Annotated in this window: 228 protein-coding genes and 1 tRNA gene (2 of these 229 cut by a window edge); 138 read left to right on the top strand and 91 right to left on the bottom strand. The window is 27.8% G+C overall.

Translation table 11 applies throughout. From position 1 onward, the window contains the following. Window positions 1–339: the end of an ABC transporter permease gene (locus tag AC2TY9_RS15130; RefSeq protein ID WP_489778385.1), read on the top strand. 2139 nt of this gene lie to the left of the window's left edge; the window shows 339 of its 2478 coding nt (coding positions 2140–2478); its start codon lies beyond the left edge, outside the window; its stop codon occupies window positions 337–339. Between the two features lie 26 nt (window positions 340–365). Here the strand turns inward: AC2TY9_RS15130 and AC2TY9_RS15125 are convergent, their stop codons facing one another. The 4 genes from AC2TY9_RS15125 to AC2TY9_RS15110 are packed head-to-tail and all read right to left on the bottom strand — an operon-like array spanning window position 366 to window position 6078. Further along, on the bottom strand, window positions 366–2417 hold the full coding sequence (locus AC2TY9_RS15125; protein ID WP_489778383.1) for a cytochrome c peroxidase: 2052 nt from the start codon (window positions 2415–2417) through the stop codon (window positions 366–368). A gap of 23 nt (window positions 2418–2440) precedes the next feature. Beyond that, the gene (locus AC2TY9_RS15120; protein WP_489778382.1) at window positions 2441–3427 is read right to left on the bottom strand and encodes an imelysin family protein; all 987 of its coding nucleotides are present in this window, start codon (window positions 3425–3427) and stop codon (window positions 2441–2443) included. A gap of 1 nt (window position 3428) precedes the next feature. Continuing rightward, complete coding sequence (locus AC2TY9_RS15115; RefSeq protein WP_489778380.1) at window positions 3429–4766, bottom strand: di-heme oxidoredictase family protein; 1338 nt, start codon at window positions 4764–4766, stop codon at window positions 3429–3431. Continuing rightward, window positions 4735–6078 (bottom strand): imelysin family protein, encoded by a 1344-nt coding sequence (locus tag AC2TY9_RS15110; protein ID WP_489778378.1) that lies wholly within the window; start codon window positions 6076–6078, stop codon window positions 4735–4737. Before AC2TY9_RS15110 ends, AC2TY9_RS15115 begins: the two co-directional genes overlap by 32 nt. Window positions 6079–6357: 279 nt before the next feature. On the opposite strand from AC2TY9_RS15110, the gene AC2TY9_RS15105 reads away from it, so the two are divergent. Continuing rightward, window positions 6358–6489: a hypothetical protein gene (locus AC2TY9_RS15105; protein WP_489778377.1), complete on the top strand. Its 132-nt coding sequence runs from the start codon at window positions 6358–6360 to the stop codon at window positions 6487–6489. Between the two features lie 4 nt (window positions 6490–6493). Here AC2TY9_RS15105 and AC2TY9_RS15100 read toward each other — a convergent pair whose 3' ends face one another. Together AC2TY9_RS15100 and AC2TY9_RS15095 are read right to left on the bottom strand one after the other, a co-directional pair. Beyond that, a complete protein-coding gene (locus AC2TY9_RS15100) occupies window positions 6494–7465 on the bottom strand; it encodes a DUF3137 domain-containing protein (protein WP_489778376.1) in 972 nt (323 codons plus the stop codon). A gap of 17 nt (window positions 7466–7482) precedes the next feature. After that, window positions 7483–8043: a LemA family protein gene (locus AC2TY9_RS15095; protein WP_489778375.1), complete on the bottom strand. Its 561-nt coding sequence runs from the start codon at window positions 8041–8043 to the stop codon at window positions 7483–7485. A gap of 100 nt (window positions 8044–8143) precedes the next feature. Here AC2TY9_RS15095 and AC2TY9_RS15090 point away from each other — a divergent pair, with 100 nt between their 5' ends. The 11 genes from AC2TY9_RS15090 (at window position 8144) to AC2TY9_RS15040 (ending at window position 23125) form a co-directional block, all read left to right on the top strand. Then, window positions 8144–10381 (top strand): cache domain-containing protein, encoded by a 2238-nt coding sequence (locus tag AC2TY9_RS15090; RefSeq protein WP_489778373.1) that lies wholly within the window; start codon window positions 8144–8146, stop codon window positions 10379–10381. Between the two features lie 59 nt (window positions 10382–10440). Next, window positions 10441–12528 carry an ATP-binding protein gene (locus AC2TY9_RS15085; protein WP_489778372.1) on the top strand — a complete coding sequence of 696 codons (2088 nt, stop codon included), beginning with the start codon at window positions 10441–10443 and terminating at the stop codon, window positions 12526–12528. Window positions 12529–12606: 78 nt separating this feature from the next. Next, entirely contained in the window at window positions 12607–13005 is a 399-nt protein-coding gene (locus AC2TY9_RS15080) for a rhodanese-like domain-containing protein (protein WP_489778371.1), read from the top strand. 46 nt (window positions 13006–13051) lie between these two features. Then, window positions 13052–13912: a DMT family transporter gene (locus tag AC2TY9_RS15075; protein WP_489778370.1), complete on the top strand. Its 861-nt coding sequence runs from the start codon at window positions 13052–13054 to the stop codon at window positions 13910–13912. Between the two features lie 138 nt (window positions 13913–14050). Further along, window positions 14051–15427, top strand: coding sequence for an allophanate hydrolase (gene atzF, locus AC2TY9_RS15070; protein WP_489778368.1), 1377 nt, complete (start codon window positions 14051–14053; stop codon window positions 15425–15427). A gap of 56 nt (window positions 15428–15483) precedes the next feature. Then, on the top strand, window positions 15484–17097 hold the full coding sequence (locus AC2TY9_RS15065) for an ABC transporter substrate-binding protein (protein WP_489778366.1): 1614 nt from the start codon (window positions 15484–15486) through the stop codon (window positions 17095–17097). Between the two features lie 4 nt (window positions 17098–17101). Beyond that, window positions 17102–18124: an ABC transporter permease gene (locus AC2TY9_RS15060; protein WP_489778365.1), complete on the top strand. Its 1023-nt coding sequence runs from the start codon at window positions 17102–17104 to the stop codon at window positions 18122–18124. A 9-nt stretch (window positions 18125–18133) separates the two neighbouring features. Beyond that, window positions 18134–18979, top strand: a complete 846-nt coding sequence (locus AC2TY9_RS15055) for an ABC transporter permease (RefSeq protein WP_489778364.1) — start codon at window positions 18134–18136, stop codon at window positions 18977–18979. 26 nt (window positions 18980–19005) lie between these two features. Further along, window positions 19006–20718 (top strand): dipeptide ABC transporter ATP-binding protein, encoded by a 1713-nt coding sequence (locus tag AC2TY9_RS15050; protein ID WP_489778363.1) that lies wholly within the window; start codon window positions 19006–19008, stop codon window positions 20716–20718. A gap of 29 nt (window positions 20719–20747) precedes the next feature. Beyond that, a complete protein-coding gene (locus AC2TY9_RS15045; RefSeq protein ID WP_489778362.1) occupies window positions 20748–21428 on the top strand; it encodes a response regulator transcription factor in 681 nt (226 codons plus the stop codon). Continuing rightward, a complete protein-coding gene (locus tag AC2TY9_RS15040; RefSeq protein ID WP_489778361.1) occupies window positions 21425–23125 on the top strand; it encodes a CHASE domain-containing protein in 1701 nt (566 codons plus the stop codon). Before AC2TY9_RS15045 ends, AC2TY9_RS15040 begins: the two co-directional genes overlap by 4 nt. A 31-nt stretch (window positions 23126–23156) precedes the next feature. On the opposite strand, the gene dauA is transcribed toward AC2TY9_RS15040, so the two are convergent. Beyond that, window positions 23157–24794 (bottom strand): C4-dicarboxylic acid transporter DauA, encoded by a 1638-nt coding sequence (gene dauA / locus AC2TY9_RS15035; RefSeq protein ID WP_489778360.1) that lies wholly within the window; start codon window positions 24792–24794, stop codon window positions 23157–23159. Between the two features lie 340 nt (window positions 24795–25134). On the opposite strand from dauA, the gene AC2TY9_RS15030 reads away from it, so the two are divergent. Beyond that, window positions 25135–25713 carry a TetR/AcrR family transcriptional regulator gene (locus tag AC2TY9_RS15030; protein WP_489778359.1) on the top strand — a complete coding sequence of 193 codons (579 nt, stop codon included), beginning with the start codon at window positions 25135–25137 and terminating at the stop codon, window positions 25711–25713. A gap of 50 nt (window positions 25714–25763) precedes the next feature. On the opposite strand, the gene AC2TY9_RS15025 is transcribed toward AC2TY9_RS15030, so the two are convergent. The 3 genes from AC2TY9_RS15025 to AC2TY9_RS15015 form a co-directional block, all read right to left on the bottom strand. Further along, window positions 25764–25849, bottom strand: a tRNA-Leu gene (locus AC2TY9_RS15025). Between the two features lie 137 nt (window positions 25850–25986). Then, window positions 25987–26538: a manganese efflux pump MntP gene (locus AC2TY9_RS15020; protein WP_489778358.1), complete on the bottom strand. Its 552-nt coding sequence runs from the start codon at window positions 26536–26538 to the stop codon at window positions 25987–25989. Between the two features lie 9 nt (window positions 26539–26547). Further along, window positions 26548–26820 carry a metal/formaldehyde-sensitive transcriptional repressor gene (locus AC2TY9_RS15015; protein WP_489778357.1) on the bottom strand — a complete coding sequence of 91 codons (273 nt, stop codon included), beginning with the start codon at window positions 26818–26820 and terminating at the stop codon, window positions 26548–26550. A 69-nt stretch (window positions 26821–26889) separates the two neighbouring features. Here AC2TY9_RS15015 and dmeF point away from each other — a divergent pair, with 69 nt between their 5' ends. The 3 genes from dmeF to AC2TY9_RS15000 all read left to right on the top strand — a co-directional run bounded on the left by dmeF (window position 26890) and on the right by AC2TY9_RS15000 (window position 31335). Then, window positions 26890–27843, top strand: coding sequence for a CDF family Co(II)/Ni(II) efflux transporter DmeF (dmeF, locus tag AC2TY9_RS15010; RefSeq protein ID WP_489778355.1), 954 nt, complete (start codon window positions 26890–26892; stop codon window positions 27841–27843). Between the two features lie 106 nt (window positions 27844–27949). Continuing rightward, entirely contained in the window at window positions 27950–30070 is a 2121-nt protein-coding gene (locus AC2TY9_RS15005; RefSeq protein WP_489778353.1) for a methyl-accepting chemotaxis protein, read from the top strand. A 140-nt stretch (window positions 30071–30210) separates the two neighbouring features. Then, on the top strand, window positions 30211–31335 hold the full coding sequence (locus AC2TY9_RS15000; RefSeq protein ID WP_489778352.1) for a PAS domain-containing sensor histidine kinase: 1125 nt from the start codon (window positions 30211–30213) through the stop codon (window positions 31333–31335). An 87-nt stretch (window positions 31336–31422) separates the two neighbouring features. On the opposite strand, the gene AC2TY9_RS14995 is transcribed toward AC2TY9_RS15000, so the two are convergent. Next, window positions 31423–31731 carry a F0F1 ATP synthase subunit C gene (locus tag AC2TY9_RS14995; RefSeq protein ID WP_138151211.1) on the bottom strand — a complete coding sequence of 103 codons (309 nt, stop codon included), beginning with the start codon at window positions 31729–31731 and terminating at the stop codon, window positions 31423–31425. Between the two features lie 266 nt (window positions 31732–31997). Here AC2TY9_RS14995 and AC2TY9_RS14990 point away from each other — a divergent pair, with 266 nt between their 5' ends. Further along, window positions 31998–34130 carry a hypothetical protein gene (locus tag AC2TY9_RS14990; RefSeq protein ID WP_489778351.1) on the top strand — a complete coding sequence of 711 codons (2133 nt, stop codon included), beginning with the start codon at window positions 31998–32000 and terminating at the stop codon, window positions 34128–34130. 8 nt (window positions 34131–34138) lie between these two features. Here the strand turns inward: AC2TY9_RS14990 and AC2TY9_RS14985 are convergent, their stop codons facing one another. Continuing rightward, complete coding sequence (locus AC2TY9_RS14985; protein ID WP_489778350.1) at window positions 34139–34840, bottom strand: rhodanese-like domain-containing protein; 702 nt, start codon at window positions 34838–34840, stop codon at window positions 34139–34141. 121 nt (window positions 34841–34961) lie between these two features. Here AC2TY9_RS14985 and AC2TY9_RS14980 point away from each other — a divergent pair, with 121 nt between their 5' ends. The 6 genes from AC2TY9_RS14980 (at window position 34962) to AC2TY9_RS14955 (ending at window position 41387) form a co-directional block, all read left to right on the top strand. Beyond that, window positions 34962–35672, top strand: coding sequence for an SDR family NAD(P)-dependent oxidoreductase (locus AC2TY9_RS14980; RefSeq protein ID WP_489778348.1), 711 nt, complete (start codon window positions 34962–34964; stop codon window positions 35670–35672). A 169-nt stretch (window positions 35673–35841) separates the two neighbouring features. Then, window positions 35842–37344: an ABC transporter substrate-binding protein gene (locus AC2TY9_RS14975; RefSeq protein WP_489778347.1), complete on the top strand. Its 1503-nt coding sequence runs from the start codon at window positions 35842–35844 to the stop codon at window positions 37342–37344. A 79-nt stretch (window positions 37345–37423) separates the two neighbouring features. After that, window positions 37424–38290, top strand: a complete 867-nt coding sequence (locus AC2TY9_RS14970) for an ABC transporter permease (protein ID WP_489778345.1) — start codon at window positions 37424–37426, stop codon at window positions 38288–38290. Continuing rightward, window positions 38283–39068 carry an ABC transporter permease gene (locus tag AC2TY9_RS14965; RefSeq protein ID WP_489778342.1) on the top strand — a complete coding sequence of 262 codons (786 nt, stop codon included), beginning with the start codon at window positions 38283–38285 and terminating at the stop codon, window positions 39066–39068. Before AC2TY9_RS14970 ends, AC2TY9_RS14965 begins: the two co-directional genes overlap by 8 nt. Then, complete coding sequence (locus AC2TY9_RS14960; protein ID WP_489778341.1) at window positions 39068–40456, top strand: ABC transporter ATP-binding protein; 1389 nt, start codon at window positions 39068–39070, stop codon at window positions 40454–40456. Before AC2TY9_RS14965 ends, AC2TY9_RS14960 begins: the two co-directional genes overlap by 1 nt. Window positions 40457–40517: 61 nt before the next feature. After that, window positions 40518–41387, top strand: coding sequence for a patatin-like phospholipase family protein (locus AC2TY9_RS14955; RefSeq protein ID WP_489778339.1), 870 nt, complete (start codon window positions 40518–40520; stop codon window positions 41385–41387). Here AC2TY9_RS14955 and AC2TY9_RS14950 read toward each other — a convergent pair. From AC2TY9_RS14950 to AC2TY9_RS14930, 5 genes are all read right to left on the bottom strand, one after another. Further along, entirely contained in the window at window positions 41384–42580 is a 1197-nt protein-coding gene (locus tag AC2TY9_RS14950) for an APC family permease (RefSeq protein ID WP_489778338.1), read from the bottom strand. The two genes, AC2TY9_RS14955 and AC2TY9_RS14950, sit on opposite strands and share 4 nt — an antisense overlap. Further along, the gene (locus tag AC2TY9_RS14945) at window positions 42567–43472 is read right to left on the bottom strand and encodes a DMT family transporter (protein WP_489778336.1); all 906 of its coding nucleotides are present in this window, start codon (window positions 43470–43472) and stop codon (window positions 42567–42569) included. The genes AC2TY9_RS14950 and AC2TY9_RS14945 overlap by 14 nt, the downstream gene beginning before the upstream one ends. A gap of 59 nt (window positions 43473–43531) precedes the next feature. Next, window positions 43532–44296, bottom strand: a complete 765-nt coding sequence (locus tag AC2TY9_RS14940) for a helix-turn-helix transcriptional regulator (protein WP_489778334.1) — start codon at window positions 44294–44296, stop codon at window positions 43532–43534. Between the two features lie 91 nt (window positions 44297–44387). Then, on the bottom strand, window positions 44388–45677 hold the full coding sequence (gene nhaA, locus AC2TY9_RS14935) for a Na+/H+ antiporter NhaA (protein WP_489778333.1): 1290 nt from the start codon (window positions 45675–45677) through the stop codon (window positions 44388–44390). Next, on the bottom strand, window positions 45677–46045 hold the full coding sequence (locus AC2TY9_RS14930) for a Fur family transcriptional regulator (RefSeq protein WP_489778332.1): 369 nt from the start codon (window positions 46043–46045) through the stop codon (window positions 45677–45679). The genes nhaA (AC2TY9_RS14935) and AC2TY9_RS14930 overlap by 1 nt, the downstream gene beginning before the upstream one ends. Window positions 46046–46185: 140 nt before the next feature. On the opposite strand from AC2TY9_RS14930, the gene AC2TY9_RS14925 reads away from it, so the two are divergent. Further along, window positions 46186–47112, top strand: a complete 927-nt coding sequence (locus tag AC2TY9_RS14925) for a metal ABC transporter solute-binding protein, Zn/Mn family (protein WP_489778330.1) — start codon at window positions 46186–46188, stop codon at window positions 47110–47112. Continuing rightward, window positions 47093–48553: a nickel/cobalt transporter gene (locus AC2TY9_RS14920; protein WP_489778329.1), complete on the top strand. Its 1461-nt coding sequence runs from the start codon at window positions 47093–47095 to the stop codon at window positions 48551–48553. Before AC2TY9_RS14925 ends, AC2TY9_RS14920 begins: the two co-directional genes overlap by 20 nt. A 13-nt stretch (window positions 48554–48566) precedes the next feature. On the opposite strand, the gene AC2TY9_RS14915 is transcribed toward AC2TY9_RS14920, so the two are convergent. The 3 genes from AC2TY9_RS14915 to AC2TY9_RS14905 all read right to left on the bottom strand — a co-directional run bounded on the left by AC2TY9_RS14915 (window position 48567) and on the right by AC2TY9_RS14905 (window position 53333). Then, on the bottom strand, window positions 48567–50600 hold the full coding sequence (locus AC2TY9_RS14915; RefSeq protein WP_489778328.1) for a HAMP domain-containing methyl-accepting chemotaxis protein: 2034 nt from the start codon (window positions 50598–50600) through the stop codon (window positions 48567–48569). A 72-nt stretch (window positions 50601–50672) separates the two neighbouring features. After that, window positions 50673–52172 carry a PLP-dependent transferase gene (locus AC2TY9_RS14910; RefSeq protein WP_489778327.1) on the bottom strand — a complete coding sequence of 500 codons (1500 nt, stop codon included), beginning with the start codon at window positions 52170–52172 and terminating at the stop codon, window positions 50673–50675. After that, on the bottom strand, window positions 52173–53333 hold the full coding sequence (locus AC2TY9_RS14905; protein WP_489778325.1) for a trans-sulfuration enzyme family protein: 1161 nt from the start codon (window positions 53331–53333) through the stop codon (window positions 52173–52175). 185 nt (window positions 53334–53518) lie between these two features. Here AC2TY9_RS14905 and AC2TY9_RS14900 point away from each other — a divergent pair, with 185 nt between their 5' ends. Further along, entirely contained in the window at window positions 53519–55801 is a 2283-nt protein-coding gene (locus AC2TY9_RS14900; RefSeq protein ID WP_489778323.1) for a PAS domain-containing protein, read from the top strand. Window positions 55802–55819: 18 nt separating this feature from the next. Beyond that, window positions 55820–58606 (top strand): PAS domain S-box protein, encoded by a 2787-nt coding sequence (locus AC2TY9_RS14895; protein ID WP_489778321.1) that lies wholly within the window; start codon window positions 55820–55822, stop codon window positions 58604–58606. 20 nt (window positions 58607–58626) lie between these two features. Here the strand turns inward: AC2TY9_RS14895 and mnmL are convergent, their stop codons facing one another. Then, window positions 58627–60282, bottom strand: coding sequence for a tRNA modification radical SAM protein MnmL/YtqA (gene mnmL, locus AC2TY9_RS14890; RefSeq protein ID WP_489778319.1), 1656 nt, complete (start codon window positions 60280–60282; stop codon window positions 58627–58629). 113 nt (window positions 60283–60395) lie between these two features. On the opposite strand from mnmL, the gene AC2TY9_RS14885 reads away from it, so the two are divergent. The 6 genes from AC2TY9_RS14885 to AC2TY9_RS14860 all read left to right on the top strand — a co-directional run bounded on the left by AC2TY9_RS14885 (window position 60396) and on the right by AC2TY9_RS14860 (window position 68334). Beyond that, complete coding sequence (locus AC2TY9_RS14885) at window positions 60396–61853, top strand: protein adenylyltransferase SelO (RefSeq protein WP_489778317.1); 1458 nt, start codon at window positions 60396–60398, stop codon at window positions 61851–61853. A gap of 152 nt (window positions 61854–62005) precedes the next feature. Further along, the gene (locus AC2TY9_RS14880) at window positions 62006–62608 is read left to right on the top strand and encodes a TetR/AcrR family transcriptional regulator (protein WP_489778315.1); all 603 of its coding nucleotides are present in this window, start codon (window positions 62006–62008) and stop codon (window positions 62606–62608) included. After that, window positions 62608–62835 carry a DUF2798 domain-containing protein gene (locus AC2TY9_RS14875; protein WP_489778314.1) on the top strand — a complete coding sequence of 76 codons (228 nt, stop codon included), beginning with the start codon at window positions 62608–62610 and terminating at the stop codon, window positions 62833–62835. Before AC2TY9_RS14880 ends, AC2TY9_RS14875 begins: the two co-directional genes overlap by 1 nt. A 14-nt stretch (window positions 62836–62849) precedes the next feature. Continuing rightward, on the top strand, window positions 62850–64076 hold the full coding sequence (locus AC2TY9_RS14870) for a TolC family protein (RefSeq protein WP_489778312.1): 1227 nt from the start codon (window positions 62850–62852) through the stop codon (window positions 64074–64076). Next, window positions 64073–65209: an efflux RND transporter periplasmic adaptor subunit gene (locus AC2TY9_RS14865; protein WP_489778310.1), complete on the top strand. Its 1137-nt coding sequence runs from the start codon at window positions 64073–64075 to the stop codon at window positions 65207–65209. Before AC2TY9_RS14870 ends, AC2TY9_RS14865 begins: the two co-directional genes overlap by 4 nt. Window positions 65210–65211: 2 nt before the next feature. After that, window positions 65212–68334, top strand: coding sequence for an efflux RND transporter permease subunit (locus tag AC2TY9_RS14860; RefSeq protein ID WP_489778309.1), 3123 nt, complete (start codon window positions 65212–65214; stop codon window positions 68332–68334). A gap of 17 nt (window positions 68335–68351) precedes the next feature. Here the strand turns inward: AC2TY9_RS14860 and AC2TY9_RS14855 are convergent, their stop codons facing one another. Further along, window positions 68352–68660: a hypothetical protein gene (locus AC2TY9_RS14855; protein ID WP_489778307.1), complete on the bottom strand. Its 309-nt coding sequence runs from the start codon at window positions 68658–68660 to the stop codon at window positions 68352–68354. Window positions 68661–68703: 43 nt separating this feature from the next. Between AC2TY9_RS14855 and AC2TY9_RS14850 the strand changes: the two genes are divergently transcribed. From AC2TY9_RS14850 to AC2TY9_RS14840, 3 genes are all read left to right on the top strand, one after another. Continuing rightward, the gene (locus tag AC2TY9_RS14850) at window positions 68704–69126 is read left to right on the top strand and encodes a secondary thiamine-phosphate synthase enzyme YjbQ (RefSeq protein WP_489778305.1); all 423 of its coding nucleotides are present in this window, start codon (window positions 68704–68706) and stop codon (window positions 69124–69126) included. A 127-nt stretch (window positions 69127–69253) separates the two neighbouring features. After that, on the top strand, window positions 69254–69844 hold the full coding sequence (locus AC2TY9_RS14845; RefSeq protein ID WP_489778303.1) for a TetR/AcrR family transcriptional regulator: 591 nt from the start codon (window positions 69254–69256) through the stop codon (window positions 69842–69844). Between the two features lie 47 nt (window positions 69845–69891). Further along, on the top strand, window positions 69892–70452 hold the full coding sequence (locus AC2TY9_RS14840) for an NAD(P)H-dependent oxidoreductase (protein ID WP_489778302.1): 561 nt from the start codon (window positions 69892–69894) through the stop codon (window positions 70450–70452). An 8-nt stretch (window positions 70453–70460) separates the two neighbouring features. Here AC2TY9_RS14840 and AC2TY9_RS14835 read toward each other — a convergent pair whose 3' ends face one another. Then, window positions 70461–72449: a hypothetical protein gene (locus AC2TY9_RS14835; protein WP_489778300.1), complete on the bottom strand. Its 1989-nt coding sequence runs from the start codon at window positions 72447–72449 to the stop codon at window positions 70461–70463. Continuing rightward, entirely contained in the window at window positions 72442–73344 is a 903-nt protein-coding gene (locus AC2TY9_RS14830) for a DMT family transporter (RefSeq protein ID WP_489778299.1), read from the bottom strand. Before AC2TY9_RS14830 ends, AC2TY9_RS14835 begins: the two co-directional genes overlap by 8 nt. A gap of 167 nt (window positions 73345–73511) precedes the next feature. Here AC2TY9_RS14830 and AC2TY9_RS14825 point away from each other — a divergent pair, with 167 nt between their 5' ends. From AC2TY9_RS14825 to AC2TY9_RS14805, 5 genes are all read left to right on the top strand, one after another. After that, the gene (locus AC2TY9_RS14825) at window positions 73512–74006 is read left to right on the top strand and encodes a hypothetical protein (protein ID WP_489778298.1); all 495 of its coding nucleotides are present in this window, start codon (window positions 73512–73514) and stop codon (window positions 74004–74006) included. A gap of 69 nt (window positions 74007–74075) precedes the next feature. Next, window positions 74076–74678 (top strand): RraA family protein, encoded by a 603-nt coding sequence (locus AC2TY9_RS14820; RefSeq protein ID WP_489778297.1) that lies wholly within the window; start codon window positions 74076–74078, stop codon window positions 74676–74678. 103 nt (window positions 74679–74781) lie between these two features. Next, the gene (gene nhaA / locus AC2TY9_RS14815; RefSeq protein ID WP_489778296.1) at window positions 74782–76128 is read left to right on the top strand and encodes a Na+/H+ antiporter NhaA; all 1347 of its coding nucleotides are present in this window, start codon (window positions 74782–74784) and stop codon (window positions 76126–76128) included. After that, the gene (locus AC2TY9_RS14810) at window positions 76118–76798 is read left to right on the top strand and encodes a response regulator transcription factor (protein ID WP_489778295.1); all 681 of its coding nucleotides are present in this window, start codon (window positions 76118–76120) and stop codon (window positions 76796–76798) included. Before nhaA (AC2TY9_RS14815) ends, AC2TY9_RS14810 begins: the two co-directional genes overlap by 11 nt. After that, a complete protein-coding gene (locus AC2TY9_RS14805) occupies window positions 76788–78170 on the top strand; it encodes an ATP-binding protein (RefSeq protein ID WP_489778293.1) in 1383 nt (460 codons plus the stop codon). Before AC2TY9_RS14810 ends, AC2TY9_RS14805 begins: the two co-directional genes overlap by 11 nt. Window positions 78171–78361: 191 nt before the next feature. Here the strand turns inward: AC2TY9_RS14805 and malQ are convergent, their stop codons facing one another. The 17 genes from malQ to AC2TY9_RS14720 form a co-directional block, all read right to left on the bottom strand. Continuing rightward, window positions 78362–79831, bottom strand: coding sequence for a 4-alpha-glucanotransferase (gene malQ / locus AC2TY9_RS14800; protein ID WP_489778292.1), 1470 nt, complete (start codon window positions 79829–79831; stop codon window positions 78362–78364). A 35-nt stretch (window positions 79832–79866) separates the two neighbouring features. Beyond that, a complete protein-coding gene (locus AC2TY9_RS14795) occupies window positions 79867–80508 on the bottom strand; it encodes a DsbA family protein (protein WP_489778291.1) in 642 nt (213 codons plus the stop codon). 12 nt (window positions 80509–80520) lie between these two features. Then, window positions 80521–80937, bottom strand: a complete 417-nt coding sequence (locus AC2TY9_RS14790) for a disulfide oxidoreductase (RefSeq protein ID WP_489778290.1) — start codon at window positions 80935–80937, stop codon at window positions 80521–80523. Between the two features lie 328 nt (window positions 80938–81265). Further along, on the bottom strand, window positions 81266–82411 hold the full coding sequence (locus AC2TY9_RS14785; RefSeq protein ID WP_489778289.1) for an MFS transporter: 1146 nt from the start codon (window positions 82409–82411) through the stop codon (window positions 81266–81268). Window positions 82412–82468: 57 nt separating this feature from the next. Beyond that, window positions 82469–82816 (bottom strand): metal-sulfur cluster assembly factor, encoded by a 348-nt coding sequence (locus AC2TY9_RS14780; protein ID WP_489778288.1) that lies wholly within the window; start codon window positions 82814–82816, stop codon window positions 82469–82471. A 17-nt stretch (window positions 82817–82833) separates the two neighbouring features. Continuing rightward, window positions 82834–83238, bottom strand: coding sequence for a SufE family protein (locus AC2TY9_RS14775; RefSeq protein WP_489778286.1), 405 nt, complete (start codon window positions 83236–83238; stop codon window positions 82834–82836). 12 nt (window positions 83239–83250) lie between these two features. Continuing rightward, window positions 83251–84432 (bottom strand): aminotransferase class V-fold PLP-dependent enzyme, encoded by a 1182-nt coding sequence (locus AC2TY9_RS14770; RefSeq protein WP_489778285.1) that lies wholly within the window; start codon window positions 84430–84432, stop codon window positions 83251–83253. Window positions 84433–84434: 2 nt separating this feature from the next. Beyond that, the gene (locus AC2TY9_RS14765; RefSeq protein ID WP_489778284.1) at window positions 84435–85262 is read right to left on the bottom strand and encodes a SufB/SufD family protein; all 828 of its coding nucleotides are present in this window, start codon (window positions 85260–85262) and stop codon (window positions 84435–84437) included. Continuing rightward, a complete protein-coding gene (sufC, locus tag AC2TY9_RS14760; protein ID WP_489778283.1) occupies window positions 85249–86076 on the bottom strand; it encodes a Fe-S cluster assembly ATPase SufC in 828 nt (275 codons plus the stop codon). The genes AC2TY9_RS14765 and sufC overlap by 14 nt, the downstream gene beginning before the upstream one ends. Before the next feature lie 51 nt (window positions 86077–86127). Then, complete coding sequence (sufB, locus tag AC2TY9_RS14755; RefSeq protein ID WP_489778282.1) at window positions 86128–87564, bottom strand: Fe-S cluster assembly protein SufB; 1437 nt, start codon at window positions 87562–87564, stop codon at window positions 86128–86130. Window positions 87565–87764: 200 nt separating this feature from the next. Next, window positions 87765–88691: a c-type cytochrome gene (locus tag AC2TY9_RS14750; RefSeq protein WP_489778281.1), complete on the bottom strand. Its 927-nt coding sequence runs from the start codon at window positions 88689–88691 to the stop codon at window positions 87765–87767. A gap of 84 nt (window positions 88692–88775) precedes the next feature. After that, complete coding sequence (locus AC2TY9_RS14745; protein WP_489778280.1) at window positions 88776–89909, bottom strand: sensor histidine kinase; 1134 nt, start codon at window positions 89907–89909, stop codon at window positions 88776–88778. Continuing rightward, window positions 89890–90558, bottom strand: a complete 669-nt coding sequence (locus AC2TY9_RS14740) for a response regulator transcription factor (protein WP_489778279.1) — start codon at window positions 90556–90558, stop codon at window positions 89890–89892. Before AC2TY9_RS14740 ends, AC2TY9_RS14745 begins: the two co-directional genes overlap by 20 nt. Then, window positions 90555–91439, bottom strand: coding sequence for a cache domain-containing protein (locus AC2TY9_RS14735; protein ID WP_489778278.1), 885 nt, complete (start codon window positions 91437–91439; stop codon window positions 90555–90557). Before AC2TY9_RS14735 ends, AC2TY9_RS14740 begins: the two co-directional genes overlap by 4 nt. 71 nt (window positions 91440–91510) lie before the next feature. Next, a complete protein-coding gene (locus AC2TY9_RS14730) occupies window positions 91511–92209 on the bottom strand; it encodes a class I SAM-dependent methyltransferase (protein ID WP_489778277.1) in 699 nt (232 codons plus the stop codon). Further along, the gene (locus AC2TY9_RS14725; protein WP_489778276.1) at window positions 92206–92874 is read right to left on the bottom strand and encodes an amino acid ABC transporter permease; all 669 of its coding nucleotides are present in this window, start codon (window positions 92872–92874) and stop codon (window positions 92206–92208) included. The genes AC2TY9_RS14730 and AC2TY9_RS14725 overlap by 4 nt, the downstream gene beginning before the upstream one ends. Before the next feature lie 132 nt (window positions 92875–93006). Further along, on the bottom strand, window positions 93007–93825 hold the full coding sequence (locus AC2TY9_RS14720; RefSeq protein ID WP_489778275.1) for a transporter substrate-binding domain-containing protein: 819 nt from the start codon (window positions 93823–93825) through the stop codon (window positions 93007–93009). A 157-nt stretch (window positions 93826–93982) separates the two neighbouring features. Here AC2TY9_RS14720 and AC2TY9_RS14715 point away from each other — a divergent pair, with 157 nt between their 5' ends. From AC2TY9_RS14715 to argH, 7 genes are all read left to right on the top strand, one after another. Further along, window positions 93983–94744 carry an ABC transporter permease gene (locus tag AC2TY9_RS14715; protein ID WP_489778274.1) on the top strand — a complete coding sequence of 254 codons (762 nt, stop codon included), beginning with the start codon at window positions 93983–93985 and terminating at the stop codon, window positions 94742–94744. 11 nt (window positions 94745–94755) lie between these two features. Continuing rightward, the gene (locus AC2TY9_RS14710; RefSeq protein WP_489778273.1) at window positions 94756–95670 is read left to right on the top strand and encodes an MlaD family protein; all 915 of its coding nucleotides are present in this window, start codon (window positions 94756–94758) and stop codon (window positions 95668–95670) included. After that, window positions 95670–96320 carry a hypothetical protein gene (locus AC2TY9_RS14705; RefSeq protein WP_489778272.1) on the top strand — a complete coding sequence of 217 codons (651 nt, stop codon included), beginning with the start codon at window positions 95670–95672 and terminating at the stop codon, window positions 96318–96320. Before AC2TY9_RS14710 ends, AC2TY9_RS14705 begins: the two co-directional genes overlap by 1 nt. A gap of 133 nt (window positions 96321–96453) precedes the next feature. Beyond that, the gene (locus tag AC2TY9_RS14700; RefSeq protein WP_489778271.1) at window positions 96454–97650 is read left to right on the top strand and encodes a NifS family cysteine desulfurase; all 1197 of its coding nucleotides are present in this window, start codon (window positions 96454–96456) and stop codon (window positions 97648–97650) included. A gap of 23 nt (window positions 97651–97673) precedes the next feature. Next, window positions 97674–98654 carry an iron-sulfur cluster assembly scaffold protein gene (locus AC2TY9_RS14695; protein WP_489778270.1) on the top strand — a complete coding sequence of 327 codons (981 nt, stop codon included), beginning with the start codon at window positions 97674–97676 and terminating at the stop codon, window positions 98652–98654. A 156-nt stretch (window positions 98655–98810) separates the two neighbouring features. Beyond that, entirely contained in the window at window positions 98811–100391 is a 1581-nt protein-coding gene (locus AC2TY9_RS14690) for a methyl-accepting chemotaxis protein (RefSeq protein WP_489778269.1), read from the top strand. Window positions 100392–100494: 103 nt separating this feature from the next. Continuing rightward, window positions 100495–101877: an argininosuccinate lyase gene (argH, locus tag AC2TY9_RS14685; protein WP_489778268.1), complete on the top strand. Its 1383-nt coding sequence runs from the start codon at window positions 100495–100497 to the stop codon at window positions 101875–101877. Between the two features lie 57 nt (window positions 101878–101934). Here the strand turns inward: argH and AC2TY9_RS14680 are convergent, their stop codons facing one another. Both AC2TY9_RS14680 and AC2TY9_RS14675 read right to left on the bottom strand, forming a co-directional pair. Beyond that, on the bottom strand, window positions 101935–102834 hold the full coding sequence (locus tag AC2TY9_RS14680; RefSeq protein WP_489778267.1) for a chemotaxis protein CheV: 900 nt from the start codon (window positions 102832–102834) through the stop codon (window positions 101935–101937). A gap of 70 nt (window positions 102835–102904) precedes the next feature. Next, a complete protein-coding gene (locus AC2TY9_RS14675) occupies window positions 102905–103555 on the bottom strand; it encodes a tRNA threonylcarbamoyladenosine dehydratase (RefSeq protein ID WP_489778266.1) in 651 nt (216 codons plus the stop codon). An 84-nt stretch (window positions 103556–103639) separates the two neighbouring features. Here AC2TY9_RS14675 and greA point away from each other — a divergent pair, with 84 nt between their 5' ends. The 8 genes from greA (at window position 103640) to AC2TY9_RS14635 (ending at window position 113329) form a co-directional block, all read left to right on the top strand. Continuing rightward, a complete protein-coding gene (greA, locus tag AC2TY9_RS14670; protein ID WP_489778265.1) occupies window positions 103640–104125 on the top strand; it encodes a transcription elongation factor GreA in 486 nt (161 codons plus the stop codon). Next, window positions 104125–105129, top strand: coding sequence for an N-acetyl-gamma-glutamyl-phosphate reductase (gene argC, locus AC2TY9_RS14665; protein ID WP_489778264.1), 1005 nt, complete (start codon window positions 104125–104127; stop codon window positions 105127–105129). Before greA ends, argC begins: the two co-directional genes overlap by 1 nt. A gap of 70 nt (window positions 105130–105199) precedes the next feature. Continuing rightward, window positions 105200–105814 carry a UDP-2,3-diacylglucosamine diphosphatase gene (locus AC2TY9_RS14660; protein ID WP_489778263.1) on the top strand — a complete coding sequence of 205 codons (615 nt, stop codon included), beginning with the start codon at window positions 105200–105202 and terminating at the stop codon, window positions 105812–105814. A gap of 55 nt (window positions 105815–105869) precedes the next feature. Continuing rightward, window positions 105870–106760, top strand: a complete 891-nt coding sequence (gene ppk2, locus AC2TY9_RS14655; RefSeq protein WP_489780438.1) for a polyphosphate kinase 2 — start codon at window positions 105870–105872, stop codon at window positions 106758–106760. A gap of 107 nt (window positions 106761–106867) precedes the next feature. Further along, entirely contained in the window at window positions 106868–110266 is a 3399-nt protein-coding gene (locus AC2TY9_RS14650) for a transporter substrate-binding domain-containing protein (protein WP_489778262.1), read from the top strand. 69 nt (window positions 110267–110335) lie between these two features. Continuing rightward, a complete protein-coding gene (gene uvrB, locus AC2TY9_RS14645) occupies window positions 110336–112309 on the top strand; it encodes an excinuclease ABC subunit UvrB (RefSeq protein ID WP_489778261.1) in 1974 nt (657 codons plus the stop codon). A 9-nt stretch (window positions 112310–112318) separates the two neighbouring features. After that, complete coding sequence (gene nth / locus AC2TY9_RS14640) at window positions 112319–112972, top strand: endonuclease III (protein WP_489778260.1); 654 nt, start codon at window positions 112319–112321, stop codon at window positions 112970–112972. Window positions 112973–113044: 72 nt separating this feature from the next. After that, window positions 113045–113329, top strand: a complete 285-nt coding sequence (locus tag AC2TY9_RS14635) for a hypothetical protein (RefSeq protein WP_489778259.1) — start codon at window positions 113045–113047, stop codon at window positions 113327–113329. Window positions 113330–113359: 30 nt separating this feature from the next. On the opposite strand, the gene AC2TY9_RS14630 is transcribed toward AC2TY9_RS14635, so the two are convergent. Genes AC2TY9_RS14630 through AC2TY9_RS14620 form a run of 3 tightly spaced genes read right to left on the bottom strand, consistent with a single transcriptional unit; the run spans window position 113360 to window position 115032 of the window. Beyond that, window positions 113360–114337, bottom strand: coding sequence for a hypothetical protein (locus AC2TY9_RS14630; RefSeq protein WP_489778258.1), 978 nt, complete (start codon window positions 114335–114337; stop codon window positions 113360–113362). After that, window positions 114327–114737 (bottom strand): hypothetical protein, encoded by a 411-nt coding sequence (locus tag AC2TY9_RS14625; protein WP_489778257.1) that lies wholly within the window; start codon window positions 114735–114737, stop codon window positions 114327–114329. The genes AC2TY9_RS14630 and AC2TY9_RS14625 overlap by 11 nt, the downstream gene beginning before the upstream one ends. Before the next feature lies 1 nt (window position 114738). Continuing rightward, window positions 114739–115032 carry a hypothetical protein gene (locus AC2TY9_RS14620; protein ID WP_489778256.1) on the bottom strand — a complete coding sequence of 98 codons (294 nt, stop codon included), beginning with the start codon at window positions 115030–115032 and terminating at the stop codon, window positions 114739–114741. A gap of 226 nt (window positions 115033–115258) precedes the next feature. Here AC2TY9_RS14620 and AC2TY9_RS14615 point away from each other — a divergent pair, with 226 nt between their 5' ends. Then, window positions 115259–117229 carry a TonB-dependent receptor gene (locus AC2TY9_RS14615; protein WP_489778255.1) on the top strand — a complete coding sequence of 657 codons (1971 nt, stop codon included), beginning with the start codon at window positions 115259–115261 and terminating at the stop codon, window positions 117227–117229. Window positions 117230–117255: 26 nt separating this feature from the next. On the opposite strand, the gene AC2TY9_RS14610 is transcribed toward AC2TY9_RS14615, so the two are convergent. After that, window positions 117256–118485: an HD domain-containing protein gene (locus tag AC2TY9_RS14610; RefSeq protein ID WP_489778254.1), complete on the bottom strand. Its 1230-nt coding sequence runs from the start codon at window positions 118483–118485 to the stop codon at window positions 117256–117258. A 237-nt stretch (window positions 118486–118722) separates the two neighbouring features. On the opposite strand from AC2TY9_RS14610, the gene AC2TY9_RS14605 reads away from it, so the two are divergent. Together AC2TY9_RS14605 and AC2TY9_RS14600 are read left to right on the top strand one after the other, a co-directional pair. Continuing rightward, on the top strand, window positions 118723–119703 hold the full coding sequence (locus AC2TY9_RS14605; protein ID WP_489778253.1) for a DUF2156 domain-containing protein: 981 nt from the start codon (window positions 118723–118725) through the stop codon (window positions 119701–119703). Beyond that, a complete protein-coding gene (locus AC2TY9_RS14600; protein WP_489778252.1) occupies window positions 119700–120122 on the top strand; it encodes a GNAT family N-acetyltransferase in 423 nt (140 codons plus the stop codon). Before AC2TY9_RS14605 ends, AC2TY9_RS14600 begins: the two co-directional genes overlap by 4 nt. Before the next feature lie 12 nt (window positions 120123–120134). On the opposite strand, the gene rpiB is transcribed toward AC2TY9_RS14600, so the two are convergent. Genes rpiB through folD form a run of 3 tightly spaced genes read right to left on the bottom strand, consistent with a single transcriptional unit; the run spans window position 120135 to window position 122230 of the window. Continuing rightward, window positions 120135–120584, bottom strand: coding sequence for a ribose 5-phosphate isomerase B (rpiB, locus tag AC2TY9_RS14595; protein WP_489778251.1), 450 nt, complete (start codon window positions 120582–120584; stop codon window positions 120135–120137). Continuing rightward, on the bottom strand, window positions 120584–121369 hold the full coding sequence (gene lepB / locus AC2TY9_RS14590) for a signal peptidase I (protein ID WP_489778250.1): 786 nt from the start codon (window positions 121367–121369) through the stop codon (window positions 120584–120586). Before lepB ends, rpiB begins: the two co-directional genes overlap by 1 nt. Further along, complete coding sequence (gene folD, locus AC2TY9_RS14585; RefSeq protein WP_489778249.1) at window positions 121370–122230, bottom strand: bifunctional methylenetetrahydrofolate dehydrogenase/methenyltetrahydrofolate cyclohydrolase FolD; 861 nt, start codon at window positions 122228–122230, stop codon at window positions 121370–121372. A gap of 87 nt (window positions 122231–122317) precedes the next feature. Between folD and AC2TY9_RS14580 the strand changes: the two genes are divergently transcribed. The 5 genes from AC2TY9_RS14580 (at window position 122318) to AC2TY9_RS14560 (ending at window position 125388) form a co-directional block, all read left to right on the top strand. Beyond that, on the top strand, window positions 122318–122698 hold the full coding sequence (locus tag AC2TY9_RS14580) for a c-type cytochrome (protein WP_489778248.1): 381 nt from the start codon (window positions 122318–122320) through the stop codon (window positions 122696–122698). Window positions 122699–122776: 78 nt separating this feature from the next. Beyond that, a complete protein-coding gene (locus AC2TY9_RS14575; RefSeq protein WP_489778247.1) occupies window positions 122777–123313 on the top strand; it encodes a 50S ribosomal protein L25/general stress protein Ctc in 537 nt (178 codons plus the stop codon). 12 nt (window positions 123314–123325) lie between these two features. After that, window positions 123326–123877 carry an aminoacyl-tRNA hydrolase gene (pth, locus tag AC2TY9_RS14570; RefSeq protein ID WP_489778246.1) on the top strand — a complete coding sequence of 184 codons (552 nt, stop codon included), beginning with the start codon at window positions 123326–123328 and terminating at the stop codon, window positions 123875–123877. Between the two features lies 1 nt (window position 123878). Further along, a complete protein-coding gene (locus tag AC2TY9_RS14565) occupies window positions 123879–124952 on the top strand; it encodes an LptF/LptG family permease (RefSeq protein ID WP_489778245.1) in 1074 nt (357 codons plus the stop codon). After that, window positions 124945–125388 (top strand): NUDIX domain-containing protein, encoded by a 444-nt coding sequence (locus AC2TY9_RS14560; protein ID WP_489778244.1) that lies wholly within the window; start codon window positions 124945–124947, stop codon window positions 125386–125388. Before AC2TY9_RS14565 ends, AC2TY9_RS14560 begins: the two co-directional genes overlap by 8 nt. Here the strand turns inward: AC2TY9_RS14560 and AC2TY9_RS14555 are convergent. From AC2TY9_RS14555 to AC2TY9_RS14485, 15 genes are all read right to left on the bottom strand, one after another. Further along, window positions 125351–126328 carry an N-acetylmuramoyl-L-alanine amidase family protein gene (locus tag AC2TY9_RS14555; RefSeq protein WP_489778243.1) on the bottom strand — a complete coding sequence of 326 codons (978 nt, stop codon included), beginning with the start codon at window positions 126326–126328 and terminating at the stop codon, window positions 125351–125353. The genes AC2TY9_RS14560 and AC2TY9_RS14555 overlap by 38 nt on opposite strands. A 427-nt stretch (window positions 126329–126755) precedes the next feature. Then, window positions 126756–127787, bottom strand: a complete 1032-nt coding sequence (locus AC2TY9_RS14550; RefSeq protein ID WP_489780437.1) for a nitronate monooxygenase — start codon at window positions 127785–127787, stop codon at window positions 126756–126758. 64 nt (window positions 127788–127851) lie between these two features. Then, on the bottom strand, window positions 127852–129060 hold the full coding sequence (gene tyrS, locus AC2TY9_RS14545) for a tyrosine--tRNA ligase (RefSeq protein WP_489778242.1): 1209 nt from the start codon (window positions 129058–129060) through the stop codon (window positions 127852–127854). Between the two features lie 11 nt (window positions 129061–129071). Continuing rightward, the gene (locus AC2TY9_RS14540; RefSeq protein WP_489778241.1) at window positions 129072–131210 is read right to left on the bottom strand and encodes a RelA/SpoT family protein; all 2139 of its coding nucleotides are present in this window, start codon (window positions 131208–131210) and stop codon (window positions 129072–129074) included. A 45-nt stretch (window positions 131211–131255) separates the two neighbouring features. Continuing rightward, window positions 131256–131471: a DNA-directed RNA polymerase subunit omega gene (locus tag AC2TY9_RS14535; protein ID WP_489778240.1), complete on the bottom strand. Its 216-nt coding sequence runs from the start codon at window positions 131469–131471 to the stop codon at window positions 131256–131258. Between the two features lie 48 nt (window positions 131472–131519). Continuing rightward, window positions 131520–132227: a UMP kinase gene (pyrH, locus tag AC2TY9_RS14530; RefSeq protein WP_489778239.1), complete on the bottom strand. Its 708-nt coding sequence runs from the start codon at window positions 132225–132227 to the stop codon at window positions 131520–131522. A gap of 105 nt (window positions 132228–132332) precedes the next feature. Beyond that, a complete protein-coding gene (locus tag AC2TY9_RS14525; RefSeq protein WP_489778238.1) occupies window positions 132333–133400 on the bottom strand; it encodes an ATP-binding protein in 1068 nt (355 codons plus the stop codon). After that, complete coding sequence (pdxA, locus tag AC2TY9_RS14520; protein ID WP_489778237.1) at window positions 133397–134347, bottom strand: 4-hydroxythreonine-4-phosphate dehydrogenase; 951 nt, start codon at window positions 134345–134347, stop codon at window positions 133397–133399. Before pdxA ends, AC2TY9_RS14525 begins: the two co-directional genes overlap by 4 nt. Next, a complete protein-coding gene (locus AC2TY9_RS14515) occupies window positions 134344–135120 on the bottom strand; it encodes a pyridoxine 5'-phosphate synthase (protein ID WP_489778236.1) in 777 nt (258 codons plus the stop codon). Before AC2TY9_RS14515 ends, pdxA begins: the two co-directional genes overlap by 4 nt. Window positions 135121–135129: 9 nt before the next feature. Beyond that, window positions 135130–136539 carry an anthranilate synthase component I family protein gene (locus AC2TY9_RS14510; protein WP_489778235.1) on the bottom strand — a complete coding sequence of 470 codons (1410 nt, stop codon included), beginning with the start codon at window positions 136537–136539 and terminating at the stop codon, window positions 135130–135132. 16 nt (window positions 136540–136555) lie between these two features. Next, window positions 136556–137503: an SPOR domain-containing protein gene (locus AC2TY9_RS14505; RefSeq protein ID WP_489778234.1), complete on the bottom strand. Its 948-nt coding sequence runs from the start codon at window positions 137501–137503 to the stop codon at window positions 136556–136558. 114 nt (window positions 137504–137617) lie between these two features. Next, window positions 137618–138880 carry a serine hydroxymethyltransferase gene (locus AC2TY9_RS14500; protein WP_489778233.1) on the bottom strand — a complete coding sequence of 421 codons (1263 nt, stop codon included), beginning with the start codon at window positions 138878–138880 and terminating at the stop codon, window positions 137618–137620. A 58-nt stretch (window positions 138881–138938) separates the two neighbouring features. Next, complete coding sequence (gene lysS / locus AC2TY9_RS14495; RefSeq protein ID WP_489778232.1) at window positions 138939–140462, bottom strand: lysine--tRNA ligase; 1524 nt, start codon at window positions 140460–140462, stop codon at window positions 138939–138941. 21 nt (window positions 140463–140483) lie between these two features. Then, the gene (locus tag AC2TY9_RS14490; protein ID WP_489778231.1) at window positions 140484–141245 is read right to left on the bottom strand and encodes a CvpA family protein; all 762 of its coding nucleotides are present in this window, start codon (window positions 141243–141245) and stop codon (window positions 140484–140486) included. 67 nt (window positions 141246–141312) lie between these two features. Then, window positions 141313–143403 (bottom strand): ATP-binding protein, encoded by a 2091-nt coding sequence (locus AC2TY9_RS14485; RefSeq protein WP_489778230.1) that lies wholly within the window; start codon window positions 143401–143403, stop codon window positions 141313–141315. 156 nt (window positions 143404–143559) lie between these two features. Between AC2TY9_RS14485 and ispG the strand changes: the two genes are divergently transcribed. Beyond that, window positions 143560–144627 carry a flavodoxin-dependent (E)-4-hydroxy-3-methylbut-2-enyl-diphosphate synthase gene (ispG, locus tag AC2TY9_RS14480; RefSeq protein ID WP_489778229.1) on the top strand — a complete coding sequence of 356 codons (1068 nt, stop codon included), beginning with the start codon at window positions 143560–143562 and terminating at the stop codon, window positions 144625–144627. Here ispG and AC2TY9_RS14475 read toward each other — a convergent pair. Next, on the bottom strand, window positions 144624–145733 hold the full coding sequence (locus tag AC2TY9_RS14475) for a geranylgeranyl reductase family protein (RefSeq protein ID WP_489778228.1): 1110 nt from the start codon (window positions 145731–145733) through the stop codon (window positions 144624–144626). The genes ispG and AC2TY9_RS14475 overlap by 4 nt on opposite strands. A gap of 108 nt (window positions 145734–145841) precedes the next feature. On the opposite strand from AC2TY9_RS14475, the gene AC2TY9_RS14470 reads away from it, so the two are divergent. From AC2TY9_RS14470 to AC2TY9_RS14420, 11 genes are all read left to right on the top strand, one after another. Further along, complete coding sequence (locus tag AC2TY9_RS14470) at window positions 145842–147281, top strand: replicative DNA helicase (protein ID WP_489778227.1); 1440 nt, start codon at window positions 145842–145844, stop codon at window positions 147279–147281. Between the two features lie 82 nt (window positions 147282–147363). Beyond that, window positions 147364–147756: a type II secretion system protein gene (locus AC2TY9_RS14465; RefSeq protein ID WP_489778226.1), complete on the top strand. Its 393-nt coding sequence runs from the start codon at window positions 147364–147366 to the stop codon at window positions 147754–147756. Window positions 147757–147887: 131 nt separating this feature from the next. Then, on the top strand, window positions 147888–148430 hold the full coding sequence (locus tag AC2TY9_RS14460; RefSeq protein ID WP_489778225.1) for an adenine phosphoribosyltransferase: 543 nt from the start codon (window positions 147888–147890) through the stop codon (window positions 148428–148430). Window positions 148431–148443: 13 nt separating this feature from the next. After that, window positions 148444–149658, top strand: a complete 1215-nt coding sequence (gene trpB / locus AC2TY9_RS14455; RefSeq protein ID WP_489778224.1) for a tryptophan synthase subunit beta — start codon at window positions 148444–148446, stop codon at window positions 149656–149658. Between the two features lie 8 nt (window positions 149659–149666). Then, complete coding sequence (locus tag AC2TY9_RS14450) at window positions 149667–150353, top strand: DedA family protein (protein WP_489778223.1); 687 nt, start codon at window positions 149667–149669, stop codon at window positions 150351–150353. Continuing rightward, complete coding sequence (locus tag AC2TY9_RS14445; RefSeq protein WP_489778222.1) at window positions 150343–151749, top strand: leucyl aminopeptidase; 1407 nt, start codon at window positions 150343–150345, stop codon at window positions 151747–151749. The genes AC2TY9_RS14450 and AC2TY9_RS14445 overlap by 11 nt, the downstream gene beginning before the upstream one ends. A 22-nt stretch (window positions 151750–151771) precedes the next feature. After that, on the top strand, window positions 151772–152767 hold the full coding sequence (locus tag AC2TY9_RS14440; protein ID WP_489778221.1) for a bifunctional heptose 7-phosphate kinase/heptose 1-phosphate adenyltransferase: 996 nt from the start codon (window positions 151772–151774) through the stop codon (window positions 152765–152767). Between the two features lie 81 nt (window positions 152768–152848). Beyond that, window positions 152849–155365, top strand: coding sequence for an ABC transporter substrate-binding protein (locus AC2TY9_RS14435; protein ID WP_489778220.1), 2517 nt, complete (start codon window positions 152849–152851; stop codon window positions 155363–155365). A gap of 11 nt (window positions 155366–155376) precedes the next feature. After that, window positions 155377–156054 carry a response regulator transcription factor gene (locus tag AC2TY9_RS14430; RefSeq protein ID WP_489778219.1) on the top strand — a complete coding sequence of 226 codons (678 nt, stop codon included), beginning with the start codon at window positions 155377–155379 and terminating at the stop codon, window positions 156052–156054. 58 nt (window positions 156055–156112) lie between these two features. After that, window positions 156113–157216 carry a redox-regulated ATPase YchF gene (ychF, locus tag AC2TY9_RS14425; protein ID WP_489778218.1) on the top strand — a complete coding sequence of 368 codons (1104 nt, stop codon included), beginning with the start codon at window positions 156113–156115 and terminating at the stop codon, window positions 157214–157216. Window positions 157217–157260: 44 nt separating this feature from the next. Then, the gene (locus AC2TY9_RS14420) at window positions 157261–158079 is read left to right on the top strand and encodes an HDOD domain-containing protein (RefSeq protein WP_489778217.1); all 819 of its coding nucleotides are present in this window, start codon (window positions 157261–157263) and stop codon (window positions 158077–158079) included. 20 nt (window positions 158080–158099) lie between these two features. Here the strand turns inward: AC2TY9_RS14420 and AC2TY9_RS14415 are convergent, their stop codons facing one another. Further along, entirely contained in the window at window positions 158100–160505 is a 2406-nt protein-coding gene (locus tag AC2TY9_RS14415) for a hypothetical protein (RefSeq protein ID WP_489778216.1), read from the bottom strand. Between the two features lie 44 nt (window positions 160506–160549). After that, entirely contained in the window at window positions 160550–161167 is a 618-nt protein-coding gene (gene recO / locus AC2TY9_RS14410; protein WP_489778215.1) for a recombination protein RecO, read from the bottom strand. A gap of 108 nt (window positions 161168–161275) precedes the next feature. Between recO and ppnP the strand changes: the two genes are divergently transcribed. Then, a complete protein-coding gene (gene ppnP, locus AC2TY9_RS14405) occupies window positions 161276–161599 on the top strand; it encodes a pyrimidine/purine nucleoside phosphorylase (RefSeq protein WP_489778214.1) in 324 nt (107 codons plus the stop codon). A 348-nt stretch (window positions 161600–161947) separates the two neighbouring features. Here the strand turns inward: ppnP and AC2TY9_RS14400 are convergent, their stop codons facing one another. Further along, a complete protein-coding gene (locus AC2TY9_RS14400; protein ID WP_489778213.1) occupies window positions 161948–162334 on the bottom strand; it encodes a class II SORL domain-containing protein in 387 nt (128 codons plus the stop codon). 130 nt (window positions 162335–162464) lie between these two features. On the opposite strand from AC2TY9_RS14400, the gene AC2TY9_RS14395 reads away from it, so the two are divergent. The 3 genes from AC2TY9_RS14395 to AC2TY9_RS14385 all read left to right on the top strand — a co-directional run bounded on the left by AC2TY9_RS14395 (window position 162465) and on the right by AC2TY9_RS14385 (window position 164819). After that, window positions 162465–163289, top strand: a complete 825-nt coding sequence (locus AC2TY9_RS14395) for a thiamine-phosphate kinase (RefSeq protein WP_489778212.1) — start codon at window positions 162465–162467, stop codon at window positions 163287–163289. A gap of 16 nt (window positions 163290–163305) precedes the next feature. Beyond that, entirely contained in the window at window positions 163306–164370 is a 1065-nt protein-coding gene (gene truD / locus AC2TY9_RS14390) for a tRNA pseudouridine(13) synthase TruD (RefSeq protein ID WP_489778211.1), read from the top strand. 89 nt (window positions 164371–164459) lie between these two features. After that, a complete protein-coding gene (locus AC2TY9_RS14385; protein WP_489778210.1) occupies window positions 164460–164819 on the top strand; it encodes a hypothetical protein in 360 nt (119 codons plus the stop codon). Window positions 164820–164840: 21 nt separating this feature from the next. Here AC2TY9_RS14385 and AC2TY9_RS14380 read toward each other — a convergent pair whose 3' ends face one another. Next, complete coding sequence (locus AC2TY9_RS14380; protein WP_489778209.1) at window positions 164841–167027, bottom strand: methyl-accepting chemotaxis protein; 2187 nt, start codon at window positions 167025–167027, stop codon at window positions 164841–164843. Between the two features lie 97 nt (window positions 167028–167124). Between AC2TY9_RS14380 and ruvA the strand changes: the two genes are divergently transcribed. From ruvA to AC2TY9_RS14355, 5 genes are read left to right on the top strand one after another with little or no spacing between them, the layout of a single operon-like run. Continuing rightward, window positions 167125–167685: a Holliday junction branch migration protein RuvA gene (ruvA, locus tag AC2TY9_RS14375; protein WP_489778208.1), complete on the top strand. Its 561-nt coding sequence runs from the start codon at window positions 167125–167127 to the stop codon at window positions 167683–167685. A gap of 21 nt (window positions 167686–167706) precedes the next feature. Beyond that, window positions 167707–168741, top strand: coding sequence for a D-alanine--D-alanine ligase (locus AC2TY9_RS14370; RefSeq protein WP_489778207.1), 1035 nt, complete (start codon window positions 167707–167709; stop codon window positions 168739–168741). After that, window positions 168742–169461: an EstV family lipase gene (gene estV / locus AC2TY9_RS14365; RefSeq protein WP_489778206.1), complete on the top strand. Its 720-nt coding sequence runs from the start codon at window positions 168742–168744 to the stop codon at window positions 169459–169461. Further along, window positions 169461–170897, top strand: a complete 1437-nt coding sequence (locus AC2TY9_RS14360) for a Mur ligase family protein (protein WP_489778205.1) — start codon at window positions 169461–169463, stop codon at window positions 170895–170897. The genes estV and AC2TY9_RS14360 overlap by 1 nt, the downstream gene beginning before the upstream one ends. Window positions 170898–170908: 11 nt before the next feature. Next, window positions 170909–171400 (top strand): HIT family protein, encoded by a 492-nt coding sequence (locus AC2TY9_RS14355; protein WP_489778204.1) that lies wholly within the window; start codon window positions 170909–170911, stop codon window positions 171398–171400. A gap of 32 nt (window positions 171401–171432) precedes the next feature. On the opposite strand, the gene AC2TY9_RS14350 is transcribed toward AC2TY9_RS14355, so the two are convergent. Continuing rightward, window positions 171433–171702 (bottom strand): hypothetical protein, encoded by a 270-nt coding sequence (locus tag AC2TY9_RS14350; RefSeq protein ID WP_489778203.1) that lies wholly within the window; start codon window positions 171700–171702, stop codon window positions 171433–171435. 241 nt (window positions 171703–171943) lie between these two features. Between AC2TY9_RS14350 and AC2TY9_RS14345 the strand changes: the two genes are divergently transcribed. After that, window positions 171944–173188 carry an NAD(P)/FAD-dependent oxidoreductase gene (locus AC2TY9_RS14345; protein ID WP_489778202.1) on the top strand — a complete coding sequence of 415 codons (1245 nt, stop codon included), beginning with the start codon at window positions 171944–171946 and terminating at the stop codon, window positions 173186–173188. 10 nt (window positions 173189–173198) lie between these two features. On the opposite strand, the gene AC2TY9_RS14340 is transcribed toward AC2TY9_RS14345, so the two are convergent. Both AC2TY9_RS14340 and AC2TY9_RS14335 read right to left on the bottom strand, forming a co-directional pair. After that, window positions 173199–173705, bottom strand: coding sequence for a hypothetical protein (locus AC2TY9_RS14340; protein ID WP_489778201.1), 507 nt, complete (start codon window positions 173703–173705; stop codon window positions 173199–173201). Between the two features lie 65 nt (window positions 173706–173770). Beyond that, window positions 173771–174400: a TetR/AcrR family transcriptional regulator gene (locus AC2TY9_RS14335; protein ID WP_489778200.1), complete on the bottom strand. Its 630-nt coding sequence runs from the start codon at window positions 174398–174400 to the stop codon at window positions 173771–173773. 131 nt (window positions 174401–174531) lie between these two features. Between AC2TY9_RS14335 and AC2TY9_RS14330 the strand changes: the two genes are divergently transcribed. Together AC2TY9_RS14330 and AC2TY9_RS14325 are read left to right on the top strand one after the other, a co-directional pair. After that, window positions 174532–175098 carry a hypothetical protein gene (locus AC2TY9_RS14330; protein WP_489778199.1) on the top strand — a complete coding sequence of 189 codons (567 nt, stop codon included), beginning with the start codon at window positions 174532–174534 and terminating at the stop codon, window positions 175096–175098. 66 nt (window positions 175099–175164) lie between these two features. Then, the gene (locus AC2TY9_RS14325) at window positions 175165–175515 is read left to right on the top strand and encodes a RidA family protein (protein WP_489778198.1); all 351 of its coding nucleotides are present in this window, start codon (window positions 175165–175167) and stop codon (window positions 175513–175515) included. A gap of 20 nt (window positions 175516–175535) precedes the next feature. Here the strand turns inward: AC2TY9_RS14325 and AC2TY9_RS14320 are convergent, their stop codons facing one another. Continuing rightward, complete coding sequence (locus AC2TY9_RS14320) at window positions 175536–176807, bottom strand: NAD(P)/FAD-dependent oxidoreductase (protein WP_489778197.1); 1272 nt, start codon at window positions 176805–176807, stop codon at window positions 175536–175538. Between the two features lie 61 nt (window positions 176808–176868). Continuing rightward, the gene (locus AC2TY9_RS14315; protein ID WP_489778196.1) at window positions 176869–177285 is read right to left on the bottom strand and encodes a hypothetical protein; all 417 of its coding nucleotides are present in this window, start codon (window positions 177283–177285) and stop codon (window positions 176869–176871) included. 246 nt (window positions 177286–177531) lie between these two features. Here AC2TY9_RS14315 and rpsJ point away from each other — a divergent pair, with 246 nt between their 5' ends. The 24 genes from rpsJ to AC2TY9_RS14195 all read left to right on the top strand — a co-directional run bounded on the left by rpsJ (window position 177532) and on the right by AC2TY9_RS14195 (window position 189467). Next, entirely contained in the window at window positions 177532–177846 is a 315-nt protein-coding gene (gene rpsJ / locus AC2TY9_RS14310) for a 30S ribosomal protein S10 (protein WP_044415638.1), read from the top strand. A gap of 16 nt (window positions 177847–177862) precedes the next feature. After that, window positions 177863–178438: a 50S ribosomal protein L3 gene (rplC, locus tag AC2TY9_RS14305; protein ID WP_489778195.1), complete on the top strand. Its 576-nt coding sequence runs from the start codon at window positions 177863–177865 to the stop codon at window positions 178436–178438. Then, the gene (rplD, locus tag AC2TY9_RS14300; protein ID WP_489778194.1) at window positions 178435–179025 is read left to right on the top strand and encodes a 50S ribosomal protein L4; all 591 of its coding nucleotides are present in this window, start codon (window positions 178435–178437) and stop codon (window positions 179023–179025) included. The genes rplC and rplD overlap by 4 nt, the downstream gene beginning before the upstream one ends. A 1-nt stretch (window position 179026) precedes the next feature. Next, entirely contained in the window at window positions 179027–179308 is a 282-nt protein-coding gene (locus tag AC2TY9_RS14295; RefSeq protein ID WP_138150949.1) for a 50S ribosomal protein L23, read from the top strand. Window positions 179309–179319: 11 nt separating this feature from the next. Next, window positions 179320–180147, top strand: coding sequence for a 50S ribosomal protein L2 (gene rplB, locus AC2TY9_RS14290; RefSeq protein ID WP_489778193.1), 828 nt, complete (start codon window positions 179320–179322; stop codon window positions 180145–180147). Window positions 180148–180156: 9 nt separating this feature from the next. Beyond that, window positions 180157–180432, top strand: coding sequence for a 30S ribosomal protein S19 (gene rpsS / locus AC2TY9_RS14285; protein WP_489778192.1), 276 nt, complete (start codon window positions 180157–180159; stop codon window positions 180430–180432). A gap of 2 nt (window positions 180433–180434) precedes the next feature. Continuing rightward, window positions 180435–180767 carry a 50S ribosomal protein L22 gene (gene rplV, locus AC2TY9_RS14280; protein ID WP_138150946.1) on the top strand — a complete coding sequence of 111 codons (333 nt, stop codon included), beginning with the start codon at window positions 180435–180437 and terminating at the stop codon, window positions 180765–180767. Further along, the gene (gene rpsC, locus AC2TY9_RS14275) at window positions 180767–181468 is read left to right on the top strand and encodes a 30S ribosomal protein S3 (protein ID WP_489778191.1); all 702 of its coding nucleotides are present in this window, start codon (window positions 180767–180769) and stop codon (window positions 181466–181468) included. Before rplV ends, rpsC begins: the two co-directional genes overlap by 1 nt. Before the next feature lie 2 nt (window positions 181469–181470). Next, on the top strand, window positions 181471–181896 hold the full coding sequence (gene rplP / locus AC2TY9_RS14270; protein ID WP_489778190.1) for a 50S ribosomal protein L16: 426 nt from the start codon (window positions 181471–181473) through the stop codon (window positions 181894–181896). Continuing rightward, window positions 181883–182074, top strand: a complete 192-nt coding sequence (rpmC, locus tag AC2TY9_RS14265; RefSeq protein ID WP_489780436.1) for a 50S ribosomal protein L29 — start codon at window positions 181883–181885, stop codon at window positions 182072–182074. Before rplP ends, rpmC begins: the two co-directional genes overlap by 14 nt. A 10-nt stretch (window positions 182075–182084) precedes the next feature. Next, window positions 182085–182336: a 30S ribosomal protein S17 gene (gene rpsQ, locus AC2TY9_RS14260; protein ID WP_489778189.1), complete on the top strand. Its 252-nt coding sequence runs from the start codon at window positions 182085–182087 to the stop codon at window positions 182334–182336. Next, the gene (gene rplN, locus AC2TY9_RS14255; RefSeq protein WP_489778188.1) at window positions 182336–182704 is read left to right on the top strand and encodes a 50S ribosomal protein L14; all 369 of its coding nucleotides are present in this window, start codon (window positions 182336–182338) and stop codon (window positions 182702–182704) included. Before rpsQ ends, rplN begins: the two co-directional genes overlap by 1 nt. Beyond that, the gene (rplX, locus tag AC2TY9_RS14250; RefSeq protein ID WP_489778187.1) at window positions 182704–182934 is read left to right on the top strand and encodes a 50S ribosomal protein L24; all 231 of its coding nucleotides are present in this window, start codon (window positions 182704–182706) and stop codon (window positions 182932–182934) included. Before rplN ends, rplX begins: the two co-directional genes overlap by 1 nt. Before the next feature lies 1 nt (window position 182935). Further along, on the top strand, window positions 182936–183484 hold the full coding sequence (gene rplE / locus AC2TY9_RS14245; RefSeq protein WP_489778186.1) for a 50S ribosomal protein L5: 549 nt from the start codon (window positions 182936–182938) through the stop codon (window positions 183482–183484). Beyond that, complete coding sequence (locus AC2TY9_RS14240) at window positions 183484–183669, top strand: type Z 30S ribosomal protein S14 (protein WP_489778185.1); 186 nt, start codon at window positions 183484–183486, stop codon at window positions 183667–183669. Before rplE ends, AC2TY9_RS14240 begins: the two co-directional genes overlap by 1 nt. A gap of 13 nt (window positions 183670–183682) precedes the next feature. After that, window positions 183683–184081 (top strand): 30S ribosomal protein S8, encoded by a 399-nt coding sequence (gene rpsH, locus AC2TY9_RS14235; RefSeq protein ID WP_489778184.1) that lies wholly within the window; start codon window positions 183683–183685, stop codon window positions 184079–184081. Between the two features lie 9 nt (window positions 184082–184090). Continuing rightward, on the top strand, window positions 184091–184624 hold the full coding sequence (gene rplF / locus AC2TY9_RS14230) for a 50S ribosomal protein L6 (RefSeq protein WP_489778183.1): 534 nt from the start codon (window positions 184091–184093) through the stop codon (window positions 184622–184624). Between the two features lie 10 nt (window positions 184625–184634). Further along, on the top strand, window positions 184635–184997 hold the full coding sequence (gene rplR, locus AC2TY9_RS14225) for a 50S ribosomal protein L18 (RefSeq protein ID WP_489778182.1): 363 nt from the start codon (window positions 184635–184637) through the stop codon (window positions 184995–184997). A gap of 9 nt (window positions 184998–185006) precedes the next feature. Further along, window positions 185007–185450, top strand: a complete 444-nt coding sequence (gene rpsE, locus AC2TY9_RS14220; protein ID WP_489778181.1) for a 30S ribosomal protein S5 — start codon at window positions 185007–185009, stop codon at window positions 185448–185450. Window positions 185451–185455: 5 nt separating this feature from the next. Then, window positions 185456–185854 (top strand): 50S ribosomal protein L15, encoded by a 399-nt coding sequence (gene rplO / locus AC2TY9_RS14215; protein WP_489778180.1) that lies wholly within the window; start codon window positions 185456–185458, stop codon window positions 185852–185854. A 2-nt stretch (window positions 185855–185856) separates the two neighbouring features. Further along, window positions 185857–187119, top strand: a complete 1263-nt coding sequence (secY, locus tag AC2TY9_RS14210) for a preprotein translocase subunit SecY (protein ID WP_489778179.1) — start codon at window positions 185857–185859, stop codon at window positions 187117–187119. A 6-nt stretch (window positions 187120–187125) separates the two neighbouring features. Continuing rightward, window positions 187126–187890 (top strand): type I methionyl aminopeptidase, encoded by a 765-nt coding sequence (gene map, locus AC2TY9_RS14205; RefSeq protein ID WP_489778178.1) that lies wholly within the window; start codon window positions 187126–187128, stop codon window positions 187888–187890. A gap of 14 nt (window positions 187891–187904) precedes the next feature. Then, on the top strand, window positions 187905–188123 hold the full coding sequence (infA, locus tag AC2TY9_RS14200; RefSeq protein ID WP_072682044.1) for a translation initiation factor IF-1: 219 nt from the start codon (window positions 187905–187907) through the stop codon (window positions 188121–188123). A gap of 93 nt (window positions 188124–188216) precedes the next feature. Then, the gene (locus AC2TY9_RS14195) at window positions 188217–189467 is read left to right on the top strand and encodes a GGDEF domain-containing protein (protein WP_489778177.1); all 1251 of its coding nucleotides are present in this window, start codon (window positions 188217–188219) and stop codon (window positions 189465–189467) included. A gap of 70 nt (window positions 189468–189537) precedes the next feature. Here the strand turns inward: AC2TY9_RS14195 and AC2TY9_RS14190 are convergent, their stop codons facing one another. Then, window positions 189538–189750, bottom strand: a complete 213-nt coding sequence (locus AC2TY9_RS14190; protein WP_489778176.1) for a hypothetical protein — start codon at window positions 189748–189750, stop codon at window positions 189538–189540. 87 nt (window positions 189751–189837) lie between these two features. On the opposite strand from AC2TY9_RS14190, the gene AC2TY9_RS14185 reads away from it, so the two are divergent. The 8 genes from AC2TY9_RS14185 to AC2TY9_RS14150 all read left to right on the top strand — a co-directional run bounded on the left by AC2TY9_RS14185 (window position 189838) and on the right by AC2TY9_RS14150 (window position 199739). Further along, on the top strand, window positions 189838–190539 hold the full coding sequence (locus tag AC2TY9_RS14185; protein WP_489778175.1) for a uracil-DNA glycosylase: 702 nt from the start codon (window positions 189838–189840) through the stop codon (window positions 190537–190539). After that, entirely contained in the window at window positions 190536–191723 is a 1188-nt protein-coding gene (locus AC2TY9_RS14180; RefSeq protein WP_489778174.1) for a hypothetical protein, read from the top strand. The genes AC2TY9_RS14185 and AC2TY9_RS14180 overlap by 4 nt, the downstream gene beginning before the upstream one ends. Before the next feature lie 57 nt (window positions 191724–191780). Beyond that, window positions 191781–193544, top strand: coding sequence for an aspartate--tRNA ligase (aspS, locus tag AC2TY9_RS14175; protein ID WP_489778173.1), 1764 nt, complete (start codon window positions 191781–191783; stop codon window positions 193542–193544). A gap of 17 nt (window positions 193545–193561) precedes the next feature. Continuing rightward, window positions 193562–194359, top strand: a complete 798-nt coding sequence (locus AC2TY9_RS14170) for a metal ABC transporter solute-binding protein, Zn/Mn family (protein WP_489778172.1) — start codon at window positions 193562–193564, stop codon at window positions 194357–194359. A gap of 121 nt (window positions 194360–194480) precedes the next feature. Then, window positions 194481–197057 carry a chemotaxis protein CheW gene (locus AC2TY9_RS14165; RefSeq protein WP_489778171.1) on the top strand — a complete coding sequence of 859 codons (2577 nt, stop codon included), beginning with the start codon at window positions 194481–194483 and terminating at the stop codon, window positions 197055–197057. 82 nt (window positions 197058–197139) lie between these two features. Next, window positions 197140–198888, top strand: a complete 1749-nt coding sequence (locus AC2TY9_RS14160; protein ID WP_489778170.1) for a YgiQ family radical SAM protein — start codon at window positions 197140–197142, stop codon at window positions 198886–198888. Between the two features lie 9 nt (window positions 198889–198897). After that, window positions 198898–199305, top strand: a complete 408-nt coding sequence (locus AC2TY9_RS14155; RefSeq protein WP_489778169.1) for a thioredoxin family protein — start codon at window positions 198898–198900, stop codon at window positions 199303–199305. Then, window positions 199302–199739 (top strand): hypothetical protein, encoded by a 438-nt coding sequence (locus AC2TY9_RS14150; RefSeq protein ID WP_489778168.1) that lies wholly within the window; start codon window positions 199302–199304, stop codon window positions 199737–199739. Before AC2TY9_RS14155 ends, AC2TY9_RS14150 begins: the two co-directional genes overlap by 4 nt. Before the next feature lie 59 nt (window positions 199740–199798). Here the strand turns inward: AC2TY9_RS14150 and AC2TY9_RS14145 are convergent, their stop codons facing one another. Then, window positions 199799–200425: an adenylate kinase gene (locus AC2TY9_RS14145; protein ID WP_489778167.1), complete on the bottom strand. Its 627-nt coding sequence runs from the start codon at window positions 200423–200425 to the stop codon at window positions 199799–199801. Window positions 200426–200546: 121 nt separating this feature from the next. Here AC2TY9_RS14145 and AC2TY9_RS14140 point away from each other — a divergent pair, with 121 nt between their 5' ends. The 3 genes from AC2TY9_RS14140 to AC2TY9_RS14130 all read left to right on the top strand — a co-directional run bounded on the left by AC2TY9_RS14140 (window position 200547) and on the right by AC2TY9_RS14130 (window position 202721). Next, complete coding sequence (locus tag AC2TY9_RS14140) at window positions 200547–201116, top strand: adenylate kinase (RefSeq protein WP_489778166.1); 570 nt, start codon at window positions 200547–200549, stop codon at window positions 201114–201116. Beyond that, window positions 201116–201880 (top strand): competence/damage-inducible protein A, encoded by a 765-nt coding sequence (locus tag AC2TY9_RS14135; RefSeq protein WP_489778165.1) that lies wholly within the window; start codon window positions 201116–201118, stop codon window positions 201878–201880. Before AC2TY9_RS14140 ends, AC2TY9_RS14135 begins: the two co-directional genes overlap by 1 nt. Window positions 201881–202010: 130 nt before the next feature. After that, window positions 202011–202721, top strand: coding sequence for a 2OG-Fe(II) oxygenase (locus tag AC2TY9_RS14130; protein ID WP_489778164.1), 711 nt, complete (start codon window positions 202011–202013; stop codon window positions 202719–202721). On the opposite strand, the gene AC2TY9_RS14125 is transcribed toward AC2TY9_RS14130, so the two are convergent. The 7 genes from AC2TY9_RS14125 to AC2TY9_RS14095 all read right to left on the bottom strand — a co-directional run bounded on the left by AC2TY9_RS14125 (window position 202718) and on the right by AC2TY9_RS14095 (window position 209751). Then, complete coding sequence (locus AC2TY9_RS14125) at window positions 202718–203380, bottom strand: tetratricopeptide repeat protein (protein WP_489778163.1); 663 nt, start codon at window positions 203378–203380, stop codon at window positions 202718–202720. The two genes, AC2TY9_RS14130 and AC2TY9_RS14125, sit on opposite strands and share 4 nt — an antisense overlap. Beyond that, on the bottom strand, window positions 203377–204399 hold the full coding sequence (locus tag AC2TY9_RS14120; protein ID WP_489778162.1) for an alanine racemase: 1023 nt from the start codon (window positions 204397–204399) through the stop codon (window positions 203377–203379). The genes AC2TY9_RS14125 and AC2TY9_RS14120 overlap by 4 nt, the downstream gene beginning before the upstream one ends. A gap of 6 nt (window positions 204400–204405) precedes the next feature. Then, on the bottom strand, window positions 204406–206235 hold the full coding sequence (gene uvrC, locus AC2TY9_RS14115; protein ID WP_489778161.1) for an excinuclease ABC subunit UvrC: 1830 nt from the start codon (window positions 206233–206235) through the stop codon (window positions 204406–204408). 62 nt (window positions 206236–206297) lie between these two features. After that, entirely contained in the window at window positions 206298–206540 is a 243-nt protein-coding gene (locus AC2TY9_RS14110) for a CcdB family protein (RefSeq protein WP_489778160.1), read from the bottom strand. 47 nt (window positions 206541–206587) lie between these two features. Beyond that, a complete protein-coding gene (locus AC2TY9_RS14105; protein ID WP_489778159.1) occupies window positions 206588–208075 on the bottom strand; it encodes an ankyrin repeat domain-containing protein in 1488 nt (495 codons plus the stop codon). Between the two features lie 304 nt (window positions 208076–208379). After that, a complete protein-coding gene (locus AC2TY9_RS14100) occupies window positions 208380–208640 on the bottom strand; it encodes a transposase (protein ID WP_489778158.1) in 261 nt (86 codons plus the stop codon). A 223-nt stretch (window positions 208641–208863) separates the two neighbouring features. After that, window positions 208864–209751, bottom strand: coding sequence for a hypothetical protein (locus AC2TY9_RS14095; RefSeq protein WP_489778157.1), 888 nt, complete (start codon window positions 209749–209751; stop codon window positions 208864–208866). A 192-nt stretch (window positions 209752–209943) separates the two neighbouring features. Between AC2TY9_RS14095 and AC2TY9_RS14090 the strand changes: the two genes are divergently transcribed. The 3 genes from AC2TY9_RS14090 (at window position 209944) to AC2TY9_RS14080 (ending at window position 212590) form a co-directional block, all read left to right on the top strand. Then, window positions 209944–210627, top strand: a complete 684-nt coding sequence (locus AC2TY9_RS14090) for a lysophospholipid acyltransferase family protein (protein ID WP_489778156.1) — start codon at window positions 209944–209946, stop codon at window positions 210625–210627. Between the two features lie 97 nt (window positions 210628–210724). Further along, the gene (gene msrA / locus AC2TY9_RS14085) at window positions 210725–211903 is read left to right on the top strand and encodes a peptide-methionine (S)-S-oxide reductase MsrA (RefSeq protein ID WP_489778155.1); all 1179 of its coding nucleotides are present in this window, start codon (window positions 210725–210727) and stop codon (window positions 211901–211903) included. Further along, window positions 211904–212590, top strand: a complete 687-nt coding sequence (locus AC2TY9_RS14080; protein ID WP_489778154.1) for an SOS response-associated peptidase — start codon at window positions 211904–211906, stop codon at window positions 212588–212590. On the opposite strand, the gene AC2TY9_RS14075 is transcribed toward AC2TY9_RS14080, so the two are convergent. The 3 genes from AC2TY9_RS14075 to AC2TY9_RS14065 form a co-directional block, all read right to left on the bottom strand. After that, a complete protein-coding gene (locus AC2TY9_RS14075; protein WP_489780435.1) occupies window positions 212582–213061 on the bottom strand; it encodes a glutathione peroxidase in 480 nt (159 codons plus the stop codon). The genes AC2TY9_RS14080 and AC2TY9_RS14075 overlap by 9 nt on opposite strands. Before the next feature lie 134 nt (window positions 213062–213195). Then, window positions 213196–213693, bottom strand: coding sequence for a SprT-like domain-containing protein (locus AC2TY9_RS14070; protein WP_489778153.1), 498 nt, complete (start codon window positions 213691–213693; stop codon window positions 213196–213198). A gap of 9 nt (window positions 213694–213702) precedes the next feature. Further along, window positions 213703–214212, bottom strand: coding sequence for a J domain-containing protein (locus AC2TY9_RS14065; RefSeq protein ID WP_489778152.1), 510 nt, complete (start codon window positions 214210–214212; stop codon window positions 213703–213705). Window positions 214213–214428: 216 nt separating this feature from the next. Between AC2TY9_RS14065 and AC2TY9_RS14060 the strand changes: the two genes are divergently transcribed. Together AC2TY9_RS14060 and bioA are read left to right on the top strand one after the other, a co-directional pair. Further along, the gene (locus tag AC2TY9_RS14060; RefSeq protein WP_489778151.1) at window positions 214429–216120 is read left to right on the top strand and encodes an L-lactate permease; all 1692 of its coding nucleotides are present in this window, start codon (window positions 214429–214431) and stop codon (window positions 216118–216120) included. A gap of 76 nt (window positions 216121–216196) precedes the next feature. Continuing rightward, window positions 216197–217465, top strand: a complete 1269-nt coding sequence (gene bioA / locus AC2TY9_RS14055) for an adenosylmethionine--8-amino-7-oxononanoate transaminase (RefSeq protein WP_489778150.1) — start codon at window positions 216197–216199, stop codon at window positions 217463–217465. 12 nt (window positions 217466–217477) lie between these two features. On the opposite strand, the gene AC2TY9_RS14050 is transcribed toward bioA, so the two are convergent. Next, a complete protein-coding gene (locus tag AC2TY9_RS14050) occupies window positions 217478–219694 on the bottom strand; it encodes a methyl-accepting chemotaxis protein (RefSeq protein WP_489778149.1) in 2217 nt (738 codons plus the stop codon). Window positions 219695–219696: 2 nt separating this feature from the next. Further along, window positions 219697–220098: a PAS domain-containing protein gene (locus AC2TY9_RS14045; protein WP_489778148.1), complete on the bottom strand. Its 402-nt coding sequence runs from the start codon at window positions 220096–220098 to the stop codon at window positions 219697–219699. A gap of 276 nt (window positions 220099–220374) precedes the next feature. Here AC2TY9_RS14045 and AC2TY9_RS14040 point away from each other — a divergent pair, with 276 nt between their 5' ends. Genes AC2TY9_RS14040 through AC2TY9_RS14025 form a run of 4 tightly spaced genes read left to right on the top strand, consistent with a single transcriptional unit; the run spans window position 220375 to window position 223392 of the window. After that, window positions 220375–220638: a DnaJ domain-containing protein gene (locus AC2TY9_RS14040; RefSeq protein ID WP_489778147.1), complete on the top strand. Its 264-nt coding sequence runs from the start codon at window positions 220375–220377 to the stop codon at window positions 220636–220638. 1 nt (window position 220639) lies between these two features. After that, window positions 220640–222070, top strand: coding sequence for a DUF4139 domain-containing protein (locus AC2TY9_RS14035; RefSeq protein ID WP_489778146.1), 1431 nt, complete (start codon window positions 220640–220642; stop codon window positions 222068–222070). A 9-nt stretch (window positions 222071–222079) separates the two neighbouring features. Beyond that, window positions 222080–222946: an ADP-ribosylglycohydrolase family protein gene (locus AC2TY9_RS14030; RefSeq protein WP_489778145.1), complete on the top strand. Its 867-nt coding sequence runs from the start codon at window positions 222080–222082 to the stop codon at window positions 222944–222946. An 11-nt stretch (window positions 222947–222957) separates the two neighbouring features. Next, window positions 222958–223392 carry a hypothetical protein gene (locus AC2TY9_RS14025; RefSeq protein ID WP_489778144.1) on the top strand — a complete coding sequence of 145 codons (435 nt, stop codon included), beginning with the start codon at window positions 222958–222960 and terminating at the stop codon, window positions 223390–223392. A 30-nt stretch (window positions 223393–223422) separates the two neighbouring features. On the opposite strand, the gene xth is transcribed toward AC2TY9_RS14025, so the two are convergent. Both xth and AC2TY9_RS14015 read right to left on the bottom strand, forming a co-directional pair. Further along, window positions 223423–224208 (bottom strand): exodeoxyribonuclease III, encoded by a 786-nt coding sequence (gene xth / locus AC2TY9_RS14020; protein WP_489778143.1) that lies wholly within the window; start codon window positions 224206–224208, stop codon window positions 223423–223425. Beyond that, window positions 224201–224446 (bottom strand): hypothetical protein, encoded by a 246-nt coding sequence (locus AC2TY9_RS14015; RefSeq protein ID WP_489778142.1) that lies wholly within the window; start codon window positions 224444–224446, stop codon window positions 224201–224203. The genes xth and AC2TY9_RS14015 overlap by 8 nt, the downstream gene beginning before the upstream one ends. 96 nt (window positions 224447–224542) lie before the next feature. Between AC2TY9_RS14015 and AC2TY9_RS14010 the strand changes: the two genes are divergently transcribed. The 5 genes from AC2TY9_RS14010 to AC2TY9_RS13990 all read left to right on the top strand — a co-directional run. Beyond that, window positions 224543–225259 carry a sulfite exporter TauE/SafE family protein gene (locus AC2TY9_RS14010; RefSeq protein ID WP_489778141.1) on the top strand — a complete coding sequence of 239 codons (717 nt, stop codon included), beginning with the start codon at window positions 224543–224545 and terminating at the stop codon, window positions 225257–225259. A 13-nt stretch (window positions 225260–225272) separates the two neighbouring features. Further along, window positions 225273–226439 carry an MFS transporter gene (locus AC2TY9_RS14005; RefSeq protein ID WP_489778140.1) on the top strand — a complete coding sequence of 389 codons (1167 nt, stop codon included), beginning with the start codon at window positions 225273–225275 and terminating at the stop codon, window positions 226437–226439. A gap of 46 nt (window positions 226440–226485) precedes the next feature. After that, window positions 226486–229113 carry a PAS domain-containing sensor histidine kinase gene (locus AC2TY9_RS14000; RefSeq protein WP_489778139.1) on the top strand — a complete coding sequence of 876 codons (2628 nt, stop codon included), beginning with the start codon at window positions 226486–226488 and terminating at the stop codon, window positions 229111–229113. Further along, a complete protein-coding gene (locus AC2TY9_RS13995; protein ID WP_489778138.1) occupies window positions 229106–229813 on the top strand; it encodes a response regulator transcription factor in 708 nt (235 codons plus the stop codon). The genes AC2TY9_RS14000 and AC2TY9_RS13995 overlap by 8 nt, the downstream gene beginning before the upstream one ends. 114 nt (window positions 229814–229927) lie before the next feature. Further along, window positions 229928–230686, top strand: the 5' portion of a protein-coding gene (locus AC2TY9_RS13990; protein ID WP_489778137.1) for a TAXI family TRAP transporter solute-binding subunit. The gene runs 255 nt beyond the window's last position; 759 of the gene's 1014 nt are visible here — the first part of the coding sequence; its start codon is at window positions 229928–229930; its stop codon lies off the right edge, out of view.

Genomic DNA, 230686 nt, shown 5'->3' with positions numbered 1-230686 from the left:
GGACTTCTTATGAGTTTTATTATTATTCAGTATCAAATGAATCTACAAAAAAATAATATCTTAAGACTTAAGATGATTGGGGTTAAAAATAAAGTTATAAGAAATTCCTTTTTGATTGAATATGGACTCATCTCTTTTTCTGCAAGTTCTTTAGGAATCATCTTAGGAAGTATCGCTTCATATTTTATAAGTGATATTTTATTTGAATCTTATTGGGACTTTAGAGCTGATGTTTTAATTTTATATTTTCTTTTAATACCGATTCTAACTATAGTAATTGTTGGATTATTTACTTCAAAAATAATAAATCAAAAGGAAAATGTTTTATTTGGGGAATAACTAGATAAATAAAAGGAAAAATCCTTTTATTTATTCTCTTCTAAAAGATGTTCGTATCTTTTATCTGTTAGTAATTTCATAAAGGCAACTAAAGCATCTATTTTTCTATCATTTTGTTTCTTTGCTTTTAGTTCATCTAATGAAATAGTTTCTTTTACTTCTGGCTCACCCCAAGGTTTTGATGTTTCAGGATTGATAGTTCTATCAGAGTTATTATATTTATCATAAAACTCAACTACAGTTTTTAAATCTTTGAAAACACCATTGTGCATATAAGGAGCTGTAACAGCAACATTTCTAAGACTTGGAACTTTGTGTTTACCTTTATGTATCTCATCACTTACTTTTGGATTTGCCAATAAGCCTTTATCAATATCTTTTACACCATTTTTTGATCTTAACTTATAATTTATTGGTGTTCCAATATTATGAAATTCATAGTTTGTAAATGTCTCATCTCTTGAATCCTCTTTTTTTGATAAGTGGCAAGTTGCACAAGAGTTATTTGCTTGGGAGAAGAATAAAGATCTTCCTAAATCCTCTAAAGGAGTTAAATCGTATTCCCCTTTTAAATATCTATCATATTTAGAATCAAAGGGTGCAAATTGTTCAGTCATTTCAAATTTTTCAATTGAGTCAGTCATCGCAAAATATGTTTTATCAATATTATTAAAAATGTCTTCACCATAAATATCTTTAAATGTTTGAATATAATAAGGGTTTTCTTTTAGTCTTTGAACAAGCTCTTTTTTTGAACTCATTCCCATCTCAATTGGGTTTAGTGGTGGACCACCAGCTTGTCCTGCTAAGCTTGCTTCTCTTCCATCCCAAAACTGACCACCAATATATTTTTTCTTCTCTTTATCATAATGAAACTCAGGACTAAACATAGCATACATAGCACTTGGAGCTTGTCTATCTCCTAATGATTTTCCATCATCACCTAATGATGCCATTTTTGAGATACCATTATCTCTATTATCTGTAAAAGCAGTTTCAGGGTTATGACATGTTGAACAACTTTGTGTTCTATTTTTAGATAAGTTTTTATCGAAAAATAAAACTTGTCCTAAAGCCTCTTTTTGTTTAGTTTGTTTTAGCAAATCTTCTTTAGATAATTCTTGATTTGAACATCCTGCAAATAAAATTAATACTGTTGCTATAGTTGTAGCTGTTTTTAAATATTTCAAAATAAATTTCTCCTTCTTTAAAATATTTGAAAATGGAGTGATTATTAACTTAGTTAGAGTGTTATAATCTTCCATTTGTTCTTTTCTAAGACCAAACTTTAAAACTTTTACATTTTTAGAAAGTTCTAAAGTTCCAAAAATATTATCCCAAAGAGCCAAATATCCACCAAAGTTTTTATTAAAATGTTTCTTACTATGGTGTATTTGATGCTGTTTTGGAGATATAAATATTTTTTCTAAAAAACTAAAGTATGCTAGTGGAATATGAGAATGTCTTAAATTAGATCCAATAATTGAAAAAGTAAAAATAAAGGCATTTGCTCCTAAAATCTCAACTAGTCCAATTTTTGAACCAAAAAAGTATATAAATATTCCAGTTACAAAACCAATGGCAAAAGAGTATCTTAATCCAAAAAGAATATTTTCAATTGGATGAACCCTATAAAATGTTAATGGGTTTAAAACTTTTGCACTATGATGTACCTTATGAAACTCCCAAAGAATTGGGATTGTATGTAGAAATCTATGTAACCAATATCGTGTAAAATCACTTACAATAAATAAAGATATAGTATATAAAATCAATATATTCTCATATGAAATTGTTTGAATTTGATTAAAACCAAATTGGTAATAGATATTTTTACTAACAAAATATGCAATTGTTTTTGCACTAATTATAATTGGAATAATCATAACTGTTTTTATAAAATATGAAAGGATAAAGTAGTAATAGTCTAACTTGGCACTTTCATGAAGCCAAAGTTTTGAACTAAAATTTACCCTTGAGATTTTTTTATTAAAATAAATATATATAAAAGCTATAAATATTGAAGATAAAATATAAACCCAATATGTTCTTTTTGATGGGTTAATTATATATTCCAAAAACAGTAGATCTTCCAATTTATTTAGTCTCCATCAGCATCTAAAATTTTTGCATTAATTGAAAGCTCTTCAATCATCTCAACAAATAAGATTACATGTATATTTGTTACTTCTTCATATAGAGTATTTGCATTAGAAAAATCATCATTTTTGATTTTTTTTACTTCATTAATAGAATTGTTTATTGATTCTTTTAAGGCATTTAAAATCTCACCATCAGTAATTGTTAATAAATAGTCACCATAATCATAGATTTCATCATTATCAAAAATCTCTTTGTATGTTTGTAAAATAGATAATATTGCCCTTGCAGAATTTTTACTTGTAAAATATTCTGCTCTACTATTATCTGGTTTATCTTTATATTTTTTTGTTTTACCTATAACATCACCAACTCTCCACTCTTTTAGTTTATAAGAGTTAGATACAACTCTATTGATAATAATAGAATTTGCTTTTTCTATTTGTTCAAAAAGTTTTTCTTTATTCTCTTTATAGCTCTTTTGTACATCACTTAGATGCATTATGATTCTGTTAATTATTGCAATTGAGATTTCATTTACTCTTTTTTCTGAAATATCTTTTTTGTAAATGATATATTCAAGTGCATTTATAGATTTTTGTGAGTTTTTAAATAAAGCAATTCTAAGTTCATCACTACTTTTTATTGCACGGTCTAATTGTTTAGTTATATCTTCATTTCCATTATGAAAAATATCGATGTATCTTGGAGTATCAATATAATCTTCATCCAAATCACCTAAAATATAAAAACTTTCAACACTTTTCCATGAACTAATAAGTTTAGAAAACTCCTCTTTTATTTTTTGAGTATTTTTATTTTCTAGTTGTTTTTTTAGATTTATTGCATCATTTACAGCTATTTCAATATCTTTTAAAATAACTTTTTCATATAAAGTCTCAATAACTTCAATGTTTTTTTTATCTGTATTAGCAACTAAACTAATTGTAAAAACAGTAAGTAAAACAATACTTTTTAATAATTTCATTTTATACCTCTTTTAAGAATTCTAATAATTTTCTTCTATCTTCTTTTTTTAAATTCATATATGTTTCTTTGACCTTTTTAGCTTCACCACCATGCCATAAAATAGCTTCTTGAAAAGTTCTAGCTCTACCATCGTGAAGAAGTCTTGGTTTTTTATTATTTATCTTTTCATGAAGTGATAAGCCCCATAAAGGTGCAGTTCTCCACTCTTTACCATTAGCTTTGCCTTCTGTTTTTCCATCAGCTAAACCCTCTCCCATATCGTGTAATAAGATATCCGTAAAAGGTGCAAACTTTATTCCGTTTTTTGTTTCAAAACTATCTATATGACAATTTACACATCCGATTTTTTTGAAGATTTCGTAACCTTTATTACTCTTATTTAGTTTTTGGCTGTATGTTTTTCTTTTTTCCAAATAAAATGTAATTGATTCAAGCCTTTGATTAGTTAAATCAATTGCATCTCTAGCTTTAGGTGCTTTGTTACACTCTTCTTGAAACTTTGTACAGGTTTCATCTTGATAATAGCTTGTTGTTAAACCCATATCATTATTAGCTGCATCCGCTGTTTGATGTTTCAAGGTTGAAATATTAGCTTTCCAAGAAAATCTTCCAAGTTCTTGTTTTTTTGTAATTGGTGAGTAAACAAAATTTGCACGACCTGAAATTCCATCACCATCTTTATCATTTGGGTCTTCATTTTTTAATATATCTTCATCACTAATTTGAGATATTAATCCAATACCATTTAAACTTGGAGCTAATCTAAAGCTTAAAACTGTTTTTTTATCTAAAGGACCATATTGTAAATTTTTTAAAGCATAAATTGGTTTTAAAAGTGTATCAATTTCTCCATCTGGAAACATAACTTTAATCTTTTCAAATTTTATATCAGTTTTCGCTTCATACTTTACACCATGGATTCCGTTTATAGCTATTTGTGAACCATAAATAGGATCATATGAAGGTTTTGGAATTAAACTTCTAGCAAAACTTCCATTTTTATTATAAAGTGTACCTCTACCATTGCTTGGGTGACAAGAAGCACAGGTATTTGCATTATAAAGTGGTCCTAAACCATCTCTTGCTGTTGTGGCACTTGGAGCTTCAACCCACGGGATTCTAAAAAAACTTTTACCTAAGATAAATTTATCATATTGCTCATCATTTAATCCATCAATTGGTTTTAAAAGTATAGATTTACTTTTAGTTGATGTTATATCATTTGCACTACAATTAACCGAAAAAAGCCCTATAGCAAAAATTGCTACAAGGGCTTTTATCAAAGTAATTTTAAAACAGAAGATATTATAGTTTAGTTTCTTCTGGATCTGTAACATCATCTTCACTTAAAGAAATTCCATTAGCAAGTGCTACTGTAACCATTTCATCACCAAGTTTTCTCATCTCATTTTTCATTTTAACAATCACTTTTGCTTGTGGATTATCTGGTTGAATTTGATAATCAAAGTGTGCAGTTGTATTTGCAGTTTTATTTACACTTGCAATTTTTTTCTCAATAGACTTCATAAGTGTGATAATTCTATCTCTATCTTCACTAGATAGGGCATCTAATAAAGAAGGTCCAAATGATTTACCCATATATGTTCCAGTTAATACATTTCTAAATCCAAGATAGTTTGCTGTTATATCTCTATGTGTATTATCAGAAAAACAAGAGTGCTCATCTTCTTCTGATGGAGTTAAAACTGCAACTGCAATTCTTTCATTTGCTAGTTCAGATTTAATAAATACACCCATTCCAGCAATAATTTGTTTTAAGGCATCTTGTGTTGGTATATTTTTTGATTTATTTTCACCAGTTAATTTTCCTAAAAATGCGTTTTTATATAAACCATCATTTGCCCAAGCTTTATTGATAACTTCTAAATCAGCAACAATTTTACTTGCAGCGGCTTTTAGATAAGCTAATCTTCTTGGTGCATTTGAATCACTTGTAAAATCACTTAGTGGTCTTTGTCCAGCTGTTAAAGGCCCATTTGTAATACCATCTTTAACAAAATTAGAATAATCTTGATCTTGTCCCCATAAAATAAACTCAATTGCATGGTATCCTGTTGCAACATTTGCATCTCCACCATTTTCATTTAAAGCTGTGATTGCATTTACAGTGATATTTGAAACATCAACTGCACTTGCTTCTTCTCCACCTGGGTTAAAAGAACCAACTGTATCAATAATATTTCCTGATGTTTTCTTCCCATCTGCATCAATGGTATAATCAATCATGTTTTCATCAAGTGGCCAAGCATTTAATTGTCCTTCTAAAGAACCATAATTATCTGCTACCCATCCTTCTTCAGCATCAATTGGACCGTTTGAAAGTCTAAAGATCTCAGTTTGCCCATATGATTCCCTTGAGACTAACCATGCATTTTTTGCAGTTGCTAAAGTGCTATTTGTTGGATTAGCTATAAATTTAGCAATTGCAAGTTCTAAACTCTTTGCATCATTTAAAGCATCTGAGTAATTAGCTTGTGCAATTTTTGCGTAAGTAACTAATTCAGAGTTTTCTTTTTTGATTTCTGTTTTATTTGAAGCTTGTATCTCTTGGTTTGATGTAGTACAACCTACAAATACTAAAGCTGCAGCTAAACTTAAACTTGAAGCGATTAATTTCGTTTTAGACATATTTTTCCTTTTAATATTAAAATGATACTTATTATCAATTGAATTTTGAAATTGTAAGAGAAAAATCCTTAATTAATACTTAATATTAATAATGGTTATCATTAAAATTTCTTTTGAAATTGATTTTCATTTTCTAAAACTAAGGAATGCAATTTGCATTCCTTAAAAATAGTTTCTGAAAGAGATGTTATTATTAAAACAATAATTGTTATCATTAATAATTAATTAAGCTATAGGTAAGTAATATACCGATATTCATTATCAAAATAAGGATAAAACGTGAAAAATGTAAATACAATAGAAAATTCAGTTTTTTATAAAACTAATTTAAAAATTCAAAATAATTTATGGAAAGCATATACTATAACTCTAGCAGTAAGTTTTATGATAGTTGGAATCAAAGGTTTTTAATAGTTTAATCTTTACTCCAGATTCTTCTATTTAATTTTAGTTCCTCAACGCATCCTATTACAAGGCTTAATATCTCTATATATTCGAAGATAAGTGTCTCATCTAATAAAGATGTAAAAACTGTAGGTTCAAATAGATCTTTTTTATAATCAATTGCAATATGTAACTTATTTTTTGTAAATGATATATAAATATCATTTTTAGACTTTTTCTTGAAATTTAAAATCAACTCCATAAGGTTTTGAGTTAAAATATATCTTGCTTCAATTTGGTCATCGGAATAAACAACAAACTCTTTTTCAAACTCAACACTATCCATTTTTACAAGTTCGCCCCTTGAAGTATTTTTTGATTGAAACCAAGAGCCAAGTAAATCACCAAAACTATTTTGAGCAAAATCTGGAAGAACAATTGTAGTGCCATAAAAGTTTTTATTAAAATCAGCAGCTATAAAAAGTCCTTGAAATATAGTAGAGTATTTAGTTCTTCCCTTTGAGTCTTTATATTTTTTTTTGGCATGTATATCTGAAAATTGAATTTGAGTTTTATCAATTGTTCCAATTGTAAAATCATTTCCTGTAAACTTGTCAGGGTAAGAAAAAAGTTTTGAATCAGCAAAAATAGTCTTAGAAATATGAAGGTTTGAAGAATAATTTAAATTTGAATCAATCTGTTTTATTAAAGGCTTTATTATATATTCTTTAAATTCACTTCTGTAGTCTTTTTTCATATATTTATATAAAAAAATTCCAAGTGAAACTAAAACAGCTATTGTAATAAAAATCCCATCTACACTATTTTGGCTATTGTAAAAAAAGATAAAGTAGATAGAGATTGCATTCCAAAACATTATAAAGTAGATAAAAAGAAGTTTGTTTTTTAATTTTTTTCTTTTCTCTTCAAGTTTATTTACATCTTTTACTAAAGTACTTTTATAAAACTCTTTTAGCTCATCAACACTTTTATTTTTTTGCAAGATTTTACTTTTTTAAATCATTTATTACTAAAAAGTTCTTTAACTAGAATATTATCTTTTTGTGTATCTTCTATTTCAAACAGTTCTTTTTCTTTATAGTTCATGATTTTAGCCATAAAATTTGTTGGTATCATTTCAATTGCATTATTATAATCTGTAACAGCTTGATTGTATGCTCTTCTTGATGCTGAGATTTGTTCTTCTATCTCATTTAATGATTTTTGTAATTCAATTACATTTTGATTGGCTTTTAATTCTGGATATTCCTCAACTGTAACCATAAGTCCTGCTAAAGCTTTTGAAAACTTTTTATCAATACTCATTTTTTGTGAATTGTTAATATCGTTTTTCATACCTTGTGTTCTTAAAAAGGTCACTTCTTCAAGCAGTGATTTTTCATGATCCATATATCTTTTAACACTTGCTACAATGTTAGGAACTAAGTCATATCTTTTTTTTAATTGCACATCAACTGAGGCAAAGAGGTTTTCCACTTGGTTCTTCTTAGCAATAAGTGAGTTATACATTAAAATAAGTATAATTGTCAAAATAATTAATATAATAATTGTTGTGTTCATTCTACTCCTTTTCTAGGCTGTTAGTTTAACTAAAAATATAAAAAATTGAAATAAAAACTAAAAAAAGATAGAATGAAAATAATATTATTTTGGATGTGTTATGAAAGAAAGAACTCTAGTAAATGTTATAAAATACTCTCCTTCTATTTTTATACTCCTTTTAACAATTGTCATCTCAATTTTAGTTTATAAAGAACACAAATCAAATATAGAAGCTGAAAAAAACCTCATAATGACAACTCAAATAGAAGATGAAAAAAGTGATATTCAATTTTGGATAGATTCAATTACCCAATCTATGATTATGATAAAAAAGAATACTGAAAACGATTTAAAAAATAACTTGAGAAATCAAGTTCATAATGCATATGAAATTGCTTATAGAATATTTAATAAATACAAAAATGAAAAAACAAAAGAGGAGATTACTGATATTATAAAGACATCCCTTCGTTCAATTAGAAACAATGAGGGAAGGGGTTACTTTTTTATTTATGAAATGGATGGTACAAATATCTTAAATAGTGATTTCCCAGAGATTGAAGGAACTTCTTTATGGAACTATAAAGACTTAAAAGGAGTTTTTCTACTTCAAGAGATGAATAAAATCTTAAGTCAAAAAAGTGAAACCTTTTATGATTGGTATTGGCATAAATCAACTGATAAGAAAAAAGAATATAAAAAAGTTGGCTTATTTAAAAAATTTGAACCCTATAATTGGTTTATCGGAACAGGTGAATATGTTGATGATTTTGAAGAGAGTTTAAAAAAGAAAATTTTAAATTATATAAGTAAAATAAGATATAAAGATGATAGGTATATATTTATAACAGATGAGAATGCGAAAGTTTTATCCCATAAATATACTAATTTGATTGGTTTAGATATCACTAAATCTATAAAAGATTTCAAACAATATTACGAAAATAAAGAGATGTTTTCAAATGGAAAGTTTATTGAATATCCCTTTAAAGAAGATAATATAAACAAAAAAATCAGTTATGCAAGATGGATTAAAGAATGGAATTGGGTTATAGGAACAGGTTTTAACTTTGATAAAATTAATGACAAAATTATACAAAGACAAAATCACCTAGAAACTAAATATAATGAATATCTAAAAGAGACTATATTTTTAAGTTCAATCTTGATTTTTATTTTATTAGTTATTTCACATATTATTTCAAGATATGTAGAAAAAAGCTTTTATAAATATAAATCAAGTTTAGAAGAGAAACATAAAACTTTAATTAAAGCTCAAAAAACTGCAAGTATTGGGGACTGGAAATTTGATATTAAAACTCAAGAAGCATATTGGTCTGATGAAATTTTAAATATTTTAGGAATTGAAAAACTAAAAGAGAAAGCTGGGCCTACTTTTCTAAAGAAAATCATGCATCCTGATGATTGGAAAGGATTTGAATCTTCGCTAAAAAATACTATGAATAAAAAAACTGACCATGCTTGTATTTATAGAATAATTAGGCCTAAAGATAAGAATATTATTTGGATTGATTGTAGAGGACAATTAAGTGAAGATAATCAAAAAATTTATGGAACAATACAAGATATAACAAAAAGAAGACTACTTGAAGATGAAAAAGATCAAAAAGAGGCACTTCTTTTTCAACAAAGTAAATTAGCTTCAATGGGAGAGATGTTAGGAAATATTGCCCACCAATGGAGACAACCTTTATCTTTAATAACTACTACTGCAACTGGAGCACAAGTACAAAATAAATTAGGAATTTTAGACAGTAAAACAATTGATAAAAACTTACAAAATATCACTGAAACAGCTAAACATTTATCCCAAACAATTGAAGATTTTAGAACTTTTTTTAAGCCTAAAGATGATGAGTTCAATGAATTTAGTATAAAAGATATTATCTTTAGAACATTAAATTTAATCAATGTGCAATTCAAATCAAAAAATATTATAATCATTGAAGATATAGAAGATTTAAAGATTGTTTCTTTAGAAAATGAATTAGTGCAAGCTTTAATTAATATATTAAATAATGCTAGAGATGCATTAATTGATATAGACAATATTGATCAAAAACTTATTTTAATAAAAACATATGTAAAAAATGAAAAGTTAACAATAGAGATTCAAGACAATGCAGGAGGAATACCAAAAAACATATTAAATAGAGTATTTGAACCATATTTTACAACTAAACATCAAACCAATGGTACTGGTATTGGACTTTATATGACTCAACAGATTGTAGAAAAACTATTAAATGGTTCTATAAAAGTTAAAAATAAAGATTTTAACTTTAAAACTAAAAGTTATCATGGAGCAAATTTTAAAATCATTCTCCCCTTTTAAATAAATAATTTAATTTTATTATAATCTTATTACAATAGCATTATTATTAAAGGATTAAAATGATAAATGACAATTCTAAAATTAGATATTTTGTAAAATCATTACTCATTATTTCATTCATAAATATAATCATCACAGGCTTACTGTATCTATTTTTGGTAAATAAAGCTAAAGATGATATCTATAATGAATTTAATACAATTGCTAATTATGATTTTACACAAACTAAAAAATTTATAAATGATAAATTTACATACTACAAAAATATTTTAGATTCCTTGGAAAACTCACAAGCTTTTTCAAACTATCTTAATACAAATGATTCAAACAATTTAAAAGAGATTATGTATACAATCACAAAAGCTAGTTTACCTATTTTTCAATTAAGATTTTTAGATAAAAATGGAATGGAAAAAATTAGAATTGATAAAGATAAAAACAATAAGGTTTTTGAACAAAAGAATCTACAAGATAAAAGTGAAAGATACTATTTCAAAAAAACTATTTCACTAAAAGATGGGGAATACTATATATCAAATTTAGATTTAAATGTTGAACAAAAGAAAATCCAACACCCTTATAACCCAACTATTAGAATATCGAAAGCGATATATAAAAATAATCAACTTCACGGAATACTAATAATTAATTATAATGCATCAGAGATTATAAACACTCTTGTAGAAAATAAATTTTTTGATGTTTATTATATGGATAAAAATGGCAATTTCTTTTTGCATCCTAATAAGTCAAAAAATTATTCATCTCAACTAAACACAAAATATAAAGTGATAGATGAAATCCCTAATATCAATGAGTTAATAAAGAATAATCATGTTGACAAAAATAAAAGATATTATCTAAGTAAACTTGTTTTGACTGACGATGATTTTTATGTAATCTATTTTTTAAAAAACTCTATTTTTGAAGAAAAACTTGCTTTAGTAAAGCATGATACATTTTTAATTTTCTTTACTGTATTTATTATTACAATTCCAGTGATTCTTATTGGAATTTATGTTCAATCAATGAATGCAAGAATATTAGATACGATTATTGATAACACCCCTTATCCTGTATTTCTTGAAAATGACTCAGGAAAATTTGTAGTAGTTAATAATTCAATGGTGAAAATTCTTGGTGCAAAAAGTAAAAAAGAGATTGTTGGTAAGAGGATAGAAGATTTACTTGATAGCAAATATGCAAATACTTTTAGAAAAAATATTGATAAAGCCCTTGACATTGGAAGAAGTGAAGAGGAGATAGAATTTACTGATTCGAATTCAAAAAGATATTTTTTTGATACAAAGTTGATCAAAATATCACTATTGGGGAAATTGAATAAGGTTTATGTTCTTGGAATTGCTATTGACGTAACACAACTAAAATCTTTAAATCAACAATTAGAAAATTTAGTTGATATTGAAATCAAAAAAAGAATCTCTTTAGAAAAAGATTTAATACAAAAAGCAAAAATGGCAGAGATTGGAAATCTTTTAGCAAATTTAATTGATCAGTGGAAAAATCCTTTAAATATTATAAAAGTAATATCAAGTGGAGCAAGATTAAATATAGAAGCAAATAATATAAATATTGAAGAGATAGATAATCATTTTGAGCAGATTGATACTCAAGTAGAAATCATGGTACAAATCTCAAATGAATTTAAAAACTTTTTTAATCCAAATGAAAAAGCAAGTAAGTTTATCATTAAAAAAGTATTTGAAAGTGTTAGAAATATTTTATCAACAAGATTAAAACATAATGAAATTGAAATTATTTATGATATGGATGAAACCCTTTCTATTGAAGGTTATACAAATGACTTTGCCCAAGTTATATTATCTATATTAAATAACGCAATTGATGAATTTGAAAGGAATAAAGTAAATGATAAAAAAATATTTATAAATGCCTTTTTAAATGATTCTATTATAATTGAGATTATTGATAATGCAGGGAAAATAGATGAATCTTTATTGCCAAATAAACTTTTCGAAGAATATGAAACAACTAAAAAAGAAAAGAATTTAGGTCAAGGTTTACTTATATGTAGAAAAATTATTGAAGAAAGTTTTTCAGGAAAAATAACTGCATATAATATTAATAATAATGCTGTATTTAAAATAGAGCTACCTTTAGTTTAGAATTTAATCTTGAGCAAGTTAGTATTTTTTAATTAATTTAAGTTAATATATTAGATATATTATATTTAGGAATTTTAAATGAAAATAGTATTCTCTTTGCTTTTTTTATCAGTATTTAGTTTTGCACAGTTTATTGGGATAGATCCAACTGTACTACAAAAAAAAATCGATGAAAATGTAGTTGTTATTGATATAAGAACTCCACCTGAATGGGTACAAACAGGTGTTGTTCCTACAAGTAAAACTTTAATGTTCTTTGATCAAAATGGTAATTATGATGTTGAAAAATGGCTTCAAGAATTTACTTCACATGTAAAAAATAAAGACCAAGCCTTTGTATTAGTTTGTAGATCTGGTAACAGAACAGGCATGCTTGGAAACTTCTTAGCTAAAAAGTTAGGATATAAAAATGTATTTCATCTGCAAAATGGTATAAAATCATGGATAAAAGAAGAAAAACCAACTATTAAAAACTAATTATAAAACTACAAATTTTATTAAAATCATTAAGTTAGGAGAAGTATTGTTAAAAGACACAAGAATACAAGGTATGATAATAGCTACCTTAGGTGTTTTTATAATTAGTTTTGATGCATTGATAATCAGATTAGCAAACACAGATGCCAGTGTTGTAACCTTTTATAGAGGCTTATTTATGGGTATTAGTATGCTTCTTTTATGGCTTGTAAATAATAGAGGTAAAATAACATTTAAAATAAAAGTAAAAGAGTTTTTAACTTTTAGTCTTGTAACAATTCTTTCTAGTGCAGGGACTTGTTTATTTGTTTTTTCCATAAAGTATACAATTGCTGCAAATACAGTTGTACTTCTTGCTACAGCAGCATTTTTTGCTGCGATATTTAGTTACATATTTTTAAAAGAAAAAATTAAAAAAAATACTTTGATTGCGATAATAATATCATTTTTAGGAATAGCAATTATTTTTGGAAGTAGTTCCTCTTTTGGTTCATTAGGGGATTTATTAGGGGTTCTTTTAGCAATTGCAATTGGACTTGAATTAACATTATTAAGAAAATATCAACATTTTTCAAAGGTTTTGATCATCTCATTAAGTGGTTTTCTAATTGCAATAATAATGTATTTTTCAAATGACAATATTTTTGATGTAACATCAGAAAATCTTCAATGGTTATTTTTAATGGGCTTTATACAAATTCCATTGGCAATGTATTTGATTTTTTTAGCTACTAAATATATCACTTCAGCAGAGGTTAGTTTATTCTCTATTATTGAGACAGTTTTAGCTCCTGTATGGCTATGGCTTGTTTTGGGTGAGTTAGTACCTAAAATGACTATTATTGGAGGAGTATTAGTTGTAATTGCAATATTTATTAATGCTATACCAAATAAAAAGTATAATTAAAAATTTTATTAGAAGATGCTATTTTAGGCTAGTCTTATAATAAAGATAACTCTTTTTAATATTTAAACTCTTTAATAATTAACTTTTAATTTACCACTGTCTTTTACAATTTCATTATCAAATTTGAAAAGGTTGATAATGTTAGAAGAACAACTATTTGATATTGAAAGTATCCATTCCTCTTATAAAAATGGTACAAAAATTGAAGATATCGTAAAAGAAGTTTATAGAAGAATTGAAAAAGTTGATGATGAAGGAATCTTTATTTATCTTCAATCTTTAGAAGAGATTTTAGAAGAAGTATCATCTTTTGATAAAATGGATTTAAAGAAAAAACCACTTTGGGGAATTCCTTTTACAGTTAAAGATAATATTGATGTAAAAAATATCCCTACAACTGCTGCTTGTAAAGCTTATGAATATATTCCAAAAGAAGATGCCTTTGTTGTAAAACTTTTGAAAGAAGCTGGTGCAATTTGTATAGGTAAAACAAATCTAGACCAATTTGCTTCAGGATTAGTAGGTATTAGAACCCCATTTATTCCTCCTAAGAATGCTATTGACCCAAAAATTGTTCCTGGTGGTTCAAGTTGTGGTTCAGCTGTTGCAGTATCTCATCAAATAGTAAGTTTCTCTTTAGGAACTGATACAGCTGGTTCAGGAAGAGTGCCCGCAGCTTTAAACAATATTGTAGGATTTAAACCAACTTTAGGAACCTTATCTAAGCAAGGAGTTGTTCCAGCTTGTTTAACTCTTGATACCATTTCAATATTCGCATTAACACTTGATGATGCTAAAAAAATCTATGATATTAGTGCTATTTATAATGAAAATGATCCTTTTTCAGTAAGAAGAGAAAATGAAGTACTTAAAGATACAAAAGAATTTGTAGTTGGTATACCAGATAAGTTTTCAAAAATATTTTATGGAGATTCAATTGAAAAGGAATCTTATGAAAAGACTTTAAAAACTATACAAGATAAAGGTTTCAAAATCAAAGAAATTGATTTAGAAGCCTTTTTTATAGTTGGAGAGTTATTGTATGAAGGTTCATGGATAGCTGAAAGATATACAGTTGTAGGTGATATTATTGAAAAAAATCCCGAAGATATGCTAGAAATTATTAGAATGATAATTTCAAAAGCTAAAAAGTTTTCATCAAGCGATGTATACAAAGATATATATAAACTAAAAATATTAGAAAGAGAAATAGAAATTCTTATGGAAGAAATAGATTTACTGCTTCTTCCAACTCTACCAAAACCATATAGTTTAAAAGATTTAGAAAAAGAGCCTTTAGAAGCAAATTCAAAACTTGGATTATATACAAAGTTCGTAAATTTACTTAATTTTAGTGCCATAGCAATACCTGTCGAAAAAAGAACTGATGGATTTGCAAGTGGAGTTACAGCAATGTCAATTGCCCAAAAAGAAGAGACTTTAACATCTTTTTGTAAATATTTACAAGAGGGGATGGAGTTGTATTATGGAAATTCAACAGTAGTTCAAAAATAGTTATATTTGCTTGCAAATACCCAATAAAAAAATAAATTTTATATAAAGGAAAGAAAATGCAAAGAAGAGATTTTATGAGAGTTGCAGCAGCAGCGTCAGTTTTACCATTTTTAAGATATTTACCAGTTGAGGCAAATGCTGCTTCTAGAGATGGAATTTTAGTTGTAATCTCAGGTCATACAATTAATAGTTTAGACTTACATAGAAAAGGAACAAATAGACCAAGTTATGAAGTAACAGTTAATATCTATGATAGACTTGTAACGTTTGGAACAAAAACTTTAGCTGATGGAACAATTGCTTACGATTCTACAAAAATTGAACCACAAATTGCAAAATCATGGGAATTTTCAGAAGATAGAAAATCTATTACATTTAAAATTGACGAAAGAGCAAAATTCTGGGATGGTACACAAGTTACTGCACACGACGTAAAATGGTCTTTTGATAGAGCAGTAAGTCTTGGTGGTTTCCCAACTGTTCAAATGAAAGCTGGATCGATGACTGACCCAAAACAATTTATTGTTGTGGATGATATGACTTTTAAAATTGAAACACCTGTAGCTTCTAAATTAACACTTCCAGATTTAGCTGTACCAATTCCTTTTATTATAAATTCAAAAGTTGCTAAAAAACATGCAACTGCAAAAGATCCTTGGGCAACTGAATATCTACATAAAACGCCAGCAGGTTCTGGACCATATAAAATCGCTAGATGGGATGCAGGTCAACAATATGTTTACCAAAGAAATGAGGATTATGCTGTTGGAGCAAAACCAGCAATTCAAAGAGTTATTGTAAGAGAAGTTCCTTCAGCTTCAACAAGAAGAGCATTACTTGAAAGAAAAGATGCTGATCTTTATACTGATATTCCACCAAAAGATGTGAAAGAGTTCAAAGCTGAAGGGAAAATCAAAGTTCAAGGTGCGCCAGTTGATAACTGCTTGCATGTGTTAGGTTTAAATGTAAATTTCAAGCCATTTGATAATAAAAAAGTAAGACAAGCTATTGCATATGCAGTTCCATACGAACAAATTATTAAAGCAGCTGCATATGATAGAGCTGTTCCAATGTTTGGTGCAAAAAGTGCTAAACCATCTGATATCTCTTGGCCTCAAGCTTTCCCATATGATACAAATATCCAAAAAGCTAAAAAACTTATGGAAGAAGCAGGTTTCAAAGATGGTTTTGAAACAACTTTATCATATAACTTAGGTATGGCAGATTGGCAAGAACCAACTGCGCTACTTATTCAAGAAGCCTTAAAAAAGATTGGAATTACTGTTAAACTAGACAAAATTCCAGGTGCAAACTGGAGAACAGCAGCACTTGTTGAAAAAAGACTTCCAATGCACTTAGATAATTTTGGTGGGTGGTTAAATTATCCAGATTACTATTTCTTCTGGGCATATCAATATGGGCACTTATTTAATGGGTCTAACTACAAAAATGAAAAAGTTGAAGAATTAACAAATAAAACACTTCACATGGAAGTTACTGACCCTGATTATGAGCCAATGATTAAGCAAATGATTGAAATTGCATTTGAAGATGTTCCTAGAATTCCACTATATCAACCATATTTAGATGCAGCAATGCAAAAAAATGTTGATGGATATTCTTCATGGTTCCACAGACAACTTGATTGTAGCACAATAACAAAATCATAATATTATGAAAAATCGTTTCGCTCAAATAATAAACAGACTATTTCAGTCAATACCTTCAATAATAGGTATCATAATAATTTCATTTTTATTAACAAGAGCCTTGCCAGGTGACCCAGCAGTTTATTTTGCTGGGGCTATGGCGGATGAAGAATCAATTCAACAAACAAGAATAGCCCTTGGATTAGATAAAGGAATTATTGAACAGTTTTTTATCTATGTACAAAACCTATTTCAAGGTAATTTAGGGATGTCATTAAACACAGGACTTCCTGTTTTAGAAGAATTAAGTACAAGATTACCTGCATCTTTGGAGTTAACATTTATTGGTTTAACTTTTGCCGTATTTGTTGCTATTCCATTAGGGATTTTATCTGCAACAAAACCAGGTAGTTTAGTAGATCATTTAACAAGAGTATTAGTAACAATGGGAGTTTCACTTCCAACATTTTTTACAGGATTATTTTTAATTTATATATTTTATTTTATTTTAGGAATTGCCCCTTCACCTATTGGAAGGCTTGATATTTTATATTTATCACCTCCACATGTGACAGGATTTTATACGATAGATTCACTTCTTGCCAATGATATGGAAACATTTTGGGCAAGTGTTAGACAACTTATATTGCCATCTTTAACATTAGGTATATTTGCTCTTGCTCCAATAGCTAGAATGACAAGAGCTTCTATGCTAAATGCTTTGTCAAGTGATTATGTAAGAACTGCAAAAGCAAATGGTTTACCCCAAGGAAAAGTTTTAATAACTTATGCCTTAAGAAACTCTTTTCTTTCAATTCTTACAACACTTGGTATGGTCTTTTCATTTTTACTTGGTGCAAATGTATTAGTTGAGAAAGTCTTCTCATGGCCTGGAATTGGTTCTTTTGCCATTGAAGCTTTAGTTGCTTCTGATTATGCAGCTGTACAAGGATTTGTTTTAACTATGGCCTTACTATTTGTATTAGTGAATTTATTTATAGATATTGTATTAACTTTAATCGATCCTAGAGTTTCAATAGATAATTAAGGAAAAAAGATGAATCAGTTTTATAAACATTTTATTTATGTATTAAAAGAAAATCCAGTAACTGCACTATCTTTTTTTATGTTTTTTACACTTATATTTTTATCAATATTTGGTTCAGCTATTGCTCCATATGACCCTCTTTTAACAGATGCAAAAGCGATATTACAACCACCCTCATGGGCGCACCCATTTGGAACTGATAATTTAGGTCGTGATATTTTAAGCAGAGTAATCGTTGCTACAAAACTTGATTTATTTATTGCATTTTCTGCAGTATTTTTATCATTTTTTATTGGAAGTGCTTTAGGTGCAATCTCTGGATATTATGGCGGATGGCTAGATAAAATTATAGGAAGAGTATGTGATTCAATTATGGCTTTTCCTCTTTTTGTTTTAGCTATGGGTATTGTTGCAACTATGGGTAACTCAGTTGAAAATATTATATATGCAACAGCAATAATTAATCTTCCATTTTATGCAAGGGTAACTAGAGCAGAAGTCCTAATTAGAAGAGATGCTGGTTATGTATTAGCTGCAAAGTTAAATGGAAATTCAAATATGAGAATTTTATCATTACAAATATTTCCAAATTGTTTACCACCTATGATGATTCAAGTATCATTAAATATGGGATGGGCAATTTTAAATGCAGCAGGTTTATCATTTATAGGATTAGGAGTTAGACCTCCTGATGCAGAATGGGGAATTATGGTTGCTGAAGGTGCAACATATATTGTTTCAGGAGAATGGTGGCTTGCACTTTTCCCTGGATTAGCTTTAATGTTAGCAGTATTTTGTTTTAATCTTCTTGGTGATGGTTTAAGAGATTTGGTTGACCCCAAAAAGAGAACATAAAATTTAAAGAACATAAAGGATAACAGATGTATTCATTTTTAAATATTGATAATTTAAGTGTCGATTTTAAAACAAGAAATGGAATTGTCCATGGGGTAAAAAATGTCTCAATGGATATAAAAAAAGGTCAAATCCTTGGTGTGATTGGTGAAAGTGGTTCTGGTAAATCTGTTACTGCTTTTACAGTGTTAGGGCTTTTAGATTCTGCTGGGTTTGTTGCAAATGGAGATATTTCCTATGAAAATTTCTCTCTTACAAAAGCAAAAGAGAGTGAATTAAGGCTTTACAGAGGAAGAGAAATCTCAATGATTTTTCAAAACCCAAGAGCTGCACTAAATCCAATCAGATGTGTGGGAAAACAAATAGAAGATGTTTTGATTTGTCATAAGCAAGCATCACCTCAAGATGCAAAAGAAAAAGCAATAAAAATGCTTGAAAAGGTAAAAATAGTAAATCCTGAACAAAGGTATTATTCTTATCCTTTTGAGCTTTCAGGAGGTATGTGCCAAAGGGTTATGATTGCAATTGCAATTGCTTGTAATCCAAGACTTTTAATTGCCGATGAACCAACAACTGGACTTGATGTAACTACTCAAAAAGTTATTATGGATTTAATAAAAGAATTAGCTCTAAATGAAGATATGTCAGTAATGTTAATCACCCATGATTTAGGTATGGCAGCATTATATTGTGATAATATTTGTGTTATGCAAAAAGGTGAAATAGTTGAAAAAAATAGTGTTTATAATCTATTTCAAAATCCAAAACATCCATATACTAAAAAATTAATAGCAGCATCACCTGGACCTAAGTCAAAATTAGAAGATTTGACAGCAGTTCCTGATGAAATGGAAGGTTCAGATTTAGAAGCTGTAAATTTATCAGCTAAAAAAGAAGAAAAAAGCGATGAGGTGATTTTAGAAGTTGTTGATTTAGTTAAAAAGTTTTCAATTGGGAAAAAGTCATTTTTTAATTTTAAAAGAGAAAAGGAAGAGATGTTTACAGCTGTAAATGGAATATCTTTTAAACTAAAAAAAGGTGAAAGTTTAGGTTTGGTTGGAGAGTCTGGTTGTGGAAAATCTACAACATCAAGTATGATTACAAAACTACTTGAACCAACTTCTGGTGATATTATTTTAGAAAAAGAAAACATAACTTTGTATACAAGTACTCAATTTGCATCAATGAAACAAAGAAATAAAATACAAATGGTTTTTCAAGACCCAACAGAAAGTTTAAATCCAAGATTTACAGCTTTTGATTCTATTTGCGAGCCATTAAAAAGACTGTTAAATATGAAAAATAAAGAGAAAATCAAAAAAAGAGTTGAAGAGTTAAGCTTAATGGTAGGACTTCCTATCAATCTTTTGTCTAGATTTCCTCACCAATTATCAGGTGGTCAAAAAGCAAGAGTTGGAATTGCTAGAGCTATTTCTACAAATCCAAAGGTTTTGATTTTAGATGAACCAACATCTGCACTTGATGTATCTGTTCAAGCAGTTGTTTTACAACTTTTAGAAAAATTAAAAATAGAACTTCAAATGAGTTATATTTTTGTATCTCATGATTTAAACGTAGTTAAACTACTTTGTGAAAGAGTTATAGTTATGAACAGAGGTGAGATAGTTGAACAAGGTGATGTTTATGATATCTTAGAAAATCCAAAAGAGGAATATACAAAAAAACTAATCGAATCAATCCCTCATTTTGAGCCAGAAAAACTAAAAAATGTTGTTTAGTGATAAGTTAATTAGATATAATTTGCCCCATGAAAAATATTTTAAAATATCTTACTGTTTTATATGTTGAAGATGATGATGAAATTAGAGAAAATATTACAAGTTCAATCTCAAATATAGTTAAAAAAGTTTATTCTAGTTCTAATGCTAAAGATGCATTAGAACTTTATGATGAAATTAAACCTGATATTATTTTTACTGATATTGATATGCCTGGAATAAATGGCTTGGAGTTTGTAAAAGAGATTAGAGAAGAAGATAGTTCTACTCCTATTGTTGTTTTAACTGCCTTTAAAACAGAAAAATTTTTAATGGAAGCTGTTTCTTTACATCTTGAATCTTATATTATAAAACCAATTTCTTATCAAAATTTAAAAGAAGCATTACATAACTGCTCTCAAAAATTACTTGAACGTAATAGATTTGAAATAGTTTTTCCAAATGCTTCGAAATACAATCTTCATACAAATATTTTTACAAATGAAAATCATGAAATTGAAAAACTTCAAAACAAAGAAAGACTTCTTTTAGAAACACTTATTGAGTTTAAAAATGAATTGGTTTTTTATGATAGTATAGAAGAAAATGTTTGGGAAGGGGACAGTTTAAACAAAGGGACACTCAAAGTTCTAATTGGAAAACTTCGTCAAAAGATTGGTAAAAACTCAATAATAAATGAAAATGAACAAGGCTATAGGCTTCTACTTTGATAAGGAATAAATATAAACTCCATGTGTCTTCTATAATTATTATAGGTTTTTTACTCTCTTTAACTATTAGTTATTTTATAAATAATATTGAAGAAAAAGCTATAAAAAACAGATTTGAAAATGTTGTTGATAATAAGATGAAATCCTTTTATAGGGGGATTCTAGTAAACCTTGAGACTTTATATACTTTATCTGTTTTATTCAATGAAAATAGAATCCCTTCAAGAGAACTATTTGATAAAGAAGCTAAAAAGATAATCAAAAGACACAATGCCCTTCAAGCTTTAGAGTGGATTCCAAAAGTTAAAGATGAAGATAGAAAAGAGTTTGAAAAAGATTTCTTTTTTACAAAACAAAACTTAGATAAACAGATGGTAAAAATAGAATCAAAAAATGAATATTTTCCAGTTTTCTATGTAACTCCTTTAAAAAATAATGAAGCAGCTCTTGGATTTGATCTTTCAAGTAATCCAAGTAGAAATTTAACTATTCAAAAATCTCTTTCAAGTAAAGATCCTCAAATTACAAAAGCAATTGAATTAGTACAAAACAAAAATAAAAAGGGTTTTTTAGCCTTTTTACCAATATTTGAAGAAAACAGTGAAAATATAAAAGGGTTTGTTTTAGGTGTTTTTGTTATTGAAGATATTTTTATAAAAACGATTTTAGATGATAGTGTTTCTAAACAAATTACCTTTAATATTTTTGATACAGATAACAATGAAGTGATTTTTAGTCATAAAGCAGTAGATAAATTATATGTTCATTTAAATTATAGAATAAAATTTCCTAGTATTTGGGGAAGAGAATGGGAAGTTGAAGCAATACCAAATATTCAATATATAAATGAAAGAAAAAGTTTAGCCTTTGAATTAAGTTTAATAATTGGGATTTTGTTAACAATAATTGTTTCATATAAAATTAACAAATTTCAAAATCAAAAGTTTGAGTCTCAACAGCAACTAAAAAATAAAGATGATATTTTATATATACAATCAAGATATGCGACAATAGGTGAAACCTTGTCCAATATTGAACATCAATGGAGAACTCCACTTTCAAAATTATCTTCAAATATTATTTCTATACAAAGTGAAATTGAGTTTAAAGGAATGCCAAAAAAAGAATATCTATTTGTAAAACTTGAAAACATGCAAAAAACATTGGACTATATGAGTAATATTGTTGATGAGTTTAAAAATTTTCATATTCAAGATAAACACAAAACTTACTTTGCATTTGATGATACATTAAATGTCGCCTTAAAACTTTTAGAACATGACTTTATGAAATTAAATATCAAAGTTGTAAAACAAAAGCAGATAAATCAAACTATTTATGGATATCAAAATGAGTTTTCTCAGGTATTAGTTAATATTCTTTCAAACTCAAAAGATGCTTTTATTGAAAGAAAAATTCATAATCCACTTATTCAAATACAAGCATATGAAAAAGATGCTAAGGTAATTATTCGTTTTAGGGATAATGCTGGTGGTATTGAAGAAAAACATATAAAAAATATATTTGAACAATTTTATAGTACAAAAGAAAGTTCAGGAATAGGGTTACATTTGAGTAAAATGATTGTTACAAAACATATGGATGGAAAAATTGAAGTTAAAAACTCTAATTTTAGTGTTCATTCTGTAAACTATTATGGTGCAACTTTTATTATCGAACTTCCAAAAAAAGTTTAATAGTGTGAAGAAAGGGATTTAAACCCTCACACTAGTACTGGCATTTATCAAGATTTTTTAAGATATTTTCTAACTTGTCTTTTTTTATTAAAGAGTTTTCATCAAATTTTATATTCATTCTTTTAAACTTTTTAGAGATTCTTTCACTTACCCCAACAATAATTAACTTTTTATTATTCTGCTTGAAATTATCTATTATGGATTTAAATGCTACTAAGGCTGTCATATCCATTATTGAAACATTTTCTAAATTTATAATAACAGTTTCTATATCTTTTTTTGTATCTAGTAAAGTTTTTAAAGCTCTTTGTGCTGCACCAAAGAACATAGGACCATTTATATCGTAAATTGCTACATTATCTGGAATTTCAAAATGAGCTAATGAGTGTTTATTATTAATCAATTTTATTGAATATAAATCTATTGTTCTTTTTATAAATAAAATAGATGCTAATCCCATCCCTACACCAACTGCAATTTGCATATCAAGTAAAACTGTTAAAATAAAACAAGTTAATAGTACATATATATCATGTTTTGGAGCAACTTTTATGATATTTATAAAATGTTTAATCTCTGACATATTATAAGCAACTATAAGTAATAAAGCTGATAATGAAGCCATAGGTAAATATGATAAATATGGAGCCAAAATAATGATACACAAAAATATAAATATCGCATGTATAATTGAAGAGAGTTTAGAATTTGCTCCTGCTTTTACATTAGCAGCACTTCTTGCAATTGCTGCTGTTGCTGGTATCCCTCCAAAAAAAGGCACTAAAATATTTGCTAATCCTTGACCTATTAACTCTTTATTTGGGTCAGTTCTATATCCAGTCATACCATCAGTTATTACTGCACAAAGTAAAGATTCTAATCCCCCTAATATTGCAATAGCAACTGCATGGGGTAAAATCTTATAAAACATGGCCAATGATAAATCATCGACAGTATAAGCACTCCAAGGAGCTGAAAATTGCAGAGGGATAGAAGGAATACCATTACCAACTATTCCGTTTATGTCATATTGAAAAGTTGAATAAATAGTTGAAATCTGATTTTGAGGAAATGTTAAATTATATAATACAACACTAATAGTTACTATTGATAAAGCAATTAATGCAGCAGGAATTTTACTTTTTGTTTTACTCCATAAAATTAATATTCCTAAAGTTGATATACCTACAATTAGTTCTTGAATTTTAAATGTTGGCAAACTCGTTAACAATAGATATACTTTTTGATGAAAATGTCCAGAAAAGTTTTCAATAGTAAGCCCAAAAAAATCTTTAACTTGAAATGTTGCAATTACCACTGCAATTCCTGTTGTAAATCCTACTGTTACTGGATAAGGAATAAGTTCAATTAAAGTTCCTAGTTTAAAAAGACCCATTAATAAAAGAAAAAATCCAGACATCAATCCACAAATTAATAATCCTTTTAATCCAAAATCTTGAACAATTGGTATTAATATTACTACAAAAGCAGCAGTTGGTCCTGATATGCTAAATTTACTACTTCCAAATATTGCTGCTACAATTCCAGCAACAATTGCAGTATATAAACCGTTTTGAGGAGGAACCCCAATGGCTATTGCTAATGCCATTGACAAAGGTAATGCAATTATTCCAACTGTAAGGCCTGAAAAAATATTATTTTTAATCATTTACTTTTTCCCCTAATTTTAGATTTTTATGTATAAAATTAACTGTTCGGGTATCTATATATCTTAGTCTTTAATATTAGCTTCCACTTCAAGAACTATGCTGTTGTAATATTGAATTAGTTCATCAAGACAATAGGAATATGTAGTAGGTTCTTTTTCAAAGAATTTTGCTAAAAGTTCTCGCATTTCTAATTTTATATTTTGATAAACAATCTATGCATTTATTTTATAAGATTGAATTAAGTTCATTTTATAAAATTTAATATAAAAAAATGATTAATTCGTATTTATTTAATATTTTAAATATTTTTAAAATACAATATAATTACAAAGGAAGTTAATGAACAATAGTATTAATAAAGAAATCAATAAAATAAAAAAAGAACTTTATTTGAAAGAGTCAATAAAATATTTTGATGAAAAAGGTTTTAAAAATTCAAAGGTTTCTGAACTTGCAAAACTTTTAGAGATTTCAATTGGTACTATTTATAATATATTTAATTCAAAAGAAGAATTGTATTTAGAATATTTAATTTTTAAATTGAAAGTATTTATTGAGAATCTTAAACGTGCAGAAACAAATAAGCCATTAGAAAATCTAGAAATATATTTAAAGTATAAGTATGAAATATTTATTCAAATTGACAAGAACAATGAAAAAACATTAATAAATGATCCTTATTTTTTTCATAAATTGGATATTGTAAATCATCCAATTGTAAATGAAATATATAAGTTCTTAAGTAAACAATTTAAGTTAATATTACCAGAGTCAAAATATTCTCATAATCAAATTGCTATTTTATTTAAAAAATTCTCTGATGGTTTTATTGAAAGTTATATTATCGAAAAATATGATACAACAAATATTATAGACAATACAATCAATATATTTTTACATGGGCTAATAAAAAAATAGGAAACTAATTTATATAGAAATATACTGATTAACTTAGGATACTTATAAAATGGTGCGAAGAAAGGGATTTGAACCCTCACACCAGTACTGGCATTAGCCCCTCAAGCTAACGTGTCTACCGTTCCACCACCTTCGCACATAATAATTTCAATATACCTTTATACTATTGAAAATAAGGATGAAATTATACATCAAAAGAGCTAAAATATTTAATAAATATCTTTAATTTTTTAATTAATATAAAAATTTTGATATATACATTAGGTAAGAACTTTAAAGTAAAGTATGCTCAATCAAAATCTTTAAGCCTATAACAATAAGTATCACACCACCAATTTTTTCTGCCTTATCTTCTAGGTATGATCCACCTTTAGTTCCCATATATATACCAAAATAGCTAAATAAAAATGTTGTAATTCCTATGATTAGCATTGATATAAAAGGATTAATTTCCATAAGGTTTAGAGTAAATCCTGCTGCCATCGCATCAATACTTGTAGCAATAGCTAAAAGTAAAAGAATTTTATTTGATGTTGATATTATCTCTTCTTCTGTGTTTTCGCCAAAACTGTCATATATCATTTTCCCACCGATTAAACTTAATAAAATAAATGCAATCCAATGATCAATTGACTCAATAAAACTTCCCATACCTATACTTGCTAAATATCCAAATAAAGGCATTATTCCTTGGAATAGTCCAAAAAGAAAAGATGCTTTTAAAGCTAGTTTCTTATCAAATCTTTCTGATTTAACTCCCAAGCCAACTGAAACTGCAAAAGCATCCATTGAAAGTGCAAATGCTAATAGTAAAACCTCAATCATCAAATATTCCTATTTTAAATATGTTTTTAATAAGCTTGTTAGATTTTCAATTTCTTGTTCTCTTTTTTCTTCACTTACGTGGTTCCCTAAATGCTCTTTTATATGATCATTAAGTACTTCATTCATTAAAGATTGTATAGCCCCTCTAGAAGCAGAAATTTGTTGCAAAACTTTGAAACAGTCTTTTTCATCTTCTACTGCTTTTTCAAGACTACTAAGTTGCCCTTTTATTTTTTTTATTCTCAAAAGTAGTTTATTTTTATTTGCAACAATATGAGCCATATCAATCCTTTAATACATTTTTTAACTATACTGGGGTATAGTATCAAAATATTATTAAAAGAGAATAAAATGAATACCCTTAAAACATTAGAAATTAATTCACATTCACACAATTTTGATAAATCAAATCCAATTGCTAAAAAGAATGTATTTTATGCAACACTTTTAACATTTGTAACAATGTTAGTTGAGATATTTGGAGGATTATATTACAACTCTATGGCACTCTTAGCCGATGGATGGCATATGAGTTCCCATGTTCTTGCTTTAGGAATGGCATATATAGCCTATGTGATGGCAAATAGATATGCAAATGATTTTAGATTTAATTTTGGAACTTATAAAATAGAGGTATTGGGTGGATATACAAGTGCGATATTACTTTTAGCAGTTGCTTTTTTTATGGTTTATCATTCAGTAGAAAGGATATTTAATCCAGTAGAAATAAGATACAAAGAGGCAATTGCCATTGCAATATTAGGTTTAATTGTTAATTTAATATGTGCTTGGTTATTAAAAGATGACCATCATCACCATAATCATGAACATCATGAAGAACATCACCATCACGACCATCATCATAATCATAGTCATGATATGAATTTAAAGGCAGCATATCTACATGTATTAGCAGATGCATTAACCTCTATTTTAGCAATAATTGCATTAATAGGTGCAATGTTATGGGAAGTTACATGGCTTGACCCTCTTATGGGTATTGTTGGTTCTGTGTTAGTATTTATTTGGGCACTAGGACTTATAAAGGAATCGGGTAAAATTCTTTTAGATGCAGAGATGGATCATCCTATAGTTGAAGAAGTAATAGAATCAATAAATAATATAGATAAAAATATTCAAATAAATGATTTACATGTTTGGAGAGTTGGTAAAGAAAAGTATTCTTGTATTTTATCTATAACTGTTGAAGAACATGATCTTAATATAGATGAAATAAAAAAACATCTTGCAAAAAATCAAAAATTAGTTCATATAACTATAGAACAATCTATCAAAGGAGTGTAAAACAGATTGTTTAATATTTTCCTTAATTAAAATAACTTGAATTAGATAACTTTTAGTTCATTTTGAAAATATATATTTAAAGAAAAGTTTTTTAAGAGGGAATAAGATGAAAACAAAAAGTATCAAAACAAAATTAACAGTGCTTGTTATGTTAAGCATTGTCTGTTCATTTATTTTTTTAGGTTTAAAAAATACTCAAAATGCCTATGCGTTAGAGCATAAACTTATAAAAGAAGAAGAATTAAATTTAGCAAAAAATATTTCTGCTTATTTGGGAAACTATTTTAAGCTAAAACTATTGGTTATGGAAGCTATAGCCAAAGGTTTAATTGTTGAACCTCAAAATCTGACAAATAAAAATATAACTGAAAAATTAAAAATTGGACTTGACGCAAGTGATTCTGCTTTACTTTTTTATGGTTTTGAAAAAGATGGCTACTCTATGTTATCTAATGGCAACTATTTAACTCCACAAAGGGATAACTATGATTCTAGAAAAAGAGGTTGGTATAAAGAAGCCATTGAAAAAGCTGGTTCTGGTGTTACTCTTCCTTATCTTTCTAAATCTTTACAGAAACTTGTTGTATCTTTATATACTCCTTTAAAAAGTGATGGTGAAATAATGGGGGTTTTAGGAAGTGATATTTTACTTGATAGTGTTGTACAGATTGTTACAAGTGCAAAGATTGGTAAAACAGGATATGCATATATAGTAAATGAAGATGGACAAATATTAATCCATAAAGATAAAAAGTTTTTGATGAAAAAAAGCAAATATTTTACAGATATTAAAACAAAAGAAAAAGTTAAATTTGCAGAAGTAAAATATGATAAAAAAGAATATCTTGTTTCTTATAGTAAGATTCCCAATACCACTTGGTATATTTGTGTCAAAGTTGATAAACAAGAGGTTTTTGAAGATGTGAATAAAAATATCATAAATGAAATTTTACTTTATTCTTTTTTACTTGTTTTAGTGCTACTTGTAGTTTATTTTTCTCTAAAAAAAGTGTTATCTCCTTTGCAAACTGTTGAAAAGGGTTTATCAAACTTTTTTAGATATTTAAAAGGTGAAGAGAAAAATATCAATAAATTAAATATCAAAACCAATGATGAATTTGGTTTGATGGGAAAACTCATTGATGAGCAAATGCATTTAGTCTCGCAACAAATAGAAAAAGATAAACTTTTAATTGATGAAGTAAAAAGTGTTGTAAATAGAGTAAAAGAAGGGCATCTTGATATTTGTGTAAAAAAAGACTCAAGCAATAAATCTTTGGAAGAGTTAAAAGAAAATATAAATGAAATGATAGAGTTTATAAGCACAGATGTAAACAAAGATATAAATACAATTTTATCTACGTTAGAAAAGTATTCAAACCTTGACTTTACAATAGATGTTCAAAATGCAAATGGTAAAATTGCCTTAGGTTTAAATAATTTATGTCAAATTATTACAAAAATGTTAAAAGAAAATAAGTTAAATGGATACCAATTAAATGAAAGTTCAAAAAATCTTCTTGCAAATGTTGATATTTTGAATAGGGCATCAAATGAAACAGCTGTATCTTTAGAAGAAACAGCCTCTGCTTTAGAGGAGATTACAAGCACAGTTGTAAGTAATACAAGTAAAATAAGAACAATGCAAGATTATTCAAAAGAATTAACATGTTCAATAGACCAAGGAAAAGAATTAGCTAATTCAACAGTAGAGTCTATGGAAAAAATAAATGAAGAAGCTTTGAGTATTTCAGAAGCAATTACAGTAATTGATCAAATATCATTCCAAACTAATATCTTATCTTTAAACGCAGCAGTAGAGGCTGCAACAGCAGGAGAATCAGGAAAAGGTTTTGCAGTTGTAGCTCAAGAGGTTAGAAATCTAGCTGCAAGAAGTGCCCAAGCAGCAAAAGAGATTAAAGAATTAGTTGAAAAAGCAAAACTAAGAGCTGTTGAGGGGAAAGAAATTTCAGGTAAGATGATCAATGGTTATATTAAAATAAATGAAAATATAGATAAAACAAATGAAATTATAAAAGATATCTCAGATTCCTCTTCTGAACAAAAATTTAGTATAGAACAAATTAATGGTGTAGTTAACACCTTAGATTCTCAAACACAAAATAATGCATCAGTTGCTAATCAAACACAAGAAATAGCAAAACAAACAACTGGCATTGCAAAAAAAATCTTAGATTCTGCAAATGAGAAAAAGTTTATTGAATAGACAAAAAAGCTTAGAAGTTAACCTTCTAAGTTTTTACATTACATAAAAATAACTTAATAGTTTTCATTTACTAGTAGGTCTAATATAAAATATAAGTATTAGTGTTATAATAATCTATTAAAGATGGTGGGATTATAACAATGGAAAAAGATGAAAAAAAATTTATTCAATTAATTAGTGAAATTCCAAATATTGCTGTTCAAGGTTATAATAAAAAAAGGGAAGTGATTTTTTGGAATAAAGCAAGTGAAACAATCTATGGCTACTCAGAAGATGAAGCTATAGGAAAGAAACTTGAAGATTTAATAATTCCTGATTTTATGAGAGATGCAGTTATTAAAGGAATAAATAACTGGTATAAAAATGAAGTTCCAATACCAGCAGAAAAACTACCACTACGTAGAAAAAATGGAACTACTGCATTTGTTTATTCTTCCCATGTAATGTTAAATGAAAACACCAAAGAACCTGAGATGTTTTGTATAGATATAGATTTAACTGATCAAGTGAAAAAAGATGAAGAGTTAAAACAAAAAGATAAAATTTTAGCCTTTCAATCAAAAATGGCTTCATTAGGTGAGATGCTTGATAATATAGCACATCAATGGAGACAACCATTATCTAGTATCTCTGCTTCTGCATCTAGCTTAAAACTTAGAAATACCCTTAATTGTTTGGATGAAGAGAGTTTAACTGATTCAATAGAGTCAATAATTAAAGCAACTGCATATATGTCAAATACTATTGAAGATTTTAGAAACTTTGTTAAAGGAACCCATGAAAAAAAGACTTTTGATTTATATGATATTATAAAATATGCTTTAGAACTTCTTGATGGAACTATAAGAAAAAACGATATTAATATAGTTTTATCTACTACTTATGATGAAATAAAACTAACAAATTTTCCGAATGAACTTGTGCAGGTCTTGATTAATATTATTGGAAATGCAAAAGATGCTTTGATTTTAAATGAGATTAAGAAAAGGTATCTTTTTATTACTATTAAAGAAGAAAATAAAAAAATCTATATAGAATTAAAAGACAATGCAGGTGGTATAAAAGAAGATATTTTACCAAAAATATTTGAACCATATTTTACAACTAAACATAAATCAAGAGGTACAGGTATTGGTTTATATATGACATATAAACTTATAACTGAAAGTATGAATGGTTATATTGATGTTGAAAATAGTTCTTATATATACGAAGATAAAAAGTATACTGGAGCTTCATTTAAAATAATACTTAATTTAGAATAGGTTTAGGTAAATTTTAGGCATAAAAAAAGGTTAGAAGAAAACTTCTAACCTTTCGCAGTTTATATAAAAAATCTGTTAAAAAAGATCTTACATAAATGGGTTTGCATATAATGCGATCATCGCAATAACTAATGCATAAATAACCTGTGCTTCGATCATCGCTAATGCAATGAACATAGTAGTCATTAATTTTCCACCTAATCCTGGGTTTCTAGCAGTTCCAGCGATTGTTGCAGCAGCAGTGTTACCCATACCAATAGCACCACCAAGTGCAGCTAAACCAAGACCAATACCTGCAGCAACTACAGAGTAAGCTTTTAACATTTCACCCGCAGCAGCGTCAGCAGCGAATGCAAAACCAGCGAAAGCTAGCATTAAAAGAACGATTTTTTTCATTCTAGTATCCTTAATTAATATTTTCTACAAAGTCCGTTCGGCTTACGTAACTTAAATTTTACAATTTAAGCAACCAAAACATAAATGCTTTGATTTCCCTACTTATCACTTCGTATTGGCCAGAATTATACACAACTATTATTTAAATTTCCATTAGATTAACAATAATTTACACAATGATTACTAAATGTAACAACATAAAAAAGATAATCAGCTTTTTAATTTTCTTTATGTATAATCGATAGACTTTGACAAGAGAGGACTTTATGAAAAAACTATTTTTGGGACTTACGGCATTTATCTTAATAGTAATTGGTGGGATTTACGGAATCCTTTTTACAAGTGCAGGTAATTCTTTTGTTGCTTCAATGATTGAAAATAAGGTTAATGAAGGGCAAAAAGATGTTAGTATGAAAGTAGATAACTTTAAACTAACTATGAATGATATACTTTTTAAAGCTACTATTGATGATAATTCTACGATAAATGTAGAAGGAGCATTAAATATTTTTGCTCAAAAAGTTGATTTAAAATATGATGTAAATGTAGCAGACTTAGCAAAATTAGAAAATTTAACAAAACAAAAACTAAATGGTTCTTTTTCTACAAATGGTATTGTAAAAGGTGATTCAAAACAAGCTGTAGTAAAAGGGCTTAGTAAAGTTGCTTCAAGTAATACAAGTTATGATATAGAATTAAAAGATTTTAATCCAAGCAATATTTTATTTACTATGAAAGATGCAAAAATTGAAGAGTTACTTTATATGGTAAATCAACCAATTTATGCAAAAGGGATGCTTAATATTGATGCAAATATAAAAAATGCTGATATTGAAAACTTAGATGGTATTGTTACAACTACTGTTTCAAAAGGTATTTTAAATGCAAAAGCTATTAATAAAGAACTAAAAGAAGAACCAAAACTTCCTATTATTTTTACTTCAAAAAGTGTTAGTAATCTTGTAGGAAATGAGATTAATTCAAATATAAATCTTGATAGTACAATTGCAAAACTTGATGTTAAAAAAGCAAATGTAAATATGGAAACATCTGTAATCAAAAGTGATTACAAAGTTTTGGTTAAAGATTTAGCAAAACTAGAAACTTTGATAAATCAAAAACTTAATGGTTCATTTTCAACAAATGGTGATGTTGTAGTAGACAATGGAGTAATTACAGTAAATGGAAACTCTGATATTTTTGCAAGTGATACTAAATATGAGGCAAAAGTTTCTAACTCTAAACCTGAATATGTAAACTTAACAGTAAACAAAGCAAAAATTGAAAACTTATTAAACCTTGTAAATCAACCAAATTTTGCTAATGGACTATTAAATATTGATGCAAAAATAAAAAGTGCAGATCTTAATAATCTTGATGGAAAAGTTTTAACAACTATTTTAGAGGGAAAAGTAAATAATAAAGTAGTAAATAAATCTTTTGAGCAAAACTTAAAAGATGCAATCACTTTTAAAGGTGATGTTGTTACTGATTTAGTAAAAACCCAAGCAATCTCAAAAATTAATTTAGATACTTCACTTACAAATGTAGATATGACTAAAGCAGTATACGATATTGCAAAAGCCGAGTTTACAAGTGATTATACTGTTGATGTACCAGATCTTTCTAAACTTAAAGATATTACACAACAAAAAATGAGAGGAAAAGCTAAAATTGAGGGGAATATTAAACAAGCTCCTGAGCTTTTAAGTGTTGATGGTAAATCTAAACTATTTGGTGGAGATATTGATTTTAATCTTTTAAATGATAACTTTAAAGCAAAAATTGATGGTGTTGAGATTAAAGATTTAACTCATATGTTATATTATCCAGAGATTTTTACTTCAAAATCAAATATTGATGTGGATTACAACCTTGCGACAAAGGTAGGAAAACTTGGTGGTAACTTAATAAAAGGTCAATTTATTAAAAATGAATATTCTGATTTAATCAATGCCTTTGCACAATTTGATTTAACAAAAGAGATTTATGAAAAAGTAGAAATCAAAAGTGATATGAAAAAAGATATTATTAATGCTGTTGTAGATATGACAAGTGAACATACAACCATAAAAGTACCAGCAAGTACAATTAATACAGCAAAAAATAGTATTAGTGCCTTAGTTCAAGCAAAAATTTTAAAATATGAGTTCGATTCAAAAATTTCAGGGAACCTGTCAAATCCAAAGGTAAGTATAGATAAAAAAGCATTTTTAAATAATACTAAAGCGGGTCAAAAAATTAAGAAAAAAACCGATGAACTTAAAAATAAAATTCAAGAGAAATTAGGGGATAAGTTAAAACTTGATCAACTATTTAATAAAGCTCCAAAACAAGAAAAGAAAAAAGCTTCTAGAGAAGAGATAGCTGCAGCTTTTAAAGAGATATTTGGAAACTAAACTAGAGGCTATTTCATAGCCTCTATATTTTTTGTAAGAGTTAAAGAAACTCCTACCCATGATGAAATACCACCTCTATACCACAAGATTTTTTTCTTAGGGTAACCTAGTCTAACCAATCTATCAATTGCCCTTGGTGATTGTGCACACCATGAACCATTACAAAAAAACATCACTGTTTTAGCATCAGAAAAATCATATTTTTTATTTTTTAATCTAACACCCAAAAGTTTGTATGCTCTTTTATATTCTTCTTTAAAATCCTCATCAAATTTAAATTCATCATAAGGAATATTTACAGAACTTGGAATTGTTCCCATATCAAACCAGTCACTTCTTCTAGTATCAACTAATATATATTTATTAGGTTCTTTCATTGTTTTTTCTTGAATAAACTCTAAGACTTCTAATTCCCCAACAGTTTTAATTCCTTCATATAAAGTAAAAGGTTGGATAACACCTTTTGTTGTAATAAATGTTTTCTTGCATTGTAAGGGGATGTTCTTTGAAGCAATATTACCACTTTGAAAGTTTTCAGGTGTGATACCAAACTGGGAACAAACAAGAGGATCTTCCCTTTCAATTCTTATACTTTCTTTCTTACCATTTGAGTATGTATGTACAACATCAACACCTTTAATTGGTAAAATCATAGGGTTTATGGCAAATAAAAAAGAAAAACTAAAAATCATAGAAATAAATAACTTCATGTAAAACTCCTAAATAGTTTATAATAAAACATTACAGCAAAAATCATAAATTTGTCATTTAAATTTAGTTATAATTTTTTAAAACCAAAAAACAACTTTGTTGTATTAAAAAAGGAAAATTATGTTGAATAGAGTATTAGTTACAGGTGGAAATAAAGGAATTGGTCTTGAAGTTGTAAAAAAATTTCTTGAAGTTGATTTCGAAGTAATTGCAGTTGGAAGAGATTTTTCAAATTTTCCCCAAGAATTAAAAGATAATGAAAAAGTAAAAACTATTGAATATGATTTATCAAATCTTGATGGTCTTAAAGATTTGGCAAAAGAGGTTGGTGAAATTGATGTTTTAATCAACAATGCGGGATATATGCAACCAAAATATACTTATGATAACTATCCTTTAGAAGCAAAAGAACATATCATGAATGTAGATTTATATGCACCAGTTGAACTTATGACTATCTTTTCTGAAGGTATGAAAGAAAGAGGATATGGAAAGATTGTAAATACTGCTTCAATTGCTGGTCAAATAGGTCATCCTGATATTTGGTATGGTATTGCCAAAGCTGGACTTATAAATGCAACAAAAATATTTGCAAAACTTTTAGGAACTAATGGTATTACTGTAAATTGTATAGCACCAAGTCCTGTTGAAACTGATATGCAAAAAGATAATTCAGAAGAAAGAAAAGCAGAATTTAAAAAAGCAGTTCCTTCTGGAAGATTTGCAGAACCAGATGAAGCTGCAGAGGTTATTTTTTGGTTAGGTACTGATTGTCCAGAGTATGTAAATGGTACAACTATGGATTTTAATAATGCTTCTTATGTAAGATAGATAATAAGTCAAGTTAGAGATTCATTTGATAAAAAAGCTTTCTTAGTTTTATAATAAAAGCAACTAAGTTGCATATAAGCGGAAATATATATAATTCCACTTCTGCAACAAGGTTGCATTTTTTAGAATCATTTAATGATTTTAATTATTACAATTAAGAAGGATAGGTATGACAATGAAATTTTTTAAAGGGGTACTTGTATTAAGTACATTATTTGTATTTGCATTTGCAAAAGAATTAAAGGTTATAGGACCTTGGGAAATATCTGGGATTGAACCAAGCCAATCAGGGTATATTTTTTCAAGAATGCAAGTTGCCGAAACATTGGTAACTATTGATGATAAAGGTGAATTAATACCATCTCTAGCAAAGAAATGGAGTGTTTCAGAGGATGGTTTAGTTTGGAAGTTTGAAATAAAAGATAATATAAAGTTTCAAGATGGAACTTTATTAGATGCAAAAATTGTTGCTTTTAATTTAAATAGGGATGAGGTACTTAAAAAAAGTGTATTAAGGTATTTACCATTAAAAACAATTGAGGCTAAAGATAACTCTATAATAATCAAACTTGATACACAGTTTAGTTCACTTCCTGCATATTTGGCTCATTACAGTACAATTATTATTTCAAAAAATTCTTTTGCTTCAAATGGAAAAGTTGGAAAAATCATAGGAACTGGAGCATATAAAATAAAAAATATAACTGCGCCATTAAGTATAAAACTTACTAGAAATGAAAATTGGTGGCAGGGCAAAGCAAATATCAAAGATATTTCTTATTTAGCAGTTGGAAAGGGTGAAACAAGATCACTAATGATAAAAAGTAAAGAAACTGATATTGCATATTCTATTTTACCAGTTTCACTTAAGTCATTAAAGAAAAATCCAAACTTTGATATTCAAATTGTTTCAATACCAAGAACTAGAATGTTAAAAGTTAATTCAGGCTCAGAGTTTTTTAATACTTCAAAATTAAGAGAAGCTATTAGCTTAGCAATACAAAGAAAAGCTATTGCAAAAGCAATACTGAAAAATGAAAACTTAGCGGCTACACAATTATTTCCACAATCTTTAAACCTTTGGCATAATAAAGAGCTTGCTCCTTTAGAAACAAATATCCAAAAAGCAAATGAAATTTTAGAAAATAATGGATGGAAATTAGCAAATGATGGATTTAGATATAAAGATGGTAAAAAATTCGAAATCACTTTAAATACATATCCTTCATGGCCTGAACTTCCTATAATCTCAACAGCAATTCAATCTCAATTAAAAAAAATAGGTATAGATGTAAAAGTTTTAGTTGGAAGCTATACTGAGATAATTAGAAAGCATAAAGATAATACTTTACATTTAGCACTTATATCAAGAAACTTTGCATTAGTGCCAAATCCTCTTGGAACTTTACTTCAAGATTATGGAAAAGGAGGTGCAAATTGGGGTGCAATGAATTGGGAGAATGAAACTATGTTTCATTATTTGGATGAATTGAAAAAATCAGAAAAACCTGAACTTCAATTTAAAATAACTAAGCTTTTACAAGAAGAGCTTCCTTCTATCCCTGTTGCTTGGTCTGAAATGGCAGTTGTTTCGAGCAAAAAAGTTCAAAACCTAAAACTAGATCCCTTTGAATTGAACTACTTTTTATCTGATGTAAAGTGGGTTGAATAATTACATGTTGAAAATTTTATCTTCTAGAATACTACAAATTTTTACTTTGGCAATATTTTTAAATACGGTTTGTTTTATTATGATTCATGTTTTGCCAGGAAACCATGCAATGAGAATTGCAGCAGGAAGATATGGCCCTGATGGAATGACAGCTGAAATTGCTGAAAGTGTTGCAGTAGAATTAGGTCTTCATAGACCACTTTATGAACAATATTTTGATTCACTTTTTCAACTTTTTTCTTTTGATTTAGGTTATTCATTGGTTAGTGGCGAAAAGATTATCCATGAATTACAAACACAGTTAGGTTATTCTTTATATTTAGCATTATTTGCCTTTGTTCTAAGTTTAGTTATAGCCTTCCCTTTAGGTATTTATTCAGGGGCTAAAAAAGATGGTTTTATAGATAAAGTAAGTTTATATTTTTCTATTTTATTTAAAGCTATTCCTCCATTTATTTTAGCCTTATTATTAATTCTTGTTTTTAGTGTACAATTGAATATTTTACCTCCAGCTGGTTTTGATGATTGGACATATTTGATTCTACCTGCTTTAACCCTTGCCCTTGGATTAGCTGCTGTTTCAAATAGACTTATAAAAGAATCTATGAATGAAGTATCAAACTCAACATATTTTACATATGGAAAATACAAAGGTCTTTCTAATATAGTTTTAATGAAAAGACATGGTATAAAAAATGCTTTTATTCCAGTTTTATCATTCCTTGGAGTTCAGTCTATTTATTTAATTGAGGGTGTTGTAATTGTTGAATCAATTTTTGCTTTTCCTGGAATTGGACATGCTTTAGTTCATGCAATTATCGCTAGGGATGTACCTATGATTCAAGGTACAGTTTTAATAATGGGGATAAGCTTTGTATTTATAAATCTATTTGCAGATATTTTATCAAGAGTATTAGATCCAAGATTAGGAGCTAAACATGAATAAAAGTCTAAACTCAAAATATATAGGTTACATCCTTTTAGGTTTTTTATTTTTATTTGCAATATTAGTACCTTTTTTAACAGGAATTGATCCCCATGAACAAGATTTAATGAAAAGTTTTGCAAAAATCAGTTCTTCAAATTTATTGGGGTCTGATCATTATGGAAGGGATATGTTAACAAGGCTTGCTTATGCAGTTCAATTATCTTTTTTCCTAAGTTTTATCACTATGTTAACATCAGCTATTCCTGGTGTTTTGTTAGGAATTCTAGCTGCATATAAAGGTGGTATTATTGAAAAGATTTTAGTAGTTATCTCTGATATTATTCTAGCCCTGCCTGGATTACTTTTAGTTTTAGTTTTTATTGCTTTTTCACCAGGAAATTTCTTATTTTTATATTTAGGATTATCTTTATCTTTATGGGTTGAATTTTTTAGAGTAAGTAGAGCAAAAACAAAATCTATTTTAGTTGAACCTTATATTGAATCAACAAAACTTTTAGGTTTTTCTTCTTTTTATATTTTAAAAAAGCAAATTCTTCCTAGTTTATATCCTAGTATTTTAACCTTGAGTACTTTTGCTATGAGTACAGCAATTGTTGCTATTTCAACTTTAAGTGCTTTAAATGTAGGGATTAGACCACCAACTGCTGAACTTGGAAGTATGATTGTTGAACTTATGCCTTATTTTGATGAAGAACCATTTTTAATATTCTTACCATCTTTTTTTATTTTTTTATTGGTTTTATCACTTCAATTAATATCTAAAAAGGAACACTAATGTATAAAAAGCTAGAAATTAAGAATTTAACTATTTCATCAAATGATTCTATATTAGTAAAAGATATAAATTTAAGTGTAGAAGAAGGTGTTCCTTTGGTTCTTTTAGGGGAGTCTGGTTCTGGAAAATCTTTAATTATCGACTCAATTATGGGAAGTTTAAGTCCTAACTTAAAAGTTGAAGGTGAAATATTTTTAGATAAAAAAGATTTATTAAAATTATCATATAAAGATAAAAGAAAAATGTGGGGGAAGGATATAGCATTACTCCCTCAAGAACCTTGGAGGGCTTTAGACCCAACTATGAAGATAGTTGAGCAAGTTAGTGAAGTTCATGAATATATTCACAATGATAAAAAAAATGCTAGAAAAAAAGCATTAAATGATTTAGATGATGTTGTTTTAAAAGAGTTTAGCAATTCATACCCTTTTGAAATTTCAGGTGGAATGTGTCAAAGAACAACCATAGCAATTACACATGCTTTTAATTCACAATTGCTTTTAGCTGATGAACCAACAAAAGGGCTTGATAAAGAGTTATGTATAAATGTTGCAAATAGATTAAATAAAGAACTTGAACAAAATAGACTCCTTTTTGTAATTACTCATGATTTAGATATTGCAAAAAATATAAAAGGAAATTTAGGTGTAATTGTTGATGGAAGGCTAATAGAGTATGGAAAAACAGAAGAACTTTTTTCAAATCCAAAGCATACATATACAAAAAGACTTTTTAAAAGTCAAAGTTCATTATGGGATATAGAAAAATCTAATAATATAAGTGATGAAGTGATTAAAATAAAAAATCTATCTAAACAATATTCAGATAATAAACTTTTTGAAGATTTGAATTTTACTTTGAAAAAAGGTGAGATTACTTCAATTGTTGGAAGAAGTGGAAGTGGAAAAAGTACTTTAGGGGATATAATTCTTGGTTTAAAAAATCCAACTGCTGGCAAAATAATAAAATCTAAGGGGTTAATTAATCTAAAACTTCAAAAAATCTACCAACAACCACCAAGTGCATTTTTACCTAATCAAATTTTAAAAGAAGGGTTTGAAGATTTAGTAAAACTTCATAATCTTTCTATGAATAAAGTATATGAGCTTTTTGAAAAAGTAAATTTAGAAAAAGAGTTATTATATAGAAAACCAGATGAGGTATCAGGTGGACAACTTCAAAGAATGGCGATTGTAAAAGTTTTACTTTTAAAACCAGCATTTATCTTTGCTGATGAAGCTACTTCAAGGCTTGATTCAATAAGTCAACAGGAAGTTATATACTTGTTAGTTAATATTGTAAAAGAAGAAAACTTATCATTGCTTTTAGTAACCCATGATTTAGAAATGGCTCAAAAAGTTTCTAATCAGATTATTTATCTAAAGTAAATAATTTCATTCAAGAACAAGTTTAAAACGATATAGTATTTAAAACACTAAAAGGTTTTGAATGGAAAATAAAAAAACTGTATCTCTTGTTCTTGGTAGTGGAGGAGCTAGAGGCTATGCCCATATTGGTGTTATAAAAGAGCTTGAAGCTCAAGGATATGAAATAAAATCAATTGCAGGTTCATCAATCGGAGCATTAATTGGTGGACTTTATGCAGCAGGTAAACTTGAAGAGTATGAGCAGTGGGTAAAAAATTTTAATGTTTTAGATATTTTAAAACTTGTAGACTTTACTTTTTCGAAAGATGGGATGATAAATGGTGAAAAAGTATTTTTAAAAATTGAAGAGATGATCGGTAGTGCAAATATTGAAGATTTGGATATTTCATTTACAGCAACAGCAACTGATATTTTAAATAGAAAAGAAGTGTGGCTTCAAAGAGGGTGTTTAAAAGATGCAATTCGTGCTTCAATTGCTATTCCAACCCTTTTTACACCTAAGCAATTAAATGGAAAAACTCTTTTTGACGGAGGGATTTTAAACCCTGTACCAATTGTCCCAACTATTTCAGAATTTACAGATTTAATTGTTGCAGTAAATTTAAATGATGATATTGAGATAAAAGAGGAACACAAAAAACTTTTGGAAAAAGAGAAAAACAAACTCCATCAAACAGTAATTGATTTTTTCCAAAAAAATATAAAGAAAAAAGAGAGTTTAAGTTATTTCCAATTAATAAATAAATCTATTGAAACTATGCAAGAGGTAATAGCCAGACATCAACTAGCTTCCCATAAACCTGATATTATGGTAAATATATCCTCAAAAGCTTGTGAGTTTTATGATTTTCATAAGGCTGATGAAATGATAAAATATGGACAAGCTATTACAAAAGAGATATTAGAAAAAAAAGCAAAAAAGAGGTCTTAAGCTTTTTTTCTTAAATAAGTATAAATAAATAAAGCAATAATTACAAACAGAATAAAAATATTTGAGAATAGTAAAATGATAAAAAATAAGAAAGCTAATAGCATAGCACTATTTCTCAAAAAACCTTTTTCAAAAAGTATTATTGCAGTTATTAAACCGATTAATGCATTTGAGATAAAAAATGCATCAGAAAAAGCTACTAGATTATCTAAGGTAAGATAACCCATATAAACTAAAACTAAAGTGATAATATAGAGTATTGAAAGGAAATTTAAAGCTCCAATTGGAACTTTCTTTTTAGTTACTCTTGAAGTATATTTTGTGAAGTTTAGTGAAGAGATTAGTCTAGAAACTCCTCCAACAAAAAGAATTAGTGTTCCAATACATAAAATTACAGATACACTAGCAAGTATAAAGTTTGAACTATTTCCAAAAATAGGAATAATTAACCATACAAGTTTAAACTCCTCATCTTTTGGAAATTCTCCAAAACATATGGCAAGAATTATTAAAACATAAACTGTTGAGATAATAATTGCTGAGACTTTTACTGCGTTTGTTAGTGTTTTAGTATCATCAACATCTTGAGAATAGTTTCCAATAACTTCCCAACCAACTATTGACCAAAATACAATTAACAAAGAATAGCCATACTCTTTTATAGAAATACTTGGGATACTTAAACTAAAATGTTCTACATTTAAAAGGATAAAAATACTTGAAACAAAGAATATTATTGTAATAGCTGAACTAACTATTAACATCAATTTTCCTAAAAAACCTATTCTAATAAGCAAGGCTAAATAGGTGATTATATAAATAAAAAAGCCTAAAAGCTCTATTGAAATATTAGGAAAATAGGGCATTAAAAATTTTGCAGCAATTATTAAAACTGCAACTGGACCAAAAAAAACTGCACATATTAGATAAAAGGAGGTTAGTATTTGGTACTTTTTACCCATAGCTTCTTTTGTTGCTAGTGAGACTCCTCCATCTCCTGGGAATAAGATTGAGAGTTTCCCAAAAGTAAGAGCAAATAAAAAACCTAATACTAAAATAGCTCCCCATGTAAATATAGAGGCATTTCCAATCATATTATACAAAAGTGCGGGAAGTAAAATAACACCTGAACCTAAAATTGGCCCTATGATAAGACCTGAAAGAGTTAATGTATTTAATTTATTTTGATTCAATCTTCTTCTTTTTTAATATTTTTATATTATTTAAAACTTTAACGGCTATTATAGTTAAAATTGTCCCAAAAATAATTGAAAAACTAATATTTTCTTCAAGAAAAATTGCACTTAATGAAATAGCTGCAAAAGGAACTAAAAATACAAAAGAACTAACTTCACTAGCTCCTAGTTTTTCAATACCTAAAAAATAAATAGTATTTGCAAAGGTTGAAGCTAAAATTGAGATAGACAACATATTTATCCAAAAAATTGAATCAAGTTTCGAGTACTCAATTGTACTTAAATCAACGAAAAATAAAAGATTTAAAACTGATGTCACAACATACATATGAAAGGTAAAAGTTATAGGTGATATTTTTATTGCCTTTGAACTAAGAATAGTAATAATTGGCCAAAATATAGAAGCTATAATAAAATACAAATTGTATGTAACAAAGATTTTCTCACTATCAAATGTCCAAACATGAAGTATTGTCATAACACCAATTGCACCAAGACCTAAAGCAAAAGCATCTTTTTTTGTAACTGTTTTTGCTTTTAATAAAGCCATCATTATAAAGGTGTTTATTGGAATTAAACTAGTTACTAGTGACCCACCTAATGATGCAGTTCCAAGTTTTACTCCTAAATAAAAATATTTCATATAGGCAATTAAAGCTATTGAAGTAATAGTTACTAATATAAAGTTTCTAAGACTAATTTTAAATGACTTTTTTAAAATTATCATAAGTGGAACCATTGAGATAGCTGTAATTATATATCTAAAAGTCATAGTTTCAAATTCATCCATATAAAGACCTAAAAACTTAACATTAACCCATGAACCACCCCAACAAACCATTGCAAAAAATAGTAGGATGTAAAATATATTTTTATTTGATTCTGTCATAATATCTCTTTTTATTGGAAGTTTAATAAAAAAATAGTAATTTGTATAGAATAAAATTGCTACATAAGTAGCTTAGATGGAGTATAACCGTATAACTTTTTAAAGTTTCTTGTAAAATGAGATTGGTCATTAAAACCAACTTCTAAACTAGCTTCTGTGATATTTTTACCACTTAAAATTAAATTATGAGCTTTATTTATTCTTTGGTTGATTATAAAATTGTGAGGTGTTTGTCCAAACTCTTTTTTAAACATTCTTAGAAAATGGAATTTACTTAAAGAAGAATTTTGTGCTAACTCATCAAGGGTAAAATTCATATCAAGGGAATCTTTTATATATTCATAAGTTAACTTTACAATTTTTTTATCATCAAATATGTTGTCTATATTTTTATGATAAGAGGTGTAATTTATAACTAAATAAGTTAAGGCTTCATGTAGTTTTGTTTCTATATCCAATTCGTCAAATCTATTAAAATATGATATAAAAAAATAATGAAGTTTTGAAAAAAGTATTTCATCTTTTATAATATGATTTAAAAAATAAGGAACTCTTTTTTCTCCATAAATATCTTCATAAATTGAACTTACTAATTCAATAGTTGGATAAAAGTTTGCATGACTCCAAGATTTAGAAGCACCACCATGAATATCCCCTGGATTATTTAATCTAACTGATTTTTGATAGAAGTAAAAATCTTTATTTAAACTATTTGATTTAAAAAAACCATCATATGTTATACCCAAAGTATAAGTATCATGAAAATGTTTTGAAAAGTCTTTATTAAGTGTTTTGATATTTTCAAATGAAATATTTTTTAACATTTTATTCATAATAAATTATATCTAAATGGAAAGGTGAAAAATAGAACAAAATTGCTTATTCTTAGATTTATAAAAAAAGTATAAGAAAAATCTATACTTTTTTTATAGTAAGTAGAAGTACTACACCAATAACTGCAGCAATAAATGAAGCTACAAAAACTCCTAATTTAACTGCTGCAATTATACCTTCATCAATGAAAGCTAAGTGAGTGATGAAAATAGACATTGTAAATCCAATACCAGCAATAAAACCAACTGCAATAATCTCTTTCCATGAAATATCATCTGGCTTTTTTACTATCTTAAATTTTGTTGCAAGATAAGTTAATCCTACAATCCCTATAGGTTTACCTACAATTAAACCTAATACAACCCCTAAAACAATCATTAAATTTGCATTTACTGTTGAAAAATCAATTATTACTCCTGCATTTGAAAATGCAAATAAAGGCATGATAAAAAATGCAGATAAACCATGTAATCCATGCTCAAGTCTTACAAGGGGATTTTGTACTTTTTCATAGTTGTGTGCTATATGGTCAAGGTTATGTATTTGTTCATCATTTAAAACAGGGAAATCTTCTTCCATATTTTCTTCAAATTTATGTATATCTTTTTTAGTTTTTTTGATAAACTTTTTCTGATCAATTTTTGCTTTAATTGGAATAGTAAAGGCTAATAATACCCCTGCAATTGTTGCATGAATACCAATTGCATGAACATAAATCCATAAAGCTATTCCTAAAATAAGATAAGGGGTTAAAGCTGTAACTTTAAGTTTATTAAGGGAAACTAAAAGAGCCATAATTAATATAACATGTACAAAATATTCAGAGTGTATTTCACTTGTATAAACTGTTGCAACAACAAATATAGCACCTAAATCATCCACTACAGCTAAGGCAACTAAAAATACTTTTAATGCTGGGTTAACTTTATTTCCAAGTAACATCAAAATACCTAAGGCAAAAGCAATATCTGTTGCCATAGGAATACCAAACCCTAATGGATTAGATGGATTTAAACTCACATAAATAAGTGCGGGGATTATCATACCGCCAACTGCTGCAATAATAGGAAATGTAGCTTTATTTATTGTTGAGAGTTCACCAACTAACATCTCTCTTTTAATCTCAAGACCAACCATTAAAAAGAATAATGCCATAAGACCATCATCAATCCAATAGGTTAAAGTCATAGAAACACTCATCTCCCCTAGATTTACTCCAAGGGGCAAATGCCATAGGTCATAATAATATTGTCCTAAACTTGAATTTGCAATAATAACAGCTAAAATGGTTGCAACAAAAAGTAAAATACCACTTAGGGCTTCTTTATTAATAAATTTTTCAAAGTTAGTTAATATAGCAGGTTTAATCATTAGAGCCCTTGGTCCTTACACTTAGGGCAAATTCCCTTTATAATAATATTGTCAATCTCATAATCTGGAAGATTTATTTCAAGTTTTTCATGTATACATTCAATTTTTGAACATGTATTACAAATAAAATGGGAATGTTTTTTATTTTTTATTTCGTAATATCTTTTTTTATCATTTGATTCAAAAGCATTTATTATACCTTCTTCTTCAAATTTTATAATATTTCTATAGAAAGTAGCTTTATCCATTGCTAGGTTATTTTTAACCTCTTCATAACAAAGTGGCTTATTGTATGAATAAAGCAGTTCTAAAATTGCTTTTCTTGCTGTTGTAAGTTTTATGTTTTTTGATATGTTTTCTAAATTCATATTCTATTATATCAACTTGAATTTAAAATAATATTTGAAAAGTCAATTTTAAGTATGCAATTAAGTTGCATTTAAACAATTGGTGGTAAAATTCGACAAATGCAACCTAATTGCAAAAAATAAAAAAAGGATTTATAGATATGATGAAAAAAATCTTAATTGCTTTAGCACTATTATCAAGTTTTGTAGTAGCAAAAGAAGTAACTGTTTCAATTTTACCTCAAAAATTTTTCGTAGAAAAAATAGCAGGGGATAAAATTGATGTAAATGTGATGGTTAAACCAGGAGCATCACCAGCTTCATATGAGCCTAAAACATCTCAAATGAAAAAATTATCAAACTCTTTAGCATATTTTTCAATTGGAGTACCTTTTGAAAACTCTTGGCTAGAAAAATTTGAAGATGCGAATAGAAAAATGTTAGTTGTTGATACTACTAAGGGTATTAAAAAACAAGAGATGGAAGCCCATGAACATCATGATGAAGAGAAACATGATGAAGAAGAAAACCATGAACATGAAGATCATGACCATGAAAAAGAGATGCATCAAGATGAAGACCATGATGAACATGATCATAGTGGTTTAGATCCTCATGTGTGGTTAGATCCAATTTTAGTGAAAAAGCAAGCAGAAAATATTTTAAATGCTTTAGTAAAAGTCGATGAAGTAAATAAAGATTTTTATACTAAAAACTATCAATCATTTATAAAAGAATTAGATGAATTAGATAAAAAATTAGAATCAATTATTGAACCTTATGAACATAAAGCTTTTATGGTATTTCATCCATCTTGGGGATATTTTGCAAAAAGATATCATTTAGAGCAAATCTCTATTGAAATTCAAGGTAAAGAACCAAAACCAGCACAATTAGTTGAACTAGTTGAAGAAGCAAAAAAACATGATATTAAAATTGTTTTTGTTGCTCCTCAATTTTCTCAAAAAGGTGCTAAAACTATTTCAAAGAGTATTAATGGTAATGTTGCAACTATCAACCCTTTGTCTGAAAAATGGGATGAAAATCTATTAAAGGTAGCAACCGAAATTGCAAAATCTTATAAGTAAAATATTTATACTTTTTACACTTTTTACGCACACCCTTTTTGGGTGTGCACTCTGTACAATCTATTCACCTGAAACAAAGGTCTCAATTACAGTTCATGCAGACGAACAAAAAATAAAAACAGCAGATATAACTTGGGTACTTTCAAAAGAATTTACTGATATGTTAAAAGAGGTATATGATATAAATCAAAATAATTACCTTGATAAAAAAGAGTTAATACCTGTAGAACAATCATTATTGGATTATATTGTCCCTAGAAATTATTTAACACATATTTCATACGATAAAGTTATCAATAAAGAAAAGAGTTTAAAAGCTAATGTAACTAAAATGAAAAGTTATATAAAAAATTCACTACTTCATTTTAATTATGTATTAAAACTTGATTACGATTTAGATAAAGAAAAGGTTTTATACATAAATATTGATGATAAAGAAAAATACTTCATCCTCTTAATGGTGAAAAATTCAATAAAAATGGATGCACCCTTTGATGTTAAAAAATTAGTTGATAAAAAAAGTGTTGTTTTTTATCTTGATGGTGTATTAAAAGATGAAAAACTAAAAGAAGATAAATCTAAAGAACAACAAACTATAAAAAATGATATAGATAAAACAAAACAATTAGAAAAACTAGATGAACCAAAACAAGCAAAAGAAGAAACATATCTAGCAAAATTTTCTAATAAGGTAAAAGAGTATCTTATAAAAATAGAAAATGGCGATGATTATGCTTTATTTATATTATTAGGGATATCTTTTCTTTATGGAATCATTCATGCTCTTGGACCAGGACATGGTAAATCTTTAGCTTTTTCTTATTTTCTAGCCAATAAAAGTTCTTTTACAAGAGCATTTATTATATCTCAAGCTAGTGCTTTTATTCACATAGTTGGAGCTTTAATTTTAGTTGTTGTTTCTGTTTTTATTCTTCAATCAGTTTTAAACAATTTTGTAAATGATTCAGTTGAGATTTTAACAAAAATAAGTGCCTTTATGATTATGGCATTAGCTGTTTTCATTCTATACAACAAGATTGTAAAAAAGAGTTGTTCATGTTCATCATGTTGTTCTCCAGAACCTTCTCAATCAAATGCTATGTGGAGTACAACAAAACCTAAAACTACAACAACATTAAAACCAAACTTTATGAAAAAAGATTTATATTTTGTATTAACAGCGGGACTTATACCTTGTCCTGGTACAGTTATTCTTTTTATTTATGCTTTTATGCTAAAAACTTATTTTGCAGTTATTTTAGCTTCTATTTTTATTAGTTTAGGAATGGGCTTAGTGATTTTTGCCTCTTCATTTTTAGGTGTATCAGTTCAAAAAGTTAGTGAAAGATCACATAAACTAACTAGCTTTTTAGAGTACTTGTCACCAGTTGTTATGTTTTTATTAGGTATTTTACTATTTTTAAATGCTCAAATGGTTTAGTTATTAGGAGAGTTTAAAAACTCTCCCATTCATCATCATCTCTATTATTAGCTTTTATTGTTTTAGTTGTAGCTTTTTGTTTTATTTTTTCTGTATTTTTTGCTGAGTAGCTTTCTTTTTTATAAGTTGATTCAACTTTTTTTGGTTCAATTTTAGTAAAAGAAGTATCTACTTTGAGCTCTTTTGCCACAACAGTATTTTTACCAACAAACTCTTTTTCATCTGCATCTTTTACAATATCATTTGCGATAGCTTGCGTTTGATTAGCTATATCTTTTGCATTGTTAGCTAGTTCTGCATTTTGTTGTGTTTGAGTATCTAATTGATTAACTGCATTATTAATTTGGTTAATTCCACTTTGTTGTTCTTTGCTTGAGTGTTCAACATTACTAATCAACTCTAAAGTAGTTGCTACATTTTTATTTAGACCCTCATATCCTTTTATCATTTTATTAGCAATAGTTTTACCATCATTTGCTTTTAATGTAGCATTTTCAACTAATTCTTTAATCTCTTTTGCTGCTTCTGCTGATCTGCTAGCTAGATTCCTTACTTCTTGTGCTACAACTGCAAAACCTTTTCCAGCTTCTCCTGCTGTTGCTGCTTCAACTGCTGCATTTAGTGATAAAATATTTGTTTGGAATGCAATTTGATCAATAACAGTAATTGCTTCATTTATTGAACTTACTTGCTCATTTATCTCATCCATAGCTTTAGTTGTATTACTAGCCATTTGTTCACCTTCAGTAGATGACTTTTTAAGTTCATTAGCATTTGATGCCATTTTGACAACTGTTTCACTATTGTGGTTAATATTAGCTGTAATCTCTTCAAGTGCAGCTGCTGTTTCTTCAATACTAGCAGCAGCTTCATTTGATGAGCTACTAAGTCCATCAACCATACTTGAAAGTCCTTTAGCACTTGTTTGAAGTGTTAAACCGTTTGTTTTATTATGAACTAGCATCTCATTGATAATATTTGCAAGGGTATTCAAACCTTCAACTGTATCACCTGAAGCATTAGTGATTCTATGTGTAAAATTAAGTTTTTGAAATTGCTCTAAAGCAGTTCTTATCTCATTTAAGTCATTAGCAATACTTGAAGATATAACTTTTAACATCTCATTAAAAATCGTTTTTAACTCTTCTAGCTCTTTGTTCTCAGTTGAAAGTTTGATTGCATCATTTAAGTTTCCAGCTTTTACTTTTTCAACTACATCTTTAACTTCATTAATTAATGCAGCATCACTTTCCATTAAAGTTTTTGTTTTGTTTATGTTTTTATTTACGATAGATGCAAGGTTGGCTATTTCATCTTTAGAAGTATCATCTAAAAGTTCAACAGAAGATGATTCTCTATTTAAAAAGTTAAAGAAACTTTGTAATCCACTATTAAATTTAGAAAGTGAATTATTTATTGACTTACTTAAAGCAATAGCAAAGGATATTGCAACTAAAACACTTAATACACCAATAATCAGAAAAGTTGTAAATGAGTTTGAAATTAAAGATGCTGTAGCATTTTGATTTTTTTCAACAACTTTGTATGAGGCTTCAGTAAAAAAGTCGATTAAATCTCTCATTGAACCATAATCTTTTAAATACGTATTAAAATAGTAGCTTTCAGCACTTTTGTAGTCTTCACTGCTTAAAAACTCTTTTAATTTAATTGTATGTTTTGCAGTTAAATCAAAATATTTGTCAAACTCTTCAAACTTGTCTTTTTTTTCAAGCATCTCTTTTGCAAGAAAACCTTTAAATTTATCAAATCTTTGTCTAACCTGTTGTAGGTTATCATCTACATCTTTGATTAAATCCTTAGCATTCTTGTTATCTTGTTTATTTATTAGTTGTGATAGGGCAACATTTGATTGGTATGAATCTCTATCTGCCTCAAGTAAAACTGTAATTCCAGAAAAGTCTTTATCACTTAATTTCTTTACATTATCTTCTATGTTATTAAGATTATATGAGATATATAAACTTAACATAATTGTAATGGCAATAAGTGTTAAAAAAGCGCCATTGATTTTATATTTTATTGTCATAGGCTAACCTTTTGATTAATTTTTTAGATTCTAACATTAGAAGGTATCAAAAGGATAGCATTTTATTATATTTTAGATATTTTCTAGTTTTTTAAACTCATTTATAATATTTTTAATAGGTTCACATCCTACAGAAATTCGGATTATTTCTATTGGAAGGTCAATCTTTTTTAAAAAATTATTTCCTTGTTTTGTTTTTATCATATCATAGTGGGCAAGATAAGTATAAGGCATTAAAAGAGTGAATTCAGTTCCTAAACTTGGACCCTTCGCAAAATTTAGATTGTCATAAATCTGTGTTAATGGCTTTTTAAAAGTAACAGATACAATCCCTGTGTATGAATTATTATCAATAATTGTTTGTGAGTAGTTTTTTTTATTTTCTTCACTAAAACAGTGATATATTTTATCAATGTAAGAACATGTTTTTAAATATTCTACTAAAGCTTTTGTATTTGAAGAGATTTTTTTAACTCTAGTTTTATAATCTTTTATTTCAAAAGCTAATCTTTGTTTATCTTTTATATAAACAGGCTCACAATGTTTAAAAAATTCTTCTGTCATATAAGATAAGGGATGCTTTTTATTTAAGATGATTGCCCCCATTAAAACATCAGCATTTCCACAGGCAAACTTTGTAAGGGATTCAACAAAAATATCCGCATAAGATGTTAAGTCTAGATTGTATGGTGTTGCAAAGGTTGTATCAATTATTAAAGGAATATTATATTCATCACATAAAGTTCTTAATCTTTTTATATCAACAGTTTTTAAAAGGGGATTTGTTGGAATTTCAGTAATTATTGCACTGATTTGAAAGCCATTTTCTTTTAAATACTCTTCAAGTAAATCTAGGTTTAAAACTTCTGTAAATATTTTTGATTCTTTATAATGGTGATTTACAATATTCATTGTATCTAAATATAACCAACCAAATTGTACTAAGATAGATCTTCCATTTTGGGATTGAATAGTGTTTATTGCTCTTATTATTGAATAGATTGCATTCATCCCTGAAGGGGCAAGATGAATATTCTTTTTTGGCTGCTTATAAGCATTTGCAAGTGTAGATATAATAATATCTTCTGCAATATTTTCATCTTCTAACTTCTCTTCATGAAGATTATTGATTAATCCATGTTCAAATAGATATTTTTCTGCAAGTCTAGAAGATAGATTACATCCTGAATGTTGAATATAAGTCAAAACCTTTTGAAGCTGAGAAGTTCCATTTTGAACTAATATAACTCCAAATGGTTCATCAATCTCAATTTTATTATGAATATAATATTTATCACTTACAAGTTCAACTGCTTTTTGTGATGATAAAACTACAACTTCATATGAGTTTGGGACACTATATTTCTTCTTTAGATATAAGGCTAGTTTTTTTAAATAAGGGTGTAAGATAAATCTTGGATAACCACTTTTAATCACTTCTAATATTTCAGGAGTTTCTTCCTCATAATCAATTACATCTTGAATTTTTGGCATAGATACAGATACTGCATGAATGTTTTTTGGTGGAAGTGTTTCTCCACAAGAGATATGATTGAAGTAGTTATCTGACATCTATTTTACAGCTTGCTTAATATCTTGAATTAAGTCTTCATAACTTTCTAATCCAATAGAGAATCTAACAGTACCTTCTGAAATTCCAATTGCTTCAAGCTCATCTTTTGAAAATGATGCATGTGAAATTTTAGCAGGGATTTCAACCCTTGAATCTGGGCTTCCAAATGAACATTTTTCACCAAAAATTTTTGTATTTTCAATAAATTTTTCTGCTAATTCTAAACTTTCAAAATCTGCACAAAAAACACCAGGAATATAATCCATTTGCTCTTTTGCTAAATCATATTGTGGGTGTGATTTTAAAGCTGGATGAGTAACTTTAGTAATATAATCTTGTTCTTCTAAAAATTGTGCAATTTTAATTGACACCTTTTCATGCTCACGCATTCTAACTTTTAGAGTTGGAATACCTAAAGAGATTAAATATACATCCATTGGATTTTGGCTTCTTCCATGGGCATTTGCATAGTAATGAATCTCATCAGCTAACTTTTGTGTTTTCGCTACAATTGCACCAGCAACTACTGCACCATGTCCCGAGATATATTTAGTTGTTGAAAAAAGACTAAAATCAGCTCCTAATTCAAGAGGTCTTTGTGAAATAAAAGTAGCTAATGAATTATCAACTGCAAAAAGTGCATTATATCTATGTGCTAAGAGTGCTACTTGTTTTAAATCTATGATTTTTAATCCTGGATTTGTTGGTGACTCACATAAAACCAAATCAATAGGGTTTTGGCTTAATATTTTTTCTAGTTCTTCAAACTCTAAAAAATTAGCAAAATGCACAGTTATATTGTATTTTTCTTTAAATACTTTTAATAATCTAAATGTACCACCATAACAATCAGCCTCAACTAAAATATGAGAGTTTGCTTTTAAAACTGTCTCAAAAAGTAGGGCAACTGAAGCAATTCCTGTATGGGTACATACACATCCTTTCCCACCTTCAACTTCTGTAAATAGATTTTCTAACATCTCCCTTGTTGGGTTATCACTTCTTGTATAGTCATAAATTTTAGACCCCTCAGATGAGTCTTGTTTTTTTAAATCAAAGGTACCTGTATTGTAAATAGGGAAATGTGATGCCCCAGCCACATCTTCAAAGGGAGCATATTTTGCCAAGTGGCTTAGTTTTGTTTCGATTTTTTCTTGCATATATATCCGATTTAGTCCAATTTTTTTGGAATTATAGCTTATTTTATATAAGAATTAAAATTTAAAAAAATGAATAATTATTAAAACTTAGAAAATATTATTAAACTTGAATAATAAAAGTTATTTTTATGTTTTGAATGCTAGAATAATTGTTTATGGATAGAAATTAACTCAAAGAATTTAATATGCAAAAAAATTTAGTTAATCCAAGCAGCAATTATAATAGAAATTTGTCACTGATATTACTCTCAATTGTTACTTTGTTAATTTTTTCAATATATATAGATATTAAATACAAAAAAGATGCCATAGAAAAGGAATTAATCTCTTTAGAAAAAAATATTATAACAGAGCACAAGAAAAGACTTAAAGAGTCAGTTTATAATACAGTTAATTATGTAGACTCTATTTATAGAATTTTTTTAAGGCAAGAAGGGAAAACCTCTAATTTAGATCAATTAAGTGATAAAAACTATAAACTTTTTGAAAATGAGATTAGAACATTTTTATACAATTCAGTATATGATAAGGTTAGATATATCTGGATTAATCAGGTTATAAATTTTGATGGTGGAGAAGATTATGCCTTAAGATTAATTCATCCTAATTTAAAACATACAGAAGGGAAACTTTTATCAACAAATACTAAAGATATAAAAGGAAATTATCCATACTTAGAAGAGTTAGAAGGGATAAAATCTAATGGTCAAATTTTTTACACATACTATTTTAAACAATATGATTCTAATAAAATCACTAGAAAAATATCATTTGCACAATTATATAAAAAGTTAGATTGGATTATTGCTACTGGTATACCAACAAATGTTTTAGATGAAAAAATAAATAAAGAAAAAGAGATTTTAATTAAAGAATTTAAAAAGAATCAAACTATTACTTTGTCTATAAAAGGTTTAGTTTTATGTATTTTAGGTTTATCTTTTTATTTATTTAGAAATCAAACAAAAAATTATATATTTGAAAATTTAAGTAAATCTAATGAGATTTTAAATAAGACAAATGAGAAATTATCTATAGCAACAAAAACTGCAAATATAGGTATTTGGAAATGGAATATTGAAGACTATTCTCTTGAATGGGATGAATTGATGTATAAACTATATGAAGTTGACTTAGATTCTGTAAAAATTACTTATGATTTATGGCTAAATACTATACATAAAGAGGATAAAGATATTGTTCAAAATGACTTGAAAACTTCAATTATAAAAAAGAAAAAATTTCTTTCAACTTTTAGAATTAATACAAATAGTGGTGTTAAGTTTATTCAAGCCTTTGGAGAAACAAAATATAGTTCATTAGGTAAACCTTTGTATGTTATTGGAATGAATGTTGATATTACGAAAGAAAAAAATCAAGAAAAGATGATTTTAAAGCAGGCTCAAACATTCAGCTCTTATGTAAATTTTTCAAGAACAGATGAAGATGGAATTATTACTGATGTTAGTGATCTTTTTTGTAAAACTTCTGGATATACAAGAGAAGAGATAATTGGACAACCACATAATATTGTAAGACATGAAGATACTCCAAAAGAACTTTTCAAAGAGTTATGGTCTAATTTAAAAGCTGGAAAAAGTTGGACTGGTGAAATAAAAAATAAAAATAAAGATGGTTCATATTACTGGAGTTTATCTACAATAACATTGGAATATGATAATAACGGAGATTTTATAGGTTATATTTCAATTAGAACTGATATAACATATAAAAAAGATTTAGAACTTAAACAAATTCAGTTAATGGAGCAATCAAAATTAGCTTCCTTAGGTGAGATGATTGGTAATATTGCTCATCAATGGAGACAACCTTTAAGTGTAATTTCTACTGCTGCTACAGGAATAAAATTGCAACAAGAGTTAGGCACTTTAGATTCAAAACTTTTAGAGGATGAATTGGAGATGATAAATGATAATGCACAACATTTATCTCAAACAATCAATACTTTTAGAGATTTTATAAAAGAGGATAAAGAATCTACAGAAGTTGTATTACAAGAGAGAATAAAAGATACCTTTAAAATATTAAATGCAAGTTTAAACAATAATCATATTAAAATTATTAATAAAGTGGATGATTCAGAACCTATAAAAGTAAAACTAATACTTGGAGAATTAGCACAGGTTATTATGAATATAATAAATAATTCAAAAGATGCATTACTCGCAAAAAAAATAGAAAATCCTACTATAATAATTGATATAATAAGAAAAAAGAATAAAGTTGTGTTGACAATAGAAGATAATGCAGGTGGTATAAAAGAAGATATTCTACCCCATGTCTTTGAACCATATTTTACAACCAAGCATAAATCACAAGGCACAGGTTTAGGATTATATATGAGTTTCAATATAGTAAAAGATAGTTTAAAGGGTAATATCTATATTGAAAATACTAAAATTGGTGCAAAAACTTTTATAGAGTTGCCAATAGAAAATGACCATTAAAAAATTGAAAGAAGGCTGTTGAAAGAAATATCAATAAAAACAAAAATTACAACAATCTATTTTTTATTTGGGGTGGCATGGATTTTATTATCTGATGAGATTTTATTTTATTTTATAAAAGATGTTGAACAATTAACGAAAATCCAATCTTTTAAAGGTTGGACTTTTATTGTTGTTACTTCTATTTTATTATATTTTCTAGTTAAAGAATATGAAAATGAAAAAAATGAGAGTGAAAAAAAACTTTCTGAATCTAAAGAATATTATATTTCATTACTTGAACAAGCTCCATATGCAATAGAAGTATACAATAAAGAGGGTTTTCAAACATATTTTAATAAAGAATATACAAAGTTTTGGGATATAAAAACAACAAATAAAAATAGACTAACTGTAAATAACAATAAAATATTTACACAATTAGGTTTATTGGAGTTTATTAATAAATCCTTTAATGGTGAAATAATTGATATCCCTACTTATTCATATAGTTTAAGCTCTAATAGTACTAATTTAAATAGTCAAGAAAAATTAGTAAAAACACAAATATATCCAATTAAAAACTCAATGGGAGATGTAGAAGATATAGTAATTTCCTATATAGATGTAAGCGCTGAAAAAAATGTTAAAAAATTTGAAAATATTTTGTCATTGGTATTTGAAACATTACCAGATATTTTATTTATAATTAAAAAAGATGGAACTATTGTAGATTATCGTTCAAAAACTAATGAAGACTTATATTTACAACCTGAATTTTTTATTAACAAAAAAGTACAAGAAATATTACCAGAAGATGCTGCTAAATTATTTGAAGAATATCTACCTAAGACAATTAAAAAAAGAGATATTTTAATTTATGATTATGAGTTAGAAGTAGGAAATGAAAGAAGATATTATGAGTCAAGAATGTCTCTTCTTGGTGATGATGAACATTTAATGGCACTTGTAAGAGATATAACAGAAGATGTAAAAAGTAAAGAACAATTAGAATTTCAATCCCTTCTTTTAGAACAATCAATTGCTGCAACTAGTGTATTAGACGATGATGGAAAATTTTGTTATGTAAATGAATCTTACTTAAAACTTTGGGATTATGAAAATGAAAATGAGATATTAGGAAGTTTCCCTTCTAGTCATTATTATGATTCAACAATTCATGAGAAAATTATAAGTGAATTAGAAAAGGATAAAAACAATATCTTTACTTTAGTTGCAAAGAAAAAAGATGGAAGTTTATTTAATATACTTATGGGAGCAAAATTAATAAATATCAAAAATAAAAAGTTTTATATTACATCAGCAATAGATATAAGCGAAAGAGTTGAAATATCAAAACAGTACGAGACAATTTTTAACAATGTAAGAGAAGGGGTGTTTATTACTGAAATTGATGGGACAATAATTAATGCAAATCCATATATTGAAAGATTATTTGATAAAACAAAATCGGAGTTGATAAATTCAAATATAAAAACTTTTTTAAAAACAAAAGATTTGAAAAAACTAAAAAGAATTTTTCACACATTAATTTCTAAAAAAGAAGCACAGTTTGAAATAGATCTTATAAGTAATGAAGATAATATTTTTACTGTATCAATTAATTCACAAATTATAAATTTTGAAAATAAACAAATAATATATGGAACGCTTAAAGACTTATCCCAAGAAAATGAGAATATGTTTTTATTAGAGCGTTCAAAAAGAATTTTTGAAAATCTTAAAGAGGGTGTTATCATTACAGATTCTAATGGTTATATAACAGAAATCAATAAAGCTTTTAGTGATATCACTGGATATTCTTATAATGATGTTTTAGAAAAAAAGATTTCGATAATCAAGTCTAGTAAGTATGATGAAGATTTTTACAATAAACTCTTTTTATCTTTAAAACAAACAGGTAAATGGTCTGGAAAAATCATTAATAAAAGGAAAAATGAAGAAGAGTTTAGCTCTTTTTTAACATTAAGTGCAATTAAAGACAATAAAGGAGAACTTCAAAACTATATTGGAATATTTGCAGATATATCAGATATTTTAAATTATGAAAAAGAGTTACGAAAAAAAGACTTAATGCTTTCTCAACAATCAAAGATGGCAATGATGGGTGAGATGATTGGAAATATTGCCCATCAATGGAAGCAACCACTAAGTGCAATATCAATGTCAAATGGAATGTTTATGTTAAGTCAAGAAGTAGAAGGTATGGTGACAAAAGATGAATTGGATAAGTCAATAAAGAATATTTCAAACTCTGTAGAATATATGTCACATACAATAGATGATTTTAGGAACTTTTTTAAACCAGAAAAAAATAAAAAATATTTTAAAACAAAAAAAATATTTGAAAAAACATATACTTTAATGGAAGCACAATTAAAAAATAACTCAATAGAAATAATAAAAAACATAGAAAATATTGAGTTACACACCTTTGAAAATGAACTTCTTCAAGTATTGGTAAATATATTAAAAAACGCAAGGGATGCATTAGTATCTCAAGAGACAAAAAATAAGAAATTAATATTTGTGGATATTTACAAAAAAGACAAGATAGTATACATACAAATAAAAGATAGTGCTAGAGGCATATCAGAAGATATAAAAGATAAAATATTTGATGCATATTTTACAACAAAAGATGAGAGTGATGGCACAGGGGTAGGATTGTATATGACAAAACAGATAATAGAAGGTATGAATGGAGAGATAAGTGTATCAAATGAAGAATTCACTTATGAAAATATAGACTATAGTGGTGCACTTTTTACTGTAAAATTAGAAGATGTACTTAATGATAAATAAAGCATGTAGATATTTATTTACTACTTTTTTTGTTCAAAGTTTGTGATAATTTGTTTTTCTCTGTAAATTAAATAAGGGTCTTGGTAATAGCTTTCTTTAAAGAAACTTTTCCCGATAGTTAGGATTAATCCTTTTATATCATTTCTTTCTAACTCAAACTCTTTATAAGTGAAACCTACTTTAGCAAAGGCATTTCTTATTAATTCATTATTTTGAGAGCAGATTAAAATACCATTTTTTTTGAGAACTTTTTTTATCAATTTTATAAATTCAAAAGATAGTAAAGAAGGATTTAAATTAGGTAAAAATGGATCTAAAAAAATAATATCAAAATTTTTGTCCAATTTTGTGATTGTAAATCTTGCATCACCAAGTAAAAGTTTTATATGGTTGTTATTATCTTTATATTCATTGTTTTCATATAGAGTATTTAATATCTCTTTTTCGTCTTTGTTTTTATTTAAGATTTGTGCATCTTTTATAATCACTCTATTTTTATCCAGAGCAGTGATATTAAGTTTGAATTTTTTCTCAAGTTTTATTGCCATAAGGGAGTTTACTCCCATCCCAAAACCAATATCTAATAATGATATATCTTTTTCTTTAAGTTTCTTTTTTAAATTTGATTGCTCTATAAAAAACTCTATTGCTTGTTTTTTGGCACCACTTTTTGGGTGGTAATAATCTTTATATGTTTTGTCCCAAATAGTAGTACTTCCATCTTCAAGTTCAAAACTGTTTTGTTTTGTTAAGTTTAGCTCTTTTTCTTCTATTAAGTCACCTTGTTTAAATCCTGCATAAGCCATTGATTCATTTATAAACTCTACAAATTGTCCCTTTTGCATATTCCATATTGGAGCTATTAAATCGCAAGTTGGTGTATCTGTTGAGGTTCTTACAATTGGAATATTAGAAGGGATATTTCTAATTAAAAAGATAAGTTCTTCAGCATATTCATATTCATTAAAAGTTTTGAAAGCATTTTCTTCGTACTCTTTATGAAGGGCAGTATTTTTTATAATATGTAGATTATGTATTTTAATTCCATCAACATTTTCTTTACAAACTATTTTTACAGTATTTAACCAATCTTTTCTACTCTCTTCTTTAAAGCCAACTATAATATGAGCAAAGATTTTAATGCCATATCTCTTTAAATCTCTTATAGCTTTTATAGTTTGTTTTGAATCATGACCTCTATTTATTTGATTTAGGGTCTTGTCATTTAATGTTTGAACTCCTAAATCAACATAAACATCAATTTGTTTATTTAACTCTTGAAGATATTCTAGTGTTGATTTATTTAGACAATCAGGTCTTGTTCCTATACTAATTGCTTTAAAATTATAAAATTTTAGAAGTTTTGAATAGCTTTCTTTTTGTTTTATAACAGAAGTAAATGTTCCAGTGTACGCCTGAATATAAAGCATAAATTCCTTTGCTTTATATCTTTTTTTTGAAAATTCTATTGCATTTTTTATTTGAGTTTCTACATCTTTTGCATCTAAAATTTGAGCAGCTCTAGCTCCATCTTGGGGACAAAAAGAGCAACCTCCATTATTGTTTTCATCTCTATTTGGACACCCTAAATCTAAATCTACAGGAATAGTATGAAGCGTAGTATTATAATTTTTTTTCATATAGCTTTTAAATGTGAAGTAGGGTTGGTCTATCATTTATTTCCTTTGGAGGAATTATATTTGCATTTAGATTAAAAAAGTAAAGTAATCAAAGTTAAATAAGGTTTATTTAACTTAATTTGATAAATTCAAAAGAAAAAAGTATAAGTATGAAACTAGATGAATTAGAACTTGAAGTAGACTATTTTCAATTTGATAAGAAGTTTTATGAAAAAGTTAATGTAACACCTTTAAATAATCCTTTCTTAATAAGTTACAGTAAAAACGCATGTGATTTAATCAATTTAGATTACGAAGAATGTGAAACCAAAGATTTTGTAAAATTTATTAATGGTCAAAAAGTTTTAGAAGGGAGTATTTCTTTTGCTATGGCATATGCAGGTCATCAGTTTGGATATTTTGTTCCACAGCTTGGTGATGGAAGAGCTATAAATCTTGGACATATAAATAATTGGCATCTTCAAACAAAAGGCTCAGGACTTACAAAGTATTCAAGACAAGGTGATGGAAGAGCAGTTTTACGCTCAAGTATTAGAGAATATATTATAAGTGAAGCAATGGCTGCTTTAGGAATCCCTACAACAAGAGCCTTAGCCTTAATTGGCTCAAGTCATAAAGTATATAGAAACTATATGGAGAAAGAAACAGGTGCAATTGTTTTAAGACTATCTCCTTCATGGGTTAGAATAGGAACCTTTGAGTTTTTTGCAAGGGGACGTGAACCTGAAAACAATCTAAGGCAATTAGCTAATTATGTGATTAATCAATCATATCCGCATCTAAAAAATGATGACAACAAATACGAGAAAATGTATTTTGAATTAGTTGACAAAAGTGCAAAACTATTGGCACAATGGATGGCTTATGGTTTCCAACATGGTGTTATAAATACAGATAACTTTTCAATTGCTGGACTTACTATTGATTATGGACCATTTGCTTTTATGGATCAGTTCTTTAAACATTCTATTTGTAATCATACAGATATGGAAGGAAGATATTCATATAACAATCAGCCAGAAGTTGCTAGATGGAACTTAGAAGTTTTAGCATATAACCTTGGTAAAATTTGCAGTTTTCAAAAACTAATGTCATATTTAAAAACATTTATGACTAAACAACAAGAAGAGTACTTGAAAATAATGAATAAAAGATTGGGTTTAGATATAAATTTAAGTGATGATGAAAACTTAGATTTAATGATTTATTTGCTTGATACTCTTGAGGAAGCAAAGATTGATTATAATTGTTTCTTTTATGAACTTATAAAACTAGAAAGTTTTGACAATATCTCATCTGTTTTAAATATAGCAGTATTTAGAAGCCCCTTAGAAAGATGGTTTGAGAAATATAAACGAGTAATAAAAGAACAAAAGCAAGATTTTTCAAAAATGAAAGAGCTTATGAAAAAAACTAATCCCAAGTTTGTAATTAAAAACTATATGCTTCAAGAAGCTATAGAAAAATCAGAAGAGGGTGACTTCTCTTTAGTAAATGATTTATTGAAAATCGCCCAAAACCCTTTTGATGAGCATAAAGAGTTTGAAAGATATGCAAAACCAACACCCCTTGAATACTCAAATATAAAACTTAGTTGTTCCTCTTAAAAGAGAAAATATTTTTTTATTTATTTCAACTGACTACGGGTCAGTATTAATATATCATTAAGTTTTGATTGTTATAATGCAAATATTGATTGACCGACGGTCAGTCAAAAAGTTACAACGTTCATTATTTGTAACTAAAAGGAGGTAGTATATTGAGTCCTAGAAAAATTAATAAAGAAGAAAAAAGAAGAGAAGTAGCTTTATCATGCCGTGAACTTATATATGAAGTTGGGATGAAAAATCTTACAGTTGCACAGGTGGCAATAGCTGCTGGAATTGGAAAAGGAACAATCTACGAATATTTTGAAAATAAAGATGATATTATTTTTGAAATTATAAATATTCATATTGAAGAACATCATAAAAAGTTCATAAAAGAGGTAGAAAAGCTTAAAACAGTTAGGGAAAAAATTGAATTGTTTTTCGAGTTTGTTTTAAGTGAAGAGCCTGATCTAGTAAGAAGATTCAATGGGTATAAAGAGTTTCTTTCTATAGTATTATCAGATGATAATCTTTCAATGAAAGAGTTTAATTGTAATAAAAATGAATTTTTTAGAGGTGAACTTGTTAAAATTTTTGCTCAAGGTATAGCAAGTGGTGAATTAAAAGAGGAATCACTTGACTTAGCTGATGGGATTTTAACTTATCAAAAGGGTTTAACTGTTAGAAAAATGAGTCAAGCCAATTTTGATGCAAGGGAAGATTTTGAAAAGTTTATAAATACAATTTTTAAATTGTTAGAGGTGAAGAAGTAATGATTCCTGCAAAATATCAAAGAGTAGTATTTGCTTTTTTAATGTCCTTACTTATGAGCTTTTTGATGAGTGGGGTTATCACTTTTATAAATTTAGGTATTGTAGATAATTTCATCTCTTTATGGTTTGGTGCATATTGGAGAGCTTTTGTTGTAGCTTTTCCAATTATCTTTGTTGTAGCGCCATTTGTTCAAAAACTTACAGCAAAATTAGTAAAACAGAATTAATACAAGGAAAGAAAATGATGAAAGTAAGTTTAGCATTTTTATTAATTATTCCATTTTCACTTTTTGGTGAAAATCTTCAACAATTAATTGAATTGTCAAAAAACAATAAAATGTTAGAGTCTTCTAAAATTAGTTTAGAGAGTATAAAAGACTCTTATAAAAGTGTAAAAAGTGCATATATGCCACAGTTTAATGTGGGAGCAAATTACAGTAATAATAGTAATGAAACAATGACTATGCCACAAAATACTACAACTGTTCAAGGAAGTGTTGATTATGTTATTTATGATGGTGGTAAAAAACAAAATACTTATAAGTATTATGATTCAACTATAAAAAGCAGTGAAAATAGTTTGAAAAATCAAAAAAACAAAATTGCTTTAGAGGTTATTACCTATTATTATGATTACCTTTCTTATTTAGCTCAAAAAGAGGTAAAACTTCAAGAGATAGAACAACTTCAAGCACAATATAAAAGATTGAAAAAATTTTTAGATGTAGGAACTACAACTGAAGATGAAGTACAAAAAATTATATCAAATATAGAAATCGCAAATGTTGCTTTACATGAAATTGAGTTAAATATTCAAACGATTAATCATAACTTAGAATATATTGTTGGAAAATCAGTTTTAATTGAATCTGGTTCAAAAGTTTCGAAGTTTGATAAAGAGGTAAAATTAAGAGCAGATTTAAAAGCATTAGAAGATCAACTTGAAGCTTTAAAATCAAATGCAAAAGCTGAAAAAAGTGGAAAGCTTCCAGTAGTTTCTTTTAATGATACATATTCATATAATAATTTAAACTATGACTCTGCTGCAAGTGATGATGATGTAGATAGAAATGTTGCTACATTAAACTTATCATGGAATATTTTTGATTTTGGAGCAACAAATAATTCATATGAAGCAGCATACAAACAATATTTATCATTAAAATCACAATATGAGTATGAAAAAAATAAAGCGAATGTTGATTTAAAACTTGCCAAAAAAGCTTATGATATAGCAAAGTTAAAAATTGAATCTTCAAAAGCTGGATTAAAAGCTGCAAATAGCGCATATGAAACTATTAAAGCAAAATATCAAAATGGTTTAGTTGATAATGTTGCATATTTACAAAGTTTAACAGAAAAATATAGTGCTCAAAGTTCATTAAAAGTTGCACTTTATGAGTTAGAGATGAGAAAAGCAAATATAATTTATTATAGTGGTGAAAGATTAGAGGAGTATATAAAATGAGAATTATAAAAAGACTATTAGTAAGTTCAGCAATAACTTTTGTTGCACTTTCAACAAATTTAAGTGCTGCGGGAGCACCTGCAGGAAAACAAATGCCAGCTCCAAAAGCTGATGTATATATTGTTCCACAACCAAGCGATTTTGCAATAAATTTAAAATATCCAGCTTCTATTGAGCCATTGAGCCAAGCAGTTGTATATTCTAGAGTTTTAGGTGTTCTTGAAGCAATGCATTTTAATGAAGGTGAAAAAGTTAAAAAAGGACAAGAGTTATTTACAATTGAAGATGATATTTATCAAGCTCAAGTTGATGCTGCAAAAGCTTCACTAAATATGGCTGAAGCAACTTTACAAAATGCAACTAGAAGTTGGGAAAGAATTAAAAAACTTTATAAAAGTAAAGCTGTTACAACAGAACAAAGAGATACAACATTATCAACTTATCAAAATGCCTTAGCATCTGTTTCAGCTGCAAAAGCTCAATTAAAACAAGCAAAAATCAATTTAAACTATACAAAAGTAAAAGCTCCAATTTCAGGAGTTACAGGTTTAAAAGCTGTTGATTTAGGGAATCTAGTTACATCAAATCCTCCAATGGCACTTGTAACTATTACTGAAAATGAAAAAGTATATTTAGAGTTTTCTATGCCTATGAGTGATTATACTAATATTAAAAATGGATTATGGCAAATGCCTCAAGATGGAAAAATTTCAGTTGATGTAATCTTAAATGGTAAACCATCAGGAGTTAAAGGTTATGTTGATTTTATTGATGTGAATACTAATGAGAATACTTCAACAGTTAAAATGAGAGCTGTTGTTGATAATAGTCAACAAAAATTGATGGCTGGAAGCTTCGCAAGAGTTGCATTAAGTGGTATTGTACAAAAAAATGTAATCACAGTCCCTCAAAAAGCAGTATTACAAAATCCAATGGGAACAATTGTAATGGTTGATGAAGGTGGTAAAGTTGGAGTTAGACCAATAGTACCAGGAAAAGAAAGTGGCGATAAATATATTGTTGCTGGTGGTATGGTAAAAAGTGGAGATAAAGTTTTTGTAAATAATTTCTTTAGAATTAAGCCAGGAAATCCAGTTACTGTTGATAAAGTAATAAACGAACAAGGTAAATAAAAATGTTTTCAAAGTTTTTTATTAATAGACCAATTTTCGCAACAGTTGTGTCTATTATAATTATTCTTGCAGGTTTAATATCTATTAATATTTTACCTGTAAAAGAGTATCCAGCTGTAACACCTCCACAGATTAATGTGAGTGCAACTTATCCAGGAGCAGATGCAAGTACCCTTTCAAGTACTGTTGCTCCAGTTTTAGAGAATGCAATTAATGGTGTTGATAATATGACATATATGTCTACAACTGCTTCTCCAAGTGGTGTTTTAAGTATGAGTATTATCTTCTCAGTTGGTACTGATGTTGACCAAGCAAAAGTTGATGTAAATAATAGAGTTCAATTAGCACTTAGCTCACTTCCAAGTGAAGTTCAAAGACAGGGTATCTCTGTTGCTGAAAGATCTCCGGATATGTTAAAAGTTTTAGCATTTACATCTAAAAATAATGTTCACGATACAACATGGATTTCAAACTATTTAACTGTAAATGTTTTAGATGATATTAAAAGAATTAAAGGTATTGGTGAAGCTAGAGTATTTGGTGCAAAAGATTATGCCATTAGAGTATTAATTGACCCAGAAAAGTTAAAGTTTTATGATATTAGCCCAGCTGAAATTAGATCTATAATTTCTGAACAAAATAATCAATACTCAACAGGTAGTGTTGGTGCAGAACCAATTAAAAATGTTACACCTTTTACTTATTCTATTTCTACAGAGGGTAGACTTAAAAATGTAGCAGAGTTTAATAAGATAATTATAAGATCTAATGCTGATGGTTCAACATTAAGACTAAAAGATATTGCAAAGGTTGAGTTAGGTTCAGATTCTACTTATACAAAAGCAAAATACTCAGGTGAGCCAATGATCCCTGTTGGTATTTTCTTAGCACCTGGTGCAAATGCTCTTGAAGTATCAGCTGCTTTAACTGAAACTTTAAGTGAAATTTCTAAAAGTTTCCCTGAAGATTTACAGTATCAAGTACCATATGATGCAACACTTTTTGTTGATGAATCAATTAAAGAAGTTGTTAAAACATTACTTGAAGCTATTTTCTTTGTAATTATTTTAATCTATTTATTTTTAGGTAATTTTAGAGCAACTATTATTCCAGTTCTAGCAATTCCTGTTTCAGTTATTGGTACCTTTGCCGGACTTTATGCTGCAGGTTTTTCTATAAACTTATTAACACTATTTGGTATGATTCTAGCCATTGGATTGGTTGTTGATGATGCAATTATTGTAATTGAAAATGTTGAAAGAAATCTAAGGACTAAAAAAGATATATCAGTAAAAGATGCAACTATTGATGCAATGAAAGAGTTAACTACTCCACTTATTGCTATTATTTTAGTTCTTTCAGCTGTATTTATCCCAGCAGCACTTACAGGTGGTTTTAGTGGGGTTATGTATAAACAGTTTGCCATAACTATTGTAATGGCAGTTGTAATTTCAGGACTTGTTGCTTTAACTTTAACGCCAGCACTTTGTGCAATATTTTTAAGAAAAGATGAACCTGAACCAATCTGGCCTATTAGAAAGTTCAATGAGTTTTTTGATTGGTCGACTAAAGTCTTTATTGGGATTACTAAACAAACTATTAGATTATGGTTCTTTTCACTTGCTTTATTTGGAATATTGATATATGCAACTTTTAGTATTATTCAAAAGACGCCAAATGGACTTGTTCCAACAGAAGATAAAGGTGTGCTAATGGTATTTGCTTATGCTATGCCTTCAACTTCTTTAGGTGAAACTGCAAAAATCACAAGTGAAATTGAACAACAGTTACTAGCTGATGAGGAAATTGTTTCAACTGGTAATATTACAGGTCTTGATATTGCTACATTTGCATATAAAACAGATGCAGCTTTAATGTTTGCTATGTTAAAACCTTGGGATGAAAGACCACTTCCAAATCAAAACTCGCAAGCAATTGCAGGAAGATTGATGGGACAATTTATGGCCACATCAAAAGAAGCATTTGTATTACCTGTAAATCCACCTCCAATTATGGGGATGAGTACAACTGGTGGTTTTGAGATGTGGATTCAAGATAGAACTGGTGGTGATTTAGCAACCTTAAATAAATATACACAAGATATTATTGCTAAAGCTAGTACAGATCCAAGATTGACAGGTATGAGAACAACATTAAATACGAATGTTCCAAAATATATGTTAAGTATTGACAAGGATAAAGCAAAGGCTATGAATGTTTCTTTTGATTCTATTTTTAGTGTTATTCAAAATACTTATGGACAAGGATATATCAACGACTTTAACTTGTATGGTAGAACATTCCATGTAAATATTCAGTCTGAGTCACAATATAGAGCAACAAAAGAGCAGTTTAAAAATACATTTGTTAAATCTTCAACAAATAATTATGTTCCATTAAGTGAGTTGATTACCCTTGATAGAACAGTAAATGCAAGTGTTATTCAAAGATTTAACATGTTTAATGCTGCAAAAGTAACAGGATCTCCTGCCTTTGGATTTGCTTCAAGTGATGCATCAGCTGCTATTGAAGAGATAGCAAATGAGATTTTACCTGAAGGATATACAATTGCATGGTCAGGTACAACTTATCAAGAGAAAAAATTAGAAACTGAAGGTGACTTAACAGCAGTTTATGCAGCAGTATTTGTATTTTTAATTCTAGCTGCACTTTATGAAAGTTGGAGTATTCCATTAGCTGTAATTATTTCAATACCTTTTGCAATATTTGGTGCAGCATTAGCTGTATTCTTACGGGGACTTGAAGCAGATATTTATTTCCAAGTAGGGCTTATTACTTTGGTGGGATTAAGTGCTAAAAACGCAATTTTAATTGTAGAGTTTGCAATGGATAAATTAAAAGCGGGTATGAGTTTATTTGATGCTACAATAGAAGCAGCTAAATTAAGATTTAGACCAATTGTTATGACTTCATTGGCATTTATTGTAGGTACATTACCACTAGCTTTAAGTAGTGGAGCAGGTAGTGCAAGTAGACATATTATTGGTACAACAGTTGTTGGTGGTATGATAGCGGCAGTTGTAATTGGAGTAATTTTTATTCCATTGTTCTTCTTTGGTGTATTAAAAGCAAAAGAAAAACTAAGTTTTAAAAAGAATAAATAGGAATTTTCCTATTTATTCTAAAAACCCTGATATTTAAATCCCGTAGAACTACTTCCATCTTTTGACTTACCCTCTTTTTGTTTTTTTGTTGGAACATTTTCAATCCCTTTGAATGTGTCAAACCATTTAAGTTCTTCAGGAGCATCTGCTTCAAATTTTGTTTTTTTAGGTGAACTAAAATCCATTTCCCCAGATGAAAAATCTACTTTAGTAAAACCTATATATATAAAGATAATAATTGCAACAGCTACTAATAGTTTAAACAACATATCTAAAAACAGTCTTGTTTGAGTTTTTTTCTTTTGTATTTTTTCATTCTTTGCCATAAAATAATTATACTAAAAAAATTAACTTTTGCTATAATAAAAAATGAAGAGTTTACAAAAAGAATTTAATTTAAGAAAAAAGAATCGAGGTTTTCATCTAATCACAGATGAAATAATTTCAAATCTTCCAGAAATAAAAGATTTTGAAATAGGAACTTTAAATCTATTTATAAAACATACAAGTGCAAGTTTGACTATAAATGAAAATTGTGACCCAACAGTTAGAACTGATATGGAAAACTTTTTTAATGATGTAGTATCAAATAAATCATATTTTAAACATACATATGAGGGTGATGATGATATGCCTGCACATATAAAAGCTTCACTATTTGGTGTGAGTTTAACAATTCCTATTATAAATGGACAACTTAATCTTGGAACTTGGCAAGGTATCTATTTAGGCGAGCATAGAGATTATGGTGGTAGTAGAAAAATAGTTGCAACAATTATGGGAAATAATTGAATTTCTCTTCTATTTTCACTATTTTGCTTTTTTATTAGAAAATCACTTTTCTCTAACTTATCAATTGAAGAAAGCTCTTGACTTTTGTACTAGTTTGTGCCATAATTCAATTATGACAAATAAATCAATGAAAAACAGTATAGGTAGACCAAAAACTTTTGAGAAAGAAGATGTAATTAAATTAGCTATGAATCATTTTTGGGAACATGGTTATGAAGGAACAAATCTAGATGATTTATTAGTTGCAATGGGGATTAAAAAAAGTAGCTTTTATAGAACTTTTAAATCTAAAGAAGAGGTGTTTTTTCTTTCACTTGAACTTTATAAAAAAGAAACTTTTTTACTTTTAGAGCAGCTAAAATCTGAAATAGGGGTAAAGAAAACTTTAGTATATATTATAAAGTATGATATTGAAGAAGCAAAGAAATTAGGCAGATTAAAAGGTTGTTTAATTATCGATTGTGGAAAAGAATCTTATAAAAAGTTTGGAATTATTAGTGATTATATAAAGAATGAGATGAATAGTTTTGTTGAGTTTTTTACAGAGTTTGTAGAAGAAGGTCAAAAAAATGGCGATATTGGGAACAAACTTGATTCAAAACTATTGGCTGTTAGGTATCTAACTTTATATACAGGTATTATCTCTTCCTTGCAAGCAGGAATTGATTTTAATGTTGTAGATGATCTATTAATTTTTGTGGAAGAATTAATGGATTAATTTTTTTTGTTTAATTTTGTACTAAATAGTACCATAAAGGAAAAGTTATGAAAAATGTTTTAGTTATTGTTGCTAACCCAAAAAAAGACAGTTTATCATTTACCATAGCAGACAGGGTAAAAAAAGTAAATGAAGATATTAAAAACAGTGTTGAGATTTTAGATTTATATAAAGATGAAAAAAGACAAGACTTTTTTACATATGAGAAAGATGGATTTCACTTTGAACCAACCATAGAGATGCTTTATTATCAAGAAAAGATAAAAAATGCTGATGAGATAGTAATTGTCTTTCCCTATTGGTGGGGGAGTATGCCTGCAATATTAAAAAACTTTTTTGATTGGAATCTTTCTGCAGGCTTTGCATATACATATGAAAATGGAATGCCAAAAGGGCTTTTAAAAGGTAAAGATGTAAAAGTATATACTACAACTGGAGCTCCTAAATTTCTTTATTTTTTTAATGGAGCAAATAGAAGACTTAAAAAAATGTTCAAAAACCAAATTATAGAGTTTTGTGCTATGAATTTAAAAGAATTTAATATTTTTGGTGGAATTGATAGTGGTTTTAAAGGCGCACAAAAAATTCTTGATAGTATAAAGGCTTAGAAGTTTAATCAATCTAGATAATCAAATAGATTAGAAGGAGCCTTTTCTTTGAAAGGAGAAATTAATTTATAGGCTTCTTTTATATACCAATCATAGTTTAGATTTTTAAAATCAAAATCTTTACTATCGTTGCAAATACTAACTAAAAAACCAACATTTACACCTATGATTCTTTCTTCTTTATCATTTTTTAATGGAGGTAAGGTTTTTTTTAATGCTTTACCATTTGTTGAAATATAGTATCTTATTGTATTTTGTAAACTTATATACTCTTTTTTTGTTTTTGTATTTTCTTCTAAAACAAGTTTTATACCTCTTGTAGCTTTATAATTTAACATAAAATCAAATGGGTCTTTGTGATTTAAGATACTTTCTTCAATAGGAATATTTTTTATCAAATATGCTTCAACTGCTTTTTGAACCACCAAACTTGAATGGTTTTGATGCCATTCAAGGCTATCTTTATAAGCCCCAATTTTTTTAACACCACCATCTTTTTTAAGTGCGATATAATTGTTTACATCTCTAATCCAAATTTTCTCATAAAAACTTTCTTCTAAAACCATACCTGTAATATTTTCCCACTCTTTTAAGATACTAAAGAAAAGTTCTTTTTCTTTTCTCGGTACTTTTAAAGTTAGACCATCAGTATTTGCTTGGATTAGAAGAATTGAATCAATCTTAAGTTTTAGCATCTCAGATAGTAAACAAAGCATCAATTGCCCATTTAAAGTAATAGTTATAGTCATTTTATAATCATAAAATGGGCTAAACTTATTGTTTGTATCTCCATAACCTGCAGAGTTTAATGCAAGTTTTAACATCTTATTTTGTGGCATGCTTTTATCATATGAAAATCTTAGTTTTCTAATCTCATCATAAATATCTGCAAACTCCTCTCCTAAGTGTTCGGGATAAAGTCTATTTTTTACAACAATACTTGGATAATAACTTGCAACATCAACATCAATAATTTCAAACTCTTCATCACTTTGTAAAAAGCAACTTTCTAAGCTTCCATGTAAACCACCCGTTCCAATATCAACTCTAAAGTTATCAAAAAATACATGTAAACTTGAGGCTTTGCCATTTTTATTTATGTGAATATACTCTGCTAATTCTCCTAAGCTCTCTTTTGGAATATTTGAAAAAACTGTTGACATATCATTTGTATATTGCTTTTTTAAATATTCAAGTAAAGCTTTTAATTGGGGAGTTTGAAAGTTTATATAAGAAAATATAATTTGTGAAAAATCAAGATAGTTTCTAATTGTTTGTCTAGGTCTCCCATCTTTGTAGCAAATATTAGACCCAAGTTTATCTTCAAGGTTTCTAATAAAGTATCTTTTACCTATTTTTGTATCACTATAGTTCATCATATTTTCATTAAATTCTAAACTTAGTTTTTCTCTAAAACTGATGGCATCCTTTGAATGATTAAAAAATTTAGTAGTTGCTTTTACATCGTGGATATTGTAAGCTATAAGAGTGTCAAAACCTTTGCTTTGAAGTATAGTTCCAGGTGGAAAAGGCAAGTCTTCAATATTTTCCATTCTCATGTTTATCTCTAACATTTTTAAACTAACCATTGTAGCCCTATAATCAAAATTATGAACTTTCATTAAATCTACTTGATTTAGGATTATACTTTTTTTATCTTCTATGTAATTTTTATTTTCTTTGATTAATTTATTCGCATAGTTATAAATCTCAAAAGTGATTTTTTCTTCAGCATTTTTTTCTTTCTCTAGATTTTGAAAATTTGAGCTAAAAATAAATTGTAAAATAGGGTAGTCAAAATTTAAATTGTTATAACCAACTAAGGCTTTATTATTTTTGTTTAGCCAAAGAAGAGTTTGCAATAGTTTATTTAAATCATTTTTCCTTGAACTTATTTCAAATACTCTTTTTTCTCCACTTTGTATGTTTTGAATAACACAGGTAAAAATATTTGGATAAGTTTCTAAATCATATGAATAATATCTATTTTCAATCAATATTTGACTTTCCCTTTTTTCTTTTTATACTACTTATTAATCCTGAAATTATAACAAGAAATAAACCTATAAAATATATTGTTAAGATTTGCTCATCAAAAAATATTATCAAAAAAAATGCTGATAAAATAGGTGTTATAAATATAAAAGGTGCTACCTTTGAAGCATCAAAGGTTTTTAAAGCCTTTACCCAAAACAAATATGAAATACCATTTAAAAATGCACCATTGATTAAAATACTTATCCAATCTTTAGCAGATGGTAAAGTAAATTCTGAGAAAAATTGAACACTAATTATTGAGTAGATTATGGCAGAGAAAAAGTAAATCATAACTGCATTAGTAGCATTAACTTTTACAATTTTACTTAATACAGAAAATAGTGCAAAAGAAATTGCCCCAAGTATCACAATTAGTAAAACATCAATTTGCCCAAAGTCTAAACTTGTAAAGTCACCTTTTGTAATTACTAAGCTAACTCCTAAAAAACCTAATATCACAGAGAGTATTTTTTTCTTTGTGAACTCTTCTTTTAAAATAATTAAAGATAAAAAAACAATAAATATAGGCCACATATATTGTATAACCAAAACCTCTAAGCCATTTGCATGTTTATATCCAAAGTATAAAAGTAAATAGTAGAAAAAATCTAAGAAACCTAAAGCAAATAAAACTAAAACAATTTTTTTTGAGTAGGAATATATCTCTTTTAAATTTTTTTCAAACAAAGATACTATAAAAATTGAAAGAAAAGAGATAATAGATGAATAAAAAAGGTATTGATGGTGGTCTAAACCAGTTTGTGCAAATTTTGCAACAGTTGGTATTAGTGACCAAAGAAGAATACATAAAGCAATATAAATAATACCAATAGCTGATTCACTAAGATTTTTCATTAAACGTCCTAAAATAAACCGAAATTGTATCTATTATTTGTTTATGTTTTAAAAATTAATATGTAAGTTAAATGAAAAACTATCTAATAATTTTTATTCCTAATTAAAATAAACTTAGATAAATTAAAATTGAAGGACTAATTTGCTCATTTAAAGGGGAGATTATTATGCTTTCTTTATTATATTTACATCTTATTGCTTCTTTAATAATTTTTTTAAATCTATTGATTTTTAGTAGAAATGAATCAAATGATTTAGGCACCAAATACTTTTTGATCAATTACATTTATCACAAACATAAAAATTTGAGTTGTTTTATAATCTCTTTTCCTTTTTTAATTATCTTAATTTATTTTCTTTTAGAAGATGTGATTCTTATTGGAACTTTTTTTATATCAGTTTTATATACATATTTTTTATATGAAATTATTTCTAAAAAAAATATAAATAAAAGGGAAGCATATATTGCATGGTATAAACAGAATGTACAACATAGTCTTTCTATGCATGCTTATGATGTATTGAAAAAAGATTATACATTTTTAAATGAAAGGATAAGTAGAATATTTTTATTTAAATTTGAAATTATCTTTTTTGTTTGTTTGGTGATTGAAAGTGAAGTTGTTTATGAAGTCTTTACTTTATTTGATAAAATAAAATAAGTTTATATTTAAGTATTAAATTTTTAAAAACTAATTAGTATAATACCTTTTTAACATAAAGGAGTATTAATGGATTATAGTAAATTTGCAGATTTTTCGCCGTGTGATTATGCTGGACCTTTAAAAAGAGAAAGTTTTATGGACGCAGGAATTAAAGAATTATGGCCTAGAATTCCAAGAATTAGTGGACCAGCTTTTACTGTAGAAATGGTTGGTGGTGAAAATTTAAGTTTACACAGAGCAATTTATGAAGCTCCTGAAGGTTCAATTATTGTTGCACAATCGAATACAATGGATTACGCTGTTATAGGTGGAAATGTAGCTTTAATTGCTAAAAAAAGAGGAATTAAAGGTTTTGTTATAGATGGTTTAGTTCGAGATATTGGTGAGATAAGAGAGAATAAAGTGCCAATATTTGCAAGAGGTGTAATACCAATGCCAGGTGGTAAAAAAAATGCAGTTCCAGTAAATATCGCTATTATTGCTGGAGGAATTTCTGTAAATCCTGGGGATATTATTGTTGCTGATGAAGAAGGAGTTGCTGTTATTCCAATAGATAATGCTGAAGAGATTTATTATCAGACCAAAACAAATGTTGAAAAAGAAAAAGAAATGAGTTTTGAACAATGGGCAGATAATCATAAAGAAAAAATCGATTCCTTTTATAGTTAACTGTCAAGAAAGTGTCAATAAACAATGTATGATATTATTTACAAATATAATGTATAATTTGACATTTTAAAATAAAATTTACAATTTTTGTGGGAGATAAAAAATGAAACTTTATGCACCTTGGGAAAAAGCCTTTAAAAAAGTATCTACACCTTTTGAAGAGTTTTTACATGCCCAAACAACAACAGGACTAATTTTAATATTAATGACCGTTGTAGCTTTAATTTTAGCTAATTCACCTTTATATGAAACATATTCTCATTTTTTTCATATGTATATTGACTTAAATGTTGGTTCGTGGAAACTATCTCATAGTTTACACCACTGGATAAATGATGGTCTTATGGCAATATTCTTTTTCTTAATTGGATTAGAAATAAAAAGAGAGATAACAGCTGGGGAGTTATCAAATATAAAAGTTGCGATGCTTCCAATTTTAGCTGCAATTGGAGGTATGGTTTTCCCTGCTCTTATTTATACAAGTTTAAATTATGGAACAGCAGGTGCAGGTGGTTGGGGTATCCCAATGGCTACAGATATCGCTTTTGCAATTAGTGCTTTAGTATTACTTGGGAAAAGGGTTCCAACAGCACTTGTAACTTTTTTAGTAGCCTTAGCTATTGTGGATGATTTAGGAGCCGTTATTGTTATTGCATTATTTTATACAGATACAATTAATTTATTTCCACTTGGTTTAGCGGGATTAATGTTTTTAGTTATGATTACATTTAATAGATTTGGTATTCATATGATTTTGCCATACTTTATAGTTGGATTATTTATGTGGTTTTTTATGCTTGAATCAGGAGTTCATGCAACTATTGCTGGGGTTTTAGCTGCATTAGCAATCCCTTCAACTCCAAAAAGAGTTCCAGCGACTCTTGCTAAAGATACAAGAAAACTTTTAGATGAATATGAAAAATATCCAGTAGAAGATAACCTTGAATTGCACGAAAAACAAAAAAAGATTTTAACAAACATTCAAGATAAAATTGATGAGGTAGGAACACCAGCATCTAGACTTGAACATGGCCTTCATTTACCTGTAGCCTTACTAGTTATACCAATTTTTGCCCTTGCAAATGCTGGTATAAAAATCGATTTCTCTTCAATTGGTGAAACAATTTTAGAACCTGTTTCATTAGGGATAATTGGGGGTCTTATTCTTGGAAAAGTTATAGGAATTTTTGGAGTTTCATGGATTGCTGTTAAAATGAAAATTGCACAACTTCCAAAGGGAAGTAGTTTTAGTCAAGTATTTGGAGTTGCATTTTTAGGTGGTATTGGATTTACAATGTCTATATTTGTTGCTGATTTAGCATTTGTTGGAAATGAAGATCTTATTTTCCAAGCTAAAATAGGAATTTTAAGTGCCTCATTATTTTCAGGGCTATTTGGATATTTTTGGTTAAAATCGGTTTCTAAAATTAAGGAAACTAGTGAAAAATAAAAATGTCTTACTAATCGAAGATAATATTGAGTTACAAAACCTTATAAGTACTTTTTTAAAGTCTTATAATTATGATTGTTTTGTATATTCAGAACCTTTGGAAGCATTAGAAGAGTTTAAAAAAGACAGTTTAAAGTACTCTATTGTTATTTTGGATTTAGGTCTTCCAGGGATGGATGGCTTTGATCTATTTAAAAAACTAAAAGAGATAAAAAACATACCAATTATCATCTCAACAGCTAGGGATGATATTGGTAATAAAATTCATGGTTTTGAACTTGGAGCTGATGATTACTTATCTAAACCTTATGAACCTAGAGAATTAGTTCTTAGAATTGATGCAACTTTAAAAAGATATACAGATGATGATAAAATAAAAATCAATGACTTATTTATTGATTTAGATAAAAAAACTGTTTTTTTAGATGACCATCAAATAGAGTTTACAAAAATTGAATCTGAAATCTTTTTTATGTTTATAAATAATATTAATAAAATTGTATCAAGGGAAGATATTTTAAATCAAACAAGCCTAAAAAAAGATACAAAAAATAGAACAATAGATATGCATGTGAGTAATATTAGATTTAAAATAAATGATGACTCAAAGGATGCAAAATATATAAAATCTGTTTGGGGAATTGGGTATAAATTTATAAATGACAATTAGACAAAAACTTATAATCTCTTTTTCCCTAATCTTACTTATTACAATTTTTATAATTGGCGTATTTTTTTATTCAATTTACAATTTAAATGAAGTGCATATGGCTCAAAAACATAGATACGATCAAATTAGACGGGTAGAGCGTTTGAAAGAGTATAATCACTCTTTTTCATGGATTGTTCTTGATATTGTTACAGATTATGAAAAAATAAATATTGTAAAAAAAAGACTTAATAAAGCAGATGAACTTTTTGAAAGTTTGTTGTTAAAAAAAGAGATAACAATTGAAAATTCAGAATCTTTAGAGGAAAAAGAAAATCTAAAGTTATTGTTTTTACATTTTGAAAATTTATATAAATCAATAAGAGATGAACTTTATGCAATTGTTTTAAGCAAAAAAGATAAAAAAGAATTTAAAAGATTTAGTGAAAAATTTGATGTTTTAAGTAATAAAGCAGAAAAGCTTCTTATTGATGAAATTAGTTACTTACAAAAAGAATTAGATAAAACAGAAATACAAAGAAATGAATTTATTAATACAATTAAAATAGAAGTTGTAGCATTACTTTTCATAGCTTTTTTACTCACTTTTCTAATCTCAACAAAAATTATGAATGAGATTAAAGTGATGCTTGATAAGTTGAATAAAGGGGTACTTCAACTTTTTAGGGATGATGAAAATTCTATTAAAATCGATATTGGGAAAAATAATGAATTAAGTGAAATTACCAATAATCTAAATTCATACCTTGAAAAACAAGATGATATTATTCATTCTAGAGAAGAACTCTTAAGAAATATTAGTCATGAGTTGAAAACTCCAATAACAAAGGGTAAGTTTCTACTAGAAAACTTTAAAAATAAACTTGAAAAAAATGAATTAAGTGATGTAAATAGTGTATTTGTCGATATTGAAGAGCTTACAAGCAAACTTCTTCAAAGAGAAAAACTTAATTTTGTTACCTTAAATATTAAAGAATTTAAGGTAACAAGTTTGATTTTAGAGTCTTTATCAAAACTCTCAATTGATGATGAATCTAAAATCTTTTTAGATGTGGAAAATGATTTTAAAATTAAAGGTGACAAATACTATTTAACTATTGTTTTAAAGAATCTAATTGATAATGCAATGAAATATGCAACAAGTTATCCTATTAAAATTGAAACTTCAAATGATAAAATACTTGTCGAAAATATTGGCAAAAGGTTAGCCAATGATTTAATTTATTATACTAAACCTTTCACAAGAGATCCAAATCAACAAATAGGTCATGGTCTTGGTTTAAACATTGTAAACAAAATCATAAAAATGCATAATTTTAAATTAGAATATACCTATAATAAGTCTTCAAATATCTTTTCAATACATTTTTAAAATTTTGTCAATAAAATGTAAAGAATTATTGCATTTTCAAATTGACATAAAATTTGTATAATTATTTAAACAATTATCAAAGGATAAATTATGGAAATGGTAAGAAATGTAATTTTATTTGTTGCAATCTCTTTTGCAGCAATCGGGTTTATTAGTACAAGTTTTTAGTCTTCTTCAAAGAAGGAAAAAGTTTATATCTTTTTCCCTCTTAAATTAATCATATTCTCATTTAGTTCATCAGTTTTCATTCTGTAAGTCCAGTTCCCTTTTGCAACACCAGGTATGTTCATTCTATAGTTTTCATCAAGTAATAAAATATCTTGAATTGATATAACAGAAATTTTTGATTTTGTTTCTATTAAAGTTTCAATTAGGGCATTTTCAAATTCATCCATTGAGTTGATATTTAAAGCTGATAATATTCTATTTATTTCCTCTTTATCATCCTTATTTAAAAGCTCATTTTTCCAACCAATCAAAGTATTATTATCATGGGTTCCAATATATGAAATAGAGTTTTCTTCACAGTTTTCAGGTAAATAAGGGTTGTCCTTATTCCCATCATATGCAAAGGCTAAGATTTTCATTCCCGGTAGTTTATACTTTTCTCTCAAGGCATTTACTTCTGGGGTTATTTCTCCTAAGTCTTCTGCTATAATTGGCAGGTTCTCTCCTAATTCCTCTTTTAATCTTTGAAATAGTTCATCTCCATAACACTTTTGCCACCAACCATTTATTGCTGTTTCATCATCTTTAGGAATTACCCAAAAACTTTCAAGTCCTCTAAAATGATCAATTCTAACTAAATCAAAAAGTTCTAAACTATATTTTACCCTTTGTGTCCACCAAGAAAGTACATTTTCTTTGTTGTTCTCCCAATCATAAACAGGGTTACCCCATGATTGTCCATCTTCACTAAAATAGTCAGGTGGAACACCAGCTTTTAGTTTTGGTTGCATATCTGTATCTAATAAAAAAATCTCTTGGTCTCCCCAAACATCAGAACTATTTTTTGATACATAAATAGGAAGATCCCCAAATATTTTTACACCTTTGCTATTTGCATAGTTTTTTAGTTTCATATATTGTTTGAAAAATACATATTGGGTAAATTTATGATAGTTTAATTCATTTTCTTCTTTTAATATCTCTTGTATTATAGGGTTAGTAAGTTCTTTTTTTGCAATTTCTATTGGCCAATTATAAAAAAGTTTTTCATCAAGTTTTTCTTGTAATGTTAAAAATAAAGCATAATCATCTAGCCAAAATCTATTTTGTTCTGTAAAATTTTGAAAATCTTCATCTAATGTTGTCTTTGAAAATATTTTTCTTAAAAGTGTTTTTTTATATTCTAATGTTTCTTCACTTTCAAAACTATCATCTTCTTTTCTTTCTAGATTATTTATTTCCTCTTCTGAAATAAGTTTATTTTCAAGGAACTCTTCAAAATCGATAAATGATAAGTTTCCTGCAAAGGAGCAAACTGATGAGTAGGGTGAATGATCATTTTCAGTTGGATTAATTGGCAAAATTTGCCATATAGTAATATCGTTTTTTGAAAGGATATCAATAAATCGATAACTTTCACGTCCTAATGTTCCGATAACATAATCATTTGGTAATGATGATATGTGTGCTAAAATTCCAATTTCTTTTTTCATATAATACCTTTGGTGGTATTATATGATTTTTTTGTTTACAATTCTGATTCAATTAGTTTTTTTAGAGGTTCAAAGCCAAATTTCTGTAAAGGTTTACCATTTACTATATAACCAGGTGTCTTTGTAACCCCCAATTTCTCAGCATCTGCAAGATCTTGTTTTACTATTTCATCACCTTTTGAACTATTCATAAATTCTCCAAGTTTTTCCATATCTAAACCTTTAACATTTGGAAGTAAATTCCAAAGCATATTAGCTTGAACTTCATGATGTTTAATCCATTGTCTTTGCGTTGCAAACATAAATTCTAATGTTTCCATAAATTTACCTTGCTCTCTTGCTCCTTCAAGCATTTTTACTGCGTAATGAGAATTTTTGTGAAAAGGTGCATATCTAAGTACTATTTTAACATCACCATTATATTTTGTTAACAAAGTTTTTGTCAGATGATGAAATTGGGCACAAGTTCCACAAGCTGGGTCAAAAAATTCAACTAATTGAACCTTTGCATCTTTATTACCAATTACATATGAGTAAGGCCTTTGAAACAATAAAGCTTGCTCTTTTGCTAAAGCAACACTTTGTTCTGATTGAGCATTTTTATAAAAGTATGCTCCTCCAAAAAAAGCAATTATTAAAATTGCTATTGAAATAAAAACTATATTTTTATTTTGCATATATTCTCCAAGTTATTTTTTAATCGATATTAATAATATAAAAATTGCTAAATATGATACCATAGATAAAAGTGGAATAGTAACAAAACCAAACCAGTTTATATACTCAGTTGAGCAAGGTACTCCATTTGCACAAGGAACAGCTGATTCTGGAATAATACCAAACATTAAAAGGTTATGATAAATCGAGATAATTAAACCTATAAAAACTAAAGTAATGGCATATTTAAATACTTTGTCATCTGGATATAATAGATTTACCAAAAATATAAAAACAAGTGGATACATAAAAATTCTTTGATACCAACACATATTGCATGGAATAAATTGCATTATCTCACTAAAAAATAAACTTCCTAATGTAGCTGTTGTTGCAATTAAAAAACATAAAAAAATGATTTTTGAATTTGCCTTCGTATAAACGTCCATATCTAACCTCTTTAAAATAAATGAATGCTCATAATACTAAAAAAATCTAAAGAAAAAGTTAATGTAAAATTTAAAAAATTTGTAAAAATATTATATATAATCTAGTTGTCAAATTTGCACTTAATGAAGAATATAATTTATTCTTATAATTTTAAAATCATAGATATTTTAAAAAACAATAAGAAAAACAGATTTTAAACTCTTTGAAATATATTTTTAAAAGTAAAAGTTATATTAAAAATTTTTACATAGCTAAAATCAAATATAAAATATATAGTATTCTAAAGCTATTTTTTAATAAAAATAATTTTCTTTTTATTTAGATATTTTAGTTAAATGCTTTAAATCTATTTCTATTAAAGAACACAAATAAAAATGCAAAAACTAATAATCCTAAAAACATGTAAATTGTAAAATCCCATCCGAGTTTTGCATAAACAATTGAAGGTATGATAGAACCAACTGCCCCACCTAAATAGTAAAAGCTTAGATACATTCCTGATGTTAAAGCTTTTTGTGAAGTTTTTAAAGAGTTTGCAATTCTAGTTGAAAGGGTATGAATAGTAAACATCCCAATACAAAATAAGAAAACCAATGAAAATAAAAATAAAGGGTTAGTTGATAAGAACATACTTGTTGAGACTATAAATAAAAGTATTCCAGCCATAATTGCACGTAATTCTTTTTTAAAAAAGTTTACAATTTTATGTATAAATAAAGATATTAATATACCCATTCCATAACCTAAGTATAAAAGTCCAACTTGTGTTTCACTAACATTTGGGTCAAGTTCTTTTACTCTAAAAGGAAGGATATTTAAAAGCCCTGCAAAAACAAAAAAGATAATAAACATTTGTAAATAGATTATTACAAACCTTTTGTCTTTTAAGATATTTACAATATCTTGAAGTTTTGGTTTAACTAAATTAGCGTCATCTTCAAAATTTAGTGATTTGATAAAAAAAAGTCCAATTAATAAGGCCAAAGACAATGAAAAGAAAACTACTCTCCAGCCAAACTCTTCTGCTATAAATCCTGAAAAGACTCTTCCTACTAATCCACCAAAAACAGTTGCAGCAACATAAATTGACATATTTAATTTTGTGTTTTCTTTATCTTTTGCAAGTATTGCCATACATCCAGTTAAAATTGCAGGAATTACAATTGCTTCAATAGTTCTTATTGTTAAAAAAAGTTCATAATTATTCACAAAACCTAAAATTAGATTTGTTATAAGAAGTATTGAAGAGGCGATTATAAGTACAGTTTTTATTTTGACTGATTCAAGAATATATCCATAAAAAATTGGTGATATTGCTAAAAAAAGCATTATTACAGCTGTAAAAGATGATGCTTTTACTATAGATATATCAAACTCATTTGATAAAAGTGGTTGTAAAGGTTGTGTTGCATACATAACTGATAGGAGTATTGTTATAGTATATATAATTATAAAAAGTTGTTTTTTCTTCATTAAATAACTATAACAATATTTTCCTAAAAGTGTATATTAAATTTTTAAGTAGTTATTTTAAAAAACTGCTGCGCCACTTGCTCCCATAACTTCTTTTGCATCATCACTCATCATACTAGGATCCCATGGCGGATCAAAGGTAAGTTTAACATAGGCTTCATCAATTAAGTCAACCCCTGATGTTGCATATCTTACTTGTTCAACAAGTGATTCTGCAACTGGACATGCAGGTGAAGTTAGTGTCATCTCTACATTTGCATATAAATAGTTTCCATTTTCTTCAAATGTAACACTATATATTAATCCTAGATCATAAATATTTGCTGGAATCTCTGGGTCATAAATATTTCTATATCTTTCTTCTAATTCTTCTTTTAATTTTTTTTCTAATTCTTCATTTAACATATTAAGTCCTCTTATATTTAAGAGTTTGCATACTCTTTTATCTTTTTTATCATACCAATTACACCACTTTGTCTGTTAGGTGTAATAACTTCACTAAGACCTAATTCATAAACTATGTCCATATCTACATCTTTTAATGTTTGTTTTTCAAGCCCTGAAAAGATCTCTAAAATTATGTAAATTAAGCCTTTTACAATAATTGCATCGGAAGTACCTTTAAAATAAAGTTTTCCATCTCTTTCTTCACATACAAGCCATACTTGAGAAGTACATCCATGAACTATATTTGAAGCAGTTTTATACTCATCTTCAAGGGGTTCTAGCTTTTTCCCTAGGTCTATAATATATTCATATTTTTGTAGTTCATCTTCAAAAAAATCTAAATCTTCTTTTATACTTTCAACTTTATTTTCAATACTCATAGATATTATCCTTTACTCTAACATACTCAAAGCTCTTTTCAAGCTTTCTATTAATTTGTCCACATCTTTATATTCATTATAAAATGCAAGGGAAACTCTAATTGTCCCTTTTATTCCAAGTTTATTCATAACAGGTTGTGCACAGTGGTGTCCAACTCTTACTGCAACACCCATTTTATCAAGTAGTATTCCTATGTCATCATGGGAAATATTTTCAAAATTAAAACTTCTACTTGCAATTGAGTTTTCAATATTATTATAAAAGATTATGTTAGGAAGTTCTCTCAATTTTAAATCTAAGTATTGATATACATCTTTTTCTATAGTTTGTATATTTACATATCCCACTTGACTGATAAATTTTAATGCCTCACCAAAACCAATAACTCCAGCTATATTTTGAGTTCCAGCCTCAAACTTATAAGGACTTGGTAAAAGTGTGGAACTAGCATAATCAACTTTATCAATTGTGGCTCCACCTGTTTGATAAGGATCAAACTCTTCTAAAAACTTTTCTTTTATAAATAAAGCACCAACTCCTGTTGGTCCAAATGATTTATGTCCAGATATTGCAAAAAAATCTACATCTAAAACTTGAACATCTATACTTGTATGTGTTAAACTTTGTGCCCCATCTATTAAAATAACACTATCATATTTATGTGTTAAGTCAATGATTCTTCTGATATCATGAATTACTCCAAAAGCATTTGAAATGTGAGTAATTGATACAAATGATTTAGGGTTATCTTCTAAAAGCTTTTCAAAATGAACAAAATCAAAGTTTAAATTATCATCACAATTTACAACTTCTAAACCATCACCTAAAGTTCTTCCTTGCATATGCCATGGAACAATATTTGAGTGATGTTCTAAGCTAGAAATAATAACTGTTTTAAATTTTTTTGCATATGAAGAAGCAATAAAATTTATTGATTCAGTTACTCCTTTGGTAAATATAATCTCCTCTTTTGATGAAGCATTTATAAACTCTTTTAAAATTTTTCTGCTCTCTTCATAGTTAGTAGTAGCTTTATTTGCATCACCAAAAGAGCTTCTATGAGTATTTGCACAATACTTTTCATAATATTCAACTTGAGAGTCAATTACACGTTTTGGCTTTTGTGTGGTTGCTCCATTGTCTAAATAAACTGTTTGTGAGTTAGTAAAAAATGGAAAATCTTTTTTAAACACAACTAACTCCTTTTTTGATTTTTAATAAACTCTTTTATTTTTATATCTTCAATTTTATCGTAAATTTTATTCTCTACAGCTTTTAATAACATATCCCTTGCATTTTCTTTTGAGATACCTCTAGCTTGTAGATAAAACATCTGTTCTTCATCTAAACTACCCGTTGTAGCACCATGTGCAGCTTCTAGTTCATCAATATTAATCTCTAAATGTGGCTGCGCAAAAATCACAGCATCTTCACTTAACAGTAAAGTTTCAGAGTTTTGAAATACTTTAGAGTTTAAAGCTTTTTCATTTACAATTGATTTTGCATCAAATGTTGCTTTTACCTTATCACTTAATAAATGTTTATAGGCAATATTACTAAATGAATTTGGTGCATTATGTATAGTTCTAAAAATAGATTTAGAATCACTATCATTGTAAATCTTTACTAAACCATTTACATTGAAGCTTGCATTCTCACTATCTAGAGGTGTTTCATAAGTACTTTTTGTAGAACCTTCACCAAACTCTAGGTTAATCATATTTATCTTACTTTCCTCACCTAAGTTAATTTTATAATTAAAATCAACTACACTTTTTTTATCTAAGGTTTGGTATTTTAAATATTCTAAACTTGCACCATCTTCAATAATCAATTCTCTTTCATATTCTCCAATAGAATTTCCACCAGAGAATATTTCAATTATTGATGCTTTTATTCCCTTTTTTAGTTTTATCCTAATTTTATTATGACCCTCTTTTTTCAAATCATATGAGATAACAAGAGGTTCTATTGTATTTTTATCAATTAAAAGTTCTTCGTTTTTCAAATTAATTAGCTTCATCTTTTATCCCTATTGCTTCATAACCATTTGCGTCTAATTCAAGTGCAAGGTTATAATCTCCTGTTTTAACGATTTTCCCATCATGCATAATATGTACAAAATCAGGTTTAATAGCAGATAATAGTTTGTCATAGTGTGTAATCATTAAAAGTGATTTAGTTTTATCTTTTAATAAATCATTTACCACTGTTGCAACTGTTTTAACAGCATCCACATCAAGTCCTGAATCAATCTCATCAAGCATAATTAAATCTGGTTTTAATAAAAGAAGTTGAACTAATTCATTTCTTTTTTTCTCACCACCAGAAAAACCATCATTTAAATCTCTTTGTAATAGTTTTCTATCTATATCAAATTTTCCAAGTTCTTCTTTTGTAAACTTTAGAAAATCCATTGCATCAAGTTCATCTTCACCTTGATGTTTTCTTTTTTCATTTACTGCTGTTTTTAGAAAATAGCTATTATTCACTCCTGGAACTTCAACAGGGTTTTGAAAGCTTAGAAATATTCCCTCTTTTGCTCTTTCACTTACGTCTAGTTCCATCAAATCTTTATCTTTATAAACCATTTTCCCATCAACAACTTCACAATCATAATGATCACTTAGTGTTTTTACAAGTGTAGATTTACCTGCACCATTTTGTCCCATTAGAACATGAACTTCACCTGGGTTTATTTCTAAATCTAAACCTTTTAAAATCTCTTTTTCATTTATATTAACTTTTAAATCATTTACTTTTAACATTATATATTCCTTTAAAAATGTTCCATTTTTCAAGGGAACCTTATCTTTAATAACTTCTTTTAACGGCATGGCAAAGCCATACCTAAAGAAGCAAATTCTAAAGGAGACAACGAGTTGTCTCTAACCAACGCTTCCTTCAAGTGATATACTTAATAATTCTTTAGCTTCTGCTGCAAACTCCATTGGTAACTCTTTTAAAACCTCTTTACAAAAACCATTTACAATCATTGCAATGGCATCTTCTTCATCTATCCCTCTTTGTTGTAAATAAAACAATTGCTCATCAGAAATTTTTGATGTTGTTGCCTCATGCTCTATTTTTGCACTAGGGTTTTTTATCTCATGATATGGATAGGTATGAGCTTTAGAAGTATTTCCAATTAGAAGTGAATCACACTCACTAATATTTCTAGCATTTTTTGCTTTTTTACCAACTCTTACTAATCCTCTATAGGCATTTACACCTTTCATGGCTGAAATACCCTTTGAGATAATTGTTGATTTTGTATTTTCACCTAAGTGAATCATTTTAGTTCCAGTATCTGCTTGTTGAGCATGACTTGAAATTGCAACAGAATAAAATTCACCAACAGAATTTTTACCTTTTAAAACACATGATGGGTATTTCCAAGTTACAAGAGAACCTGTTTCAACTTGAGTCCAAGAGATTTTTGAATTCTCACCTTGGCATAAACCTCTTTTTGTAACAAAGTTTAAAATACCACCTTGACCATCATCATTACCTGGATACCAGTTTTGGATAGTTGAGTACTTAATTTGTGCATTGTCAAGTGCCACAAGTTCAACTACAGCTGCATGAAGTTGTCTTTCATCCCTTTGTGGAGCTGAACAACCTTCATTGTATGAAACATATGAACCTTCATCACAAATAATAAGTGTTCTTTCAAACTGACCTGTGTTTAATGCATTTATTCTAAAATATGTTGATAGTTCCATTGGACATCTAGTATTTGGTGGAATATATACAAAACTTCCATCTGTGAATACTGCACTATTTAATGCTGCAAAATAATTATCACCTGTACTTACAACTGATGCTAAATATTTTTTTAAAATTTCTGGATGATTATGTGCTGCTTCAGAAATAGAACAAAATATAATTCCTAGTTTTTCAAGTTCATCTTGAAAAGTAGTTTTTACTGAAACAGAGTCAAATACTGCATCAACTGCAACACCTGCAAGCATTTTTTGCTCTTCAAGTGGAATACCAAGTTTTTCATATGTTTTTAAAATCTCAGGGTCTACTTCATCTAAACTATCAAGAGCTTTTTTTGGCGCAGAATAGTATGAAATATCATTATAATCAATTTGAGGGTATCTCAAATTTGCCCAACTAGGCTCTTCCATTTTTTGCCATCTTTTATAAGCTTTTAATCTAAATTCTAATAGCCACTCTGGCTCATTCTTCTTTTTTGATATTGCTTTTATTACATTTTCATTTAATCCAACTGGAAATGTATCACTTTCAATTAGTGTTTCAAATCCAAGTTTATATTCTTTTTTTAATAAATCTTTTATTTGGCTATTGTCGCTCATATCGACTCCTTTTTAAAATAGGACAAAATTTGTCTTATTTGTATAATGTAAATTTAACATATGTTCATTAAAAGAAAATTAAGAGATTTAACTAAGTTTAAAAGATTAAGATTTTGTTTGGAAATATAGAAAGAAAATGTTGTTATATAATTTTGTTAGTTATTATGTCTTTCAAGGGCAAATACCCCTGAAAGATTTGATTATTTACCAGTTTTGATTTTTTGTAAATCAAGTCCTAAAGCTTTAAAATTGCTTTCTACTGTGTGCTTTTCTTCTAACACTACTGAGTTATAGTATCCCATCTCTTCTTTTGGTAATAACATTTTTTGAAGGTTAAATGGTGCTCTTTCTTGTGCATCTATAAATAGAACTACATCCGCAACTTCTTGGTCTGTTAAACTTCCACCTTGTCCTAATGGCATATTTGATCTAACCCATGAAGCAGCTTTATCAAGTTTACTCATACCAGCTCCTGTATTGTAACTTAACCATTTTCCATTTGCATCTTTTCCCCATAATGGAGGAAATACTGCTACTCCTTCTCCATTTTGTCCATGACATGAAGCACATTTTTTAGCATACACATCTTTACCAGCCAAATAGTTTTTATGTGTTGCTTTTTTCTGAATTGCTTTAAAGTGTTTTACACCTTTTGGATATAGTTTTGTATTATGAGTACTCCATGGACCTTTTTCGTTCATTTTAAGAGGAGTTCCTTCTGATAACCAAGTAATATAAGCTGCGATAGCCATACTAGCTTTAGAATCTACAATAAGTCTTTTACCATTCATACTTCTCATAAAACAGTTATTTGATCTATCTTGTAAAGATTGAACTGTTTTTTCTCTTTTTGACCAAGCAGGAAATGCTGCAGCTGTACCAACCCAACTAGAAATACCTTTTCCTGTTCCAACTTTTCCATCAGGACCTTTTAAGTGACAACTTTTACATTGTAGTTTATTCCCTACAAAGTCTTTTGTTAGAGGATGTGTATCTGTATTATTTACAATATCCTCACCTAATTTTACAAGTTTTCCAACTTCACCTGCTGGATAATTTTTTGGTGCTAACATTTCAGTTGCAAACGAAATTGTTGCCAAAAGTAGTATAGAAATTAAAAATTTCATTTTTCTTCTCCTTTTAATTTTTTAAATGTTAACAATTGAATATAAATTAAAAGTTGGTTTCTAGAAAGTTATTTTAAGAAAATATTAAGAAAATATGTATGTGAAGTTTGTACCTGAGTTTAGTTTGGTCTTTATATCTATTTGTATGTGATTTTTGTCGCAAATATTTTTAACGATATTAAGTCCAATGCCAAAACCACCTTGAATAGTCTCTTCTCTATGGTATCTATGGAATATTTTTGATGTATCTTTTATCCCTTTACCAAAATCTTCTACGCTAAAAAGCGTTTGCTCTTTTGTATTTTTTCTTAATGATATATTTATTTGTGATGATTCATTGGAATATTTTATAGCATTAGAAATTGTATTATCAATTACTCTTTGAAGTTCAATTCTGTTTATATTAACATTTATATTATCATCAATATTCTCATTTATTGAAATCTTTTTTGAGTAGGCAAGACCTTTAAATATATTAATTCGTTGTTTTAAAAATATAGAAAAATCTAAGTTTTCTTTTGTGTATGAAACTATATCTTGCTTCATAAGATATTCTATATCTTCATAGGTTAGTTGTAGATTTTTAACTGCATTTAGTGATCTTTTTACTTCCTTTGATTCTTCATATTTTTCTTCAAGTAATTCTAGATTTAATTGTAGTATTCCAAGTGGAGTTTTAAGTTCATGCATAGCATCATTGAAAAATCTATCTAAGTATTTATTGGCTTTTTTGTATGGTGTAACAGTTTGTTTTAGTATTAAGTAAGCACTTATAAATGTAAATAATCCAACACTTAAAACTAAGATTGATATTTTTAGATATATTTCACTTAGATTTAGTTTTTTACTTATTATTAGTGTTTTTGCTTTTAATCTATTTTTGTTGAGTGTTAATTTTTTTGTAATATAGTTTTTATCATTTGAAATTTCTTTATTTGAAGATGCATATATGAGTTTGTTATCAATGTTATAGATATATGCATTTATATTAAAAGATTTTGGAAAATAAAAAATATCATTTTTAGAGTTTGTAAAATCATATATAGCTCTTTGTATATTTAAACCATACTGTTTTACAAGGTTTTCTTGATTGAGTTCATAGTTTTTTATTTCACTTTTTGTATAAAAATATGTAGGTATAAAAATTAGTATGATGATAACTAAAGCATAGGCAATAGATAGTTTTATTAGATGGTTTTTATTTACAAGTTCTTTCAATTTTATAACCTATACCCCTTTTTGTTTCGATAAAATCTTTTGAGGTTTTATCTCTGATGTTTTTTATAAATACTCTAATATCAGCCTCATTCATATATTTCCCATCCCATATCTCTTCTCTTAATTGATTTATACTTACAAAAGAGTTTTTACAACTTATTAGCAAAAAAACTATATCTTCCTCTTTTTTTGTAAAATTGATTTTTTCTTCATCTTTAAAAAGTTGTTTATTTAAAATATCATAAAAGAAGTGATCTTTTATCTTTATTTTTTTATGGTTAGTATTAAAATAAAATGTTTTTATTAGTTGTTCTATACGATACTTTAACTCTTTTGGTGAAAAAGGTTTTTTTATATAATCATTACAACCTAACTCATACCCCATACTAAGATTGTTTATATCAGTTAGTGAAGTTATAAATATAACTGGAATATCATTATTATCTTTTCTTAAAGCTTTTACTATCTCATAACCATTTATTCCAGGGACTCTAATATCTAAAATTAGTAGTTGATAGCTTTTTTCAAAAATTGCATCATAAGCTTCATCCCCATTGTCAAAATCATCAACTTCATAATTTAGTGTTTCAAGATACTCTTTAATACTATTTTTATAGTCATAATCATCTTCTAGTAAAAGTATTTTCATTCTATTAATACTCCTTCACTTTTGATTAATTTGTTTTTTTCATAGGATTTATTAATCTTTATAGCGTCATTATTTGCTAAAGAGATTATAATATATCCTAGTTTTTCCCTTTTAAATGAATATATAGAAAAATATGAAAATGCCTTGTTTTCATTTGTAAAATATCCATAATCATTTAGTTGATTTAAAACTTCACCTTCTAAAGGTTCTATCTCTTTATTTTTATCATTTACTAAAGTATATTGACCTATTTTTGTATTTCCTTTTAGAGTATCTGCTATATTTAGAAACTTATTATTTAAAAGAATATATGTATCTAATCCCTCTTTTTTTAATTCTTGTTCTAAATACTCAAATCCAATAATAACCTCAATTGAGCCAATTATCTCATTGTTTTCAAGTAAAGGGGAGATAGCTTTTATATTTAATCTTTTCCCTAATTCTATTGAAACAATAGGTTTTTTATCTTTGTGTGCTTTTACAATACCATGTCGAAAACTTTGAAGGGGAACATCTTTTATGGATAGATTCCAACTTCTTATATAAGTGCTTAAATCTTTGTTATGAATTTGTACGTCGATTTGGCTGTTTTGTAGTTTTTTAAGAAGTTTAATTTTTCTATTAACAACTTCAAAACTTTTCTCTCTATTCTTTTGTTTAAAACTATCTATTAACTCTTTATCTTGAGCTAAAATTATTGAAAGAGATAAAGCATATCTTTTTTGTTCTTCGAAGAGATATCTTGTAGTTGTCATAGCATTTTCTAAATTGTTTATTAGATTGTTGCTTTTATTTATCAAAGTTAATTTATAAAATAAAATTGACAAGACTAGAGCAGTTATTGCAAGTAAAATAAATACTGTTTTATTTAATGTCTTCAAGTAGATATTCTCATTTTAATAGTTTGTGTGTTTAAGCCTTATTGTATCTTTTAAATACTTAATTAGGATATCTAAAAATTTGTTTTTTTATAAACAGCAAAATAGTGAGGAACACTTGGAATTTGTTTGTCATCATAAGCTAAAAAACTTTGTTCTTGTATATTATCAATTGTGATAAATTCATCAAGTTCAGATTTTGCAAGTGGTTTTGGGACTTCATCTTCTTTTTCCCCTTCTTTTCTACTTCTACATGAAACTAAAATATATCCATTTTTTGCAAGAAGTGAGCTCATTGAAACCCTTGCTTTTTTTCTATATTCATTTGGTAAAACTTGAATTGTATTACACTCATAAACTACATCAAAAGAATCAAACCATTCTTTTGGGTAATTAAATAAATCAGCAACTACATATTTGACATTTGAGTTTGGATATCTATTTTTGCAAAGTTCAATTGCTGTTTGTGAGATATCAAAGGCTGTAACTTCAAAACCAAAATCACTTAAAGCTTCAGCATCATCTCCAACACCACAACCAATAACACAAGCTTTTTTATTTGGTTTTTGAACTATTTTTTTCTTTAACCATTCAATTAAGAAAGGGCTTGGTTCTAAATCCGCCCAAAAAACTTTAGAAAAATCACCATTGGCACTTTGATAAATATAATCAAACCAATCTAAAACTTTGTCTTGTTCGTGGTATTCTTTTACCATTTGTTTATATTTTTCAAAATCAAACTGGTCTTTATGTAAAAAATTTAGTTCTTTCATTTTTTTATATTTGCCTCTAATCTGTTTGTATAGTATGAAATAGGGTAGGTTAAAAGTAAATAACCAATTGCTAAAGGGATATAACTTTCCAAAGTTGAATAAGTATATGCATTAACTTCTTGGGCATTCATTGTAAATTCACTAATTGAGATAATTGATAAAAGAGATGAATCTTTTATAATACTTGCAAATTGTCCTGTTAAGGCTGGTAACATTCTTCTAAATGCTTGAGGGAAAATTATATATCTATACATTTGATAATTTGTCATTCCAAGACTCAAAGCCGTTTCATATTGTTCAAAATCAACTGATTCTATTGCACCTCTTATAATTTCACTTACATAAGCTCCTGCAAAAAGTGCTAAAATAACAGTTCCAACAATATATCTATTATCAAAACCTAGATTATTTGCAAACACATAAAAGAATATTAAAATTTGAACTAAAAGTGGAGTTCCACGAATCAATTCTATATAAAATCTTGAAAAGAATCTAAGAATTATAATTTTAGAATTTTGTGCATAGGCAAAAAATAAACCAATTATAAAACTTAGAATTAAAGCAAAAAACGAGATTACAATGGTCATTAAAAAACCATCAATAAATTTTTGTCTATATTCGTATACACTATCCCAGTTAAAATTGTATGAAACATTTTTGAACATAAAATAAAATGTAATAAGTACTAATACAATAAGAAAAATAAAATTAAAAAAATAGACAAGCTTTGAAGTTTGTCTATTTTTTTTTAATCCTAATTCATGGATAAATAAATCTTTTAATTTGATAGCTTTTTCCTAGAAGAAAAATGGGATACCAAGTTCATCAAATGTTTTCTTAGCATCAGTTAAATATTTATTTGCAAAAGTATCAAATGTTCCATCTTCTTTTGCTTTTTTAATAAAGGCATTTACCTCTTCTTTTAGTGGATCGTTTTGTTTTAAAGCAACTCCCCAATACTCATAATCTTTTTGGAAAGATTGTAATAATGGAATTGTTGTATCCATGTTTTTTGCATAGTTTTTATAAATTGTTAATTGGTCATAAATAAATCCATCAGCTTTACCTTGAACAACTTCAAGAACACAAGCTGCTTCTTTATCAAAAACTAAAATTTCAGCATTTGGTAAATTGTCTTTTGCATAGATATGTCCAGTTGAACCTTTTTTTACTGCAACTTTTTTCCCTGTAACATTTAAATCATTTATTGAATTTATACCTGAGTTTTTATTTGCTAAAATTGCTAATGAAGATTGCGCATAAGGAATAGAAAAATCAATTGATTTTTTTCTTTCTTCTGTAATTGTCATAGAAGAGATTATTAAATCAACTTTTCCAGTTTTTAGTGATGGAATAAGTCCATCCCATGCAATATTTTCAATTACTACATCTCTTCCTAAATATTCACCCAAAGCTTTAGCAAAGTCAACTGAAACTCCAGAAGGGTTTCCATCTTTATCACTCATCTCAAAAGGTGGATAAGCTAATTCCATACCAACTTTTAAAACCTTTTTTTCTGGTTCCACTTGTGTTTTTACGTCCTCTTTTTTTTCACCACATCCCACTAAAAAAAGTGCTAAAATAGATGATAATACTACTAATAATAACTTCTTCATAGATTTCCTTTATAAAAAATATGACATTATTATTCCATAATAAACTTACTGTAAAATTAGATATAATTTTCATAAGTATAAAATTTATGTTATTTTTTGAATCTAGATTTAGTTAGAATTTGTAATAATTTTAAAATCCATAAGTAAAGAGTATATATTGTTTCTAAAACTTTTAGAAAATACTGGAGATAAAACAATCCTATCTTTTAAAGAGGGTTTTAGTTTTATTTTCTTTATATTTGAGTCTATTTTAAATATTCTAAACCCCTTTAGTTACAATAAAACTATGTTTAAAAATCTTATTTTAGAGATTTATGAAAGCAGTATAAAAAGATTTCTTTCTTTTTTATTTTTAGCTGTAGTATTAGGTTCTATTTTGATTTTAATTGCAATTATATTTGCAATGAAATTTAATTTGGTTGAACAAATTGGAGTTATACTAATCTCTTTTATAGTGAATGAATTCTCCCCAATATTTACAACTTTATTTTTTATTATTGTTTATGGATTAAGTATACAAGAGAAAATAAGATTTGAGAATTTAGAAGATAAGAAAGATATTCTTAATTTGTATAATGCAAAACTTATTAATTGCATTTTTTTAGTACCCTTAATCTCTTTTTTGTTTGCAACTTTGATGATTTTAAGTGCTTGTGTTGTTTCAATATTTTTTTTAGATTTAAATCTAGAAACATATAAAAATATGATTATAAACTCAATTACTTTAGAAAACATATTTATATTGCTTATCAAATCTTCAATATCAAGTTTTTTAACAATGTTAGTACCAATATTTTATGCAAATAAGTTAAGAGCTTATAACAAAAATATAAATGTAGCTTCTAGTTTAAAAATTTTTATTATAATGTTAATAATACTTTTAAGTATTGAATTAGCATCAATTTTGATTGTCTATTAAGGTTAAAATCTATGGAACACAACAAAACTAAAGTTAGAGTTGGAATATTTGTATTTATTTTATTTTTAAATTTTATTGCAGCAATTGTTTATATTGTTTTAGAAAAAGGTCTTTTAGAAAAAAGATATTCTTATACTTTTAATACATATAGTGCAGAGTCATTTTTTGTTGGTATGCCAATAAAAGTTTCTGGGTTTACAATTGGGAAATTAGATTCAATTGAACTACTAGATAATGGAACTGTAGATTTTGTTTTTAGTGTTAATAAAAAAAATCAAAAATGGATTAGCAAAGGAAGTCTATTGATGCTAAAAAAACCATTATTAGGTTCTTCTCATATTATTCTTTATTCAGCTATTGGAAATTCAATTTTACAAGATGGTTCAAAATTAGATGTGATTATTAGCAATGATATTGATGATTTAGTTTTAAAATTAGACCCAGTAGTCGCAAAATTAGAAAATATAGTAAATTCAGTTGATAAAATTACAACATATTTGGCAAAAGATGATTCAGAGTTGATGAAAATTGTTAAAAATATAGAACAATTCACATCACTTTTAATTGAAAATAAATCTTTACTAACGACTATAACTGGAAATGAAAAAGCAACAAATTCTTTAATAAATAGTATGGAAAAGTTACCAAAATTGATGAATAATATTAATAAAATAAGTTCTAATGTTGATAAAGAAATTATTCCAGAAGTTACAAAGTTTATAAAAGAATTGAGTGAAATTGCAAGGGATATTGAAAATAAATTACAAAAACTAGATGGTGTTGTTAACTCAGTTGGTTCTTATGATAAAGATTTATTACAAATAAAAGATGGAATTAAAACAGGTATATTAAAATCAAATGAGATTATTGAAAAAGTTGATAACCTTTTTCAAAGTCAAACAGATAAAAAGGTTATTTTACCATGATGTTTAAAACTTTTATTTTTTTTAGTATTTTGATTGTTTTTGCTGGATGTTCTTTCAAAACTACACCAAACCAATGGGAATATGATAGTGCAAAGGCTTATAAATCTTATACAAAAAACTTTTTAACAAATAAACAAACTCTTGCAAAAAGTGATTTAGAAAAAGCAATTGATTATGCAAAACAAAGTGCAAATTTAAATCAACTTGCAAAAATATATTTAGGTAAATGTGCATTAGATATTAGTGTTGGTAACAATTCAACTTGTGAAGATTATCAAGATGTTAAAAGATTAATAGACAATAAAAAATTAGATGTATATTTTTCAATGCTTCAAAAAAAACTTAAAAAAGAAGATTTGAAATTTTTGCCAAAACAGTATGAAAAGTTTTATCAATATTACTTAGATGAAAAGATTGTTAAGTCATTTGATTATATGTTTGGTGCTGAAAACATCACTTCTTTATTTATAGTTTCTAGTTTACATAAAGATAAATTATCTAAAATACAAATTAACAAACTTATTGACAAAGCCTCATTTTACGGTTACAAAAGGGTGGTTCTTTTTTGGTTAAACAATTTATATGAAAAAGAAAAAAATGAAATAAAAAAAGATTTGATTTTAGAAAAAATCAATATCTTAAATTCTTAGAAAAAGCTAATTTATTTAATTAAGACAATTTTTATCCTATTTAAAATATAATGTCGCCAATTTAATCAAAATCAAACGATTTTTATGGAATAGTTCTTGCATAGAAATCTTTAAAAGAAAAATAGGAAAACGTATGGAAGTATATTTAGACAACAATGCGACAACAAAGGTAGATCCAGAAGTATTTAAAGCAATGGAACCATTTTTTTGTCACATTTACGGAAACCCAAATTCATTACATAAGTTTGGAGCTGGAACACACCCAAAAATGATTGAAGCTTTAAACTATTTATATGAAGGTATTAATGCAGCTGATGACGATGATATTATTATTACTGGAAATGCAACAGAAAGTAATAACACAGTTATCAAAGGTATTTGGGTTGATAAAATATTAAATGGAAACAAAAACCACATAATTACTTCAGAGGTTGAACACCCAGCAATAACTGCAGCCTGTAAGTTTTTAGAAACTCAAGGTGTAAGTGTAACTTATTTACCAGTTAACGAAGAGGGTGTTTTAGAAGCATCTTCTGTAAAAGATTACATTAGAGAAGATACTGCTTTAGTATCAATTATGTGGGCTAATAATGAAACTGGTAAACTTTTCCCAATTAAAGAGATAGGAGCTATTTGTAAAGAAGCAGGTATTCCTTTCCATACTGATGCAACTCAAGCAATTGGTAAAGTTCCCGTTGATGTTCAAGAGTGTAATGTAAACTATTTATCGTTTTCAGCACACAAATTTCATGGACCAAAAGGTGTTGGTGGATTATATGTTCAAGATGGCTTTGCTTTAACTCCATTATTACATGGTGGTGAACAAATGGGTGGACATAGAGCTGGAACTGTTGATGTAGCTTCAATGATTGGTATGGGTGTTGCAATGAAACTAGCAACTTCTCCAATGGCTTTAGCTTATGAAGAAAACCATGTTAGAAAATTAAGAGACAAATTAGAAGATGCAATCTTAGAAATTCCTGAAACAATTGTAATTGGTGGAAAAGAAAATAGAACTCCAAATACAACTTTAATCTCAATTAGAGGTGTTGAAGGTGAATCAATGTTATGGGATATGAATCAAAAAACAATTGGTGCTTCTACTGGTTCAGCATGTGCCTCTGAAGATTTGGAAGCAAATCCTGTTATGAATGCTTTTGGTAGTGACAGTGAGTTAGCTCATACAGGTGTAAGATTCTCATTAAGTAGATTTAATACAGAAGAAGAGATTAATTATGCAATTGATGTGATTAAAAATGCAATACATAGATTAAGAACAATTTCAAGTTCATATGCATATACACCAAAAGATCACGTATCACAATTATAAGAAAAAAGATAAGGAAATAAAAAATGGCTAAAAATGATTTAATTACCGGTTCAATTTGGGATGAATACTCAAATCAAGTTATTAGAAGAATGGATGACCCAAGTCATCAAGGTGAAATTACTGAAGAAGAAGCAAAAGAGATGGGTGGAAAACTAATCGTTGCTGACTTTGGTGCAGAATCATGTGGAGATGCAGTAAGACTTTACTGGTGTGTAAACCCAGAAACTGATGTGATTTTAGATTCTAAATTTAAATCTTTTGGTTGTGGTACAGCTATTGCTTCATCTGATGCTATGGCAGAACTTTGTGTTGGAAAAAAAGTTCAAGATGCAGTAAAAATCACAAATATTGATGTTGAAAAAGCACTTAGAGACCATCCAGATGTTCCTGCAGTTCCACCACAAAAAATGCACTGTTCAGTTATGGCATATGATGTTATTAAAAAAGCAGCTGGAACTTATCTTGATGTTGATATGGAAACTTTTGAAGAAGAGCAAATTATTTGTGAATGTGCAAGGGTAACATTAGGTACTTTACAAGAAGTTATCAGAATTAATGACCTTAAAACAGTTGAAGAAGTTACAGATTTTACAAAAGCTGGAGCATTTTGTAAATCATGTATTAAACCAGGTGGACATGAAGAAAAAGATATCTATTTAGTAGATATTTTATCTGATGTTAGAGCACAAATGGAACAAGAAAAACTAAAAGAAGCTGCTGACACTACTGAATCTGGAGAAAACTCTTTTGATAAAATGACTATTGTTCAAAGAATTAAAGTTATTGACAATATCCTAGATAGCGATATTAGACCAATGCTAATGATGGATGGTGGTAATATGGAAATTATCGATATTAAAGATAATGTGCCTCACTACGATTTATATATTAGATATTTAGGTGCATGTAATGGTTGTGCATCTGGAGATACTGGTACATTATATGCTATTGAATCAGTACTTAAACAAAAAGTTGATGAGAATATTAGAGTATTACCAATTTAATAATAAAACAATAAAATAATATTTAAAAAGCCCATATAATGATATATGGGCTTTTTTTTTATATAAATATACATCTTTTTGCTACTAAAATAAATAATTTAAGATAAAATCTATATAATATTATAGATAGTATGAAAATAATTTTAGGAGAAACGTATGTTCGGTTTTGGCAAAAATGAAGAAGAGGCTGCACGATTAGTTGCAATGGAAGAAAATTATGGAATTATTTCTTTCAAACCAGATGGGACAATTATTCATGCAAATGATAATTTTCTAAATACTTTAGGTTACAATTTATCAGAGGTAGTTGGAAAACATCATAGAATATTTTGTAACAGTACTTATGTGAATTCATCAGAATATGAGACTTTTTGGAAAGATTTAAATAGTGGAAAATCAAATATTGATGAATTTGAAAGAATTAAAAAAGATGGAACTTCAGCTTGGATTCAAGCTTCATATACACCAGTAAAAGATAAAAGTGGGAAAGTAACAAGGGTTGTTAAATTTGCTCAAGATATTACTTCTTCTAAAATGGTTATTGATTCAGTTAACAAAGCAATTGATTTAGCAAAAACTGGAATTTTTAAGCAACAAATAAATAAAACAACTGATAATGAAGGTGTAGAAGAGCTTAAAAATGGAGTAAATGATTTATTTAATATTGTATCATCAAAAATTGATGGTGATTTAAACAATGTATCCTCTGCCTTAGCAAGTTATCAAAGCCTAGATTTTACCCATAAAATTTCGGGAAATGAGATTGGTGAGACAGCAAAAGGTTTAAATTCTTTAGCAGATGAGATTAGTAAAATGCTTTTGGAAAATAAAATAAATGGTTTAACCCTAGATGAAAGTTCGAATATTTTACTTAAAAATGTAGATTCATTAAATGTTAATTCAAATGAAGCAGCAGCTTCTTTGGAGGAAACTGCAGCAGCATTAGAAGAAATTACTAGTAATATCTCATCAAATACGCAAAATATTGTAAATATGTCAGGTTTTGCTAATCAAGTAACTACATCAGCTAATGAAGGTAAAGACTTAGCATTTCAAACTACAAATGCTATGACAGATATTGATAATGAGGTAAACGCAATTAATGAAGCAATTACAGTAATTGACCAAATTGCTTTCCAAACAAATATTTTATCTTTAAATGCAGCAGTAGAAGCAGCAACAGCAGGGGAAGCTGGAAAAGGATTTGCAGTTGTTGCCCAAGAGGTTAGAAACCTTGCAAGTAGATCTGCAGAAGCTGCTAAAGAGATTAAAAATTTAGTTGAAAATGCAACAAACAAAGCTAATAATGGTAAATTAATCTCAGATAAAATGATTAAAGGTTATAATGAATTAAATGATAATATCACAAAAACTATTGAACTAATTTCTGATATTGAGGGTGCTTCAAAAGAGCAATTATCTGGAATTGAACAAATAAATGTTGCCATTAATAGTCTTGACCAACAAACTCAATTAAATGCTTCAATTGCAAATGAAGCCCATGATGTAGCGGTCCAAACTGATGAGATTGCTAAATTAATTGTAATAAATGCAGATGAAAAACAATTTGATGGTAAAGATAGTGCAAAAGCAAAAGCTATAAATAGAAAATCTTCTGCAGCAGCAGTTCAAAACTCTAACCAAGTTAATCAACCTAAACACGTTAAGCAAACTCAATCTAAACCTAATAAAATTGTTAGTAATCAACCAGATACAGACGAATGGGAAAGCTTCTAATAAACAAAAAATAATCTACTAAAACTTGCGTATTATATAGCTTTTGATATAATACGCAAAATCTATTTTTATAATACTACATTTACAAATTTAAGGACAATATATGTCAAATGACCAAATACTAAAAAATACTAATGCACAAATATTAGATGAGTTTAATGCTTCAATTATGTTTGACAAAGAGTTATATGCTCAAGATATAAAAGGTTCAATTGCACACTCGCAAATGTTATGTGAACAAGGGGTTCTTTCAAAAGAAGAACAAGAAGCAATAGAAAATGGTTTATTACAAGTAAAAAAAGAGATTGAATCAGGTAAATTTGAATTTACCCTTGAAACTGAAGATATTCATATGGCAGTTGAAAGTAGATTAACTGAAATAATTGGAGAACCAGGTAAAAAGCTTCATACCGCAAGGAGTAGAAATGATCAAGTTGCAACTGATTTTAGATTATATGTTCAAGATAAAAGTTTAAGTATAAAAGCTCAATTAAAAGAATTAATAAGAGTATTTGTGGAAGTAGCTAATAAACACACTACAACATTAATTCCAGGTATGACACACTTACAACATGCCCAACCTCTAAATTTTGGATATCATTTATTAGCTTATGCTAATATGTTTAAAAGAGATTATGAAAGATTTGAAAGTTCATATGAAAGAAACAACTATTCACCTCTTGGCTCTGCTGCATTAGCTGGAACTCCACATAATATAAATAGAGAATCTACATCACAAAAATTAGGTTTTAATTCTCCTACAACACATGCTATGGATACAGTTTCAGATAGAGATTTTGCCTTAGAGATTTTATTTAATATAAGTACTTCTATGATGCATATATCTAGAATTTCTGAAGAGTTAGTAACATGGTCATCATATGAGTTTCAGTTTGTAAGAATGAGTGATGAGTATGCTACAACAAGCTCAATAATGCCACAAAAGAAAAATCCTGATGTTCCAGAATTACTCAGAGGGAAAACAGGAAGAGTTTATGGAAATTTAATTTCACTTTTAACAGTTATGAAAGGCTTACCTTTAGCTTATAATAAAGACACTCAAGAAGATAAAGAGGGAGTTTTTGATTCAGTTAAAACAATTGAAATTTCACTTTCAATTTTAACTGAAGTTATTAGAACAATGATTGTAAATATAGATAAAATGGAGAATGCTTGTAAAATAGGGCATTTAACAGCAACAGATTTAGCAGACTTTTTAGTACAAAAACAAAATATGCCATTTAGAACAGCTTATTATATTACAAAAGATGTAGTTACAAAGGCAAACTCTTTAAATAAAGATATAAGTGAACTTACAATAGATGATATTAGAAGTTCGAGTGAAGAGTTAAAAGATGTAAGTGATGAACTTGTAATGTATTTAGATTTAAGAAACTCAATGAATGCAAGAAACTCTTTTGGTGGAACATCAACACTTCAAACTGTTGAACAAATTAAAGTTTTTGAAGAATGGTTAAATAATTAAGAAGTTTTAATATAAGAGGATAAAAATAGATGAAATTTCATCTATTTTTATTTTTTCTTATAAAAATTGTTTTGTAGCTGCATAAAGTGCTTGGATATCAGTTTTCCCAATAAATCCATCAACACCAATTTGATTCATTTTATTTCTAACAGCATCAGTTGTCATAGATGAATTAACTACAACAGGAATATGTGCATATTTATTACTTGATTTAATAAATGAGGCAACTTGAAAACCATCAGTTTCTGGCATCTCAATATCTGTAATAATTAAGGCAATATTATCACCTCCAACCTCTTCAACTCTTTCAATTAATTGGGCTCCATTTACATACATTTCAAAATTTATATTTGCTTTTTTGAAAAATTTAGTTAATACTTCTCTAGCAACTCCTGAATCTTCTGCTGCTAAAACTAATTTATCTGTTTTAAAAGGGGCATCAACATATTTATTTAAAGTATCTTCTCCATCATCTACCCAACCTAGGTCTTTTAGTAGTTGTTCGGCATTAAATACTGTACAAAGTTCATCTTTATTGTGAACTTTTACATATGTTGTATATGTAATCTTTGCATTTGTCTCTTCTGAATGTCTTAATTCATCTGTTGTTTTTTCAACGATATCTAACATATCTTTGATTAAAAAACCTACTTTTTTATGGTTGAATTCACAATATATAATCAATTTATATTCATTTGTCTCTAAATGTGGTAATCCAAGCCATGCATCTAAATTAATAAGTGTTACAGGTTCTCCTCTAATGGTTGCAATTCCTGCAATTACAGCTGTATCCTTTGGAGTATCGTTAATAGTACACTCTTCCGTGATAATAAAAGCTTTTACTTTTGCAATGTTAATTGCATAAATATTGTTGTGTCCAGTGTAAAAAACAGCTAATTGCTGTACATTTCTCAAGTGACCTTGAGTCATTTGCTCAACACTATTAATACCGTTCATGAAGACCCTTTTTTTGGTTTTATATAAATTATAATGCTTTTTTTCTTATACTTAACTTTAAAAAATTATTTTATTTGTTTTTGTTAATAATCTTTCTTATTGTAACAGATGTCATCATAAATCCAAAAGAACCTGTTACAGCTTCAAAACTTCCTTTTTCTAGGCATTTAGGGTCTTCGCTTGAAAAGACAACCTTGAACTTTCTTTTAAAACCTTGTTTTTTTAATTCATATCTTATTTTTTTTATAAATGGGTCATTATATGTATCCCAAATAGATTTATATTCAATTTTACTTGGATCTATTCTTTTTGCACTACCACTTGTACTAATAACTTTAGTGTAAAATTTTTTAATTAAATGTACTTTTGGTTTTACATCATCAATAGCATCTAAAATATAATCATATTGTGAAAAATCAAAATCATCAATCCATTCTGGAGTTATTTTTGCATGTATAGCAGTAATTTTTGGGTATTTTTCCTTTAGTGACTCCACTTTAATTCTTCCAATATTACCATGACTTCCAAGTTGTCTATTCATATTTGATTCTTCATAAGTGTCAAAATCTACAATTGTAATATCAGTAATTCCAGTATTATATAATGAATCTAAAGCAAAGCTTCCAACTCCACCAACACCTAATAAAATCAATTTAGTGTTTTGAAATTTTCTAAAATTTTCTTCCCCAAATAGTTTAAGGGTTCTGTCATATTGTTGCATATCTACTCTTTTGTACTTTTTATTTATTAAAATTTCGGTATTATATCCAATTAATCGAAATAAATTATTATATAGGAGGCGTTCATGGATAAAGAACCAATGACGCGAGTTGGATATGAAAAAATCACTTCTGAATTAGAGTTTTTAAAAAATACAGAAAGACCTGAAACTGTAATTGCTTTAGATGAAGCAAGACAATTGGGAGATTTAAAAGAGAACGCTGAATACCATGCCGCAAAAGAAAAACTTGCATTAATTGATGTACAAATTGCAGAACATGGAGCTATTATAAGTAAAGCTGTAATTATTGATCCAGAAACTTTACCTCACGATAGAGTAAGTTTTGGTTCAACTTTTAAGCTTCTAGATGTTAATACAGATGAAGAGTTTACCTATGCAATTGTTGGGGGAGTTGAATCAAATGCAGATAATGGTTTAATCTCATTTAACTCACCATTAGCAAAACAACTTTTAGGAAAAGAAGAAGGTGATGAAGTGGAAGCAACATTACCTGGGGGTAAAAAAACTTTTGAAATTTTAGATGTATATTATAAGGAGCTTGATTTATAATGAATGTAGCTATTATTGGAGCTAGTGGATATACTGGTTTAGAATTAATAAAAATTTTAATAAATCACCCAAAGTTTAATATTTCATATATTGCAAATTCTACAGGTGAAGAAAATGTTCAAGATCTACACCCTTGTTTAAAAGATGTTTTAAATGTTGAAGTTCAAAAAGCAGATGCAAAAGAAGTAGCAAAAGTAGCTGATTTAGCATTTTTAGCACTTCCTCATAAAACTGCAATGTTTTTTGCAAAAGAGTTATTAGATTTAGGTGTAAAAGTTGTTGATTTAAGTGCTGATTATAGACTTGAATTAGAAACATATGAAAAACACTATTGTCCCCATGAAGATAAAGAGCATATAAAAGATTCAGTTTATGGATTACCTGAGTATTATAGTGAAGATTTAAAAGATGCAAAACTTGTTGCAAATCCTGGTTGTTTCCCAACAGCTGCACTTTTAGCACTTTTACCTTTTATAGATTATATAGAAGAGGGCTCACAAATATTTATTGATGCAAAAACTGGTATGAGTGGAGCAGGAAAAGGTTTAAAAGAGATTACTCACTTTGGACACTTAAATGAAAACTCTCATGCTTACAATCCATTTAAACATAGACATATGCCAGAGATTGAAGAGAAAATTCAGAAGTTAACTAATAAAGAGTTTCAAATAAACTTTGTACCTCATTTATTACCAATTACAAGAGGTATGTTAGTATCTGTTTTTGCAACACTTAAAGATGAAATAGATGTTGAAAAAATCTTAAAAGATAGATATAACGATAGTGAATTTATTAGACTAAGAAGCACACCTGTTGATTTAAAATCAACGGCAGGAACAAATTTTTGTGATTTATTTGTAGCAAGAAATGGTAAGGCATTATTTATAAATTCTTCTATTGATAATCTATTAAGAGGTGCATCTTCTCAAGCCGTTGTTAACGCAAACTTAATTTGTGGTTTTGAAGAGTATGAGGGAATACCAAAAATAGCATATGTGCCTTAGTTTAAAAAAAGGGGCTATTTTTGTAGCCGATTCTCATTTTAGTGAAGTAAATATGGAGTTTTTATCTTTTTTGAAAAAATTGAAAAAAAAAGAGATAGAAACTTCTCAACTTTTTTTGATGGGTGATATGTTTGATTTTATTTCTGGTGAGAGTAGATATTTTGTGAAGATAAATCAAAAGCTTATTGATATTATTAATGAATTATCACAAGATATTGAGATTATTTATTTAGAGGGAAACCATGATTATAATCTTCAAAAACTTTTCCCGAATATAAAGGTTTATAAAAGAGAAGCTCAACCAATACTTGCAAGGTATGAAGAAAAAAATATAGCCCTTTCCCATGGAGATATTTATACTCCAAAAGCCTATGATATTTATTGTAAGCTTATTAGAAATCATTATTTACTTCTTTTTTTAAATTTAATTGATTTTAACTATTGGCTTTCTAAAAAGATTTATAATAAACTTATTAAAAAAAGTATTTGCTCAAAAATGAAAGATTTTGATTCCTTTGCCAAAAGAAGATTATCATATTATACTAGTGACATTGTAATAGAAGGGCATTTTCACCAAGGGAAATCCTATGAAGAAAAAAATAAATTTTATATAAATATTCCATCTTTATGCTGTGACAAGAAATACACAAAATTTGATGAAAAATTTATTATGACACAATTGTAACTTTGTTATTATAAAATCCGCAAATTTTTAAAAATATTTGGAGATATAAATGAAAATAGATAAATTATATGAGCGAGAAATTGAAGATATTTTAAGTTATGAAGATTTTATTGAAAAAATTGGTTCAAAGGCTGATGAATCCTTTTTAAAAGAACTTCATAAAAAATATGAATATAGATCTCAAGAAGAAGCTTTAAGAACTTTACAAATCGAGCTTATAAAACTACAAGAGCACCTTGAAAAGAAAAATGAAAAAATGGTTATATTAGTTGAAGGTAGAGATGCTTCGGGAAAAGGTGGTGCTATTAGAAGAATCACTAGATATATGAATGAAAAACATTATAGGGTTGTTGCTTTAGGCAAACCTTCAAGTACAGAAATGACACAATGGTATTTTCAAAGATATGTTGAACAATTTCCTAAAGCAGGGGAGATAGTTATCTTTGATAGATCTTGGTACAATAGAGCTATGGTAGAACCAGTTTTTGGATTTTGTACAGAAAATGAATATGAAACTTTCATGAAAACTGTTACAAGATTTGAAGATGATTTAGGTGAGCATGGAATTCATTTTTTAAAAATTTATTTTTCTGTAACAAAAGATGAGCAAGCAAGAAGATTTGAAGAGAGGGAAGAAAACCCTTTAAAACAGTGGAAACTTAGTGAGATTGACCTTCAAATGCAAGAAAGATGGCTTGAGTTTACAGAAAAGAAATACAGAATGCTAAAAGAAACAAATACTGAAAAATCTCCTTGGATAATTATTAGAAGTGATGATAAATTTGTCGCTAGATATAATGCCATAAAAACAATCCTAAATAGTGTTCCTTATGAAGGAAGAGATGAAAGAATAAACTTTCAAGTAGATCCTGATATTGTTATCAATGCAGAAAAAGAACTTGAAATCATGGATGAAAACGCAAAAAAATTAAATATAAAATTGTAGAATAAAATCTACAATTTTATTAACTTTCCCTAAATTATAATTTTTTTACTTCTTAGTAAACTTATATTATATATAATATGAAATTATTGAACTTAAGGCTGTCTTGTATGTTAAGAATGTTACTAATATTCTTTCTTTTATCTATTTCATCATTCTCAAATGAATTATTAACAAAAGAAGAAAAAAACTGGATTAAAGATAATCCAAATATTAAAATTGCGATGATAAATAATTTTCAACCCTTTAGTTATATTGAAAATGGAAAACACAAAGGTTTTAGTGTTGATTTATTAAATAAGATTTCAAAAATTAGTGGCTTAAATTTTGAAGTAAAGAATGCAAGGTGGTCGAAAACACTTAACTCTTTTAAAGATCAAGAAGTTGATATGATATCAGATATCTCTTATACTAAAGAAAGAGAGAGTTTTTCACTTTTTACTAATCCCTATTATGAAATTCCAATTTATATATTTGGTCTTAAAAATGATAAAAATTATATAGACAATTCAAGCTTAAAGGGAAAAAGAGTTGGCGTTACTAAAAATATATTTTATAAAGATGAACTTATAAAACTTGGAATTAAAATTGTAGAATTGGTTTCTAGTGAAGATAAAGCAAAGGCATTGGTAACTGGTCATATAGATTATTTTCTATCTTCATATACAACAGGAATAAAAGCAATAAAAACACAATCTTTAGTTGATGTAAAAGCAATTGATGAATTTAATGATATAAAAAAAGAGGATTTAAGATTTGCAGTAAATAAAAATAAACCTATATTAAAATCAATTCTGAACAAATCATTAAAGAAAATAGAAAATAAATACTTCTTTTACTTGTCAAATAAATGGATTCTAGGAAATGAAAATATTGATAACATATCAAAGCTTTTTTCAATAGAGGAACAAAATTTTATTAATAATACAAAAAATAAGCCTATTAAAATAGGTTCAATTGATACTTATATTCCTTTTAGTTTCTCTTATAATGGGGAAAAAATTGGCTTCACTCAAGAATTAATAGAAATAATTGCCAAAAAAAGTGGTTTGAATTTTGAAAAAGTAGGTGGAACATGGCCCCAAGTTTATGGAAAATTTAAAAATAAAGAGATTGATATAATTTCAGAATTATCATACAGAGATGAAAGATTGCCTTTTACTCTTTATACTAAACCTTATTATGAAATTCCAATTGGTGTATTCGCAAAAGAAGATTTTGGTACTTACAGTGGATTTAAATCTTTAAAGGGTAAAAAAGTAGGGATAGTTAAAGGCTCATATTTAATTGGTGCTTTAAAAGATGAAAAAGATTTTGATATAGTTCAATTTGATACAAACAATGAAAAGTTTTATGGTTTAAGAGATGGTATTGTTGATGTAGTTTTAAGTAGGACAATGAGTATTTATAGGCTTGAAGAGCTTATGATAAAAGGGATTAAAACAGTTGGAATATTTTCAAATGATAAAATTAAAAATGAAGATTTAAGATTTGGTATTAGAATTGAACAAAAAACTTTAGCCTCTATTATGAGTAAGACTTTAAGCTCTATTCCTTTCTCAAAAATTAGCCAATTAAAACAAAAATGGATTTTAGAAAACTATGGGAAACAAGATATAGATTCAAAAAACACTTTAGTTTTTACTCAAGAGGAAAAAGAATTTATCATAAAACATCCTGAAATAACTTACAGTGAGGTAAATTGGAAACCTTTATCTATAATTGAAAATAATAGAATGAATGGAATTATGGGGGATTATCTTAAATTAGTTTCTAAAAAAACTGGAATAAAATTTAACTATATTCCAGCTTCTTCATGGCCAGAAGTATTAAATATGTTTAAAGATAAAAAAATAGATTTAGTCCCAGGAATAGGAACAAGTCCCCAAGAAGTAAAATTAGGCTTAGTTAGTAAAACCTATAGTAAATATCCTATGGCAATAGTAACAGGAGAGAATATAAAGTATATTCAAAACTTAAATGAGTTAGATTCAAAAACTATTGCTGTTCCAAAATACTATACAAGCTATAACTATTTAGTTCAAAAACATCCAAATATAAAAATCCTTGAAACTTCAAATATTCCTGAAGCTTTATTAAAAGTTGAGGCAAAGGAAGCTGATGCATTTATAGGTCATATTGCAACTTCTTTGTATTATCTTAGTGATCTTCATTTAAAAAACTTAAAAATAAGTGGAGTTGCTGATTTTAACTTTGAGCATAAATATCTTATTCAAAATGAGTATCCTTTATTATTATCAATAATTAATAAAACTTTTGATGCTATAACTCAAGAGGAGAAAAAAACAATTCATTCAAAATGGATTCAACCTCAAATTATAAAAGAGAATACAAATTATGAGCTTATTTATAGGATTATAGGAGGATTTACTCTAATCTTGATTGTGGTTTTATATTTTTTAAGTATGTTGAAAAAACAAAAAAAAGAGTTTGAAACAATATTTGAAACTTCAAAAGATGGTATAGCAATAATTGATTTAAAAACAAATTTTTTAAAATATAATGATGCTTATTTAAAAATGTTAAATTATTCTGATGATGAATTAAAAACTAAATCACTAGATAAACTAGTTATTTTAGAGCAAAAAGAGTTGTTGAGAAATATGTTAAAAAATGTACTAATAGACGGATATGTTAAAAATCTTGAAACAGTTTATATTGATAAAGATGATAATAGAGTGAATGTTAATATGACTGCTTCTTTACTTCCAGATAAAAAAAGAGTTCTTATTGTTACAAAAGATGTAACATCCTTAAAACTGCTTGAGAATCATATGAAATTAGCTTCAATGGGTGAGATGATAGGAAATATTGCCCACCAGTGGAGACAACCTTTAAGTGTAATTACAAGTAGTGCCTCAGGCCTTAGAATAAAATCTGAATATGATGATAAAATATCTTTAGATGATGTAAAATCTTTTTCAGACACTATTTTAAATCAAGCTAATTATCTATCTGAAACAATTGATGATTTTAAAAACTTTATAAAAGGTACAAATGAGTTTAAGCAAATTGATATTTTAAGTGTTGTTAAAAAATCACTTAGTTTAACAAGACCTTCTATTTCAGATAACTTTATAAAAATAGTTAAAGATACAGAAGATAATTTGAGTATAAATGGTAATAAAAGTGAATTAGAACAAGTATTAATTAATATTATGAATAATGCAAAAGATGCCCTAATTCAAAATGTAAATGAGGGAGATAGATTAATTTTTATATCCACAAAAAAGATAAATGAAAACTCTTTGGAATTAAAAATTTGTGATAATGCAGGAGGAATTTCTAAGGATATTATCCAAAGAATTTTTGAACCATATTTTACTACAAAACACAAATCAATTGGTACAGGGCTTGGTTTATCAATTGTTGATAAGATTATTAGACAAAGACATGAGCAAATAATCAACGTTTATAATGAAAGTTTTAAGCATGAAGGTAAAGATTATATGGGTGCTTGTTTTTCAATAATTTTTACAAAAAAGTAAATACTTATGGCAAAGAATTATAACTAAAGTTTGAACAACTCATAATTCAATCTTAGATATAATCTTGTCATGAGTAAATTTAAAGTAAAAACCCAATACGAACCTGCTGGTGATCAACCTACTGCAATAAAGCAAATAAGTGATTCAATCATAAAGGGAAACAAATATACAACACTTGAAGGTGTAACAGGTTCTGGTAAAACATATACCATGGCTAAGGTTATTGAAAAAACCCAAATGCCAACACTTATCATGACACACAATAAAACTTTAGCTGCACAGTTATATAGTGAATTTAAATCATTTTTTCCAAACAATCACGTAGAATATTTTATCTCTTATTATGATTATTATCAACCTGAAGCATATATTCCTAGAACTGATTTATTTATTGAAAAAGATTCATCAATTAATGCTGAACTTGAAAGATTAAGATTAAGTGCAACAGCTTCACTTCTTAGTTTTGATGATGTTATTGTTATTGCTTCTGTATCTGCAAATTATGGTTTAGGTAATCCTGAAGAGTATAAAGCAATGGTTCAAAGAATAGAAGTAGGCTTTGAATATTCTCAAAGGGAGTTTTTACTAAAACTAGTTGAGATGGGTTATAAAAGAAATGATTCTTTTTTTGATAGAGCCGATTTTAGAGTAAATGGGGATGTTATTGATATCTTCCCTGCTTATTATGAAGATGAATATATTAGAGTCGAGTTTTTTGGTGATGAGGTGGAGTCTATTACTAAACATGAGTATTTAACTAATGAAAAAACAAAAGAGTTAGAAGAGGCAATTATCTATTCAGTAAATCCATTTGTTGTTTCAAATGATAGATTAGCAACTGCAGTTAAAAATATAGAAGAGGAACTTGATGAACGACTTCAGTTTTTTGAAAAAGAGGATAAAAGAGTAGAGTATCAAAGATTAAAACAAAGGGTTGAATTTGACCTTGAAATGATTGAAGGTACTGGAATGTGTAAGGGGATTGAAAATTATGCAAGACATTTAACTGGTCAAAAGCCAGGTGAAACTCCATACTCTCTTATGAATTATTTTGAACAGATAGGAAAAGATTTTTTGCTTATAGTTGATGAATCACATGTTTCTTTACCTCAATTTAGAGGTATGCATGCAGCAGATAGAAGTAGAAAAGAGGTTTTAGTTGAATATGGATTTAGACTTCCAAGTGCCCTTGATAATAGACCTTTAAAATTTGATGAATTTATAAAAAAAGCTCCAAACTTTTTATTTGTTAGTGCAACTCCTGCAGATCTAGAGATAGAAAAAAGTGAGGTTGTGGCTCGTCAGATTATTCGACCAACTGGACTTTTAGATCCAATTATTGAGATAATGGACTCGGAATATCAAGTAGAAAAATTACATGATGAAATAAAAAAAGTAATTGAAAAAAATGAGAGAGTATTAGTAACTGTTTTAACAAAAAAAATGGCAGAGGAGTTAAGTTCTTATTACTCAGATTTAGGGATGAAAATTAAATATATGCACTCTGATATTGATGCAATTGAAAGAAATCAAATTATTAGGGAATTGAGACAAGGTGAGTTTGATGTTTTAGTTGGGATCAACCTTTTAAGGGAAGGTCTTGATATTCCTGAAACTTCACTTGTGGCTATTTTAGATGCAGATAAAGAAGGTTTTTTAAGATCTCGAACATCTTTAGTCCAAACAATGGGTAGAGCTGCAAGAAACCAAAATGGTAGAGTGATTTTATTTGCAAAAAAAATTACAGATTCTATGCAATATGCAATTGATTTAACAAATGAAAGAAGAGCTATACAAGAAGCTCATAATAAGAAGCATGGAATAACTCCAACAACAACAACCAGAGCTTTAGATGAAAATCTAAAAATGGAAGAGTATGATGATGTAGCATGGAAAAGGGAAAAAATGAATAAAATCCCAGCTTCTGAGCGAAAGAAAATTTTAATTGAATTAAATAAAGCTATGTCAAAGGCTGCTAAAGACTTAAACTTCGAAGAAGCAATTAGATTACGAGACCAAATAGAGAAAATAAAAAAAGCCTAAAGGATTAATTTGCCAAGATTAAAAAAAGCTACAAAAGAAGAGATTCAGATTATAAAAGAAGCTTTTCAAGAAAACTTTTCAGATGCAGTTACAGAACTAAATTATAAAAATGATTATGAGTTATTAATTGCAATTATACTTTCAGCTCAATGTACTGATAAAAGAGTAAATATAATAACACCTGCACTTTTTGAAAAATATCCAAGTGTTTTTGAACTTGCAGATGCCAATCTTGAAGATGTAAAAGATTTACTTAAATCTTGTTCTTTTTTTAATAACAAGTCAAAGAATATAATCAAAATGGCTCAAAGCGTAATTGCAAATTATGATGGTGAAATTCCTCACAATCAAAAAGAGTTAATTAAACTTGCTGGGGTTGGAAACAAAACTGCAAATGTATTTATGATTGAATTTGAGGGTGCAAATTTAATGGCAGTTGATACTCATGTATTTAGAGTTTCCCATAGACTTGGACTTTCATATGAAAAAACAGTTGAAAAAACAGAATCAGAATTGGTGAAAAAATTAAAAGATGATTTACATATATTCCATCAAGCTATGGTGTTGTTTGGAAGATATACTTGTAAAGCCTTAAGTCCTGAATGTGATAAATGTCTATTCCCTCACGTTTGCAAAACTAAAAAATCTTTTAAACCTCAATAATATTTAAATTATAAGCAACTTTTATGAGTTCTTAAATTATGATATAATGAAGAATTTATTGAAGGAGTTGTTATGGGTAAAGAAGTTATAAAAGTCAAGACAGTAACCTTGGCACAACACTTTAGAGAGGATAAAGTCAATATTTCACATATTGAAAAACCCTATGGTGAACATAGTAGTCCTGTAGTTAGAATAGATAGAGTTGAAAGTGGAAAAACTACTGGATTAATTGAAATTCCATACAAAAATATAGAAGAGGTAATTGAAGCATTACACAAAGCTGAAGAACTTTGTGAGTCTATTCCCCATGATGAACCACATGGTGAAATCAATGCAGATATTGGTGGTGGAGCATAAAGCTTTTGCGAATAGACCTTTTTAAAGGTTCTATTTGCTTTTATAAAAATCTTCTAAAAACAAATCTTTCATTTTTTGATTTAGTCCATTGGCATTAAACATTATAAGTTCTCTATAATATCTTTGTAAAGTTTTATCTTTTAGTATCGCTTTTCCACCTTTTTGAATCATTCCCAAGGTTATTGCCTTTTGAGTTAGATTAAAAAGTTCAACTCTTAATTTATCTAATAAATCTCCATTTTTACACAATAGTATTTCATATTTTAATTTTTTGAAATCCTTTTTCAGTTCTTTTTTGAAGTTTTTATCTTTAATATAATCTAAAACCCCTAATGCTAAGCTATAAATTGCAAAATGAACAGTTTTAGACAAAGATTTATTTCTTGTATAATTTCCAATAGGATTAGAAGAGACTATATTTTTTTCTTCCACAAAAAAGTTGTCTAGTTTTATATTAACAGTATTTAATGATTGTCCAACAAAAACTTCAGGAGATTCACTTATCTTAAACCCCTCTGTCTTTTTAAAATCAGCTAAAACTTCAATCTCTTGATTATTAGAATGAAAACCAATAAGAAGTTTATTAAATATTTTATAACCACTTGCCCAAGTTAATTCACCATTTAACTTATATCCACCTTCACATCTTTTTGCATTTACATAGGTTTTTGGTGCCCTTAAATGGTTTATCGCTATTCCACATTTTTTTTTGAAAAATAGCTCTTTTCTTTTGAAGTTATTTTTATTCATTATTGCATTTGCTGCAAGAATTTGTATACCTAAAAAAGTTAGAGCAGAGGAATATTTAGTGATTTTACTAAAAAGCTTAAATTTTAGTTTATCTTGAAGCTCTTTTTCATAATTGTATAAAGTGAATAAACCATTTTTATAGGCTATATTAAAAGCTTTTTTTAATAACTTTTTATCATCATCAATTTTCTCCAGTGGTAGTTTTTTTAATTGCTTTATTGTTTTATTTATTGCTTTTATATATTGCTTACTTTTCATCACACTTTTCATTTAATGTATTAAAGTTTTCAAATACATATTCATCTTGAATTTTCTTTATTTTCACACCTTTTGCACTACATACAAACTCTTTACCATCTTTTTTTACTATGTAGTCAAAGTTGTAAATAAATTCACTGTTTGAAGAAACTGTCTTGTTATTTAATCTTTCAAAGGTGAACTTTTCTATTTGGCTATTCTTTTCAGATTCATATTTTGTTATAAAAAGATTTGGAACTTTTTCTTCTTGATTTTTTATTGTAAAATTTGCCACAACTATAGTTACTATAATAACTAAAACTAAAATAGCTATCTCTTTTGTTTCAAATTTATTATTCATTTTATAAATTAAAAAAGCCATTAATACTATAGCTATTAGGATTACTAAAACAAATTGCATATTATTTTCCTTTTAGTCTTTGTTTGAATTCTTCTTTTGACAAATATTTATTACTTGAAGTAGGTTTTGCTAGAAATTCATCTTCTAAAACTTTTTGTTGTTGAAATTTTTGTTTGTATACATCCCGTGACATATATCTTTTATTTTCATTGTTATTTATAGATGATGAAACAGGTTTAATATTTGTATCTTTATTTAAGTCAATATTTTTAATAAGACCAGTTTTTAAATTTTCTAAAATATTTAAAACAGTTGATAGGTTATTATCATCAATATCAATGGTAATCTTGGCCATAAAACTCCTTTTTGTGAAGTATATCATAAAAAGAAAAAAACTTTTTTTAGAAAAGAAGAAGAAAAAAAACTTTAATGAAAAGCTAATATTTTATCTATTTAAGAGAGTGAAAATCTCTTTATTAAATATGTATTCAAAAAGAGTGAAATTAAAAGTTAACAGTAAATTAACTAAGTGAAAATATAATACAAAATTAAATTATAAAAATATAAAAATAAGGAAACAAATGAAAAAAAGTATTATATTTTCACTTTCAACAATAAGCATACTTTTTGCTGAAAATGTGGTAAATATTGATGAAATTAAAGTTTCAGAGGAAAAAATCAATACAACAATTGTAAAAGATGTAAGTAAAGAAGAGATCAAATCTGCTGATTTAGCTGAATCATTAGTTAAAAATATTCCATCTATATCCCTTGTTAGAAGAAGTGGTATTGCAAATGATATTATTTTAAGAGGTGCAAAAAAAGATAATATTAATATATTAGTTGATGATTCAAAGATATATGGAGCATGTCCAAATAGGATGGATCCTGCTACTTCTCATGTTTTAACAAATAATATTGAAAAAGTTACAGTGATTGAAGGGCCATATGATGTTGAAAATTTTGGAACATTAAGTGGTTTAGTAAAAGTTGAGACAAAAGATCCCACAAAAGATTTTTCTGGAGATATAAATCTAAATATGGGAAGTTTTGGATATAAAAAAGGTTCTTTTACTGTAAGTGGTGGAAATGATTATATTAAGTTATTATTATCAGCCTCAATGGAAAAATCTGATCAATATGAAGATGGAAATGGAAATGACTTTTATGAGCAACAAGTTGCAAATGGTATAGCATCTAGTCCAAATCCAATGGTAAGTAGTAAATTATACTCTTCTTCTTATCAAGATGCAGAAGCTTATGAGAAAAAAACATTACTTACAAAAGCTATAATTAATATTGATGATAGTTCAGAATTTAATTTATCATTAAATCTAAATAGAAGTGACAATGTCTTATATCCAAATACTCCAATGGATGCTGCATATGATGATTCAGATATTTATACTATTGCTTATACAAAGAGAAATCTTGGAAGGTACTCAAAAGAATTAAATGTTGAATATTATTACTCAAAAGTTGATCACCCTATGGATACTGCTTTTAGAGTTGCAGCAAATGGTGGAACTGTTGTAACTAATCATATGAACTCGTCAATTTGGGGTTCTAGAATTAAAAACTCAATGGATATTGCAGATTATGTTTTAACTTACGGTTTAGATACTAGTGTAAGAAATTGGAAAGGGCAGATGTTATCTACAACAGGAGGTGTTTCAACTGTAACAAGTACTTCTTTAGCTTCTACAGATACTAAAAATAAAGCATTATTTACAACATTAGAAAAAAGCTTTGGTGCATTAGATATAGAAGCTGGAATCAGATATGATGATACTAATATTGATAATGTAAATAGTGCAAAAACCAATAGAAAATATAATGCCTTAAATGGAAATGTTTTCGCAGTTTATAATTTAGATAATGAAACAAAAATATTTGCAGGTATAGGTAAATCCTCAAGAGTTCCAGATGCTAGAGAGTTATATTATGGGGCAACAAATAATAATCTTGAGGATACAAAAAACTATGAAATTGATTTAGGGTTTGAAAAAAGTTTTGGTGATTTATTTATAAAAACAAAAGTTTTCTATTCAAAATTAGAAGATTATATTTATAATGCAAGTGGATTTGAAAATATTGACGCATCTATTTATGGTGCAGAAGTTTCTGGATTTTATTTAATAACTGAAGATATGATACTAGATTATGGTTTATCTTATTTAAAGGGTAAAAAAGATGGAAATTATGCAGATAAAGATTTAGCTGAAATACCTCCATTAAAAGCAAACTTATCATTAAGTTATGATTTTGGACCAAGTGTATTAACAACTCAATTAATTGCCTCAAAAGGTTGGAGTTCTTATGATTCAACAGCTGGTGAGCAAGATTTAGGTGGTTATGCAGTTTTAAATACTAAATATAATCATAGTATAAGTAGAGATTTTGATGTAACATTAGGAATTGATAATATATTAGATAAAACATATACATCAACAAATACTTATAATGATATTAAATATATTGGAGCTGGAGATACTGAACTTTTAAATGATCCGGGAAGATATTTTTATATAAATTTAAAATATACTTTTTAAAAAACTAAAAAGAGATTTTTCTCTTTTTAGTCAAAATCCATTCGAACTTGAGTTTGTCCAGTGGTACAAAACTCTTCATCAATTTTTTTTGCTATTGCATGAAAGTTGATACCATTTATTTCTTTTAGACCTTTCATAATTTGCTTTTTACCGTTTACTAATTCTTTTGATTTGATTCCATGGGAAATAGATAAGGATGCTTCCACAAATGCAGATAATTTATCACATTGTTTTAAAGCTTCTCCATCAATTGCATTGAATTTATCCATATTATATTTTGAAACATCATCTACTAATGTAATATTCCCATTCTGATAAATTCTATTTGCAAACTCATCTTTTGATTCTTCATACATCCCTAAAATATAACAAAATTCATCGTGGATAAACTCTGGAATATTTGGCAAGATCTCATCTTGTATTTTTTTGATTTCATATTCTGCAATAATATCTGATAAATCATCAACTGAATATTTTACAGGGGTTATAATATCTCTTGTTAAAGCTTCAGGTAAATCATGAAAAAGAGAAGTGAAAAAGTTGTTTTCAATTCTTTTTGGGCAAGCATTAACTTTTATTGAATAAAAATAAGCAAAAATAGCAACTGTAAGCATATGCCCTAAAACTGAAGTTTCTGGGATTCTTGGTGTTTGTGCCCATCTTTTCTGAAATCTTAATCTACCACTTAAATCAACAACCTTTGCAAGTTTTTTATTAAGTGCAATTTTTCTTACACCAATTAATTCATAATAATCTTCAATCTCTTCATCAACACTTTTTTTAACCTCTTCAATATCTGAAAGAAAGGTTGAAGTTTGGTAAACTATTGAAAATTCCCATCTAGTTGAAAGATAAGATGCTGCTTTTAAAATAAATCTTTCTTTCTTATAGATATTTGGATTATTTAAATACTCTTCAAATTTTTGTAAAAAAATACCATCGTTTATTTCACTTAAAGATTTTTCTAAATTAGCTATAACCCAAGAATTAATCTCTTTAGCTTTTTTTTGTAAGGCATTTCTAAATACATCAGGTCTAATATCAGTTACAACAACACGTCTTAAAAACTCAAAAATTGCAGCTTCAATTAGGTGATTATAATCAACATCTTTTTCAAATTTTGCAATAAAATATGCAATAATTAATTTATGAGCTTGTTTATCTAGTTCTACAAGTTCAACCATTCTTGGATAATCATTCCATCTTTGAATTGATGCAGATGAAAATATATAGTCTATAATTTTAGGATTTATCATTTTGAATTCTTTTTATCGTCAGAAAAAAACATAAGTTTTTTACCAAGTAGCATAAATGCTACAACTACAAGTGTTACCGTATATGCTACCCAATCTTCATGCATTTTGTCTCTTTTTTTGTTTTAGAGATTATCCCATAATAATGATAAATTGGTACTTAGGATTTTTTACTGAAAGTTTGATGCAAATTGAAAAATTAGATGTATAATTCCAAAAATTAATATAAGGAATACTCAAATGTCAATACTAACAATTGGCAACTATACATTAAAACATTTTGAATTGAATGCAAAAGAGATAATGGATAAATACTTAAAAGAGATTAGTGTAGATTTAAGTGATTATACTTTTGCTGGAAATTATATTTGGCTTTCAACAGCAACAGGTTTTTATTCAATTGTAAATGATACTTTTTGTCTTTTTATTTTAAATTCAGGTGAACTTACAATGCTTTTACCTCCAATAGGAAAAAAAGAAAAAACATATGAGGCTATATTAAAATGTTTTGAGATTATGAATGTTCATAATAGTAATAGAAACTATTCAAAGATTGAGTATGTTCATGAAGATATATTAGAGGGGTTTGTTGATTATTTAGAGGAGGGCACTTTAATATATGAGATGTTAAAAGATTTCCTTATAGAAAAAAAGCTTGTGGATTATATTTATAAAGCTAATAATTTAATTGATTTAAAAGGTGACTCATATAAATCAAAAAGAAATGAGATTAATAAGTTTATAAAGATTTATCCAAATCATAGAATAGAAGTTTTAGAAAAATCAAAACATGGTGAAGCTGTTATTCAACTTTTCAATAAATGGGTTAAAGATAGAACAACATATATGCCAAAAGAGGAGGTTGAAATTTTCCTTGATGGTATCTATTTTGAAAGATTTGCAATAAAAAGGTTGTTTAATAATTATGAAAATCTAGATGTAATTGGACTTGTAATTTATATAGATGATGAGATAAAAGGTTTTACTGTTGGTGAAAAAATCAATGACACAACAGCAAGTGTAATTATTGAAAAAACAGATTTTGAAATATTAGGATGTGCACAATTTATTTTTAGAGAATTTACAAAAATATTAAAAGATAAATACGCAATAGAGTATGTGAATGTTGGTGATGATATGGGATTTGAAAACTTGAAAAAAGTAAAAATGTCTTATAGACCAAATAAACTTGTTCCAAAATATACAATCTATCAAAAATGAAAATACAAAAAGCAATTAAAGAGGATGCAAAGAAACTCTTTATTTTAGAAAATGAAGTTTTCAAAAATGATACTATGATGCTTTCATTAAGTAGTTTTTATTATCATTTAAAAAACAATATAATATTCAAAATCGAAGAAGACGATTCCATTTTAGGTTATATACTTTGGTTAGAAAGAAGTAAGTACTTTAGACTTTATTCTCTATGTGTTTCAACAAAGTTTCAAGGACATAGTTTTGGAAAAAAGCTTTTAGAATATAGTTTTGAAAAAATACCCAAAAAAGCAATGCAACTAGAAGTTAGATTATCAAATCAAAAAGCTATAAAATTATATGAAAAGTTCGAATTTAAAAAAGTAAAAATATTAAAAGATTTTTATGAGAATGAAGATGGAGTTTTAATGAGAATAGAAAGATAAACTTTCTATTCTTTATACTCTACAGCTTCCAAATAGATTATTGATTTTTTCAACTCTACCTTCATGTCTTCCACCTTCAAAAGATGAATTACACCAAGCATCAACTATTGCTTCAACCATTCCATATCCAGAAACTCTTTCTCCCATACAAATTATATTTGCATCATTGTGTTCTCTGGCCATTTTTGCACTATATTCATTGTGACAAAGTGCTGCTCTAATACCATCAAATTTATTTGCAGCCATACTCATCCCAATCCCTGAACCACAAATTAAAATACCTTTTGTTCCTTCATTTGCTAAAACTTCTTTACAAACTTTTGCTGCAAAATCTGGGTAGTCAACTCTATCTTTTGAATAAGGACCTAAATCTTCAACCTCATGACCTCTTGCTTCAAATAACTCTTTTACATAAGCTTTAATGTCGATACCTGCATGGTCTGCTGCTATATAATATTTCATTAGTAAATTCCCTCTTTATGATTTATTTCTATCTCTTTGCCCATAATTTCTTGCTCTATTGATTCTGGTGTTCTAAAAACTCTATCCCATCTAATCTCTTTATTCTTATCCCAAGAAAAATAGATAAACCAAGGCTTACCTACAATAAATTTATATGGAACTGTTCCCCAAAATCTAGAGTCATTAGAGTGATCTCTATTATCACCCATCATGAAAAACTCACCTTCAGGAATAAGAACTGGCATCATATCAAATAGTTGATATGGGTTTAAACCATTTTTTGTAACAGACGGGTCATTATGAATTCCAGGGTGATCTTTTCTGTATGGATCTACTACAAATAGTTTCCCATCAACTTCAACTGTTTGGTAACCTTTGTAGTTTTCTTTTACATAATCATTACCTTCATTTGGGTGAAGTAATAGATGTTTATTTCTTAATAAAACAATATCTCCACCTACAGCTACACATCTTTTTACATAATGAATAACTTCGTTTCCTGGATATCTAAAAACAACAATATCACCCCTTTGAGGCTTATCACCTTCTATTAGATGACCATTATCATTAAAATCTGGTAAAACTTTAACTTCAAGCCATGGAATTCGCGGAACGGGAATTCCATAAGAAAATTTCTTCACAAAAAGCATATCTCCAATTAGTAAAGTGTTTTTCATACTTCCACTAGGAATTACAAAAGCTTGAGCTACGAAAAATATAATTGCTAGAACAATTACAACTGTTCCTGTCCAAGAGCTAGACCATTTGTAAAATTTGCCTAACATCTATTTACTTTCTCTATTATCTCTTAGTTTTGCTGCTTTAACTGTATTTTTTAGAAGCATTGCAATTGTCATTGGTCCTACTCCACCTGGAACTGGTGTAATATAAGAACATTTATCCTTACATCCTTCAAAATCAACATCACCAACTAATTTACCTGTTTCTAATCTGTTTATTCCAACGTCAATTACTATTGCATCTTCTTTTACCATATCTTCTGTTATAAGGTTAACACGACCTGCTGCTACAATTAGGATATCTGCATTTAAAGTATGGGCTTTCAAATCTTTTGTTTTTGAATTGCAAACTTCAACTGTTGCTTTTGCATTTATCATAAGTGCTGCCATTGGTTTACCTACAATATCTGATGCACCTATAATACAAACATTTTTTCCAACCACATCAATATCATATTCTTCTAATAATCTCATAACACCAAAAGGAGTTGCAGGTAAAAATGCATCTAGGTTTGAAACCATTCTTCCTACATTGTATGGGTGGAAACCATCAACATCTTTTTGTGGATCAATTGCTTCAAGAATTGTTGTAGTATCAACTTGTGAAGGTAGAGGAAGTTGTACTAAAATCCCATCAAGGTTTGGATTTTCATTCATTCTATCAATAATATCTAATATTTCATCTTGTGAAATTGTATCTGGCATTTCGTGAACTACTGAATAAATACCTGCATTTTTACAAGATTTTGCTTTCATACCTACATAAGTAGCACTTGCTGCATCGTTTCCAACTAAAATTACAGCTAAACCAGGAGTTACATGTTTCTCTTTTTGAAGTTCTTCAACTTCAACTTTTACTTCTTCTTTAATTTTGTTCGATAATGCTTTACCATCTAATATAGTCATACTTTTATAGCCTCATATGTATTTAAATTTAGGTTGATATAATATCTAAAAATTTTTTAATATCGCATTACATCTTAGAGGTTACAATTGAGACTAATTTTAGCAATTCTTTTTTTATCAAGTTTATTATCCGCTGCTACTAAAAATACCCTTGATAATTCTTTCATTACAAGATTTGAATATGGGGCTATGCTTTATGAAAATCCAAGGGGAGTAGGGTGTATCTCTTGTCATAAAAAAGGGGATAAACCAGTTATAATTGCAAAATATAAAGAGAAAGATAGAAAAACAAAAAAATTAGTAGAAAAATTAATAATTGCTCCTGCAATTAATGAGGTAAGTTATGATGTGTTTATTGACAAAATGACTGCCGATAAAACTGATTCTAAGGTTATGCCAACATATTTTTTAACAAAAGAAGAGCTTGATTCTTTGTTTTTTTATATCAAAAGATTAAATAAAAAATAAAACTTATATTTTCATTAAACTAACTTTTATAAAACTTTTAGTACAATCGCAGTCCAAAATTTAAAACAAAGGAATGTTATGTTAGAGGGTATCGTAAGAGATAGTATGACAAAACAAGAAACTAAATCTTTAAGAAAAGATGGTTACTTAATTGCAAATATCTATGGAAAAGGTTTAGAAAATATTAATGCTGCATTCAAAAAGAATGAATTCATTAAATTTTTAAGAAATAAAACAACTATTGCATTTGATGTAAAAGTTGGTGATAACACAGTTAAAGTTGTAGTTCAAGAATATCAAAAATGTCCAATCACTTCTGATTTATTACATGTTGATTTAATGATTGCTCAAGAAGGTGTTAGAACTTCTTATAAAATTCCAGTAACAGTTGAAGGTACTCCAAAAGGTCTTAAAAACAAAGGTCTTTTTGTATTCCATAAAAAAAGAATTCCAGTTAAATGTACAAGTGAAAACTTACCAGAGTCTTTCCATTTACAAATTTCTGATCTTGACACAGGTGATAATGTTTTAGTTAGAGACTTAGAATTACCAGAAGGTGTTGAGTGTTTCTTAGACCCAAGAGTTCCTATTGTAGGTGTTATTAAAGCTAAGTAATTAGGTTTTTTAATGCACTTAATTGTAGGTCTTGGAAATATTGGTGATAAGTATCAATTAACTAGACACAACATAGGTTTTTTAGTTATCGATGAGATAACTAAAAACCTAAGTACTACAAATATAAATAAATCAAACTTCAAATCAGACCTTTTTAAATCAGGTTATAACCTTTATTCAAAACCTAGAACTTATATGAATCTCTCCGGAGAGGCAGTTCATTCAATCAAAGAATATTATAAAATAGAAAATGAAAATATTATTGTTATCCATGATGATTTAGATTTACCCTTTGGAAGTGTTAAATTTAAAATTGGTGGAGGACATGGTGGTCATAATGGTTTAAGATCAATAGATTCTTGCATTGGTAAAGAATATATTAGAGTAAGAGTTGGAATTGGTAAGCCACAAGATAAGACACAAGTAGCAAATTATGTATTATCAAACTTTTCAAAAGAAGAATTAAATAAATTAGAAGATATAATCTCTCATACTATAAAAGCAATTGACGCACTTAAAGTTGAAGATATTGATGTAGTAAAATCAAAATTTACAATAAAATAATATGAGCATATTAACAAAATACATTTTAAAAAAATACCTATTACACTTTTTTATTGTTTTAATTTCCTTAGAGCTATTTTTTGTAGGTATGGATTTTTTACAAAACTCAAAGAATCTTCCAGATTCTGCAAACTTGCAGTTTTTGTACTTGATGTATAATACTTTATTTTCGCTTTTTTTAACACTCCCTTTATCTTTAGTTTTTGCATGGGTTGTAACCTTAGTTATTTTTATTAGAAATAATGAATTGGTTGCCTTTAGTTCATTAGGAGCAAAGAGACTTAAAATTTATATTCCAGTTATACTTAGTGCTTTTGCATTAATATTAATGCAAATATTACTTCAAATGACTCCCATTGCATATTCCTATGAACAAAAAAATAAAATTTTAGATGGAAATTACTTTAGTAGTATGAAATCAGATATATTTTTAAAGTACAATGACAACTTTATATATTTTGAAAATTTGTATCCTTTAAAAAAAGAAGCTCATAATATCCATATTTACAAAGTTATTGAAGATGATATAGTAGAAACAATAATCGCTAAAAAAGCAATTTTTCAAAATGATAAATGGTACATTATAGATGCAAAGATTGTAAAAAAACCAAAAAATTTGGATTTTCAAACTTCTAAATTAGAAGTCAGATATGAAAAGTTTTTAAATACCTTAGACGGGTTTAAACCTAAAATTTTAGATAATGTATATGAATCAAAATCAAACTTCTCTATTCTTGATGCTATTTCAGCATTAACATTATTAAGCGAACAAGGTGTTAATACTGATAAAATAAGAGCTGCTATATATTATGAAACTTTTATCCCTTTTTTCATTATTCCTTTAATGATGATGATTTTTGCCTTTAGTTCTTTAAATAGAAGATTTTTTAATTTAGGAACTTTTACCTCTTTTTCCGTGTTTGGAACCTTAGTTATTTGGGGAATATTTTTTATGTTACACAAATTTTCAAATAGTGGAGTTATAAAACCTGAATTTTCTTTGCTTCTACCACTTTTATTATGGTTTTTAATCTCATTTTTTATTTATAGAAAAAAAGTTGGAATAGATGCCTAAAGAGTATGCTTATGGTGTAATCCCATATAAAATCGAAGATGGTAAAATTAAAATCTTACTTTGTAAATCTGTAAAAAGTTATGATAAATGGGGCTGTTTAAAAGGTGTTCAAGATAAAAATGAGACTGCAAAAGAGTGTGCTAAAAGAGAGTTTTTTGAAGAATCATCTATAAGAGTTGATATTGATTATTTTGAAGAGTATTTTTTCCAAAAGAACGAATTAAAAGATATTGGAGTTTGGCTCATTGATTCAAGAAAAATTTTAAATATCAATAGTTTCTTTTACAATGATACATTATATAATTATCTATTGTCATGGGAAAATTCAAAGGTAAAGTTTTTTGATATAGAAAACTTACCTAGAATCAAAAAGAAGCAAAAGAAAATAATCAAAGATGTTAAGGATTTTTTGCAAAATAAGAATCAATTCCATTAGCAATACCTAAAGCTAACTTTTTTTGATATCTTGTTTTAAACAATCTTTTTCCTTCAACAGGGTGAGTTATATATCCAACTTCTATTAGAACTGATGGCATTTGAGCTCCAACTAAAACCCAAAATGGACCCTCTCTTACACCATTATCAACTACATCCTTATACAATTTCCTTATAGAAAATAACATATTCCCTTGTATATCGATTGAAAGTTTATGGGAAGCTGTAATTCTAGGACGATTTAAAGATTCTAAAAATGCTTGTTTTGAAGAACCACTCATTTTTCTGATGTCAGTTTTATTTTCAAGTGCTGCAACTCTTTTTGCTCTTTCACTTCTTGCTGGACTTAAAAAGAATGTTTCTATACCCTTTAAATCATTTACCTTTGACTTATGTGCCGCATTAGCATGAATGGAGATAAATATATCAGCATGTTTTTTGTTTGCTAAAACTGTTCTATGTCGAACTTTTATAAATCTATCAGAATTTCTAGTTAGATAAACTTTATATCCTCTTTTTTTTAGCAATGATTCAAGGTATTTAGTGACTTTAAAAACAGCATATTTTTCATACATCTTTTTACCTTTACCTATTGCCCCAGAATCTTTTCCCCCATGCCCTGCATCTAAAACTATAGTTCTTCCCTTACCTGGTAGATAGATTTTTGGAGATTTAGAGATTCTTGCAGGTGCTTTTTTTGTAGCTTTTTTATTAAGTCCTAAAACTGTAAGTTTGATGATATTTTTATTTACATGATATACTGTTTTTAGATTCTTTTTATCCTCAAAAAGGATTTTTAAAGTATTTTTATTTTCTTGTTTTATAACTATTTGTTTAACACCATTTATTCTCAGTTTTGTAGGAAAGGCATCTTTGAAATTACCTTTTAATTCATAAATGTCTTGGTGGTTGTTTTTTATATTTTTTTCATAAAATTTCACATAATCTTTTGTGATATTTGTATTAAAAGTGATAATTATTTGATTGTCTTTATCTTCTACAGATTTTATTGTATATTTTGATTTATTAAAATTTAATTTAGAAATTTTAGCTTTTGAAACCTTTTTAATAGGTTCTATTCTTTTAGTTGTAGTTTTTTTATCTTTTTTAACTGGCTTAATCTTAATGCTTCTTACCAGTGAACCATTATATTTTTTTAGTTCTTTTTCATATTTACTTACGTTTAGATTTAATCTTTTACCCCTATCAATTAAGATTTTAAGATTTTGAATTTCTTTATCTTGCTTGTTATTTAGAACTGCTTTTAAGTAAGAAATTCTTGCGGAGTTATAATCTTCACGTAAGTTATCTGAAGCGTTTAATAATGAAATAATGAAAAGTGATAGAAGAATAAATTTTTTAAAAATTTTATTCTCCTTTTGTCAGTTTTTCCATTAATTCATGTACTGAAATAATTTTGTCAATCTTGTATCCATTTGACCCAGAGAAGAATAAACCTGTATCTTCATCTCCAAGATATGCTGCACCTAATCTATCTGCAATACAATAACCAACTGCTTTTGCTTCAACACCTCTATTACAAGGAGCAACGCAGTTTGAAATACATTGAACTTTTGGTGCACTTTTATTTTCAATTGAAAATTGAAGGTTTGTACTAACTCCCCTTGCTGGTAATCCAACTGGAGATTTCATAAGTTTGATATCTTTATCATTGGCATTTAAAAGTACATTTTTAAATTTTTCGTCGGCATCACATTCATAAGTACCAATAAATCTAGTTGCCATTTGAACACCATCACAACCCATACTTAAGAATTTATCAATATCTTTTTTATCCCAAACTCCACCAGCAGCGATAATAGGAATATTTCCCCATTTTTTTGCTTCTTCGATAACTGGAGGTATGATATTTTCTAATTGAAACTCTTCTTTAAAACAATCTTCATATTTAAAACCTTGGTGTCCACCACTTAAAGGTCCTTCAACGATAATTGCATCTGGAGTTTTTCCATATCTTTGCCATTTTTTACAGATAAGTTTTAATGCTCTAGCAGATGAAACAATAGGAACTAAAGCAACATCAGGAAAATCTTTAGTGAATTCTGGCATATTAGTAGGAAGTCCAGCACCTGTAATAATAATATTAGCCCCTGCCTCACATGCATCTTGAACTACTCTTCCATAGTCATTAATTGCATAAAGTACATTACAAGCTAATGGGGCATCACCACATAGTTTTCTTGCATTTTTAAATATCTCTTTTAATGCGTCTTTACTATAAAAGTTTGCTACATCTTTAGGTTTATCTTTTTTTCTTACTATATTTACATTTTCACTTAGGTTTTTGTAGTAACCTGTTCCAACTCCAGAGATAACACCAAGTCCACCCTCTTTGCTAACACTACCTGCTAATTGGTCCCAGCTAATTCCTACACCCATACCACCTTGGATAATTGGGTGCTTAATTTCATATTTTCCTATTTTCAAAATTTTTGGCCTTATCTTATTTTATTGTTATCTTAGCGAAACTTTTTTTACCTTTTTGTAAAATATACTCTCCAGCTTCTAAATTTAATTTTTCATCTGTTACTTTTTGTTGGTTAATACTAACTGCATTTGCCTTAACATCACGTCTTGCTTGTGAAGTTGACTTAACTAAGTTAGCATCAACTAGTGCTTGACAAATCCAAATTCCACTTTCCATCTCAAATTCTTCTATATCTGTTGGGATATCTTTTTTAGCAAATACTTTTTCAAATTCTGCCTTTGCAATTTCCCCTTGACCAACACCATGAAACCTTTCAACAATTTCCATTGCAAGTGATTCTTTTACTTTTTTAGGGTGTAAAGATCCATCTTCTACACCAGTTTTTAAATCTTCAATCTCTTTTAATGATTTTGATGAGATTAATTCAAAATATCTCCACATTAAATCATCAGAAATAGATAAAATTTTTCCAAACATATCATTTGCATCATCGGTTACACCAATATAGTTACCCAAAGATTTAGACATTTTTTGAACACCATCTAAACCTTCTAAAATAGGCATCATTAGAACTGCTTGTTGTTTTCCCGTGTTATATGCTTTTTGTAGAGTTCTTCCCATAAGTAAATTAAACTTTTGGTCTGTTCCACCAAGTTCTATATCTGTTCCCATAGCAACAGAATCATATCCTTGAAGTAAAGGATAAGTAAATTCACTTACTGCAATTGGTGTGTTTGAAGCATATCTTTTTGAAAAATCATCTCTTTCAAGCATTCTTGCAACTGTTAAGTTTGAAGCAAGTGAGATTAATCCACCAGTACCAAGCTCCTTTAACCATGTTGAGTTAAATTTTACTTCAGTTTTTTCGGGGTCTAAGATTTTAAATACTTGATCTTTATAAGACTGAGCATTTTTTAATACATCATCTTCACTTAAAACTTTTCTTGTTTCACTTTTACCAGTTGGGTCTCCAATTGTTGCAGTAAAATCACCAATTAAGAATTGAACAATTCCTCCAAATTTTTGAAATGTTGCCATTTTTTGAATAAGTACAGTATGTCCTAAGTGCAAATCTGGTGCAGTAGGGTCAAATCCTGCTTTAACATAGAAGTTCTCACCTTTTTCATAATAGTTTTTTAGTAGTTTTTCAATACCTTCTATATCAATTATTTCAGCTGTTCCTCTTTGAATTTCAGCTATGGCTTCTTTAATCTTCTCTTCCATTTATCCTCTTTTTATGATTTATATGCATCGTTTTTAGAAAAAAACTCAATAACTTTTGCTTTTTTCTCTATAATTTTTCTAACCTCTTCAACGTTAGAATTGTTCATCTCAAATTCAATATCACAATATTGTCTATATGAATGTTTTTCTCTTCCATATTCTATTTTTAAAATATAACCTTCATATTGACTCATATGCATTAATAATTTTGCTAATTCACCTTTTGTATTTGGTAGGCTAACAACCATTTTATATTGATACAATGTATCTTTTGTCCATTGGCAATAAAGCATCTCCTCATTACCCATGATTTTTCTATAAGCTTTATCACACATTTTATGGTGAATTACAGCTTTGTTACCCTCTTTAAAAGCGACAATTTCATCATTAAACTTTGGATGACAGCAGTGGTCAAATGATACAGAATTAATACTAAAATTTGAGTATATAATCATATTATCAAATTTTAATTTTTTAATTTTACTAGTATAGATTTTAAATCTTGCTACAAACCCTTGCCCACTTATAATATTTTTTTCAATCTCATGTTTTACATGTTTAAAATAATCAAGAATATGGGGTACTTTATATAGTGAATCTACTTTGTATCTACTTACTACATCAGGAATTATAGTCTTGAAAACAGAGTTTATGATATTTCTTCCTGTAAGTTCATCAATCTCTTTTAATCTTTGTGAACATAAGGCTCTTATTTGTTTTTTTGCTCTATTTGTTTTAACTAAATCAATCCAAGAGCATCTTGGAATTGCATAATCTACAGTTTTAATAGAAACTATATCAGAGCTATGTAGTTCAGTTAAAAGGGGTTTTTTTATTTTATTGATATTACATTCAACTGCATTTTTACCAACATCTGTATGAACTGCATATGCAAAATCATAAGCTGTTGCACCCCTTGGTAAGTTAAAAGTGTCTCCTTGTGGAGAATATATCGTTATCTCTTCAGAATAAAGATCAGCTTTTGTATCTTGATAGAACTCTTCCACATTATCATTAGAATATTCTAATGATTCAAGCCAATTCAGATTTGGTTGTTGAGCTTCACCGATTTTATATTTCCAGTGGGCTGCAACTCCATATTCTGCAACTTTATTCATTTCATAAGTTCTAATTTGAACTTCATATATTTTTGAATTATAAAAAACTGTTGTATGGATTGTTCTATATCCATTCTCTTTAGGTGTTGATATATAATCCTTAAATCTTGAAATTAAAGGTTTATATTCCATATGTAGATGACCTAAAACCTTGTAACAGTCAATATCATCCTCAACTAAAATTCTTATTGCAAGTAGGTCTAAAACTTCATCAATAGTTACACCTTTTCTTTGCATCTTTAGATATATTGAGTAATAGTGTTTTATTCTACTATATATTTGAATTTTGCTTAAGTCAAAGCCATTTTTTTCTAAAAGCTTTTTAGTTGAAGAGATAAACTTATTGAAAGTTAATTGAATAGCATGTTCATGTTCTTTTATAAAGTTATCAATTTTAGTGAATTCATTTGGATAAATATATGTAAAAGCTAAGTCTTCTAAAGTATTTTTTATTGTAGAGATACCAAGTCTATGAGCAATTGGTACATAAACAACCATAGTTTCTTCAGCAATTCTAAGTTGTTTATTCTGTGGTAAAGATGTAAGTGTAAGCATATTATGAAGTCTATCACAAAGTTTTACAACTAAAACTCTTACGTCATCAATTGAAGCAATAAGCATTTTTCTAAAAGTTAAAGCTGATGATATCAATTTTGTATTTGAGTTTGAAGGAACAAGTTCATGCTCTCTTATCTCATCAATTTTTGTAAGGCCATCAACCATATGGGCAATATCTTCTCCCCATTTTTCCTTAATGAACTCAAGGTTATATTCTGTATCCTCAACTACATCATGCAATAATGCAGTTGCTATGATATCTTCTTCATTTGAAAAACGTGCAGCTACACAAGCAACTAAAATAGGATGAGTTACATAAGGCTCTCCACTTCTTCTAAATTGGCCTTCATGGGCTTCAATAGAAAAGTCAAGAATCTCTTGTAACTTTTGAGTTATTTTGGTTTCTGAATAAAGTAGTTCAATAGCATCTTTTAAATTATTGATACTCTGAATTTTTAGAATAAATGGATCCATGAATTTTTGTAAATCAAAAAGTTATAAAAGATTTAACTTCTATAACTATTCTTTATCTACAAGCCCTTCAATTTTTAAAACTCCACTTGCAATCTCATCAATTGCAATATCAGTATATTTCATATTCTGAGTATTTTTATCTAAAAGTGGTTTTGCACCTTTACTTAATTCGTCAGCTCTTTGTCCCACAGCAATTGATAAAATATATCTATCATTGTTAACTCTTTTTAAAGCTTGTGACATTCTTTCTTCTAATCTCATTTAAAATTTCCTTTTATTGGTTCCCAAAATAGGGAACCTTAATTATATTTATTTAACAATTGAACATTTAGTGTAATCACCTTTGATTATACTAAGAAGATTACCTTTTTCATTCATATTTGCAACAACAATTGGAAGTTTATTATCTTTTGCTAATGCAATTGCAGTATCATCCATAACTTTTATATGATCTTCTAAAGCTTGATCATAATTAATTGTTTCAAGTTTAACTGCATCATCATATTTCATTGGGTCTTTATCATAAATACCATCAACCTTTGTTGCTTTGATTAGCATTTGTGCCCCAATTTCAGTTGCTCTTAAAGTAGCTGCAGTATCAGTAGTAAAATAAGGATTCCCTGTACCTGCACTAAAAATTACCACTCTTCCTTTTTGTAAGTGTCTTGTTGCTCTTCTTACAATATATGGTTCAGCAATTTGTTCCATTTTTATTGCAGTTTGTAATCTTGCACTTAAACCTTTATGCTCAAGTGCTTCTTGCATAGCAACACCGTTTATTACAGTTGCAAGCATTCCCATATAATCTGCACTTGTTCTTTTAATAACACCATCAGCAGCAGCTGTAACACCTCTTACAATGTTACCTCCACCAATCACAATACCAACTTCAATATTATTATCAACTAACTCTTTGATTTCATTTGCAATGTAATCTAAAATTTGAGTATCGATACCATATCCATCTACACCCGCTAGTGCTTCCCCCGAAAATTTTACAAGTACTCTTTTGTTCATTCCATTCCTTTTAATAGTATGAAAAAGAGTTAATACCCCAGCTCTTTAACTACTATAAATTGTGCGATTTTATCTAAAATATTCTAAAAAAATCGTTAAATCAAATTAGCTTAATGCCCATTCATAAAAAGGTAATACATTTACCTCTAAATTTTGTATGAAAAAATGTTCATCATTTGATACGGTAATAATATATAATTCTTTTATATCATGTTCATTTGCAACTCTTTTTATTCTTTTCAATTGACTTTGCATCATAGTTGAATTAAAAAAAGGAATAGAAACAATTGCAATATTTTCATCTGGTATATAAAAATCTATATAATCTAAATAATAAAGTTTTTTATATCGATTTAAAAGTTCTAAAAAGATTAAATTTGTTAGCTCATTTTTAAATTTCTTTTTATGTGTAATACTTGAGAATAGGGCGCAGTTGTAGGTATATATTTTTTTCACAGCTTTTTCTTGCATGAATTTTGGAAGAAAATATATAATACTTTCATTTTCTAGTCTTTTACACTCTTCATAAAATTTATCTTTGGAGATTTTAATTTTTTCTTTTAAAGTTAAAAAAATTTGGTTTAGTGATTTTTTCTCATCAATATTGAATATTAAAATTTTCAAAATCTCTTCACATGTTTCATCTTTATTTATTAATTTTATTAGATTTTGCAAAGATTCATAAATTTTGTAATCAGGGGTTTGAAGAGTTTCTGGTAAATTCCCATATCTTAAAAAATTGTTAAATAAATGTGTTATATGTAGATTTTTCTTATCATGAAGTAAGTATTCTTCAAAATCTAAGGGATTTAAAAAAAGATTTTTAAACCCTTTTTCTTTTTTTCTTTCTTTAGTAGTAATAATTACACTATCACAATATGGAATTTTAAATTGGAAATCAAAATTTTCTAAAACAATAACTTTTATATTATTTCTTATTACAAACTCTTGAAGATTTTTTTCAATCTCTTCGTAAGTATTTCTTGTGTCGTAAAAATCTATATAAATATATTCTTTAGAGTCAAAATTTGATAAATAATCAAAAATTAAAAAGCTTTTTCCAGATTTAGGAGGGCCAGAAAGGATGGTTTTTGGGTGGGTAATTCTTATTTTTCTTTCAATAAAATTTATTTTTGAAAATTCTAATTCATGACAAAACTCAAGGCTTGTCATGATGGTTTATTTTCCTGTAGGTTAACAGCTTCTTTAACTGCATTAATATAACTTTTATAGTTTAACTTTCTATCGTTTTTATATGCTACATCAAAAGCTGTTCCATGGTCAACTGATGTTCTAATAATTGGAAGATTAAGACTTACATTTATACTTTGGTCAAAATATAATGCTTTTAAAGGTGTTAGCCCTTGGTCATGGTACATGGCTACAAAATATTTAAAGTTTTTTCTTGACATTGGTGAAAATGCAGTATCAGGAACTAATGGTCCTTTAAATATTTTTTTGTCTAAAGCTTTATTGGCATTTTTTATGGCTTTGAAAATTTCAACTTCTTCATTACCTAAAACACCATTATCACTTGCGTGTGGATTTAAGGCTAAAACCCCAATATTTGAAGAGTTTACATTGTTGTAAAAATCAATTAAAAAATTTGTTAATTTCTTTTCTTCAATTGATTTTGATACTTTTTTTAAAGGAATATGTTCAGTAAAGAGTCCTACAAATAGTTTTTTACAACCTAACATCATAATTGCATCTTCAGCAAAAAAGTCCCTTAAAACTTCTGTATGACCTTTGTATTTGATATCCGCTTTATTCCAAGATTCTTTATTGATTGGTAGAGTTACTATTGCTCTGACTTTTTTCTTATTTGCTAAGTTTATGGCTTCTGTAAAAGAATCATAGGAAAACTTTCCACTTTTTTTTGATACTTGACCTGGCTTAATCTCAAATTCACCTTTTACATTAAAGGTATTAAAATCATCAGGAATTTGTAATTTTAAAAGTTTAGCAGCCTCTTTTAACATCTTTTTATTTATGCAATATAAAGGTTCACAGTATTTAGAGATTTTTTCATGGGCTTTTAAAGCAATTTCAATCCCTATACCATTTAAGTCTCCAACTGAAACTGCAATTAAAGGTTTTTCTTCCTTTTTTTTATTCATAATAGTTCTTTCATATCTTTTATAGCTTTTTCAAGTCCAGTAAAAACTGATCTTGCAATAATACTTTGACCTATATTTAATTCATTTATTGTTTTTAGTTTTGAAATTTCCGTTACATTTTGGTAATTTAATCCATGTCCAGCAGCTACTTTTAAACCTAAATCAACAGCTTTTAAAGCAGACTTTTTTATCTCTTTTTTACTATTAAGAAGAAGTTCTTTTAATTCTTCTCTACTTATTTCTAAGTCTTTGATACTATGTTTAGAGTTTGAAAGGTTTCCATAAAGCATTGCATATAAATTTGCAAAAGCTCCTGTATGAAGTTCTACCCATTCAACCTTTAAATCTTCTGCCAATTCAATCATCTTTTTATCTGGGTCAATAAATAAAGATACTTCTATGTCATTATCATGAAGTTTTTTTACAGCTTTTTTTATTTTTGTATACCCTGATTCTAAATCAAGTCCCCCTTCAGTTGTAACTTCTTCTCTTTTTTCTGGAACAAGTGTAGCTCTATGGGGTTTTAATTCGCATATAATATCAATAATATCTTCATCAATTGCACACTCTAAATTTACAGGTAAAGAAGAAAGTTTGCAGATATTTTTTGCATCATCATCATTGATATGACGTCTATCTTCTCTTAAGTGTATTGTTATTTGATCTGCACCAGCAATTTTACAAATTCCCAAGGCATCCATAGGATTTGGGTCATTGATTTTTCTAGCCTCTCTTAATACGGCGATATGGTCAATATTTACTCCAAGTAACAAGTTATTCCTTTATGATAAATCTTTTAGTGTTGAGATATTTGCCGCAAGTTTATTTTGAACTTCTAGGTATTCAAGTTCAGGAATAGAGTCTGCAACAACTCCAGCTCCTGCTTGGAAAATAATCTCATCTTCTTTTATTAATGATGTTCTAATTGTTATTGCCGAATCCATATTTCCATCAAAACCAAAATAAGCGATACTTCCAGAATAGAAATTTCTTTTTATCCCTTCAAATTGAGCGATTAACTCCATTGCTCTAATTTTCGGTGCACCTGTCATTGTTCCAGCTGTAAAAGTAGCAGCAAAAAGATCAAACATATCGTATTTATCATCAATTATTGCTTCTACATCAGAAACCATATGCATTACATGTGAGTATTTTTCTACTCTCATTAAATCAGTTACTTTTACAGTTCCTGGTCGGGCAACTCTACCCACATCATTTCTACCTAAATCTACTAGCATTAGATGTTCTGCTCTTTCTTTTACATCACCTAACATCTCTTCTTCAAGCTCTAAATCTCGGTCAATATTTTTCCCTCTTTTTCTAGTTCCTGCAATTGGTCTTAAAAGTAGGTGTCCATCAACAAGTTTAATCATAACCTCTGGAGAACTTCCAGCAATTGTAAAGTCTTCATATTCAAGTAAAAATAGATAAGGACTTGGGTTTTTGCTTCTTAATGCTCTATAAAAACTAAGATGGTCAACCTTTGCTTTTTGAATAAATCTATTTGACATTAAAATTTGAAAAACATCTCCAGCTCTAATCATCTTTTTAGATTCTTCCACCATCTTAAAGAACTCTTCTTTTGAATAGTTAAATTTACCTTCGTCAATAATTTCTGCTTTTTTTAAAGGAGTAAATTCATATGGAGTAAATAGTTCATCTTCAATTTTTTGAAGGTCATTTTTACATGATTCAACAGAGGTAACCATAATTAGTTTTGATGTTTTATGGGAAAAACCTAAAATTATATTTGGTCTAATTAAATCTAAATCAGGCATATTTAACTGGTCTTCAAGAGTTTCCATTGATTTTTTTAATTTTGGTTCAAATTCTTTGCCAATGTCATACCCAACATTACCTATAAAACCATCAACTAAACCAATTCCTAACTCTAAAGCTTTTTGTTTATAAAATTTTTTATCAAAATTTTTATAATATTTTTGTAGAAATTTTAAAGGGTTAGATTCAACCTCTGAAACTTCACCTTTATCATTTTTGTAAAAACATGTGTTGTTTTCGTACCAAACTCGTTCTCTATCTCCAATTACTATAAAAGAGTAGTTCCCATCATTTGAGTTTATTGTACTTTCAAAAAGAAAAGTGATTTCATCTTTGTATATATTTTTAACTTTTTCATAGATCGAAACTGGTGTGAATTGATCTAGAAAAAGTTCTTTTGAATAAAATTGCATTAAATTAAATACCTTATTAGAATGTTAAAATAAATGCCCCTGAAACATTAAGTTTTTTCTTAATATCACCAGTTGCTAATCTTGCTTGTCCTCTACTATTATATGGTCCAATTAAAACTTTATGGAACATTTTCCCATTTATAGAGACTTTATAAATTTTATATGAGTAACCTTTTGATTTAATATTGTTTAAATATTTTACACTTGGCATTTTTGAAAACGCTCCAATTTGAACAAAAGTTCCCTTTGGTTTACTTGTAATTGTTGAAGAGTTTTTAGATACAGTTGGTTTTACAACTTTTTTAGGTTCTTGTTTTTTTACTACAGGTTTTGGTGCAGCTTGTTTTTTCTTTGGAACTACAACAGGTTCCTCTTTTTTAACTTCAAAAACATCTGGTTTAGTTTCAGTAACAGTTGGTTCAACTACTAATTCTTTTTCCTCAATTTTTTTAAGATCTAGGTTTTCTTCAACTTTTTCATCAATAGCTTGTGCTTTTTGATTCTCTTCTTTTATATTTTTTAGTTTTTCATTTATGATTTTTTGGTATTGTTCTTCAATATTTTCATTTTGAACAGATTCTTGTGAGTTTTGTGTAGAATCTTTTGTAAAACTATCACTTTCATTTGGTGAGTCATTTGTTAAAAGACGAATTATTATAACAGTTAATAAAAATAAAATTACTAGAACAAGTCCTAAAATAAGATATTTTTTCTTATTTTGTTCATTAGATTTTCCTTGACCTAACATAATATCTGAATATTCTTTTTCTTCTTGAATTTCAATCTCTCTGTCAAGTCTTGAAGTATTCATTTGACCTGGTTGATGAGGCTCTTGTCTTGGAGTATCATTATTGTCTTCATAAACAGACTCCGCATCATTTATCTCATTTAACCTTTGTTCAATCTCATTTTTTTCTTGTTGTAACTGAACTTTTTTTATAAAATCTTCGCCTTTTATTTCCATAACCTATACCCTTTTTACTAGCTCCTTAAAAAGGAGCTTAGAATTAAAAAATCCTACAAAAAGCAAAATGCTTTAAAAGATTATCCTTATTATAAAGGAAACTAAACTAAAATCTTAATAAGTAGATTGATTGTAAATTACAAAATCCCTTGCTAATTCTTTTAATTCTTGTTTGATTTGAGCTTGTAAGTCTGTATTGTTAATATCATCTAATACATCACAGATTTTATTTGCAATAAATTTAAACTCTTCCTCTTTCATCCCTCTAGCTGTAAGTGCTGGAGAACCAATTCTAATACCTGAAGTTACAAAAGGACTTCTTGTTTCACCTGGAACAGTGTTTTTGTTTACAGTAATTCCTGCATTTCCTAACGCAGCATCAGCATCTTTACCTGAAAAATCTTTATTTAAAAATGATACTAATACTAAGTGGTTATCTGTTCCATCACTTACAATATTATATCCTCTAGCCATTAAAATTTCACCTAATACTCTTGCATTAGCCTTAACTTGTTTTGCATATTCTTTCCATTCTGGCGCTAAAACTTCTTTAAATGCAACTGCTTTTGCAGCCATAACATGAACAAGTGGACCACCTTGTAAACCTGGGAAAATAGCTGAATTGATTTTTTTAGCAATATCTTCATCATTTGTTAAAATAAGTCCACCTCTTGGACCTCTTAAAGTTTTATGAGTCGTAGTTGTAACTACATCTGCATAAGGGAATGGAGACATATGTTCATCTGCTGCAACTAATCCTGCAATATGAGCAATATCAGCAAATAAAATAGCACCAACTGCATCAGCAATTTCTCTAAATTTTGCAAAATCAATCTCTCTTGCATATGCACTTGCACCACATACAATAATTTTTGGTTGCGTAATCTTAGCAATTTCCATTACTTTATCATAATTAATTCTACCATCTAGTTCAACACCATAATAAAATGCTTGGTAGTTTTTCCCTGAAAATGATGGTTTAGAACCATGTGTTAAGTGTCCACCATGTGATAAATCCATACCTAAGATTTTATCTCCAGCTTTTAATAATGCTGCGTAAACTGCACCATTTGCTTGACTTCCTGCATGAGGTTGAACATTTGCAAATTTACATCCAAAAATTTCACAAGCTCTATCAATAGCTAATTGTTCAGCTTTATCAGCAAATTCACATCCACCATAATATCTTTTATATGGATATCCTTCAGCATATTTGTTTGTAAATACAGAACCCATAGTTTGCATAACTGCTGGACTTGTGAAGTTTTCACTTGCAATCATTTCTAAGTGGTCAGTTTGTCTTACTAATTCTGCCTCAACTAAATCAAAAATCTCTTTATCTGCTTGCTCTAAATTTGCATTTGAAATATAACTCATATAATTGTTTCTCCTATTTTTTGTTTATTTAATTTTATCTATTTTACAAGAAATGAAATTATTCATTTCCCTCTTCATCTTCAAGTAAGTCAATCTCTTGTTTGATTGGCTTCATAGCTGGGAATAATAAAACATCTCTAATAGAGTGTTCATTTGTTAACATCATAACCAATCTATCTATACCAATACCTTGACCTGCTGTTGGAGCCATACCATAAGATAATGCATTAACAAAGTCTTCATCCATTTCATGGGCTTCATCATCACCTGCATCTTTTGCAGCAATTTGTCCTTCAAACCTCTCTAATTGATCAAGGGGATCATTTAACTCACTAAAGGCATTTGCAATCTCTTTTCCTGCAATAAATAACTCGAATCTATCTGTTAGATGTGGTTTCTCATCATTTCTTCTTGCAAGTGGTGAAATTTCAACTGGGTATTCAGTAATAAATGTTGGGTTAATTAATTTTGCTTCAACATATTCATCAAATAATTCACCTTGTAATTGACCTAAATTCATAGCCTCATTTACTTCAAGATTCTTCTCTTTCATAAAGGCAATAATCTTATCTTTGTCTTCTGTAATTTCAGCTGGAACACCGCCGATTGTTGTTAAAGATTCAATTAATGGAACTTCAGAAAACTTAGAGAAATCTATTTCCATCTCACCATATGGTAATTTTGTTGGTAAGTCTAGGTGTTCAAATAAAAACTCAAAATACTCTTTTGTAAGTTCAATTAAATCTTTATATGTTTTATAAGCCCAATAAAACTCAATAGAAGTAAATTCAGGATTATGTGTTGCATCCATACCTTCATTTCTAAAGTTTCTATTGATTTCAAATACTGCCTCAAAACCACCAACAATTAATCTTTTTAAATATAATTCTGGTGCTATTCTTAAATATCTATCAACACCAAGAGAATTATGGTGAGTAACAAAAGGTTTAGCATTTGCTCCACCTGGAATTGGGTGCATCATAGGTGTTTCAACTTCAAGGAAACCTTTGTTTTCAAAAAATCTTCTAGTTAAACTAATAACTCTAGATCTAATATGAAAAGTTTTTCTAACTTGAGAGTTCATAATCAAATCTAAATATCTTTGTCTATATCTTAACTCTTTATCAGTTATTCCATGGAATTTTTCTGGAAGAGGAGAAATAGCTTTTGTTAAAATTTTTAAACTATCAACATGTAAAGACAACTCTCCTTTTCCTGTAATAAAAGGATATCCACCAACTTCAATTATGTCACCAACTTCAATATTCTTTTTAAAAGTCTCATTATAAAAACCTTCAGGTAAATTATCTCTAGCTACATAAATTTGTAAGATTCCACTTTCATCTTCAATTTTTAGAAAACTAGCTTTACCCATAAGTCTAAAAAATTTAATTCTACCTGCTACAATATAATGTCTATTTTCATCTCTTTTTTCTTCAGTTTGAAATAGGTCTGTATTTACATTCAAATATTTTGCAATTGTAGTATTTCTTGCACTATCATTTGCATAAGGATTGATCCCTTTATCTTTTAAAGTGTTTGCTTTTTCTATTCTTTGTTGTATATATTTATTTTCAAACAATCTTAATTTCCTTTGTTTTTATTATTCTGATTTTTCTGTATTTGTTTCTTCTATTTGTGTTGATTGGGGCATTGGATTATTTTTAATCTCTTCTGCTATCTCATCAACTTTTTTATTTACAGTTTTTTTAACTGCATCAACAACCTCTGTAGAAGATTTAATTGTAGCTTCTTTCATACCTTTTACAGTATCGCTTATCTCTTCTTTAATAGATTTTTGTTTTAATAAGTCATCATCTTCTTCAATTACTTCATCTTCTTTTGGAGTAATTTTTTCTTCAACTTTTTTCATAAAATCACTAGCATCTAATTTAACAATAAATCCACCTGTACTTACTAAAAATGGGAAAGTAGCAGATTTTGCAACTTTTGTGTCCATTAAGTCTTTAAATGAATTAACTTGGTATAAGGCATAAACAATTACTGAAAAAATTAAAAATATTTTTGCACTACCAAAGAAAAATCCTAAAACTCTATCAAATATACCTAAGCCACTTGCTTGGAATATTTTACTTAAGATGATTCCTGCAACATAAACAATTGCCCAAAATCCTACAAGTCCTATAATAAAACCAATAAGTTTGATTGTTGCTTGATTTTCTAAAGCTAAAAGTGGAGCAATTGCCTGCCCAATATCTCCTGCTAATCTTGAAGCAATAAAAATACCACCAATAATTCCTACTAAACCAAAAATTTCTTTAATAAAGCCTCTTAAAAGCCCTTTTAGTCCAAGTAATACTGTAATACTAACGATAACTATGTCAAAAACTGTAAAATTTTGCATACATACCCTTCTTTATAATATGGCGCAATTATAACTAAGCTTTTCCAAATAAAAGTTTAATAGCATTTTACAAAGTTTTTAATGTTTTTAAATCAAAGGATATATCAAAGGTTAAACCTTTTAATTTTTTCTTTTTATAAATGAAACTATTATTATATATTGATAGTTTACAATTCATATGTTTTACTAAAATCTCTTGGGTCATATAAAGGCCAATTCCTGTTCCTTGAGATTGGTGTTTAGTTGTAAAGTATGGTTCAAAGATTTTTTCAATAATTTCTTTGTCAACTCCACCAGCAGTATCTTTTATAGTTAATGTATCTTTATCAAATGTAATAAAAATGATTTTTTCATCTGAATTATTTTTTACAAAAGCATCAATCGAGTTATTTATTATATTTAAGATTGCTTGTTGAAATTCATTTTTAAAGCTATAAAGTTTTATATTTTCATCAATTTTAATTTCTGTATTTATATTTGAAGCTTTTAGTCTATCTTTTAAAAGATTTATACTTTCACAAATAGATTTTTTTAATTCAAATTTTTCTTGTTGTTTTTTCTCTTTAAAAAAGTTTCTAAAATCTTCAATTGTTTGTGATAGATAATTTGTATTATTTAAAATCTTTTCACAAGTATAATCTATATCATCTTTGTCTACTAATTCTAATTCTTTTTTTATTTTTAATCCACTTGCTAAACTTGAGATTGAACTTAATGGCTGTCTCCATTGATGGGCAATATTATTTAACATCTCTCCCATTGAAGCCATTTTATTTTTTTGGAATAATATTCTATCTTTTTCAATTAAGATTTGATTGTTTTCTATTTCATTTGTTATATCAGTCAAAGTTACAATAATATAAGGTATTTCTTCTTCACTATCTGCTATGTTAACATTTAAAGTAAAATGGTAGATTTTATCAGCTTTTTTTATTGCTGCTTTAAATTTTCTTTCATTATTGTTAAGAATATGTTCTGCCCAGTTTTTACCATCATAATCCTTATCAATTAAATAGTTGTCATCATTCATTTCAATAAATCTATCACAAATACAATCGTACTTTTCTTTAAATTCATCAAGTGATTTAAATTCATCAAAAAAATCAATCAATTGTGCATTCGCATTTTGTATTTTTATTCCATCTGTTATTATAATAATATTTTTTTGGGAATCTAGAATAGTTTGAACTCTTTTTTTCTCTATTTGTATCTGTTTTAAGTATAAATAATAATTAATGGCTAAGAATATTATACCTATCAAAATAATAGATAAAATCAAGTTTTTAGTAGAACTTTTTTTTGCATCTAAAATAGAGCTAACATCTATATCATTTAAATTTTTTGCTAGTATTATGTAACCAATTACTTCATTTTCAAACTCTATTACTTGCTGCGTTACAAGAAACTTTTCATTAATTATTCTATAATTTTTTATTTCAAGTATTTTTTCAATACCCTTGTTTTTTACTAAATCTATCAAATAATCTTTTGCATTGAAATTTGCAATATAACAATCACCAATAAATTTTTTTGTAAATGGGTATTTTATTTTATTTTTATATTTTTCATTAGCTAAGATCAAAGAATCGATTTTTTGTTTTTCCAACATTTTTGAAATAGAATTAAAGTGAGTTATTACTTCAAAAATACCAATTAATTCATTGTTCTTTAAGATGGGAACCATTGATTTAAAAGACATATCGTATCTTCCAACACTAATTGAAGTTTGTATTTTTTTTGTTTTCAAAATCTTTTTAACATCGGGTCGAAATTTAAGTGAGTCTTTTTTATGATCACTCCAACTTCTATAAAAACTATTTCCATCTTTATCTAAAATTTGAAACCAAACATTTTTAAATTTTGTGTATTTTCTTAATTGTAAAGAGTATTTATTTAAATCTATATTTGAGCTATTCTTTGTAAGAATTGAATTGATAATTTCTTTATTTTCAAGAAAAGATAAAGCTATAGACAAAGTTGCATTTTTTTTATCTGATATTAAATTTAAAAGGTTCTTTTTAATATATTCAGAGCTTGTATAATATCTTTCTGTTAATTTATTATTTTGTTCTTTTTGAATATAAAAATCTGTAATCAAATATATTAGTAAAGATACTAATATAAAAGAAAATAATATTATAAGTGTTTTTACTTTCATTCCAATTAACCCATTTCCCTCATGTAACTTATTATAGGATAAGTTATGTAATTTTTAAATAAAATAACTTTTTTTTCTTGTATTAAAATTTTACTAACAAATTAATTGCAAAAACTTTACTAATAATTAATGTTTTTTTGCTAGAATTCGCATATTATGAATAATGTAAAAAGATATCCAACAAAAAAAATATTCGTAGGTGATGTTGCAATTGGTGGAGATGCACCAATTGCAGTACAATCTATGACTTATAGTAAAACATCAGATATAGAAGCTACAGTAGAGCAAATTAGAAAATTACATTTTGCTGGAGCTGATATTGTTAGAGTTGCCGTCCCTGATCAAGATGCAGCAAATGCATTAAAATCAATTAAAGAACAAACTTCACTACCTTTAGTAGCAGATATTCATTTCAATCATAAATTAGCACTTATTGCTGCCCAAGTTGTTGATTGTATTAGAATTAATCCAGGAAATATAGGAAATAAGCAAAGGGTAGCAGAAGTAGTTCGTGCTTGTAAAGAGAGAAATCTTCCTATTAGAATTGGTGTAAATTGTGGTTCCCTTGAGGCGCAATTTGAAAATAAATATGGTCAAACCCCAAAAGGTATGGTTGAAAGTGCTGATTATAATATCAAATACCTAGAAGATTTGGGTTTTGATGATATAAAAGTTTCATTGAAAGCTAGTGATGTTCAAAGGACAGTTGAAGCTTATAGAATGTTAAGACCAATGAATAATTATCCTTTTCATTTAGGTGTAACTGAAGCTGGAACTATTTTTCACTCAACTATAAAATCATCAATAGCATTAGGAAGTTTACTTCTTGATGGTATTGGAGATACAATGAGAATCTCTATTACTGGTGAGCTTGAAAAAGAGATTGAAGTAGGGCGAGCTATATTAAAAGATGCTGGTTTAACAAAAGAGGGGCTTAATATCATCTCTTGCCCAACTTGTGGGAGAATTGAAGCTGATTTAGTAACTGCAGTAGCCCAAGTTGAAGAGAAAACGAAACATATTAAAAAGCCTTTAAATGTATCAGTTATGGGATGTGTTGTAAATGCCTTAGGTGAAGCAAAAGCTGCTGATGTTGCAATTGCTTATGGAAAAGGTGTTGGTCTTATTATTAAAAAAGGTGAGACAATTGCTAAGCTTCCTACTGAACAACTTCTTGAAAGATTTTTAGAAGAAGTTGAAGCTGAAGCTAAAAAAGAGGATTAGTTTTTCAAAAAGTATTTAAAAAGCTTTAAAACAGTTTGACCTAAAGTTAAAGGTTGAACTGTACCTTCCCAATATGCTAATCCTCTTTTTTGTAGTTTTTTATTTTGAAAAAACTTAATTAATTTATTTGTCATAAAATCGCAACTTAAAAATATGCTTTGCATAAATTTAAAAAAACGAAATCTTTTTTTGAATTTTTTATTCCATTCTTCTTTATACAAATTAGGTTTTTCTTTTATTATTGCATCGGCTAAAATATCTGCTGATTTCATAGCATAATAAATGCCTTCATATGTAAATGGCAAAACTTGTCCAGCTGCATCACCAACTAAAAATATATTATCTTTAAAAAATATATCATCTTTTTTCCAAACTGGTATGAAAAAACCATTTATCTTTGTTTCATCATTTTTAATAATCTTTTTTTTGAATATTGGGAAAAGTTTTTTTGCCTTTGTCCCTTCTTTTAATCCTGCACCAATAGAGAGTTTATTCCCATGGGGGAATACCCAAGCGTATTCATTTGGGGCATAGTTTTTACCAAAATAAAATTCACAAAAGTTAATATCCTTATTTGGGATATTAGAGTAATTTGTTAATATAGAATCTACTGTACAGTTAAATAAGTCTTTTCTTACCCTTGATTTAACACCATCTGCACCTACCAAATATTCTGTTTTTATAATTAGAGTTTTATTTTTTGTTTCTATTTTTACTAAATAATAGTTTCCTATTTTTTCTGCTTTTTTATATTTTCCTTCTATTAAAATAGTTCCAGCTTCTTTTGCTAATTCTCTATTTTTTTTATCAAATTCTTGTCTTAATACAATTGAAATGGGTGTATTTGAAATATCAACTTCAACACCATATTTTGGTGAATAAAGTTTACATATATTGATTTTTTTATTTTCATACTCTTTTGGTAAATCAAACTCCTCAAATACAATTGATTTTATTCCACCTCCACAAGGTTTGTCATAATTGAGATTTTTTTCTACTAAAATATTTTCAATACTATTTTTTGATAATTTTCTAGCTAAAGTTGAACCAGAAGGCCCACCTCCTATTATTAGACACCTAGTAGAAAGCTCATATTGATTTTTCATTTTTTACCTTATAAATTAAGTTTTTTATTCTAAGGCAATACATCTAAAATTAACTTGAAGATAATGACTGTTTAGCTATAATCTACAGCTTATAAAAATGGAGATTTAATGGATAGTGTATATAGTATAAATATTGAAAGAGCAGTTTTAAGTTCAATTCTTTTTAACCCAGAAGAGTTAGAAGACGTATTAGGTGTTTTAAAACCAAAAGATTTTTATATGCCTGCTCACCAAAAGATTTTTGCAGTGATGATAAAACTTCATGATTTAGCAATGCCAATTGATGAAGAGTTTATCAGAAAAAGAGTTAATCCAAAAGAGGTTGATGATTCAATTTTACTAGAAATTTTATCTGCAAATCCAATAACTAATACTCTAGCATATGTAAGAGAGATTAAAGATGGTTCTGTAAAAAGGGAACTTACAACTTTAGCAACTACAATAAAAAAAGTTTCACTTGAAGAAGAGACAAGTGCAAATGATGCACTGGATGTTGTACAAGGTGAACTTTATAAAATTTCAACTGATAGTGCAACTTCTGAATTAAAGCACATGGAGACAATCACTTCTGATACCCTTTCATATATTGAAAAAATGAAAAAACTTGGGAATCAACACCTTACAGGTAGAACAACTGGTTTTTTTGATTTAGATAAAAGAACAACAGGTTTTAATGAAGGTGACTTAATTATCCTAGCAGCGAGACCTGCAATGGGTAAAACCGCTCTTGTTTTAAATATGGCATTAGCAAATGTTGAAGCTGGAAATGGCGTTATATTTTTCTCACTAGAGATGCCAGCTGAACAATTGATGTTAAGGATGCTTGCGGCTAAAACTTCAATACCTTTACAAAACCTAAGAAAAGGTGATATGGATGACAAACAGTGGACAGACTTAACAAATGCTTTTGAGGATTTAAACTCAAAAAAATTATTTGTTGATGATGGTGGTAGTGTTAATATTAATCAACTAAGAGCAAGAGTTAGAAAACTAGCTCAAAATGAAGCTAATAATGTCTCAATGGTAGTTATTGATTACCTTCAGCTTATGCAAGGAACAGGAAATAAAGATAGACACCAAGAGGTTTCTGATATCTCAAGGGGACTTAAGATGTTAGCAAGGGAAATGAAAATACCAATTATTGCCCTTTCACAGCTTAATAGGGGAGTTGAAAATAGACCAGACAAAAGACCAATGTTAAGTGACCTTCGAGAGTCTGGGGCTATTGAGCAAGATGCTGATATTATTATGTTTGTATATAGAGATGATGTATATAAAGAAAGAGAAGAAGCAAGAAAAGAAAAAGAAGCTCAAGACAAAGGTGAAGAGTACAAGTCTAAATTTGTAAACAAGCCTGTTGAAGAAGCAGAAATAATAATTGGGAAACAAAGAAATGGTCCAATTGGAACTGTGAAGCTTGATTTCCAAAAACAATATACAAGATTTGTTAATAAAGATAATCCAAATGAAGCCCCAATAGAGGTGGTTTTTCAATCGATTTCAGATACAGGAAAAGAAACACAGATTGATGTACCAGATATATTATAAAATATAAAAATATGTTATTTTATTATCTTTATTTAAGAAACCTAAATATATAATTTAAAAATTTATTTTTAAAGGATATATAATGAAAAAAGGTTTCTCTCTTTTGGAACTAATCTTCGCCATTGTTGTTATTGGAATAATTGCATCTTTTGCAATACCAAAATATCTAGATACAAGAGATGAAGCAGTTGCTTCAACTATTCAAAGGGACTTAGCTACAGCTACCACTTCTATTCAAACTTATTATTTGACTAAAAGAAGTATCTCTGATATTACTGAGGCTGTAAAATTGAATACAAAAAATTGGACTTTAGATAATAATAAGTTAAAAATCACTTCAAGTAATGCAAGTGATTGTGCTTCTTTAGAAATAAAAGATTCAAAGATAGAAATTACTATTTCAAAAGATGCAGATGACATTTGTGATAAATTAAACAAATTAGGTATTGAAACTACTACAATAAATCTAATCTAAACCTTAGAGTATAGTTTAAACTATACTCTTTACTTAAAAACCATTCTAAAGACAAATCTATTATACAAACATAATAATTTATTCGATAAAATAATCACCTTACAGAATATTACAAAGAAAAGAGATATAGTATGATTTTAAGTCAAGCTGATAAAGAATTAATTAACAACTCAATTAGAGATGTAAAAGATTTCCCAAAAGAGGGAATTGTATTTAAAGATATCACGACTTTATTAAATGATAAAGTTGCCTTCCAAACTTTAATGAACCACTTAGAGGATAGATATAAAAGTTATAATTTAGATTATGTTGCAGGTATTGATTCTAGAGGTTTCATCTTTGGAGCTGCTTTAGCCGATAGACTTAATATTGGTTTTGTTCCAGTTAGAAAGAAGGGAAAATTACCTTCAACAACAGTTTGTGAAAAGTATGAATTAGAATATGGTTTTGATGAGGTTGAGATTCATCTAGATGCATTTCCAATAGATAATGCAAATGTATTATTAATAGATGATCTTATTGCAACAGGTGGAACTGCAAATGCTTCTGCAAAATTGATTAAAGATGTAAAAGCAAATTTAGTTGAAACTTGTTTTTTAATCAACCTTACATTTTTAGATGGTGTGAAAAGATTAGAACAACATGCACCAGTATATACAATATTAGATATTTAAAAAGAGATTATAAATGAAAAAAGATTTTTATATACCAAAAACATCGACATTTGACCCTGATAGTAATGGTCATTTTGGAATTTTTGGGGGGAGATATGTCCCTGAAACATTAATGCCTATTTTAAAAGAACTTGAAACTGAATATGAAAAATATAGACACGATGAAAAGTTTTGGAAAGAGGTTGATGGATATTTAAAAGATTATGTTGGAAGAGAAAATCCACTTTATCTTGCAAAAAATATAAGTGAAGAGATTGGTGCAAAAATTTACTTAAAAAGAGAAGACTTAAACCATACCGGAGCTCATAAAGTAAATAATGTAATTGCACAAGGATTACTTGCTAAAAAGCTTGGAAAGAAAAAAGTAATTGCTGAAACAGGTGCAGGTCAACATGGTGTGGCTAGTGCTACAATTGCAGCACTACTTGGTCTTGAATGTACAGTTTTCATGGGTGCAAAAGATGTAGCTAGACAAGAGCTAAATGTGTTTAGAATGAAACTACTTGGAGCAAAAGTGATTGCTGTTGAATCTGGTAGTAAAACATTGAAAGATGCCATGAATGATGCAATTAGATATTGGGTTACAAATGCTAGAGATACATTTTATATAATTGGAACAGTTGCAGGACCACACCCTTATCCAGTGATGGTTAGAGATTTTCAAGCAATTATTGGTTATGAATCGAGAGCTCAAATTCTAAAAAAAGAGGGTAGATTGCCAGACTATGTTCTTGCTTGTATTGGTGGTGGATCTAATGCAATTGGTATGTTCTCTCATTTTTTAGAAGATAAAGAAACAACTTGTGTTGGGATTGAAGCAGGAGGATTAGGACTTGATACTGATAAACATGGATGTTCTTTAGAAAAAGGAAGTCCTGGAATTTTACATGGTCAGTGTTCATATTTACTTCAAGATGAAAATGGTCAAGTTTTAGAAGCACACTCTATTAGTGCTGGACTTGATTATCCAGGAATTGGACCAGAACACTCTTTTCATAAAGATAACAAAACAGTTCAATACGATTCTGTTACAGATAAAGAAGCTTTAGATGCTTTTGTATGGTTATCACAAAAAGAGGGTATTATTCCAGCTTTTGAAAGTGCCCATGCAATTGCATATTTAAAAAAAGCAAAAGAGAAATTTAAAGATAAAATTGTAATTATAAATCTTTCTGGACGTGGTGATAAAGATATGGTTCAAGCAAAAGAACTATTGCATTTTGATTAAGAGTATTGATGTTAGAGAAATTACAAAATAATTCAGGAAAAATACTTTTTTTAGTTGTTGCGTTATTTATAATCTTTTTAGGTTACAATTTGTATCAAGCTCCTGTAGAAGGTTTAGAAAATAAATTTATGTTTTTGCTAAAAACCTATGGATATATTATACTTTTTGCATGGAGTATATTAGAGGGTGAAGCTGGTCTTATAATGGCTGGACTTTTATCTCATACTAATGATATGAACCTTTATTTTGCAATTTTTGTTGCAGGACTTGGTGGTTTTGCAGGTGATCAGATATACTTTTATACAGGAAGATTTAATAAATCTTATGTTCATAAAAAATTTAAAGGGCAAAGAAGAAAATTTGCTTTAGCACACTTACTTTTAGTAAAATATGGTTGGCCAATTATTTTTATTCAAAGATATATGTATGGAATGAGGACAATTATTCCTATCTCAATTGGACTTACAAGATATAGTGCAAAAATGTTTGCTTTTATTAATTTAATAAGTGCTTGGTGTTGGGCTGCAATTACTATTGTACCTGCATGGTATTTTGGTGAAGAGATTTTAGTAGTACTAAAATGGGTAAAAGATCATTGGTATTACGCTGCACCATTTGGAATATTAATTGGTGGAAGTATAATCTATTATTTCCATAGTGTAACTAAGAAAAAGGAGAAAAACTTTGAAGGTTAATTTAGTAGAAAATAGTTTTGAAAAAGAAGAAGCTGAGATTGAGATATATTTAACAGATGATATTGAAAATACAAAAGATAAAGAGCTTTTAGAACTTTTGGGATTTGAAGAAAAAGATGAAAGCGTTATATTACTTCCTGAAGTTGGTAGAATCTATGTTGGATGTGAAGACAATGATTACGATTGCGTTGCAATTGCTATTTCATGCGCTATTAAAAAGTTTCAATCAACAAAATTTGAAAGTGCAAAAATAAATCTAGATGATTTAAACTTAAAAGCTTTAGTAGAAGGTGCTATTTTAGGTTCATACAAATTTTGTGAATATAAATCTGAAAAGAAAAAAGTAAAAAAACAAGAATTAAATATTTGTGTATCTAAAATCACAAAAGATATTCAAAAAGAGTTTGATAACTCAAAAGTTATTGCAAAAGCTGTTAATAAAACTAGAAATATCGTAAACACTCCACCTGCAGATTATTATCCAAAAGTTATGGCAGAGACAGCAAAAAAGATAGCTAAAGAGAATAATCTTGATTGTAAAATTCAGGGTGAAGAATACTTAGAAAAGAATGGAATGAATGCGATGCTTTCAGTAGGTCGTGCTTCAATTCATGAATCAAAATTAATCCATCTAACATATAAACCAGAAAACCCTAAGAAAAAAGTTGTCTTAGTTGGTAAGGGCTTAACCTATGATTCAGGTGGATTATCATTAAAACCAGCAGATTATATGGTTAGTATGAAATCAGACAAAAGTGGTGGAAGTGCTGTTTTAGGTATAATGAATGCAATTTCAAAATTAGGTCTTGATGTTGAGGTTCATGGGATTGTAGGTGCAGTTGAAAATATGATTGGTGGAGATGCTTATAAACCAGACGATGTTTTAGTGGCTAAAAATGGTAAAACTATTGAAGTTAGAAATACAGACGCTGAAGGTAGACTAGTTCTTGCTGATTGTTTATGTTATGCACAAGATGAAATTGAAGATATAGATTATATTTTTGATTATGCTACATTAACTGGAGCATGTGTTGTTGGTGTTGGTCAGTATACATCTGGAATAATGGGAAGAAATATTGAACTAAAAAGATCAATCGTTGCAAATGCTTTAGAATCTGGAGAATATGCAACAACATTACCTTTTAACAGATTTTTAAGAAAAACTTTAAAATCTGAAATTGCAGATATTTCTAATATTGCAAACACAAGATATGGTGGAGCAATTACAGCTGGACTGTTTTTAGATAATTTTATTTATGAAGAAAATAAAGAAAAATGGATTCACCATGATATCGCTGGACCCGCATTTGTAGAAAAAGAATGGGGATATAATCCATATGGAGCAAGTGGTGCTGGAGTTAGAATGACTCTAGAATTTTTGAAAAATATTGACTAAAAAATTTATTATAGGAAAAGATATGATTAAAACTGATGTAAAACCAAAGGTATTAGTAATTGGCGATTTGATGATAGATGCTTATTTAATTGGTAGTTGTGATAGAATTGCCTTAGATGCACCTGTTCCTGTTCTTGATATTAAAGAGGAGCTTGATGTTTTAGGTGGAGCTGGAAATGTTGTTAGAAATTTAGCCTCTTTAGGTGCAAAAGTTTCAGTTATGTCTGTAACAGGTGATGGTCAAAATGGAAAAGAATTAAAACATTTACTTGATCAACTTGAAACAAAATCATTTATTTTGGAGCAAAAGGGAAGAAAAACTTCGAGAAAAACTAGGGTAATGTCTAATGGTAAACAAATTTTTAGATTTGATCATGAAAGTAAAAATAATATCTCTTTTGACAATGTAAAAAAATTATACTCAAAACTTCAGGAAAAAATTAAAGCATACGATGCTATTTTATTAGCAGATTATGGTAAAGGTGTATTAACAAGAGACTTTACACAAAAAATTATTCAATATGCAAATAAACATGATGTAAAAACTATTGTTGATCCATATGGAGATGATTATTCAAAATATCAAGGGGCATATTTAATTATTCCTAATAAAGAAGAAGCTTCAAAAATTACTGGAATTGATATTGAAAATGATGATAGACTTTTAGATGCTTTAAAAGAGATGAAAAGTAAATTTGAAACAAAAGAAGCAGTAGTTACATTAGCAGAAGAAGGTGTAGCAGTTTTAAATGAAAATAATAAATTATCTGTTCTTCCAACAGTTCCTTTAGAGGTTTTTGATGTTACAGGTTCAGGAGATACACTATTAGCTTCAATGGGTTATGCACTTGCAGGAAGCAATGATATTATTAGTTCAGTAGAGTTTGCTAACTTAGCAACTGGAGTTGTTTTAAGAAAAGCTGGTACTTCTACAGTTTCAATAGAAGAGATACAATCTGATCAAACTTATCTTGATAGAAAAATTATTGAAAAAAATTTAAGCTGTAAACTTAACTAAAAAGTAGGGATTTCCCTACTTTAAATCAAGTTATTAAATAAGAATTTTTTTTATTAAATTATTTATGATATAATATATACAATGAAGTATATAGTTATATTATTAGTTTTTACAACTTTATCATTTTCTCAAAATTTAGATAAAGTAAATCTTTACTTAAAATGGAAGCATCAATTTCAATTTGCAGGTTTTTATATTGCAAAAGAAAAAGGTTTTTTTGAAGAAGAAGGCCTTGATGTAAATATTATTGAACCAACTTCAAATAATATTATTCATATTAATAAAATCTTAAATGAAGAGAACTCTTTTGGTGTTTCTGATTCATTATTAATTAATTCAATTATGCATGGTGAAAAACTATCTTTGATAATGCCAATCTTACAAGAAACACCTTTCGCATTTTTATTTTTAAAAAGCTTAAATATACAATCTATTGACGACTTTAAGAACAAAAAAGTAATGCTAGATTTAAATAATAAAGAGAATGCATTTGTTAAATTGTTTTTAAATAAATTTAGAATAAATGAAAAAAATATAAAAGTAATTCCAACTTCCTATGATGTGTATGATTTAATAGAAAAAAAGGTTGATGTTTTTAATGCATATTTAACAAATGAGCCTTATATATTAGAAGAAAAAGGGATTGAATATGATTATTTAAAAGCTTCGTCTTTTGGAATGAATTTTTATGGAGATATACTTTTTACTTCACAAAAAAATCAAAATAACAATCCTAAAAGAGTTAAAGAATTCTTTAATGCCACAATGAAAGGTTGGGAATATGCTTTTAATAATATTGATGAAACAATAAAATTAATTTTAGAAAAATATAATACTCAAGGATTTAGTTACAGTAAATATTTATTTGAGGCAAATGGCTTAAAGAAATTATCTGGTATTAATGATGGGACCTTTGGAAAATTTAATCTTACAAAAATAAATCAAATAATTAGTAGCTATTTTTTAATTGATAAAAAGCTTACTTTAGAAGATATAAATAATCTAGATATAGATTCCTTATCAAATGAAAGATTCTTTAATGATGACAAATCAATAGTTTTTGATAAAGAAGAGTTAGAATATTTAGAAAAAAAAGATAAGATTACTTTTTGTGTAAGTGAAGGTATAGAACCTATAGTTTTTTATAAAAATGGGGAATACAAAGGTATTTCAGTAGATTTTTTTAAGATGATTGAAAAAAAAATTAATAAGAAAATCCAAGGGCTTATTACTAAAACCTCTGAAGAATGTGACTCTTTATTAAAAGAGAAAAAAGTAGATTTGAAACCTTTAATATTAACTGACCCAAATGCCTATAGTTTTTTAAATCCAACTTTACCTTATTATGATGGATATTTAGTTTTAGCTACAAAGATTAGTCAACCATATTTATTAGATATTTCTCAATTAGAAGATAAACAATTGGGATTATTAAAAAGTACAGAAATTATTAATAATCATATAAAAAAAAGATTTCCAAATCTTAATTTTATTGAGATTAGTGGAACAGTTGAAAATGCATTGGAACTAATAAGAAAAGATGAAATATACGGCTTTGTTGGTGTTTCAGATATTATCTCATATAATATCCAAAAATATTTCACTCATGAATTAAAAATCATGAAAAGATTAAGTGACTTAAAAGATGGAAGTATAGGCGTAGTAAAAGATGATGATATTTTGCATTCAATCTTGAACAAAGCAATCTTAAGTTTTGACGACAAAGAAAAAAGAGATATTAAAAATAAATGGGCATATGTAAAAGAAGAAACAATAATAAAAAAAGAGTATCTAATTAACATTTTTTTTGTTATAGGTTTTATCATCTTAGCTTTTTGGTATAAACAGTATGTTTTACATAAGTCAAATAAGCAGCTTAAAATAAAAGTTGATGAGGAAGTACAGAAAAATAGAGAAAAAGATAAAATTCTTTTTCAGCAAATAAAACTTGCTAGTATGGGTGAGATGTTAAATAATATCGCCCATCAATGGAGACAACCTCTAAATGTAATTAATTCAAATGTTGCTGTGATTGACTCGATATTTTTCAAATATAAAATTCAAGATAAAAAACTAGATAATACTCTTATCCAAATTGAATCCCAGACAAAATATATGTCTGATACTATTGATAGTTTTAGAACATTTTTTTATCCCTCAAAAGAGAAAAATGAATTTATATTATCTAGAACTTTAGATCATGTATTAAGAATAATAAAATTTAATTATGAAAAATCTAATATTCAAATAAACACAAAAGTTTTAAATGATAAGAAAATCATAGGTTACAAAGGTGAATATATCCAAACAGTAATAGCTATATTAAACAATTCAAGGGATGCTTTTATTATAAATAAGATTGAAAATCCAAAGATAAACATTTGTATAGATAATATACTTACAATTGAAGATAATGCTGGAGGAATAGATGATAAGTTGATTGATAGGATTTTTGAACCTTATTTTACTACAAAGTATAAAAATAAAGGAACAGGAACGGGCCTTTATATGGCTAAAATGATTATAGAAAATTCTATGAATGGAACGTTAAGTGTGGAACAAATAAAAGATGGAACAAGATTTAAAATTATAATTTAAATGGAGATGAAATGGAGAAAAGTTATTCTATTCTATATGCAGAAGATAATAAAAATGTTAGAGAAAACTATGTAGTATATTTAGAAAATTATTTTGATTTTATATATGAAGCTAATGATGGGTTAGAGGCATTTAATATTTATAGAAATAAAAAACCAAATGTACTTTTGATAGATATTAATATGCCAAATATGAATGGTTTAGATTTTGTAAAGAAAGTTAGAGAAAATGATAAGAACATACCTATAATTATACTTAGTGCTTATTCTGATAAAGAGTTTTTATTTGAAGCAATAAAGTTAAATTTGATTGAATATTTAGTTAAGCCAGTTGATAGAAATGAATTTAAAGATGTATTAGAAAATTCTATTAAAAAGGTGAAAGAAAACACTTCTGAGAAACAATTAATAAATTTTACTAAAACAAGCTATTGGGATAGTTCGAAAAGGTTATTTTTTCATAAAAATAAAATGATTGATTTAACAAAAAATGAAAGAATGCTTTTTGAACTTTTATTAAATAATAAAAATGAAATTATAAATCCAAATGAAATCTCAAAGTATATATGGGATAGTAAAGCTGAAGTTAATGATGCTAGTATTAGGAATCTAGTAAAAAGGTTAAGAAAAAAACTACCTCTTGATATTATTCAAAGCATATATGGAAGTGGATATATCTTAAGTTATTAGGGTGTATTTAAATCAATTTTGAGTATAATCGCGTATTAAATATAAATAAAGGTCATAAATGGGTTTAGGTGTAGGAATCGTAGGATTACCAAATGTAGGAAAATCAACAACTTTTAATGCTTTAACAAAAGCACAAAATGCAGAGGCTCAAAACTATCCTTTTTGTACTATTGAACCAAATAAAGCTGTTGTTCCTGTTCCTGATAAAAGGTTAGACGAATTAGCAAAAATTGTTATCCCAAACAAAATTCAATACTCTACAATAGATTTTGTTGATATTGCAGGTTTAGTAAGAGGTGCTTCAAAGGGTGAAGGATTAGGAAACCAATTTTTATCTAATATTAGAGAAGTAGAAGTAATTTTACATATGGTTAGATGTTTTGAAGATGGTAATGTTACTCACGTAGAAGGCGATGTTGATCCAATTAGAGATATTGAAATTATTGAAACAGAACTAATTTATGCAGATATAACTCAATGTGAAAAGAAAATTGAAAAGCTTAAAAAACAATCTAAAGGTTCAAAAGAAGCAGCAGCTATGTTAGTTGTAGCAGAAGAGTTAATGAAACATTTAGAAGATTTACAGCCAGTTAAAACATTTGAGGACAAAGAAAATGAACTTTTCTTACAAATGGACAAAGAGTTAAGATTTTTATCTAATAAAGATGTAATTTATGGTGCAAATATGGATGAAGATTCTTTAATGGATGGGACAAATGAATATGTTGACAAACTTAAAGAACACGCAGCGTCTGTAGATGCAGATGTAATTACACTTTGTGCAAAAATTGAAGAAGAATTAGTAGGAATGGATGATGATGAAGCAAAAGAACTATTAACTGATTTAGGTGTAGCTGAATCTGGGCTTGAACAAATTATCCATAAAGCTTTTGATAAATTAGGTTTACAATCATATTTTACTGCTGGAAAAATTGAAGTTAGGGCGTGGACAATTAGAAAAAATACTAAAGCTCCTCAAGCAGCAGCTGTTATTCATAACGATTTTGAAAAAGGTTTTATTAAAGCAGAAGTTATCTCTTATGAAGATTTTGTTTCCCTTGGTGGAGAATCTAAATGTAAAGAAGCTGGTAAGCTAAGACTTGAAGGAAAAGATTATATTGTTCAGGATGGTGATGTAATGCATTTTAGGTTTAACACTTAATATAAATTTTGTTATAATTTATCTAATTCATAGAGGAGTATATTGTGAGTGATTATATTATTGAAAAAATCGAGTCTTTGCCTCCATTACCTAAGACAATAATTGAGATTGAAGAATTCAGACAAAAATCTGATAAAGAATCTTTTGAACTGCTAAAAATTGTAGAAAAAGATGCACTTATTGTTTCTACTTTATTAAAAGTTTCAAATTCAGCAATGTTTGGATTTAGAAGTAAAGTTGAAACAGCAAGTAAGGCTATAAATCTTTTAGGAATTAATTTTACCATTTCTATTGCAATTGGTGGTACAGTTCAAAATCTTTTAAAAACAAATTTATCTGCATATGGAATTAATAGTGATGACTTTATGAGAGCTTCAAATCTTGCAACTACTCTTACATCAAACTGGCTTTCTAAAGTATCATTTGACTTAAAAGAAGAATTAGTTCTACCCTCTTTATTACAAGAAGCAGGTAAATTTATTTTAGCTGATGTTATTGAAAATGAAGGTAAAACTGAAGAATTTAATCTGGCAATAAAAAGTGGTAAAGATGTCTCTTCTCTAGAAAAAGAACTTATAGGTATGACAACTTCTGAAATCACTGCTAGAATATTTAAACATTGGAAATTAAGTGAAAACTTAATTAATGTAATTGAATATGTTGATGATATTAAAAAATGTCCAGCAGAATATTTAGAAAGAACTCAAATCCTTGAAGTAGTTAAAATAATTTGTAACGTAACTGATGCCTTTAGTGATAAGAATATTGAAAAAGGTATTGCAAAAGCAAAAGAATATAATCTTGATATTAAAAGTTTAGAAAAAGCTATTGAAAAAATTCAAGATAGATTATTAGATGAATAATTAAGACAAGATAGTCTTAATTATTTAAACTCGTTATATTTATCCTCACTAGTCATTGCAAGACCTAAAGAGTGTAGTGATTTCTCTATAATATTATCTTTGTAACCCCATGATACAGAAATTGTCAAATTTGGTTTAATCTCTTCATCTTTAGTAATAAAATTTAACTCTTTTATCTTTTCTATATATTGTTTGTAGTCTTCATTTTTATTTAAAATAAAAGCAATTCTAGGGCCATAAAACCTATATAGAGGAATGAAATTATTTATTTTCAATACATAATCTTGAAAGAATTGATTAACTTTTTTATAATTAAATTTATTGTTTAACTCTATGAAATCATTAATATAAATCTCTACTAAAATAAACTCTTCATTTTCATCTTTTTGTAAAAGTTCTGCTTGAAGCTTATTTTTGTTGTAAAGTGTTGTTACAGTATCTTGATAAATGGGTATACTTTTTATGTAACTAATTATTAAATTTATAATATTCTGTTTAATATACTTTTTGTTTTTTTGATAAATATTTTCAAAAATATGTTTATATACCTTTGAGTAAGCTATTTTTAGTTTATATCCATCAATTAATGGAACCTCTAAACGTTCATAACCTAAATCTATAAGAATACAATCTTTTTCACATAGCCCTTCTACAGCAACAAATGTAAGCCCATGAAAAATATCTTCTGAGATAAAATGTTCAATATATTTATTTAAAAGTTGGTTATTTAAACCCTCATCATTAAAAATCTTTGTAACTATATTTGAAAGATCTTGATTTATTTGATATTTTAAATTAACTTCTTCTTGTTCAAAATATTCGTTCATCAGGTTTTGACCTATCTCAACATATTTTGAATCTGATATTAAAACACCTTCAAGATTCATTTTTTGTATATTTGATTTTCCATGATTATAAAGAATATCTTTGTTTAATTTTGCATATTCATTTTCTAGTAAATCTTTCCCATTGATACTTACATAATAAAAATAGTATAAAGAAGATTTCTTGATAGAATCATAATCAAAATAATAAGAAAAATATAGGGATAAAGATAAATATAGTTTTGAATAAATCGACATTAGATGTGATGCAATTTTATTCTCTTCAATATAATCAATTATTTTTTTAATGATTTTAGAATCTAATTTATCTGATTTTTTATAGATAAATTTATTTATAATCACATCACAAATATTTAATTTATAAAATTCATGATAGTCATTTTTGAATTTTTCAAAATCAAGAAGAATCTCTAGAATTTTAAACATTTTCTCATCATCAATATTTGATGAATAAAGTATTAAAGAATAAATGATATGCATATTTGAGCTATTAAAGTCGCATTTTTCTATAAACTCATTTATAATATCTTCATACTTTTTTGTTTCATAATCTTTATAATAGATATAGGAATAGTTTAATAAAAGTTCTTCTTTAAAACTATTTAGACTATTAAAAACTGGTACATTTTTATGGGTAATTGTTTGTTTATACAAGTTGATAATATCTTTAAACTTTTCAATACTTTGATAGTCATCTTCTTCGTAAGTTAATTCAAGTTTATATAAAAGATTCAATAGTAATGTTGTTGAAGAGTTTAGAAAAATATAATAGTATTCATAGCTATTAGTATCATTTGCAAAGTTTGTATTTTTTGATAAGTCATACCCTTCATAAATCTTTTCAAAATTAAAATTAAATTCCTCTATTAAGTATTCACAGTTTTTATTTGAGGCATCAATATAAGGGATATGAGAGTAATAAAATAAAAGTTTCCCTAGAATATTATTTAAGGTATTTATTTTATCTACATCAAGTTCAAGATTAAATTTTACAATATTAATTGTTTCACTAATTACATTAACTAAAGGGTTGATTGTCTTTTTTCTTAGAATATCAATTGAATTTATAGTACATAGCTCATTTATTACTTCTATTAAAATAGTATATAATTCAAATGTTAAATCAAAGTTTTCTTGCTCTTTTTCTTTTAAATTTTGTAACTCTTTTTCATATTCTCTAAATAGATTTCCTAGGATTTCCATATTATAAAAATTATAACTCTCAAAGATGTCAAATTTTTTTCCCATTGATAATAAATTTACAATAATTATAATCTCTTTAAAAACTATTGTCGTACTATCATCAAGGATATTTTTCATTTTATTTTGAATATATGAGAGTAAATATCTTTTAAAATTAATATTTGAAGTTATCTCATTTGCTATATCATCAGGAATATTTTGATTGTTAATATATAATTCACTAATATAATTTATCAAAGCATCATAATCATCATTTAAATTATCTAAAAAAGTTGTATTAGTTTTTATATCGTATTTTGAAAGTAGATTTGTAACAACAAAATCTTCTAAATCAACATCTAAAAATTCAGAAGCAGTGCTTTTTTTAATTATAAACATAGTGAATCCTAAAAAAAAGATAATCTATTATATAACTTTAAAACTTACAAACCTTGGAGTATTATATTCCATAAATAGTCAATCTCTTCATCTTCAAAGGAGATTGTATTCATATCATCAAAAAGTTCTCTTACTTTTTTTATTTTGAATTTTCTACTATAAGCACAAGCAGGATGAACTGGCATAAAGCTTCTAACAAGTGAAACATCTTTTTTTATATCTTTTTCACACAAGAAACAGTTTAGTTCATTATGAAGCCTACCTTCGTATTCTAAAAGTTTTAAATAGTTTTTACAAATAGCTCTTTTGGGGTTTTGTTTTATCATTTGATGGGATAATTTATCTAATAATTTAAAATAAAAAATATCAATCTCTTCCACATCTTTTAAATGAGGATAAAAAAGTTTTATAAATCTTTGCCAACAATATAGTTTTTCATTGTCAAATATCCATTCAAACCCTAATTGAATCACATCTTTAAGTCTAGGGATAGTACTTTTTAAATTAGATTCTAGTTCAAAATCAATTTTATAACCGACATTTATATTAGAGTGCCTTGCCCCATAAAATCTATAAGTTGTGAATAAATGAGTTTCACTTAAAATTGAAACGATTAAATCATCATCTTTAACCGATTTTATGTCTATAATGTAGCCTTGCATAACACTTTCTATAAATAATTTAAAAAAATTATATCAAATCTAAAATAGAAACTTGCTTCAAATAAAATTTATGCTAAAATATTTCAAACATTTTAAAAGGGAAAATAAATGGATTTTAGTAACGTTAATATTGCCAAGGAAGCTAGTATTCTTTATAACGGAAATATCACAAGTAGAGGTATCACTTTTGAAGATGGAAGTAAAAAAACATTAGGAATTATGTTACCTGGTGAGTACGAATTAAATACAGTAAATAAAGCTACAATAGATATCAATTCTGGTTCACTTGAAGTTATGTTGCCTGCTGAAGATTGGGTTGAATATACTGCACCTGCTAGTATTGAAATATCACAAAACTCAAAGTACAAATTAAAAGTTACATCATTAGTTGATTATTGTTGTTCTTTTGAAAAAGTATCATATAATAAGTAAAAGATAAAGTATTTACTTTATCTTTTATTTTTCTACATTAAAATTTTTTCACTTTTTTTATTAAAATAAATCTCAATTAATACTAATGATACTATTATGGAAGTTATCATCCAAAAATAGGGAATGTAAAAAGCTAAAATTAATAAAACAAAAATTATTGTTATTAATAAATATTTCATACCTGAAACCTTAAAGTGAGTTAATAATATAATAATATAATAATATATAAAAGTAAATAAAAAGTAAATTATAAAATAGTTTTATTTGATAAAAAAAGCTCTAAAAATTAATTTTAGAGCTTAGTGTAAGTTATTTGTTTGCCTTGGCTTCGAAGATTGTAACAGTAGATTATTCAGCTACAGAAACTTCTACAGGAGTTGATTCCCAGATACCATGTTTTGTACAGTATCCATGTGCAACTAGATTTAATTTTTTACCAGTTGGAATAATTGTAAATGTTGTAGTATTATGAGCTTTAACGTTTCCTAATGTTCCTGGAACATAAGATGCTTTTGCTAATTGAGTTTCACCATTAAATAGTGTTACAGACTCAATATAATGATCAAAATCATCTGGGTGAGTATATTCGTTACCCATTTTTACAGTTACTTCAAATGGTTCACCTTTTTTTGCAGTTTCAGCACAGTGGATAAATGGTGAGTGTCTATCAATTAAGTCTCTTTTTGCTTCTCTCTCAACAGTATCAATGTCAACATATTTGTTAATTTTTGGCATAGTTTTTCTCCTTAATAAAATTGCTGTGCATTATATCGAAAAATCTTGAATTAATAAGATAATTATTTTATTAAAATTGTTTTTAAGTAAAAAATCAGAAATGAAAGCTTCATTATGATAACATTCTTCGATGAATAAAGAAGATTATTTTATAAAACAATTTGACAAAAACTCATCTTTCATTGGAGATGATGGTGCCTTAGTGGGAAATCTTGTATACAGTAATGACGCTTTCTTTGAAGATGTTCATTTCAAAAAAGACTGGTTTAGTTTAAAGCAGATTGCAAGAAAGGCAATGTTAGTAAATATTTCTGATGCTATTGCTATGAATGCAGTTCCAAAATATGCACTTCTTACAGTTGCCATTCCTAAAGAATACACTAAAAAAGATATTAAGAAATTATCACAAGGGTTTTTAGAAGTTGCAGAAGAATATGGAATTGAGATAATTGGTGGAGATACAATCTCAAATATAAAACTTGATATCAGTGTTACTATTATTTCAAAAACAAATGATGCAAAATTAAGAAATGGAATTAAAAAAGATGATTTAATTTGCTATACAGGAGATTTAGGTACTTGTAAAAAAGACTTAGAAAAACTTTTAGCAGGGAAGAAAATTTCAAAAAAATCAAAATTTTTTGAACCTAAATTAAAAGCAGATTTTTTTTATGAAGTTTCAAAATATGTAAATGCAGCAATGGATATCTCAGATGGTTTATTTTTTGAACTTGAAAGAATGTCTAAACAAAGTAAAGTAGGTTTCAAGTTTTTTGATACTATTTCAAATGAAATAGCTTGTTCAGGTGAAGAGTATGAACTTTTATTTTCTTTTTCACCAAAATATATTAATAAAATAGAAGAAATAGCAAAAAAGCATGATGTGATTTTAAACATTTTTGCAAAGGCCAATAAAGGCAAATTTAGATGTGATTGTAAGAATCACCATTTTTAAAAAGGAAAAATATAATTTGAAAAATCTACAAAGGTATTTAAACCATTCAAAAATTGATGTTCACTTTAAACAAAGTAAAGAAGACTTTGTCGTTACAGAAGTTCCATTATATGAATTCTCAGGTGAGGGTGAACATATAATTATAAAGTTTAGAAAAAAAGATTTAACAACTTGGGATGCCGTTCAAATCTTTTCAGAGCAACTTGGATGTAAAAGTAGAGATATAGGATATGCTGGTTTAAAAGATAAAAATGCAATGACAGTACAACATATATCAGTTCCAAAACAATGTGAAGCTAACATAGAGAAATTTGCCCATGATAACATTAAAATTTTAGAAACAACTAATCATAACAATAAAGTTAGAATAGGGCATTTAAAAGGTAATAAGTTTTTTATTAGACTAAAAAGAGTAACACCTTTAGATGCAAAAAAAATAGAAGAGGCACTTGCAAGTATCACTAAATATGGTATGCCAAATTATTTCGGTTTTCAAAGGTTTGGAATAGAAGGAGATAATTATAAAAAAGGTGAAGCTATTATAAATGGTGAATTAAAAGAAAAAAATAGAAAACTAAAGCAGATGTATATAAATGCTTATCAAAGTTATCTTTTTAACTTATGGTTATCAAAGAGAATTGAAATCTCAAAATTAATTGAGGCCTTTGAACCAAAAGAGATTTATGAAAAACTACAACTGCCATTAGATGTTGTAAAACTTATGAAATCCCAAGAACATCCATTTAAAATTCTTTCAGGTGATTTAATGAGCCATTATCCCTATGGAAGAATTTTTTATGTTGAAAACATGGAAGAGGAAGCAAACAAATTTTCTAAGTTTGATAGAGTTCCAACTGGTTTACTTTGTGGAAGAAGAGTAAAAAAATCAGAAGATTTGGCTCAAACAATAGAAAAAGAGTTCGATAAAGAAATGAAAGAAGATGGTGCAAGAAGATTCGCTTGGATTTTCCCTACAGAAATAGAATCAAACTATAAAGAAGATAAAAATTGGATGGAATTGCAGTTTTATTTACCTAAGGGTTCATATGCAACAGAATTTATTGCAGAAATTATTCATTAGCTAAAGAAACTATAAGTACATATTTTACTTTATTATTTTTAAGTTAATTTAGGTTAAACTTTTTTTAATGAATGAAAAAGGGTTAAATAATGACTTATGAAGAATTAATAAAAGAGTTATGTGATGTTATAAAAGAATCTGAAGTAAATTCAGTTTCAATCTATGAAAATTTAGAAGAGTTAAATTCAAAAATTGAAAACTTTGATATACCAGCACATGATAAGAGTAAAATTCAAGATAATATTTCAAGTTCATTAGGTCTTCTTCAGCATCAAGATTTACATAGACAAAAAATAGAAAGAGTTGTAAATTATGTTTGTGAAAAGAATAATATTGATTCTAGTGAGTATAACATTTCTAATTCTGCTAAAACAATTTCAAGTGAAGAGAGTGATGAGTTTATGTCACAAGATGAACTTGATGCTTTAATAAAAAGTATGAACGCTTAAAGATAAAAAGGGATTTCCTTTTTATCTTTTACACACATCTTTTTTAAGACGGTTAAGGTTTCCAAAGATTCTAAGTGATTCAATTTCAACTTCTTTAGCTTTTTCATTAATTATTGAGTTATTTTGTTTTTGTGAGTTTACATCAATAAGGTTTTGTAATTTTTTTGTTAAATTTTCATTTAACTTTTGCAACTCTTCAATTGATTGATGGTTTGCATTCGGATTGATTTTTACATAGTTTTCAATCCATTCTCCTATTGAATTTTTTCTTTCAACTTGATATTGCGAATATGAACCAAGATTAGAATATATTTTATCTTTTAAAGAAAGTATTCCAACTTTTAAACTAGCTGTATCATATACTAAATCAATATTACAAACTTCATCTCTAGATTCTTGTAGAAACTCAGCTCTTGAAGCTGCTGTTACTAAAGAAGTAGACATATGAGCAATTTCAGCTGACATTTTAGAAATTTTATCTGCTACTTGTGCATTTTGTTGTGTTGCTTGATCAAGCATATTAACTGCATCATTAATTTGAGTAATCCCTTTTTCTTGTTCTTTTGACGAAGTTGCTACAAAGTCAATTTTTTGAATAGTTGAATTAATATTATCATTTAATACAGTATATCCAGAAATCATATCATCAGAGATTTTTTTACCATCTTGTGCTTTTTGTGTTGCTTTTTCAACTATTTCTTTAATCTCTTTTGCTGCTTCTGCACTTCTACTAGCTAGATTTCTAACTTCTTGTGCAACAACTGCAAAACCTTTACCTGCTTCACCAGCAGTAGCCGCTTCAACTGCAGCATTAAGTGATAAAATATTAGTTTGGAATGAGATTTGATCAATCACTTCAATTGCTTCATTTATTGAACTAACTTGAGTATTAATATCATCCATTGCATTTGCAGTTCTATTCGCTAAACTTTGACCATTTTCTGCAGATGAAGTAACTTTTTGAGCTAATTCAGCCATTTCTATAGAAGCTCTTGTATTACCTTGAATATTTGCTGTAATTTGCTCTAATGCTGCGGCAGTTTCCTCTAAAGATGCTGCTTGTTGATTTGAAGATTGAGATAAGTCATTGGATGCATTTGATAATGTATGTGTATTTTTATCTAAAGAATCACCTGTGTTCATAATCATTGCTAATATTTCTGAAGTGTTGTTACCTACTAATTTTATACCTGCAGTTAATGAACCTAAATCCCCATAAATTCCTTTATCATCAATTTTATGATCAAATTTTGATTTTGAGTATTCTCTAAGTGTAATATTTATTTTATCTAGGGTCTCTTTTGTATTTGAAATCATAATATTTAATTTGTTCTTTAAATCTTCAACATATGGGTTGGCAGCTTTTGTTTCAACCTTGTAAACAAAGAAACCGTTTCCTGTTTTTTCTAAAATATCATTTGCTTCTTCTATAACTTTTTCATCTTGTTTTAAACCTTCTCTAACTTTACCCATATATGAATTGAATAATTCAGCAACCTCTCCAACTTCATCTTTAGATACAACATCTAGTTTTATATTTGTATCATTTGAGTTAAGTAGATTTTGGAACCCCTCTTTAAGTTTATTAATAGGGTTAGTAGTTCTTTTTACAATTATAAAAATCAATCCAATAGTTATCCATCCAAATACTGTAGATAGAATTAAAATTTCAACTACTAAATCTGCTATTCTATCATCTGACTCATTAAGTGAAAATGTTAAGTCCATTACCCCAATAACATCACCTTCTTGTTGATTAGCATGACACATCAAACAATCTTGTGTAGCAACCATAGGTTTAATCATTCTTAAATCATGCACACCATTTTCAGTTGTTTCAATTAGTTGATTCTCTTTTGTCTTAAATGATTTTAAAACGTCTTTGTCTGTAGTGAATTTTGACTCTGGTGAATACATCTCTATCAGTGCTTGACTTTTTGCAATATTTAAGATTTTTACACCTTTAATAGTTCTTGCTTCATCTTCAGCTTTCATAATTTGAGCTGGATCACCTGTATTCATTGCATTTCTTAAACTTTGAAACATCGCAGTGTTTAACATTTCAAGATTTTCTTTTGTAACAATTATTGAATCTTTTTTTACTTGTTGAGTTGTAAAATAGGTTACAAATAGACTTGAAATTGTCATTAATATAAGTAAAGAAAATATAATTTTATTACTTATTTTTTTTGTTATTAATTCTAGCATCGTCCTCATCCCCATGAATTAAGCTTATATGCTGTATAATGTACTATTATAATTATTAATAAAATATTAAATTAAGTTAAAAGATGTAGAGAATTGTATGATTGTAGGTATTGAAGGAACAATTGAAAGAAAAGAACCAACATTATTAAATGTAAATGTTGGTGGAATAATTTACGAAGTTTTTGTTTCAGTTAACTGTAGCTCAAAAATTATTGATACAAAAGTTAAACTTTTTATTACTCATATTATTAGGGAAGACTCACAAACTTTATATGGTTTTTTAGACCCCAATGAAAAAAAACTTTTTGATACAGTAATAAAAATTAATGGTGTTGGTCCAAAGGTAGCATTAGCTATTTGTTCAACTTTTACCCCAGGCTCTTTTGCAAATATTGTTAGTTCAAACGATATTTCAATGTTAAAAAGGGTTCCAGGCATTGGTCCTAAGGGTGCAAGTAGAATCTTAGTAGAGTTGTCAGGATTTATTATTGATGGTGAAGAAGATGGTAACACTGATTCAAATCATAATATTGAAGCAGCACTTGCTTTAGAGTCTTTAGGGTTTAAAAAAGATATAGTATCAAAAGTACTTAAAAGCTGTAAATCTACAAATACAAGTGATTTAGTAAGAGAAGCACTTAAACATCTACAAAAATAATAAAAACTTAGGAGACAAAGATTGAAATTAGCTATCATTTTTGGAGGAAAATCTTATGAACATGAGATTTCAATAGTATCTGCAATTGCAATGAAAGATGTTTTAAAACACGAATTAACATATATTTTTTTAGATACAAATAGAGAGTTTTATCATATTCCAACTGATACAATAAAATCAAAACTTTTTAGTAGTGGTGAATATAAGAAGTGTGATAAACTTCTTTTAAAGAACGGAGCCTTTACAAAAAAAGCGATGTTTGGTGAAAAAACATTGGATTTTGATCTTGCTTTAAATATTATTCATGGTGGAGATGGAGAAGATGGTCTAGTTCCATCACTTTTAGAATTTAATAACATTCAATATCTTGGACCTAGAAAAGGTGCTTGCTCAGTATCTTTTAATAAGTTTTTAACAAAAGGTTATGCATCAAGCGTTGATGTTAAGACTATTCAATATAAATATTATACAGATAAAGCACAAGTTTCAGTTGTTCAATATCCAGTTATTATAAAACCAGTAACACTTGGAAGTTCAATTGGTGTTTCTATTGTAAAAAATCAAGATGAATTAGATTATGCTCTAGATGTTGCTTTTGAGTTTGATGATGCAGTTATCATTGAACCATTTATGCATGGTATAAAAGAGTATAACCTTGCAGGTTGTAAGGTTAATGGGGAGTTTGTATTTTCTATAATTGAAGAACCACAAAAGGCTGAGTTTTTAGATTTTGATAAAAAATATTTAGATTTTGCAAGAACTTCAAAAGCTATTGAAGCCAACTTAGATGATGAGATGGCTGAAAAAGTAAAAGAGACATTTAAAAAAATTTATAATAATACTTTTGAGGGCGCTTTAATTAGATGTGACTTATTTATTCATGAAGATGAAGTTTATTTAAATGAGATAAATCCTATTCCGGGTTCTATGGCAAACTATTTGTTTGAAGATTTTAATGGTGTTTTCACATCTTTAGCAAATGCTTTACCAAAACAAAGAAATATTACAATTAATTATGAGTATGTAAATAAAATACAAGCATCAAAGGGAAAATAATTGGCTCAAAAGAGTATAAATATTGATAATAAAAAATTTGATATTTCTTATGATTTAGTGAACCCTTCTTTAAAAAACGATTTTGTTGTTTTACATGGTTGGGGTTCAAATAAAGAGATAATGAAACAAGCCTTTAGTTCTTATTTAAAAGACTTTAGACATATTTATATTGATATGCCAGGCTTTGGTAAAAGTTCAAATGATTATACTCTTACTACAAATGATTATGCAAAAATAGTTGATAGTTTTTTAGAAGAGTTAAATTCAGATAAAAAAATTGTAGCTGGACACTCTTTTGGTGGAAAAGTAGCAACTTTAATAAATCCGGATAATCTTGTTTTACTAAGCACATCTGGTATTTTAGAAGAAAAACCATTAGATGTAAAATTAAAAATAAAATTCTCAAAAATCTTAAATACTTTAGGTTTAAAAGGTATAACTAAAGCTTTTAGAAGTAAAGATGTTAATCAAATGAGTGAAGCTATGTACTCAACTTTTAAAAATGTTGTTGATGAAGACTTTACAAACTCTTTTAAATCTTATAAAAAAAATGGTATGATTTTTTGGGGTGAAGAAGATTGTGCAACAACACTTCCTTCTGGGAAAAAGATTCATTCATTGATTCAAAATAGTAGTTTTACTTCATATAACGGTGACCACTACTTTTTCTTGAAACATGCAAATGATATTTCACAAAAAATTGAAAATGGAATTATTTAATGGAATACATATATATTTTTACGCATATAATTTTAATTATGGCATTAGGTTGGTACCTAATAACTAACCTTCAATGGTATAACTACAAAATCGAAAGAGTTGTCTTAAAACACCATAAATGGCAGTGGCATATCACTTATTTTGTTACACCAATTGTTTTATTCCATCTTTTGCCAGAACTTTATTTCACAATCTATTTTTATTTAATATTTATGACAAGCTTTATTTTATGGAATAATAAACTTGACAAATCTTTAGTTTTAACTGGTCGGGTTAAAAGATTTTTAGCAATACTATTATTCACAACTTTTGCAATAACTTCATTATGTTTAGCAAGTGAAGCTTGTCACTCTACAGCTGTATTTATTCCTTTATTTTTGGCATATGCTATCTCAACACTTTTAGAAAAAATGTTTTTTATATCGTTTAAACACAAAGCAAAAGAAAGACTTGAAACTATTCCAGGTTTAAAAACAATTGCTATTACTGCTTCATATGGAAAAACATCAATTAAAAACTATTTGTATCAAGTGTTAAAAAATAAATATAAAGTATACAAAACACCAAGGTCTGTAAATACTATAGGTGGAATTGTTTTAGATGTAAATAAAGAGCTACCTTTAGATACGCAAATTTATATTGCTGAAGCAGGTGCAAGACAGATGGGTGATATTGCAGAGATTACACTTTTTTTAGAACCAGAATATTGTGTTTTAGGTTCAGTTGGAGAACAACATATTGAGTATTTTAAAACTTTAGATAATATTATTCATACAAAAATGGAGATTTTACAAAGTCCAAAGATGAAAAAAGGTTTTGTACATGAGTCAGTTCCAATTAAAGAGTACGATACTATCACAAAATTTCCAGATAATCTAAATGTAACAATGTCAAACTTAGATGGTATATGGTTTGATATTTTAATCAATGGAGAACAACAACATTTTCATGCTCCTATACTTGGAAGTTTTAATGCAATAAATTTGACAGCTGTAATTTTGGTTGCCCATGAATTAGGTATGAGTATTGATGAGATAAAAATGGCAATAAAAGATTTACCTCAAGTTGAACATCGACTTCAAAAGATAGAAGCTGGTGGTAAAATTATTATAGATGATAGTTTTAATGGAAACCTAGAAGGGATGCTTGAAGCAATTAATATTTGTACACACCATGAAGGAAGAAAAGTTATTGTAACTCCTGGGCTTGTTGAATCGACGTCTGAAGCAAATATTTTATTGGCAAACGAGATTACCGAGAAATTTGATTTTGCAATTATTACGGGCTCTTTAAATACCCATTTATTAAGTGCAAATATTGATGATAGTAAACTATTTATTTTAAAAGATAAAGAGCAATTACAAGATACACTTGCACAAAAAACAAAAGCAGGAGATTTAATTCTTTTTGCTAATGATGCCCCAAACTTTATATAGGAAAATTCATAATGGATAGACTTTATGCCCCTTGGAGATTTGAATACGTAACAGAAGAAAAAATTGAAGGTTGTGTATTTTGTCATATACATGAAAATACAGATAAAGATGAAAAACTTGGGGTTTTATTTAGAGATAAAAACTGCTATGTTGTGATGAATAAATATCCATATTCTCCTGGTCATATGATGATAATACCTAATTTTCACACTGATAAAATTGAAGACCTAGACGAGCAAACATGGATTGATATGTCTATTAGAGTTAGACAAGCTACAAAGATGCTCAAAGAGGTTTTAAATGCTCAAGGTGTTAATATAGGAATGAATCTTAGTAAAGCTGCAGGGGCAGGAATTGCTGAACATGTTCATTATCATGTCTTGCCAAGATGGTTAGGTGATACAAACTTTATCTCATCTATTGGAAATGCAAGAGTATACCCCGTTGACTTTGATAAAATATTTTTGAATCTTAAAAAAGAGGCTTCTAAATATTTTATATAAATAAATTATATTTGAAATAGAATCAAAAAAAGCTACTCATGAGAATGACTTTCTTCAATCAATCCTTGAATCTTCTCATAAACTTCACTTGCTTGCTCATAATCAATCTTATCTTCTTTTATAGCATAAATAATATTTTGTAACTCCACAAGAAAAGACTCTATATCTCTTACTTCTTCCATAGTTTCATCTGTTTGTTCTTTTTTTTCAATAATTATATGTAAATCATCTAAATATGCTTCTACTTCTGGTATCATCATATTCTCTACAACTTCTAATAAATCTTTTTTAATTTGTGTCATAATTTTATATATCCTAATATTTTTTATATTATATCTTATCAATACCCTTATTTATATTTTTTTATAGCTTTAAAATATGAAAATATAATTTTTTAATTCAAGTAAAATATTAAGTTGTAAACTCTTTAATATATTTTATTTAAAATAAACATTAACTATATAAACTATATACAATTATTTTACAAATCTACAAAAAAATTTAGTATATTATTCTTTGGGAAAAGTATAAGAAGGATGATATATGAAAAGAGACATAATTATTATTGGTGGTGGTATTGTTGGATTAACATGCGCTTACTTTTTAAACAAAGCAGGAAGAGAAGTTACAATTATTGATGAAGGGAATATTACTAATTCTACATCATTTGGAAATGCTGGCTTACTTTCAGCTTTTGACAAATCTCCATTAAGTTATCCTGGCGTTGTTACAAATACTTTAAAACTGATGCTTAAAAATCAATCCCCTGCAATAGTCCATCCTACAACAGATTTAAATGTATATAAATGGCTATTAAAATTTGTATTAAATGCAAATGAAAAAAGAACAAATAAAACTATGATGTTGTTTGAAAAATATGGTGAAATCTCAAATAGACTTTATAAAAAAATGCAAAAAGATGACAATTTAGATTTTGATTTTCACCATGATGGAATGTTATCTATTTTTACAGAAGAAAAAACATACCAAGAAAAACTAAAAAAATACAATTATGTTGATGAAAAAAGATTTAAGATTTTGGATAAAGAAGAAATCAGTGAATATTTGCCAAGTGGTACAGAAAAGATTAAAGGTGGAATTTTATTTAAAAAAAATGCAAGATTTGATCCTAAAAGAGCAATGCTTGAATTAAAAAGACATTTAGAAGAATCAGGCGTAGAGTTTATACTAAATGAAAAAATTGACAATATAAGTTTTAAAGATAGTAAAGTAAGTTATATTCATTCTAAAAATGGCGAATTTTATGAAGCAGAACATTTTATTATGTCAACTGGATATCAAACACTTTTAGCAGATATTAGAAAAAAACCACTTATGATGACTCCGGCAAAAGGTTATAGTATAACTTTTAATATGCCAGAAGAGTTAATGCCAAAAGTATCAACCTTATTTAATGACTTATTTATAGTAATGACTCCAAGACGAGATAATGTAAGATTAACCTCTAAACTTGAAATAGGTAGTGAAGACCCAAAAGTTGTTAAAAAACAAATTGATAGTATTAAGAAAAACTTTTTTGAATATAACAAAGAGTTTGAAATGATTAATGAACAATTATGGACTGGGTTTAGACCCTTAACGCCAAATGATATTCCACTTATTGGAAGAGATGATGAGATTAAAAACTTAACATACGCAATGGGACTGGGTTGGCTTGGTATGACATTTTCTCCAGCTGTTGGTAAAATTATTACAGAATTGGTAGTTAAAGATAAGTCAAATGCCAAATCTGATGATATATTATTATTCTCGGGATTTTATCAGTAAAAGATTTAAATTAGTTTCTTAAATTTTGAGTATAAGCTTGAAGCTGTTCATTCACTTTTGGTGTTTGTGTCTCTTTATTCACAATATCCATTATAGAAGCATATGCTGATAATTCAACTTCACCCGTACCTTGGTTGTTTCCTTTTAAGGATTCAATTAAGCTTGAAGTTAAATCTGTAATATTTTGATTATTTTGTTCATCTACAGAAAAGTTTTGAGTTTTAACACCTAATTCTTCTAAGGTATTTGTAAAATCTTCATTAGAAATTCTACCTTCTTTTAAATCATTATAAGAAGAAACTATATCATCTTGCAACTCTTGAAATTCTATACTCTCTTGAGAAATAGGATTTATTGCGATAGCAGTTGCAGGCAATTCCAAACCACTTGTTCTATTTGTAGTTAGGGATTCCTCATTAGAAGGACTATTAACAACAGCAATATTTTCAGCAGAAACTTCAGATACATCAAATGGATCATAAGCTGAGTAGATTGGATCTACAGGTGCAATTTGCATAATAACCTCCATTTTTAATCAAATTATAACATATTTAGTCAAAAAAAGAAAATATTACAATAATATTATTCTATTACATTTAATAGATTTTTACCCTTTGTCGTAAGATAAGGTAAAATCATAAATTCAAAAAAAATCTCTTTTGCTTCTTTTATTGATTCTCTTGTAATATCACCTGTTGTTGAAGCAAATGCTTGCCAGTATGAAGTTATAAACCAATGAAGTTTTGCTCTTTTTTCTAAATTATCATTTATGGAAGAAACTAAAATATCCTCATTTATAAAAAACTCTAAATTATCTTGAATTTGTAGTATTCTTTTTTGTTGATTTTTTACAAATAGTTCTTTTAATCTGGGATTTAATGCCATGATAACCATAGAGTCTCTTAATAAAAAACGATATTCATAAAAAAGTTCTCCCATTTTGTCAAAGTTTACTTGTAGTTGTTTTAAAGGATTAGATGAAATTTTTATTAGTTCAAAACTTTTTTGTGAAGAGTAGATTTCTGATAAGTCCATATATAAAGACAAAATAATCTCTTCTTTGTTTTTAAAATGATAATAAAGATTACCAGGAGAAATACATGCTTCTTTTGCTATATGGTTTGTAGTTATACTTAAAGTGTCGTTCTCATTAAACAATTTTAATGCTACATTTTTTATTTTGTCAATTGTTGATATTTTTATTTTTTGCATACTTTATTTTAACATATTAGAGCTTTTACTTTAAAAATTAGAGTAATTACTCTAAAATTAAGTTTAACTAGTTTATACTGTCGTTATATGTTAATTTATTTACATTTTATTTTATATACAAAGGAGTTTTTATGTCAGAGCCAAAGCCAGGAGCAGGCTTACCTTTCTGTGAAAGAATTTTTGTAAAATATATTGGTGTAACATGTGCAAGAGTTTTTTTATCTTGGGATAACTCTTTGAAATTATTTCAAAAAGAATCACTAAAAATAAAAGAGCTAATAAAAGATATACCTCAAGAAAAAGTTCAACAAAGAGTAAAAATAGATAGAGTATTTGGTATTGAAGATCATAGTTGCAATTATTCTATAAATATGACATTGGAGCATTTATCAATTGTTATTACTGCGATGATTTTTCTAATTGATTCTTTATCAAAAGAGAATGTGATAGAAAAAGAGGTAAAAATAGAAGGGGTAAAACCAAGTCAAAATGGAAATGACGAAGATAAAAAGTTTTTTCAAAGTGTAGAAAAATATGTATCATTTATTCAAAAGCATCCTAAAAATATATCTAAAGCAACTAAATCTCATCCTTGGTTTGTAGAATTCAATAATAAAGATTGGGCAACATTTTGTTTTATACATACAGCAGTTCATAGAAGACAAATTGAAGCTATTATAAAAAAACTGAATTCTTAGACTTTTAAAATATTTTCTTTGTTTATGATGTTATACTTTCTTTTATAATTTAGATAAAGGATTAGAATGATTACTAGAAAAATTGTAAATGAGAAAATGAGTAGAATAGTTGAGCATAATGGTACAATTTATCTAGCAGGTATTGTTTCAGATGATAAAGAATTAGATATAAAAGTTCAAGCTAAAAGAGCTTTAGAAATTGTTGATGAAAGATTAAAACAAGCAGGAAGTAATAAATATAATATCCTAAGAACAGAAATATTTTTAAAAGATATTTATAGGGATTTTAATGAGTTCAATGATGTCTGGAAAGCTTGGATCCCCCAAGATGATAAACCAGCAAGATCTTGTGTTCAAGCAAATATGGCTAGTCATAATACTTTAGTAGAGTTAGTTATAACAGCAGCAAAGATTTAAATAAGAGGTTAATTTACCTCTTATTTTAAAATATCATTAGCAGCTCTGATTCCAGAAGCCCAAGCCGCTGTAATACCTCTAGAAGTTCCAGCTCCATCACCTATAATATAATATCCCTCTTTTACACAAAAGTTTTTATTTATAAATAGAGGTCTATTTGAGTAGGTTTTTATTTCAGGATAATAAAGTATTGTAGAAGGGTGTAATACCCCCGGAACAATAGAATCAAGCTTTTTTAGGGCACTCCAAATATCCCTTAATATTTTTGCAGGCATACTAAGAGATAAATCTCCTGCAACTGCATTTGATAAAGAGGGTTTAAAGTCATATAAATCATTGTTAAAACTCTCTTTTTTACTTCTTTGACCCAATCTAAAGTCACCAACTCTTTGCATAATAACAGAACCACCAGAAAGTTGCATAACCATTTCACCAAGTATTTTTCCAAACTGCTGACCACTTACAACAGGCTCTGTTAATCTAATTGTTTTCAACATTGCAAAATTTACAAGTTTATTAGGTTTTTTATCCCTTGACATAGAGTGTCCATTTACAGAGTAATAACCTTTGTATTTTTCTCTAACTATATGAGCACAACCAGAATTTGTACAGAAAGTTCTTACTTTATTTGGAAATAAAATCTTAGGGTCATAATACTCTTTTACAATTGGATAGTTTTCCTCTTTTAATTCAACTCTTATTCCAATGTCTACTATATTATCTTTGTACTCAACGCCAATTCTATCCATTTGTTTTTGCATCCAATCATAATCAGCTCTACCTGGGCCAAGTATGATATTATCAAAAGTAATAGTCTTTCCATTTGCAAGAGTTAACTCTTTTTTATTTTCATTTAATTGTTCAACTTGAGTTTCTAAAGCAACACTTACACCAAGCATTTTTAATTTATCAATTAAAGAGTTAATCAAAGCAGATGATTTATCAGTTCCAACATGGGCTTGGTCTATTGCTAAAATGTTAACATCAAGTTTTTTAGCCCTTTGGATATATTTTTCAATATCAAGTCTCGTTTCCATTTTAGGATTTAGATGTTGTTTTACCTCTTCAAGTAATTCATCCGCATCTTCTTTTTCCCAATGTTCAAAGGGGAACCCAACTGGATATGTGTAGTTTTGTTTACAATCATTTCGTAAACCACCAGAGCTTATTTTTTTCTTCTCTATTAAAAGAATAGATTGATTAGAGTTTTCAGCTAATTTAAAAGCAGCTCCAAGTCCAGATGGACCAGAACCTACAATTATTGAGTTATAGTGTGTCTTAAATTTTTCCATAAGACTATTATAACTAAAATTGGTTACTATAAAGAATTATTTTATATAAATATAATATCGACTAAAATACAAAAGATATGTCAATTATACTTACATGATAAATTTGAACCTTTACTCCAGAAGAATCTAAAATTGAGTATTTTATTGTTAATTCATTTGGATTAGCTATTTCACTATTTTCATTTACAAATTTAATATATTTGTCATTATCTATAATAGAATATATAAACTGAGCTTTTTTCTTAAACTCTTCATTATTAATATATAAATCAAAAACCTCTTTTTGTGTAACTTCATCATATTTATCTATAAAATTTGTTTTATATAAGTTTTCTACTAAATCACTATTTTCAAATTCACTACTATTATATAGATGGTAGTCTTTGGCTAATATTTCTTTTAGTCCTTTAGATATTTCAAAGTAGTTATATTTTTTATAACCATTGTCATCTTCTATTAAATGTGTTTTTTGAATCACACTATCTCCTTTTAAAAATATAACTTTATATAAATTGTCATAAAAAAAGGGTTAAACTTTCAAATTGCTTAAAAGATATCATAAGTAATACTAGTTATCCTTTTAAAAAGGAAAAAAATATTAGAAAATATTCATAGAAATACCATAACTCTTGACATTTAATATAGATTTAATTATAATACGCGCCCACTAAAAGTGGTTAGAGTGCTTTTTTGGCACGTCTAACGAGTTCTTTAAAGGAAAAACATGGAAAAAATTAGATTAAAGCTTAAAGCTTATGATCACAGAGTTTTAGACAGAAGTGTTGCTTCAATCGTTGAAGCTGTTAAAAGAACTGGTGCTGAGTTGAGAGGTCCTATTCCTCTTCCAACAAAGATCAGAAAATATACAGTTCTTAAAGGTCCTCACGTAAACAAAGACGCTAGAGAACAATTTGAAATTAGAGTTCACACTAGAATGATTGATATCATTGCTGCAACTCCAGATACAGTTGACTCTCTTATGAAGCTAGACTTAGCTCCAGAAGTTGATGTTGAAGTTAGATCAATGGGTCAAGAATAAGAAGAAAGGGTAATAAATGGAATTTATCGTAGAAAAAATCGGTATGAGTAGAACTGTTTCAGTTCCTGCAACACCAGTTACACTTTTAAAAGTTCTTGATACTAAAGTATGTGACGTTAATGAGGGTGTAGCACTTGTTTCGTATGCTGCAGGGAAGAAATTCAATAAAGCAATCGAAGGTCAACAAAAAAAATTCGGATTAAGCAAAGAGTTTAATAGATTTGCAACAATAACTGTAGCAAATGCAGAAGCTGGTGATTTAGATGTATCTGGATTATCTGAAGCAAAAGTTTTAAAAACAACTTTTAAAACTAAAGGTAGAGGTTTCTCTGGTTCTGTTAAAAGATGGAATTTTGCTGGTGGTAGAGCATCACACGGACACAGAATGGGTAGAAGAACTGGTTCTATTGGTAACTGTGAATGGCCAGGTAGAGTTATGCCAGGTAAAAAAATGCCAGGACAATACGGAAATACAAATGTAACTGTTAAAAATGAAGTTGTTTCATTTGATGCAGAAACAGGTATATTAGTTGTAAAAGGTTCAGTTTCTGGATCAAATGGTAGATTAGGAAAAGTAAGGATTGCTAAATGAGTAATGCAGTAGCAGTAAACACAAATGAGTTACCAGAATCTTTTAAAGAGATTAACTCACACAATTTATATCTTTATGTTAAATCTTACTTAGCTGCTCAAAGAGCAAATACTGCTAGAGTAAAAAACAGAACAGAAGTAAGCGGTGGTGGTAAAAAACCTAAAGCTCAAAAAGGTTCTGGTGGAGCAAGATGGGGTTCTAAAAGATCACCACTATTCGTTGGTGGGGGTCAAGTATTTGGACCTACAAAAAGAAACTACAACCAAAAGATCAACAAAAAGCAAAAAGCTTTAGCATTAAAATATGCTATTAACGCTCAAGCTAACAATGGTTCTTTATTTGTTGCTGATTCAATCAACATTGAATCTGGTAAAACTAAAGATGCGGTTTCAATCATTAGTGCATTAGATGCAAGAGATACATTAGTAATTGTGAATACAATTGATGAAAAAACATATTTAGCGTTCAGAAACGTTAAAAACTGTTACATGATTGAAAAACAAGAAGTAAATGCTTATGTAGTTGCAGCATACCATTCAGTACTTGTTGAAAAAGAAGTACTTGAATCATTAACAAAAGAGGCATAAGATGGCAGATATTACAGATATTAAAGCGATATTATATACAGAAAAGACAATCGAGCTTCAAGAAAACGGTGTAATCGTTGTTCAAACTAGTCCTAGAATGACTAAAAACGGTTTAAAAGAAGTATTTAAAGAGTATTTTGGTGTTACTCCATTAAAAATTAACTCTTTAAGACAAGATGGTAAAGTTAAAAGATTTAGAGGAAGACCTGGAAAAAGACCAGACTTCAAAAAATTCTATGTTACATTACCAGAAGACGCAGAAATTGCGAACTTATCAGCGTAAGGAGATTATAGATGGCAATTAAAAAATTTAGACCAATAACTCCTGCAAGAAGATTCATGTCTGTTATGGATACTTCTGATATTACTTCTAAACCAACAGTTAGATCTTTATTAAAAAGAATTAGCGCAAAAGCTGGTAGAAATAATAACGGTAGAATTACTTCAAGACACAAAGAAGCAGGTGCTAAAAAATTATATAGAATTATTGACTTCAAAAGAAATAAATTTGGTGTTGAAGGAACAGTTACAACTGTTGAGTACGATCCATATAGAAACTGTAGAATTTGTTTAATTAACTATTTAGATGGTGATAAAAGATATATTTTACAACCATCAGGATTAAAAGTTGGAGATAAAGTTCAAGCTGCTGAATCTGGGTTAGATATTATTCCAGGTAATGCTATGACTTTAAAAGCAATCCCAGTTGGTACAATGGTTCATAATGTTGAGCTTAAACCTGGAAAAGGTGGACAATTAGTAAGATCTGCTGGTGCATATGCACAAATCATGGGTAGAGAAGACAAATATGTTATTTTAAGATTACCATCTGGTGAGATGAGAAAAATCTTAGGTGTTTGTATTGCAACTATTGGTGTTGTTGGAAATGAAGATTTCTCAAACATGGTAATTGGTAAAGCTGGTAGAACTAGACACCTTGGTATTAGACCACAAACTAGAGGTTCTGCAATGAACCCTATTGATCACCCTCATGGTGGTGGTGAAGGTAAGACTAACTCAGGAAGACATCCAGTTTCTCCATGGGGTATGCCAACTAAAGGTTATAAAACTAGAAAGAAAAAAGCTAGTGATAAATTAATCATCTCAAGAAGAAAGAAGTAAGGGTTTAAGATGGCAAGATCAATAAAAAAAGGTCCATTTGTAGACGCACACTTAATGAAAAAAGTTATCAAAGCTACTGAAGCTAATGATAAAAAACCAATAAAAACATGGTCAAGAAGATCTATGGTTTTACCTGACATGATTGGTTTAACGTTTAATGTGCACAACGGAAGAAATTTCGTTCCAGTAAATATTACTGAGAACCATGTTGGATATAAATTGGGTGAATTCGCACCAACTAGAACATTTAAGGGTCATAAAGGCTCTGTACAGAAGAAGGCGTAATAATGGGTAAAGCTATATTAAGATTTATTAGAGTTTCTCCAACAAAAGCAAGATTAATTGCAAGAGAAGTTCAAGGTATGAATGCTGAGTATGCTATCGCATCTTTAGAATTCACTCCTAACAAAGCTGCTGGTATTATTTCAAAAGTTATCGCTTCAGCTGTAGCAAATGCTGGTTTAGAACCAGAAGAAGCTGTAATTACATCTGCTAGAGTAGATAAAGGTCCAGTTTTAAAAAGATTCACTCCAAGAGCAAGAGGTAGTGCATCACCAAAACATAAACCAACTGCACACATTATGATTGAAGTAGCGGCTGCTGAAAAAGGAGATAAGTAATGGGTCAAAAAGTTAATCCAATAGGTTTAAGATTAGGTATCAACAGAAACTGGGAATCAAGATGGTTTCCTAAATTCTCTAATATGCCTGCAAACGTTGCTGAAGATGACAAAATCAGAAAGTATGTTAAAAAAGAATTATACTATGCTGGAATTGCTCAAACAATCGTAGAAAGAACTGCTAAAAAAGTTAGAGTTACTATTGTAGCTGCTAGACCTGGTATTATCATTGGTAAAAAAGGTGCAGACGTTGAAAAACTAAAAAACAATCTTTCTAATTTAGTTGGAAAAGAAATTGCAGTTAATATTAAAGAAGAGAGAAAGCCACAACTTTCTGGTCAATTAGCTGCTGAAAACGTTGCTCAACAATTAGAAAGAAGAGTTGCATTTAGAAGAGCTATGAAAAGAGTTATGCAAAATGCAATCAAATCTGGTGCAAAAGGTATCAAAGTTTCTGTTTCTGGTAGACTTGGTGGAGCTGAAATGGCTAGAACTGAGTGGTACTTAGAAGGAAGAGTTCCTTTACATACATTAAGAGCTAGAATTGATTATGGTTTCGCTGAAGCACATACAACTTATGGTTGTATTGGTATTAAAGTATGGATTTTCAAAGGTGAGGTACTTGCAAAAGGTATCCCAGCTGAAAAAGACACTACTTCTAAACCACAAAAAAGAAGACCAAGTAAAAGAAGAGGTAAATAATTATGTTAATGCCTAAAAGAACAAAATACAGAAAGCAAATGAAGGGTAGAAATAGAGGTAAATCTCAAAGAGCCAATACTTTAGCTTATGGTGAGTTTGGAATCAAAGCAGTTGAACATGGTAGAATCGATTCAAGACAAATTGAAGCTGCCAGAATTGCAATGACAAGAGCTATCAAAAGAGCTGGTAAAGTTTGGATTATGGTATTCCCTCATAAACCTTTAACTAAAAGACCACTAGAAGTGAGAATGGGTAAAGGTAAAGGTCCAATCGATAAGTGGGTAATGAATATCAAGCCAGGAAGAATTTGTTTCGAGATGGCTGGTGTTTCTGAAGAATTAGCTAAAGAAGCATTAACTTTAGCTCAACATAAATTACCATTCAAAACAAAAATTGTAAGTAGAGAAAGTGAAAATGATTTATTCTGATTTAAATGAAAAAAGCTTACAAGAGCTAAATGAGTTATTAAAAGAGAAAAAGGTGCTTCTTTTTGAATTAAAAGCTAAGCTAAAAACTATGCAGTTAACAAATACTACTGAATTAAGAGCGGCAAAAAAAGATATCGCTAGAATTCAAACAGCAATTACTGCAGCTAAAGCTAAGTAAGGATCTAAGTATGACACACAAAAGAGAGATTCAAGGTGTTGTAGTAAAAAAATCTGGTGATAAAACTGCTTCAGTATTAGTTACTAGATATGTTTTACACCCAAAATACCACAAGACTGTTAAGAGATTTAAAAAATACTTAGTTCATGATGAGAGAAATGAGTTAAATGAAGGTGACACTGTAATTGCAGTTGAATGTAGACCTTTATCAAAAACAAAATCTTTTAGATTGAAGAAAATTGTTGCTACAGGAGTTAAATAATGATTCAAAGTTTTACTAGATTAAATGTAGCTGATAACACTGGTGCTAAAGAAATCATGTGTATTAAAGTTCTTGGTGGAAGTCATAGAAGATATGCTTCTGTTGGTGATGTAATTGTAGCTTCAGTTAAAAAAGCTTTACCAACTGGTAAAGTTAAAAAAGGTGCTGTTGTTAAAGCTGTTGTTGTAAGAACTCATAAAGAAGTTCAAAGAGAAAACGGATCTTTAATTAGATTTGATGACAACGCTGCAGTTATCCTTGATGGTAAAAAAGAACCAATTGGAACAAGAATCTTTGGACCTGTTGCTAGAGAAGTTAGATACGCAGGATTCATGAAAATTGTTTCACTTGCTCCGGAGGTACTATAATGGCTTTAAAAATTAAAAAAGGTGATACTGTAAAAATCATCGCTGGTGATGATAAAGGTAAAACTGGAGAAGTTTTAGCTGTAAACCCATCAAAAAAACAAGTAATTGTTAAAGATTGTAAAGTTGCTAAGAAAACTGTTAAGCCATCTGAAGAAAATAAAGATGGTGGATTTGTAAACAAAGAGATGCCAATTGATATCTCAAATGTAGCAAAAGTAGAAGGTGAATAGTATGGCAGCAAGATTATTAGAAAGATATAATACAGAAATTAAATCAGTTTTAGAAACTGAATTTCCTAAAAATAAAATGTTAACTGCTAAATTAGACAAAGTTGTTATCTCTGTTGGTGCAGGTGAAGCAATGAAAGATTCTAAATTAATGCAAAACATTCAAGATACAATCTCTTTAATTGCTGGTCAACAAGCAGTTAAAGTAATTGCTAAAAAATCAGTTGCTGGTTTTAAAGTAAGAGAAGGTTACCCTGTAGGTGTTAAAGTAACTCTTAGAGGTGAACAAATGTATACATTCTTAGATAAATTATGTTCAATCGCTTTACCAAGAGTAAAAGACTTTAGAGGTTTAAACAGAAATGGTTTTGATGGTCAAGGTAATTTTAACTTTGGTCTTGATGAACAATTAATGTTCCCAGAAGTAGTTTATGATAATATCATCAAAACTCATGGTATGAATATTTCAATTTCAACTAGTGCTAACAATGATCAAGAAGCATATAGATTATTAGAGCTTGTTGGAGTTCCATTTACTAAAGGAAGAGCGTAATGGCAAAGAAATCTATGATTGCTAAAGCAAAGAGAACTCCTAAGTTTTCTTCAAGAGCATATACAAGATGTTCAGTATGTGGTAGACCACATTCAGTATACAGAGACTTTGGTCTTTGTAGAGTTTGTTTAAGAAAAATGGCTAACGAGGGATTACTTCCTGGCGTTAAGAAATCTAGTTGGTAGGAGAATAAAAGCTATGATGAATGATATTATCGCAGATGCTTTAACCAGAATTAGAAATGCTGCAATGAGAAAATTAGAAGTTGCAACATTATTACATTCTAATACAGTTGTTGGTATCTTAGAAGTTTTACAACAAAAAGAGTATATTGAATCTTTCAAAGTAATTGATGGTGAAAATAATAAAAAGACTGTTCAAGTAACATTAAAATATGATGATAACGACAACTCAGTTATTAACGAAATAAAAAGAGTTTCAACACCAGGTAGAAGAGTTTACAAAGGTGCTGATGAGATTAAAAGTTTTAAAAACGGATATGGTACAATCATTGTTTCTACAAACAAAGGTGTAATTGCAAATGATGAAGCGCACGCTGCTAAAGTTGGTGGTGAATTGCTTTGTACTGTATGGTAGGAGAATGTAATGTCTAGAATTGGAAAAAAACCTATCGCTATCCCATCAGGAGTTGAAGTAACTGTTGATGGTACAGTAGTAAATGTAAAAAAAGGAAACAAAACTATTCCTGTTGAAACACACGGAAGAGTTGATGCTAAAATTGAAGACAATGAAGTTGTTTTAGATAGAGTTGGAGAAACTAAAGAATCTTCTGCTTTCTGGGGAACTTATAGAGCATTAATTAATAATGCTGTAACTGGTTTATCTCAAGGTTTCCAAAAATCTCTTGAAATCAACGGTGTTGGTTATAGAGCTGCTGTAAAAGGAAAAGTATTAGAGCTACAACTAGGTTATTCTCACCCAATTAACTATGAAATCGCTGATGGATTAGAAATTACTGTTGAGAAAAACATTATTCACGTAAAAGGTGCTGACAAACAACAAGTTGGTCAAGCTGCTGCGATTATTAGAGGTTATAGAGCTCCTGAACCATACAAAGGTAAAGGTGTTAAATATACTGATGAGCATATCGTTAGAAAAGCTGGTAAAACTGCTAAGTAAGGTGTGAAGTATGAGTAGAGCAAAAGATTTATTAAAAAAGAACTCTTTAAGAGCAATCAGAAAAAAAAGAGTTAGAGGAAGTATCGGAAAAGGTACTGCTGAAACACCTAGAGTAACAATTTTTAGATCAAATAAATACTTAAGTGCACAAGCAATTAACGATATTGATGGTGTTACATTAGCAGCTTCTGGTTCTAAAGCTTTAGGGCTTGGTGCTAATAAAGAAGGTGCCGCAAAAGTTGCAGTAGAGTTTGCAGAAAAATTGAAAGCTGCTGGAATTGAAGTAGTTAAATTTGATAGAAATGGGTACCTTTATCATGGTGTAGTTGCAGCATTTGCTGAAGCACTAAGAGAAAATGGTATCAAATTATAAGGGTTAATGATGGCAGCAGTAAATAGAGAAGATTTTCAAGAAGCAATCGTTAAAATCGGAAGAGTAACAAAAGTTGTAAAAGGTGGTAGAAGATTTAGATTTACAGCTTTAGTTGTTGTTGGAGATAAAAACGGTACAGTAGGATTTGGAACAGGAAAAGCAAAAGAAGTTCCTGATGCAATTAAAAAAGCTTTAGATGATGCATTCAAGTCTTTAGTTAAAGTTAATATTCATGGTACAACTATCGCACACGATATTGAGCATAAATATAACTCTTCTAAGATTTTATTAAAACCAGCATCAGAAGGTACAGGACTTATCGCAGGTGGTGCGGCAAGACCAGTTCTTGAACTTTCTGGATGTAAAGATATTATTGCAAAATCTTTAGGTTCAAACAATCCAAATAACCTTGTACAAGCTACAGTTGAAGCATTAGCAAGAATTAAAGGATAATGAAGATGGCATTAGATAATTTACAACCAGCAACTGGTAGTACTAAAAACGTAAAAAGAGTAGGTAGAGGTCAAGGTTCAGGAATGGGTAAGACTTCTACTAGAGGTCATAAAGGTCAAAAAGCTAGATCTGGATTCAAAATCAAAAGACATTTTGAAGGTGGTCAAATGCCTCTTCAAAAAAGAGTTCCTAAAATAGGATTCTTTTCAAGAGTATCTAAGCCTTATACAATTAATGTTGAAAAAGTAAAACAAGTGGCAGCACTTGAAGAGATTACAGTTGAAACTATTAAATCAGTATACAAACTTTCTAAGTCGGTTACAAAAGTGAAATTAATTGGTGCAGCTGCGAAAGACTTAGCATCTAAAATTAAAGACGAAAACGTAACTACTACTGGAAATTAGTTATGAGTAAAGATCTAATAAATAAGATTCTTATTACATTAGGTTTTATTTTACTTTACAGGTTACTGGCATACGTGCCAGTTCCTGGAGTTAATATAGACGTAGTTAAAGAATTCTTCGATTCAAATGCAAATAATGCATTGGGTCTTGTTAATATGTTTAGTGGTAATGCAGTTGAAAGACTGTCTATTATCTCTTTAGGTATTATGCCTTACATTACAGCTTCAATTATTATGGAGCTATTAGCCGCAACTTTCCCCGCACTTGGTAAAATGAAAAAAGAGAGAGATGGTATGCAAAAATATATGCAAATCATTAGATATACAACTATTGTAATTACATTAATTCAATCTGTTGGTGTATCAATGGGTCTTAATTCATTAACTGGGCAAAGTGGACAAAGTGCAATTTCAATTGATATGGATACATTTGTAGCTGTATCATCAATTTCTATGTTAACTGGTACAATGCTTCTTATGTGGATTGGTGAACAAATCACTCAAAAAGGTATTGGTAATGGTATTTCATTAATTATCTTCGCTGGTATTGTTTCTGCAATTCCTGGAGCAATTGGTGGAACTGTTGATTTAGTTAACAATGGTCAAATGAATTTCTTAACAGTAATTGCTATTTTAGTAATTGTTTTAGCTACTGTTGGTGCAATTATTTATGTAGAATTAGGTGAAAGAAGAGTACCTGTTTCTTACTCTAGAAAAGTTATGATGCAAAATCAGAAAAAAAGAGTAATGAATTATATTCCAATTAAAGTGAATTTATCAGGTGTTATTCCAGCTATTTTTGCAAGTGCTATTTTAATGTTCCCTGCAACTATATTGCAAGGTACACAAAATGAGTATTTATTAATTTTAGCAGATTTCTTAAGTCCACAATCATATACATTTAATGTACTTATGTTTTTATTTGTAGTTTTCTTCGCATTCTTCTATGCATCAATTACATTTAATGCAAAAGACATTTCTGAAAACTTAAAAAAACAAGGTGGTTTTATTCCAGGTGTTAGACCTGGAGCATCTACTGCAGATTTTTTAAATGAAGTAGCTAGTAGATTGACTCTTTGGGGTGCAGTTTATTTAGGACTTATTTCAACTTTACCATGGTTAATTGTAAAAGCTATGGGTGTTCCTTTCTATTTCGGAGGGGTTGCTGTACTTATTGTTGTTCAAGTTGCAATTGATACTATGAGAAAAATTGAAGCTCAACAATATATGAATAAGTACGAAACATTAAGTGCAGTTGGACTGTAATTAATTATGGCTATTCCTTTAAGAAAACCAAATGAAATATCTAAGTTAGCAACGGCGTCTCAAGCCGTTGCTAAAACACTAAAATACCTAGAAGAAAATGTTAAAGCAGGAATGACTTTAAAAGAGGTTGATACTATGGGTGAAGCATATTTGCGAAACCTTGGTGCAAGACCATCTTTCAAAGGACTTTATGGTTTCCCTGGTGCAGTATGTACTTCATTAAATGAAGTTATTATTCATGGAATCCCTGATGATACAGTTTTAAAAGAGGGTGATATTTTAGGATTAGATGTAGGTAGTGAAATAGACGGATGGTATGGTGATGCAGCAATTACTATGCCTATAGGACAAATATCTAAAGAAGATGAAGCTTTAATCGCTTGTTCAAAAGATGCTTTATATCATGCAATTGATGTGATTAAAGAGGGGATGAGATTTAAAGAATTATCTTTAGAAATTGAAAAATTTATCGTTAGCAAAGGTTATCAACCACTAACAAGATTTTGTGGACATGGAATTGGTAAAAAACCTCACGGTGAACCTGAAATACCTAATTATTTAGAATCAGGAAATGCAAAATCAGGCCCAAAAATCAAAAATGGTATGGTTTTTTGTTTAGAACCTATGATTTGTCAAAAGCTTAGAGAACCAGTTATTCTAGAAAATGACTGGGATGTAGTAAGTGAAGATAGATTAAGAGGTAGTCATTATGAGCATACAGTTGCTGTAGTAGACGGAAAAGCAGTAATTTTAAGTCAAGTAGATGAGTAAACTTAGGAGACAAAGTGGCAAAAGATGATGTAATAGTAATTGATGGAAAAGTAATTGAAGCTTTACCAAATGCTATGTTTAGAGTTGAATTAGATAATGGACATGTTGTATTGTGTCATATCTCAGGAAAAATGAGAATGCACTATATTAAGATCTTGCCTGGAGATAAAGTAAAAGTAGAGATTACTCCTTACTCTTTAGATAAGGGAAGAATTACACATAGATATAAATAATAATATTTAGAGACAATATAAATATAACTTATTTTTATTGTCTCTATATTATTTTGTGTTATAATATGTAAAAATTATTAAGTGCATATTATTATGGAAAACATAGAACTTCTTTCAAAACAAACTTTAGAAAATTTAAAACAACAAAACAAAGTTTTAAGCCCTGAAAACTATGAAAGGGAATTTTTTAAACTTTTAACACAACAAAATATAATCTTTGAAGAAAAACAACAATTAGATTCAATAAAAAATAACTTATGTAATATAGAGAAAAAATTAATAAAAGACGATATCACTTTTAAAGAGATTTCAGAGATTTTAATTAAAAGAATAAATAGCCAACAAGTAAAACAATTTTTAAAAGATTTATCTTATTTTATGACACCTTCTTTATCAAAAAATACTAAAAATGATATTGATAAACTATGTGAAAAAATTTCAAATAACCCAAACCAATTAATAAATATAAATAATCTTAGAAAATTACGTGAATTGACAAATCTTAGAATAAAAGATGATAAAGATACTTATAATGAAAAAAGTGAAGATATAAAAAAACTTATTAGTTTTTTAGTTGATATATTTACAAAAACTGTAAATGAAACAAATATAACACTTGACAAGATTATTGAAATAAAAAACGAAATAAAAAATTTGGAGTTATCAGATTCTTCAGCTAAACAAGTTAGCTTACTACATGAAAAACTAATTAATAATATTAATGAGATTGAAAAAAATCTAAAACGAAATAATGAATCAATTATAAATTCACAAAAAGATACAAACGATTTATATACTCAAATTGAAAACTTAAAATGTAGTCTAGATAAAGCAGAAGAAGAAAAATCAATTGATTATTTAACTGGTGTTTTAACAAGAAGAGCCTTTGCCCAAGAGAGTAAGCGAGCTGATAACGAGTACAATGTATTTGATGCAAAATATGCAATTGTATTTTTTGATATAGATCATTTTAAAAAAATAAATGATAATTATGGACATGAGTGTGGAGATAGTGTACTTTATACCTTTGCTTCAATACTAAGTAAACTTACTAGGAATGAAGATATTATTTGTAGATATGGTGGTGAAGAATTCATCGCAATAATTCATTACAATAGTTTATTTGATGTGACTAATTATTTAAAAAGAGTAAAAAATATAATTTCAAGTAATAAGTTTATTTATAAAGAATATAAAATTGAAGTTAAATTTTCAGCAGGTGTTGCTTTTAGAACTAATTATAACAATTTTGAAGAAACATTGAATTTCGCGGATAAACTTTTGTATCAAGCAAAAGATTTAGGAAGAGATAAAATTATACTTGATAATAAAGAAGAGTTTTAATAAACACAACTATGAAGACTTAATGTAATTCTGTCGCGCGTGAATTTACAAAAAGTCTTCATAGAACTATTTATTTGATTGTTTTTTTTGTTATATTAATCTCTTCTTCAATAAACTTTTTTTGTTCAATCATAAAATCTAAATGTTTTTTTAACAACTCTTTATCCTCGTAGGACTTTATAATAAAATCATATAGTTTTGGTCTATTTTTCTTCCAGTTATGTAAGGTTGTTTTATTTACTTCTAAATCTTCTTCTAGTTTTCTAAAACTTGGTATACCCATTATAATCCTTGTGTGAACAACATAGTACAAAATATTGGAATAAAAGTCAATAAAATTATTAATTATGTACAAAATATTGGAACAAATATGTACAAAAGAAGTTTTTTTGTAAAATTCAATATGACAAAAACAGTTAAAAATAAAATTTTACACCAGCTAAATTTTCTAAAAACTATTGGTTATGACTATCATGAAACAGTTACAATCTCAAATTTTGATGTAAATGGAAACAGTTTGCCTAATAATTTGAATGAGTTAAATTTAATTATGGAAAACTGTTATTTATGTGAATTGTCCAAATCAAGAAGAAATGTTTTATGTGGACAGGGAAATCCAAATGCTTCAATAATGTTTATTGCAGATGAACCAACTGCTAGTGAAGATGAATTAAAAAGCTTTTTTGTAGGTAAAACGGGCGAAACCTTAGCAAAAATGATTGAAAATGTATTACTATTAAAAAAAGAGGATGTATTTATAACTACTTTAACAAAATGTAAAAGTTTAGATAGTATAACTCCTGCATGCTTTAATAGCTGTAGTTCTTATTTACATAAGCAAATTGATATTATTAAACCTAAATTGATTGTTCTTTTAGGGGAAAAAACATATCAATATTTATGTAATGACTCAAGTAGTACCTTTTTAAAAATTAGAGGTCACATGACAAAGTTTAATGAGTATGATGTTTTGCCAACCCATAGTGTTTCATATCTTTTAAGAAACCCTTCTTCAAAAAAAGAAGCTTTTCATGATATGCTTAAAATTAAATCTATTTTGGAGTTAAATTGAAAAATATAATATTAATATTAGTTGCATTTTTTGTTTTTATAGGTTGTGGACCTAAAGAAGTTGTTATTGATAGAAATCCAGTTAAAACAGAAAAAGAAGAGTTCGTTTTAATTCAAAATGAGTCTAATCCAGATTCACTATTTTATCAAAGAAAAAAAGAGAAAGTAGTTATTGAAGATGAAGGTATAAATAGAATTGCTATTTTATATCCATCGAGAATAGTAGGAAAATATGCAAAAAGTACAATTAGCACAATTTCTGCTTTTTTAATATACAATGATAAACCCTTTGAAATTGAAACATTTGATACATATGATGAAAACCCAGAAAATATTTTAGAACAAGTTGATCTTTTAAAAGAGAATGGTTTCACAAAAGTTATTGCAATGTTTACTTCAAATGGTTTTAATACATTGAATTTAGATAGTGATAGCTCTTTTGCAAATTTTTATTTCCCTTTAATTAACAAATCAGAAGTTAAAACACAAAAATCAAACTTTATTTTTGGTGGGATCTCTTATGAAAATCAATTGCAAGTATTAGAAACTTTATCAACTAATAGAAATACAATGTTTTATGTTAAATCATATCTTGGAAACAAATTAAAAGAATCGTATCAACAAATATTTTCAAATCCAGGGATAATTAAAGAGATAGAAAGAGCTAATAATAGGTATAAATACATTATGAAAGATGAAAGAATTGTGGGAAATACAATTATAGTTAATACTCCAATTGTAAAAACTTCAATTATACTTTCTCAGCTTACAGCTTTTGAAGTTAATCCTTTAAAAGTATTATCTACTCAATTAAACTATAATCCCCTTCTAATAAAATTAACTCAAGAAAGAGACAGAGAAAACTTTTTTGTTGTAAGTTCTATTGAAAATGTTGATAGTTTTCTTGAAGAGTATACAAAACTTCTTGGGGGCGATGTAACGTATAATTGGGTTGATTATTCATCTTTAGTTGGAGCAAATTATTTATTGTTTTCTCAATATAAACGAGAAGAAAAAGCTAATGATTTCATAATTATGGAAGACAAGAATGAAGATGAAGTGTTAACAGAAGATATAAATAACGAAGAGATTATACACACAAAAGTTATTGAAAATCAAGCAGATTATAAATCTACACTATATGGAACAACTCCATATGGCTTTTCTAAAATGGAACTTAATTAAGTAAAATTTAGATATAATCGCGAATTATTAAAAAAAGATATATAGACGGAGTCAGATTTGAGAACGCATTATTGTACAGAAGTAACAGAAAAAAACATTGATGAAATCGTAACAGTTGCTGGTTGGGTAAACAGTAGACGAGATCATGGTGGAATTATTTTTATTGATTTAAGAGACAGGGGAGGGTTGGTTCAACTTGTTTGTGACCCTGAAGATAATGAAGATGCTTGGAAAACAGCTGACAGTGTAAGAGATGAGTTTGTTTTAATTGCAACTGGTAAAGTAAGAGCTAGGGGTGAAGGTTTAGAAAATCCAAACCTTATCACTGGAAAAATTGAAATTGTTGTTGAAAAGTTAGTTATCGAAAATAAATCTAAGCCTATGCCTTTTGAATTAGGTGATGAAAAAGTTAATGAAGAGATTAGATTAAGAAATAGATTTTTAGAATTAAGAACAAAAAAATCACTTGATATTTTTAAATTAAGAAGTACAGCTAATATTGCAGTTAGAAACTGCCTAAATGATTTAGGATTTTTAGATGTTGAGACTCCAATTTTAACAAAATCAACTCCAGAAGGTGCTAGAGATTATCTTGTTCCAAGTAGAGTTCACCCAGGTGAGTTTTATGCATTACCACAATCACCACAATTATTTAAACAATTATTGATGGTATCTGGTTTTGATAAATATTTCCAAATTGCTAAATGTTTTAGAGATGAAGACTTAAGAGCAGATAGACAACCAGAATTTACTCAAATCGATGTTGAAATGAGTTTTTGTAACCAAGAAGATGTAATTAAAGTAGCTGAGAAATTAATCCATGATACTTTTACAGCTTGTGGTAAAGAGGTTCCATCAACTTTCCCAAGAATTACATATAAAGATGCAATGGAAAAATATGGTTCTGATAAACCAGATATGAGATTTGATATGGCAATGGTTGATGTTATTGATATTTTTGCTAACTCAACAAATGAAATCTTTGCTTCAATTGCAAAAGATAAGAAAAACAATAGAATCAAAGCACTTAGATGTCCAAATGGAGATAATCTATTCTCAAAAAGACAAATGAAAGGTTTTGAAGATTATGTTAGAAAGTTTGGAGCTAAAGGTTTAGGTTATTTCCAAATGAAAGAGGATGGTTTAAAAGGTCCTTTAACTAAATTTTTCTCAGAAGAGGATTTAGAAGCAATCGTAAAAACAACTGAACTTGAAGTTGGAGATGTTGTATTCTTTGGAGCAGGGGACAAAAAAACAGTTTGTGATTATATGGGTAGATTTAGACTTTACCTTGCAGAGCAAATGGATATTATTCCTGCAGATGCTTATGAATTTATCTGGGTTGTTGATTTCCCAATGTTTGAAACTGAAGATGGAAAAACAAAAGCACTTCACCACCCATTTACAATGCCAAATTTAGAAAAATGTGATTTAAACAACGTTGAAGATTTAGAAGATATTGAATCAATTGCTTATGATATTGTATTAAATGGTACAGAATTAGGTGGTGGTTCAATCAGAATTCATAAAGAAGAGATTCAACAAAAAGTATTTGAGCTTATGGGAATCTCTCAAGAAGAAGCTAATGAGAAATTTGGATTCTTACTTGAAGCATTAAGATATGGTGCTCCAAGTCATGGTGGATTTGCCCTTGGTTTTGATAGAATGATTATGTTACTAGCTGGAACTGATTCAATTAGAGATGTAATTGCATTCCCTAAAACTCAAAGAGCTCAATGTTTATTAACTCAAGCACCTTCAGCTGTTGATAATGAGCAATTAAAAGAACTTGCACTAAGAATTAGAAAAACAGAAATCTAATCAAAAAAAGAGGTAGTATGAAAAAGATATTCTTAATACTACTTCTTTTTACAACTTTTTTATTCTCTCGTGATATTGTTACAATCACTTATCCTTTTCAAGAATACTTTATAAAAAAAATAGCTTATGAAAAAGTTTATATAAAAACAGTTTTCTCAGAACATGATGATTTATCAAAAATAAAAGAGAAAACTTTTGATAATTTAGCTTTTACCAAATATTATTTTACACAAAACTTAGCAGTTGAAAAAAAAATTGTTGATATTTTAAAATCAAAAAACAATGAAATAAAAGTGATAAATCTTAATAAAAATATCCCAAAACTTAAAACTAAAAATGGTTTAGATAATCCATATATTTGGATGGATCCCATCCTTTGTAGAGAGTATGCAAAAAATATTTATGAACAATTAGTAAGTATGCAAGAATACAACAAAGAGTACTTCAAAATTAACTATGAAAAGTTATTGAAAGAGTTAGATGAGACATATTTGTATTTAAAAGAAAGAATAGATAGGGCAGAGGTTTACGGTTTTTTGGTATTTAATGAAAGACTTGATTACTTTGCTAAAAGATTTAGACTTGATGTTTATCACAAAGAAAACAGAGTGATTCACTTAAATGAAGTTTCAAGTTTTTTAGAATTTTCTCAAGAAGAGCACTTACGACATATAATTCTTGATCTTGGTAATAATTATAAAATTGCACAATCTTATGCAAATTATATTGATGGGAAAATCATTGAAGTTGATGTTTTTGAAAGAAATTGGAAAATATCTATGTATGCTTTAGTTAGAAGATTAAGTACTTTATAAAATTCCTCTTTTAATCATACCAAAAAATTATTTATTTAAAAAGTTGATTTTTTATACAGTTGTATAAAACCTTTTTTATTGATATGTAGTATCATTATAATATCAAAAATGAAGGAACTTTATGTCAAAAAATCTAATCGATTATAAAGGTATAAATGTAAAAAAAGAACTTTATCCCATAATAAAATATATTGAAGATGTAGAAAAATACAGAGAAGAGTTAGGAACTTTAAGTTCCTCTTGGGATATCTATGCGCTTTTAGGACAATTGGGAGATATAAATATTGATATTGGAAAAACAAAAGAAAACTTTTTAAATCTTACTTCAACTTTATTAAATCACTTAAGTGAAGAAACAATCAAAAAAGTAACTGCTGAGATGAATTTTAAAGCACAAGTTGCAATTGATATTGTTATAAGAAATCTTTTTGAAAGAACAGCTGATATTGGCTTTCTTGCAACCGATTATGATATTAGGTATTTTATTCAAAATTATGTTTCAAAATATAATGATGATAGTAAAGGTTTAAAAGGTAATATAAAAAATAGATTTCAAGAATATGTTGATAAGTATTCTGTCTATTTTGATATTGTTTTAGCAGATACAAGTGGAAGAATTTTAGCAAGATTAGATGAAAATACTCCTGGGGATTTTATTGATAAGAAATTTATTGATAAGGTTATAAATACAAGTGAAGAGTATATAGAAACTTACGAGAACCATGATTTCTTACCGAAATTAAAAAGATCACTTGTATACTCATATAAAGTTACTCAAAACAACAATCCAAATTCAGAAACTATAGGCGTATTATCTTTATGTTTTAAATTTATTGATGAGATGAGAGGTGTGTTTGATAATTTAATTGATCCTTCAAATAAAGAGTGTTTGGTCCTGTTAGATGAAAATGGTTATGTTATAGCTTCAAGTGATAGGAATCATATTCCGTGGGATGTAAAAGTACCAATTGTTAAAGATGAGACTTATAAAATTATCTCTTTTCAAGGTAGAGATTATATTGCAAAGAGTTGTAAAACAAAGGGATATCAAGGTTTTATGGGTTTAAATTGGTATGGGCATATAATGATTCCTTTAGAGTATGCTTTTTTAAGTGATGTCTTAAATGATGTAAGTTTTGATAAAAAAGTTATTGATTCAATGATGGAAAATGAAAACCATTTTTCAAAAGACTTAAAAGATGTATTTAATAAAAGTAAAACTATCCAAGATAATCTAAGTCGAGTAATTTGGAATGGTAATATTGCTCAAAGTAAACTAAACTCTTCAAATAGAGGATTTTCAAAATCACTTTTAAATGAGATTGGAATTACAGGTACTAAAGCAAATTCATCTTTAAATAATCTAAACAAAACTATTATTAGTTCAATTTTAAAAGATAGTGAGTTTTTATCATCTTTAGCAATTGATATTATGGACAGAAATCTTTATGAAAGGGCAAATGACTGTAGGTGGTGGGCTTTAAGCTCTTCTTTTAGAGAGATGTTTGATGAGCCTTCTTCATTAAGTTACCATGAAAAACAGATTGCTTCAATTTTAAAATATATCAATGAATTATATACAGTTTACACCAATTTAATGGTATTTGACAAAGATGGAAAGATTATAGCTGTATCAAATGATAATGAAAAACATCTTATTGGGAAAGTATTATCTCAAAACTGGGTTGGAGATACTTTTAAACTACAAGATACACAAGAGTATTGTGTTTCAAAATTTGAAAAAACAAATCTATACAATAATGAGTCAACCTATGTTTATTGTGCTGCAATTAGGTCCTCTAAAGATGATTCAGTAATAAATGGTGGGATTGCAATTGTATTTGATTCAAAACCACAATTTCAAGCTATGCTTGAAGATTGTTTACCCACAAAAAATGATGGGGTTTATGCATTTTTTACAAATAGAGATAAAACAATTATCTCAACAACAAGTGAGAAATATGAAGTTGACTCAAGGCTTGAAATTGATGATAAATTTTTTGAACTTAAAAATGGTGAAAAGTTAAGTGAGATTATAGAAAGAAACGGTAAATACTATGCAGTAGGAGTTCGATGTTCAAGTGGTTATAGGGAATACAAAAGTAGCAAGGATAAATATAAAAATGATATTTTATCTTTTGTTTTTATTTACATAGGTGAGAAGAAAGATAAATTAACTTATCAAGAAAACAAAAAAGAGAAGTTTCTAAATAATAGTTCAAATAAAAAATTTGATGAAAATAGTGTAGAACTAGCAACATTTTATTTAGGGAATAAATTTTTAGCAGTTGAAGCTTCAAATGTAATTGAATCTGTAGGAATTGATAAATTACAAGAATCAATAGAAATGGATAAGAAAAATCATTTTAAAGGGATGGTTTTACATAAAGAAAGATTAATCTCAGTACTTGATATAAGAGATTTTTTAAATGAAGATATAAAAGATAATGAGGTGGATAATATCATCTTGTTTGAATATGATAAAGATAACAAGGGCCATTGTGTTGGAATTTTAGTTTCTTCCTTAGAAAGCATTTCAGTTGTTCAAAGAGATTCAATACAAAATATTGAAAGTCACTTTTTAGGTTCAGGAACACTAATCAAAAGTTTAGTTGATATAAATGATTTTGGGGAATCACAAGTTGCTATGTTACTTGATATTAAAAAGATAGATGAAAATTTAACTGAAAATTTATAATTAGAATTAAAGTCTTAAATATATGTAGATTAACAAAGATTTTGGCACAATACGAAAAAATATATAAAGAGTCAAAATTTAAATGAATAATATAAAAACAAAATTCTTACCAACTACAAAAAAAGAGATGGATGCCTTAGGATGGGATCAATGTGATGTTATCCTAGTAAGTGGTGATGCATATATAGATTCTCCCTTTATAGGAGTTGCAGTTGTTGGGAGAATTTTAGAACAGCTTGGATTTAAAGTTGGAATTATTGGTCAACCTGATGTTAAATCTGATGATATTACTAGACTTGGTGAACCAAAAATTTATTGGGGAGTTAGTGGTGGAAGTATCGATTCAATGGTATCAAACTACACTGCTACAAAAAAGTTTAGAAATTCTGATGATTATACTCCAGGTGGGAAAAATGATAAAAGACCTGATAGGGCAACATTAGTTTATACAAATCTAATTAGAAGAAATTTTAAAAATACAGTACCAGTTGTTTTAGGTGGAATTGAGGCAAGTTTAAGACGTGTTACCCATTATGATTATTGGACAAATAAATTAAGAAAACCAGTACTTTTTGATTCAAAAGCTGATTACTTGATATATGGTATGGGTGAGATGGCAATTAGAGAGTTTTCTTTAGCCCTAAGAGATGGAACAGACCCAAGGAAGGTTAGAGGTATATGTTATATCTCTAAAGAGCCAGTTGAAGATTTCATACAACTTCCATCACACCAAGAATGTTTAGATGATAAAGAGAAATATATAGATCTTTTTGACCATTTTTATCAAAACAATGACCCCATAAATGCAAATGGACTTTGTCAAAAAGTTGATACTAGATATGCTATACAAAATCCCCCATGTGATTACCTTGATGAGAAAGAGATGGATGAGATTGCAATGTATCCATACCAAAGGGATTTACACCCTTACCACAAGCCAGAGGGTAAAGTAAAATGTCTAGAAACTATTAAGTTTTCTATTCAAACTCACCATGGATGTTGGGGAGAGTGTAACTTCTGTGCTATTGGAGTTCACCAAGGAAGAACTATACGTACTAGAAGTGAATCAAACATTATCCAAGAAGCAAAAGATTTTACTAAAATGAAAGATTTTAAAGGAATCATTTCTGATGTGGGAGGTCCTACTGCAAATATGTATGGATATGAGTGTGGTAAAAAGCTTAAAAAGGGAACTTGTGATGATATCAGATGTGTTGACTTTGATAGGCTTTGTAAGGTTATGAAAGTTGACCATAGTAGAAGTATAAAATTACTTCGAGATATTAGAGAAGTACCTGGGGTTAAAAAAGCCTTTGTAGCTTCAGGATTAAGATATGATTTTATTCCAGCAGATAAAAAACATGGATATACATATTTAAAAGAGTTAGTTGAACATCATATCTCTGGACAAATGAAAGTTGCACCTGAACACACATCTGATAGGGTTTTAAAACTTATGGGTAAACCTGGGAAACAGCCATTAATTGAGTTTAAAAAGATGTATGATAGATTAAACAAAGAAGCTGGTAAGAAACAGTTTTTAACTTATTATTTAATTGCTGCGCATCCTGGATGTGAAGAAAGAGATATGCATGAATTAAAACAATTTACTACCCATGAATTAAAGATGAATCCAGAACAAGCTCAGGTATTCACTCCAACTCCTGGAACATACTCAGCAGTTATGTATTACACTGAACTTGATCCAGAAACAAGAAAACCAATATTTGTGGAAAAAGATAGAGCAAGAAAAGAGAAACAAAAAGATATCGTTATTGACAAAAAATACTATCAAAGAAGAAAAAGTGCTGGCACATCAATGCAAAGCTAAGGAGTAGCTATGAAATATATTTTATTATTAATCCTTTTATTAAGTGGATTATTTGCATCATCTTCAAAATTTATTGAGCAGATGAATTATGAAACTGTTTATGAGAAAGCTTTAGAAAAGGCAAAAAAAGAAAACAAGTCTATTATGATGATTGCTAGTACTAAATCTTGCCCTTGGTGTAGAAAACTAGAAAGACAGACTCTAAAAAGAGAGAATATTAATAATATAATTCAGAAAAATTTTATTCCTTTAGCTGTTGATCAAGACTTAGAAAATTACCCTAAAAAATTTGAAGTAAAAGTTGTGCCAACAGTTTATTTTATAAATCCAAATAATGAAAATGTAGTAAAAAAAGTTCTAGGATATAAAAATAGAAAAGAGTTTTCTAAAATCTTGGATGAGGTGGTTTCAAAATGAAAAAATTAATTCTTCTATTTTTTACATTTGTTTACTCTTTTGCTCTAACTCCATACTCTTTAGAAAATGTAAAAGAGGTAAATCTTAAGTTTTTAAATAAAAAAGAAAACATCTCAAAAAAGCTTGAAGAAAAGATTACTAAAAAAGTAAAAGAAGAGCTTGAAAAATTAGGAATCCAAACAAAGACTGAAAAGTATTCAAATTTCATAATTAAAGCAAAAGTACTAAAAATTGCCAATAAACAACTTGTGCAAACTTCTATTATGATAGTTGAAGATATAAAGCCTGTAAGGGATGAGGCACTTCTCACAATAGGAATAACATATAAAAAAGATGATAGTTTTATTGCCGAAGACTTAGAACTTGATATTTATGAGTCTATAGTTGACTATCTATTAGAAGATTTTATAGAACAATATAAAGCTGAAAATTAAATCATAAAAAAAGGGACAACAATATAAAGTTGTCCCTTTTTTCTTTTTTATGTATTAAATTACGCTAAAGCGTTAATCATATCTTTAGTAACATCTGAAACATCTTTAGTCCCATCAAGTTCAATAAATACTCCCATATCTTTATAAAAATCAATTAATGGAGCAGTTTGCTCATGGTATGCTGCTAATCTTTTAGTAACAGTCTCTTCTGTATCATCAGCTCTTTGTACTAGATCTTCTTCTTTTTCATCAACTGGAGGGTTGAATTTAATATGGTAAATTTTACCAGTTTTTTTAGAAGTTCTTCTTCCTGTAATTCTTTCAACAATCATTTCATCTGGAACATTCAGTGAAATAACTTTATCTAATGAAATTTGCATATTTGCCATTAACTTTTTTAAAGCTTCAGCTTGAGCTAAAGTTCTTGGGAAACCATCTAAAATAAAACCTTCTTTACAGTCATTTTCAGCAAGTCTATCTTTAATAATACCAATAATTGTTGAATCAGGAACTAATTGACCTGCATCCATAAATTTTTTAGCTTCCATACCCATTTCTGTTTTATCAGCGATTGCTGCTCTTAAAATGTCTCCTGTAGAGATTTGTGGAATATTATATTTTTCAATTAAAAATTTTGCTTGAGTTCCTTTACCAGCTCCAGGTGCTCCAAATAACATTAAGTTCATGTTTCTTTTCCTTAGTTTTTCTTTTTTGATTTGGGTATTGTATTCAAAAACCATTTAATATCAAATAAACAATTCATAAGAGTTTTGTTATAATCACTCTCTCAAAATTCAAAGGGTTTAGATGAAAAAATTATTTTTAATAATAGGTGCACCAGGTAGTGGTAAAACAACAGATGCAGAATTGATAGCTGAAAATCATAAAAATATTACACATTATTCAACTGGAGATATGTTTAGAGCGGAAGTTGCAAGTGGAAGCCAAAGGGGAGCTTTAATTGAGACATATATCAGTAAAGGTCTTATAGTTCCAATTGATATTGCTATTGAAACTATTATAACTGCAATAAAAAATGCTCCTACTGATATAATTATAATCGATGGATATCCAAGAAGTTTTGAACAAATGAATGAATTAGATAAATATTTAGTAAATGAAACGGAAGTTGAATTAGTTAATATTATTGAAGTAGTTGTTTCACCAGAAGTAGCTAGAGATAGAGTTTTAGGTCGAGCAAGAGGTGCAGATGATAATGTGGAAGTTTTTAATAATAGAATGAAAGTTTATATTGAGCCTTTAAAAACAATTCAAGAGTTTTATGAATCTAAAAATTTATTGGTGAAGATAAATGGTGAGAGAACAATCAAAGAGATTGTTGATGAGATGGAAACTTTTATAAAATCAAAAATATAATGAAAAATCAACCTAACTTTTATAGTGTAATTATTGGAACTGAACTATTAAATGGGCGAAGAAAAGATGCCCATTTTTCTTTTTTAAATGAACAATTATTAAAACGAAATTGGAATCATAAAGCTTCATTTGTAGTTGAAGATGATGTGGAGCTTATGGAAAAAATATTCCGACTTATAAAATCAGATGAAAACTCTGTAATGTTTTGTTTTGGAGGAATTGGTGCTACACCTGATGATTACACTAGAGCAATAGCTGCAAAAGTTTTTACTGATGGGAAAATGCAATATCATGAAAAGGCAACAAAACTAATAATCAATCAATTTGGTGATGAGGCTTATCCTTTTAGAATAGAGATGGGGCATTTGCCATTAAATGCAGGATTACTTAAAAATGTTGTAAATAATGTTGCAGGGTTCTATTTAGAAAATAGATTCTTCTTTACTCCAGGGTTTCCTTCAATGAGCCAATCAATGGTAATTGAAGCTTTAGATAAATTTTATCCTAAAAATGAGATTGAAAAATATAGAAAAACTTTAACTGCATTTTGTGGAGAAAATGACTTAATCCCTGTAATGAAACAAATGCCAAAACAAGTTGAGCTATCTTCTTTACCAAAAATAATCAATGACAAAAGACAAGTTGTATTATCTTTAGCCTCATATGATCAAAATATTTTAGATGAAAATTTTGAAAAATATATAAAATACTGCCAAAAAAATAAAATAGAATTTATTTTAAAAGATATAAGTATTACAAATTGATCTTAGTTTTCCACTAAGATATCCCTTTTTCAGTACCTTTAGAGTCTTTAAATATTACTTAAGTTTATTTTTAGAAATAAACTTTTTTTTTCAATTATAATTACGCTCTTATTTAATATTAGGAACAAGATTGAAATTAGAGCAAATTAGTAATTTTGTCTTTTGTGATAAAAGACTTAATCAATTTAAATTAGAGTTTGGATTACTTCCAAATCCATATTATGATTATCCATTTTTGATTATTAAAGACTTTTTAGCTGAATCTTTATGTGATGATATTATTAAAAGTATCAAAAAAGAAGATGATTATATTGATGCAAAGATTAAAAAAGAAAATTATCTAAATAAAACAGATAAAAGTATTAGAAAGACAAAAATCTATAAGCTATCAAATGAGTATAAAAATATTTATAAAATAAGATTTTTAGAGTGTCAAAAACTAATTGAAGATTTTTTCTCAATGGCTTTAACAACTAGTACAAAAGTTCAAGTTTTAGAGTACCAAAAGGGTTCTTTTTATAAAGCTCATAGCGATGATTCAAATATGATTTTTAAAGATGATGAATTAATAGGATTTAAAAATGTAGCAATAAACAGAAAAGTTACTACTGTATTGTTTGCTAGTTCATGTGAAGATAATGAAGATTTTAATACTTTTCGTGGTGGAGAATTAGTCTTCAATTTTTTATATGATGAAAAGGGAAACAATATCAAGTATATCCCAAAAGCTGGTGAAATGATAGTTTTTTTAAGCAATCCATATTTTACCCATGAAGTTTTAGAAGTAAAAAGTGGATATAGATTAAGTTTAGTTCAATGGCATGATGCTTTGGTAAACTAAGGCTTATTATAGAAGTTAAATTTCCAACCCTTATCTTCTGAATATTTTTCTAAATTATAGTCATCCCATACTTTGATACATTTTTTATTTCCAAGCTCTTTACCTTTTTTTGCAAATGCATTGGCTCTACCAAAGTTTGGGAAAACTCCTTTACCACTAGCATACATAAAGGCTAAATTACATTGTGCATCTATTAATCCTTGCTTTGATGCTCTTTCAAAATATTTTACTGCCATTTTAAAATCTTTTTCTATGACTACACCATTAACTAAAAATAATCCTAACATATTTTGAGCAGGTGCGTAGTTTAGTTTTGAAGATTTAACAAAAGAATTGTAAGCATCAACTAGATTGTAGTAGGGTGTTTTTTTGTTTAGTTGAAGTTTTCCTATTAAATAAAAAGCTTCTGGGTCGTTTAGTTTTGAAGCTTTTTGTAAATATTTATATGAAGTTTGAACACTTCTTTGAACCTCTTTACCATTTGCATAAATCTTTGCAATTTCAATCATTGCTTTTGTATCGTTTTTTGAAGCTAAGCTTCTATAATATGATAAAGCTTCTAATGTTCCATATTTTTTTTCATAATTTTTCACCTCTTCAAAGCTAATTGCATTTAATAGGTTTATGAAAACAACTAATAGAACAATTGTTTTTTTCATTTTATGACTTTTTTGATACCTGGCATTAGGGTTGTAGTTATTTCATAAGTTATTGTGTCATGGATTTTTGCTAATTTTGTCACATCATCAAAAATACAAACCTCTTCATCTGAAGAATTTATAGAAAGATTATCCATTGAGACTTTACCTAAAACTTGATAGCCCTTTGGAGTAAGGTATTCATGTTTCCCATTAAGTCTTAAAAATCCATCTCCATATCCAACATCATAGGTAGAAATTTCCATTTTTTCTTTTGCCATAAATTTTCCACCATATCCAACTTTTTGATTTTTTTCTATTGTTCTTGTTGAAATTTTTTTTGCCCAAAGTGACATTACAGGTTTCAATTTTGGATTATCAAAGATTGGATTTGTTTCTAAGTATCCATATTGGGCTAATCCCACTCTTGCAAAATCTTCATCGAAATTCTTAAACCTAAATAAAGCCGATGAATTAGCAGAATGAAACTTAGGAATTGGTAAAAAAAGTTGTTCACATATTTCACACACTTGTTTTTTTACTTGATTAAAAACTGACCTTTGAAAGAAAAAGTCACATGAAAGTTCATCTGCACTTCTATAATGGGTCATTATGCCAGTCAAATTTAATTTCTTCGAAAGGACCCCTAAAATAGCCTCTTCTAGAGTTTTGGTGGTTATTCCATTTCTATGCATTCCTGTGTCAACTTTTAAGTGAACATTCGTATTTTCGGGTAACCTTTGTATTTCTTCAATTGTATTCACTACTATGTGAAAAGTATGTGAATAAGTTGAATAACTACTATCAGCAAGAATTAAGATTTGCTCAAAAAAAGTCTTGATTTTTTTAGCTTCTTCAAGGGTTCTAACTACTGCTTTTGTTATTCCAAACTCTTTTGCTAAGCTAGCAATCTCAAGAAGTCCATGTCCATAAGCATTGTCTTTTAGTACTACAGCAGTTTTTTCTTTTGAACCTGTTTTTTTTGTAATTATTTCTAGATTATGAAAGTAGTTTTCTTTGTTTAAAACAATTTTTGCCAAAGTGAGTTAGTCCTTAAGTGTATTAAAAAATTCTTGTATAACAATAGCATCTTTTTCGTTTAGAATATCTTTTAATTCATCTTTACTTGCATTTCTTATATTTTCAAAAGATCCAAAATATAAAAGAAGTTTTTTAACCTTTGCTTCTCCAATACCTTTGATTTGAAGAAGTGAAATTTTACTATCCTCTTTTCTTTTTTGTTTTTTATGAAATGATATAGCAAATCTATGGGCTTCATCTCTAAGTCTTTGTATAAATTGTAATCTTTTGTCTGTTGGAAGAAGTTCAAGTTTCTCTATTTCACTATTGTTTTCAAAAAATACAATATCCTTTGCACTTCCTTTTGCTCTGTGGGCTTTAAAATCAAGCTTTTCTTTTGCAATTGCACAAATATCAAGATTAACTCCACATGAATTCCTTATGTCAATAGCAAGTTTAAGAAGTGTTTCACCACCATCAATAACCCACATATCAGGAGCAGGGTTTTTTTCAAAACTTTCAACTCTTCTCATTAGAGTTTCTCTCATTTGGGCATATTCATCTTTTGCTTCAAGGTTATAATGTCTAAAATCAGATTTTATAAATTTCTCTTCCCATGTAACCATTGCTCCAACTGTTGCTTGTCCCATCATATGAGAGTTATCAAAACATTCAAATCTATAAGGTGTTTTATCAAGTCTAAATAACTCTTTTATCTCAACATAAATAGATTTTGATGTTGCACCACTAAGTCTTAAAAGTTCGTTTGCATTATTGATTCCAACTTGAACAATCTCTTTTTTCTTGCCTCTTTTTGGGTTGGTTATTGGAATATTTTTTGAAAATCTATTTTGAATAAACTCTTCAATCTCTTGCTTCTCTTCTATTTCATGGGCAATGATAATCTCTTTTGGTAAAAGTGGAATTTCATTGTCATAGTAATTTACAATAGCTCTTTCATAGGCTTCATTTATATCAATTGCTATATCTTCTTTATTTGGTTTAATATAATCATGGTTTGAAGATGCAAGTTTTCCATCTCTGAAAAACATTCTAACTAGGGCTGCTTTATTGTCTTTTATACTTATTGCAAAAAGGTCTATGTCTTCATTTGTAGCTAAATCCATACCTGTTTGGATTTGAGATTTTTTGATTGTTGTAATTCTATCTCGAAGTTTCATCGCTTCTTCAAATCTAAACTCAGAACTATACTCTTCCATCTTTGATGTTAGTTTTGAAACTAGCCTATTTTTATTGTAAATATATCCTAAAGATTCATCAATAAGTTTTGCATAATCCTCTTTTGTAATCTTTCCTTCACAAGGAGCATGGCATTTTTTTATTTGGTAAAAAAGACAAGCTTCTTTACCTTTGATACAAGATTTTTTTTGAACCAATGGAACTATTTCATAAATAGAATCAAGCATATCTCTAGCACCAGTGGAGTAGGGACCAAAGTATTTGACATTTTTATCTTTTAATACTCTTCTTGTAATCTCAAGTCTTGGGAAATCTTCATTTAAATTTATATAAATATATGGATAGGTTTTATCATCCCTAAGTAAAATATTGTATTTTGGTTTTAATTGTTTGATAAGAGAATTTTCTAAAATTAAAGCATCGTGCTCATTTGGTACAACAATCCACTCTAAAGATTCAACCTCACTAATCATCTTATAAATTCTAGGACTTAATTTATCAGATGGTAGAAGTTTTGGGGTAAATTTAAAGTATGACTTTACACGGTTTTTTAAAACCTTAGCTTTTCCTATGTAAAGTAGTTTGCCATTTCTATCGAAGTATTGATATACTCCAGCATCTTTAGGTAGTTGTTTTAGTTTCTCTTCTAAATTCATTTTTGGATTATATCAAAAATATCTTAACCTCAAGGCAAGTGCAGGTGATAACTATAACTTTATTAAAAACCATAAATTAAAAAATCTATTGAATTTTTAATTTCATCTTTTCCTTTTTTTAAAGTAGCTATTTTTTCTAGAAGTTCACTTGAAAAAACTGTACCTATTTGAGATGTTGTTAGATATACTTTTTCATCATTTATTATAAATTCTTTTGTTAAACCTTGCACATCTTTTATATCTCTCATTAGTAGAGAGAATGAAAGTTTTAAAAAAAGAGATACATCATCCCTTATATTTAACAATTTGCTTTAGTGTCATATCCATATATTTATCCTCTATTTCTAATATTTTAATATTTAAGTAAATCTTTAATTTTTTTACTTACATATTTATCATTTTTAATACGCTCATAGGCTGTTTTACCATTTTTGTCTTTAATCATTTTGTCTGCACCTAAATCTAAAAGAATCTTCACTTTTTTTGCAGTTTTTGCGTTCATTAACGCTGTTTTACCTCCACTATCTTTAATATTTATATCTATCCCATTATCAAGAACTATTCGAATTATTCTCTCGTCATCTTTTGCGTAAGCAAGTATAAGTGGACTATAATCGCATGATTGATTAAAATTACCTTTTATTTCTGCTAATTTTTTCAAACCTAAAACATCTCCTTTTTTAGCAGCATCAAATACTTGATCACAATTACCTTTTTCTGGATGTATATCCATCTTTTTTAGTGCATTAAGATCAAGTTTCCATTTTTTTGCTAAATCATATCCACTTACGCCATTTTTATTTTTAATACTTGCATCAGCTCCTTCTTGCATTAAAATTCCAGCAGAATAAGTATCAAGCTGCATAAGAGCCATATGCAAAGAAGTGTTTCCTTTATCATTTTGTGCATTAATATCAAACCCCTTTGACAATAAGTATCTTATGATATTTGGATTTCCACCTAATGTAGCTGCCATTAATAAATTGACACCATTGTTCATTACTTGTTTAATATTTGCTTTTCTTTCAACTAAATAGAAAAAAAACTCTTCATCATTCTTAGCAGCAGCAATAAAAATAGGAGAATCCCCATTTTTTGAAACAGCATTTATATCAGCATTTTCAGAAATATATTTTTTAATCTTATTTAGTTTTCCTTTTTGAATAGAATATAAATAATCAGCTTTACCTTTTACATAACCAAAATCTTTTGCCTTTCCTACAATCTCAAAGTTTACTGCATAAGGTTTACATACGGCATTTAGATTTTTTTTCTTTAACTCTTCATTGCATTTAGCAAAAGCAACATCTTTTGCTGCTTGGATAGTAAATTTCTTTTTACTTTTTCCACATACCTCTTTCCCTTGAGCATCTCTAGCAAAATAAAAAGACTGATGTTGTTTACCTCGAAGATAAAGTTTAAAGGAAAAAAGACATTTACTACTATTTATAATATCTTTCCCATTTTTAAGGTATTTAGAATATTCATCTTTTGACAAATATCTATTTGATTTTGGAACAATTGGAATAAAATCACCTTTTTTTACAATAAGTTTTCCATTTTCATCAATGACTTTACACTCAACATTTAGTTTTCCTTTCTTACAATATTTTAAAGCAGTTTTTCTAGCTTCTTCTATATTATATCCACTTCCCCAACCACAAGAACTTTTTCCATTAGTTTCCATTCCATATGCAAAAGCTTTGATATTAGGATTTCTCATATATTTTTTTTCATAACTATTAAGACAGTTTCCATACATAACAGTTTCTGGAGTAATTTTTGAACTTGCCATTATAATGTCTAAAAATAACAAGAATATAAACATGATTTTTTTCATTTTTTTCCTTTAGAGCGTGTAGTGATTAAATATATTAAATATATTAAATTTATAATTATATAGATTATTTATAAGATAATTTTTGATGATAACAAAAATTATCTTATAAATTCATAATAATTTAGACAGTTCTTTTTTTATTATATATTTTTGATTGAACTATGACTAAATAAATGAAATAAAGGGGACAGGCACCTTTTTTAAAAGGAGTCTTTTTTAGGTCTACCCCTTGGTCTAAGTGTAGATTCAAGACCATACCTTTTACATATCATGTATTGCCAGTTTTCATCAAGTATTGGATCATCTATGTTTTCACTCTTTTATTTGCAGATGAGTATTTATAATCTATACAATCCTTAACTATCTTAGCCCTTAAAGGATTTGCTTCTACATATCTTAATAGTGTTAATAAATACTCTTCCTTTTGTACAATAAAACTTTTGTATCTTCCTTGCCATAGATGACCAGATAATTTATATCTTTTATTGTAATATCTAACATAGCTTGAATTAATAAAATGCATAGCTAACGATAGATTTTCTCCAATGGGAGTATAAAATAACACCCCAGAGGATGAATCTCTACTTTTGAGATTAAAAAATATAAGTCTACAAATTAAAGTTTTTAGTTAAAAAGTTTTACTTTGTAGATGGAACAGTTTCCCCATGTTGTTATATGGTAGATAAAAATTTGGTTAAAACAAAGAAGGAGATAAAAAAGATTTTGGATAAAAGATAAATGGGGACAGCCACCTTTTATTATTATCACCTCACCTTATCTTATCTAACTTATTGATAATTTATATAATAAGGTTTTTCCCAAATTTTTCTACCAAAACTCTCTTCAAACCCTAAAATCTCTTTCGGGCTCATGATTTTTGTATCAGTTTCATAAAATATTTTAAATCCACTTTTTGCGATATTTAGTTCTTCTTGAGTATAAAGATTATTGTAAATTTTTATTTTTACAGCAGGGTTCCCATGTCCATCGATATTATAGATTAGATTCACATTCTCAAATTTTTCAACTTCTTCTTTTTTTCTTAACATTCTTGGATGAAACATATGAACAATTAATTCTTTTTTACTTAAATTATTCTCTTCAATATAATTATTTACTAATCTTTGGACTTTATTTAAATCTTGAGCAAAAATATGACCTACATATCTTCCTGGAGGATATCTTCTATGTTTTGGAATTTTAAACTCAGGGTCAATTGCTAGGTGTACATTATTATATTTAAGGTATTTTAATACAATTTTCACTGCTTCACTTGGAGTATTTGTTCCCATTTGAAGATCAATTATTACTTTAAAGTTTTCCTTTTCTGCTTTATTGATAAAATTCATTAAACTTTTGTGAGATAGTCTTAACATATAATCATTTCTTCTTCCTGCATCAGGAGTAGCTAATCCATAGATTATATGAAATGCCATTTGAACTTCAAAGTTGTTACCTAATTCTTTCTCATAAAATGATTTTTTATTGTGCATCTTTTTTACAAGTTCATCCAAATTATTTTGACCTAAGATACCAAGAGATCTTGTGTTTGGTCTTCCATAAAATCCTATCAAGATTTTTTCTTTTTCGATATTTGTTTTTATTGTATTATTTGCAAAAATATTCTCCACAAAAAATAATATAAAAAGTGCTAATATTTTTATAATCTTCCCCATTATCATTTTCCCCAAAATGTTTTAAAGTTGGAAGTATAATGTAATAGAATAAAAACTAATTTAACCCAGATTCATATTCTTATTTTTTTGATGAATCTGTTCAAATTAAAAAGAAAAATACTGATTAATGAATATTATATGATAGCTTTGATATTATGCCAATCTTTAATCTCTAAATATAGTAGGATAGAATTGAATTTAAAACAAATAAGCATGGCAATTTACGCCACATATCTAACAAACAGTTATGGATTTAAAATAAAAAAAGTAAAAACTTCAAAAGAAAGAATACGTTTGAGGGAAGAATATTCTAAAAAGCTTTTAAAAAAGTTGAATATTAGTATAGAAGTATTAAATGAAGAGGCAATACCTAAAGAGGGTAAATATCTATTAATCTCAAATCATAGAAGTATCATTGACCCATTGATTATTGAATTAGCTTTAGAAAAAAGCAATATCAATGGATTTTGGGTTTCAAAGAAAGAATTATATAACTCTTTTTTCTTTGGTACATTTGTAAAAAATGCTGGCTCAATTCTATTGGATAGAGAAGCTTCAAATATGTCATCTTTTTTTAAAGAGACTAAAGAGGTTGTAAAAGAAGGTCACTCAATTTATATCTTTCCTGAAGGTACAAGAAACAAAGAAAATACACCACTTAGTTCATTTAAAGAAGGTTCGAGAATTATTGCTTTAAAGAACAGGTTAGATATTTTACCTGTATATATAAAAACAAATGCAAATGAAGTATTGAAAGAAGCGATAAATAAAAGAACAAAAGATTTAAAAATAAAAATTCAAATTGGAGATATTATCTCTTATAAAGATAAAACACCCCTTGAAGAAAACTATAAGAATCAGTTTTTGATTAACTAATTTAAAAGAAGATCAATATATAAAAGTAAAATATCACTTCACATAGAGTAAACATTTATGTGCTATATTTCCATTATAAAGTTTTAAAGGATTTATTATGATAGCTGAAATTGTATTTGCTGCAGGGTGTTTTTGGGGTGTTGAAAAACATTTTGAATCAATTCCTGGGGTAGTTGATGTAAAATCTGGATATGTTGGTGGTAATTATGAAGACCCAACATATAAAAAAGTATTGAAATATAGAATGACAAATGATAAAACTATAATAAATTATACAGAAGGTGTTCTTGTAAAATTTGATAAAGAAAAGGTTGATGCAAAGGCACTTATAAAATCTTTTTGGGAAATTCATGATCCAACACAGTTAAATCGTCAAGGAAATGATATTGGAAACAATTACAGAAGTGCAATTTTTTATACAAATAATTTTCAAAAAGAAACTGCACTTAATACAAAAGTTAAATATCAAAAATTACTAGAACAAGCTGATTATGGGAAAATAGTTACACAAATAAAACCTTTACAAAAGTTTTGGGTAGCTGAAAATTATCATCAAGACTATTTAAAAAATAACCCTAATGGCTATTGCCCAAACCATGCTACAGGGGTGAAATTTGAACCTGATAAGATAAATTATCCTGCCATTATTCCTTTAGGTGATAAAGAGATTATAGTAGTTGAATCAGAAGGTTATTGCCCTTATTGTGAAAAATTTGAAAAAGATGTTTTATCTTCTTATAAAGGGACACTTCCTATAAGAAAAGCAGTTTCAAAACAATTAAGTAAATTTGAAATTAAAACAAAAATAGATGCTACACCAACAATTTTATTTATTGAAGATGGCAAAGAGGTGTTTTCTCACAAAGGTTATTTAAGTAACAAAGAGTTTTATGAAGTATTTGGAAAGTTCAAATTAGGTGAGGATACTGAAAGTTTCAATGTGGCATTTAATAAAGGAACTGATAATAGGTTTTGTAAACAGTATGAAATTTTTAAGAATACTCCAGATGGAGTCTTTGTAGATAAATTATCAGGTGAAATTCTATTTGATACAAAAGATAGATTTAATTCTGGTACTGGTTGGTTGAGTTTCTATAAGGCTGTTGATGGTACAACTATTGAAAAAACTGATTTAAGTTATGGGATGATTAGAACAGAAATTTTAGCTAAGAAAAGTGGAATACATTTGGGTCATGTTTTTGATGAGATGGGGCATAGAAGATTTTGTATCAATGCAACAGTTTTAGATTTTGTTCCAAGAGATGAGGTGCAATAGTTGCCTGGACGTTTAGCAATTTTTGATGATAAAAGCTTTAAAAATGATTCAAAAGAGTTAATAAAAAATAATATGGTTGGGGCTTTACTGCCAAAATATAATATAGCTCCAACTTTACCAATACCTGCACTTTTAAATAATGGAAACTATTTATATGCCCATTTTGGATATCTTCCTTCATGGGCAAAAGATAAAAAAAGTATGAATATAAATGCAAGAAGTGAATCTATCTTTGAAAAACTTACCTTTAGGGATTCATTTCGTTATAGACGATGTATTATTCCAATAAATGGGTTTTTTGAGTGGGAAGTAGAAGATAAACAGAAAACTCCATATTTTGTAAAAGACAGCAAAAATGATTATTTAGCTATTGCAGGGGTTTGGGATGAGTATTTTGATATTGATTTAAATATGAAAATAGTTACTGTTGCACTAATTACTTGTGATGCAAATGAAAAATTAGGAAAGATTCATCACCGTATGCCCGTAGTATTAGAAAAAAAAGATTTTTCCAAATGGTTGTATAGTGAAAATCTGAAAGAGATAAATTCACTTTTCAATATATATCCAAGTGAAAGTCTTGAACTTTATGAAGTTTCATCAAATGTAAATAAAGTTTTATTTGATGAATCTTCATGTATTAAAAAGGTAGAAAAACTAGAAAAAGGGCAAAAAACTCTATTTTAGTAGTTCTATAATTTTTGGTTCAATATCTTCAGGAGTTGTTATAGAACCATATCTTTCAACTATTTTCCCATCTTTATCAATTAGAAATTTTGTAAAATTCCATTTGATAGCTTCAGTTCCTGCAAAACCAGGTGCATTCTCTTTTAAATAATCATATAGAGGATCTGCATTTTCGCCATTTACATCAATTTTTGCAAACATATCAAATTTTACTCCAAAAGTTAAGGTACAAAACTCTTGAATCTCTTTATTTGTTCCTGGCTCTTGGTTTGCAAATTGATTTGAAGGAAAACCTAAAACCATAAAGTCTTTATCTTTATATTTGTCAAAAAGATTTTCTAATCCTTCATATTGACTTGTAAAACCACATTTACTAGCTACATTTACAATAAGTAAAACCTTGTCTTTATACTTAGACAATGATATCTCTTTGCCCTCTATATCTTTTACTTTAAAGTCATAAATACTCATATCATTTCCTTTTGCTAATGAAAATGACAAACTTAATACAAGTGTCATTAATATTTTTAAAATCATTTTAAATCCTTTTTTAAATTTTATCCATATTTAAAATCTTTTAGTATAGATTTTTGATTAGTTAATAACTAAAAAAAGATACTTTTACCCATTATAACATCATCATGGTCAACAAATCTATTACAGTTTACACCCTCTAATGCAATACACATATTTTGCCATTGTTTAGAGTGTCCACCATTTTTCTTTGTAAAATTTTCTTTTACAAATATTAGTGCATGGGCATACTCATGGGGCAATACATCATCTATCATATAATCAGAACTCTCTTTAAACCTTTTTTTATTTAGATATATTGATATTTGTCCATTTTTAGAATAAGTTGCTGCACCAAAAAGTTTTGAGGGCATTTTATCGGAGATAATTAAAGGAATTTTTTTATTTATTCCAAATCTTTGATAGCTTAGTTTTTCAAGATAGTATTGTTTTTGTTTGACTTTTTGAACTATAGTTTCATCAAGGGGATTGTTTTTAAAGTTGAAAGTATTAATCCAAGAGTAGATTAAAAAAATCGAACCTAAGATTGTAATACTTAAGAAAAAGTAGTTCAATTTTTTTAAAAACATCTTACTCTCCTAATTAGGAAATGCCTTTAAAAGTACATCTTTATAGTGATTTAGTTTTTGCATCAATCCATCACCATGATTATTAATATCAGGATGATACTTCTTTGCTAATTCTTTGTACCTTTTTTTTATTTCATCTCTTGTTGGATCACTAGTAAACCCGAAAAAATCTTTTGCCTCACTAAGTTCAGATAAAGAGTTAAAGCCTCCTTGTCCAAAGTTACCTTGATTAAAACCACCTTGTCTAAATCTCTCTTCAAAGTCTCTAAAATCAAAATTACTATTGTTAGTTGAATTTGAACTAAAATCTTGACCATTAAATGTAAATTTAAAACCTTGATTATGAACTTGCTCTTTAAACTTCTTTTTAAACTGATAAAAAGCGTAATAAGCAACAGCAATTAAAACAAAAATTATAATTAAAAATGTTCCAAAATTTGTAAAAATCAAATAAAGTATTCCAAAAAATATTCCCCATTTGATTAAACTGTTAATAATATATGCTAATTCTCTACCCATATGTGTAAATAACCTTAAATTTTTTGAATTTGATTATACTATTTTTACCCTTTTAATGTGTTTCTTTTGTGTAGTTTTTTCTTGTCATATGATATTTGTGTGACAAAACTGTTGACATATGCTTAAAAGTTGATTAAATAATAAACATATGACAATTTATCATGCGTTTTTCATTTCCTTGATTTATCATTTTGATAACGAAAGAAGGAGAACGAGATGGAAATAGGTACACAAGCCTTTTTTGCAGCATTACCAATTATTGTTGCTGCAGTATTATTAGTTGGTCTTAGATTACCAGCTAAAAAAGCTATGCCAGTTGTATATTTAGTTACTACAGCTGTTGCATTATATGTTTGGGAAGTTACATTCAACAGAGTATTAGCTTCTACTATTCAAGGGCTATTAATCACTATAGCAGTTTTATGGATTATCTTTGGTGCGATTTTATTGTTAAATACTTTAAAACACTCAGGTGCTATTAAAGTAATTAGACAAGGTTTTAACAATATCTCTCCAGATAGAAGAATTCAAGTTGTTATTATTGCATGGTTATTTGGTTCATTTATTGAAGGTGCTTCTGGATTTGGAACACCTGCAGCAATTGCCGCACCACTAATGGTTGCAATTGGATTTCCTGCAATGGCAGCAGTAATGGTTGGTATGATGATTCAATCAACTCCTGTATCATTTGGGGCAGTTGGAACTCCAATTTTAATTGGTGTAAATAAAGGTTTAGATTCTGAAGGTATTGGGGCTACACTACAGGGTTTAGGCTCTAATTGGGAAGCCTATTTACAAATTATTACAAGTGAAGTTGCAATTGTACATGCTATTACAGGTACATTAATTCCTTTATTTATGATTATGATGATGACAAGGTTTTTTGGTAAAAACAAATCTTGGACAGAAGGTTTATCAGCAATTCCATTTGCTATTTTTGGTGGATTAGCATTTACAATTCCTTATGCTTTAACAGGTGTATTCTTAGGAGCTGAATTCCCATCATTAATTGGTGCTTTAGTGGGACTTGCAATTGTTACAACTGCAGCTAAAAAAGGTTTCTTAGTTCCTAAAAATACTTGGGACTTTGCTCCAAAAGAAGAGTGGCCAGTTCATTGGGTATCTAAATTGGAAATTAAAATGGATTCTATGAATGAAAAAGTTGATATGTCTTTAACAAGAGCATGGATTCCTTATTTATTAGTTGCTGTAATCCTAGTATTAACAAGAGTTTCAGATGAAGCAAAAGCATTTGTTAAATCTTGGGTTATACCATTTAAGGATATTTTAGGTGAAGGTTTAGGGTATTCTATTGTTCCTCTTTATTTACCAGGTGGTATATTAGTATTTGTTGTATTAGTTACTTACTTCTTACACAAAATGGAATTTAAAGAGATGAAAGAAGCTTTAAGTGAATCTTCAAAGGTTATGTTAGGAGCTGGATTTGTACTTGTATTTACTATTCCACTTGTTAGAATCTTAATTAATTCAGGAATTAATGATGCTGGATTTGATTCTATGCCTGTTGCAATGGCAAACTTTGTAGCAACATCTGTTGGCGATATTTATCCATTGTTTGCTCCTATGGTTGGTGCATTGGGAGCATTTATTGCTGGGTCTAATACTGTTTCAAACATGATGTTATCTCAGTTCCAATTTGGAGTTGCTGATGCTTTAAGTGTTTCAACTGCCTTTATGGTTGCACTTCAAGCAGTTGGAGCAGCTGCTGGTAATATGATTGCTATTCACAATGTTGTTGCAGCAAGTGCAACTGTTGGTTTACTTGATCAAGAGGGTGAAACATTAAGAAGAACAATTATCCCTACAATTTATTATTGTTTAGTAGCGGGTATTATAGGACTTGTTGGTATGTATGTTCTAGGGCTTGCAGATCCATTAATGAAATAAAAACTTAATCACTTACAAAAGTGTCCAAAAAGTAAAATGAGGGTATAATTGCCCTCATTTTTTTTAAAGGGACACTATGACAAATATAGACAAAGAACATATCTGGCATCCTTACGCTTCTGTTTTAAATCCAAAAGATACAATCAAAATTAAAAGTGCAAATGAAGTATATTTAAATCTTGAAGATGGTACCTCTTTAATTGATGGAATGTCTTCATGGTGGTCAGTTATTCATGGATACAATAACAAAAAAATAAACTCGGCAATAAATGAACAAACATCTAAAATGTCCCACGTGATGTTTGGTGGTTTAACCCATGACCCTGCAATAGAATTAACTCAAAAACTACTAAATTTACTTGATGATAGATTAGAGAAAATATTTTATTGTGATTCTGGTTCTGTTTCAATTGAGATTGCTATGAAAATGGCATTACAATATCACTACAAAGAAAATAATAATACAAAGACTAGATTTTTAACAGTTAGACGAGGGTACCATGGTGATACTTTTGGTGCAATGTCTGTTTGTGACCCAGTTACAGGAATGCATACAATTTTTAGTGAATTTCTAACAAAAAACTATTTTGTAAGTGAACCTAAATCAAAGTTTGATGAAGAGTTTGAGCAAAGTGATTTAGATGAGATGAAAAATTTCCTTGAGGAAAATCATGAGAATATAGCTGCAGTTATTATTGAACCAATAGTTCAAGGTGCTGGAGGTATGAGATTTTATTCTCCAAAATACTTAGAAGGTTTAAGAGAACTTACTAAAAAATACAATGTTTTATTGATTTTTGATGAAATTGCAACAGGTTTTGGAAGAACTGGTAAACTATTTGCTTATCAACATACAAATATTATCCCTGATATTATGACTATTGGAAAAGCCTTAACAGCTGGTTATATGACTATGGCTGCAACAATTACAACTAAAGAGGTAGCCCTTGGAATAGAAAAAAATGGAAACATCTTAATGCATGGACCAACATTTATGGGTAATCCACTTGCGTGCAAAGTTGCTTCAACTAGTATTGATTTATTGGAAGAAAACAATTGGCAAGAAAATGTTTTAAGAATAGAAAGCTATTTAAAAGAGAATCTTACTATTTGTGAAAATCTTGATTTAGTTAAAGAGGTTAGAGTATTAGGTGGTATTGGAGTTGTTGAATTACATGAAAATGTTGATATGCTAAAAGCCACAGAAGAGTTTGTTAAAAGAGGGGTCTGGATTAGACCATTTATGAAATTAATCTATATTATGCCTCCATTTATAACTACAAACGAGCAACTTCAAAAATTAGTAGATGCCATCTATGGTACTGTAGAAAAACTACAAGATTAATATCTTGTAGTTTTAGTTATTCCATTTTTTCTTATTTAATTCATCTTCAATTCTATTTGAGATTTTGTTCATTTCAATAGATGCATCATTTGTTTGTGCTGCAATTTGAGCATTTTCTTGGGTTTGTCTATCAAGTATAGAAATTGAATCATTAATTTGAATAACTCTACTCTCTTGTTCTTTACTTGTTAATTCTACTTCATTTATTAGTTCAATTGTTTGATTAAGTTTTTGAGTTAAATTATCATAACCAGATATCATCTCACCAGAAATGTTTTTACCTTGATTTGCTTTTGTTGCTGCATTTTCTACTAATCTTTTTATTTCATTTGCTGCTTCTGCACTTCTACCAGCTAGGTTTCTAACTTCTTGTGCAACAACTGCAAAACCTTTTCCAGCTTCTCCTGCTGTTGCTGCCTCAACTGCCGCATTTAAAGATAAAATATTTGTTTGGAATGCTATTTGGTCAATAAATGAAATAGCTTCATTGATAGCTTGAACCTCAGAATTAATCTCATCCATAGAAGATGTTGTTTCCTTTGCAAGCTTTTGACCATTTTCTGAGACATTAAACAACTCTTTTGAGAATTCAGACATTTGGTGAACATTTCTAGTACTTTCTTTTATGTTTGTTGTGATTTCATTAATAGCGGCTGAAGTTTCTTCAATAGAAGCTGCCGCATGATTAGAATTTGTATTTAATGAATCAACATTTCTCAATAAAATATCAGAGTTACTTCTTAAAATTTCACCTTGATTTTTATTTTCATTTAGCATCTCAACAATAGAATCCCTTACAGAATTTATACCTTCTACTAACTCTTTATATTGACCTGTCATTTTTGAGTCTAGGTGTATTTTTTCATTATAGTCGTATTCAACATATTTTTTTAACACAGTTAATATCTCATTAAACATTTTTTGTTGTTCATCCATTGTTTTATTTACAATGTTTACAAATGTTTGTACTTGTGGAGTAGAAGCGGGACTTTTGATTCTATATTCTAAGTTACCTTGTTGCATTTTATTTAGTGTTAAAATTGTTTCACCTGCACACAGCATATCAAGTTCAGTTGATTCTGCTATATCTATTACATTTTTATTAATAAGTTTTGCTAGATCACAAAACTCATCTTCTCCTTTTAAGTCTATTGGTTCAAACTCATTTGATTTTCTTTCAATATAGTTAAAGAAACCTAAGAAACCTCCATATACTTTATCAAGTGAATTTCTGATATTTCTATTTATCATAGAAGAGATTAATCCAATTATTAAGAAAAATACAATTAAAAGAAATATTTTTGTATTTAGTCTATTTGAAAATTTATCCATTTTATTTTTTGAAGTTTTAATTATCTCCTTTGAGATTGAGTCATCGATTTTTTTGAGCATATTAATTTTACCTGTGATTTTTGCAAACCAATAAGTTGCTTCAGCTTCAAGATTTTTATTTAAAATCTCTTTCTCAATTCTTTTTACTTCATCTACATCATCACCTTTTAATATTGAGTGGAAAGATTGTTTATACTCCTTTGTTGCAAATGTTAAGAATTCATTCATATAAGTTTCTTGAACAACAATAAGTGATAAAAACTTATTGTAAAGATCAAGTTTTTTGGAAGCAAGCATATTTGTTCCAACAGCCCTTTGAATTCCTGCTCTTTCTTTACTCATCAAAAAATTATAATATGCGAGTACCTTTCTTGAGATTTTTTTATCTTTTACCACATTCATTGATGATGGAATTATACTTAATAAAACAGCATTTATATTTGTATAATATGATAAGGCATTGCCTATTTTTATATTCAATGCTGTAACATCATTTCTAGTAGAAGTAAGTTTATTAAAATCATCATATACCTTATCAAACTTGATTAAGGTTTCTTCTCTTAACATAGATTTATCTAGATTTTTATAAATTAGTTTAAACTCTTGAACCCTTTTGTCTGTTAGTTTTCTTTGCTTAGGCAGTGTATCTTTAAATTTTGCACCTTTACTACCAATATATCCAGCTGTCATACCTCTTTCTTTTTGTGTTTCATGAACTAAAAGAGATATTGATGTAGAAATTTTCATTATCTCATTAAGCTTCTGATATTCAGACTTTTTAGTATAACTATCATAAATAAAGATTAAAGAAAATGATATAGCTAATAAAAAAGGAATAACAATTAATAAAATTAATTTTGTCTTGATTTTAAGATTTGATAAAATAGAATTAAACATGATTATTCTCCCCTCTTCATTTCACTATACAACTTAGTATATTTATCAATCTCTTTTCTTGAAGCTTTTCTTCTACAGGATATATAACCTTTTGATCCGTCTGAGGAAGTAAAAGGGAAAATAGTAGCAAATACCCAATAGAATTTTCCTGATTTTGTTTTATTCTTTACAAAACCTTTCCATCTTTTATCATTTTTTATCGTCTTCCATAAGTCTTCAAAAGCAGCCTTTGGCATATCTTCATGTCTAACCATATTATGAGGATTGCCCACAAGTTCATCTAATGTATACTCAGCATATTCACAAAATTCATCATTTGCAAACTTTATAATACCTTTCTCATCAGTTTCTGAAACTAAAAAAGATTTATCATCTAGTATTAATTCATTATTTATTATTTCCATTCCCCACTCCTAGTAAAATAATTCTAACATATGAAATATTGTTATTATTGATTTTTATTTATGATATCTGGTTTTTTCTATACTTTTGTTAAAAAAAGGAACATAATGTAATTGTAAAATAAATATACAAATTATAAAATTATATAAAGCATTTTTAGTGCTTTTATAAGTTATTAATAATATTTTAAAATACTCTTATTAAAGATATTTTAATTTTTATAAAGTATTATGATTTCACAGAGTTTACACAGTTATGAAATATATTAGGGAAAAAGAATGGATTATGAAGATTTTGAAAAAGCAGTTGATTTATTTGGTATTTTGACAAAGACAACAAAAAATGATTTGAAAAAAAAATATTTAAAGCTTTCAAAGGAATTACATCCTGATATGCCAAATGGTAGTGATGAAAAATTTCAAGAATTGCAAGCGGCATATGATTTGCTAAACTCATATATGGATGGATTTGCTTTTTCTTTTGAAGAAGAGGAGTTTAAAACTCAATTTCCGTCTTTTACAAACTATAAAAATTGGAGATAAAATGAAAAAACCACTTATATTTTTGATGCTCGCAACATCAATATTTGCAAATGTTGATATCAAAAGTTTAGATATATACAAAAATTTAACTTTTGTAAAACAAAAATTAGATTCTAAAAAAAATACTCAAAAACTATTAGGGCAAGTTAAAATTGAGAATATTAGATTTTTAAAGGAAGATAACTGTTCGATTGGTGATTATAGCTTAGAAAATAAAGAAGAGAATGATGAGTTGTCAAAATTGATTTCAGAAGCAAAAGATAAGATTGTTTATAAAGAAAATAGAATAAAAGCTTTAAAAAGTAACATTGCATTTTTAGAAAATACTTCATTTAATTCAGTAAGTAATTCAAAGATGCTTCAAGAAAGCTCAAATTTTTTGAAAAAAGAGATTTTAGAAAACTACAATCATATCTATGAAATAGAAGGTTTTATTAAAGAGGATAAAAAAGAACTTAATGAACTTCTAAAAAAAAGAACCACTGAAAATACTATTTTTTTAAATTATGATTTAAAATGTGACAAAGATGTATTTGTTTATTACCCTTTAAATAATATTAAGAAAGATGGTCTTTACGATATAAATTATAACTCAAATAAAAAAGAATTAGAGATTAAAAATTCTTACTTTATAACACAATCAACTGGAATTGATTTTAAAAATATTGATATAAACCTTTATTCTTTTTCATATGTTGATATGGTTCAACCTAGAAAATTTTATCCTCAATATTTAGATTTAAATATACCAGTTGCATTAAACTCTTCAAAGGTGATGATAAAGAAAGCAAGAGTTGAAAGATTTAATGATATGGCAGCAACACCTAGTTATGAATATAATGAAGATACAACTAGGTCATATTTTACTGCTTTAAATGTAAATTTAAAAAGTGGGAAAAAACAACAAGTTTTATTTTCAAATGAAAAATATAAAGCCCAAAACTCTATTGAAATTGATGGATATTCTTCATCTAAAGCTTTCTATAAAGTTGATTTTAAAAGTGATAAGTTATATGGGTTTATAAATTCAAAACTATACTTAAACGATTCATATATTGGAAAAATAAATATAAATGGTATAAAAAAAGATGAAGATAATAGCCTATATTTTTCGAATAATAGATTTATTGATGTTAAAAAAGAACTTATAAAAGATATGAAAGAGGAACCATTTTTTAGTTTAAATAGATTAAAGACTCAAAAGATTTGGAAATACGAAATTAAGAATAATGGCAAGAAAGAAGAGTCTATTTCACTTATTGAAAGAGTTCCAGTATCTAAGCATGAGGATATAAAAATAGAACTTATTGGTTCAACAAAAGTCACAAAATTAGAAAAAAATGGTAAAATCACTTTTGATTTCAATCTAAAACCAAATGAAATAAAAACTATAGAATTTGGTTACGAGATTTTAAAACCTAATAAAAATTAAGGGGATTAAATGTTTGATACAAAAAAAGTAAAAGAGTTGGTTTTAAGTACACTTGTGGCAGATTCATACTCTTTGGCTACACATTGGATTTATGATGAAAAACAATTAAGTGAACTTGATATTAATTGGGAATTATTAAATGATGCCAAGGGTGTTTGGCATAGGGGTAAAGTTGCAGGTGATTTTACTCACTTTGGTGACCAAACATATTGGTTATACCAATTTTTAGAAGATAAAAATCAGTTCAATGTAGATGAATATATGGATTATTGGAAAAATAAAATAGATATATACAATGGCTATATTGATGGTGCTACAAAAGGCACTTTAGAAAATATAAGTAAAGGAATAGAACCAACAGGAAGTTCTTCAACTGATTTATCAATTATAGGAAGAATTGCTCCGTTGTTATTGGTTTCTAAAACTAAAGAAGAATTTTTAGAAAATATTTCAAAGTTTGTATCTTGTACACATAATTCAAAAGAGGCTTTAGAAGCTTCAAGATTCTTTGGTGAATTGTTTTTAAAAGTTTATGAAGGTGAAAATATTGAAGAGGCTATCCTTTCTTTAAAAGATAGTTTTGATACAAAATTACAATCATATATTTATAGTGGTGTTGCTTCAAAAACAGATGAAACTTTTGATGCGATAAGAGGTTTTGGACCAGCATGTAATATTGATGGTGCTTTTCAAGGGGTAATTCATCTATTATGTAAGTATGATGATTTCAAACAAATGTTAATTGAAAATGCAAAAGCTGGTGGAGATAATAGTGCTAGAGCTATGTTAGCAAGTTTTATTTATATGGCAGCTCCAAATAAAAATCTAACAAAGATACCAAATGATTGGCTAAATATTAAAGCTACAATTATATAAAGAGGAAATTTATGATTAAAACACTAATTAGTACAAATAAATTTTATGTTGAGTTGACATTAGCTTCAATAATTTTTACTGTTGCATTATTTATGGATAGATTGATGGATGCAATTATCTATATGCTTTATTTTGTAATTTTTTTAGAAATTACTAGAGCAGTTGTTAATTATATTAGAGAAGAAAGAGTTATATTAACAACTTTAGTTGATGCATTTGTAATATTAGCTTTAAGAGAATTAATTGTAAATGTTGTAAAAATAAATGATAAAAATATTGACTCTTGGAACTCTCTTTTTAATTCTCCAATGAATTTTAATATTATGGTAATTTCAGGAGTAATATTGTTTTTATTGCTAGTTAGATATTTAGTTATAAAAACATCTCATAGGTGTATTTTAGGGCGTGATAAAAATTGTGATGTTGATGATACAATCAAAATTTAAACTAATGAAGAATAGGTAAAAACCTATTCTTTAAAGTTCTATTTCAATTCCAATTGGGCAGTGGTCACTTCCAAATACATCATCTAAAATAAAGGCATCTTTTACATTATCTTTTAAATCTTCACTTATATAAAAGTAATCTATTCTCCAGCCAACATTATTTGCCCTTGCATTTGCTCTATAAGACCACCAAGAGTATTTATCTTTAATATCACCATTAATAAGTCTAAAAGTATCAATATATCCATGGTCTAAAAATTTTGTAATCCAATCTCTTTCCATTGGTAAAAACCCTGAAGTTTTTTCATTTGCTTTAGGCCGTGCAATATCTATTTCAGTGTGTGCAGTATTTACATCTCCACAAACAATAATAGATTTCCCCTCTTTTTTAAGGTTTTCACAGTGCTCTAAAAATCTATCGTAAAATTCCATTTTATAAACTAGTCTTTCCTCTTTTGATTGACCATTTGGAAAATATACATTGAAAAAGGCAATATCTTTATTTCCTAGTGTAAAGTGAACTTCATTTATTCTTCCTTCATCAAGAATATCAACACTTGGGCAATTACAAGTAAAAGTAGGTTCTATATCTGTAAAAAGTGCTGTTCCACTTCTACCTTTTATTGCAGATTGGCTTGCAAATAATGTTTTATAATTCTTTTCAAATATAGAATCTGGAATTTGCTCTTTAGTAGATTTTGTTTCTTGAATACCAATTAAATCAATGTTTGCTTCATCAACCCATTTCAAAGCCTCTTTTTTATCAACTGCTCTAATACCATTTACATTCCACGAGATAAACTTATATCTACTCATTCTTTTCCTTTAATTCTTTAATTTCTTCTATTTTGTCAACTTTTATAAATTTTTCATTGTTTGTATTTTCTTTATTCTCTTTTTTTTTGCTACCTAGTGCATTAAAGCTATTGGAAAACCCTTTATTTTGAATCATAGAGTCACCTTTCCCACCATGCATATCTATCTGACCTTTTTCATAGGCAAAAGCAAAAGAGCTTAAGAAAACTATTAATGTTACAGTTTTAAACCTTTTCATTATATATCCTTTAAATTTGTTTCGTATTATTACAAAAATTCTGCACACTAAGTCTAAATGTGCTATTTTACGAAAAAAATTTAATAAAGATATAAAATGTCTACAGAAATATTATTAGGAATACTTACATTTTTTACATCAACAATTGCAGGAGTAGTTGGCCTTGGTGGAGGAATGATTCTAATTGCTATTCTTCCAAGCTTTTTACCTGTAAATGCAATTGTTCCTGTTCATGGTCTAACTCAAATGGCAAGTAATTTAAGTCGTGCAGTTTTTGGATGGAGTGATGTAAAGGTTGAAGTGATTCCAAAATTTTTAATTGGCTCAGTTTTAGGCGTTTCTTTTTTTGCAACAATTTTATATTTTATCTCTTTAACATACGTGCCTTTATTTATTGGTTTATATATTTTACTCTCTTTGTGGAGTGATAAGTTTAATAAAAAAATAGAAAGATTTGAAAGCTATTATTTAATAGGTTTTGTACAAAGTGGACTTTCATTAATTGTTGGTGCCACAGGACCAATTGCTACTACACTTTTGGTAAAAGATTATAATGATAAGCATGTAGTTGTATCAACTGCAGCTGCATTAAAAAGTATAACTCATACATTAAAAGTTATCACTTTTATATTTTTTGGTTTTGTATTTTTTGATTATTTAGGAATTTTAGTTGCTATGATAATTGGTGCAGTTATTGGAAGTTGGACTGGTACAAAACTAAGGGATAAAATTGATGGTAAAAAATTTATACTGGTTTTAAAGATTTTATTATCATTAATGGCAATAAAACTTATAGTTAGTTTGTTTATATAATGCAAGTTTACATATGAATAGTTTATTTAAATCAAGGGTTGCTTTACTTTATGTAATGTCAATCTCAATGGTATTTTCTTTTTCTGCTTGGATGAGTTTACTAAATAACTTTGTTGTGGAAGTTGCTTCTTTTGATGGTAGTCAAATAGGGATATTACAAAGTCTTAGGGAAATCCCTGGATTCTTGGCCTTTACAGTTGTTTTAGCAATTATATTTATTGCTCAACAAAGGCTTGCTTTTTTATCTATGATAGTTTTAGGTATTGGTGTTTTATCAACTGGATTTTTCCCCACTGCTTTAGGTCTTTATATCACAACTGTAATTATGTCAGTTGGTTTTCACTATCTTGAAACTTTAAATCAATCCTTATCCTTACAATGGTTAAGTAAAGAGAAGGCTCCAATTATTCTTGGAAAAATTACAGCTGCAAAATCTTTTACCTCTTTAATTGTATTTGTTTTAATATATATAATGATGAAATTTTATTCTGTAGAGTACAAATATGTTTATGCTTTCTTTGGAGTAGTGACACTTATAGTTGGTATTATCTCATGGATAATGTTTGAACATTTTAAAGATGATGTTGTCCAAGAAAAAAAATTACGTGTAAAAAAAGAGTATTGGTTGTTTTATTTCTTAACTTTTTTAGCAGGGGCTAGAAGACAAATCTTTGTTGTATTTGCAGGGTTTTTATTAGTTGAAAAGTTTGGTGTAGATATTCATAATATGGTAAGTTTATTATTTGTAAATGCCATATTAAATATGTACTTTGCACCTGCAATAGGTAGATTTATTACAAAATTTGGAGAAAGGATAACCTTACGATTTGAGTATATTGGACTTATTATAGTTTTTATCTCTTATGCCTTTGTTGAAAATATTTATGTGGCATATGGATTATATGTTGTTGATCATCTTTTATTTTCTATGGCAATTGCTTTAAAAACTTATTTCCAAAAAATAGCAGATCCAAAAGATATAGCTAGTGCTAGTGCCGTTTCCTTTACTATAAATCATATTGCAGCAGTTTTTTTACCAGTATTACTTGGACTTGTATGGTTATATTCAAATTCACTTGTTTTTATAATTGGCGCGTTAATTGCTTTTTTATCTTTTGCTCTGTCTTTTTTAATCCCAGAACATCTAAATCAAGGTTTTGAAACTACATTGAAAAAATAATGAAACAATTTTGACTTTTTTGTTTTTTATATGATACTATCTGTTTATGAGTTCAAAAAATAAAAAAGTCTATGATTTAGAATATATTGAAAAAATATTTAAAGTAATACCTCTAACTTTTATTTTAATACTTTCGATTGTCTCAGTTTTTATCGCCTATGTTATTTCAGAATCTAAACAAAATCGTGAACTTGATCTTTTAAAACAAAAAACACAATTACAAAATCAATTTGAAAAAAAAGAAATTCTATTAGATTTTTCTAAAAATGTAGAAACAAGAGTTACAATTGAATTAAATAAAATTAGTAAAACTTTACAAGAACATGCCCATAAAATAATAGGAAATCTTAATAGTAAAGATGAATTAAAATTTGATACAACAGTTCATTTTTTAGAAAAATATGAAAAGAACAATTGTGTAGAGATAGTTCTATTTGAAAATCATCCTTTAAATATAGTTTATGGTCACGATAAAATTGTATTTTTATCAAAGCTAATTTTTGGGGATTATAATGAGATTTATAAACAAATAGTTTTAAAATATATTAGTTCTCAAGGAAGGTACAACCTACAAGAATGGAAAAATGACCTTACAGGGGCATTAAGACTAAGTTTTTTTGATACTTTTGAAATCAATAATAAAAAATACTATGTGGGAACTTTCTCAAAGCTTGAAAATATAAGATATATTACAAAAAATCTAATTATTGATGAGATTGATTCAAGTAATAATACAGATAAATATACTATATGGTTTTATGATTTAATTACAAGATTAACTTATAACTATCAAAATAAAAAACTTTTTGACAATGTTAATGTACTTTTATCAAAAAAAGATTACAGTAAAAAATTTGAGATATTAGAATATTTTGACAACAATGAACAGATGAATGAAAGTTTCAGTAACTATATTCTATATAACAATAGATTTAAATATTTTATAGCCATTGATTATAACAAAAATGTAGAAATCAATGAAATAGAGATTAGAAATAAATATAAAGCTTTATATTCTGAAATTACTAGTTATATAGTTTTTATAGGATTATTACTAATAATATTTTCTTTACTATTTTCCAATTTCACAAAAAAGATTCTTGATAGATATAACAATATGTTAAGTGAGAAAACTAAACTTTTAACCCACTGGAAAAATAGATTTGAATTGGCAATTATTGCATCTAATGATGGTTTATGGGATATTGATTTCAATACAAATGAGATATATTTTTCTGATAAGTGGTTGGAGATTTCAGGATATCTAAGGGGTGAAATCAAGAAATTTTCTGATTGGTTTTCTTTAATTCATAATAAAGATAAAGATAGTGTGAAATATCTTTTTGATGAAATATTTGAAGAAAAAAGAGATAGTTTTATTTGTGAATATAGGTTAAGAATTAAAAGTGGAAACTTTAAATGGATACTTGCAAGGGGTAAACTTTTTATAGATAAAGACACTGGGCATAAAAGAATGCTTATGATGTCAATGGATATTGATAAAAATAAAAGGTTAAAAAAAGAGCTTTTAGATGTTGAACTACTTGTTGAAGATGGAAAAATTGTTATCTTTAAACTTTTCAATGATGAAAATTTAAGTATAAAATATATTTCAAACTCAATAAAAAACTATGGCTTTACTAAAAAGAGTTTTGAAACAAATGAGATGAATTTTTTAGACCTTTTTTATAAAAAAGATATTGATACTATAAAAGCTGCTATGAATGCAGCTATTAATAAAAATCTTTCAGATTTCACTTTTGAATGTAGAGTTTTAAATGCGGCAAATCAGATTAGATGGGTTTCTTGTAGAGTTATTTTATTAAAAGATCATAGTGGTAATTTAGTAAATTTTTATGGTTATATGAGTGATATAACAAAAATTAAATTAAGTGAAGAGGAATTAAAAAATAAAATCAATGAAGAGCTTGACAAAAATAGAGAAAAAGACAGAATCTTAATTCAACAAAGTAAGCTTGCCGCAATGGGAGAAATGCTTGGGAATATAGCTCATCAATGGAGACAACCATTAAATAATATCTCCTTGTTTCTATCTTTTATAAAAGATGGTTATAAAAATGAGAAAATTACTTTTGATATATTAGAAAAGTATTTTGATAAATCTTTTCATCAAATCGAATATATGTCTCAAACAATCGATGACTTTAGAAATTTTTATAGACCATCAAAACAAAAAAATAGATTTGATATTAAACATGCGATTGATTCAACTATTGAGATAATTAAAGCACAAATTAAAGATGAAAATATAAATCTTCAATTAAATATTTCAGAAAATATTTTATATGGTTTTGAAAATGAATTGAAACAATCTCTTTTAAATATATTTAATAATGCCCTTGATGCAATTAAATCAAAGTCAAAGGAAAAAGATTTTGTAAAATATATAAAAATAGATTCAAGAGAGGAAAACAGTTTTATACAAATCAAGATTGAAAATAATGGTGGAAGAATAAATGAAGAGATAATTTCAAAAATATTTGAACCATATTTTACAACAAAGTTTGAAAGTCAAGGTACGGGAATAGGTTTATATATGACAAAATCAATAATAGAAACAAATATGAATGGAAAAATAAAAGTTGAGAATATTGAAGATGGGGTTGTTTTTACAATTAAACTACCTATTTTAAAAGGAAATGAAGATGAGTAATTCAATTACTAGAGTTTTACTTGTAGAAGATGAAGATGATGCTAGAGAGATTTTAGAATTTTATTTAGATACAGTTTTTGATGAGGTTGAAGTTGCCTCAAATGGTTTAGAGGGTTTAAATATATTTAGTGAAAATTTAAAAAATGGGAAACTTTTTGATGTAATTGTTACAGATATACGAATGCCTCAATTAGATGGACTTTCAATGCTTGAAAAAATTACACAAAAAAATGAAAATCAAAAGTTTATAATTGTCTCTGCATATAAAGATGAAGAGTATTTATTTAGATCAATAAATCTAAATGTTATCAGTTATTTTGTAAAGCCACTTGTTGTGGAAAATATAATGGGAATTTTAAAAAAATTGAAAAATTCTATTTTAGAAAAAAATGAAAAAATAGAAACACAAGATAATGATTTGACAAAAATAAATGAAATCTACTTTTACAGTAAAGATAAAAAACTTTTATATGATAAAGATGAGTTAGTAAATTTATCAAAAAAAGAGACACTTTTATTGGATGCAATGATTAGAAAAAAAGGTGAAATTATTACAAATGAATACTTGAAAAAATCTGTTTGGAACGATTCTAAGACTTCTGATGCGACATTAAGAACTGTAATTAAAAGAGTTAAAGATAAGGTTTCAAAGGATGACTTCATAGTTTCAAAAAAAGGAATGGGATATATTATAGAATAAAAGAAATGCCATTTTAATGGTCATCCAAAATAAATTTTAATATTTTGAAACAATTTTGAAACAATTTTGCAGTTTTTATGTTATACTTTCAATGTAATAAAAAAAGGAGATTACATGAGAATGAATTTACTAAAAAAACTAGCAATTGGTTCTATGCTAACTGCAGCACTTCTTACAAGTGCGAACGCTAAAAAAGAAGAAAAATATGTAATTGCAACTGCAAGTACAGGTGGAACTTTTTATCCTGTTGGAGTTGGAATTGCAACAATAGCTTCACTTAAATTAGCAAAATCAAATAAAATCACATTTTCTGCAATTACAAGTGCAGGTTCTGGTGAAAATGTAAGTATGATGGAAAATGGTGAAGTAAACTTTGGTATTTTACAAGGTTTATTTGGTTCAATGGCATGGCAAGGAAAAGCAAAATATGATGGGAAACCAAAAAAAGATTTAAGATCTGTAACAATGCTTTGGCAAAACGTTGAGCAGTTTACAATTAAATCAGATTTTGCAAAAACTGGAAATATAAAAGATTTAAAAAACCTTTATGGTGAAAGATTCTCAATTGGTGGAAGAAACTCTGGGTCTAGAGTATCTGCTGAAACAATTATGGGTTCACTTGGAATTGATTATAACAAAATGGATGTACAATATTTAGGTTATTCTCCAAGTTCAACTGCACTTCAAGATGGAAAAGTTCAAGGAATGAATACACCATCAGGACCTCCAACATCTGCAGTTACTAATGCTTTTGCATCAATTGGAAATGATAATATTAGAGTTTTAGATTTCAATGCTGATGATTTAACAAAAATCAATGCAAATTATCCTGTATGGACTCCATTTAATATTAAAGCAGGAACATATCCAGGA

This window comes from Arcobacter sp. ISO1, from assembly GCF_058105185.1.
This window is presented reverse-complemented; position numbering and strand designations above follow the sequence as displayed.

What these genes read in the sequence shown, in the direction of transcription:
- rpmC (WP_489780436.1), top strand. Translation starts at nt 181,883, where the DNA reads ATGATTTATTCTGATTTAAATGAAAAAAGCTTACAAGAGCTAAATGAG.
- AC2TY9_RS14930 (WP_489778332.1), bottom strand. Translation starts at nt 46,045, where the DNA reads ATGAATTTAGAAAACATATCAAAAAACATAAAACTTACAACAGCAAGA.
- greA (WP_489778265.1), top strand. Translation starts at nt 103,640, where the DNA reads ATGGATAAAGAACCAATGACGCGAGTTGGATATGAAAAAATCACTTCT.
- AC2TY9_RS14075 (WP_489780435.1), bottom strand. Translation starts at nt 213,061, where the DNA reads ATGAGTATTTATGACTTTAAAGTAAAAGATATAGAGGGCAAAGAGATA.
- AC2TY9_RS14535 (WP_489778240.1), bottom strand. Translation starts at nt 131,471, where the DNA reads ATGAGATTAGAAGAAAGAATGTCACAAGCTTTAAAAAGAGTTAACAAT.
- AC2TY9_RS14795 (WP_489778291.1), bottom strand. Translation starts at nt 80,508, where the DNA reads ATGCAAAATAAAAATATAGTTTTTATTTCAATAGCAATTTTAATAATT.
- nhaA (WP_489778333.1), bottom strand. Translation starts at nt 45,677, where the DNA reads ATGATTAAACCTGCTATATTAACTAACTTTGAAAAATTTATTAATAAA.
- AC2TY9_RS14510 (WP_489778235.1), bottom strand. Translation starts at nt 136,539, where the DNA reads ATGCAATTTTATTCAAAAGAACTTTTTCTAGATCAATTCACACCAGTT.
- AC2TY9_RS14550 (WP_489780437.1), bottom strand. Translation starts at nt 127,787, where the DNA reads ATGGGTGTAGGAATTAGCTGGGACCAATTAGCAGGTAGTGTTAGCAAA.
- AC2TY9_RS14525 (WP_489778238.1), bottom strand. Translation starts at nt 133,400, where the DNA reads ATGACAAGCCTTGAGTTTTGTCATGAATTAGAATTTTCAAAAATAAAT.
- AC2TY9_RS14500 (WP_489778233.1), bottom strand. Translation starts at nt 138,880, where the DNA reads ATGAGTTATATTTCAAATGCAAATTTAGAGCAAGCAGATAAAGAGATT.
- AC2TY9_RS14015 (WP_489778142.1), bottom strand. Translation starts at nt 224,446, where the DNA reads ATGAAAAGGTTTAAAACTGTAACATTAATAGTTTTCTTAAGCTCTTTT.
- AC2TY9_RS14485 (WP_489778230.1), bottom strand. Translation starts at nt 143,403, where the DNA reads ATGAAAGTAAAAACACTTATAATATTATTTTCTTTTATATTAGTATCT.
- rpsH (WP_489778184.1), top strand. Translation starts at nt 183,683, where the DNA reads ATGATGAATGATATTATCGCAGATGCTTTAACCAGAATTAGAAATGCT.
- AC2TY9_RS14145 (WP_489778167.1), bottom strand. Translation starts at nt 200,425, where the DNA reads ATGAACTTAATGTTATTTGGAGCACCTGGAGCTGGTAAAGGAACTCAA.
- ychF (WP_489778218.1), top strand. Translation starts at nt 156,113, where the DNA reads ATGGGTTTAGGTGTAGGAATCGTAGGATTACCAAATGTAGGAAAATCA.
- AC2TY9_RS14430 (WP_489778219.1), top strand. Translation starts at nt 155,377, where the DNA reads ATGGAGAAAAGTTATTCTATTCTATATGCAGAAGATAATAAAAATGTT.
- AC2TY9_RS14820 (WP_489778297.1), top strand. Translation starts at nt 74,076, where the DNA reads ATGGATTATAGTAAATTTGCAGATTTTTCGCCGTGTGATTATGCTGGA.
- AC2TY9_RS14910 (WP_489778327.1), bottom strand. Translation starts at nt 52,172, where the DNA reads ATGTCAGATAACTACTTCAATCATATCTCTTGTGGAGAAACACTTCCA.
- AC2TY9_RS14440 (WP_489778221.1), top strand. Translation starts at nt 151,772, where the DNA reads ATGATTAAAACTGATGTAAAACCAAAGGTATTAGTAATTGGCGATTTG.
- AC2TY9_RS14195 (WP_489778177.1), top strand. Translation starts at nt 188,217, where the DNA reads ATGGAAAACATAGAACTTCTTTCAAAACAAACTTTAGAAAATTTAAAA.
- AC2TY9_RS14870 (WP_489778312.1), top strand. Translation starts at nt 62,850, where the DNA reads ATGATGAAAGTAAGTTTAGCATTTTTATTAATTATTCCATTTTCACTT.
- dmeF (WP_489778355.1), top strand. Translation starts at nt 26,890, where the DNA reads ATGAATACCCTTAAAACATTAGAAATTAATTCACATTCACACAATTTT.
- AC2TY9_RS14615 (WP_489778255.1), top strand. Translation starts at nt 115,259, where the DNA reads ATGAAAAAAAGTATTATATTTTCACTTTCAACAATAAGCATACTTTTT.
- AC2TY9_RS14790 (WP_489778290.1), bottom strand. Translation starts at nt 80,937, where the DNA reads ATGGACGTTTATACGAAGGCAAATTCAAAAATCATTTTTTTATGTTTT.
- AC2TY9_RS15065 (WP_489778366.1), top strand. Translation starts at nt 15,484, where the DNA reads ATGCAAAGAAGAGATTTTATGAGAGTTGCAGCAGCAGCGTCAGTTTTA.
- AC2TY9_RS14295 (WP_138150949.1), top strand. Translation starts at nt 179,027, where the DNA reads ATGGCAGATATTACAGATATTAAAGCGATATTATATACAGAAAAGACA.
- AC2TY9_RS14720 (WP_489778275.1), bottom strand. Translation starts at nt 93,825, where the DNA reads ATGAAGAAGTTATTATTAGTAGTATTATCATCTATTTTAGCACTTTTT.
- AC2TY9_RS14160 (WP_489778170.1), top strand. Translation starts at nt 197,140, where the DNA reads ATGAATAATATAAAAACAAAATTCTTACCAACTACAAAAAAAGAGATG.
- AC2TY9_RS14460 (WP_489778225.1), top strand. Translation starts at nt 147,888, where the DNA reads ATGATTTTAAGTCAAGCTGATAAAGAATTAATTAACAACTCAATTAGA.
- AC2TY9_RS14465 (WP_489778226.1), top strand. Translation starts at nt 147,364, where the DNA reads ATGAAAAAAGGTTTCTCTCTTTTGGAACTAATCTTCGCCATTGTTGTT.
- AC2TY9_RS14940 (WP_489778334.1), bottom strand. Translation starts at nt 44,296, where the DNA reads ATGTTAAAAAATATTTCATTTGAAAATATCAAAACACTTAATAAAGAC.
- AC2TY9_RS14065 (WP_489778152.1), bottom strand. Translation starts at nt 214,212, where the DNA reads ATGGGTAGAGAATTAGCATATATTATTAACAGTTTAATCAAATGGGGA.
- AC2TY9_RS14025 (WP_489778144.1), top strand. Translation starts at nt 222,958, where the DNA reads ATGATTAAAACACTAATTAGTACAAATAAATTTTATGTTGAGTTGACA.
- AC2TY9_RS14975 (WP_489778347.1), top strand. Translation starts at nt 35,842, where the DNA reads ATGACAATGAAATTTTTTAAAGGGGTACTTGTATTAAGTACATTATTT.
- AC2TY9_RS15045 (WP_489778362.1), top strand. Translation starts at nt 20,748, where the DNA reads ATGAAAAATATTTTAAAATATCTTACTGTTTTATATGTTGAAGATGAT.
- AC2TY9_RS14710 (WP_489778273.1), top strand. Translation starts at nt 94,756, where the DNA reads ATGGAACACAACAAAACTAAAGTTAGAGTTGGAATATTTGTATTTATT.
- rpiB (WP_489778251.1), bottom strand. Translation starts at nt 120,584, where the DNA reads ATGAAATATTATATAGCAGCAGACCATGCAGGTATCGACATTAAAGCT.
- AC2TY9_RS14650 (WP_489778262.1), top strand. Translation starts at nt 106,868, where the DNA reads ATGTTAAGAATGTTACTAATATTCTTTCTTTTATCTATTTCATCATTC.
- AC2TY9_RS15085 (WP_489778372.1), top strand. Translation starts at nt 10,441, where the DNA reads ATGATAAATGACAATTCTAAAATTAGATATTTTGTAAAATCATTACTC.
- AC2TY9_RS14955 (WP_489778339.1), top strand. Translation starts at nt 40,518, where the DNA reads ATGGAAAATAAAAAAACTGTATCTCTTGTTCTTGGTAGTGGAGGAGCT.
- AC2TY9_RS14575 (WP_489778247.1), top strand. Translation starts at nt 122,777, where the DNA reads ATGTTAGAGGGTATCGTAAGAGATAGTATGACAAAACAAGAAACTAAA.
- AC2TY9_RS14730 (WP_489778277.1), bottom strand. Translation starts at nt 92,209, where the DNA reads ATGAAAGAACTAAATTTTTTACATAAAGACCAGTTTGATTTTGAAAAA.
- AC2TY9_RS14675 (WP_489778266.1), bottom strand. Translation starts at nt 103,555, where the DNA reads ATGCAACAATATGACAGAACCCTTAAACTATTTGGGGAAGAAAATTTT.
- AC2TY9_RS15080 (WP_489778371.1), top strand. Translation starts at nt 12,607, where the DNA reads ATGAAAATAGTATTCTCTTTGCTTTTTTTATCAGTATTTAGTTTTGCA.
- AC2TY9_RS14765 (WP_489778284.1), bottom strand. Translation starts at nt 85,262, where the DNA reads ATGAAGCTAATTAATTTGAAAAACGAAGAACTTTTAATTGATAAAAAT.
- AC2TY9_RS14915 (WP_489778328.1), bottom strand. Translation starts at nt 50,600, where the DNA reads ATGACAATAAAATATAAAATCAATGGCGCTTTTTTAACACTTATTGCC.
- AC2TY9_RS15020 (WP_489778358.1), bottom strand. Translation starts at nt 26,538, where the DNA reads ATGATTGAGGTTTTACTATTAGCATTTGCACTTTCAATGGATGCTTTT.
- AC2TY9_RS14825 (WP_489778298.1), top strand. Translation starts at nt 73,512, where the DNA reads ATGCTTTCTTTATTATATTTACATCTTATTGCTTCTTTAATAATTTTT.
- AC2TY9_RS15000 (WP_489778352.1), top strand. Translation starts at nt 30,211, where the DNA reads ATGGAAAAAGATGAAAAAAAATTTATTCAATTAATTAGTGAAATTCCA.
- AC2TY9_RS14340 (WP_489778201.1), bottom strand. Translation starts at nt 173,705, where the DNA reads ATGCAAATTGCACCTGTAGATCCAATCTACTCAGCTTATGATCCATTT.
- AC2TY9_RS14990 (WP_489778351.1), top strand. Translation starts at nt 31,998, where the DNA reads ATGAAAAAACTATTTTTGGGACTTACGGCATTTATCTTAATAGTAATT.
- msrA (WP_489778155.1), top strand. Translation starts at nt 210,725, where the DNA reads ATGATAGCTGAAATTGTATTTGCTGCAGGGTGTTTTTGGGGTGTTGAA.
- pyrH (WP_489778239.1), bottom strand. Translation starts at nt 132,227, where the DNA reads ATGAACAAAAGAGTACTTGTAAAATTTTCGGGGGAAGCACTAGCGGGT.
- AC2TY9_RS14900 (WP_489778323.1), top strand. Translation starts at nt 53,519, where the DNA reads ATGCAAAAAAATTTAGTTAATCCAAGCAGCAATTATAATAGAAATTTG.
- AC2TY9_RS14050 (WP_489778149.1), bottom strand. Translation starts at nt 219,694, where the DNA reads ATGTTTAATTCTATTTTATCAAATCTTAAAATCAAGACAAAATTAATT.
- rpsE (WP_489778181.1), top strand. Translation starts at nt 185,007, where the DNA reads ATGGCAGCAGTAAATAGAGAAGATTTTCAAGAAGCAATCGTTAAAATC.
- bioA (WP_489778150.1), top strand. Translation starts at nt 216,197, where the DNA reads ATGACAAATATAGACAAAGAACATATCTGGCATCCTTACGCTTCTGTT.
- AC2TY9_RS15115 (WP_489778380.1), bottom strand. Translation starts at nt 4,766, where the DNA reads ATGTTACAGATCCAGAAGAAACTAAACTATAATATCTTCTGTTTTAAA.
- AC2TY9_RS14170 (WP_489778172.1), top strand. Translation starts at nt 193,562, where the DNA reads ATGAAAAAGATATTCTTAATACTACTTCTTTTTACAACTTTTTTATTC.
- folD (WP_489778249.1), bottom strand. Translation starts at nt 122,230, where the DNA reads ATGACTATATTAGATGGTAAAGCATTATCGAACAAAATTAAAGAAGAA.
- uvrC (WP_489778161.1), bottom strand. Translation starts at nt 206,235, where the DNA reads ATGAATTTAGAAGAGAAACTAAAACAACTACCTAAAGATGCTGGAGTA.
- AC2TY9_RS14860 (WP_489778309.1), top strand. Translation starts at nt 65,212, where the DNA reads ATGTTTTCAAAGTTTTTTATTAATAGACCAATTTTCGCAACAGTTGTG.
- AC2TY9_RS14385 (WP_489778210.1), top strand. Translation starts at nt 164,460, where the DNA reads ATGACTTATGAAGAATTAATAAAAGAGTTATGTGATGTTATAAAAGAA.
- rplF (WP_489778183.1), top strand. Translation starts at nt 184,091, where the DNA reads ATGTCTAGAATTGGAAAAAAACCTATCGCTATCCCATCAGGAGTTGAA.
- AC2TY9_RS14840 (WP_489778302.1), top strand. Translation starts at nt 69,892, where the DNA reads ATGAAAAATGTTTTAGTTATTGTTGCTAACCCAAAAAAAGACAGTTTA.
- AC2TY9_RS15030 (WP_489778359.1), top strand. Translation starts at nt 25,135, where the DNA reads ATGAACAATAGTATTAATAAAGAAATCAATAAAATAAAAAAAGAACTT.
- recO (WP_489778215.1), bottom strand. Translation starts at nt 161,167, where the DNA reads ATGCAAGGCTACATTATAGACATAAAATCGGTTAAAGATGATGATTTA.
- AC2TY9_RS14240 (WP_489778185.1), top strand. Translation starts at nt 183,484, where the DNA reads ATGGCAAAGAAATCTATGATTGCTAAAGCAAAGAGAACTCCTAAGTTT.
- AC2TY9_RS14695 (WP_489778270.1), top strand. Translation starts at nt 97,674, where the DNA reads ATGGCTAAAAATGATTTAATTACCGGTTCAATTTGGGATGAATACTCA.
- AC2TY9_RS15005 (WP_489778353.1), top strand. Translation starts at nt 27,950, where the DNA reads ATGAAAACAAAAAGTATCAAAACAAAATTAACAGTGCTTGTTATGTTA.
- mnmL (WP_489778319.1), bottom strand. Translation starts at nt 60,282, where the DNA reads ATGATAGACCAACCCTACTTCACATTTAAAAGCTATATGAAAAAAAAT.
- AC2TY9_RS14690 (WP_489778269.1), top strand. Translation starts at nt 98,811, where the DNA reads ATGTTCGGTTTTGGCAAAAATGAAGAAGAGGCTGCACGATTAGTTGCA.
- AC2TY9_RS14625 (WP_489778257.1), bottom strand. Translation starts at nt 114,737, where the DNA reads ATGCAATTTGTTTTAGTAATCCTAATAGCTATAGTATTAATGGCTTTT.
- AC2TY9_RS14070 (WP_489778153.1), bottom strand. Translation starts at nt 213,693, where the DNA reads ATGTTTTTAAAAAAATTGAACTACTTTTTCTTAAGTATTACAATCTTA.
- AC2TY9_RS14845 (WP_489778303.1), top strand. Translation starts at nt 69,254, where the DNA reads ATGAAAAACAGTATAGGTAGACCAAAAACTTTTGAGAAAGAAGATGTA.
- argH (WP_489778268.1), top strand. Translation starts at nt 100,495, where the DNA reads ATGTCAAATGACCAAATACTAAAAAATACTAATGCACAAATATTAGAT.
- rplC (WP_489778195.1), top strand. Translation starts at nt 177,863, where the DNA reads ATGGAATTTATCGTAGAAAAAATCGGTATGAGTAGAACTGTTTCAGTT.
- AC2TY9_RS15060 (WP_489778365.1), top strand. Translation starts at nt 17,102, where the DNA reads ATGAAAAATCGTTTCGCTCAAATAATAAACAGACTATTTCAGTCAATA.
- AC2TY9_RS14190 (WP_489778176.1), bottom strand. Translation starts at nt 189,750, where the DNA reads ATGGGTATACCAAGTTTTAGAAAACTAGAAGAAGATTTAGAAGTAAAT.
- AC2TY9_RS14360 (WP_489778205.1), top strand. Translation starts at nt 169,461, where the DNA reads ATGGAATACATATATATTTTTACGCATATAATTTTAATTATGGCATTA.
- AC2TY9_RS14780 (WP_489778288.1), bottom strand. Translation starts at nt 82,816, where the DNA reads ATGTTAAATGAAGAATTAGAAAAAAAATTAAAAGAAGAATTAGAAGAA.
- AC2TY9_RS14400 (WP_489778213.1), bottom strand. Translation starts at nt 162,334, where the DNA reads ATGCCAAAAATTAACAAATATGTTGACATTGATACTGTTGAGAGAGAA.
- AC2TY9_RS14010 (WP_489778141.1), top strand. Translation starts at nt 224,543, where the DNA reads ATGTCTACAGAAATATTATTAGGAATACTTACATTTTTTACATCAACA.
- rpsC (WP_489778191.1), top strand. Translation starts at nt 180,767, where the DNA reads ATGGGTCAAAAAGTTAATCCAATAGGTTTAAGATTAGGTATCAACAGA.
- AC2TY9_RS14610 (WP_489778254.1), bottom strand. Translation starts at nt 118,485, where the DNA reads ATGATAAATCCTAAAATTATAGACTATATATTTTCATCTGCATCAATT.
- tyrS (WP_489778242.1), bottom strand. Translation starts at nt 129,060, where the DNA reads ATGGAAGAGAAGATTAAAGAAGCCATAGCTGAAATTCAAAGAGGAACA.
- AC2TY9_RS14005 (WP_489778140.1), top strand. Translation starts at nt 225,273, where the DNA reads ATGAATAGTTTATTTAAATCAAGGGTTGCTTTACTTTATGTAATGTCA.
- ispG (WP_489778229.1), top strand. Translation starts at nt 143,560, where the DNA reads ATGAATAATGTAAAAAGATATCCAACAAAAAAAATATTCGTAGGTGAT.
- map (WP_489778178.1), top strand. Translation starts at nt 187,126, where the DNA reads ATGGCTATTCCTTTAAGAAAACCAAATGAAATATCTAAGTTAGCAACG.
- AC2TY9_RS15090 (WP_489778373.1), top strand. Translation starts at nt 8,144, where the DNA reads ATGAAAGAAAGAACTCTAGTAAATGTTATAAAATACTCTCCTTCTATT.
- AC2TY9_RS14040 (WP_489778147.1), top strand. Translation starts at nt 220,375, where the DNA reads ATGGATTATGAAGATTTTGAAAAAGCAGTTGATTTATTTGGTATTTTG.
- AC2TY9_RS14700 (WP_489778271.1), top strand. Translation starts at nt 96,454, where the DNA reads ATGGAAGTATATTTAGACAACAATGCGACAACAAAGGTAGATCCAGAA.
- AC2TY9_RS14045 (WP_489778148.1), bottom strand. Translation starts at nt 220,098, where the DNA reads ATGGAAATAATAAATAATGAATTAATACTAGATGATAAATCTTTTTTA.
- AC2TY9_RS14165 (WP_489778171.1), top strand. Translation starts at nt 194,481, where the DNA reads ATGTCAAAAAATCTAATCGATTATAAAGGTATAAATGTAAAAAAAGAA.
- rplP (WP_489778190.1), top strand. Translation starts at nt 181,471, where the DNA reads ATGTTAATGCCTAAAAGAACAAAATACAGAAAGCAAATGAAGGGTAGA.
- rplD (WP_489778194.1), top strand. Translation starts at nt 178,435, where the DNA reads ATGAGTAATGCAGTAGCAGTAAACACAAATGAGTTACCAGAATCTTTT.
- AC2TY9_RS14740 (WP_489778279.1), bottom strand. Translation starts at nt 90,558, where the DNA reads ATGAAAATACTTTTACTAGAAGATGATTATGACTATAAAAATAGTATT.
- AC2TY9_RS14330 (WP_489778199.1), top strand. Translation starts at nt 174,532, where the DNA reads ATGTCAGAGCCAAAGCCAGGAGCAGGCTTACCTTTCTGTGAAAGAATT.
- AC2TY9_RS14705 (WP_489778272.1), top strand. Translation starts at nt 95,670, where the DNA reads ATGTTTAAAACTTTTATTTTTTTTAGTATTTTGATTGTTTTTGCTGGA.
- AC2TY9_RS14565 (WP_489778245.1), top strand. Translation starts at nt 123,879, where the DNA reads ATGAGCATATTAACAAAATACATTTTAAAAAAATACCTATTACACTTT.
- pdxA (WP_489778237.1), bottom strand. Translation starts at nt 134,347, where the DNA reads ATGAATAAAAAAAAGGAAGAAAAACCTTTAATTGCAGTTTCAGTTGGA.
- AC2TY9_RS14980 (WP_489778348.1), top strand. Translation starts at nt 34,962, where the DNA reads ATGTTGAATAGAGTATTAGTTACAGGTGGAAATAAAGGAATTGGTCTT.
- rpsQ (WP_489778189.1), top strand. Translation starts at nt 182,085, where the DNA reads ATGACACACAAAAGAGAGATTCAAGGTGTTGTAGTAAAAAAATCTGGT.
- rplB (WP_489778193.1), top strand. Translation starts at nt 179,320, where the DNA reads ATGGCAATTAAAAAATTTAGACCAATAACTCCTGCAAGAAGATTCATG.
- AC2TY9_RS14475 (WP_489778228.1), bottom strand. Translation starts at nt 145,733, where the DNA reads ATGAAAAATCAATATGAGCTTTCTACTAGGTGTCTAATAATAGGAGGT.
- AC2TY9_RS14540 (WP_489778241.1), bottom strand. Translation starts at nt 131,210, where the DNA reads ATGGATCCATTTATTCTAAAAATTCAGAGTATCAATAATTTAAAAGAT.
- argC (WP_489778264.1), top strand. Translation starts at nt 104,125, where the DNA reads ATGAATGTAGCTATTATTGGAGCTAGTGGATATACTGGTTTAGAATTA.
- AC2TY9_RS14600 (WP_489778252.1), top strand. Translation starts at nt 119,700, where the DNA reads ATGAAAATACAAAAAGCAATTAAAGAGGATGCAAAGAAACTCTTTATT.
- AC2TY9_RS14000 (WP_489778139.1), top strand. Translation starts at nt 226,486, where the DNA reads ATGAGTTCAAAAAATAAAAAAGTCTATGATTTAGAATATATTGAAAAA.
- ruvA (WP_489778208.1), top strand. Translation starts at nt 167,125, where the DNA reads ATGATTGTAGGTATTGAAGGAACAATTGAAAGAAAAGAACCAACATTA.
- AC2TY9_RS15110 (WP_489778378.1), bottom strand. Translation starts at nt 6,078, where the DNA reads ATGTCTAAAACGAAATTAATCGCTTCAAGTTTAAGTTTAGCTGCAGCT.
- AC2TY9_RS14380 (WP_489778209.1), bottom strand. Translation starts at nt 167,027, where the DNA reads ATGCTAGAATTAATAACAAAAAAAATAAGTAATAAAATTATATTTTCT.
- AC2TY9_RS14905 (WP_489778325.1), bottom strand. Translation starts at nt 53,333, where the DNA reads ATGCAAGAAAAAATCGAAACAAAACTAAGCCACTTGGCAAAATATGCT.
- AC2TY9_RS14970 (WP_489778345.1), top strand. Translation starts at nt 37,424, where the DNA reads ATGATTCATGTTTTGCCAGGAAACCATGCAATGAGAATTGCAGCAGGA.
- sufC (WP_489778283.1), bottom strand. Translation starts at nt 86,076, where the DNA reads ATGCCGTTAAAAGAAGTTATTAAAGATAAGGTTCCCTTGAAAAATGGA.
- AC2TY9_RS14865 (WP_489778310.1), top strand. Translation starts at nt 64,073, where the DNA reads ATGAGAATTATAAAAAGACTATTAGTAAGTTCAGCAATAACTTTTGTT.
- atzF (WP_489778368.1), top strand. Translation starts at nt 14,051, where the DNA reads ATGTTAGAAGAACAACTATTTGATATTGAAAGTATCCATTCCTCTTAT.
- trpB (WP_489778224.1), top strand. Translation starts at nt 148,444, where the DNA reads ATGAAAAAAGATTTTTATATACCAAAAACATCGACATTTGACCCTGAT.
- AC2TY9_RS14805 (WP_489778293.1), top strand. Translation starts at nt 76,788, where the DNA reads ATGACAATTAGACAAAAACTTATAATCTCTTTTTCCCTAATCTTACTT.
- AC2TY9_RS14450 (WP_489778223.1), top strand. Translation starts at nt 149,667, where the DNA reads ATGTTAGAGAAATTACAAAATAATTCAGGAAAAATACTTTTTTTAGTT.
- AC2TY9_RS14355 (WP_489778204.1), top strand. Translation starts at nt 170,909, where the DNA reads ATGGATAGACTTTATGCCCCTTGGAGATTTGAATACGTAACAGAAGAA.
- rplE (WP_489778186.1), top strand. Translation starts at nt 182,936, where the DNA reads ATGGCAGCAAGATTATTAGAAAGATATAATACAGAAATTAAATCAGTT.
- AC2TY9_RS14435 (WP_489778220.1), top strand. Translation starts at nt 152,849, where the DNA reads ATGAAGTATATAGTTATATTATTAGTTTTTACAACTTTATCATTTTCT.
- AC2TY9_RS14150 (WP_489778168.1), top strand. Translation starts at nt 199,302, where the DNA reads ATGAAAAAATTAATTCTTCTATTTTTTACATTTGTTTACTCTTTTGCT.
- xth (WP_489778143.1), bottom strand. Translation starts at nt 224,208, where the DNA reads ATGAGTAGATATAAGTTTATCTCGTGGAATGTAAATGGTATTAGAGCA.
- AC2TY9_RS14775 (WP_489778286.1), bottom strand. Translation starts at nt 83,238, where the DNA reads ATGAGTATTGAAAATAAAGTTGAAAGTATAAAAGAAGATTTAGATTTT.
- AC2TY9_RS14635 (WP_489778259.1), top strand. Translation starts at nt 113,045, where the DNA reads ATGGGTAAAGAAGTTATAAAAGTCAAGACAGTAACCTTGGCACAACAC.
- AC2TY9_RS14960 (WP_489778341.1), top strand. Translation starts at nt 39,068, where the DNA reads ATGTATAAAAAGCTAGAAATTAAGAATTTAACTATTTCATCAAATGAT.
- rplR (WP_489778182.1), top strand. Translation starts at nt 184,635, where the DNA reads ATGAGTAGAGCAAAAGATTTATTAAAAAAGAACTCTTTAAGAGCAATC.
- AC2TY9_RS15120 (WP_489778382.1), bottom strand. Translation starts at nt 3,427, where the DNA reads ATGAAATTATTAAAAAGTATTGTTTTACTTACTGTTTTTACAATTAGT.
- AC2TY9_RS14965 (WP_489778342.1), top strand. Translation starts at nt 38,283, where the DNA reads ATGAATAAAAGTCTAAACTCAAAATATATAGGTTACATCCTTTTAGGT.
- AC2TY9_RS14325 (WP_489778198.1), top strand. Translation starts at nt 175,165, where the DNA reads ATGATTACTAGAAAAATTGTAAATGAGAAAATGAGTAGAATAGTTGAG.
- AC2TY9_RS14490 (WP_489778231.1), bottom strand. Translation starts at nt 141,245, where the DNA reads ATGCAAAATTTTACAGTTTTTGACATAGTTATCGTTAGTATTACAGTA.
- AC2TY9_RS14155 (WP_489778169.1), top strand. Translation starts at nt 198,898, where the DNA reads ATGAAATATATTTTATTATTAATCCTTTTATTAAGTGGATTATTTGCA.
- AC2TY9_RS14320 (WP_489778197.1), bottom strand. Translation starts at nt 176,807, where the DNA reads ATGGAAAAATTTAAGACACACTATAACTCAATAATTGTAGGTTCTGGT.
- AC2TY9_RS13995 (WP_489778138.1), top strand. Translation starts at nt 229,106, where the DNA reads ATGAGTAATTCAATTACTAGAGTTTTACTTGTAGAAGATGAAGATGAT.
- AC2TY9_RS14125 (WP_489778163.1), bottom strand. Translation starts at nt 203,380, where the DNA reads ATGAAAAAAACAATTGTTCTATTAGTTGTTTTCATAAACCTATTAAAT.
- uvrB (WP_489778261.1), top strand. Translation starts at nt 110,336, where the DNA reads ATGAGTAAATTTAAAGTAAAAACCCAATACGAACCTGCTGGTGATCAA.
- AC2TY9_RS14560 (WP_489778244.1), top strand. Translation starts at nt 124,945, where the DNA reads ATGCCTAAAGAGTATGCTTATGGTGTAATCCCATATAAAATCGAAGAT.
- AC2TY9_RS14605 (WP_489778253.1), top strand. Translation starts at nt 118,723, where the DNA reads ATGTCAATACTAACAATTGGCAACTATACATTAAAACATTTTGAATTG.
- AC2TY9_RS14830 (WP_489778299.1), bottom strand. Translation starts at nt 73,344, where the DNA reads ATGAAAAATCTTAGTGAATCAGCTATTGGTATTATTTATATTGCTTTA.
- rplX (WP_489778187.1), top strand. Translation starts at nt 182,704, where the DNA reads ATGGCTTTAAAAATTAAAAAAGGTGATACTGTAAAAATCATCGCTGGT.
- AC2TY9_RS14995 (WP_138151211.1), bottom strand. Translation starts at nt 31,731, where the DNA reads ATGAAAAAAATCGTTCTTTTAATGCTAGCTTTCGCTGGTTTTGCATTC.
- AC2TY9_RS15095 (WP_489778375.1), bottom strand. Translation starts at nt 8,043, where the DNA reads ATGAACACAACAATTATTATATTAATTATTTTGACAATTATACTTATT.
- nhaA (WP_489778296.1), top strand. Translation starts at nt 74,782, where the DNA reads ATGAAACTTTATGCACCTTGGGAAAAAGCCTTTAAAAAAGTATCTACA.
- AC2TY9_RS14060 (WP_489778151.1), top strand. Translation starts at nt 214,429, where the DNA reads ATGGAAATAGGTACACAAGCCTTTTTTGCAGCATTACCAATTATTGTT.
- AC2TY9_RS14095 (WP_489778157.1), bottom strand. Translation starts at nt 209,751, where the DNA reads ATGGGGAAGATTATAAAAATATTAGCACTTTTTATATTATTTTTTGTG.
- rplO (WP_489778180.1), top strand. Translation starts at nt 185,456, where the DNA reads ATGGCATTAGATAATTTACAACCAGCAACTGGTAGTACTAAAAACGTA.
- sufB (WP_489778282.1), bottom strand. Translation starts at nt 87,564, where the DNA reads ATGAGCGACAATAGCCAAATAAAAGATTTATTAAAAAAAGAATATAAA.
- AC2TY9_RS14850 (WP_489778305.1), top strand. Translation starts at nt 68,704, where the DNA reads ATGAAGAGTTTACAAAAAGAATTTAATTTAAGAAAAAAGAATCGAGGT.
- secY (WP_489778179.1), top strand. Translation starts at nt 185,857, where the DNA reads ATGAGTAAAGATCTAATAAATAAGATTCTTATTACATTAGGTTTTATT.
- rpsJ (WP_044415638.1), top strand. Translation starts at nt 177,532, where the DNA reads ATGGAAAAAATTAGATTAAAGCTTAAAGCTTATGATCACAGAGTTTTA.
- AC2TY9_RS14395 (WP_489778212.1), top strand. Translation starts at nt 162,465, where the DNA reads ATGAATAAAGAAGATTATTTTATAAAACAATTTGACAAAAACTCATCT.
- AC2TY9_RS14875 (WP_489778314.1), top strand. Translation starts at nt 62,608, where the DNA reads ATGATTCCTGCAAAATATCAAAGAGTAGTATTTGCTTTTTTAATGTCC.
- AC2TY9_RS14725 (WP_489778276.1), bottom strand. Translation starts at nt 92,874, where the DNA reads ATGTTCAAAAATGTTTCATACAATTTTAACTGGGATAGTGTATACGAA.
- AC2TY9_RS14785 (WP_489778289.1), bottom strand. Translation starts at nt 82,411, where the DNA reads ATGAAGAAAAAACAACTTTTTATAATTATATATACTATAACAATACTC.
- AC2TY9_RS15015 (WP_489778357.1), bottom strand. Translation starts at nt 26,820, where the DNA reads ATGGCTCATATTGTTGCAAATAAAAATAAACTACTTTTGAGAATAAAA.
- AC2TY9_RS14335 (WP_489778200.1), bottom strand. Translation starts at nt 174,400, where the DNA reads ATGCAAAAAATAAAAATATCAACAATTGACAAAATAAAAAATGTAGCA.
- ppnP (WP_489778214.1), top strand. Translation starts at nt 161,276, where the DNA reads ATGGATTTTAGTAACGTTAATATTGCCAAGGAAGCTAGTATTCTTTAT.
- AC2TY9_RS14885 (WP_489778317.1), top strand. Translation starts at nt 60,396, where the DNA reads ATGAAACTAGATGAATTAGAACTTGAAGTAGACTATTTTCAATTTGAT.
- AC2TY9_RS14750 (WP_489778281.1), bottom strand. Translation starts at nt 88,691, where the DNA reads ATGAAATTTTTAATTTCTATACTACTTTTGGCAACAATTTCGTTTGCA.
- AC2TY9_RS14945 (WP_489778336.1), bottom strand. Translation starts at nt 43,472, where the DNA reads ATGACAGAATCAAATAAAAATATATTTTACATCCTACTATTTTTTGCA.
- dauA (WP_489778360.1), bottom strand. Translation starts at nt 24,794, where the DNA reads ATGATTAAAAATAATATTTTTTCAGGCCTTACAGTTGGAATAATTGCA.
- AC2TY9_RS14470 (WP_489778227.1), top strand. Translation starts at nt 145,842, where the DNA reads ATGGATAGTGTATATAGTATAAATATTGAAAGAGCAGTTTTAAGTTCA.
- rpsS (WP_489778192.1), top strand. Translation starts at nt 180,157, where the DNA reads ATGGCAAGATCAATAAAAAAAGGTCCATTTGTAGACGCACACTTAATG.
- AC2TY9_RS14985 (WP_489778350.1), bottom strand. Translation starts at nt 34,840, where the DNA reads ATGAAGTTATTTATTTCTATGATTTTTAGTTTTTCTTTTTTATTTGCC.
- pth (WP_489778246.1), top strand. Translation starts at nt 123,326, where the DNA reads ATGCACTTAATTGTAGGTCTTGGAAATATTGGTGATAAGTATCAATTA.
- AC2TY9_RS14135 (WP_489778165.1), top strand. Translation starts at nt 201,116, where the DNA reads ATGAAAAATCAACCTAACTTTTATAGTGTAATTATTGGAACTGAACTA.
- AC2TY9_RS14855 (WP_489778307.1), bottom strand. Translation starts at nt 68,660, where the DNA reads ATGGCAAAGAATGAAAAAATACAAAAGAAAAAAACTCAAACAAGACTG.
- AC2TY9_RS14350 (WP_489778203.1), bottom strand. Translation starts at nt 171,702, where the DNA reads ATGACACAAATTAAAAAAGATTTATTAGAAGTTGTAGAGAATATGATG.
- rplN (WP_489778188.1), top strand. Translation starts at nt 182,336, where the DNA reads ATGATTCAAAGTTTTACTAGATTAAATGTAGCTGATAACACTGGTGCT.
- lepB (WP_489778250.1), bottom strand. Translation starts at nt 121,369, where the DNA reads ATGTTAGGCAAATTTTACAAATGGTCTAGCTCTTGGACAGGAACAGTT.
- AC2TY9_RS14415 (WP_489778216.1), bottom strand. Translation starts at nt 160,505, where the DNA reads ATGTTTATAATTAAAAAAAGCACTGCTTCTGAATTTTTAGATGTTGAT.
- malQ (WP_489778292.1), bottom strand. Translation starts at nt 79,831, where the DNA reads ATGAAAAAAGAAATTGGAATTTTAGCACACATATCATCATTACCAAAT.
- AC2TY9_RS14030 (WP_489778145.1), top strand. Translation starts at nt 222,080, where the DNA reads ATGTTTGATACAAAAAAAGTAAAAGAGTTGGTTTTAAGTACACTTGTG.
- AC2TY9_RS14035 (WP_489778146.1), top strand. Translation starts at nt 220,640, where the DNA reads ATGAAAAAACCACTTATATTTTTGATGCTCGCAACATCAATATTTGCA.
- AC2TY9_RS14620 (WP_489778256.1), bottom strand. Translation starts at nt 115,032, where the DNA reads ATGGCCAAGATTACCATTGATATTGATGATAATAACCTATCAACTGTT.
- AC2TY9_RS14630 (WP_489778258.1), bottom strand. Translation starts at nt 114,337, where the DNA reads ATGAAAAGTAAGCAATATATAAAAGCAATAAATAAAACAATAAAGCAA.
- AC2TY9_RS14505 (WP_489778234.1), bottom strand. Translation starts at nt 137,503, where the DNA reads ATGGAAATAAAAGGCGAAGATTTTATAAAAAAAGTTCAGTTACAACAA.
- AC2TY9_RS15055 (WP_489778364.1), top strand. Translation starts at nt 18,134, where the DNA reads ATGAATCAGTTTTATAAACATTTTATTTATGTATTAAAAGAAAATCCA.
- AC2TY9_RS15050 (WP_489778363.1), top strand. Translation starts at nt 19,006, where the DNA reads ATGTATTCATTTTTAAATATTGATAATTTAAGTGTCGATTTTAAAACA.
- AC2TY9_RS14140 (WP_489778166.1), top strand. Translation starts at nt 200,547, where the DNA reads ATGAAAAAATTATTTTTAATAATAGGTGCACCAGGTAGTGGTAAAACA.
- AC2TY9_RS14925 (WP_489778330.1), top strand. Translation starts at nt 46,186, where the DNA reads ATGATGAAAAAAATCTTAATTGCTTTAGCACTATTATCAAGTTTTGTA.
- AC2TY9_RS14680 (WP_489778267.1), bottom strand. Translation starts at nt 102,834, where the DNA reads ATGAACGGTATTAATAGTGTTGAGCAAATGACTCAAGGTCACTTGAGA.
- rplV (WP_138150946.1), top strand. Translation starts at nt 180,435, where the DNA reads ATGGGTAAAGCTATATTAAGATTTATTAGAGTTTCTCCAACAAAAGCA.
- AC2TY9_RS14345 (WP_489778202.1), top strand. Translation starts at nt 171,944, where the DNA reads ATGAAAAGAGACATAATTATTATTGGTGGTGGTATTGTTGGATTAACA.
- AC2TY9_RS14185 (WP_489778175.1), top strand. Translation starts at nt 189,838, where the DNA reads ATGTACAAAAGAAGTTTTTTTGTAAAATTCAATATGACAAAAACAGTT.
- AC2TY9_RS14105 (WP_489778159.1), bottom strand. Translation starts at nt 208,075, where the DNA reads ATGAAAAAAATCATGTTTATATTCTTGTTATTTTTAGACATTATAATG.